This window comes from Neobacillus solisequens (assembly GCF_051233465.1).
Classification (GTDB): domain Bacteria; phylum Bacillota; class Bacilli; order Bacillales; family Cytobacillaceae; genus Neobacillus.
The window spans coordinates 519,043-733,116 of sequence record NZ_JBKFGJ010000002.1 but is presented as its reverse complement, the minus strand read 5'-3'; the positions used below and the strand labels follow the sequence as shown (position 1 = coordinate 733,116).

General features: G+C 38.2%; 222 protein-coding genes, 6 pseudogenes, 2 riboswitches and 2 other annotated features (1 of these 232 only partly in view). Of the genes and pseudogenes, 50 read left to right on the top strand and 178 right to left on the bottom strand.

Annotation, left to right across the window (positions count from 1 at the left end):
• Positions 1 to 372, top strand: a 372-nt coding sequence (locus ACI3K6_RS04165) for a transposase (RefSeq protein WP_435553844.1), incomplete at its 5' end; no start/stop codon positions are given.
• Positions 373 to 903: 531 nt separating this feature from the next.
• On the top strand, positions 904 to 1,377 hold the full coding sequence (locus tag ACI3K6_RS04160; protein WP_435553843.1) for a hypothetical protein: 474 nt from the start codon (positions 904 to 906) through the stop codon (positions 1,375 to 1,377).
• Positions 1,378 to 1,779: 402 nt separating this feature from the next.
• Here ACI3K6_RS04160 and ACI3K6_RS04155 read toward each other — a convergent pair whose 3' ends face one another.
• From ACI3K6_RS04155 to ACI3K6_RS04135, 5 genes are all read right to left on the bottom strand, one after another.
• Complete coding sequence (locus ACI3K6_RS04155) at positions 1,780 to 2,202, bottom strand: VOC family protein (protein ID WP_435553870.1); 423 nt, start codon at positions 2,200 to 2,202, stop codon at positions 1,780 to 1,782.
• A gap of 222 nt (positions 2,203 to 2,424) precedes the next feature.
• A complete protein-coding gene (locus ACI3K6_RS04150; protein ID WP_435553842.1) occupies positions 2,425 to 2,721 on the bottom strand; it encodes a hypothetical protein in 297 nt (98 codons plus the stop codon).
• Between the two features lie 322 nt (positions 2,722 to 3,043).
• On the bottom strand, positions 3,044 to 3,271 hold the full coding sequence (locus tag ACI3K6_RS04145) for a hypothetical protein (RefSeq protein WP_435553841.1): 228 nt from the start codon (positions 3,269 to 3,271) through the stop codon (positions 3,044 to 3,046).
• Between the two features lie 52 nt (positions 3,272 to 3,323).
• On the bottom strand, positions 3,324 to 3,701 hold the full coding sequence (locus ACI3K6_RS04140; RefSeq protein WP_435553840.1) for an Imm50 family immunity protein: 378 nt from the start codon (positions 3,699 to 3,701) through the stop codon (positions 3,324 to 3,326).
• A 106-nt stretch (positions 3,702 to 3,807) separates the two neighbouring features.
• Positions 3,808 to 4,287 carry a hypothetical protein gene (locus tag ACI3K6_RS04135; protein ID WP_435553839.1) on the bottom strand — a complete coding sequence of 160 codons (480 nt, stop codon included), beginning with the start codon at positions 4,285 to 4,287 and terminating at the stop codon, positions 3,808 to 3,810.
• A 268-nt stretch (positions 4,288 to 4,555) separates the two neighbouring features.
• Between ACI3K6_RS04135 and ACI3K6_RS04130 the strand changes: the two genes are divergently transcribed.
• The gene (locus tag ACI3K6_RS04130) at positions 4,556 to 4,834 is read left to right on the top strand and encodes a hydrolase (RefSeq protein ID WP_435553838.1); all 279 of its coding nucleotides are present in this window, start codon (positions 4,556 to 4,558) and stop codon (positions 4,832 to 4,834) included.
• A gap of 162 nt (positions 4,835 to 4,996) precedes the next feature.
• On the opposite strand, the gene ACI3K6_RS04125 is transcribed toward ACI3K6_RS04130, so the two are convergent.
• From ACI3K6_RS04125 to ACI3K6_RS03955, 35 genes and pseudogenes are all read right to left on the bottom strand, one after another.
• Positions 4,997 to 5,185 (bottom strand): hypothetical protein, encoded by a 189-nt coding sequence (locus ACI3K6_RS04125; RefSeq protein ID WP_088087141.1) that lies wholly within the window; start codon positions 5,183 to 5,185, stop codon positions 4,997 to 4,999.
• Between the two features lie 181 nt (positions 5,186 to 5,366).
• Positions 5,367 to 5,627 carry a hypothetical protein gene (locus ACI3K6_RS04120; RefSeq protein WP_435553837.1) on the bottom strand — a complete coding sequence of 87 codons (261 nt, stop codon included), beginning with the start codon at positions 5,625 to 5,627 and terminating at the stop codon, positions 5,367 to 5,369.
• Between the two features lie 182 nt (positions 5,628 to 5,809).
• Positions 5,810 to 6,247: a hypothetical protein gene (locus ACI3K6_RS04115; RefSeq protein ID WP_435553836.1), complete on the bottom strand. Its 438-nt coding sequence runs from the start codon at positions 6,245 to 6,247 to the stop codon at positions 5,810 to 5,812.
• Positions 6,248 to 6,427: 180 nt separating this feature from the next.
• On the bottom strand, positions 6,428 to 7,207 hold the full coding sequence (locus ACI3K6_RS04110; RefSeq protein ID WP_435553835.1) for an alpha/beta fold hydrolase: 780 nt from the start codon (positions 7,205 to 7,207) through the stop codon (positions 6,428 to 6,430).
• A 365-nt stretch (positions 7,208 to 7,572) separates the two neighbouring features.
• A pseudogene (locus tag ACI3K6_RS04105) lies at positions 7,573 to 8,147 on the bottom strand (histidine phosphatase family protein).
• Positions 8,148 to 8,156: 9 nt separating this feature from the next.
• A complete protein-coding gene (locus ACI3K6_RS04100; protein WP_435553834.1) occupies positions 8,157 to 8,918 on the bottom strand; it encodes a 2-phosphosulfolactate phosphatase in 762 nt (253 codons plus the stop codon).
• 199 nt (positions 8,919 to 9,117) lie between these two features.
• Positions 9,118 to 9,456, bottom strand: coding sequence for a cupin domain-containing protein (locus ACI3K6_RS04095; protein WP_435553833.1), 339 nt, complete (start codon positions 9,454 to 9,456; stop codon positions 9,118 to 9,120).
• A gap of 201 nt (positions 9,457 to 9,657) precedes the next feature.
• Positions 9,658 to 10,104: an NUDIX hydrolase gene (locus tag ACI3K6_RS04090; protein WP_435553832.1), complete on the bottom strand. Its 447-nt coding sequence runs from the start codon at positions 10,102 to 10,104 to the stop codon at positions 9,658 to 9,660.
• Positions 10,105 to 10,256: 152 nt separating this feature from the next.
• Entirely contained in the window at positions 10,257 to 10,592 is a 336-nt protein-coding gene (locus ACI3K6_RS04085; RefSeq protein ID WP_435553831.1) for a hypothetical protein, read from the bottom strand.
• A 138-nt stretch (positions 10,593 to 10,730) separates the two neighbouring features.
• Positions 10,731 to 10,937: pseudogene (locus tag ACI3K6_RS04080) on the bottom strand (aminoglycoside phosphotransferase); the annotation flags it as partial.
• A gap of 200 nt (positions 10,938 to 11,137) precedes the next feature.
• Positions 11,138 to 11,869, bottom strand: coding sequence for a DUF1349 domain-containing protein (locus tag ACI3K6_RS04075; RefSeq protein ID WP_435553830.1), 732 nt, complete (start codon positions 11,867 to 11,869; stop codon positions 11,138 to 11,140).
• 31 nt (positions 11,870 to 11,900) lie between these two features.
• Positions 11,901 to 12,920, bottom strand: a complete 1,020-nt coding sequence (locus tag ACI3K6_RS04070) for a DNA/RNA non-specific endonuclease (RefSeq protein ID WP_435553829.1) — start codon at positions 12,918 to 12,920, stop codon at positions 11,901 to 11,903.
• Between the two features lie 186 nt (positions 12,921 to 13,106).
• Positions 13,107 to 13,543, bottom strand: a pseudogene (locus ACI3K6_RS04065) (GNAT family N-acetyltransferase).
• Between the two features lie 674 nt (positions 13,544 to 14,217).
• Positions 14,218 to 14,338 (bottom strand): annotated as a pseudogene (locus ACI3K6_RS04060) (IS1595 family transposase); the annotation flags it as partial.
• A gap of 131 nt (positions 14,339 to 14,469) precedes the next feature.
• Positions 14,470 to 15,069 carry a pyridoxamine 5'-phosphate oxidase family protein gene (locus ACI3K6_RS04055; protein ID WP_435553828.1) on the bottom strand — a complete coding sequence of 200 codons (600 nt, stop codon included), beginning with the start codon at positions 15,067 to 15,069 and terminating at the stop codon, positions 14,470 to 14,472.
• 557 nt (positions 15,070 to 15,626) lie between these two features.
• A complete protein-coding gene (locus ACI3K6_RS04050) occupies positions 15,627 to 16,409 on the bottom strand; it encodes a sulfite exporter TauE/SafE family protein (RefSeq protein WP_435553827.1) in 783 nt (260 codons plus the stop codon).
• A gap of 47 nt (positions 16,410 to 16,456) precedes the next feature.
• Positions 16,457 to 16,684, bottom strand: a complete 228-nt coding sequence (locus tag ACI3K6_RS04045) for a sulfurtransferase TusA family protein (protein ID WP_435553826.1) — start codon at positions 16,682 to 16,684, stop codon at positions 16,457 to 16,459.
• A 23-nt stretch (positions 16,685 to 16,707) separates the two neighbouring features.
• The gene (locus tag ACI3K6_RS04040) at positions 16,708 to 17,835 is read right to left on the bottom strand and encodes an MBL fold metallo-hydrolase (protein WP_435553825.1); all 1,128 of its coding nucleotides are present in this window, start codon (positions 17,833 to 17,835) and stop codon (positions 16,708 to 16,710) included.
• Between the two features lie 46 nt (positions 17,836 to 17,881).
• Positions 17,882 to 18,457 (bottom strand): sulfurtransferase TusA family protein, encoded by a 576-nt coding sequence (locus ACI3K6_RS04035; RefSeq protein ID WP_435553824.1) that lies wholly within the window; start codon positions 18,455 to 18,457, stop codon positions 17,882 to 17,884.
• A gap of 52 nt (positions 18,458 to 18,509) precedes the next feature.
• A complete protein-coding gene (locus ACI3K6_RS04030) occupies positions 18,510 to 18,806 on the bottom strand; it encodes a rhodanese-like domain-containing protein (protein ID WP_435553823.1) in 297 nt (98 codons plus the stop codon).
• Between the two features lie 24 nt (positions 18,807 to 18,830).
• Positions 18,831 to 19,193: a rhodanese-like domain-containing protein gene (locus ACI3K6_RS04025; protein WP_435553822.1), complete on the bottom strand. Its 363-nt coding sequence runs from the start codon at positions 19,191 to 19,193 to the stop codon at positions 18,831 to 18,833.
• Positions 19,194 to 19,207: 14 nt separating this feature from the next.
• Entirely contained in the window at positions 19,208 to 19,687 is a 480-nt protein-coding gene (locus tag ACI3K6_RS04020) for a DsrE/DsrF/DrsH-like family protein (protein ID WP_435553821.1), read from the bottom strand.
• Positions 19,688 to 19,779: 92 nt separating this feature from the next.
• Entirely contained in the window at positions 19,780 to 20,043 is a 264-nt protein-coding gene (locus tag ACI3K6_RS04015) for a metal-sensitive transcriptional regulator (RefSeq protein WP_335480168.1), read from the bottom strand.
• 208 nt (positions 20,044 to 20,251) lie between these two features.
• Positions 20,252 to 22,189, bottom strand: coding sequence for a CoA-disulfide reductase (locus tag ACI3K6_RS04010; protein ID WP_435553820.1), 1,938 nt, complete (start codon positions 22,187 to 22,189; stop codon positions 20,252 to 20,254).
• Positions 22,190 to 22,392: 203 nt separating this feature from the next.
• On the bottom strand, positions 22,393 to 22,773 hold the full coding sequence (locus tag ACI3K6_RS04005; protein WP_435553819.1) for a VOC family protein: 381 nt from the start codon (positions 22,771 to 22,773) through the stop codon (positions 22,393 to 22,395).
• 169 nt (positions 22,774 to 22,942) lie between these two features.
• Positions 22,943 to 23,329 (bottom strand): FxsA family protein, encoded by a 387-nt coding sequence (locus ACI3K6_RS04000; RefSeq protein ID WP_435553818.1) that lies wholly within the window; start codon positions 23,327 to 23,329, stop codon positions 22,943 to 22,945.
• Positions 23,330 to 23,396: 67 nt separating this feature from the next.
• Positions 23,397 to 23,795 (bottom strand): GyrI-like domain-containing protein, encoded by a 399-nt coding sequence (locus tag ACI3K6_RS03995; protein ID WP_435553817.1) that lies wholly within the window; start codon positions 23,793 to 23,795, stop codon positions 23,397 to 23,399.
• 253 nt (positions 23,796 to 24,048) lie between these two features.
• Complete coding sequence (locus tag ACI3K6_RS03990) at positions 24,049 to 24,804, bottom strand: hypothetical protein (RefSeq protein ID WP_435553816.1); 756 nt, start codon at positions 24,802 to 24,804, stop codon at positions 24,049 to 24,051.
• Positions 24,801 to 25,301, bottom strand: a complete 501-nt coding sequence (locus ACI3K6_RS03985) for an RNA polymerase sigma factor (RefSeq protein ID WP_435553869.1) — start codon at positions 25,299 to 25,301, stop codon at positions 24,801 to 24,803. Before ACI3K6_RS03985 ends, ACI3K6_RS03990 begins: the two co-directional genes overlap by 4 nt.
• A gap of 155 nt (positions 25,302 to 25,456) precedes the next feature.
• The gene (locus ACI3K6_RS03980) at positions 25,457 to 25,939 is read right to left on the bottom strand and encodes an aminodeoxychorismate lyase (RefSeq protein ID WP_435553815.1); all 483 of its coding nucleotides are present in this window, start codon (positions 25,937 to 25,939) and stop codon (positions 25,457 to 25,459) included.
• Positions 25,929 to 26,309, bottom strand: a complete 381-nt coding sequence (locus tag ACI3K6_RS03975; RefSeq protein ID WP_435553814.1) for a hypothetical protein — start codon at positions 26,307 to 26,309, stop codon at positions 25,929 to 25,931. The genes ACI3K6_RS03980 and ACI3K6_RS03975 overlap by 11 nt, the downstream gene beginning before the upstream one ends.
• A 206-nt stretch (positions 26,310 to 26,515) precedes the next feature.
• Positions 26,516 to 27,331, bottom strand: coding sequence for a M15 family metallopeptidase (locus ACI3K6_RS03970; protein ID WP_435553813.1), 816 nt, complete (start codon positions 27,329 to 27,331; stop codon positions 26,516 to 26,518).
• Positions 27,332 to 27,542: 211 nt separating this feature from the next.
• Entirely contained in the window at positions 27,543 to 29,510 is a 1,968-nt protein-coding gene (locus ACI3K6_RS03965; RefSeq protein WP_435553812.1) for an acetate--CoA ligase, read from the bottom strand.
• A 208-nt stretch (positions 29,511 to 29,718) separates the two neighbouring features.
• Complete coding sequence (locus tag ACI3K6_RS03960) at positions 29,719 to 30,249, bottom strand: dihydrofolate reductase family protein (RefSeq protein ID WP_435553811.1); 531 nt, start codon at positions 30,247 to 30,249, stop codon at positions 29,719 to 29,721.
• A 32-nt stretch (positions 30,250 to 30,281) separates the two neighbouring features.
• The gene (locus ACI3K6_RS03955; protein WP_435553810.1) at positions 30,282 to 31,136 is read right to left on the bottom strand and encodes a Cof-type HAD-IIB family hydrolase; all 855 of its coding nucleotides are present in this window, start codon (positions 31,134 to 31,136) and stop codon (positions 30,282 to 30,284) included.
• A gap of 209 nt (positions 31,137 to 31,345) precedes the next feature.
• Here ACI3K6_RS03955 and ACI3K6_RS03950 point away from each other — a divergent pair, with 209 nt between their 5' ends.
• Complete coding sequence (locus tag ACI3K6_RS03950; protein ID WP_435553809.1) at positions 31,346 to 31,966, top strand: NAD(P)-dependent oxidoreductase; 621 nt, start codon at positions 31,346 to 31,348, stop codon at positions 31,964 to 31,966.
• Positions 31,967 to 32,267: 301 nt separating this feature from the next.
• Here the strand turns inward: ACI3K6_RS03950 and ACI3K6_RS03945 are convergent, their stop codons facing one another.
• The 4 genes from ACI3K6_RS03945 to ACI3K6_RS03930 form a co-directional block, all read right to left on the bottom strand.
• A complete protein-coding gene (locus tag ACI3K6_RS03945; RefSeq protein WP_435553808.1) occupies positions 32,268 to 33,095 on the bottom strand; it encodes an SPL family radical SAM protein in 828 nt (275 codons plus the stop codon).
• Positions 33,096 to 33,119: 24 nt separating this feature from the next.
• Positions 33,120 to 33,995: an RNA polymerase sigma-70 factor gene (locus ACI3K6_RS03940; RefSeq protein ID WP_435553807.1), complete on the bottom strand. Its 876-nt coding sequence runs from the start codon at positions 33,993 to 33,995 to the stop codon at positions 33,120 to 33,122.
• A gap of 16 nt (positions 33,996 to 34,011) precedes the next feature.
• On the bottom strand, positions 34,012 to 35,166 hold the full coding sequence (locus tag ACI3K6_RS03935; protein ID WP_435553806.1) for an NAD(P)/FAD-dependent oxidoreductase: 1,155 nt from the start codon (positions 35,164 to 35,166) through the stop codon (positions 34,012 to 34,014).
• A 69-nt stretch (positions 35,167 to 35,235) separates the two neighbouring features.
• A complete protein-coding gene (locus tag ACI3K6_RS03930) occupies positions 35,236 to 35,991 on the bottom strand; it encodes a class I SAM-dependent methyltransferase (protein WP_435553805.1) in 756 nt (251 codons plus the stop codon).
• Between the two features lie 260 nt (positions 35,992 to 36,251).
• Here ACI3K6_RS03930 and ACI3K6_RS03925 point away from each other — a divergent pair, with 260 nt between their 5' ends.
• The gene (locus ACI3K6_RS03925; protein WP_435553804.1) at positions 36,252 to 38,087 is read left to right on the top strand and encodes a dihydroorotate dehydrogenase; all 1,836 of its coding nucleotides are present in this window, start codon (positions 36,252 to 36,254) and stop codon (positions 38,085 to 38,087) included.
• Between the two features lie 582 nt (positions 38,088 to 38,669).
• On the opposite strand, the gene ACI3K6_RS03920 is transcribed toward ACI3K6_RS03925, so the two are convergent.
• Entirely contained in the window at positions 38,670 to 40,289 is a 1,620-nt protein-coding gene (locus tag ACI3K6_RS03920; protein ID WP_435553803.1) for an ABC1 kinase family protein, read from the bottom strand.
• Between the two features lie 452 nt (positions 40,290 to 40,741).
• On the opposite strand from ACI3K6_RS03920, the gene ACI3K6_RS03915 reads away from it, so the two are divergent.
• Positions 40,742 to 40,993, top strand: coding sequence for a DUF2533 family protein (locus ACI3K6_RS03915; protein WP_435553802.1), 252 nt, complete (start codon positions 40,742 to 40,744; stop codon positions 40,991 to 40,993).
• A 582-nt stretch (positions 40,994 to 41,575) separates the two neighbouring features.
• Here ACI3K6_RS03915 and hmpA read toward each other — a convergent pair.
• Both hmpA and ACI3K6_RS03905 read right to left on the bottom strand, forming a co-directional pair.
• On the bottom strand, positions 41,576 to 42,865 hold the full coding sequence (gene hmpA / locus ACI3K6_RS03910) for an NO-inducible flavohemoprotein (protein ID WP_435553801.1): 1,290 nt from the start codon (positions 42,863 to 42,865) through the stop codon (positions 41,576 to 41,578).
• A gap of 115 nt (positions 42,866 to 42,980) precedes the next feature.
• Positions 42,981 to 43,757, bottom strand: a complete 777-nt coding sequence (locus tag ACI3K6_RS03905; protein ID WP_435553800.1) for a sulfite exporter TauE/SafE family protein — start codon at positions 43,755 to 43,757, stop codon at positions 42,981 to 42,983.
• Positions 43,758 to 43,908: 151 nt separating this feature from the next.
• On the opposite strand from ACI3K6_RS03905, the gene ACI3K6_RS03900 reads away from it, so the two are divergent.
• Positions 43,909 to 44,076, top strand: coding sequence for a hypothetical protein (locus ACI3K6_RS03900; RefSeq protein ID WP_435553799.1), 168 nt, complete (start codon positions 43,909 to 43,911; stop codon positions 44,074 to 44,076).
• Between the two features lie 24 nt (positions 44,077 to 44,100).
• Here the strand turns inward: ACI3K6_RS03900 and ACI3K6_RS03895 are convergent, their stop codons facing one another.
• Both ACI3K6_RS03895 and ACI3K6_RS03890 read right to left on the bottom strand, forming a co-directional pair.
• Positions 44,101 to 44,760, bottom strand: a complete 660-nt coding sequence (locus tag ACI3K6_RS03895) for a response regulator transcription factor (protein WP_435553798.1) — start codon at positions 44,758 to 44,760, stop codon at positions 44,101 to 44,103.
• An 18-nt stretch (positions 44,761 to 44,778) separates the two neighbouring features.
• A complete protein-coding gene (locus ACI3K6_RS03890) occupies positions 44,779 to 46,905 on the bottom strand; it encodes a histidine kinase (protein WP_435553797.1) in 2,127 nt (708 codons plus the stop codon).
• A gap of 181 nt (positions 46,906 to 47,086) precedes the next feature.
• Here ACI3K6_RS03890 and ACI3K6_RS03885 point away from each other — a divergent pair, with 181 nt between their 5' ends.
• From ACI3K6_RS03885 to ACI3K6_RS03875, 3 genes are all read left to right on the top strand, one after another.
• Positions 47,087 to 47,785 carry a hypothetical protein gene (locus tag ACI3K6_RS03885; RefSeq protein WP_435553796.1) on the top strand — a complete coding sequence of 233 codons (699 nt, stop codon included), beginning with the start codon at positions 47,087 to 47,089 and terminating at the stop codon, positions 47,783 to 47,785.
• A 104-nt stretch (positions 47,786 to 47,889) separates the two neighbouring features.
• On the top strand, positions 47,890 to 48,153 hold the full coding sequence (locus ACI3K6_RS03880; protein WP_435553868.1) for a ferritin-like domain-containing protein: 264 nt from the start codon (positions 47,890 to 47,892) through the stop codon (positions 48,151 to 48,153).
• A gap of 22 nt (positions 48,154 to 48,175) precedes the next feature.
• Positions 48,176 to 48,532, top strand: a complete 357-nt coding sequence (locus ACI3K6_RS03875; RefSeq protein WP_435553795.1) for a spore coat protein — start codon at positions 48,176 to 48,178, stop codon at positions 48,530 to 48,532.
• Positions 48,533 to 48,970: 438 nt separating this feature from the next.
• Here ACI3K6_RS03875 and ACI3K6_RS03870 read toward each other — a convergent pair whose 3' ends face one another.
• Entirely contained in the window at positions 48,971 to 51,391 is a 2,421-nt protein-coding gene (locus tag ACI3K6_RS03870) for a Lon protease family protein (protein WP_435553794.1), read from the bottom strand.
• A 134-nt stretch (positions 51,392 to 51,525) separates the two neighbouring features.
• Entirely contained in the window at positions 51,526 to 52,329 is an 804-nt protein-coding gene (locus ACI3K6_RS03865) for an RDD family protein (RefSeq protein ID WP_435553793.1), read from the bottom strand.
• Positions 52,330 to 52,435: 106 nt separating this feature from the next.
• Between ACI3K6_RS03865 and ACI3K6_RS03860 the strand changes: the two genes are divergently transcribed.
• Positions 52,436 to 53,416 (top strand): stage II sporulation protein M, encoded by a 981-nt coding sequence (locus tag ACI3K6_RS03860; protein ID WP_435553792.1) that lies wholly within the window; start codon positions 52,436 to 52,438, stop codon positions 53,414 to 53,416.
• On the opposite strand, the gene ACI3K6_RS03855 is transcribed toward ACI3K6_RS03860, so the two are convergent.
• The 5 genes from ACI3K6_RS03855 to ACI3K6_RS03835 are packed head-to-tail and all read right to left on the bottom strand — an operon-like array spanning position 53,394 to position 58,350.
• Positions 53,394 to 54,752, bottom strand: coding sequence for a DUF58 domain-containing protein (locus ACI3K6_RS03855; RefSeq protein WP_435553791.1), 1,359 nt, complete (start codon positions 54,750 to 54,752; stop codon positions 53,394 to 53,396). The genes ACI3K6_RS03860 and ACI3K6_RS03855 overlap by 23 nt on opposite strands.
• A complete protein-coding gene (locus ACI3K6_RS03850; protein WP_335480504.1) occupies positions 54,703 to 55,632 on the bottom strand; it encodes an AAA family ATPase in 930 nt (309 codons plus the stop codon). Before ACI3K6_RS03850 ends, ACI3K6_RS03855 begins: the two co-directional genes overlap by 50 nt.
• Positions 55,629 to 56,756 (bottom strand): DUF4350 domain-containing protein, encoded by a 1,128-nt coding sequence (locus ACI3K6_RS03845; protein WP_435553790.1) that lies wholly within the window; start codon positions 56,754 to 56,756, stop codon positions 55,629 to 55,631. Before ACI3K6_RS03845 ends, ACI3K6_RS03850 begins: the two co-directional genes overlap by 4 nt.
• Positions 56,753 to 57,412, bottom strand: a complete 660-nt coding sequence (locus tag ACI3K6_RS03840; RefSeq protein WP_435553789.1) for a DUF4129 domain-containing protein — start codon at positions 57,410 to 57,412, stop codon at positions 56,753 to 56,755. Before ACI3K6_RS03840 ends, ACI3K6_RS03845 begins: the two co-directional genes overlap by 4 nt.
• Before the next feature lie 14 nt (positions 57,413 to 57,426).
• A complete protein-coding gene (locus ACI3K6_RS03835; RefSeq protein ID WP_435553788.1) occupies positions 57,427 to 58,350 on the bottom strand; it encodes a DUF7847 domain-containing protein in 924 nt (307 codons plus the stop codon).
• Between the two features lie 213 nt (positions 58,351 to 58,563).
• On the opposite strand from ACI3K6_RS03835, the gene ACI3K6_RS03830 reads away from it, so the two are divergent.
• Positions 58,564 to 59,724, top strand: a complete 1,161-nt coding sequence (locus ACI3K6_RS03830) for a glycoside hydrolase family 18 protein (RefSeq protein ID WP_435553787.1) — start codon at positions 58,564 to 58,566, stop codon at positions 59,722 to 59,724.
• Positions 59,725 to 59,774: 50 nt separating this feature from the next.
• Here ACI3K6_RS03830 and ACI3K6_RS03825 read toward each other — a convergent pair whose 3' ends face one another.
• The 4 genes from ACI3K6_RS03825 to ACI3K6_RS03810 form a co-directional block, all read right to left on the bottom strand.
• Positions 59,775 to 60,581 (bottom strand): arylamine N-acetyltransferase, encoded by an 807-nt coding sequence (locus ACI3K6_RS03825; protein WP_435553786.1) that lies wholly within the window; start codon positions 60,579 to 60,581, stop codon positions 59,775 to 59,777.
• Positions 60,582 to 60,592: 11 nt separating this feature from the next.
• On the bottom strand, positions 60,593 to 61,048 hold the full coding sequence (locus ACI3K6_RS03820) for a DUF2269 family protein (RefSeq protein WP_435553785.1): 456 nt from the start codon (positions 61,046 to 61,048) through the stop codon (positions 60,593 to 60,595).
• An 80-nt stretch (positions 61,049 to 61,128) separates the two neighbouring features.
• Positions 61,129 to 62,289, bottom strand: a complete 1,161-nt coding sequence (locus ACI3K6_RS03815; RefSeq protein ID WP_435553784.1) for a LuxR C-terminal-related transcriptional regulator — start codon at positions 62,287 to 62,289, stop codon at positions 61,129 to 61,131.
• Positions 62,279 to 62,758, bottom strand: a complete 480-nt coding sequence (locus ACI3K6_RS03810; RefSeq protein WP_435553783.1) for a hypothetical protein — start codon at positions 62,756 to 62,758, stop codon at positions 62,279 to 62,281. The genes ACI3K6_RS03815 and ACI3K6_RS03810 overlap by 11 nt, the downstream gene beginning before the upstream one ends.
• A gap of 183 nt (positions 62,759 to 62,941) precedes the next feature.
• Between ACI3K6_RS03810 and ACI3K6_RS03805 the strand changes: the two genes are divergently transcribed.
• Positions 62,942 to 63,295, top strand: a complete 354-nt coding sequence (locus ACI3K6_RS03805) for a hypothetical protein (protein WP_435553782.1) — start codon at positions 62,942 to 62,944, stop codon at positions 63,293 to 63,295.
• Positions 63,296 to 63,339: 44 nt separating this feature from the next.
• Here the strand turns inward: ACI3K6_RS03805 and ACI3K6_RS03800 are convergent, their stop codons facing one another.
• From ACI3K6_RS03800 to ACI3K6_RS03705, 20 genes are all read right to left on the bottom strand, one after another.
• Positions 63,340 to 64,275, bottom strand: a complete 936-nt coding sequence (locus ACI3K6_RS03800) for an MBL fold metallo-hydrolase (protein ID WP_435553781.1) — start codon at positions 64,273 to 64,275, stop codon at positions 63,340 to 63,342.
• Between the two features lie 36 nt (positions 64,276 to 64,311).
• Positions 64,312 to 65,460, bottom strand: a complete 1,149-nt coding sequence (locus ACI3K6_RS03795; protein ID WP_435553780.1) for a thiolase family protein — start codon at positions 65,458 to 65,460, stop codon at positions 64,312 to 64,314.
• Between the two features lie 179 nt (positions 65,461 to 65,639).
• Complete coding sequence (locus ACI3K6_RS03790) at positions 65,640 to 65,891, bottom strand: hypothetical protein (protein ID WP_435553779.1); 252 nt, start codon at positions 65,889 to 65,891, stop codon at positions 65,640 to 65,642.
• 75 nt (positions 65,892 to 65,966) lie between these two features.
• Positions 65,967 to 67,340 (bottom strand): nucleoside recognition domain-containing protein, encoded by a 1,374-nt coding sequence (locus tag ACI3K6_RS03785; RefSeq protein ID WP_435553778.1) that lies wholly within the window; start codon positions 67,338 to 67,340, stop codon positions 65,967 to 65,969.
• Positions 67,340 to 68,032 (bottom strand): FeoB small GTPase domain-containing protein, encoded by a 693-nt coding sequence (locus ACI3K6_RS03780; RefSeq protein ID WP_435553777.1) that lies wholly within the window; start codon positions 68,030 to 68,032, stop codon positions 67,340 to 67,342. The genes ACI3K6_RS03785 and ACI3K6_RS03780 overlap by 1 nt, the downstream gene beginning before the upstream one ends.
• On the bottom strand, positions 68,022 to 68,276 hold the full coding sequence (locus tag ACI3K6_RS03775; protein ID WP_435553776.1) for a FeoA family protein: 255 nt from the start codon (positions 68,274 to 68,276) through the stop codon (positions 68,022 to 68,024). The genes ACI3K6_RS03780 and ACI3K6_RS03775 overlap by 11 nt, the downstream gene beginning before the upstream one ends.
• Positions 68,277 to 68,412: 136 nt before the next feature.
• On the bottom strand, positions 68,413 to 69,270 hold the full coding sequence (locus ACI3K6_RS03770; RefSeq protein ID WP_435553775.1) for a DUF3307 domain-containing protein: 858 nt from the start codon (positions 69,268 to 69,270) through the stop codon (positions 68,413 to 68,415).
• Positions 69,271 to 69,291: 21 nt separating this feature from the next.
• Positions 69,292 to 70,083, bottom strand: a complete 792-nt coding sequence (locus tag ACI3K6_RS03765) for a hypothetical protein (protein WP_435553774.1) — start codon at positions 70,081 to 70,083, stop codon at positions 69,292 to 69,294.
• Between the two features lie 99 nt (positions 70,084 to 70,182).
• Positions 70,183 to 72,459, bottom strand: a complete 2,277-nt coding sequence (locus tag ACI3K6_RS03760; protein WP_435553773.1) for an ATP-dependent DNA helicase — start codon at positions 72,457 to 72,459, stop codon at positions 70,183 to 70,185.
• A 98-nt stretch (positions 72,460 to 72,557) separates the two neighbouring features.
• A complete protein-coding gene (locus ACI3K6_RS03755) occupies positions 72,558 to 73,799 on the bottom strand; it encodes a glutamate-5-semialdehyde dehydrogenase (protein ID WP_435553772.1) in 1,242 nt (413 codons plus the stop codon).
• Positions 73,800 to 73,805: 6 nt separating this feature from the next.
• The gene (gene proB, locus ACI3K6_RS03750) at positions 73,806 to 74,918 is read right to left on the bottom strand and encodes a glutamate 5-kinase (protein WP_435553771.1); all 1,113 of its coding nucleotides are present in this window, start codon (positions 74,916 to 74,918) and stop codon (positions 73,806 to 73,808) included.
• A 53-nt stretch (positions 74,919 to 74,971) separates the two neighbouring features.
• Positions 74,972 to 75,184, bottom strand: a binding site (T-box leader).
• Positions 75,185 to 76,032: 848 nt separating this feature from the next.
• Positions 76,033 to 77,388 (bottom strand): aspartate aminotransferase family protein, encoded by a 1,356-nt coding sequence (locus tag ACI3K6_RS03745; RefSeq protein ID WP_435553770.1) that lies wholly within the window; start codon positions 77,386 to 77,388, stop codon positions 76,033 to 76,035.
• 91 nt (positions 77,389 to 77,479) lie between these two features.
• The gene (locus ACI3K6_RS03740) at positions 77,480 to 78,946 is read right to left on the bottom strand and encodes a CoA-acylating methylmalonate-semialdehyde dehydrogenase (protein WP_435553769.1); all 1,467 of its coding nucleotides are present in this window, start codon (positions 78,944 to 78,946) and stop codon (positions 77,480 to 77,482) included.
• A gap of 110 nt (positions 78,947 to 79,056) precedes the next feature.
• Entirely contained in the window at positions 79,057 to 80,673 is a 1,617-nt protein-coding gene (locus ACI3K6_RS03735; RefSeq protein WP_435553768.1) for a PucR family transcriptional regulator, read from the bottom strand.
• Positions 80,674 to 80,752: 79 nt separating this feature from the next.
• Positions 80,753 to 80,959: a hypothetical protein gene (locus tag ACI3K6_RS03730; protein ID WP_435553767.1), complete on the bottom strand. Its 207-nt coding sequence runs from the start codon at positions 80,957 to 80,959 to the stop codon at positions 80,753 to 80,755.
• Between the two features lie 11 nt (positions 80,960 to 80,970).
• Positions 80,971 to 82,443, bottom strand: coding sequence for an NCS1 family transporter (locus ACI3K6_RS03725; protein ID WP_435553766.1), 1,473 nt, complete (start codon positions 82,441 to 82,443; stop codon positions 80,971 to 80,973).
• A gap of 126 nt (positions 82,444 to 82,569) precedes the next feature.
• On the bottom strand, positions 82,570 to 83,988 hold the full coding sequence (hydA, locus tag ACI3K6_RS03720; RefSeq protein ID WP_435553765.1) for a dihydropyrimidinase: 1,419 nt from the start codon (positions 83,986 to 83,988) through the stop codon (positions 82,570 to 82,572).
• Between the two features lie 22 nt (positions 83,989 to 84,010).
• Positions 84,011 to 85,297: an NAD-dependent dihydropyrimidine dehydrogenase subunit PreA gene (gene preA, locus ACI3K6_RS03715; protein WP_435553764.1), complete on the bottom strand. Its 1,287-nt coding sequence runs from the start codon at positions 85,295 to 85,297 to the stop codon at positions 84,011 to 84,013.
• Positions 85,298 to 85,339: 42 nt separating this feature from the next.
• Positions 85,340 to 86,701, bottom strand: a complete 1,362-nt coding sequence (locus ACI3K6_RS03710; RefSeq protein WP_435553763.1) for an NAD(P)-dependent oxidoreductase — start codon at positions 86,699 to 86,701, stop codon at positions 85,340 to 85,342.
• A gap of 306 nt (positions 86,702 to 87,007) precedes the next feature.
• Positions 87,008 to 87,601: a branched-chain amino acid aminotransferase gene (locus ACI3K6_RS03705; RefSeq protein ID WP_435553762.1), complete on the bottom strand. Its 594-nt coding sequence runs from the start codon at positions 87,599 to 87,601 to the stop codon at positions 87,008 to 87,010.
• A gap of 208 nt (positions 87,602 to 87,809) precedes the next feature.
• Between ACI3K6_RS03705 and ACI3K6_RS03700 the strand changes: the two genes are divergently transcribed.
• A complete protein-coding gene (locus tag ACI3K6_RS03700; protein ID WP_435553761.1) occupies positions 87,810 to 88,718 on the top strand; it encodes a TetR/AcrR family transcriptional regulator in 909 nt (302 codons plus the stop codon).
• A gap of 45 nt (positions 88,719 to 88,763) precedes the next feature.
• Here ACI3K6_RS03700 and ACI3K6_RS03695 read toward each other — a convergent pair whose 3' ends face one another.
• Complete coding sequence (locus tag ACI3K6_RS03695) at positions 88,764 to 89,249, bottom strand: PaaI family thioesterase (protein ID WP_435553760.1); 486 nt, start codon at positions 89,247 to 89,249, stop codon at positions 88,764 to 88,766.
• A gap of 131 nt (positions 89,250 to 89,380) precedes the next feature.
• On the opposite strand from ACI3K6_RS03695, the gene ACI3K6_RS03690 reads away from it, so the two are divergent.
• Positions 89,381 to 91,063, top strand: coding sequence for a hypothetical protein (locus ACI3K6_RS03690; RefSeq protein WP_435553759.1), 1,683 nt, complete (start codon positions 89,381 to 89,383; stop codon positions 91,061 to 91,063).
• A 113-nt stretch (positions 91,064 to 91,176) separates the two neighbouring features.
• Here the strand turns inward: ACI3K6_RS03690 and ACI3K6_RS03685 are convergent, their stop codons facing one another.
• The 4 genes from ACI3K6_RS03685 to ACI3K6_RS03670 form a co-directional block, all read right to left on the bottom strand.
• Positions 91,177 to 92,937: a bifunctional metallophosphatase/5'-nucleotidase gene (locus ACI3K6_RS03685; RefSeq protein ID WP_435553758.1), complete on the bottom strand. Its 1,761-nt coding sequence runs from the start codon at positions 92,935 to 92,937 to the stop codon at positions 91,177 to 91,179.
• Positions 92,938 to 93,065: 128 nt separating this feature from the next.
• Positions 93,066 to 94,043: a VanW family protein gene (locus ACI3K6_RS03680; RefSeq protein WP_435553757.1), complete on the bottom strand. Its 978-nt coding sequence runs from the start codon at positions 94,041 to 94,043 to the stop codon at positions 93,066 to 93,068.
• Positions 94,044 to 94,159: 116 nt separating this feature from the next.
• Positions 94,160 to 94,624 carry a DinB family protein gene (locus ACI3K6_RS03675; RefSeq protein WP_435553756.1) on the bottom strand — a complete coding sequence of 155 codons (465 nt, stop codon included), beginning with the start codon at positions 94,622 to 94,624 and terminating at the stop codon, positions 94,160 to 94,162.
• Positions 94,625 to 94,773: 149 nt separating this feature from the next.
• Positions 94,774 to 95,205: a universal stress protein gene (locus ACI3K6_RS03670; RefSeq protein WP_435553755.1), complete on the bottom strand. Its 432-nt coding sequence runs from the start codon at positions 95,203 to 95,205 to the stop codon at positions 94,774 to 94,776.
• 183 nt (positions 95,206 to 95,388) lie between these two features.
• Between ACI3K6_RS03670 and ACI3K6_RS03665 the strand changes: the two genes are divergently transcribed.
• Positions 95,389 to 98,094 carry a cation-translocating P-type ATPase gene (locus ACI3K6_RS03665; RefSeq protein ID WP_435553754.1) on the top strand — a complete coding sequence of 902 codons (2,706 nt, stop codon included), beginning with the start codon at positions 95,389 to 95,391 and terminating at the stop codon, positions 98,092 to 98,094.
• A 38-nt stretch (positions 98,095 to 98,132) separates the two neighbouring features.
• On the opposite strand, the gene ACI3K6_RS03660 is transcribed toward ACI3K6_RS03665, so the two are convergent.
• The 4 genes from ACI3K6_RS03660 to ACI3K6_RS03645 all read right to left on the bottom strand — a co-directional run bounded on the left by ACI3K6_RS03660 (position 98,133) and on the right by ACI3K6_RS03645 (position 101,704).
• Positions 98,133 to 98,981, bottom strand: coding sequence for a hydrogenase small subunit (locus ACI3K6_RS03660; RefSeq protein WP_435553753.1), 849 nt, complete (start codon positions 98,979 to 98,981; stop codon positions 98,133 to 98,135).
• 159 nt (positions 98,982 to 99,140) lie between these two features.
• Positions 99,141 to 99,983 carry a thermonuclease family protein gene (locus ACI3K6_RS03655; protein WP_435553752.1) on the bottom strand — a complete coding sequence of 281 codons (843 nt, stop codon included), beginning with the start codon at positions 99,981 to 99,983 and terminating at the stop codon, positions 99,141 to 99,143.
• 117 nt (positions 99,984 to 100,100) lie between these two features.
• Positions 100,101 to 101,084: a proline dehydrogenase family protein gene (locus tag ACI3K6_RS03650; protein ID WP_435553751.1), complete on the bottom strand. Its 984-nt coding sequence runs from the start codon at positions 101,082 to 101,084 to the stop codon at positions 100,101 to 100,103.
• Positions 101,085 to 101,236: 152 nt separating this feature from the next.
• On the bottom strand, positions 101,237 to 101,704 hold the full coding sequence (locus ACI3K6_RS03645) for a hypothetical protein (protein ID WP_435553750.1): 468 nt from the start codon (positions 101,702 to 101,704) through the stop codon (positions 101,237 to 101,239).
• 365 nt (positions 101,705 to 102,069) lie between these two features.
• On the opposite strand from ACI3K6_RS03645, the gene ACI3K6_RS03640 reads away from it, so the two are divergent.
• On the top strand, positions 102,070 to 102,345 hold the full coding sequence (locus ACI3K6_RS03640; RefSeq protein ID WP_435553867.1) for a hypothetical protein: 276 nt from the start codon (positions 102,070 to 102,072) through the stop codon (positions 102,343 to 102,345).
• A gap of 172 nt (positions 102,346 to 102,517) precedes the next feature.
• Here the strand turns inward: ACI3K6_RS03640 and ACI3K6_RS03635 are convergent, their stop codons facing one another.
• Complete coding sequence (locus ACI3K6_RS03635) at positions 102,518 to 104,047, bottom strand: DHA2 family efflux MFS transporter permease subunit (protein WP_435553749.1); 1,530 nt, start codon at positions 104,045 to 104,047, stop codon at positions 102,518 to 102,520.
• Between the two features lie 300 nt (positions 104,048 to 104,347).
• Here ACI3K6_RS03635 and ACI3K6_RS03630 point away from each other — a divergent pair, with 300 nt between their 5' ends.
• On the top strand, positions 104,348 to 105,025 hold the full coding sequence (locus ACI3K6_RS03630; RefSeq protein ID WP_435553748.1) for a YdeI/OmpD-associated family protein: 678 nt from the start codon (positions 104,348 to 104,350) through the stop codon (positions 105,023 to 105,025).
• Between the two features lie 57 nt (positions 105,026 to 105,082).
• On the opposite strand, the gene ACI3K6_RS03625 is transcribed toward ACI3K6_RS03630, so the two are convergent.
• Positions 105,083 to 106,276, bottom strand: a complete 1,194-nt coding sequence (locus ACI3K6_RS03625) for an NAD(P)/FAD-dependent oxidoreductase (protein WP_435553747.1) — start codon at positions 106,274 to 106,276, stop codon at positions 105,083 to 105,085.
• 234 nt (positions 106,277 to 106,510) lie between these two features.
• On the opposite strand from ACI3K6_RS03625, the gene ACI3K6_RS03620 reads away from it, so the two are divergent.
• Positions 106,511 to 106,804, top strand: a complete 294-nt coding sequence (locus ACI3K6_RS03620; RefSeq protein ID WP_335474820.1) for a HesB/YadR/YfhF family protein — start codon at positions 106,511 to 106,513, stop codon at positions 106,802 to 106,804.
• 41 nt (positions 106,805 to 106,845) lie between these two features.
• On the opposite strand, the gene cysI is transcribed toward ACI3K6_RS03620, so the two are convergent.
• The 10 genes from cysI to ACI3K6_RS03570 all read right to left on the bottom strand — a co-directional run bounded on the left by cysI (position 106,846) and on the right by ACI3K6_RS03570 (position 118,664).
• Positions 106,846 to 108,564, bottom strand: a complete 1,719-nt coding sequence (cysI, locus tag ACI3K6_RS03615; protein WP_435553746.1) for an assimilatory sulfite reductase (NADPH) hemoprotein subunit — start codon at positions 108,562 to 108,564, stop codon at positions 106,846 to 106,848.
• Between the two features lie 31 nt (positions 108,565 to 108,595).
• A complete protein-coding gene (locus ACI3K6_RS03610; RefSeq protein WP_435553745.1) occupies positions 108,596 to 110,428 on the bottom strand; it encodes an assimilatory sulfite reductase (NADPH) flavoprotein subunit in 1,833 nt (610 codons plus the stop codon).
• Positions 110,429 to 110,612: 184 nt separating this feature from the next.
• Entirely contained in the window at positions 110,613 to 111,683 is a 1,071-nt protein-coding gene (locus tag ACI3K6_RS03605) for an ABC transporter ATP-binding protein (protein WP_435553744.1), read from the bottom strand.
• An 18-nt stretch (positions 111,684 to 111,701) separates the two neighbouring features.
• Positions 111,702 to 112,493: an ABC transporter permease gene (locus ACI3K6_RS03600; RefSeq protein ID WP_435553743.1), complete on the bottom strand. Its 792-nt coding sequence runs from the start codon at positions 112,491 to 112,493 to the stop codon at positions 111,702 to 111,704.
• 2 nt (positions 112,494 to 112,495) lie between these two features.
• Positions 112,496 to 113,428 carry an ABC transporter permease gene (locus ACI3K6_RS03595; RefSeq protein ID WP_435553742.1) on the bottom strand — a complete coding sequence of 311 codons (933 nt, stop codon included), beginning with the start codon at positions 113,426 to 113,428 and terminating at the stop codon, positions 112,496 to 112,498.
• 35 nt (positions 113,429 to 113,463) lie between these two features.
• A complete protein-coding gene (locus ACI3K6_RS03590; RefSeq protein WP_435553741.1) occupies positions 113,464 to 114,570 on the bottom strand; it encodes an ABC transporter substrate-binding protein in 1,107 nt (368 codons plus the stop codon).
• 159 nt (positions 114,571 to 114,729) lie between these two features.
• Positions 114,730 to 116,427 carry a sigma-54 interaction domain-containing protein gene (locus ACI3K6_RS03585; RefSeq protein ID WP_435553740.1) on the bottom strand — a complete coding sequence of 566 codons (1,698 nt, stop codon included), beginning with the start codon at positions 116,425 to 116,427 and terminating at the stop codon, positions 114,730 to 114,732.
• 132 nt (positions 116,428 to 116,559) lie between these two features.
• Positions 116,560 to 117,060: a DinB family protein gene (locus ACI3K6_RS03580; RefSeq protein WP_435553739.1), complete on the bottom strand. Its 501-nt coding sequence runs from the start codon at positions 117,058 to 117,060 to the stop codon at positions 116,560 to 116,562.
• Between the two features lie 85 nt (positions 117,061 to 117,145).
• Entirely contained in the window at positions 117,146 to 117,688 is a 543-nt protein-coding gene (locus ACI3K6_RS03575; RefSeq protein WP_435553738.1) for an NADPH-dependent FMN reductase, read from the bottom strand.
• A 151-nt stretch (positions 117,689 to 117,839) separates the two neighbouring features.
• Positions 117,840 to 118,664, bottom strand: coding sequence for a formate/nitrite transporter family protein (locus ACI3K6_RS03570; RefSeq protein ID WP_435553737.1), 825 nt, complete (start codon positions 118,662 to 118,664; stop codon positions 117,840 to 117,842).
• A 175-nt stretch (positions 118,665 to 118,839) separates the two neighbouring features.
• Between ACI3K6_RS03570 and ACI3K6_RS03565 the strand changes: the two genes are divergently transcribed.
• Positions 118,840 to 119,034 carry an alpha/beta-type small acid-soluble spore protein gene (locus ACI3K6_RS03565; protein WP_335481089.1) on the top strand — a complete coding sequence of 65 codons (195 nt, stop codon included), beginning with the start codon at positions 118,840 to 118,842 and terminating at the stop codon, positions 119,032 to 119,034.
• A 118-nt stretch (positions 119,035 to 119,152) separates the two neighbouring features.
• A complete protein-coding gene (locus ACI3K6_RS03560; protein WP_435553736.1) occupies positions 119,153 to 120,058 on the top strand; it encodes a cation diffusion facilitator family transporter in 906 nt (301 codons plus the stop codon).
• A 49-nt stretch (positions 120,059 to 120,107) separates the two neighbouring features.
• Here ACI3K6_RS03560 and ACI3K6_RS03555 read toward each other — a convergent pair whose 3' ends face one another.
• Positions 120,108 to 120,584: a hypothetical protein gene (locus ACI3K6_RS03555; RefSeq protein ID WP_435553735.1), complete on the bottom strand. Its 477-nt coding sequence runs from the start codon at positions 120,582 to 120,584 to the stop codon at positions 120,108 to 120,110.
• Positions 120,585 to 120,693: 109 nt separating this feature from the next.
• Between ACI3K6_RS03555 and ACI3K6_RS03550 the strand changes: the two genes are divergently transcribed.
• The gene (locus ACI3K6_RS03550) at positions 120,694 to 121,467 is read left to right on the top strand and encodes a class I SAM-dependent methyltransferase (RefSeq protein WP_435553734.1); all 774 of its coding nucleotides are present in this window, start codon (positions 120,694 to 120,696) and stop codon (positions 121,465 to 121,467) included.
• Positions 121,468 to 121,552: 85 nt separating this feature from the next.
• On the opposite strand, the gene ACI3K6_RS03545 is transcribed toward ACI3K6_RS03550, so the two are convergent.
• Entirely contained in the window at positions 121,553 to 122,458 is a 906-nt protein-coding gene (locus ACI3K6_RS03545) for a TIGR01777 family oxidoreductase (RefSeq protein WP_435553733.1), read from the bottom strand.
• A 14-nt stretch (positions 122,459 to 122,472) separates the two neighbouring features.
• A complete protein-coding gene (locus ACI3K6_RS03540; RefSeq protein WP_435553732.1) occupies positions 122,473 to 122,973 on the bottom strand; it encodes a hypothetical protein in 501 nt (166 codons plus the stop codon).
• Between the two features lie 156 nt (positions 122,974 to 123,129).
• On the opposite strand from ACI3K6_RS03540, the gene ACI3K6_RS03535 reads away from it, so the two are divergent.
• Both ACI3K6_RS03535 and ACI3K6_RS03530 read left to right on the top strand, forming a co-directional pair.
• On the top strand, positions 123,130 to 123,921 hold the full coding sequence (locus tag ACI3K6_RS03535) for a Cof-type HAD-IIB family hydrolase (RefSeq protein ID WP_435553731.1): 792 nt from the start codon (positions 123,130 to 123,132) through the stop codon (positions 123,919 to 123,921).
• 290 nt (positions 123,922 to 124,211) lie between these two features.
• Positions 124,212 to 124,766 carry a DUF2062 domain-containing protein gene (locus ACI3K6_RS03530; RefSeq protein WP_435553730.1) on the top strand — a complete coding sequence of 185 codons (555 nt, stop codon included), beginning with the start codon at positions 124,212 to 124,214 and terminating at the stop codon, positions 124,764 to 124,766.
• A gap of 47 nt (positions 124,767 to 124,813) precedes the next feature.
• Here the strand turns inward: ACI3K6_RS03530 and ACI3K6_RS03525 are convergent, their stop codons facing one another.
• On the bottom strand, positions 124,814 to 125,308 hold the full coding sequence (locus ACI3K6_RS03525; protein WP_435553729.1) for a DUF1648 domain-containing protein: 495 nt from the start codon (positions 125,306 to 125,308) through the stop codon (positions 124,814 to 124,816).
• Positions 125,309 to 125,408: 100 nt separating this feature from the next.
• On the opposite strand from ACI3K6_RS03525, the gene ACI3K6_RS03520 reads away from it, so the two are divergent.
• Complete coding sequence (locus ACI3K6_RS03520; RefSeq protein WP_435553728.1) at positions 125,409 to 125,927, top strand: hypothetical protein; 519 nt, start codon at positions 125,409 to 125,411, stop codon at positions 125,925 to 125,927.
• 104 nt (positions 125,928 to 126,031) lie between these two features.
• Here the strand turns inward: ACI3K6_RS03520 and ACI3K6_RS03515 are convergent, their stop codons facing one another.
• Positions 126,032 to 126,520 (bottom strand): GNAT family N-acetyltransferase, encoded by a 489-nt coding sequence (locus tag ACI3K6_RS03515; RefSeq protein WP_435553727.1) that lies wholly within the window; start codon positions 126,518 to 126,520, stop codon positions 126,032 to 126,034.
• Between the two features lie 362 nt (positions 126,521 to 126,882).
• Here ACI3K6_RS03515 and ACI3K6_RS03510 point away from each other — a divergent pair, with 362 nt between their 5' ends.
• A complete protein-coding gene (locus ACI3K6_RS03510; protein ID WP_435553726.1) occupies positions 126,883 to 127,098 on the top strand; it encodes a hypothetical protein in 216 nt (71 codons plus the stop codon).
• Between the two features lie 24 nt (positions 127,099 to 127,122).
• Here the strand turns inward: ACI3K6_RS03510 and ACI3K6_RS03505 are convergent, their stop codons facing one another.
• From ACI3K6_RS03505 to ACI3K6_RS03485, 5 genes are all read right to left on the bottom strand, one after another.
• A complete protein-coding gene (locus ACI3K6_RS03505; RefSeq protein ID WP_435553725.1) occupies positions 127,123 to 127,767 on the bottom strand; it encodes a vWA domain-containing protein in 645 nt (214 codons plus the stop codon).
• Positions 127,768 to 127,843: 76 nt separating this feature from the next.
• On the bottom strand, positions 127,844 to 128,842 hold the full coding sequence (locus ACI3K6_RS03500) for a macro domain-containing protein (protein ID WP_435553724.1): 999 nt from the start codon (positions 128,840 to 128,842) through the stop codon (positions 127,844 to 127,846).
• Between the two features lie 176 nt (positions 128,843 to 129,018).
• On the bottom strand, positions 129,019 to 129,507 hold the full coding sequence (locus ACI3K6_RS03495) for a DUF2798 domain-containing protein (protein WP_435553723.1): 489 nt from the start codon (positions 129,505 to 129,507) through the stop codon (positions 129,019 to 129,021).
• 143 nt (positions 129,508 to 129,650) lie between these two features.
• Positions 129,651 to 130,889 (bottom strand): MFS transporter, encoded by a 1,239-nt coding sequence (locus tag ACI3K6_RS03490; protein WP_435553722.1) that lies wholly within the window; start codon positions 130,887 to 130,889, stop codon positions 129,651 to 129,653.
• Between the two features lie 154 nt (positions 130,890 to 131,043).
• Entirely contained in the window at positions 131,044 to 131,517 is a 474-nt protein-coding gene (locus tag ACI3K6_RS03485; protein WP_435553721.1) for a MarR family transcriptional regulator, read from the bottom strand.
• Between the two features lie 267 nt (positions 131,518 to 131,784).
• On the opposite strand from ACI3K6_RS03485, the gene ACI3K6_RS03480 reads away from it, so the two are divergent.
• The gene (locus ACI3K6_RS03480) at positions 131,785 to 132,789 is read left to right on the top strand and encodes a DUF3231 family protein (RefSeq protein WP_435553720.1); all 1,005 of its coding nucleotides are present in this window, start codon (positions 131,785 to 131,787) and stop codon (positions 132,787 to 132,789) included.
• 290 nt (positions 132,790 to 133,079) lie between these two features.
• Here the strand turns inward: ACI3K6_RS03480 and ACI3K6_RS03475 are convergent, their stop codons facing one another.
• From ACI3K6_RS03475 to ACI3K6_RS03465, 3 genes are all read right to left on the bottom strand, one after another.
• A complete protein-coding gene (locus tag ACI3K6_RS03475) occupies positions 133,080 to 133,448 on the bottom strand; it encodes a hypothetical protein (RefSeq protein WP_435553719.1) in 369 nt (122 codons plus the stop codon).
• Positions 133,449 to 133,708: 260 nt separating this feature from the next.
• The gene (locus ACI3K6_RS03470) at positions 133,709 to 134,560 is read right to left on the bottom strand and encodes a DUF6544 family protein (RefSeq protein ID WP_435553718.1); all 852 of its coding nucleotides are present in this window, start codon (positions 134,558 to 134,560) and stop codon (positions 133,709 to 133,711) included.
• 96 nt (positions 134,561 to 134,656) lie between these two features.
• Complete coding sequence (locus ACI3K6_RS03465) at positions 134,657 to 135,541, bottom strand: AraC family transcriptional regulator (RefSeq protein ID WP_435553717.1); 885 nt, start codon at positions 135,539 to 135,541, stop codon at positions 134,657 to 134,659.
• Between the two features lie 117 nt (positions 135,542 to 135,658).
• On the opposite strand from ACI3K6_RS03465, the gene ACI3K6_RS03460 reads away from it, so the two are divergent.
• Complete coding sequence (locus ACI3K6_RS03460; protein ID WP_435553716.1) at positions 135,659 to 136,603, top strand: DMT family transporter; 945 nt, start codon at positions 135,659 to 135,661, stop codon at positions 136,601 to 136,603.
• 60 nt (positions 136,604 to 136,663) lie between these two features.
• Here the strand turns inward: ACI3K6_RS03460 and ACI3K6_RS03455 are convergent, their stop codons facing one another.
• The 9 genes from ACI3K6_RS03455 to ACI3K6_RS03415 all read right to left on the bottom strand — a co-directional run bounded on the left by ACI3K6_RS03455 (position 136,664) and on the right by ACI3K6_RS03415 (position 145,249).
• Positions 136,664 to 137,158 (bottom strand): carbonic anhydrase, encoded by a 495-nt coding sequence (locus ACI3K6_RS03455; protein ID WP_435553715.1) that lies wholly within the window; start codon positions 137,156 to 137,158, stop codon positions 136,664 to 136,666.
• A 17-nt stretch (positions 137,159 to 137,175) separates the two neighbouring features.
• Positions 137,176 to 137,541 (bottom strand): Na-translocating system protein MpsC family protein, encoded by a 366-nt coding sequence (locus tag ACI3K6_RS03450; RefSeq protein WP_435553714.1) that lies wholly within the window; start codon positions 137,539 to 137,541, stop codon positions 137,176 to 137,178.
• A gap of 68 nt (positions 137,542 to 137,609) precedes the next feature.
• Positions 137,610 to 140,216: a DUF2309 domain-containing protein gene (locus ACI3K6_RS03445; protein ID WP_435553713.1), complete on the bottom strand. Its 2,607-nt coding sequence runs from the start codon at positions 140,214 to 140,216 to the stop codon at positions 137,610 to 137,612.
• Entirely contained in the window at positions 140,213 to 141,745 is a 1,533-nt protein-coding gene (locus tag ACI3K6_RS03440) for an NADH dehydrogenase subunit 5 (RefSeq protein ID WP_435553712.1), read from the bottom strand. The genes ACI3K6_RS03445 and ACI3K6_RS03440 overlap by 4 nt, the downstream gene beginning before the upstream one ends.
• Positions 141,746 to 142,386: 641 nt before the next feature.
• Positions 142,387 to 142,899 carry a CBO0543 family protein gene (locus tag ACI3K6_RS03435; protein ID WP_435553711.1) on the bottom strand — a complete coding sequence of 171 codons (513 nt, stop codon included), beginning with the start codon at positions 142,897 to 142,899 and terminating at the stop codon, positions 142,387 to 142,389.
• Positions 142,900 to 142,962: 63 nt separating this feature from the next.
• Positions 142,963 to 143,466, bottom strand: a complete 504-nt coding sequence (locus ACI3K6_RS03430) for a hypothetical protein (RefSeq protein WP_335475762.1) — start codon at positions 143,464 to 143,466, stop codon at positions 142,963 to 142,965.
• 7 nt (positions 143,467 to 143,473) lie between these two features.
• Positions 143,474 to 143,935: a hypothetical protein gene (locus tag ACI3K6_RS03425; protein ID WP_435553710.1), complete on the bottom strand. Its 462-nt coding sequence runs from the start codon at positions 143,933 to 143,935 to the stop codon at positions 143,474 to 143,476.
• Positions 143,936 to 144,435: 500 nt separating this feature from the next.
• Positions 144,436 to 144,867, bottom strand: a complete 432-nt coding sequence (locus ACI3K6_RS03420; protein ID WP_435553709.1) for a DUF3995 domain-containing protein — start codon at positions 144,865 to 144,867, stop codon at positions 144,436 to 144,438.
• 61 nt (positions 144,868 to 144,928) lie between these two features.
• Complete coding sequence (locus tag ACI3K6_RS03415; RefSeq protein WP_435553708.1) at positions 144,929 to 145,249, bottom strand: hypothetical protein; 321 nt, start codon at positions 145,247 to 145,249, stop codon at positions 144,929 to 144,931.
• A gap of 139 nt (positions 145,250 to 145,388) precedes the next feature.
• Here ACI3K6_RS03415 and acpP point away from each other — a divergent pair, with 139 nt between their 5' ends.
• Positions 145,389 to 145,622 carry an acyl carrier protein gene (gene acpP, locus ACI3K6_RS03410; protein ID WP_435553707.1) on the top strand — a complete coding sequence of 78 codons (234 nt, stop codon included), beginning with the start codon at positions 145,389 to 145,391 and terminating at the stop codon, positions 145,620 to 145,622.
• Between the two features lie 110 nt (positions 145,623 to 145,732).
• Here the strand turns inward: acpP and ACI3K6_RS03405 are convergent, their stop codons facing one another.
• Both ACI3K6_RS03405 and ACI3K6_RS03400 read right to left on the bottom strand, forming a co-directional pair.
• Positions 145,733 to 145,957, bottom strand: a complete 225-nt coding sequence (locus tag ACI3K6_RS03405) for a spore germination protein (protein ID WP_435553706.1) — start codon at positions 145,955 to 145,957, stop codon at positions 145,733 to 145,735.
• A gap of 28 nt (positions 145,958 to 145,985) precedes the next feature.
• Positions 145,986 to 146,210: a spore germination protein gene (locus tag ACI3K6_RS03400; protein WP_435553705.1), complete on the bottom strand. Its 225-nt coding sequence runs from the start codon at positions 146,208 to 146,210 to the stop codon at positions 145,986 to 145,988.
• 171 nt (positions 146,211 to 146,381) lie between these two features.
• On the opposite strand from ACI3K6_RS03400, the gene ACI3K6_RS03395 reads away from it, so the two are divergent.
• Positions 146,382 to 146,600, top strand: coding sequence for a spore germination protein (locus ACI3K6_RS03395; protein ID WP_335475750.1), 219 nt, complete (start codon positions 146,382 to 146,384; stop codon positions 146,598 to 146,600).
• A 293-nt stretch (positions 146,601 to 146,893) separates the two neighbouring features.
• On the opposite strand, the gene ACI3K6_RS03390 is transcribed toward ACI3K6_RS03395, so the two are convergent.
• The 4 genes from ACI3K6_RS03390 to ACI3K6_RS03375 all read right to left on the bottom strand — a co-directional run bounded on the left by ACI3K6_RS03390 (position 146,894) and on the right by ACI3K6_RS03375 (position 149,224).
• Positions 146,894 to 147,334: a hypothetical protein gene (locus ACI3K6_RS03390; protein ID WP_435553704.1), complete on the bottom strand. Its 441-nt coding sequence runs from the start codon at positions 147,332 to 147,334 to the stop codon at positions 146,894 to 146,896.
• Between the two features lie 98 nt (positions 147,335 to 147,432).
• On the bottom strand, positions 147,433 to 148,236 hold the full coding sequence (locus tag ACI3K6_RS03385; RefSeq protein ID WP_435553703.1) for an ElyC/SanA/YdcF family protein: 804 nt from the start codon (positions 148,234 to 148,236) through the stop codon (positions 147,433 to 147,435).
• A 148-nt stretch (positions 148,237 to 148,384) separates the two neighbouring features.
• Complete coding sequence (locus ACI3K6_RS03380) at positions 148,385 to 148,507, bottom strand: hypothetical protein (protein ID WP_435553702.1); 123 nt, start codon at positions 148,505 to 148,507, stop codon at positions 148,385 to 148,387.
• 105 nt (positions 148,508 to 148,612) lie between these two features.
• A complete protein-coding gene (locus tag ACI3K6_RS03375) occupies positions 148,613 to 149,224 on the bottom strand; it encodes a TetR/AcrR family transcriptional regulator (protein ID WP_435553701.1) in 612 nt (203 codons plus the stop codon).
• 287 nt (positions 149,225 to 149,511) lie between these two features.
• Here ACI3K6_RS03375 and ACI3K6_RS03370 point away from each other — a divergent pair, with 287 nt between their 5' ends.
• The 3 genes from ACI3K6_RS03370 (at position 149,512) to ACI3K6_RS03360 (ending at position 153,447) form a co-directional block, all read left to right on the top strand.
• On the top strand, positions 149,512 to 149,967 hold the full coding sequence (locus ACI3K6_RS03370; protein ID WP_435553700.1) for an OsmC family protein: 456 nt from the start codon (positions 149,512 to 149,514) through the stop codon (positions 149,965 to 149,967).
• A gap of 402 nt (positions 149,968 to 150,369) precedes the next feature.
• Positions 150,370 to 151,875 (top strand): aminotransferase class I/II-fold pyridoxal phosphate-dependent enzyme, encoded by a 1,506-nt coding sequence (locus ACI3K6_RS03365; protein ID WP_435553699.1) that lies wholly within the window; start codon positions 150,370 to 150,372, stop codon positions 151,873 to 151,875.
• Positions 151,876 to 151,983: 108 nt separating this feature from the next.
• Positions 151,984 to 153,447: an amino acid permease gene (locus ACI3K6_RS03360; protein ID WP_435553866.1), complete on the top strand. Its 1,464-nt coding sequence runs from the start codon at positions 151,984 to 151,986 to the stop codon at positions 153,445 to 153,447.
• 197 nt (positions 153,448 to 153,644) lie between these two features.
• On the opposite strand, the gene ACI3K6_RS03355 is transcribed toward ACI3K6_RS03360, so the two are convergent.
• The 5 genes from ACI3K6_RS03355 to ACI3K6_RS03335 form a co-directional block, all read right to left on the bottom strand.
• Positions 153,645 to 154,874: a multidrug effflux MFS transporter gene (locus ACI3K6_RS03355; RefSeq protein WP_435553698.1), complete on the bottom strand. Its 1,230-nt coding sequence runs from the start codon at positions 154,872 to 154,874 to the stop codon at positions 153,645 to 153,647.
• Between the two features lie 362 nt (positions 154,875 to 155,236).
• On the bottom strand, positions 155,237 to 155,416 hold the full coding sequence (locus ACI3K6_RS03350) for a small acid-soluble spore protein H (RefSeq protein WP_435553697.1): 180 nt from the start codon (positions 155,414 to 155,416) through the stop codon (positions 155,237 to 155,239).
• 181 nt (positions 155,417 to 155,597) lie between these two features.
• The gene (gene ssuE / locus ACI3K6_RS03345; RefSeq protein ID WP_435553696.1) at positions 155,598 to 156,155 is read right to left on the bottom strand and encodes an NADPH-dependent FMN reductase; all 558 of its coding nucleotides are present in this window, start codon (positions 156,153 to 156,155) and stop codon (positions 155,598 to 155,600) included.
• A 457-nt stretch (positions 156,156 to 156,612) separates the two neighbouring features.
• Positions 156,613 to 157,476 (bottom strand): SDR family oxidoreductase, encoded by an 864-nt coding sequence (locus ACI3K6_RS03340; protein WP_435553695.1) that lies wholly within the window; start codon positions 157,474 to 157,476, stop codon positions 156,613 to 156,615.
• 5 nt (positions 157,477 to 157,481) lie between these two features.
• Positions 157,482 to 157,919, bottom strand: a complete 438-nt coding sequence (locus ACI3K6_RS03335; protein ID WP_435553694.1) for a MarR family winged helix-turn-helix transcriptional regulator — start codon at positions 157,917 to 157,919, stop codon at positions 157,482 to 157,484.
• 185 nt (positions 157,920 to 158,104) lie between these two features.
• On the opposite strand from ACI3K6_RS03335, the gene ACI3K6_RS03330 reads away from it, so the two are divergent.
• Positions 158,105 to 158,932: a hypothetical protein gene (locus ACI3K6_RS03330; RefSeq protein WP_435553693.1), complete on the top strand. Its 828-nt coding sequence runs from the start codon at positions 158,105 to 158,107 to the stop codon at positions 158,930 to 158,932.
• Between the two features lie 120 nt (positions 158,933 to 159,052).
• Here the strand turns inward: ACI3K6_RS03330 and ACI3K6_RS03325 are convergent, their stop codons facing one another.
• Together ACI3K6_RS03325 and ACI3K6_RS03320 are read right to left on the bottom strand one after the other, a co-directional pair.
• Complete coding sequence (locus tag ACI3K6_RS03325) at positions 159,053 to 160,339, bottom strand: MFS transporter (protein ID WP_435553692.1); 1,287 nt, start codon at positions 160,337 to 160,339, stop codon at positions 159,053 to 159,055.
• Between the two features lie 11 nt (positions 160,340 to 160,350).
• Entirely contained in the window at positions 160,351 to 160,962 is a 612-nt protein-coding gene (locus ACI3K6_RS03320; RefSeq protein ID WP_435553691.1) for a TetR/AcrR family transcriptional regulator, read from the bottom strand.
• A 390-nt stretch (positions 160,963 to 161,352) separates the two neighbouring features.
• On the opposite strand from ACI3K6_RS03320, the gene ACI3K6_RS03315 reads away from it, so the two are divergent.
• On the top strand, positions 161,353 to 162,093 hold the full coding sequence (locus ACI3K6_RS03315; protein ID WP_435553690.1) for an AAA family ATPase: 741 nt from the start codon (positions 161,353 to 161,355) through the stop codon (positions 162,091 to 162,093).
• A 197-nt stretch (positions 162,094 to 162,290) separates the two neighbouring features.
• On the opposite strand, the gene ACI3K6_RS03310 is transcribed toward ACI3K6_RS03315, so the two are convergent.
• Together ACI3K6_RS03310 and ACI3K6_RS03305 are read right to left on the bottom strand one after the other, a co-directional pair.
• Complete coding sequence (locus tag ACI3K6_RS03310; RefSeq protein WP_435553689.1) at positions 162,291 to 163,058, bottom strand: TSUP family transporter; 768 nt, start codon at positions 163,056 to 163,058, stop codon at positions 162,291 to 162,293.
• A gap of 59 nt (positions 163,059 to 163,117) precedes the next feature.
• On the bottom strand, positions 163,118 to 163,555 hold the full coding sequence (locus ACI3K6_RS03305; RefSeq protein ID WP_435553688.1) for a GNAT family N-acetyltransferase: 438 nt from the start codon (positions 163,553 to 163,555) through the stop codon (positions 163,118 to 163,120).
• Between the two features lie 814 nt (positions 163,556 to 164,369).
• Between ACI3K6_RS03305 and ACI3K6_RS03300 the strand changes: the two genes are divergently transcribed.
• Positions 164,370 to 164,627 carry a YciI family protein gene (locus tag ACI3K6_RS03300; protein WP_435553687.1) on the top strand — a complete coding sequence of 86 codons (258 nt, stop codon included), beginning with the start codon at positions 164,370 to 164,372 and terminating at the stop codon, positions 164,625 to 164,627.
• A 231-nt stretch (positions 164,628 to 164,858) separates the two neighbouring features.
• On the opposite strand, the gene ACI3K6_RS03295 is transcribed toward ACI3K6_RS03300, so the two are convergent.
• Positions 164,859 to 165,251 (bottom strand): RidA family protein, encoded by a 393-nt coding sequence (locus ACI3K6_RS03295; RefSeq protein WP_435553686.1) that lies wholly within the window; start codon positions 165,249 to 165,251, stop codon positions 164,859 to 164,861.
• A 383-nt stretch (positions 165,252 to 165,634) separates the two neighbouring features.
• Here ACI3K6_RS03295 and ACI3K6_RS03290 point away from each other — a divergent pair, with 383 nt between their 5' ends.
• Positions 165,635 to 166,222, top strand: coding sequence for a hypothetical protein (locus ACI3K6_RS03290; RefSeq protein ID WP_435553685.1), 588 nt, complete (start codon positions 165,635 to 165,637; stop codon positions 166,220 to 166,222).
• 145 nt (positions 166,223 to 166,367) lie between these two features.
• On the opposite strand, the gene ACI3K6_RS03285 is transcribed toward ACI3K6_RS03290, so the two are convergent.
• The 3 genes from ACI3K6_RS03285 to ACI3K6_RS03275 all read right to left on the bottom strand — a co-directional run bounded on the left by ACI3K6_RS03285 (position 166,368) and on the right by ACI3K6_RS03275 (position 168,342).
• Complete coding sequence (locus ACI3K6_RS03285) at positions 166,368 to 166,790, bottom strand: hypothetical protein (protein ID WP_435553684.1); 423 nt, start codon at positions 166,788 to 166,790, stop codon at positions 166,368 to 166,370.
• A gap of 340 nt (positions 166,791 to 167,130) precedes the next feature.
• On the bottom strand, positions 167,131 to 167,385 hold the full coding sequence (locus tag ACI3K6_RS03280) for a hypothetical protein (RefSeq protein ID WP_435553683.1): 255 nt from the start codon (positions 167,383 to 167,385) through the stop codon (positions 167,131 to 167,133).
• A gap of 174 nt (positions 167,386 to 167,559) precedes the next feature.
• Entirely contained in the window at positions 167,560 to 168,342 is a 783-nt protein-coding gene (locus tag ACI3K6_RS03275; protein ID WP_435553865.1) for a putative protein N(5)-glutamine methyltransferase, read from the bottom strand.
• A 344-nt stretch (positions 168,343 to 168,686) separates the two neighbouring features.
• Here ACI3K6_RS03275 and ACI3K6_RS03270 point away from each other — a divergent pair, with 344 nt between their 5' ends.
• Together ACI3K6_RS03270 and ACI3K6_RS03265 are read left to right on the top strand one after the other, a co-directional pair.
• Entirely contained in the window at positions 168,687 to 168,839 is a 153-nt protein-coding gene (locus tag ACI3K6_RS03270) for a hypothetical protein (protein ID WP_335482412.1), read from the top strand.
• 153 nt (positions 168,840 to 168,992) lie between these two features.
• Positions 168,993 to 169,382, top strand: coding sequence for a hypothetical protein (locus ACI3K6_RS03265; RefSeq protein WP_435553682.1), 390 nt, complete (start codon positions 168,993 to 168,995; stop codon positions 169,380 to 169,382).
• A 264-nt stretch (positions 169,383 to 169,646) separates the two neighbouring features.
• Here the strand turns inward: ACI3K6_RS03265 and ACI3K6_RS03260 are convergent, their stop codons facing one another.
• From ACI3K6_RS03260 to ACI3K6_RS03235, 6 genes are all read right to left on the bottom strand, one after another.
• A complete protein-coding gene (locus tag ACI3K6_RS03260) occupies positions 169,647 to 170,102 on the bottom strand; it encodes a hypothetical protein (protein ID WP_435553681.1) in 456 nt (151 codons plus the stop codon).
• Between the two features lie 30 nt (positions 170,103 to 170,132).
• The gene (locus ACI3K6_RS03255; RefSeq protein WP_435553680.1) at positions 170,133 to 171,167 is read right to left on the bottom strand and encodes a DUF3231 family protein; all 1,035 of its coding nucleotides are present in this window, start codon (positions 171,165 to 171,167) and stop codon (positions 170,133 to 170,135) included.
• A 209-nt stretch (positions 171,168 to 171,376) separates the two neighbouring features.
• Positions 171,377 to 171,646, bottom strand: a complete 270-nt coding sequence (locus ACI3K6_RS03250; RefSeq protein ID WP_435553679.1) for a hypothetical protein — start codon at positions 171,644 to 171,646, stop codon at positions 171,377 to 171,379.
• Between the two features lie 106 nt (positions 171,647 to 171,752).
• Positions 171,753 to 173,054 (bottom strand): MFS transporter, encoded by a 1,302-nt coding sequence (locus ACI3K6_RS03245; RefSeq protein ID WP_435553864.1) that lies wholly within the window; start codon positions 173,052 to 173,054, stop codon positions 171,753 to 171,755.
• Positions 173,055 to 173,334: 280 nt separating this feature from the next.
• Complete coding sequence (locus tag ACI3K6_RS03240) at positions 173,335 to 173,793, bottom strand: hypothetical protein (RefSeq protein ID WP_435553678.1); 459 nt, start codon at positions 173,791 to 173,793, stop codon at positions 173,335 to 173,337.
• A 5-nt stretch (positions 173,794 to 173,798) separates the two neighbouring features.
• Positions 173,799 to 174,587 (bottom strand): hypothetical protein, encoded by a 789-nt coding sequence (locus ACI3K6_RS03235; protein ID WP_435553677.1) that lies wholly within the window; start codon positions 174,585 to 174,587, stop codon positions 173,799 to 173,801.
• Positions 174,588 to 174,899: 312 nt separating this feature from the next.
• Between ACI3K6_RS03235 and ACI3K6_RS03230 the strand changes: the two genes are divergently transcribed.
• Positions 174,900 to 175,172 (top strand): DUF5367 family protein, encoded by a 273-nt coding sequence (locus ACI3K6_RS03230; RefSeq protein ID WP_435553863.1) that lies wholly within the window; start codon positions 174,900 to 174,902, stop codon positions 175,170 to 175,172.
• A gap of 69 nt (positions 175,173 to 175,241) precedes the next feature.
• Here the strand turns inward: ACI3K6_RS03230 and pdxR are convergent, their stop codons facing one another.
• A complete protein-coding gene (pdxR, locus tag ACI3K6_RS03225; protein ID WP_435553676.1) occupies positions 175,242 to 176,624 on the bottom strand; it encodes a MocR-like pyridoxine biosynthesis transcription factor PdxR in 1,383 nt (460 codons plus the stop codon).
• A gap of 110 nt (positions 176,625 to 176,734) precedes the next feature.
• Here pdxR and ACI3K6_RS03220 point away from each other — a divergent pair, with 110 nt between their 5' ends.
• The 3 genes from ACI3K6_RS03220 to ACI3K6_RS03210 are packed head-to-tail and all read left to right on the top strand — an operon-like array spanning position 176,735 to position 178,615.
• Complete coding sequence (locus ACI3K6_RS03220; RefSeq protein WP_435553675.1) at positions 176,735 to 177,358, top strand: FMN-binding negative transcriptional regulator; 624 nt, start codon at positions 176,735 to 176,737, stop codon at positions 177,356 to 177,358.
• A gap of 27 nt (positions 177,359 to 177,385) precedes the next feature.
• Positions 177,386 to 178,096 carry a B3/B4 domain-containing protein gene (locus tag ACI3K6_RS03215; protein ID WP_435553674.1) on the top strand — a complete coding sequence of 237 codons (711 nt, stop codon included), beginning with the start codon at positions 177,386 to 177,388 and terminating at the stop codon, positions 178,094 to 178,096.
• 54 nt (positions 178,097 to 178,150) lie between these two features.
• On the top strand, positions 178,151 to 178,615 hold the full coding sequence (locus ACI3K6_RS03210; RefSeq protein WP_435553673.1) for a low molecular weight protein-tyrosine-phosphatase: 465 nt from the start codon (positions 178,151 to 178,153) through the stop codon (positions 178,613 to 178,615).
• A gap of 56 nt (positions 178,616 to 178,671) precedes the next feature.
• On the opposite strand, the gene folE is transcribed toward ACI3K6_RS03210, so the two are convergent.
• From folE to ACI3K6_RS03185, 5 genes are all read right to left on the bottom strand, one after another.
• Entirely contained in the window at positions 178,672 to 179,235 is a 564-nt protein-coding gene (gene folE / locus ACI3K6_RS03205) for a GTP cyclohydrolase I FolE (RefSeq protein WP_435553672.1), read from the bottom strand.
• Positions 179,236 to 179,262: 27 nt separating this feature from the next.
• Complete coding sequence (queE, locus tag ACI3K6_RS03200) at positions 179,263 to 179,991, bottom strand: 7-carboxy-7-deazaguanine synthase QueE (RefSeq protein ID WP_435553671.1); 729 nt, start codon at positions 179,989 to 179,991, stop codon at positions 179,263 to 179,265.
• A complete protein-coding gene (gene queD, locus ACI3K6_RS03195) occupies positions 179,984 to 180,457 on the bottom strand; it encodes a 6-carboxytetrahydropterin synthase QueD (RefSeq protein WP_435553670.1) in 474 nt (157 codons plus the stop codon). The genes queE and queD overlap by 8 nt, the downstream gene beginning before the upstream one ends.
• Positions 180,458 to 180,461: 4 nt before the next feature.
• Complete coding sequence (queC, locus tag ACI3K6_RS03190; RefSeq protein ID WP_435553669.1) at positions 180,462 to 181,121, bottom strand: 7-cyano-7-deazaguanine synthase QueC; 660 nt, start codon at positions 181,119 to 181,121, stop codon at positions 180,462 to 180,464.
• A 53-nt stretch (positions 181,122 to 181,174) separates the two neighbouring features.
• A riboswitch (PreQ1 riboswitch) is annotated at positions 181,175 to 181,217 on the bottom strand.
• Positions 181,218 to 181,304: 87 nt separating this feature from the next.
• Positions 181,305 to 181,607, bottom strand: a complete 303-nt coding sequence (locus ACI3K6_RS03185) for an MTH1187 family thiamine-binding protein (RefSeq protein WP_335478758.1) — start codon at positions 181,605 to 181,607, stop codon at positions 181,305 to 181,307.
• Between the two features lie 129 nt (positions 181,608 to 181,736).
• On the opposite strand from ACI3K6_RS03185, the gene ACI3K6_RS03180 reads away from it, so the two are divergent.
• The gene (locus ACI3K6_RS03180) at positions 181,737 to 182,099 is read left to right on the top strand and encodes a hypothetical protein (protein ID WP_435553668.1); all 363 of its coding nucleotides are present in this window, start codon (positions 181,737 to 181,739) and stop codon (positions 182,097 to 182,099) included.
• A gap of 19 nt (positions 182,100 to 182,118) precedes the next feature.
• On the opposite strand, the gene nrdG is transcribed toward ACI3K6_RS03180, so the two are convergent.
• The 9 genes from nrdG to pepF all read right to left on the bottom strand — a co-directional run bounded on the left by nrdG (position 182,119) and on the right by pepF (position 194,046).
• Positions 182,119 to 182,601, bottom strand: coding sequence for an anaerobic ribonucleoside-triphosphate reductase activating protein (gene nrdG, locus ACI3K6_RS03175; protein WP_435553667.1), 483 nt, complete (start codon positions 182,599 to 182,601; stop codon positions 182,119 to 182,121).
• Positions 182,598 to 184,469, bottom strand: coding sequence for an anaerobic ribonucleoside triphosphate reductase (locus ACI3K6_RS03170; RefSeq protein WP_435553666.1), 1,872 nt, complete (start codon positions 184,467 to 184,469; stop codon positions 182,598 to 182,600). The genes nrdG and ACI3K6_RS03170 overlap by 4 nt, the downstream gene beginning before the upstream one ends.
• Positions 184,463 to 184,939 carry a flavodoxin domain-containing protein gene (locus ACI3K6_RS03165; protein ID WP_435553665.1) on the bottom strand — a complete coding sequence of 159 codons (477 nt, stop codon included), beginning with the start codon at positions 184,937 to 184,939 and terminating at the stop codon, positions 184,463 to 184,465. The genes ACI3K6_RS03170 and ACI3K6_RS03165 overlap by 7 nt, the downstream gene beginning before the upstream one ends.
• A complete protein-coding gene (locus ACI3K6_RS03160; protein ID WP_435553664.1) occupies positions 184,939 to 185,973 on the bottom strand; it encodes a ribonucleotide-diphosphate reductase subunit beta in 1,035 nt (344 codons plus the stop codon). The genes ACI3K6_RS03165 and ACI3K6_RS03160 overlap by 1 nt, the downstream gene beginning before the upstream one ends.
• Positions 185,974 to 185,992: 19 nt before the next feature.
• Positions 185,993 to 188,221, bottom strand: a complete 2,229-nt coding sequence (locus tag ACI3K6_RS03155) for a ribonucleoside-diphosphate reductase subunit alpha (RefSeq protein ID WP_435553862.1) — start codon at positions 188,219 to 188,221, stop codon at positions 185,993 to 185,995.
• A 134-nt stretch (positions 188,222 to 188,355) separates the two neighbouring features.
• Positions 188,356 to 188,555: riboswitch (cobalamin riboswitch) on the bottom strand.
• Positions 188,556 to 188,853: 298 nt separating this feature from the next.
• Positions 188,854 to 189,915 (bottom strand): beta-carotene 15,15'-monooxygenase, encoded by a 1,062-nt coding sequence (locus ACI3K6_RS03150; RefSeq protein WP_435553663.1) that lies wholly within the window; start codon positions 189,913 to 189,915, stop codon positions 188,854 to 188,856.
• A gap of 53 nt (positions 189,916 to 189,968) precedes the next feature.
• Positions 189,969 to 190,571 (bottom strand): competence protein ComK, encoded by a 603-nt coding sequence (locus ACI3K6_RS03145; RefSeq protein ID WP_435553662.1) that lies wholly within the window; start codon positions 190,569 to 190,571, stop codon positions 189,969 to 189,971.
• Between the two features lie 712 nt (positions 190,572 to 191,283).
• The gene (locus tag ACI3K6_RS03140) at positions 191,284 to 192,150 is read right to left on the bottom strand and encodes an SDR family oxidoreductase (RefSeq protein WP_435553661.1); all 867 of its coding nucleotides are present in this window, start codon (positions 192,148 to 192,150) and stop codon (positions 191,284 to 191,286) included.
• 99 nt (positions 192,151 to 192,249) lie between these two features.
• Positions 192,250 to 194,046, bottom strand: a complete 1,797-nt coding sequence (pepF, locus tag ACI3K6_RS03135; RefSeq protein ID WP_435553660.1) for an oligoendopeptidase F — start codon at positions 194,044 to 194,046, stop codon at positions 192,250 to 192,252.
• 113 nt (positions 194,047 to 194,159) lie between these two features.
• On the opposite strand from pepF, the gene ACI3K6_RS03130 reads away from it, so the two are divergent.
• Positions 194,160 to 195,074: an MBL fold metallo-hydrolase gene (locus ACI3K6_RS03130; protein WP_435553659.1), complete on the top strand. Its 915-nt coding sequence runs from the start codon at positions 194,160 to 194,162 to the stop codon at positions 195,072 to 195,074.
• Positions 195,075 to 195,221: 147 nt separating this feature from the next.
• A complete protein-coding gene (locus ACI3K6_RS03125) occupies positions 195,222 to 195,404 on the top strand; it encodes a hypothetical protein (protein WP_335478734.1) in 183 nt (60 codons plus the stop codon).
• Between the two features lie 271 nt (positions 195,405 to 195,675).
• Here the strand turns inward: ACI3K6_RS03125 and metG are convergent, their stop codons facing one another.
• The 3 genes and pseudogenes from metG to ACI3K6_RS03110 all read right to left on the bottom strand — a co-directional run bounded on the left by metG (position 195,676) and on the right by ACI3K6_RS03110 (position 198,920).
• The gene (metG, locus tag ACI3K6_RS03120) at positions 195,676 to 197,310 is read right to left on the bottom strand and encodes a methionine--tRNA ligase (protein ID WP_435553658.1); all 1,635 of its coding nucleotides are present in this window, start codon (positions 197,308 to 197,310) and stop codon (positions 195,676 to 195,678) included.
• A 65-nt stretch (positions 197,311 to 197,375) separates the two neighbouring features.
• Positions 197,376 to 197,649, bottom strand: a binding site (T-box leader).
• Between the two features lie 67 nt (positions 197,650 to 197,716).
• Positions 197,717 to 198,361: pseudogene (locus tag ACI3K6_RS03115) on the bottom strand (DUF4937 domain-containing protein).
• 247 nt (positions 198,362 to 198,608) lie between these two features.
• Entirely contained in the window at positions 198,609 to 198,920 is a 312-nt protein-coding gene (locus ACI3K6_RS03110; protein ID WP_435553657.1) for an ABC transporter permease, read from the bottom strand.
• A 230-nt stretch (positions 198,921 to 199,150) separates the two neighbouring features.
• Between ACI3K6_RS03110 and ACI3K6_RS03105 the strand changes: the two genes are divergently transcribed.
• The gene (locus tag ACI3K6_RS03105; RefSeq protein ID WP_435553656.1) at positions 199,151 to 199,411 is read left to right on the top strand and encodes a DUF2651 family protein; all 261 of its coding nucleotides are present in this window, start codon (positions 199,151 to 199,153) and stop codon (positions 199,409 to 199,411) included.
• Positions 199,412 to 199,469: 58 nt separating this feature from the next.
• Here the strand turns inward: ACI3K6_RS03105 and ACI3K6_RS03100 are convergent.
• The 4 genes and pseudogenes from ACI3K6_RS03100 to ACI3K6_RS03085 form a co-directional block, all read right to left on the bottom strand.
• A pseudogene (locus ACI3K6_RS03100) lies at positions 199,470 to 199,609 on the bottom strand (IS1595 family transposase); the annotation flags it as partial.
• A 176-nt stretch (positions 199,610 to 199,785) separates the two neighbouring features.
• A complete protein-coding gene (locus tag ACI3K6_RS03095) occupies positions 199,786 to 199,962 on the bottom strand; it encodes a Fur-regulated basic protein FbpA (protein WP_435553655.1) in 177 nt (58 codons plus the stop codon).
• Positions 199,963 to 200,223: 261 nt separating this feature from the next.
• The gene (locus ACI3K6_RS03090) at positions 200,224 to 200,886 is read right to left on the bottom strand and encodes a response regulator (protein ID WP_435553654.1); all 663 of its coding nucleotides are present in this window, start codon (positions 200,884 to 200,886) and stop codon (positions 200,224 to 200,226) included.
• A complete protein-coding gene (locus ACI3K6_RS03085; protein WP_435553653.1) occupies positions 200,858 to 202,996 on the bottom strand; it encodes a GAF domain-containing sensor histidine kinase in 2,139 nt (712 codons plus the stop codon). The genes ACI3K6_RS03090 and ACI3K6_RS03085 overlap by 29 nt, the downstream gene beginning before the upstream one ends.
• Before the next feature lie 193 nt (positions 202,997 to 203,189).
• Here ACI3K6_RS03085 and ACI3K6_RS03080 point away from each other — a divergent pair, with 193 nt between their 5' ends.
• A complete protein-coding gene (locus tag ACI3K6_RS03080) occupies positions 203,190 to 203,753 on the top strand; it encodes a hypothetical protein (RefSeq protein WP_435553652.1) in 564 nt (187 codons plus the stop codon).
• A 48-nt stretch (positions 203,754 to 203,801) separates the two neighbouring features.
• Here ACI3K6_RS03080 and ACI3K6_RS03075 read toward each other — a convergent pair whose 3' ends face one another.
• The 4 genes from ACI3K6_RS03075 to ACI3K6_RS03060 form a co-directional block, all read right to left on the bottom strand.
• On the bottom strand, positions 203,802 to 205,163 hold the full coding sequence (locus ACI3K6_RS03075) for an APC family permease (protein WP_435553651.1): 1,362 nt from the start codon (positions 205,161 to 205,163) through the stop codon (positions 203,802 to 203,804).
• A 344-nt stretch (positions 205,164 to 205,507) separates the two neighbouring features.
• Positions 205,508 to 205,675 (bottom strand): hypothetical protein, encoded by a 168-nt coding sequence (locus ACI3K6_RS03070; RefSeq protein WP_435553650.1) that lies wholly within the window; start codon positions 205,673 to 205,675, stop codon positions 205,508 to 205,510.
• A 93-nt stretch (positions 205,676 to 205,768) separates the two neighbouring features.
• The gene (locus ACI3K6_RS03065; RefSeq protein ID WP_435553649.1) at positions 205,769 to 207,385 is read right to left on the bottom strand and encodes an ATP-binding protein; all 1,617 of its coding nucleotides are present in this window, start codon (positions 207,383 to 207,385) and stop codon (positions 205,769 to 205,771) included.
• Between the two features lie 186 nt (positions 207,386 to 207,571).
• Positions 207,572 to 209,530 carry an acetoacetate--CoA ligase gene (locus ACI3K6_RS03060; RefSeq protein WP_435553648.1) on the bottom strand — a complete coding sequence of 653 codons (1,959 nt, stop codon included), beginning with the start codon at positions 209,528 to 209,530 and terminating at the stop codon, positions 207,572 to 207,574.
• A gap of 206 nt (positions 209,531 to 209,736) precedes the next feature.
• Here ACI3K6_RS03060 and ACI3K6_RS03055 point away from each other — a divergent pair, with 206 nt between their 5' ends.
• Positions 209,737 to 210,825: an AbrB family transcriptional regulator gene (locus tag ACI3K6_RS03055; RefSeq protein WP_435553647.1), complete on the top strand. Its 1,089-nt coding sequence runs from the start codon at positions 209,737 to 209,739 to the stop codon at positions 210,823 to 210,825.
• 77 nt (positions 210,826 to 210,902) lie between these two features.
• On the opposite strand, the gene ACI3K6_RS03050 is transcribed toward ACI3K6_RS03055, so the two are convergent.
• Together ACI3K6_RS03050 and ACI3K6_RS03045 are read right to left on the bottom strand one after the other, a co-directional pair.
• Positions 210,903 to 211,043, bottom strand: coding sequence for a YrzI family small protein (locus ACI3K6_RS03050; protein ID WP_435553646.1), 141 nt, complete (start codon positions 211,041 to 211,043; stop codon positions 210,903 to 210,905).
• A gap of 232 nt (positions 211,044 to 211,275) precedes the next feature.
• Positions 211,276 to 211,884, bottom strand: coding sequence for a TetR/AcrR family transcriptional regulator (locus ACI3K6_RS03045; RefSeq protein WP_435553645.1), 609 nt, complete (start codon positions 211,882 to 211,884; stop codon positions 211,276 to 211,278).
• A gap of 223 nt (positions 211,885 to 212,107) precedes the next feature.
• Between ACI3K6_RS03045 and ACI3K6_RS03040 the strand changes: the two genes are divergently transcribed.
• Complete coding sequence (locus ACI3K6_RS03040) at positions 212,108 to 212,305, top strand: hypothetical protein (RefSeq protein WP_335481313.1); 198 nt, start codon at positions 212,108 to 212,110, stop codon at positions 212,303 to 212,305.
• A 114-nt stretch (positions 212,306 to 212,419) separates the two neighbouring features.
• Here ACI3K6_RS03040 and ACI3K6_RS03035 read toward each other — a convergent pair whose 3' ends face one another.
• Both ACI3K6_RS03035 and ACI3K6_RS03030 read right to left on the bottom strand, forming a co-directional pair.
• Complete coding sequence (locus ACI3K6_RS03035) at positions 212,420 to 213,808, bottom strand: MATE family efflux transporter (protein WP_435553644.1); 1,389 nt, start codon at positions 213,806 to 213,808, stop codon at positions 212,420 to 212,422.
• Positions 213,809 to 213,931: 123 nt separating this feature from the next.
• Positions 213,932 to 214,074, bottom strand: the 3' portion of a protein-coding gene (locus ACI3K6_RS03030) for a hypothetical protein (RefSeq protein WP_435553643.1). 151 nt of this gene lie beyond the right edge of the window; only the last 143 of its 294 coding nucleotides appear in the window; its start codon lies off the right edge, out of view — the gene reads right to left on this strand; its stop codon occupies positions 213,932 to 213,934.

Sequence of the window (214,074 nt, the reverse complement as noted above, 5' to 3'; positions counted from 1 at the left end):
AATCTTCAAGATTATTCTCACCCTAGACAAATCATAAAGCTAGCTGGATTGAGCCTAAAGGAAAACACTTCAGGAAAGCATAAAGGGCAAACGAAAATCACCAAACGAGGTAGGAAGAAGCTAAGGGCTCTCCTCTTCAGGGTTTGTATGATCATGGTCGCGAAGAATTCAGCCTTTAAAGCGTTACATGCCTATTACACGCAGCGTCGGGATAATCCCCTAAAGAAAATGCAGTCTCTGATCGCCTTGTGCAATAAGTTAATACGGATATTTTTTGCCATTGGTAAGAAACAATTTGAGTTTAGTGAAGAGCGAATGTTAAAGGATATCCCTCATATGAGAGCAAACATAGAAGTTGAAAGAGCGGCTTAATTCAGTAAGAAAAAGTTGAGTAGAAAAGAGTTTTAGGTTATAAATCTCGTACATTTGAAGCACGGATTAGTCAGCAAAGCAACTAAACTTCGGGCAAGGACCCTGTGGGGCAGCATGACTGACATCCACCTCATGGAAAGGTTGGACGAAGGAATTTGAGAGCGAAGACTCTGTGAGGCATGGGAGGGTTGACCTCCATGAGAAATGTGGACATCCACCAGTGCGATCATATTTTAACTCATCCACCATTTTTTGTAAGTGTGTGGCTAATGAGCTATCAGTCTTTTTGCTTCGAAGCTCCAAATTTATCCTTACGAGATAAATCCAACCATAGTATCGAGCTTAAACTCTAAAATTACAATCTATAAAATACTGAGAATACTGGAGAAAACGCGAGTTTTCACTTTGTTTATTGAGGGAGCTTAGTTCTAAAGCGGTGTTTATCTTGTGTGAAACAATCGGGGCATTTAATGGAATAAAACTTCTGAACAAAGGGGAATATTAAATGAAAAATTGTATCTGGGGGCAACTATGATTAATAAAAGAAAGGCTTTATCATTTAGTACATTAGTTATTCCTTGGTTAACTGCTCCATTGCTAGGGAAAAATTCTTTTGTTCGATTTATTCCTGTAGCAAGTTTTATTGGTTATATCTTTAGTTTGTTAAGTGAAATTGCTGATAGACGTAAGTGGTGGAAAGTAAAAAATGCTTTATTTCCAAATTATCGTTTAGATTTCTCATACCTTTTAGGTTTATTTTTTATAACAACTATTTGGGTATTCAAATTAACGTACGGTAGCTTTATAAAGTACATAACATTAAATGCTGTACTAGATTATCTTCTTGCATTCCCTATCGCAAAATTTTTTACAAAAGTTGGAGTATTTGAATTCAAGAAAATGCGACCAAAACATTTTTTCATATTGTCAGTCCTAACAGCAATCGTAATTTATATTTATCAATTATTAGTAGAAAGAACTATTGTAAAAGAGGCAAAGAAATAATAGGAGATGTAATGTTGTTTATGTCCCTTATAAAACTTATTCGGGATGGAGTTATATTAAGCTGTAGAAGAGATTGTAAAAGATTTTACTTAAACTATAGGGTGCTAATCTTCAACAACTCAATAATTAAATAAGCTCAGAGCTTTTCATGGCTCTGAGCTTTTTGTATGCAATTTTAACAGTTAAATTAACTGCAAATTCAGTTGCGAATTCATATGCCAATAGCACTGTAAATTTGCATTCTGTACTTCAAAACCGAACCCGTTATTGAGGAAGATAATTGCTTAATTCTAATATAACATATCACCTGTAGAGTTTAAGCACGTTATTTCACAATCTCTTCTACACTTTAAAAATATTAAGAATATGTCAGTATTTTAGTATGCTTGCTATAGATTAAGTCTATTTTACTCGTTGAAACATAGGATGATTTTCGTTAAATTGAACTAAGTCCCATAAGTTTCCGTATAAATCTTTAAATACAGCAACAATACCATATGTTTGTTCTTTTGGTTCTCTAACGAATTCAATTCCTTGAGCTATCATATCATTATAGTCTCTCCAAAAGTTATCTGTCCCAAGAAATAAAAAAACTCTTCCTCCTGCTTGATTTCCAATAAAAGGTTTTTGTTCTAGCTTTGAAGCCCTTGCAAGTAATATTGTAGTTCCTGATGAGCCGGGTGGTGATACCACTACCCAGCGTTTATCTTGCTCTGGTTGATATGTATCTTCAATTAACGTAAAATGAAGTTTTTTTGTGTAAAAATCAATGGCTTCATCATAATCTTTAACAACCAGAGCAATATGTACAACAGATTGAAACATTTTAGTAGCCTCTCTTTCTTTGGGAAACATAGCCTTACTCCTTATTTTAATATTATGTTCATCTTTACAGAGTTTTTCAGATAAATTTTCCATTTATTGAATTTGATTATTTCACTAAATGAAGTTTAGTTAAAAAAGGGTAATTTTTTTTTTCCACAATTGGGCCAGTTTGTGGAATGGAAAATTGGTAGAAGAAATATATTTTGAATATTTTCACATAAACTAACGATTAATTGTTAGGTATTGAGTGACATAACCACGTATTGAACTTTTTTTTATTTCAACGATTCCATTCACAACTTTATAATCTTTATTTAAATAGGCTGGAATATCTAAAAAGTAATTGTATGTTCCTAACCATAAAAAAAGAGTAAGTCCCCCTACAGAAACCACAAGTGCAAAAAATCTAAAAAAGATTACTTTAACTTTATAAAAAGGCTCGCTAATGTTTAAATTTTTCTTAAATAAAGCGATAATACCAAAAATACATATACTACCTAAAATAATGAACCACCACAAAAGATAACACCAAAAGATCGAACTAAATATTGTTAAACCAATAAATATTAGTACAACTATCCAAGAAATTATATTGTTTCGTTCTTTTTTTATCTCGCTCAACCGCTTCTTGTAATTCCCAGAGACTCATTAAATGACTTCCTCTCTGTGTATGTCTTTATAATAATTCATCAATATAAAATAATTTACTAATCTTTCGAAATAATTCACCAGCACTAAGCGACAATCCTTCTTGCACTAACCTGCTTCATTTGTTCAATAACGTAAAAGATCGCCATAGCGATTTCGTTCTTTACCTTTTGTCCCCTATTAGTTGAACATATTATTTGGATGGTAGAGGTTTCTCTGGTCTTCTAGGACAATATTCACATTCAGGATCATCACATTTGGATTCAGTCCAGTAGTTACAATTTGGGCAAAAAAAGGCATCAAAATCTTCATAGTACACCAAGTTGAATTTACAAATAGAACAATGTTGTTCCTTTGCAATAAAACCTTCAACTTCAAATCCATCAATAATGATTAGGTCATCTTTTTCCTCTAGTTTCATAAGTCCTCCTTGTTTTTTTACTATCGCTACCCGTTAGTTCAACAAGAAGCCTCTAATATCCTCTAACAGATTGAATAATACCGACTTTAGCTTTTATTTCTGCCTCAACTGTACCTTGTATTTTTACAATAAAAATATCTGTTTCGACTTCTTTCTTTATTTCTATATCCCCTCTATATGTATTTTTACTTGATTTTATATTTACTTCTTGAATATCAAAGAAGTCAATTTCAACAAAAGTAGTTGTATAGCCTCTTTCAAGCCACTTTTTAGGTGGTTTATCTGGGAAAAATGGCAAATCAAAACCTATTGTTATCTTGTCTCCTTCACTGGATATTTCTATCTTTTCAATTCGTAGGTTTTTCAAAGGAGGTACATTGATGTACATCATTGAGATGAATTTATCCTCACTAAAATATTCATTCCACATATTTTTCAGCCACAATATTTACTCTAAAACACATATTTATTTTTCTCTATTTTACCATACCCTTCTTAAAGTAACCTGCCCCTATAGCACAAGAAGGAAAATACAATTAACTTTGCTTTTCCATAAAGTTTTCAGCTTCATAACCATCAACTAGATAATCATCAATGGTTACAGAATTATAATAAAATTGTGGAATAGAACATTCGAGGCTAATGTAAATTTCTCTCGGATTTACATCTCCATCCTCCCACAACTCATCATGAAAAACATAACCTATGTTTCTTGTGTTTAAATCGATTACAATGGGGTCTCCATTAAGTCCAGAACCAATAATAAACAAACCATTATCAATACAACGTTTGTGTTCTTCGTAAAGATTGTTTTCGGGCATTTCATTTACAAAATTAAAATAAACATGCTTAAATTTTATGTTTTCTCTAAAAGAAAACTCTTTTAAAAAAGAAATTACATCTTCGGGAATTTGATAATCTTTCAAAAATTTATTTGTGCTTGAACTAAAGTCTACTTTTATAAGATTACGTTTATCAATTTTCTCTAATGCTTTTCTAAATAATCCTATATCCATTTTCAACATCCATTATAATCATTTAAGCTATATTTTTATCATGTTCTTGTTCCACTAACCTACTCCATTTGTTCAATAACAAGTTCAACAAAAAAGGCGTTAATCCTTCCTGGATCAACGCCCCCATTAGCTTAAGTGCATTTCTTCACAATATCTTCGAAATACGCTGTACAATGAATTATTTTTATATAATTCCATCCTTGTCCATTACTTTACAATTCTTAAATACATAAAATATAGCATTCTCTTATAAAGGTGGTAATACATTATGGGTTTAAGAAAACATGAGTGTAAAGATTGTAAAAGTAAAAGAAAACGAAAATCAATTCGTTGCAGAGGATGCGCATGTGACCAGCTTAGAAAATTACAAACCCTTACAGAAGTAGATGTTTTTCTATCTGGAGGAACTGTACTTGAAGATGTAATTTTTGTAACCTTTGATCCAAATAATTGCTGTGCTTTCTTTAATGATAACGAGACAGAACCAGGATCAGTTCTTATCGTTGATTGTCAGTTTATCCAAGCTATTAGAATCGAAGCTGATTAACAATATAGAGTGGGATTCTAAGATGTTTTAGAATCCTTTTTCTATTTACTTATGTCACAGTTTGAGTCAAATACGCATTATTCGTTTTTCTTCTTCAACTAAACTGCTTCGCTAGTTGAAGAAGAAAATAAGATCTTTATTTTATAAATAAAAAAGAGAGCCTTAGCTCTCCAACAATCGGTTAACTTTTTGAATCTCCCCTTCAAATAACCTCATGTCCAACTCGTAATCATCATGACCATCAAATGAATCCAACATATCTTTTTCTTGATGTAATGTTATCAAATATTGTTCCAATGAAAACCCACCACTTTGGATTGTATTCTCAAACACAACTTTAAATCTGCTCATTTATTTCACCTCGACTGATAGTATTTCCAATACAATAAATGAAATTCGTATTTTATTACCAAATATAAAAAGGACCATTTAGGTCCTTTTGACTTGTTCAACTAAAGCACCCCGTTTGTTTAAGTGAAGAGTTTCACAAAATGACTATATCAACGAATTAATCCAAATTTACCAAGAAATATTAATATTGTTGCTTCAAATCGTTATATATTCCTCTTGCTTGTTTATATATATCATTGTTTGGCTCGATTTGATAATTTTCAACGCTATCACTAAGACTAAAAATACCCTTATCGTCAATTACTAAAGTGCCTGAAATTTGGTCATTATAGATAAATGTTATAGTTATTGCCTTTTCATAATTAATTTGTTGGTTGGTTTGTCTAATATATTTGATGTCATTGTATGGATCAACTAATGACTGAACAGTATCTTTCTCCACTTTATATGTCCACTGTACAAACTCTGTCCTAAACTAATATCAAAATAATCTGCTTTAATTTTTTTTATAGAATTATTATTACAACTGCTTAAAATTAAAAACACTATTAGTATAGTAGAAATAAATAACGATTTTCTCACAATTCCACACCCTCTAATCTACACTGACGAAGTCTTGTTCCACTAACCTGCCCCGTTAATACAATAAGAAAAAGGGATCACCACAGCCATCACGCACATTAACTGTTGCAACCCGTAGCTGAATAAGGATCCAGAATTATCGATATGAAAATGGAACCAACTAAGCCCTACAAATGTAGGAGATGAACAGAGACCCTCGAACTCCACCTGGCCTTTATCGTATATATTAGGACCCGTTACACTAATTTCTCGTCCAAGTTGGTTAACTAATTGAAGTACATAAAACACTGCCTTATCTGGTTCTTCAATTAGTAATTTGGTTTCACAAACAAGTTCGTACTTTGATTTATCCTTCCAATATGGCTCCAATTTTTCCGTGTTTATTTCTCCAATTACTTGAGATAATCTGTTTATTACTTTTTGTGCCTTTTCTTTTGAGGTGACATCGATGAATATCCGCCAATATATTGTTTCAAACATTTAATTACTCCCTTTAAGCACTTTTATTAGGTTGTTTTTTGGGTAAACCCATCTTAAAGTATCGCACCTGTTACTTTAAGTGAACCCTTTCACAATCTCAGATATATACCTAAAAAAGATATGTCTAACTGCAAATACAAATTATACTCAAAATCTAAACGACAAATTGGTATTAGCAAATTACTGAAGTATCTCGTTTATAAATTCTATCACTTGCTCATTCTTCAGATAGTTTTCGTGGTTTACACCATTGAATATCTTTATCTCTGCATTTGCAAAACAATCTTTTACTTTATGTTGTAGGCTTGCATTTAGCGTTTTATCTGAATTTGAGCCGATTATATAGGTATTGCAATTAGCAGTTTGAGCATAATAATTTAGTCTAATATCATTTGATATAAATACTTTGGCAGGTCCCCAGAAAATCGGAATAATCTTATTATATAAATCTGATAAATCACGATATGCCGCTATAAGAATAAGGCTATCGCATTTTCTAACACTTGCAAGATAAGCAGCTATTCCTGTTCCGTAACTATGTCCCATAACAACTATATGTTTATCAGGATAATTAATCTTTGTCCAATCGTATAAATCTATTGCTGTATTCTGCATTGATTTTAAATTCATTTTGCCTTTACTGTTCTGACTTCCATAGAAATCAGCAGATATAAATGGACAATCAAATTCTCCACCGAAGGAACCGACAGAATTAAAAGCAATATAATTTGAACCGCCAAAAAATAGAATAATATTATTAGATTCACTTATAAGATTATAACCATAACCCGAAAGTTTTTCGTTAAACTGAATATACTCAGGGGTAAAGTGAATTTCTTCCATTTTCTTTGAGCTTTTATAAAAGGAATAGCTTATTTTCTGCATTACGAAATTGCACCCAAAGCCGGAAATCAATACCCACATCAATATTTTTAAAATAATTCTATGTAGTTCCATCATACTTTTATCAACCACCCAATTACAAAATTCCTGTTTATCTGCGAATTATATAAATTTTCCTTACTAGTTATGACTGCTTTTTGAACAAGTCTGCACCGTTAGTGGAACAAGAAAAGCGAATGCCCTTTTTGAACAATCGCACCCGTTAGCCATCCATGAAGCGCAAAATCAGCGCTTCACCACAGAGAATGAAAATGGTAAGGAAGTGTCAATACTGATACTAATTTTGATCCAGTCAACCAATTCATAGACTTATTAATTAACGCTCTCCTCTTTTTTTTTTTACGATTGAGAAGGGTCTTCTTAAGTATTGTCATTTTACTAATCTTGAGGAAACTTATTTTCATGGTAGTTGAATTACAATCCTATGTCCTATTCCAAATTCTACTGACTTCTTTCAGATTATTTTTATCAAATGTCATTTTGTAAATATCTGGAATATCTAGGTCCTTCCAAAAACTAAAATCATATTTTTCATCAAAGTAATTCATAATTAGTACCATTATATTACCGTGTGTTCCTACTGCAATGTTTTTACCTGTATATGTTTCCAATACCTTTAAAGTTGCCTTAATCCCCTTTTCTGGCCGTTAATATTAGATTCTCCACCTTCCCAAGAAAAAGCAGGTTCCTTCCATACCTTTTTAATAGCTAAATTAAAGTCTTCAATAGGTTTAACAGATAAGTTCCGTTCCTTAAATCCGTCCTTCGTTATAACTTATTTACCTATAACTTTTGCGACTCCCTCAACCGTTTGTACCGCCCTGTTGTATGGACTAGAAATGCCAATATCTATGTTTTCTTTTTCAAGAATGGTTGTAATTCTTTCTGCATCGGCAATTCCTCAATTAGATAAAGGTCTTCCTAATTCATCAAGTGTATATGTAGAATGTGCGTGTCTTACAAAGTACAAATTAGTTAGCAAAATTGCCTCCCCCATATAATTTTCTTATATATTCAACAAAGGTGCTGAAACAAAATGGTCATTATATAATATTGGAACTGTTTCATAAACATTTAAACGACTACAATGCTTTACGTCATCTTCAAAACCTTTTTGTCGTAATTCCCGTCCACTTCCACATTCCCAAATTAATTCGTTGATTTTTTCTTTCGCATGTTGAAACGCCCCGATACATACTTCTGCTTCAGGCGATTTATCGCCATCTAAATAAGAGAGGATACTACCAGCACCTAAATAATCCTCGATGGATGGACGGAGACTGTTATCATAATTTTTTACATCATTCCACTGTTCACCACAAGGGACAACCGTTATATTTGAATTAGATTTTACTCTCAATTGGTTGGCAATAGAGGATACAGATGAAGCATTAAGTAGAGAACCGATCAAAAGGGCAGGAACTTTAGATGCAATCCAGGTACAGAAAGCCCCATTTAGTGACGACAATACATATTTTTTATTAGAATGTTCTTGTGTAAATGAAATAGGGGATAAAGTAGGTTTTCCTATTTTATCCGCTTCAGCCCTTCCCAAAATGTATTCAGCACCGACTTTTTCCGCATATGTTTTCCCGTCTATATAGGGAGGATATGGATATATAATTGCCCCATTACTTAAAGCTGATATGACCGTAGATGAAAAACTTAGTACATCAACAATTATAATAATGTCACCACGTTCGGCAGCTTCTCTTGCACCCCGCATACCCCACTCTACACGACAAATAAAAGGAGAATGACTAAACATAGTACACCTCTTTAAACATTTTTAGTATTTGATTTCTAAAACTCTGAAAGCAAATACTTCTACAACTATACCGCCATTAGAAGAATGAATTTGAATTATTTTATACTTTGGTTAAGGAGTTAATTGCACCCGTTCCGTAATCTTAATAGGAAAGTTGGCATCACGGCAACTCTTTGCTCCGTTAATGCGCTAGTAATTTTTATATATTTGGTATTGTTAATTCCTCTGCTTGTAGTACTAAGGCAGTTAAACCTGTATCACTGCCGCTAGTGTGACCTTCTCCTTTTTCCCAAAATACTCCTTCACCGCTTCTAAGCGATACCCTTGTTTTATCCTCTCCTTCAATCCATCCATCGCCCTGAACTACAATGAAAAGTTGAGGCACTGGTGCTTTGTGATATCCTACAATCCCACCTTGTTCAATACTTATAAAACCAACATTGGTCGGTACCTCAGTTTTTATAATCTTTACGTAATTAGCTAAAATGGAATTGTAATTGCTAATACTTTGACCTTTTCCTAATGAAAAAAAATGCACTAAGAAACCTCCTAATATTAATCACTTTATCTATAATATCCTAGAATTAATAAACCCTATTAAACTAGGTACAAGGAAAAAGATCAACTATTTGGTAGTCGAATCATCAAGTAACTCACCTGTTACAAGTAGTACACAACTTCACAATCTTCTTAATTCAATGGAAAAAAATGACGATTCCTAGTTACTGAAAATCAAATCCTAAATAAAATGTTTTTCAATAATTATCTTTGCTCTTTCATCAAGTTTGGGAGGTAAATCAATGATGGAGAAATATTTTAAATCCAAACTTTCACCGTCATTCATAGCTAACTCACCACTTGTATTTTCTGCTATGTAAACACAAATAACATTATAAACTTCATCACCGTTAGGATATTTATAGTAAAGATTGCTTCCTGACAAAACATCGATAAACTTAAAACTTTTTGCTTTTAACCCCGTTTCTTCAAAAAGCTCACGTTCAGCGGTTTGCTCTAAATTTTCACCGATTTCCATTGCTCCACCAGGCAACCCCCATTCCTTTGTGTCAGAACGGAGTTGAAATAAAATTTCCTTTTCTTCATTCATAACAATAATAGTAGAACCCACCAATATTATTGGTCTATTTCCGATTAGTCCTCTAATTTCCTTTGTGTAATCAGCCACATTTCCCAACTCCTGTTTTAATGAGATTGTTAGTAAACTTTTTATTTATTCGAAGGTCCTGCTTCAATTTAACCCCTTTTGTTAGTGAAAGAGCGACTACACCTATCGAACAATCATATCCTTTACTATAAATACAATTCTTCACAAGCTAATCAGTTTTTGCTTTTATTCTTGGAAAATAGCATCAGTAGAAAACAAATGAAATAGGTAACACATGGAGCAATAAACCAAGAAAAGATTCCATTTGTAAACATTAAGTACAAACTGATTGGCAAAGACCAAATAAATGCGATTAACATAAGATATTTTTTATTTGCATAAGATGAAATTATAGCTAAACAAGCTGGGAGGAATAACATAACAAATGTAATACCTGTCATATCTTCAGAACTTGAAGATGTATAAGGATTATAAAAAACTAGAACAAACCACAAAACAATACTGAATAAACCAGCGATCACTCCTAAAGTTAATCCAGTTTTTCTCAATTCCATCACCCCTATAATTAATTTTACCATAAATACCCAAATTATCTTTAAGTAAACTACACCGTTAGCTGAATAAAAAAACTGCCTTTGATGGCAGCACAATCTTCAATATAAGCACCCGTTCAACAAAACCTAACATTAAACCCACTCTTTTCCATGTTTACGAATGAATTTAATATCTTTTTGATAATGTTCAAGATGTCCTTGGTCCATCATCTTTTGAAAAGCAATGTCACCTTCACTTGCTCTTTTTATCATGTATTTACATAATCCATCTAATCGTAGCAATACCATCTCTAAATAATTTTCTTCCATTCTCTTGATGCCGTAAGATTCAAAAAACAATTAAACACTTTGTTTGACGGGATCGCCGCAGCCATCCCATCTTTAACTCTTGCACTCTTTAACTTAATAACATATCTAACTTATAATTCTATTCTTTAAAAGTTTACTATAATTTAATAGGAACTGTCTTAGCTATTTTATTAACCTCTTTCCGCACAAAACAGACTCAGATTTATTTTATTAGAAATAAGTCCGTTCATTTATAAGTAAGCATTTGTGGGGTCATTAGCAAGTTCTTCTATTGTAAGAAAATCAAAACGAACTTCTTGCTCTTTCCCTTGAGGACTACAAGCATAGACCCCTGCTTGAATAGTAGAATTTTCTGGAATGTCAAAGTGGGCAATTCTAATTTGATTCCATCTTTCTCCATCCAAAGAAAAATCAATATAACAATTTTGTTGAATCTTAGATATTCGATAGAATAATTTTACATCTTTACAATCTACATATTGTGTTGACCAATCAGAATACCCTCTATTTGTAACGACTGCACCCAGCTTACTTAATCCATCAGGTATGTACTCCAAAGAGGTCTTCACCCACACATCTTCCGAGAACCGAATCATTAATCCTGCTTGGTCATACTTTGACTTTGGTAAAGCCTGAACCTTTGTTGTCATTCTAAAATTCTTGTTTGTTTTTATATAGAGAAAATGCCCATTATCAACCTGAAAACCATAATGTGTTTTTTGCCAATAATCCGTTTCTTCATCCGTTTCTAAAACAAGTTGTGAGGAAGTTTTGTCCAAGAACCATTTTTTAGGTTCACAACGCCACTCAAGCATTTCATTTAAACCTTCACTTTCAAATTCCTCGTAGAGGATCCATTTGCTTTTCACACGATTCCCTCCAGTAATTTTTAATAAAATACCCACTTTAAACATTATAACAATTACTTTTTTTCTTTCACGAACCTGCTCTTTAAACTTCAATAAGAAGAAAAGAATCACCGCATAACCCTATTTACTCACCAACTACTCCATCACCATCTCGATCGTCCATATATTTATAGAGCCATGAATCGCGCGTAATTGGCATTTTAAAGCCAGCAGCTTTGGCTTCGGCGATCGTAACCTTTCCATTTTGATTGGTATCCACCTTACTAAGATCTTCATTGCTACTTACCGTTGCTTTTGTGGGTACATTGTTTGTTTTCGGTGGCGTACTGGTCGTACTTGTTGTTTTTCCTAAATTTTTGTTCACTTCATCTGGGTTTACATTGTCAAATTCATCTGTAACGGATCTGCCCTGAATTTTATAAGTGAATTTATAATGGTTGGGAATTTGCGTCTGAATATTTGGATAGTGAATCACTGCTACGAAATCAGTACAGCCTCCTACATCTCGAATCACTTTTTCCATATAAGCTTGATCGCCGTGCCTATTGAGCGTGCTGTCCTGGGGTGTAATGTTATAGGCGTTTGAAACTCCCCCAAGCGAGTCAGCAATCACATGCCCTTTATCCAAAGCTGGACTCTCTGTACCAGGAACATTTGCTTCATTAGAGTAATATCTGCCTGACGACAAAACATGATCAGTATTCGGATTTTGAAGTGTTATTTTTTTTGCCTCAACACGAATGAGCTGTCCGTATTCATTTGTAAAAGCCCAATATTCCCTGTCGCCATACCCGACATCAACTCTGACATTCGGCTGTCTATATCCTGACATATCCCCGCCGTTTACTACAATTAGGGTATATTTGCTATAATCAAATTCGTCCGTTGTACCTGTTGCATTTAAAGTGCTAGACGCAGGGACACCTTTGTTAGATTCACTATCACTCTTTTGTATTTCTTTGTTAATGGCAGGTGTACTCTTATTGGCTTCAGCAGTCTTAGAAGCAGAGCTCGTTGGGGATTGACCTTTTTTCGACGAAGTATGTTCAATGGTTTTTCCGCAACCCACAAATACAGAAATAAAAATCACAGTAAGTAAAATCAAAAATATTCTTTTGTTCACACTTCTGCACACCTTTCTCATGTTTCTACCTTAGACAAATCATATTAAACAATAACACATTTTGATCTTTTGTTGGAATAATATATCTATCTTAGGTATTGAATCCTAATTCAACTAACTGCTCCGATTGTTCAAGAAGGAATTCAACAAAAAAGGAGTTAATCCATTCTGGATTAACTCCACCTTTAGTTAAGTAATACAGCAGTTTTAAATGGGCATACTCAAAGTAACTGTTCTTACGAAAAATCCTAATTTTTCATATAGTTTAATTGCTTGATTTCCTGCAAATGCATTTAAACGGACTTCGGAATATCCTTCTTTCTTTAGATGTTCAATCCCTGTTTCCATCAACTGTCTTGAAATCCCATTTCCTCTAAATTCATCTAAAACAAATAATTCATAAATAAAACCGTACTTCTTATCTGTAATTTGTCCTTACTTGTCCCTATTAAAATCCAACCCATCAGAATATCATTTTCTGTTGCTATTAAATAATAACTTCCCTTCTGCAAAAGGGGTTCAATAAGTTGTTTGACTTTTTCATCCGAAGGTTTTACATCACCTAATGTACCATCATATACGGCTTGTGGAGAGAGAGACAAAATCTTTTTAAATTCCAAATCCTTTGGTTTCCTTATTTCCATAATTGCTTCAAATCCTTCCAGGATTCTATATAATATTATCCATTAAAAGCCTGTTTTATATTAATTTTTACAAACAAATGGAATTACTTCTTCAACTAAACTCCGTTAGCTCAAAAGGAAAGCTGTCATCTCAGTAGCTAAGATTTCTCTCAAAATTATAAATTAAAAACATGAAAAACCACCAAACACCTTATTTGTTTAGGTTGTTTTTGTTTAATATACCCGCTAATTAAAGTGTAAATTTACACTATATATTGTATAATGATGGTAAGCGAGGAGAGTGTGAAAGTATGGAATTTATTGACCCATTTATAATGCAATTATTTATTATTCCTTTAATAGTTATTGGGTTAGGTGTCTTAGTATCAACTCTTATCAAGAAAGTAGTGATTGGACCATTCGTAACCTTAATTCTGAATCTTTTATATGAAACTTGGTATATGAAACACTATTATCCTGAGCACGAGATCAGTTACACGTCTTGGAATATTATTTTCCCTGCAATCTCATTAGTGATTTCTTGGATGGTAGTGTCTGTTATAAAGCAGAAAAGAAAACAAAATTAGACTTCCGAACATAGGTTCTATTTAATGCACTTCTTAGTATTTCAAACGCTGTAATAAGCATTTGTTCTACTCATTTTTCAAATTCCAAGTTTTCCTTAATTCAAGCTAACTGAACCAGTAAATAGTTGTCCAAATATTTAGTTGCTACCTCCTGAAATCTATTCATCCAATCCTTCGGACGATACTGGCGATTATTAACGTGTTGAATATGGTAAATGCCCATTTTAACACGTTGTATTTGCCTATTCCCTTTTATTTATTATTGAGCTAAACCTGCCCCGTTTGTTCAAGAAGAAAAAAGCGACCCTTCATTATTGAAGCATCGCATCCGTTTGTTTAAAGTGCACTTTTTCACAATTTTTACTGGTTCATACTTTGTTTAGACTTAAAGTAATCCCCGTTCTTTTGTTCTTCATTATCAGTTCCCCAATATATTTCTTTGTCCATTTGTTGTAGTTTTGGGATATGTTTTGAACAGTGAATATATGCTTCATCAACTTTTACCATAACCCACCGTTCAGGTTTGTTTCCTTCTTTTTCTTTAATATCATTTATTATCTCTTCAGGAATATTATATGAGCATAATTGGCTATTTTCTATAATAGCTGCCTTCCCATTAACATGTAATCCTATGTTATTCTCAAAAAAGTCTATAAACAAAAGCCCTACATGGGGATTTTCCATGATGTTCCCTAAACTTGCCATGACACCATTCCCTTTATATTCGGGATATATTATGGTTATATCATCAATAACACGTACAAATCCTTTTGAGCCGGCCCTAAAGGTTGAGTCGCAATTTCCATTAGCATCAGCCGTTGCCACGAACATCATACCTTGTTTTGTGATAAACTCTATCATCTTATTGTTTAGGTAGTTAAGCATTTGATTTTCATAAAAAGAGGAAGCTCTTTTGGTTGTTCCAAATTGTTCTTGAAGTAAATGTTCACCTCTTGACATCGTCTACATTCCTTTCAATAATTTATCTATTATTTTAACATAGTTTAGTAGATCCTTAGATATTGTTATAAAATTTCAAAGTTGCGTGCTTATTGAAGTAAACTTCTCCGTTAGTTCAATTAGAAAACGGGATCGCTCCGGCTATTCCTTCTTAAATATAAGTTTCCCTTTATTCTAAGTGCATTTATCGTACTTCTTCAAAAAATACTTTAACTATTTGTTCTGGTGTCATAAAAAAACCCCCTATATTATTCTAATGCTATCTTCATTATAGGTGATTTTATTTAATAAAACTCTTCATAGGTTCAATAATGTATATGTATTTCTATTTTTATCCAAAACTGCAGTTAAATTAACAGCTCAATTGACAACATTTTAAGAGTATAATAATCATAGTCTTTTTAATTTAGTATGAGATTTCGCATGTCAACTCTCGAAAAAATGTTGAATATATATAAAGGAATTGAACACTGCCAATGTAAGTGTCAATTCCTATTATGCAGAATGACCTTAAAACCGAACCTTTTACTAAAGAACACACATCTTCTTAGAAAGTGCTAAAATGACAATATTCCTAACCATGTTTTCACTGCAGTTGCCAATATTAAAATGCCCATAATGACTTGTAACACTTTGGTATTCACTCTTTTCCCAGCGTTTGCTCCTATTGGTGAAGCTAGTAAACTGGCAACCACCATGATCAGTGAAGGTAATATGGGCACTTGTCCTGTTAAGATTTTTCCTGAAACAGCCCCTATCGATGAAATAAGTGTAATGGCTAAGGAGGAGGCAATCGTCATCCTGGTTGGAATCTTTAACACAACAAGCATGATCGGCACTAACAAGAAGGCTCCCCCTGCTCCTACAATACCAGCTCCAATCCCTACAATAAAAGCTAAAAACGCACCAAGCCATTTGTTAAATTTGACTTGTTCCAATGGAAAATGATCAATTCCTTTTTTTGGAACAAACATCATCATAACAGCAATTAAGGCTAAGATACCATATACAATGTTGATTCCATTTTCAGGCATGTGAGTAGACCCGAATCCCCCGATAAAGCTTCCTATTAAGATACTAATTCCCATGTAAGCAATAAGTGTTTTATTTAAAAACCCACCTTTACGGTAAGCTAAAACCCCACCCAGTGTTGCAAAAAACACTTGGATTGCCGTAATTACTGAAACTTCATGTGCTGAAAAATGACCTACACCAAGCATAACCGGAATATATAACAACATCGGATAATTTATTATGGCCCCACCTATTCCCAACATCCCTGAAATAAATGAACCAATAAATCCAATTAGGAAGAGCGTAATGATTAAGGTAATATCCATATTGTCCTCCTCTATAAAAAGGGAACCTTGGTTGGTTCCCTTTATCTTCAGCCCTTTTTAATCCAAAATTTTAATACTCCAAGATCTTCTTCATGTTTTAAAAGCTCATGTCCACCGGACCTCGCCCATGCTGTCAGGTCATTTTTTGCCCCTATATCAGTTGTGTGGACTTCTAATACTTGCCCGCTTTCCATTTCTCCAATAGCTTTTTTTGTTTTTACGATTGGCATTGGACAAGCTAATCCTTTCGCGTCTAATACTTTTGTTGATTCCATTATGATTCCTCCCTAGTTATCATTTATCGGACTGCACAGCGGTTTGATCCGATTTCCATTTCTCGTTGTTGATCTAAGTCGGGGTTTATTTTTCCCATATTGGTTTCACGAATTTCTTGATAGGCATTTGGCTGTGGTGGTAAATTTTCAGTAACCAATTTTCTAAATTCTGTTTCATCTTCGATATTCAGCCCGTGATTTTTGGCAAACAAGGTACCTAATTTTTCTGAAACACTTCCATCATCATTTAACTCTTCAATGATCATAAAATGTGCCGGAAGGACAATAAGTTCTTCTGACAATTCTCTGTAACGTTTGTAAAGAGTTTCTCTTAAATCGCCTACCCAATCTTCCGCCTTACCTGCTAGGTCAGGTCGGCCAATTGAATCAATGAATAAAATATCACCGGAAAGTAAGAATTTTTTATCCACAACAAAAGAAGTGGAGCCAATTGTGTGACCAGGAGAATATAAAGCCTGAATATGAATAATCGTGCTTCCGATTACTACGTCATTACCATCTTCTAATGGTTGATAATCAAAGGTAACTTCCTCGGCATCTTTTGGCGGAAGCCAGTAGGTTGCACCTGTTTTCTCGGCAATTATACGACCTCCGGAAATATGGTCTGCATGAAGATGTGTATCAAATACATGGGTAATTCTTGTTCCAATGCTTTCTGCAAAGTTTAGGTAGGTATCTGTCATGCGTGTTGCATCGATAAGTGCTGCCTCTCCATGGGAAACCACCATGTAAGATAAACAGCCTTTACCAATTCGAACAAATTGATAAATTTCGCCACCATCATTTAGGTCTCCCACTTTAACGGGTTCTAAATGTTCACTCCAAGTTTTCATTCCGCCCTCAAGGTATGACACATTTAAGCCTTCATCCGATAGCATTTCTGCTACCATTATTGATGATCCTTCTTTGGCACAAACTACTAATACTTCTTTATCAGTTGGAATTTTATCAAGGATTTCTTTTACACCATCAAGTAATTCGAAATAGGGTATATTTACATACTCAAAGTTTTTTCCTTCAATTTTCCAATCTTTAAAGGCATCTTCATTACGAACATCAAGAATAAATAACTCATCTTTATTAAAAACCTTTTGCGTTACTTCTTTTGAAGTCATAACATGCATTGTCATGTTCATATTACCCCCTAAGGTATTGTTTGGTTTAAAAAAATATATTTTAACCCTTGATACCTGTTGTATCACCAGTCCATTGACTCATTCCTGGAATCACATTGATTACATTGGTAAATCCATTTTCAGTTAATTTTTGTGCAGCAAAATCGCTGCGGTTACCTGTTCGGCAAATAACGTAAATTTCATCTTGTTTGGATAATTCATTTAATCTGTCGTCCAATTCACCTAAGGGAATAGAAATGGCGTTTGGAATATGATTAAAGGCATATTCTGCAGCTTCTCTAACATCGATAACGATGATCTTTTCGGTTGCTTTTAGTTTTTTCTCTAAATCTTCATAATTGATTACGTTTGGATGATTTTTTTCATTGGATTCATCATTAGAGGATTTGCGAAGGTAATGCTTCAAAACTCCAGCTTCCTCAATCGTTCCTAAATATTGATGACCTGTACTTTCAACCCATGCTTTCATGTCCGCTTTGGACCCTTTATCTGTTGCCTGGACTTCTAATATATGCCCTTCTTCTAAGTTATTCATAGCTTTTTTTGTTTTTACGATAGGCATTGGACATGCTAATCCTTTGGCATCTAAAGTTACGTTTGCTGTTAAGTTATTCATGGTTGACCTCCTATTTCTATACCTGTAAGGGTATAATTGATGTTAAAAAAATTTATTCCACTTTACCTTCCCAAGCAAGCATTCCACCAGCCATATTGATTACGTTAAATCCATAGCTTTCAAGGAATTGAGTCGCACGACCACTTCTGCCTCCAGAACGGCAAACCATGATATACTCTTTTGATTTATCCAGTTCATGCATACGAAACTCAACTAATCCTAATGGCATGTTTATGGCACCCGGAATTTTGCCATCAGCTACCTCTTTCACTTCACGGACATCAATGATATTTATTAGCTTTCCTTCATTTAATAATGCTTCAACCTCTTTTGGTGTCATTTGTTTCATGTTAAAATCCTCCTACTATTTTGTTTAAGACCAAGCACTCATACCGCCTTTGACATTTGTTACTTTTGCAAATCCTAATTTTTTCAAGATCTTACTAGCCTGCCCACTCCTCATACCACTTTGACAAATCACGATTACTTCTTTTTCCTTCGAAAGTTCTTTTTCTGCTTTTTGGGAAAGTTGTTGAAGTGGGATATTTTTAAATCCTCTAATATGATTTCCTTTAAACTCACCAGGTGTGCGAACATCAATAAATTGTTTGTTTTTGTCATTTAATTCGGATTTTAACTCAATTGTTGTAATGTTGTGTACGCCTTTTATCGGTAAAAATCGCTTGATTATAAAAAACAGAAATAGTGCAATAACAAGATAATTGACATATTGCATTTGTAAGTCCCCTTTTAAATAAATAGATTAACATTTCCTTCTTCTGCATCTGCTAAATACGCAGCCACTCCTGCATATTCAATATGATCTAGTAGTTCTTCTTCTTTAAGTCCTAACAAATCCATTGTCATGGTACATGCAACTAGTTTCACATCCTGCTCTTGAGCCATTTCGATTAATTGCGGTAAGGTAAGGGCGTTATGTTTTTTCATAATATCTTTAATCATTTTTGGTCCAAATCCAGCAAAGTTCATTTTTGAAAGTCCCATTTTATCAGCGCCTCTTGGCATCATTTTTCCAAACATGCTTTCCATGAAGCTTTTTTTCAGCGGAATATTTTCATCTTTACGTAAGGCATTTAATCCCCAAAACGTATGAAAAATCGTTACTTCGTGATCATAAGCAGCTGCTCCATTGGCAATAATATAAGCCGCCATTGCTTTATCATAATCACCACTAAATAAGACAATGGTTGTTTTTTTGTTTTCTGACATGTTGTTACCTCCGTGGAATAGTTATTTTATTAATTACCATTACCCCTATGGGTATAATATTATGGAAAATAAAAGAGGGTGTCAACCCTTTTTTATCGGCTTTTTACAAGCAGATTAACTGCCTCTTTTACTAACTCCTCCATACTTTTTTCTCCCTCTTCATTCGCTCTTTGAACACACTCAACCAAATTGGAACTTACAATAACTCCAATGGTGCGATCAATGGCGCTTCTCGTTGCAGATAACTGGGTAATGACTTCTTTACAGTCCTTGCCATCTTCCATCATTTTTAAAATTCCTCTTAATTGTCCTTCAATTCGTTTTACTCTATTTTTCATTTGATCATTATAATCCATTGATATGCCTCCTTTTCCAAGGTATTTTCCTTATATAATAAGTGTTGATGATTTATATAATAAAATATATCATTAAGCCGCCAACAATGAAACAAATCATTGAACAAGTCTTATAATATACCCCTATAGGTATAATGTCAATAGATTAACGATTAATATTCATTTATAAGAAAAAAACAGAACGCAATGATCATTGCGTTCTAAACATCTATTTCTTTTCAATCCAAAATTTAATAACCTTTTCATCCTGTTCAGTTTTTAAAAGGGTATGACCTGCATTTTTTGACCAGGCTGGAAGGTCATTCAAGGCACCCCTGTCTGTCACATGAAGTTCTATCACTTGTCCGCTTTCCAATGACTCAATCCCTTTTTTAAGCTTAATAATGGGCATTGGACAAGTTAATCCCGTAACATCCACCACCGTATCTACTTTTATCTCATTTTCGATAACTGTTTCACCACGATCGTTTGTGGTAGTTTCAACATTTTTGTTTAGATTGCTTCCATATACAGAGGAATATGTTTTCCAGCCACCATCTAAATTAATAGCCTTAAACCCACTATTAGTCAAAATGCGTGAAGCCAGATATCCTCGTAAGCCTACCTGACAAGATACATAAATTGGTTGATTTTTTGGCAATTCATTCATTTTACCTCTTAAGTCATTTAGAGGAATATTGATTGAACCCTCAATAAATCCAAATTCACGTTCCATTGGCTCACGAACGTCGATTAATAGTCCCCCATTTGCGATAATCTCATCAATCTCATGCCACTGAGTCATTTCCAATTCGTCTTCCATGATATTAGAAGCAACATATCCTGCCATATTCACTGGATCTTTTGCTGAAGAATACGGAGGTGCGTAAGACAATTCGAGATTTGTCAAATCTTCAACGGTTAATCCGCCTTTTATAGCAGTAGCGATCACATCAATACGTTTATCGACTCCGTCTGCTCCAACGGCTTGAGCACCGAAGATTTTCCCAGTTTCTTTTTCAAAAATTAATTTTAAAGAGATTGGGGCTGCGCCGGGATAATACCCTGCATGAGAACTTGGATGAATATGAACCACTTCATAAGAAATGCCTAACCGTTTCAATGTTTTTTCATTGTTTCCGATTGCGGCAACCGTTAAATCAAACACCTTTGCAATGGAAGTACCTAAGGTTCCTTGGTATTTTTCATTTTTGCCCATCATATTATTAGCTGCAATACGTCCCTGGCGGTTAGCTGGGCCAGCAAGTGGGATCATTGCCTTTGTTTTGTTAATATAATCGACAACCTCTACAGCATCTCCAACCGCATAAATATCATCATTAGAAGTTTGTAGGTATTCATTAACAACAATACCTCCGCGCTCACCTAACGTTAATCCTGCTGCTTTGGCTAACTCATTTTCTGGTCTGACACCAATCGATAGAATAGTCATATCCGTGTAGATTTCTGTTCCATCAGAAAGGATAACTTTCTTTCCATTATCAGCAAAAGAATTCACGCCATTTTCTAAAATTAACTTTACGCCCTTTTCTTTTAAATGCGTGTGGAGAATACTGGCCATTTCAAAGTCGATTGGAGCCATAATTTGATTAGCCATTTCAATAATCGTAACGTCTAACCCTCTATCCACAAGATTTTCAGCCATTTCAATTCCAATAAATCCACCGCCAATGACAACGGCTTTTTTAGGATTATTGGCATCCACATGGTGTTTAATTTTATCTGTATCAGGAATATTTCTTAATGTAAATAATGTTTGATTTTCATTTAATCCAGGAATCGGCGGTACGATTGGTCTTGCTCCTGGTGATAATAATAACTTGTCATAGGATTCCTCGTACACTTCACCAGTTTGTAAATTCTTTATTGTTACTTTTTTTGCTTCAGGATGAATGTTTACTACCTCGCTTAAATTGCGGATATCAAGTTTAAAGCGTTCTGACATTCCTTTTACAGTTTGTACCAATAATTTACTTCTGTCCTTGATCGTTTCACCAATGTAATACGGTAATCCACAATTTGCAAATGAAATATGTTCACCCCGTTCTACAAGAATGACCTCTACTTCTTCACTAATCCTTCTTAATCTAGCAGCTGCTGTAGCTCCACCAGCCACTCCACCCACGATGATGACTTTTTGTGTCATGATATCCCCTCCGAATTGAAATATGTTAATTAATATATTTTTTTATCAAAGTATACCCTAATGGGTAATATACCTATAAGGGTATTATATAATCCGATTAAAAATTGTAAAGTCATTTTTCGATAACTTCACTTTTTCTTCACAATTACATTAACAAAAAATAGGGACCACCTAAAGGTCCCTATTTTCTATGAGCTTACATATTAAACTGTCAATTCTAAAAGATTTCCTTCCGGATCTTCTATCACACTTTCATAATAGCCGTCCCCTGTTACGCGAGGGCCATTAACGAGACGGTAACCATCTTTTTGGAGGCGAGCTGTCAGTTGATCGACGGACTCTTTGCTTCCAAGGGAAATGGCTATATGAGCCCAACCAATCATCTCGTTCTGATACCGCTTATCGATGCCAGACTTGCGCATGATCTCCAAACGAGCACCACTGTTAAAAGTAATAAAATATGATTCGAATTCCTTCACTTCATTGTGATACTTTGAGTTAGCCATTCCATTAAAGTAGGTTACATAAAAATTCTTCATAGCTTCTAAATCTTTGACCCAGATAGCCACATGATCGATTTTCATTTAACTCGACTCCTTAAAACAAACTTTTTAAAGATGTTTAATAAGTATGTTGATAATATACCATATCAAATAAAAGAATTTCAAAGGAAATTTTCGAACTTTATATAGTTATAATAAGGAATATCTTTTCATATCAAAAAATCAGCCTCCAGTCTTTTGGAAGCTGATTTTATTTGATTATCTTAATATTTCCTCGATCGATCCATTTTCGAAAGGAATTTTTCATGAAAAACTTAAATATCTTTCTTGTTGGTTGAAAAAGCATGAGAAATCCGAGGAAATCGGTGATAAATCCTGGAGTCAAAAGTAGCGTGCCGCCTATTAGGATACAAATGCCATCTAACACAGCTTCACCGGGGATTTTGCCATAACGCAGTTCTTCCTGTGCTCTGCGCAAAGTTTGCAGCCCCTCTTTTTTGGCTAAATAGGCTCCTATGATTCCTGTTAGAATAATAATGGTCAGTGTCGGCCAGACACCAATTGTTTTACCAGAAAACAACAAAAAGCCTATGTCCATGGCAGGAATGATGATGATTAATAAAAATAAATAGCGCATGTATGACTACCCCTCGAATGAAATGCCCTTGTCCATTCTATTGTAGTTGAAAAAAGAGCAAATGCAACTATTTAATCGCTATATAAATTTCAATTGTTCCATTAGGATAATATTTTTCAAAATCATAAGTGTATGCCCTATTGAGTGTCCCTTTTTCCTCAGACTCCCAAATCTTCTTCCAAGTTTTATATACTCCTTGTTCATCTGTTGGATCCACTATAAACATTTCATATTTGTTGTCGCTCGGAATCTCAATGGAGGCTTCATCACCCGTGCCTTCAGTTGCAACGCTTAATGAATAATCACCTTTATAATTACTTTCATAGTCATAATATAAGCCATACACAACGGCATCTTTATTTTTCAAAACCTTTGTTGATTCTTTCCACATTCCCGTAATCTTTTCCATGATTCGTTCATCTTTGAAATTATTGGTTCTAACACTGTTAATAGTTTTTAGGTTCAAATGAGTTTCCTTCCTTTCCAATTATTGGTTTATTCTTACTTCTACAAAATATCGGAATAACCTTTTTTTATTTGTAAATTTACAAAGGAAGTTACCCTTATGAAAAATTTTTTACTAATAACGCCCCCTGACTTCGGCAGCCAGGGGGGTAATTTGCAATTCTACGTCAAGCGTCTTCGGACAGACAGAATAGATTATGTCATTCATTGTCCGAAGATCCTCCTAATTTTGCGTAACGGGATGAAATCATCTTCTAATTTTTTGTATGAAGTGGTTGATTTTTTAATATATTTTCAACTTCTTCATATCCTTCTAGAAAGGCGAAGTTATATCGGGCTGGAAGTGCGAAAACATAGTCTTTATTTTGTCCGAGAAGTGTAGGTCCAATTGGTGCTGCCCCAATATGAAATTCACCATTTTGTAGTAAGGTCCATTGATTATGTGTAAATATCATTATCGGAATATCTTGTCTTGGTTTAACCTCCGTCCATTGGGGATGTCTAATGAATAGGATAGGTCCATTTTCAATGATGTTACTTTGTTCTTGATCAATAGAAACACCCTCCCAGGTTTCCTTTACAATCTGGTACCCAGCCCAACTTTCAGGTAACGAAAAGGTGAATCCATATTCATTATTTTTATAAACAATAGTATCTGGATCATTTTGTTTATTAGTATCTTGTTCATGGCCCTCTTTATCATCATCTACTGCAGGACGTTCTTGCCCTAACTGCCCTTGGTTATGGTTATTTGAACTAGATAAACGGTCCTCCATGATCGGTTTAATAAGAAAGGCAAATAACAACAAGGCCGCAATACTTGCAAAACCTACAAAGATCTTTCTCATGGTTGTTGCTCTCCTTTTCTTCTTTTCATATGAACTTGCATATTGTATTAGGTGATCATGAATGATGTCTTGGGTATCCTTAGTAAACCTTTTATCAAAGTCAGGTTCTGGTAATGTTCGGATCATTCTTTCTACCTCTTCATATCTTTCATGATCTTTCATAGAGAAAACACTCCTTTCCCTTGTTGTAGCATCTTTAAAGCACGATGATAGGTGATACGAACCTTATTTTCATTCCAATTTAAAATCGACGCTGTTTCCGAAACAGACAGTTCTTTAATGCCTCGAAGAATGATGACATCTCGATAATTAGCTTTTAAAGATTGGATGGCTTCATAAAGGAGTCTGTTGGTTTCATTTAATTGAAGAATTTCCTCGGGAGTTTCCTTGGCAGTTTCCTCCTCACGGAACCCAAACAGTTGCATCATTCTTGAGCGTTTCCTTTTTCTAATTTCATCAATTCCCACATGCCGGGCAATTGACAGTAGCCAGGTTTTAGGACTTGATTTTCCTTGAAAAGTGTCAAAGCCTTTAATAGCTCTGATAAAAACCTCCTGGACCAAATCTTCTACATCACTTGATCCCATATAATAAACCAAAAAGTGGTATATATCTTTATTATACAAGTAAAACCACTCCGAAATGATGTCCCTACTCATCAATTGGTCAACTCCAATTTCTCCCCTATTTTTATCTTCATGAATTAGTCGAATCAAAAGTACTTTTATTTCAATTTTATACGTTTTATTTAAATTATAAAAATGGCCATATAAAAAAGAAGCTTGGATTTCCAAGCTCCTTTCTTTAGACACCTTTATTTAAAGATAGTATTAATAATTTGGTCTAATGGCATTTTATTATTAATGACATAGGTTCCAGGGCGTAATTTGTTTGAAAGGCCTCTGTTTTCGATATCCTTAGAGAAATTGAATGCATCTGGGATAATTTTTGCTGTAACGAGGATCCTTCCGACGTCAATACTCGTCATCCCATCTGTAACTGAAATCACCACTTGAGAGACATTAGCATCTTGGTTCCCCGACGATTTTTGGGCTGCTGCTTTTGTTTCTTCTATTTTTTTGTCATATTCTGCTTTTGTTTGAACAATATAACCAGCGGATACAAGCTTGTTTTTCATTTCATCCTCAGTTGGCTGAGCTTGGACTTTCGTCTGGCTTTCGGATGTTTTGACAGACTCTTTAGTGGTATCGTGATCGCCAAAAAAATAAACAGCCCCCGTAATACTTGTTGATAGAAGGATCCCTGCTGCAAAGCTGGTCAATAGGTTATGCTTCATGGGCGACTTTGCCCCCTTCAACAGATGATGTCAGGTACCCAGTAAGTATTTCTTTGACTTCGGTTTCTGTAATCTGTTTTTTCTCAGCAATGCTGTCCAAGGAGTATTGACGTTTGTATAAGTCTAATACTTCACGTCTTAAAATAATTTCATCCATTGTTAGCTGAACTCCAGCTGCATTGGTGACAATTTCCATATCCAATTCGATGTTTCGAATGGAGTCTTGCATGTTGTTAATTTCTTTCATCACTTCGACATGAACCGTATCAATTTCCCGTTGATTTTTATTGGCAGCTTGACGCGATTTTATGATAGAAATCATTAGCAGCAAAATTGATACCCCAAACAAAAGGGCTAATGTCCATTCCATTAGTAGTCCCTCCTACTTTTCTATTTATCACAAGTCTATATTATACCCGCCATTTTAATATTTTTCGACTCCTAAATTAATAAACGCGTCAAAAGTCGGATAGATTTTACATAATGAGCCACATTAGGAAAATTAATTTTTGTCAAAAAAACAAAAAAGCTGCCTTGGCAGCTTTGATTTACAATTAAGGTTTCAAATACAAAATGTTACTTCAGGATAGGGAACACTCCGAAATATTCTTCTAATGTCAGACCTCGTGCCATTACATCTTTAGCAATTTTAGGACCAACATAGCGAATGTGCCAGGGCTCATATTTGTAGCCAGTAACGTGTTCTTTGCCTTTGGGATATCGTATTATATATCCGAATTTGGCACTGTTTTTTTCAAGCCATTTTGCCTCTTTTGTTCCTGCAAAACAGGATGTTACTGCACAATAACCGTTACTGCCACTTACATCAATGGCCAAACCTGTTTGGTGTTCACTTGTACCGGGAATGGCGCTATATGTTACTGCTTTTTGATAACCGTCTCTTTTTACATAATTATTAAATACTGTCGTTTGTGTTGCATAAGAGCGATATCCCGAAACACCGCTTAAGTAAATATTTTCCTTTTTGGCAGCAGCGAACATTCTTTCTAGTTGAATTGCTGCTTCCTTTCTCATCTTACGTTTTTCCACTTTCTCCTTATATAAGAATGAAGTATTGGGATACGTTAAATCACCAGGAATATAGGTTTTAGGAAGGTAAATCTTTTTATTTACGATTACACCTATGGAAGCTGGATAATTCGTGACATTTACCACTTTTCCATCTGGTCCGGTTTCTTTCCGGATATAAGAAGCTTTGGTAATGCTCATTTGATTTTGGTTTGACTTAGAATCATTGACAAGAGGTGTCAACGAATCCTGTGTGTTATTCAGTTGTTTAGATGTTGAAGATTTATTAGTTTCTCTGCCACAACCAACTATGACCACCAATATTAAAGAAATAATAAAGCATGTCCACTTATTTTTTTTCATCTTATCATTACTTCTCCTTGAATTTGAGATAACCATTCATTTTTAAAAATGTTAATGGAGTTTGTAATAAAATGTGGAATTTCATTACAAACTATTCATGTTCAAGGAGATGTTTAGTCCCATTTATGGAACAATTTGAATTGATTAAATACTTGTTTAAGAAGTCAAACAAAGGGACTAACCAAATGATTAGTCCCCCAAAAAAATATAATTACTTCACGATCGTTCTTCCATTAATGATTGTTTGTATTTGTGCGACTGTTGCTGGATCTTCCAGACCTGTTATGTCACTTGAAACCTTTCCCGATACAAAAATTTCTTTTAGTAAGCGGCGCATGATTTTACCGCTAACCGTTTTTGGGAGTGCTTCTGTAAATATAATTGCTTTTGGAAGGGCAATCTTTCCGATTTGCTCCGTAATTCTATCATTTATCTTTCCACTTATATCATCTGTTCTCTGAGAATGGTTATTCACCCGAACAAATACGAGCGGTACCTCTCCTTTGATTTCATCTGGGACACCAATGACTGCCGCTTCAGCAACACCTTCACATTCAAGCACGGCACTTTCAATTTCCATTGTACTTAAGCGGTGCCCCGCCACATTGAAGGCATCGTCTGAACGACCTACCACCCACACATAGCCATCCTCATCAATTAATGCTAAATCACTGGCGAAGTAGCTTCCCTCCACCTGGCTGAAATAGGAGGAAAGATAGCGCTCCGGTTCTTTCCAGAGTGTGCGACAGAGCATCGGGAATGGTTTTCGAATGACCAAATTTCCAAGTATCCCTGGTTTAACTGGATTCCCCTCTTCATCCACAACAGCGATGTCTGCACCTAAAAATTGCAATCCGGCTGAACCTGGCTTCATTGGGGTTAACCAAGCTGCACCAGCAATCGGACATCCGGCTGTTTCCGTTTGCCCCCAAGTATTATTGACACAGATTTTTTTCTTGCCCAATACTTCATACGTCCATTGCCACGATTCCGGGTCAAACGGTTCACCCACTAAGGAAATAACATCCAGGCAGGATAAATCAAATAGATCCACTTTTTCTGATCCCAGACTCTTTAACATCCGTAGAGCGGTTGGGGCGGTAAACAACTTATTGACACGATACTTCTCAATTACTTGATAAAATCTGTCTTTGGTTGGAAAGTCTATAGCTCCTTCATAGATAATGGTTGTAACTCCATTAGAAAGTGCTCCTGCAATGCCCCAAATATGCATCGTCAACCAGCCAATATCTGCTGTACACCAGAAAACATCGTCTTCATGATGATCCATATGATATTTGCTGTAAATGTAATTTTGGACTACGAAGGCCATTCCTGAATGCACAACGCCCTTAGGTTTTCCTGTTGTGCCACTTGTATAAAACACAATCCCATATTCATTGGCTTCCAGTTTTTCTGGTTCACAATGGATACTAGCCTTTCTTGTCAGATCCTCCCACCAATAATCCCGTCCCTTGGTCATCGTGATTTCTGTATTTAAACGGTTGACGACAATCACAGCTTCAATGGATGGAATATCTGGAATGACTTTATCCACTTTTTCCTTCAGGTTTACTCTGTTACCCCTTCGTGTAGTGGCGTCTGCTGTCACAATAATCTTTGGCTCAAAATTGATGAGTCGATCTTTCAAGGACTTTTCGGAGTACCCTGAAAAAACGGTATTGTAAATCGCTCCAATTCGAAAGCATGCCAGCACAGCAATAATGGCTTCCGATAAATTTGGAAGGAAAATGGCCACGCAATCCCCTTTTTTCACACCGAAGGAACGGAGGACATTGGAGAAACGATTCACTTCGGCTAATAACATGGTATATGTAAAAAACTTCGTATCCCCATTTTCTCCTTCCCAAATTAGAGCCGTTCGATTTCCAGCTCCATTCTCCACATGACGGTCAAGCAAGTTTACACAAGGGTTGCTAATCCCACCTTCGAAAAAACGAAAATCTGGTAAACTACCACTCATTGTTTTTGTCCAAGGCTCAAACCAAAATAGTTCATTCGCGACATCGTTCCAAAAGGCTTCGGGATCTTGTTGGGATTGTTGAAGAAGGTTTTGGAATGCTTTACTGCTTCCAATAGAGGTATTTGTTTGTTTTTCTTCACTAGGAATAACAAGCTTACTTTCTGAAACTACCTTTAAAATTCCACTAACATCCATATGAATCCCCCTTGTTAAGAAAAAATGGTACTACCTCCGTCATGTAGATATCTAAGTTTCATGAAGATAATGAAAGCGCTTTTAAAAAAATCCAACACAAATAAGCTTTCATCCTATCAGGAAAGAGATTAACACAAAAATTCTGAATTTTCAATAACCCATAAGAAATATTTTTACCAAAACCTCTTATGGGTTCATCATCAGGTCATTATTTTACAATGTAATGCAGTTCAACAAATTGATTAAAGGTTTTAGTTCCTTTTAAAAAAAGTTCTAGCTGATAATCCCCTGCTTTAAACAAAGGAATTCCCTCTCCAATAATGGTTGGTGCAATGGTCACTATGAGTTCATCTATTAATTTTTCTTTGAAAAAAGTATGTAATAGTTCTCCTCCGCCAACAATCCAAATATTTTTTCCATCCTGATTTTTTAAGGCATTCGTAAAGGTAACGATATCTTCATTAACAAATTTTACATCTTTCGTGTCTTCTAATGGGGATCTAGTAAATACGTAGCAAGCCTTGTTTTGATAAGGAAATGGACCCTCTAAGTTCTTGACAATCCAATCATATGTTCTTTTGCCCATCATAACGGTGTCTATCGTATCATAAAATTCAGAATAGCCATTATCCCCTTCTCCATCCACTTTAAACAGCCACTCTAAAGAGTCTTCTTTTGTGGCAATATAGCCATCCAGGCTTTGAGCAATAAATAATATGAGTTTGCGTTGATCTTTCATTCCTTACTCCTCCCATACTCCAACACAATTAATTATTTATTCAATACATATGTCTCGATTGCATGCGCTACGCCATTTTCATCATTTGAAAGCGTAACTTGATTGGACATTTCTTTTACTTGAGGATCTGCATTGCCCATTGCTATGGAAAGCCCGGCAACCTGAAGCATCGGGGCGTCGTTAAAGTTGTCCCCCATTGCTACGGTATTCTCCAGTGGGATACTAAAATAATCTGCCATCTTTTTAAGGGCGTATCCTTTATTTCCGTTTTGATCCATTACCTCGAGATTCCAAGGGCCTGATGTAGTCGTGACAATGTTTGGTATTCCGCCAAAAATAGATGCTAATTTCGATTTGATGTCGGTATTGACTGTGAGAATAAAGAATTTTTGAACAGTTAAATCACTCTCATTAAACAAGTCCATGTAGTTTGCAAAATTCTTAATGAGATTGGATTTCTGTGGTTGTTCTGTCATCCTTCGATACATGTCATCCGTTAAACCTTCAACATTAATCTTTTCTTTATTCTCTGAAATTCGTTCCGTCCAATCACCAGGTACATAAATGCCATGATTGGTATAGACCCGATAAGGAACTCTATGGTCATCTAGTTTCTCAGCAACTTTTATAACATCTTCTTTATTCATTGAAATACTATCTAACAGCTTTCCATCAGCTTGAATAACCGTTCCGTTACTTCCTGCCAATGGACAGGAAATCTCATATTTTTGCATGATTTGCTGAATATCTTCCGGTGCGCGACCAGAGCAAATCATCACAATATTCCCTTGGTTTTGTGCTTTGCGAAGTGCCTCAATATTTTCTGTGGAAATTTCATTATTGGAGGACAGTAAAGTGCCATCCAAATCAATTGCGATTAGTTTCATATTCTTCACCTCAATAAATTCTTTACCGTTGCATTCGGAATTCCTTTTTTACTAGCAACAAAAGGAACCGCTTCTACGGTCCCTTCATATTTCATTTTGTATTAAAGTTTACTATACCATTCAGAGTGCACAGGTACAAACTTATAAACCACCATTTTCTTCCCATAGCTTTTGTGTATAATTTATAGGTATAAAAGGAGGTTCGCTATTTGAATATTTTACTTTTAGGGGCAACAGGTAGAGTGGGGAGCCATATTCTTTCGTATGCCCTTCATAACAAACACCATGTTACGGTTTTAGTACGTTCACCAGAGAAGATTCAAATAAATAATGAAAATCTAAGAATTCTACAAGGAAATGTATTACACATAGATGATTTGGTTCAGGCGATGTCAGGAGTTGATGTAGTGTTTAGTGCATTAAATACGGATGGTACATCAACATTATCAGAAAGTATTCAGCTAATTGTCCAAGCGATGGAAAGTGCAGCTATAAAAAGAATCATAACTGTGGGTACTGCTGGGATTCTGCAAAGCCGAATCACTCCTAATATACTGCGGTACCAATCAAGTGAATCCAAACGTAAATCAACAAGAGCAGCTGAAGAACATCAAAAAGTTTTTGAGGTTCTTAAACAATCCACACTTGATTGGACAATTGTATGTCCTACGTATTTGCCTGATGGACAAGCTTTGGGTACATACCGTGTGGAACGGGATTATTTGCCTGAAGGAGGTTCTGAAATATCCGTCCAGGATACCGCATGGTTTACCTATAGCCAAATGAATAGTCACTCTTTCATAAAAACTCGAGTGGGTATAGCTTACTGATTTATTATTTCACATCTATTCAAGGACAGTTTACATGTGGCGTTCTCGAGTTTTGTATATCATCACCAGGATGAAGGACAATTTTTTTGATGTCCGCTCGAGTTTTGTTCTTCATGACCTCGATGAAAGACAGTTTTCGTGATGTGCACTTCAGTTTTGTTCTTCATGACCTCGATGAAGGACACTTTTCGTGATGTGCACTCGAGTTTTGTTCTTCATGACCTCGATGAAAGACACTTTTCCTATTGGACCCTTATTTTCTGTCTTTCATCCCCTCCAAATTAAGAAACTTATACTATTTTTATTTTAAAAATGCTTCCTGTTTAGAAACTCGAACCATCTCATCAGGAAAAAAATTCTTAAAATACTTCTCCACTCTCACATGAATATCTTTTTGATACCATTCAGAGAGTCCATTTTCTTCAAATAAATTGGGCATACCTAATCTGTCCGAGCGTTTTCCCATTGCCCCGTCTCCAATATTTAGAGTATCGATCCAGATATGGTCTGCAAGACCTTTTAATACGTTTGGAAACTCAGGGGTAAATGGCAAGGCCGGGGAAATCGAAGCTTGAGTCGAGATTCCTGCATCATGTAGTTCTTTTAATGCGTTTAGCCGCCGATTTATCCCTGGTGCATATGGAGCAAAAATCCTCCTAATATCGTCTCTATCTGTTTCAACCGTTATGGATACGAGAACATTACATTTTTCCTTTAATTTTACCAACAAATCTATATCCCTTGTTACAAGAGGACTTCTTGTTTGAAGTTGAAGAAAATCAGGAGGGTTCTCAACCATTTCTTCTAATATACCTCTTGAAATGGTCGTCTTACGTTCTATTGGCTGGTAGGGATCGGTGGCAGAAGACATAAAAATATTCACGGGATTGTTTCTCTTACGAAGTTTCATGATTTCACTGCGATAATTTTCAGCAGCATTTAATTTAATGTCCAACCAATCTCCCCATGGAATTCCTTTGAATTTTTGAATTGGCATCTCTCTTACATAACAGTACCGGCAGGAAAATGCACAGCCACTATACGGATTCAAGGAATGAGTGAATCCAACATCCAAATACCCCTTAGCTTCGGTAAGAATTTTCTTTGAAAAAATTTCTTTTGTTTCCATTCCTGTTTGTAATCTCCTATTGTGTTATTTTATATTCACGTGCTCAAGCTTTTCAGGATTTCTAACAATATAAATATCTGCAATTTGATTGTTTTTGACATGGAAACTAAAAACCGTTTTTACTTGATCAGCCCCCTTTACAAGGAGTCCCATTTCACCGTTTACAGTGATTAATTTCACCAATGCTGGTTTTTCAACGTTTTGATTTTGTGCCAATAAGTTTGATATAAACCGCATAACTCGATTTTTAGACTGGATCGGTTTCAATGCAGCATAAACTTTTCCGCCACCATCTGAGTACAGTTTAACATCCTCGAACAATAATTCCTCTATCTTCTGAATGTTTCCATGGTGTAAAGCTAAAACAAATGTTTGAATTATTTCGTTATTTTTTGGTATAAGAGCACTATGTGATTCATTTTTTATTAGAGGGATTTTATTTTTTACACGGCTTAATATTTTACGGCAATTGGATTCACTGCGATTCAACATTTGTGAAATGACTAGATAATCATACTCCAGCACTTCTCTGAGGATGAAGACGGCTCGTTCAATGGGGTTCAGTTTTTCAAGCAGCAACAAAAAGGCAAATGAAACGGCTTCCCCATTTATGACCTTGTTGATGGGATCGTCTTCGTTTGATATTAATGGTTCAGGAAGCCATGGACCCGGATAGACTTCGCGCTTGTATCCAACTGAATTTAAATGATCGATACATTTGTTTGTTACCATTTTACAAAGGTAGGCCTTTTTATTTTCTACATGATCAAGTGTTTTTTCACTTGCCAGTACATATACGTCTTGAACGATATCTTCTGCTTCTGAAACAGTCCCAAGCATTCGATAAGCTATTGAAAAAAGCAGAGGCTTATAATGAGAATATAACTCTTGCAACTCCATATGTTTCCCCCTGTGTTCAATAATGTAGACTTGCTAAATTCCACGTATATTCTCTTATTTTTTCGGCTATTTTTCCAGTAAGGACAAAATCTACTCCCCATTTATGTGCCCAAACAAAACCATCTTTAGGCCCCAAGCCAATACAAAGTACTTCTGGGTATGTTTGATGCATGATTGCTGAACAGCCCATCATGTGTGCCTTCATTATTTTAGCAAGTCGTTGTGCCTGGGCAACCGCTTCTTTACAGGTCATCGTCGATACCTTTTCACTTATAGGGTCAGACACATGAACGCAGTCCCCGATGGCATATATATTTTTCACTCCTTCTACACAATACCAGGAATCCACCTTTATTTTTCCTTCCTGAGTTTGAGGGAGCCCTAACTCCTGAATACAAGGATGAGGCTTTAATCCAACTGTCCAAATGCAATAATCCACTTCACATTCAGTCTGATCAGAGAAGAAAACTTTATGATCTAAGAATTTTTCTACTTTTTTATGGTGTAATACATGAATTCCATGTCTTTTAAGCCTGGCTTCAAGTCGTACACTGATTTTTACTGGAGCTTCTGGCAATAATCTTGGGTTATTGTTAATTAGATAGATTTCAATAGACTTGTTCCCTTTTACGATTTCATTTTTGAGCCATGAATTCAATTCCGCTGCGGTTTCTATACCAGTAATACCACTGCCTACGATCGCTATTCGAAAGGGATTCGTAGAAGATTCGAATTTACTTACTAACTCCTGTCTAATGCTCTTTGCGTTAGCCAGACTTGAAAGTGCGATACCTCCCCGTTCTGGATCCACTTCACTCATTACACTTCCCATAGCCAGAACTAACTTGTCGTATTCCTGCTGAATGAATGCTCCATCTTTCCTGGTAATTTGTATGGTTTGCTTCTCAGGATTAATGGCAGTTACCTCGCCTTGAATAAATTCAATATCTGATTTGCAGAAATCCTTTAACGGGACATGTAAATCGGAAGTATGTTCATGAACAATCCCCTTAAATAATTTTACCTTTTTAAAATGGAAGGCATTCTTATCAATAAGGATGATTCTGATATTTTCCTCTACTCCCCTTTGAAATTCTTTCGTTAAAGCTTCTATAAGATTTATTCCAGCGTAACCGCCACCTACCACAACTATTGTTTTCAAATTTTCCATTTTACTGGTCTCCTTTTCATCGTTTACACACAAGACGATATAAGGAGCAAATTTGTGACCAGTTAAACATTATTTTTTTAACTTAAAAACAATAAAGTCCGGACATCTTAAGTCCTCCTCAAAGGATGGATATTTTTTCAGCATTTCGGGTGATGGTTTTGGTTCGACCATGCTTTCTAAAATAAATCCTGTTTTGATTAGAGTGTTGATATAGCTTGTTAATGTCCGATGGAAAAATAACATTTTTTCTTTGTCACCTAATCCTTGTTCATATACTCCTTCATAAAAATATCGATCTACGTTCCAGTGCAGTTTTTCTCCTGTTTCTTTTTTCTCCCACCCACATTCAGGTGTAACGAAACATGGGTGCAGGATTGAAAAAATAAAACGGCCCCCATCTACTAATAATCGATACATTTCTTGAAAGGCCATTTCATAGTTCGCAAGGTCCTGAATCACCATATTGGACACGATTAGATCATAACTCTTTTGTTCTAAAAAATGCAGTTCCTCACAATTTCCTAATCTGTAATCAATAACCCTATTTGCTGGCGTTCTTTCTTTAGCGATTTCAAGCATTCTAGCGGAATAATCTACTGCTGTGACATGAGCACCAGACTTTGATATAAGTCTGCTTAGATATCCTTCGCCACATCCGGCGTCTAGCACTCTTTTATTTTGTACATCCCCAATCAGTGAAAACAACGTAGGGTTTAAAAAAATTTCTTTGTGAAGATCTCCTTGTTCACTATGATTCTTTGAATAGGTATCTGCAAATGCATTCCACCTTTTAATAGCTTCTTCTGTACCTGCATGTTGGTTCATTTTTTTAAATATCCTCCAGAATCGTTAATACTTAAAAAATCCCAGCACCTTCATAGGATTAGGGATATTTTTTTTAAATGATTTAATCTTTAAACTATTTATATAAGAATATATCATATTTTATCATCCAATAATTGTTAATTATCATAATTGGGATGCATCTCTTCCAAAATGTTAAGGGATTGTAGCTGAACATATTTTTTAATTATAGTAAAATATTGGTAATATTCTATTATATATTTTATAGGAGGTGAGGTGACTTGCCGGACTGGTCCTATCACACCATATTTAAACCAATACTACATAGACTGCAGCCTTCCTTTAGCAGAGAGTTTATTCACCGTGGGATGAGCATGATCGCATCTTCCTCATTCGGCGAAAAAATTATAGAGTTACTTGGTCAGATGGCCCCTTCACCCCAATTAGAGAAATCACTTTTTGGTGTTTCATTTGCTTCTCCTATTGGATTAAGTGGAAAAATCGACCCTCAATTATCTGGACTTGCGGCTTTTCAAAATCTGGGATTTGGCTTCGTTGAGATTGGTCCTGTCTCTGTTTCAGGTTCATTACTAACAGAAGAGCATTATGTTGATCCAAAACAAGAACGAATTGATGGGAATGATGTTTTTCCGATTAAGTTATTAAAAGTAAAGAATCAGCTCCAAGCACTTAAAAAAAAGAAGATGCCATTTTTTATAAGAGTGGAAGGAACTTTTCAGGAAATGGTGCAGATTTGTCTGGAACTCCATCCTTTTAGTGATGGATATATAATGGATTATCGGACCTTTGAATCGGCTAATCAGTATACACTATTACAAGATAAAATAAGGAAACCCATCATTATTGCCTGTACTGCAGAATCCATTTTAGACATTGAAAAAATAGTAAACTTTTATCCATGCGGAATACTTCTTGACGAATGCAATACTGCTCAGGAGATGATTGATGCTGTTGCTGCGATTAGGAATAAATTTGGTGATGAATTGCCGATTATCACTTCTGGTGGTATTAAGGAGCCAGCTGACGCTTTAACATTATTGGATAAAGGTGTTTCACTCATCATGCTTAGTTTTGAGTATGTTTTTACCGGACCAGGTTTGCCAAAAAGGATTAATGAAGCGTACTGCACTAGGTTTTTAAGAGAATCTGCTCCATCTCCAGGTTGGCTTTGGTATTGGATGGTTGGTCTTGCCATAACCATCGCTGGATTAATAGCTTTGTTTTTTAGTATGACAGTTATTATCCTTCCCTACGATGAAGTCTTTTTAGGAGTCATAAGAAGTGAGATTCACAAGTTTAATCCTGCCATAATATATTTTATGGCACATGACCGGATGACCCTTTCCGGCACGATGATTTCAGGAGGGATCATTTTCATGCAGATGGCATGGCACGGTGTCAGAAAGGGGCTGGTTTGGGCAAGAAAGGCAATAAATTATGCTGGGATAATCGGTTTCCTTGGCATTTTCCTCTTTATTGGATACGGCTATTTTGATTGGCTTCATGCCCTATTTTGGTTGATTTTATTACCGTTGTTTTTTTTAGGATATTCAAAATCAAAAGAAACTAAGGGAGCCCCCATAAGCAGCAATCTTTTCAATCATCGATACTGGAAATGGAGTTTAATTGGACAGCTTTCCTTTGTCTTATTAGGTTTTGCCTTAACTTTCGGAGGGCTTGTCATCTCCGTGATTGGAGCATCTAGTGTCTTTGTGCCAACAGATCTCAGCTTTTTATGCATTACACAGGAAATGCTTAACGAATTTAATGATCGATTAATTCCGGTAATTGCGCATGATCGGGCCGGATTTGGCAGTGCTCTGCTAAGCGTAGGCTTGCTTGTATTGATGCTGGCGTTATGGGGAATTCGTGAGGGCGACAGCTGGGTATGGTGGACTTTTTTCTTAGGAGCTATTCCTGCTTTTTTATCTGGGTTACTTACTCATTTTACGATAGGATACACCGATTTTGTTCACTTATTACCAGCTTATATAGCGGTCATACTTTATATAAATGGGGTTATATGGACGGCACCCTTCTTATTGAAAAAAGGAAGGAACATTACTCAAACCTTCCCTTATAAAAATGAAATATAAAATGGCAAAAAAATGCCCTCGTAAAAATTCGTTTGAAAACGATTTTCGAGGGCTAAAAAAATCTATAAAAAGGGGGTCTATGAAAAAGCACTGCTATTTCATATTTGTATTTTATGGCTTACAGCTTAACTTTTCCTTAAAAAATCCAATGGTTTATCATCATAATAAGTTAATGGTTGAGATGAGCTTTTTGTTTTAACAGCCTTAACTTTTGGTTTTTTGTTAATATTCTCCAGAACCTTACTTTGAAAACCATATAAAAGCCCTCCTGATTATGGAGATCCGATTTATGGTTAGGTTTTTTCCGGAACCCCATCGTTATTTGCTGGTAAACTACCGAAGCTATCTGAATTGAATATACCTTTTGTGTTTATCATTGTAGCAAACATTATAAATATAGAAAATTTAAAAAAATCGACTCGATGAATCCTTTTTCTACAAAATGACTCTGTGTTTTATGAATTTCAATCATTTACTAAGAAATTTGGACGAGTTTTTTGGCTGCAGTTGTCGATTCTTAGAATAAAGATTTTGAAATAATATGTCAAAAATGTGAACTGACAGATGTGTTTTTGCCTATAATCATCTAGGTCGTTCCGGCATATATTTCATCCACTTTTTCAATTTATAGCTGCAAATGAAATAGCCACAAATAGAAATAGATGTTATGCCGACGGAAATTTTCCAAATAAGGGGCTGAGAAGTATAGAACCCTTCTGCAACTCCTATGAACCCAAGTAAAGTCAATTGAAAACATTGCTTTTTTTGATTTTCAAAAATCGTAAATTGAAATAGACGCCTTTGTTCTATTTCTTTTAATTGTTCCATTTTCTGAGGTGCCTGAAGGAATTCGGAAATCGAGTGAAAAAACTTGAAAACGGGTTTAGATTGAATCCATTGCCATACAAATGACCATTTATGGTTTCCTTGTTTGTTCATCCATTCCATAAATACAGGTTTGGCCAATTCCACGAGTTCTTTTTCAGGTATCAAATTTCGAATAATCCCTTCAACGGTGACAAATGAACGCCCTAAAAAGACAAATCTTGTCGGAACTTGAATGGGTAATGCCTTAATCATATTGTTCATTTCCATTTTTAATGCTAACAGGTCCATTTCTTTTAGTTGGGAAGGCTGGAAACCAGCAAATTCAGCCAAAAGCCTTTCAATCATTCTTGGATCAGCATCCGGAAGCAAGAATCCTAATTGAAAAAGGCAATCTACAGCTTTAGAGTAATTTTTTGAAAGAAAACTTTCAATTAAACCTTGAAAATAAGCTGCATCCTTTTTTGTAATCTCCCCGATCATTCCGAAATCAAGCAGGATGATTTCTCCCTCCTTTGAAACCAAAACATTACCGGGGTGTGGGTCTGCATGGAACATACCCGGCTCTAACCATTGTGGAAAAAATACTTTTAGTAAATGTTGGGCCAGTTCCTCACCACTCAAATTATTTTTGTACAAGGCATCCAAATCCGTTAGTCGAATTCCATCCACCCATTCCATCACCAAAACATTGGAAGTGCTGAGTTTAGGATAAACGCTCGGAATTTTTACTTGCTCCATATCTTTAAACCGGTCTTGAAAAAATAAAATCGTGTCCAGTTCTTTTGTATAATCAAGTTCTCGTTCGATTACTTGTTTAAGTTCCTTAAAGAGAACCCTGAAATTTATAAATCCTTTTGGCATTGGAATGAAGTGATCGGCAAACCAAATAATAAGGCTTAAAATTCGAAAATCAGTTTGGATGACGGAATCAATGTTGGGACGCTTTACTTTAATAGCTACCGCTGTTCCATCTTTTAGCACGCCTTTATACACTTCTCCGATTGAAGCAGATGCAATCGCTGCTTTTTCAATCGATTGAAAGTTTTGAAGGAACGTGTTCCCCCATTCTTTTTCCAAAATTTCTTCAATTTCACTCCAATTGGATGGTGGCACCTGATCGGTCAGATCTTCGATTTGCTTTATAAACGTGTTAGGCAACAGATCGGCGCGAGTACTGAGGATTTGCCCAATTTTAATCAGTAATCCCTCTAAATCAAATAAGGTGTTGCGGAACCTTTTTCCTATTCTTCCCCAGAGTTGATCCCACTCAGCCTTTGGTTTTTTTCGAATCTTATACCAATAGATTTGAAGGAAAATACCAAAGAATAAAGATAACACTTTTGTTGCACGAGCCATTTTGCTTTTGGTTTTCAAATGAATCCCCCTCAATTATAAGGTTATATTAAAGAGTACTGTTGATTTTAAACCCTGTTGATTAGAGCGGAAGGCACGAAGACTCCTCGAAAATGCTAACGCATTTCTTTCGTGTGTGGGCGAATTCTAGGAAGAAAATGAATGTCCTGTGGGGAGTACGGTTTTGGAGAGACCCCGCAGGCACAAGCGCCGAGGAGGCTCGCTGAAACGCCCACGGAAAGCAAAGTGCCTGGAGCGGAAATCAACATACAAGTTTAACAGAGCCAATAAAAAAAAGCTGTTACCATTGGGCATTTTCATCCCTTGGTGACAGGCTCCTCCAGTTCAGTTCATGTTTAATTAGTAATAATATATCATATTTGTCGCAGTATGGAATCATTTTTTATTGCTTAAATGAACTAGTCCATATGATAATAGAAAGATAAAATGAATGAAACCAAGGGGTGGTAATGATGAGTGTACATAAAGACCTAATCCAGCATGCGGAAAAACAAAATAAACAATATCAAGAATTTTTAGCACTTGATAAGCAAAGAGAAATGTTAATTGCCGAGGCGATTGATCAGTGCAAACAAGACAAGCCTTTCTCAACTGATCAAATAAATGCTGTGACGAAACAAATGAACAGCATTAACCTGCGAATCACACCAATCAAAAAATATGTGACGGTTGAAATGGTTCAGGAGTATGTAAATTCAAAATAATGGATGAGTTTTCCATCCCGCTGGCAGATGATGCTCAAACATCAGACAGCGATGATGCGTTTTCACTTTGCCCTGTCCGAATTGACCTGATGAAAGACATATTTGTCAGATTCAAGAGGCAACTTGTCTTTCATTGAGCTGATGAAATACATTTTCGTCAGATTCGAGAAGCAACTTGTCTTTCATTGACCTGATGAAAGACATTTTCGTCAGGTTCGAGAAGGAACTTGTCTTTCATTGACCTGATGAAAGACATTTTCGTCAGGTTCGAGAAGGAACTTGTCTTTCATTTAGCTGATGAAATACATTTTCGTCAGATTCGAGAGGCAACTTGTCTTTCATTGACCTGATGAAAGACATTTTCGTCAGATTCGAGAAACAACTTGTCTTTCATTGACCTGATGAAAAACATTTTCGCCAGATTCGAGAAGCAACTTGTCTTTCATTGAGCTGATGAAAGACATATATGTTGGATATGAAAAGCAATGAGTCCTTCATTGACCTGATGAAAGATGCATTTTCTTGATTATAAGAGGGAAAGTCCTTCACCAAACTAAGTGAAGGACTCTTTTTTCCTAACAACTATTCAATCTCCTCAAGCTGGCCAAACGATCCAAAAAATTCATAATGAATCCTCTCATTGGGCACGCCCCATTGTTTCAATGCCTTATTGACTACTTTCATAAAAGATTCCGGACCGCAAAAATAAAAATCTGCATTCGAGGACGGCAATATCTCCTGAAGCCACTCCAAACTAATATACCCTTCCTTGTCATATTGCTTTAATTCTGTATCTTCATCTGTTGGTCTTTCATAAATCACAAACGAGTTCAGGTTTTTATGTTTTGCTGCGAGGTCATTTACATGATTTTTAAAAGCGTGAAATTGGCTGTTGATGGCAGCATGGATATAATAAATTTCCCGACTTGCCTTCTCGTTCACTGTTGTATTTAGCATACTCATCATCGGTGTCAGTCCAACGCCACCGCTAATCAGGACTAATGGAAGGGTTGACTCCATATCTAAATAGAAATCACCGGCTGGCGCTGTGATAGGGATTACATCACCTTCCTTGATATGATTGTGTAAATATGTGGACACAACCCCGGCAGGAATATTACCCCCATTGCCTTCCTCTCGTTTCACGCTGATTCGATAGTAATCCAATCCTGGACGATCTGATAAACTATACTGCCGCAGATGAGTATACTGCTCTCCCTCCATTTGCATCTTAACGGTGATATACTGACCGGGTATAAAGCCAGCTATTTCCTTCTCGTCCTTAGGCTTTAAGTAAAAAGAAGTGATCACATTACTTTCTTTTACTTTTTTCTCTACGACAAAATCTCGGTATCCAGCCCATCCACCAGGCATGGTTTCCGCTGTTTTATACATTTTATCTTCCATTCGGATGAAGACATCGGCAATTACTTGATAGGCATCGGCCCAGGCATCTATGATTTCCTGAGTCGCGGCATCTCCCAATACCTCTTTAATGGCTCCGAGCAAATTCTCCCCAACAATGGGATAATGTTCAGGTTTAATTTGCAGGCTGCGGTGTTTTTCTCCGATCCGTTCAAGGACTGGCATAATTTGACTAAAATCCTCAATATTAGCCGCTGCACCGTAAACCGCATCGGCAAGGGCCTTTGGCTGGTGCCCGGTAAACTGATGGGTTTGATTGAAGATATTAAGTAATTCCGGATGCTGTTTGAACATTCGCTTGTAAAAATGTTTGGTGATCGTTTCTCCATGCTCTTTTACGATTGGCAGAGTAGATTTGATGATTTCAAGCTTTTGAGGGTCCAATTTTTTAACCGTATGTAATACCTCTTGCCAGGAATTTTTTTCTTCAACTTTGGGAACAGACATCGTTTTTTCTCCCTTCTTTTCACAATACAAATTTAAGTTTAACCATTTCATAAATGGTTCTATTTGTGGTAAAAAATGTTAAAGCCAAAAGCAGATCCGCTTTTGGCTTTTCAAGTCACAATATTTCCATCCATGTTTTAATGGCTGTTATCAGGATTAAGATGCCCATAATGGCTTGCAATATTTTGGTATTTACTCGTTTACCGGCACTTGCTCCAATTGGTGCGGCGATTAAACTTGCTATAACTAATATGAGTGCAGGTAAGAAGGTAACCTGACCGGTAATAATTTTTCCAGAAACCGATCCAATAGATGAGATAAGAGTAATGGCCAAGGATGAAGCAATCGTCATTCTCGTAGGAATTTTTAAAACCGTTAACATAATCGGAACTAAAAGGAATGCCCCTCCCGCACCGACAATACCTGCCCCAATTCCAACCATGAAAGCTAACAAAGCCGCCAACCATTTATTGAAATCCACCTGATCCAGTGGAATATCATCGATACCTTTTTTCGGAACAAACATCATAACCACGGCAATTAACGCTAAAATCCCATATACGATATTAATACCGGTTTCCGGCAAATGATTCGAACCAAAGCCACCGATAAAGCTGCCGCACAAAATACTAAGGCCCATGTATGTAATCAAAGTTTGATTTAAAAATCCGCCTTTACGGTAGACCCATACGCCACCTAGTGTCGAAAAAAACACTTGAATAGCGGTTATGCCTGAAACCTCATGGGCGGTAAAATGCCCAACACCCAAAAGAATAGGAATATATAACAGCATTGGGAAGTTGATAATCGCTCCGCCAATTCCTAGCATGCCTGAAATAAAAGATCCAATAAATCCAATCAAAAAAATCGTAAGAATAAAACTTAAATCCATGATGTCCCCCAAACATTAGCAAAAAAACTAATCTTACACCTTCATTATAAATCTAACATAAGCTAAAAATAAATAAAGGATATTGTAATTTTATGAATATATTGTATAATTCATAGTATAACGATAGGAATTAACGGGATGGTGGCAGTTGATGAATTTTTTAAAAAAGCTATTTCAGGAACAGTGTCCAAAATGTAATGAAGTTCTTGAAACCCAGGATTCTGATGCCTTAAAAGGTGTTGTCATAAAATCATGCCCAAACCAACATTATCATAAAGAATTTCATCCAGCACTCGAAACTTGGATTGAAAGAAAGTAAGGCCTTGATTCCGGCTGCCTTTTGTTATATTTCCTCTGAATTTCCCAGTCGCGATTCTCTTGCCAAGTAAATGGCCTCTTCTCGATCCGCGACTTGAAGTTTATTTAGAATATTGGTGACATAATTCGAAACGGTCTTCCCGCTGATAGTCAATTTTGCGGCTATTGCTGCATTGGTGGAACCGTCAGCCATCAAATACAATACTTCCCGTTCTCGTTCTGAAAGTTCCGGGAAAGCTTCTTTTGGTGCTGCCGGACGAGCCATGGAAAAATAGTCAATCATTCTAGACGCAATCCCCGGACTGAAAATGGCCCCACCATTTCCGACTGTTTTGATCGCATTTAACAGTTCATCCTTTTCAGTATCCTTTAAAACATACCCCTTTGCCCCAGCACGCATGGCTGCAAACACGGAATGATCATCCTGAAACATCGTTAACATTAAAATTTGTGTGGCAGGATTATTTTTGATAATTTCCCGTGTTGCTTCAATTCCATTACAGCCAGGCATTCGAAGATCCATTAAAATCACATCAGGTTCCAGTGTTTGTGCCAGTTGGATGGCTTCTTCTCCTGATGTTGCCTCGCCAATTACTTCAAGTTCCTCAGTTGTTAGAAAAAGTGTTTTTACACCATGCCGAAATAAAGGATGATCATCGGCAATTAATATCTTCAATTTTTTCAACCTAGCTCCCCCATACCCTTAAGAATTAACTGGTAGAAAAACAGTTATTTTTGTTCCCCCTTTTTCAGAGTGTGCTACCAAGAATTTTCCGCCTAATTCATTTGCTCTTTGATTCATCGATTCCATGCCAATGCCCCCCTTTTCTCTGTTTTTTCTCGGAGACAACCCCACACCATTATCTTCAATCAGCATATGCAAACCATGTTCTTGGTTTTCATTAAATAAAATCCTAATAGAACAGGCAGTAGCCTTGGAGTGACGAACGACGTTTACCAAAGCCTCGGTCAAAATTCGAAACGCAGCTACTTCAACTGCAGCAGGTAAAACAGGTAATTTTTCCGGGGCGTTTAAGGAAAACTGGATTCCTGGACCTTGGTCTTGTCTTTGGCTCACCAACGATAATTCCTTTATACGCTCGTCGATCGCCCCGATTAACCCCATTTCATCTAATGTCGGTGGTCGTAAATCATAAACGATTCCCCTTATTTCCGATACGGTTTGGCGGATGGTTGATTGCAAATCACTCAGAATCTCTTTGGTGGCGGTTGGATTTTTTTCAACTAGATCTTCTGCGGCCGCAGCTGTTAAAGCCAGTGCTGCCAATCTCGGAGCTAGGCCGTCATGCAGATTGCTCCTAAGCTCTCTTCGCTCCTCTTCCCTTGCTATAACCAGCTGTTCCCTAGATTCCTGTAAATCAGCTGCTAGCATTTTTAAATCAATCGAAGCCTTTGCACTTTGAACGACCGCACTTGCTTGTCGGATCAACATGTCTAAAAATTTATGATCGGAAACGGTAAAACGTTCTCCAGGCGATCGTGGAGAAAGCTTTAAGGCACCAATCTCTTCACCACGGTAATACAAACTAAAGGAAAAGCATTCGTCAAAGAATTCCCCATCTTCCGCTGCCAAGACTTCCCCGCCATTTTGATGCAAACTTAATGAGGCATAAGGAAGCCGAAGGGAGTCTTTAATGGTACGGATCACAAGTTTCAAAACTGCCTCCGGATCTAGAGGATTCTCCAGCTCTTTCGACAGTCGGTTCAGGACGGAATAGGGATCGTCATTTTCACCATACATACGGCGGTTGATAAAGCGTTGAATGTGCTGTTTAATCGGAGAGAACAAAACAGCTACAATTCCTGTGGCAATAAAGGAAATCACCACATGATTTTTTGTATCAAAAAGTAACCCCGTATACCAGACAGCAGTCACATAAAATAAAACAGTACAAGCTGTTAAAATCCCGTATACTAACGTACGATTCACAATGATATCGATGTCCCAAAGGCGGTGCTTTAACATGGCAATCAATATCGCCAAAGGGATCAACATCATGAAAGCATGGACCCCTATTTCTACAGCATAAAGCTGGTATGGCTGGGCTGATATCGCTTTTTCTTGAAAAATAAATAAAATGGAAACGCTCATTAGACCCATTAGTGCCATAACCACACCATAGACAACCCATTTTGCTTGCTGCTTTTCTAAGGGCGTTAAAACAGTCTTATAGCGAAAAATTTGAACAGAAATTAAACTGCCAATCCAAATAAAAAACCAAATCCCAAAGAACAGCTTCGGCCCGTGCTGTAAATCAATGATCGTGCTAGGGAATAGCATGCCGGGAACCCGAAGGATGATGATGGTCATGCATAAATAGGCCGACCACCTAGGAGCAAATTTTCCATTTGGAAATAGAAAAAAGAAAAGAATAAAAGCTGTCATCCCTCCTGCTTCGATGACTTGAACCAAGTATGTTAGCAGCGGGTGAATCAGCTTAATGCCTGACATGATCGGTGTGAATGTTCCGCCAAGTGAGATGAGCATAAAACTTCCTAATAAACCAATGAGTCCAGATGATTTCTTCCATAATAGGACTGTTCCTGCCGTTATATAAACAAGACCAAATACGGCATATATACTGACATAGGCAAACGAATATTCTGCCGGACTGATTCCGTGGTTTTGAAGCCAGTTGGTTCCGGGAGCAGGGTTATAAAAACCGGTACAAGATTGGGCAATACAATTGGATTTTATATATTGGTAATATTGAGGAATGCTGTATATAAACAATATGGCCGTAAGTAGGGCCATGACCAGCACGGTGACTCGTAAAAGAGGTAACTTTTTTTCGGGCAAAAACTCCATTGTATCTCCCCTGTTAATCCATGATAGGAAAATTGTACCAATAATCAGATTGTTCTGTAAATGTTTAATTTTATTCCCATGTAAGTTCCTGCCCTTTGGGAAACGGTGCCTCTAACACTCGGGAAGGTTTGGGGTGGTAAGATTCAAGTGTAGAATCAAACAAATTACAGGGGGAATAAAAATGTTAACCATACCAAAGGGGTATTTAAAATTTAGCGGATTTTTGTTGCTGTTAGGAGGATTAATGGGTTTTACCGGTCAGTTAATCCATCTTGAAGATATGCCTGCATCCGTCAAAGACATTCCTGAGTTTTTAAAAGGCGCAGTAAATATCCATGTTCTCTTAGCTTACGCTTCCATGTTTATCTTGATGGGCTTACCGGCTGTTTATCTTCGTCAAGCTTCGGGATTAAAATGGTGGGGCTGGGTGTCTTTCCCACTACTGTTTATTGGTTTAATGCTGGAGATTTTCCATGGTCCGGTTCAGATTATGGCCTATCCAATCATTTTTGATTTCGTCCACACTGCCGCAGATTTGAAACATGTCGGTGATTTATTCAATAATATGGCCATTGATCAATACCCATTGCAGCTAGCTGTCTTTATCCCGCTTATTCCGGGAATCTTCCTTGGCCTCATACTTTTGGGGATCGCTACTTTGCGTGCTAAGGTGTTGCCAAAGGCACCAGCTATCTTTATTTTTATAGTAATGGTCATTCAAATTGTGGGCATGGTAGTTCCCGTTCATATTCACTTGCTGGAGATTTCATTTGCCTATATTCATCTCATTTTTGTTTGGATTGGAGCCTTAATGGCATTTGGAAAAATAAATGCTCCGGCGCAAAAAGTAAATACAGATTCTGTCATTGTCAAATCATAATAGATTCCCCGCGGATTTTAATTTCTGCGGGGGTTTTACATAAGAGGAATTCATTTGGCTCATTCTAAACTTGATATTAGTTTTTTGAAGGGAGTTTTATTATGATGCAAAATCAACCGCCAATCCCGAATCCGCCACAAGCGATTACAACAAAAGACTTGCAGTATTTAAAAGATGCAATGTCTTGGGAACTTCTTGCGTTTAAAAAATTTCATTTTCTGGCTCAGCATGTTCAAAATCAGGATATTAAGCAGGCCCTAGATGAGGCTGGAAGAATGCACCAGGATCATTATAATCGTTTGCTTTCTCACCTCCAGGTAGATAACAATGCGGTTATGTCAAGCTTACAAAATCAACAGATGCACTAATTTTTGAATGGAGGGAAAAAGAATGGAAAATCAACAAAATCAGCAATCCCAGAATTCGAATCAAATTGCCAATCCGCAAACTGGGCAATTGCCTAAGGTGAAAGGCCCTGAAATGAATGACCGTGACTTTCTCAATGATGGCCTCAGTACGAGCAAGTATATTACAGACAGCTTAAATATTGCGATACGTGAGGCAAGTCACGACAAACTTCATTCCGATTTGTTACAAATGCTCACTGAAACTCACCAAACCAGCAGAAATATTTACAAATTAATGTTTCAAAACGGATGGTATAAACTGGAGGCCGAAGATCAACAAAAAATTGATCAAGCCTATCAGCAATTTAACAACTATTCTTCACAATTTCCATATCAATAATATGGCCCGGTACTTATTACCGGGTTTTTTATTTACGGTGAAAATGGGTCATTACGACCGATACAGTAAAAACTGCTTTCTTGTCTATGGATGTTGTCTTTTATTAAAGGGATGAAGGACAAATCCCGGTTGGCGTGCACGAAGGTTATCTTTCATCAAGGGGATGAAGGACAAATCCTGGTTGGGGTACATTAATCTTGTCTTTCATCAATGAGATGAATGACAATTCGCGGTTGGGATACATGCATGTTGGCTTTCATCAAGGGGATGAAAGACATTTCACGGATAAGGTACACGCATGTTGGCTTTCATTATAGGGATGAAGGACAATTCACAGTTAAGGTACTGGCTGATCCCTGATTTAGCAAGTTGGTGGCCGGTACTATGTTCATGAAGAGCAAAACCCATATAGCAAAAGCCATATGGGTTTGATCATCGTTACTTATTTATCTCCTTTAGCCGCTCAAACATTTCAGCAAATCGCTTCGCTACTTTTCCGAAAATGGTATCAGCAGGAAATTGTCCTTGCACATCACGTACATTTCCTGCTTTAACGCCGGTTAAAATCTCTATGCCTTCTGATATATGGTCTATTTCCCAAATATGAAATTGACCACCTTCAACCGCAGTTATCACTTCATCGTCTAACGACAAATTCATCACATTCTGCTTTGGAATGATCACCCCTTGCTTCCCTGTTAGACCTTGCAGTTTGCAGATTTGAAAAAATCCCTCAATTTTTTCATTTACACCGCCTATTGGTTGGATCTCTCCCCATTGATTTACAGAGCCTGTAACGGCAATTCCTTGATAAATCGGTACTTCTGCCAGCGACGAGAGTAATACGTACAACTCGGTGCTTGAGGCACTGTCACCATCAATTGGGGAATAGGTTTGTTCAAAGGTAATACTAGCAGATAACGGAATGGGATGATTTTTGGCAAATTGGCCGGATAAGAAGCCGGTTAAAATCATTAATCCTTTATTGTGAATTTGTCCACTCATGGATGCTTCCCTTTCAATATTGATGATTCCGCTTTTCCCTACATACGTTTGAGCCGTTATTTTCGTCGGTATACCAAAGCTAGCGTCCCGAGCTCCAATTACGGCAAGGCCATTTATTTGTCCGATTCGATACCCATCGGTTTCAACCATAATGACCCCTTTGGCGATCATTTCTCGATATCGTTCCATTACAAGGTTCGAGCGCTGTATTTTTTCTGAAATCGCATTTGTTATATGATTGCCATCAACCACTGCAGCGCCCTCTTTTTTCGCCCAATAGCTGGATTCCACCAGAACCTTTGTAATTTCCTGAAAACGAGTGGAAAGCTTTGATTGGTCTTCTACCAAACGGGAACTGTATTCAATCACTTTTGCTACGGCACGTTGATGAAACGGGAGAAGCCCCTCCTCAGTGGCGTATTTTTTGATAAAATAGGCCATCTTCATGCTGTTATCCATGTCCCTCTCCATGCTCGTGTCATATTCTACTTTTACCTTAAAAAGCTTATGAAAATCTTCGTCATAGGCGGATAGTAGATCATAAAGATAATAGGATCCTATGATAATGACCTTTATATTTAACGGGATGGGCTCCGGCTTTAGACCGCTTGATGGGAAAACACCCCTTTCCTCATATAAATTCTCGATTTGAACACGGCCGATTTGGAGTGAACGTTTTAACTGCGTCCAAACCAATGGCTCCTGCAATAATTCGGCTGCTTGAAGAACTAAATATCCACCATTCGCCATATGAAGGGCACCAGGTTTGATATAGGTAAAATCGGTCATCCAACTGCCGAGTGAGCCATGATATTCTACTTTTCCAAAAAGATTATGAAAGGTTGGGTTCGTTTCATAAATAACAGGGGCGCCATTTAAGTTTTTGTGATCGACAAACAGGTTTACCGTATAGCGATGCAACTGCTGTTCTTTGGAACCCGCCAACGCATTCATAATATTACTTTCCTCTTCGTGGTCAGCTAAAAATAAGGAAAAATGCATCACGACATCATGAAAATAAGCTTCTATATAAGAAATAACCTTTGGATAATCTTTATAGACTTCCTTAAATGGTTGGAAAAGGCGTTCGATTGCCTCTGTTGCCGTTTGTTTCATAAAAAGATCGATGCTCTTCGTTAATTGCTCATCCATTTTTCGCATTTGATAAAAGGTTTCCCGGATTCTTTCACCTACAAGTTTTTCATTCTTCCTGTAGGTTTCCTTTTGGTCCTCTGGCAGTTGATCAAATTCGCTACGTTCCATAGGCTTTCCATCAAAAATGGGATACGTATTGATACCGTTTGATGTACGCTCAAGCAAATACTGATTTTCGGTAGCAAATTGTTCTGTCTGTTTCCAATACTGATCAACTTTTTCCCTAAACGTGTTTAATATCGTTTGCTTCTTTTTTTCAAATAGCTCGCTTGAAAATGCTGCTCTAAGTTCCCTTTCAATGGCTATTAATAAGGTTTCCATGAATCTCTGAAATTGGCGACCTTGTCCAGCCGGCAATGAAATAACCAAAGGACGATTTGGATTTTCAAAGTTATATACGTAGCACCAATCCTCGGGAACGTCCCTATTTTCGGCCATTTTTACCACACTGTTCAGAGTATAAGTCATTCGTCCAGTACCACTTGGACCGACGACAAACAGATTATAATCGGACTGCTCGACCGACAAGCCAAATTCCATCGCCTTGACAGCACGCTGTTGACCAATCATCTCTGTCGGGAGAATATCAAGATCATCGGTTGTTTCAAAAGGAAATTGTCGAGGGTCAAATTTGGCCTGAAGCTTAGATGTAGGTATCTTGTGTGTGGCCTGTATGGAATCGATATCAATCAAGGTCATCATGAACCCACCCTTCATTGGTTTAAGTAAATCTTCGCTACTATTAAGGCAAACCCCTTTCCTATTTCAAATTGTTCAATAATTCTACTAATATTTTCCGGTATAAAAAAACGCCTGAACTCAAGTTTCAGGCATTACAATTCAAATTCCCACTCTTCCCTTAAATGTAAATAAAGAACGAGAAGTGCATTCTCTAACTCTTCTTCTGTTTTTTCTGATACTTCCAGCCCCATTTTTGGTAATAGAAGCTTTGAGATTTGCTGAGTTAACTGCTTTTTTTCATCTAATGGCAATTGGGTAAAGCGGTTTGCATAGGTATGTAATAGTTTCCAATCCTTTGCGGTATACGAACGGTATGTCCAGTCATCAAGGATTAACTTGTCTTTTGAAAGTTCGCGGTTCTGAATTTCTTTTTCAATAGATGTTTGTTTCTTTTTAGACTTTGCCTTTCGCTCGTGGATAACAATGGTTCCTGCGACCAAATCCCCCAACCGCTTATGTTTTCTATGCAAGAAAATCATCATAATTCCGAGTAGATAACCTGCCGGCAATGAATCTATGATTCGGAGAAGATTGCGGATAAAACTTGATAGCAAGGTGATGCTATGGCCATTTTCTTGAATGACTCTAATCCCCAAAGCACGCTTGCCAATCGTTTTTCCCCCCGAAAAAAATTCAAAGACAAAAAAATAACCCCAATTAATAATAAATAAAACAATGACCATGATGGCGATAGGAAAAACATTATCCTCGAAAAAAAAGGAAAAGTCTGACGTAGCCTTCATTACTAAGAAGGTAGTAAGGATGATCAATACGTTAGTGGCGGTAAGGATTAATTGATCAATGATGAAGGCTGCAGCCCTGCTCCCTAAACCGGCCAGCTGAAATTGTATTGAGACATATTCCGGTGTCTTAATTTCCATTTGCTCTTGATTCATTTGGATCCCCCTATCTCTTGGTTGATTTTAACATTTGCTGTTTCTATTTTTCAACAAAATTACTATAATAAGGTAGAATCAAAACCTCTTCTAGGCAGGTGTTTTCATGGATGTGAAGCAATTTATTAAAAAGTATCGAGAAGATTGGCGTCAACTTGAACAATTAGTGGGTACCTTAAGTAATAGAAGAACAGCCATTACGGGTGATTCCATCACGCAATTTCACCGACTCTATCAAAAGACAGCCCAGAATCTTTCTTACAGTCAAACTTATTTTCCAAACGATGATGTGACACAGTATTTGAATGGATTGGTCTCGAAATCCCACAATCTATTGTATAAAGACCAAGTATCCAGCTTTAAACAAATTCGGCAATTTTTTAGTACCAAGTTTATTGGCTTGTTATGGGAGCAATGGAAGTTTGTCTTAGTGGCTTTTGTCTTATTTTTCATAGGAGCTCTTGCCAGTTTTCTATCCGTCTTAAACGACCCATTACATATCTATTCCATTGTTCCTCCTGAAATCGCCAAGGGGGTAGACCCTGAACATTTGGGCCAAGGAAATGCCAATATCGATTCATCCTATATGTCTGCAAGTATTATGACAAATAACATTCAGGTGGCCATTCTGGCCTTTGCAGGTGGCATTACATTTGGATTTTTAACCGTCTATTTGCTGATAACCAATGGTATATTAATTGGTGCACTAGCCGCCCTGTTTTGGCATCACGGAAAGTCTTATGATTTTTGGGCCTATATCGTTCCTCATGGAATGATCGAGCTTACAGCCATTTTTATTGCAGGCGGCGCTGGTTTACTAATGGGCTATAAGCTCTTGGTTCCTGGACCATTTTCACGGGGCTATCAATTAAAGTTTTATGCCTTGCGTTCTGTTCAGTTGCTTTTGGGAACGATCCCTTTATTCGTCATTGCCGGAATCATTGAAGGGTTTATCACACCAGCTAAGATTTCTTTGGAAGCCAAGTATGTGGTTGCCTTGCTGACGGTTATTGGCTTAATTCTCTATATTTTCATTGGGAAACTGAAACTATCTAAGATGGCACTTACAAAAGATTTTGATTCATAATTTGGATATACGATGAAACAGCGGCAACCGCCAACTGTTCTTCACGGGCCTCGATCATTTGGAGGCCTTGTTTTTCCCACTTCACTTTTTGCCGCTTTTTAATGAGCACCTGCTGCTGTGCGATACTTTTGACCATCGCTTTCTGAACATCCCCCGGCTCCGCCTTCGTACGCGATGTTAACGTCAAGTCCTCAATGCCTATCATTAAGAACATATGCTTCTGCCTTAGACGTTTTAAATAGCTTAACGTTGCCTCTTCATGAAGAAACGTACGTACGTCACTGAATAACAATAAAAGACTTCGTTTCTTCTGCACCATTTCCAAATATTGCAAGACGGCAGCGTAATTTGATTCGGCAGCATCCACCTGGACGTTGTATATGGCCTGTAGAATGGTTTGTAGGTGCGCCATCCCTTTAGCCGGTGGCACATACACTTTTATTTCTTTTGAAAAAGCAAGAACCGCCACATAATCTCCTTTTTGCAACGCTGCAGCAGCCACAGTGATGGACGCCTCGAGCACTTTTTCTAGTCGATTTCCCTTTTTCAGCTCGGCTCCCATCATCCTGCCACAATCAATCAGAATGGTCATATATTTCCCATGTTCCGGTTCATATTCATTGGTCATGACTTCTTGGAGTTTAGCCGTTTGCCGCCAGTTGATTTTCCGCGGATCATCACCGACAACATAGTTTCTTACTTTGGCAAAATCGCCTACTCCCCTTTGATTTCTTCTGATCTTTACGCCTTCATATAATAAAAATTGCTGGGCGTTTTCCAGATACTGCTTTGTCTCTGTTAAATCCGGTATGACTTTTACGGTATCTGGTAATGGCTCAGCGGTTTGTTTTTCCCACAGACCTATGAAACTTCTGTATCGTATATATAAGGTTTCGATCTTATATTGTCCTCTCTCAGAAGCTGAGGTCTTAAAGGATATTTCCCTTGCTGATTCCTTTTCCATAAAACCAGTTAACGGAAATGGTCTGGAAAAGGATTGAGGAATCCCATCATAAAGGCAAAAGTGAAGCGGTAAATCTGAACCATTGTGTAATTCAAGTTGAACGGAATATGGAAGTCCTCTTTCCATTTCTGCCGGAAGGGAACGTTTGAAAAATAGCTGTTTTTTCCTTGGAGATAACAGTAAATCGAATAGACTTATAAGAAATACAACAACATCCACTGCGATGATATAGGACCATGAAAGGCCCCATCTTGTCCCAGCTAATAACGCAATAGTAAGAAGAACAAAAATCAGTAACAACCGTTTGCTTGGGACAATCCCTCTATCTTGGAACAGGAACCGACCCCACAATCTCTTCGATGATTTGGTCAACGGTTACTCCCTCCAATTCTATGTGCGGAGACACTTGAATCCGATGTCGTAAAGCTGGTTTGGCAACCATTTTGATATCATCAGGAGTCACATAATTGCGCCCCGCCAAAAATGCCCAGGCTTGTGCGGCTTTCCCGATTGAAATTCCCGCTCTGGTACTGGCTCCATGGCGAATTGTTTCCGAATCCCGAGTTCTTCTAACAATTTTCAAAATGTAATCTAACACACTATCTCCCAGTGTGACACTCTCAATCTCTTTTCTTATCATCACAAAAGCTTCCAAATCGAGTATTGAATAAATTTTTGATTCATTGGCCCGATTTTCAATCACCTGTTTTAATACGTCCTTTTCTTCTTCAAATGAAGGAAAATCAATGCTTAATTTAAATAAAAACCGGTCCTGCTGAGCCTCTGGAAGTGGATAAGTTCCCTCAAATTCAATCGGGTTTTGCGTAGCCACCACAAAAAATACTTCTGGAAGTAAATACGTTTCTCCCTGAATGGTCACCTGCTTTTCTTCCATGGCTTCAAGTAAGGCTGCTTGTGTTTTGGCTGGAGTCCGGTTGATTTCGTCTGCTAACAGAATATTGGTGAAAATCGGGCCTTTTATCGTTTGAAATTGGCTTTCTTTCATATTGTAAATTGTGCTCCCAGTGATATCACTTGGCAATAAATCCGGAGTAAACTGAATACGGTTAAAATCCCCACCGAGTAAGCCAGCTAATGTTCGCACCATTTGCGTTTTTCCCGTTCCAGGCACACCTTCCAATAAGACGTGTCCCCCGGTTAGAATAGCTGAAAGGAGCAGTCTGAGATTTAACTGCTGCCCTAAAATTCGTTGTTCATATTGTTCTAAAAAGGATGTTAGTTCCTCCCTCATCCTTCCTCCACCTCTTTTCGTAATTGATCCAGGTTCCTTGACCATAGCAGGAATTCCTGTTTTGAGATTTTTTCCTTTTTTAACATGCTGGTCAAATCATTTAGATACGTGTGCACCTCTTTTGAAGGCATGTTCTGCCACTTCCGTTCCAATAGATTCCCCAGGTCCTGCCATTCTCTTGTATAAGGAATACCCCATTTTTCTTGGAGTAACAGTTTCACATAATCCGCCTGAATGAGTAAGGCATCATGGAAGCGCCTGCCTCTAAGGTACCATGCCGATAGTGCTTGGATTCCTTCATCACTAAAGCGAACGGTTTCTTCTCTCGCAACCAAAATGGGACCAAACCGTTTTCCTTTGTACCAAAGCCACAATAAGGTCACTATCATTCCTTGAAAAATCAATAGGATCAGCCATTTAGGGTAGACCGTTAAAAAGGTAGCCGCATTTTCTGAGCCGTGAAGGTATTCATCAAATAAAATGCTGTTTGCCTTACTTTCGTTCATTAATTGCAAAATAAGAGACAAATGATCCTGCTCCAGTATTTGATCATTTGTCACCCACTCCGGTGCAAGCACCATGACGAGTTGTCCTTGTCCTACCTTTCTTTTTATCGCAACTGGTCCTTCCTTATCTTTTAATAAAACAATATCTCCTTTTTGCGGTCGAAGGCGAACTTGGGAAGAGATCGCTACCTTAAATGTATGTCCATGTTGGTCCCGCAGTTTCACTGGTTTCTCATCAGATTTTTTTGTAACGGTATCAAGTTCAAACATTCCTTTAGGATTTCGATCCAAAAGCAGGATCGTATTACCCGCTCTCATAAATTGGAGGTACGCATCCATTTCTTCTTTTTCAGGAGTAAAGGACGGACCAATCATCATTAATAAGTTATTTCTTGATTGTTTAGGTAACAGCCCAGGAGTATAATCCCATCTTTTCACAGTCGAATTCTTTTTTACATATGTATAAAATCCTTTTACTCCATTAGGAGCAGGAGAATCAGAAACAAATTCCGGGAAAACCTTTGGCTGAGGGGAAAAAGAAAAATAACTGAATAACACGAAAAAGGTAAATAGCACTGTTGGCCATATCCAAGTTTGTTTGTTCAATTTCAACTTCATGTACGATTCTCCAGCCTCCCCTCTTGGTGAGTAGGACCTTGTTCCAACCATTCGAATGTTCTGGTGCGGAATTGATCAAACTCTTCCCTTGTAATGGTGCGTTCCCCATAGGTCACTTCATCAAAAAAAGCGGCAAGATCGTAAAACTGATCTGCGCAATGTTTATTGATTTTGCGAAGTTCATCGTAATAGTCCCAATTGGTTTTCCAAATTCGTGCTTCCAGCCATTCCTTCTCATGAAAGTAAAGCAATAAGGCTAAAAATAAATGCCGTGTAGCTTGTTCATATCTACCTTGAGCTTCTAACGTCCCGGCCTCCTGACGGTGCATAGAATAGGACCAATTGATTTCCTTCATCGACTGAAGTGGCTTTTGCCCTTTCAGGATCCGGTTGCGCTTCATATTTCTTACCAGAAATAAGGAAATAATGACTAACAAAATGATGGTGACTACGATAACGCCTATAAGGACAGGCCCTGCAGCTCCGTTTGCCGAATCGATGGAAGGAAGGATCTTTTCCAACTGTTTGGCAATCCATTCTTTTGCTTTTTCCCACCAAGTTTCGATGAACCCCTTAGATTGGTTGTAATAGATCCGATATTCTTTTTCACTTAAGATTTGTTTCAAATCGTCTTTTGCCTTATGGGCATCAAGCATGGCGATCACCTGTTTTAAGAGTGTATAGGCGTGTTATAATCATCAATCAATTCCTTTAAATCATCTGCATCGTGTCTTAGTTTTAGATCCAAATACATGACTCCGTAGCCCACAGAGAAAAACATCGTTGTAAATAAAGTGATGATATTTCTGATAATCGATAAAAGTACACTGCCTCCTAGTAAAAGTCCGAATGACATTTCAACAGCAAAACTGACGGCTGAAATAATCATATAGAAGACAATATATAGGCCAAATAGCTTCCAAGTTTGTTTTTTGGAAAGACGCCAGCTTCTGGATAATCCCGGTGAAATCTGATCGAGGACAACCGACCCGAAATAAAAGCTCCAACGTGTTAAAAGAAGTCCGATTCCCAAAGCTGCTCCCAAAAAGAAGAGAATTCCAATAAGGACACCGACAACTGGGTGAATAAAGGCTGCTGTTACTCCGCCGGCAACCCCTACAAGAATCAATGGGATAATAGCAATTCCAAAGGCAATCAAACCGAAAAGAATACTGCTCCCTAGCATCGGCCAATATCTTCCAAATGCTTGTTTAATTACTTGCCCAACCGTATATTGCTCATCTTTGCGTATATGATTCAATGCAAAGAGAATGGCCCCTTCAGCAACAGGGTACAAAAAGAAGCTTACTAAACCAGTCAAAATTAAGGCCAAGTCAGAGGTTAAGCTGCTAGAATCAAAAGTGCCTGATTGTTCAAAACTGGATAGCATTTGCTCGAACCAGTTACTTCCCTGCCCTGTCTCTCTAAAAAAACTTGTACCCGAAGCTAATTGAATGATTGCTTCAATCAAAAATATCGGTGCCATAAAGATAAGAAAGATGATAAAAAAGTTCTTAAAATGGTCCTTAGTTAAACTAAAAGTGTGATCAAGGATTTCGCCAAATCCCTTTGGTTTTGTAAATTTTGTGTTCAATCTTACGTTCCTCCCATTTCATGGAAATAATGATGATTAAGCTATATTTTAACATTATTATGGCATAATTAGGTCAAAACTTTAAAAATTACCCAAAAAAGGTTATAAGGAATAGTACATTATAACTGGGAATAAGGTGGGAATTACCAACTCTGTGAGAAGTCCTTTTCTGATACAATTTTTATAGACATACAGATTAGGAGGAACCACACCATGAATAAACGCACACTCCTCCTCGGGATGATCATTGTCCTTATCTTTCTTGGAGGAATGTTTACCGGGATTTTTTATACGAACCATACGAAAGACGCTCATAAAATTATAAATTCCGATCCACTGCAAAAGTCTGCCGTGAAACCGAATAATAAAGATATGCCAAAGGTTAATCCGAGTCAATCTAAGGTGCTGATCGGATACGTTCAGGATTTTCGAGACCCTAATGTGGTGGATTATGATAAGTTAACTCATGTCATCTTCTCATTCGCCCATCCTACAACGGATGGTGGCATTTTATTAAATGGTGACTCTGCTTTGAAGAATCTGCGGACGATTGCGGCTACTGCCAAAAAACATCATACGAAAGTCATTTTAGGAGTTGGAGGCTGGTATCATATCAAAGGTGGCGAATCGTATCCTTATTTTAAGGCGGCGATTTCTAAACCAGACACACGCACAAGACTCGTGAATGAGCTTGTCCGTTTTGTGGACCGGGAGCATTTAGATGGAGTGGATATTGATTTTGAACATCCACATTCAACAGGAGATTCAGAGTATTTGGCGGCTTTTGTGAAAGAACTTGGCGACAAACTGCATCCGAAGCAGAAAGAACTTTCAGTGGCTGTTTATGCAAAAATTCACGCGGTCACCTTGACTGAAACGAATTTTGTTAACTATGATTCCTCTATGTTTCAACATGTAGACCATGTAAACATTATGGCCTATGATGGTCAATGGGATGACGGGTACCATGCGGAAAACTTGTCGCCTTATCCGTATACGGAGAAAATTGTCTACTATTGGAGCCGTTATTTTGATGAGAATGGAATCTCTAAGGAAAAGTTAGTTTTGGGCGTTCCATTTTATGCCCAACCTGTGAACCCAAATATCAAGCAGGTTTCATTTGATACAATTGTGAAGGCAAATCCTGCCAATGCAGATAAGGATTCGGTAAATCTTAATGGTACCACTTACTACTATAATGGGGATGCCATGATGGTGAAAAAAACGAAACTGGCAATGGACCACGGTTTTGGCGGCATGATGCTATGGGAGGCCGGCCACGATACCAAAGGTCCGAAAAGCCTGACAGGCGCCATTTATAAAACGTTATCTGATGCACAAAAGGCTCCAGTGAAATATTATTCAGTGAAATAAATGCAACAAAAGCTGTCTCACCAGGGACAGCTTTTCGTTATACGTTCATATCAGGAAAAAATGTGTACATTTCTGTTCTCTAAAAATTGTAATGACTCTTCCAATTCTCTTTCTCGTAAGCCGTAATGGGAATTTATCATCTTCATCCATTCTTTTTTATCATGAAACTCGTTCACTTGGATGTGATGATTTGATTTGATCCATAAACGATTGTTCACAACAGAATAGGCTGCACGTTCTTTAAAGATGGTTGCCACGAATCGCCTCATAAATGGATTTTCATCCTCGTCTCGATGCGAATGGATAATATCCTCTTGAAAGCTATCAAGTTCAACTGGTTCCCATTCAATTGTTTTGGTTACAAAGCTTTGTCCGCCTTGCTTCCGATCAATAAGAAATCGATTCACATCCATTCGTTTAATCATAATTTCTTCACCGCATTGCACCAAATAAGGCTCATTTTCCAAATACAGTGGTTCAAATAACGGAGCCATATACCCAACGTCCGTATAATAGGATTTCCCACCTATGGAGACCATTAATCCTAAATGATTATTACCCCCTCTTGCTCTAACAATTTTTACATCAAACCCAAGTGATTGAAGTAATTGCCCAAAGTGAATATTTAATATATAACAATTGCCTCCCCACCCAAACTCTAATAAATGATTCATAAATTCATTTTTACTGGGGATTAAATTTTCTGATTCTCTGTTGGAAAAATAATGAAATTTACTGCAAAGCTCAAATGGGATCCGATGTAAGTGAGCTTCAGTCAAACGCTGTAAATATGGATAATCCGGCTTTGCTTCCTCTATTTCCAATATCGATAAATATTGCTTAGTCCATTGATCCATGCAATCTCCTCCTAAACAGGTTTTAATACCATCAATGCAATGATGACCAAGACCATTACGCAAGAAGTTATATGGAAATTCCGTACCTTGGTCAATAACCCTATAGTTATGGGATCAGATTCTGTTTTACCCTGATCCATTAATTGTGCTACCATATTGGATAATTTTTTAGCTGCAGGTGTTAATAAACCAATAATAACGACCTCTGCTAATAGAAAGAGAATAAGGGCACCTGCAATCCATAAGGTTAAAAAGGTCCCATAATCTCCAAACCAGACAAGTAAAACACCTGTTATTAGGGTTAACATCCCAAAGATTTTGGGCAGGATTTCCAACCGGTTTACTAAATCTGTCAGTCTTTTTACCTCGACTAAAGACTGTTCTTTCTTGAGTATTAACGGAAAGGCATATGCGGGACCCAGGCCCACCACAGCAGAGACGACATGTAACAATACAAGCCATTCCATAAAAAAACACCACCTTCATAAGTTATAAACTTATGATAAATGGTGTAAGGGTGGAAAAATATCGGTTGATATACGTATTTTTAGTTCTTTGGGTCGGTTAAACCATTTTCCAAAACGTGACTGGCCAGTGCGGTTCGTGAGGATATCTCTAATTTTTGGAAAATCCGCTCAAGATGCGTTGTTACAGTTCGTTTACTTAAAAAAAGGGCTTTTGCAATTTCCTCATTCGTGAACCCTTTAGCAACTTGGATAGCTACTTGCAATTCACGCGGACTTAGGACTGACTTCACCTCTCCTTTGCGCTTTGATTGTTCTAGGAGAATTCGTCCTAGTACCATTTCAATGGATTTCTGTCGTTCGCTAGAATCTCTTAATAAAGGAATGTTTTCGACTAACTGAGATAAATATCTTGAAGCCGCCATCAATAATTCCTCTGAAAATGGACTAAATTTATGAAAATCATTGCTTTGACTGCATATGACCCCAATAATGTCGTCATTTTGTTTGTAGATAGGAATGGATACGTAATGATGCTTCACATTTGTATAATCCTTTTGTGAAAAATTCTCCTGCTCATTCTGTTGATGTAAAAAAGTGGTGGCCGCATATTGGTATTGTGACTTCATATTATAAATTCGAATAGGGTTGTTCTGTTGGATCGTCCATTCTGCCACACGTTTTAATATGTTCGTGGCCAATTCCCCATCCACTCCACGAATACTACCGAGTTTTAGATTTTTGGATGATGAATTGTACATCCAAACGGAGGAAGAATCCCAATTGAATTTCTTTTCGAACAGTTCCAGGATCGGATCATAAATTTCAGAGTCAGTTAAGAGATGGATGTTTTCTTCTTCGCAAATCCGAACTGAAGTGACCTGAAATAATTCCGCATTTCGAAATGTGATGGGAAGATCTGACTCAAACATCATGGAGAGTACTTCATACTGCTTTTTCATTTCCTGATAGATCGAGCCATTTGTCATTGGTCCCACATATTCAGCCTCGATCTCCCAAGTAATAAATCGATTAGTGTCCGTAGTACGAAAAAATGCCAGTGGATGATTTTGTAGGTTTTTAATGCTCTTATTTAACATGTGATTGGCAATAGCAACATGACTTTGGTCAACATACCAAACCCTCGCTATATTGGTTATATTGGGAACGCCATTTTCATCGCAGGTTATTAAGGTTGAAGGAACGGTCCCCAATAATGCCGGCTGCATATCTTCAGGAATCAAAATCGCTTCCCCCTTTTTGATACTTTTTCCCTGCATAAGGTCCTGGAGTTTGAATAAAGACTTCATTTACGTTAAATGTAACAACTTCACAAATTTCAGACGAAAGTGGAAACTTCGAATACATCGGTGGAAAAAGCTTGAGGCTTCCATTTCGGTAGAGGTGTAAGATTTCATTTTCTGACTCATCAATCTGTTTTAGTTCAACAAACTCCCCTTTTATTTGATAGGATTCATTTGAAAAACCATCTGTAAACAATGTGGCTACCGATCTATTATTTGAAAGATAGTTTAGAATTTTCTCAGCTTGTGCTTTTAGGATAAAAACACTTAATCGATCTTTAGATTCACTCACTTTTACTCCAAATCCGCGAATGGAAAATGGTCGGACTTCTGAATTTGCGACTGCCAAGTGAATATAAAGCGGTTCTGTTTTGGTCAAAAATGTGAGAACAGCTTGATCCAAAATCATGTTACTCCCCCATGACTCTTCGTTATTAGATTCCTATTTATTATAAGGCTTCTTTATGGCTTCCTGACACTAATTTGTAATAAAAAATGGCAATTGTCGAATATTTTTCCAATAAAATAAGAGGAAATTGTCGAATGAGGTAGAATAATAGTATATGACTATATGATTTAAGGAGGAAATTGGATGAAGAAATTAATTTCAGTGTTAATGGGAGCATTGGTGGCCTTTTCGCTGTTTGCAGTGTCAGGGACGCCGGTTAAGGCAGCTGATGATTGTGGTTGTGTTGTTAAGCCTATAATTGGATCTGAAAAAAACCAAATTGTTTCAGGGATCATCAGTGGCCATGAGTTTAAAGATTTGAAACACTCCTTATTTGAAAAAGGATACAAATGGAAAGGAGTAAGTAAAACAGAAGTTCTCTATAACGTTTCAAAACAGGTTACGATGGTTGCGTTTCCTTTTTACAAACAAGATGGCACCAAAGTAATGGAAGTATTTTTTGATGGACATTATATGGGTGAAAGCCCTGCCGAGTAATTGCAGCTTCCCTACACATTAATTCCTGTAGGGAAGCTTTTCTATTAGAAAAAATAATACCACGTACCGTTCTCCAAACTCTTCTTACACTCCCCACCTTGATAAAGATATTCCAAATGAGCCAATGTCTCCCCTACTGCAAATCGGGTCTCATGAATATTCAAATTCTTAAACAGCTGGCCATTCACCTCGTAAATGGTAGACGGTTTTTTTATAGATTCCATAACTTTTTCCAAACGCTCGTGGTGGTGATTAACGATTTCTTCGATTCGTTTCGTTGCATTTTGAAATGGCTTCCCATGTGAGGGAATAACGTACTCTACATCCAGTACTTTAATTTTTTCCAAGGATTGAAAAAATGCCTGTAACGGATTCGTGATGCCACGGAACCAATAGGAAATGTTCGGGGTGATTTTCGGTAAAATATGATCAGTTGAGAATAGTAAACTCTTTTCTTTGTTATAAAAAGTCACTAATCCATCGGAATGTCCCGGTGTGAAGATCACCTCATATTCGTATTTACCTATTCCAATTTTCATGCCCTCAGTGAGGTAATGGTCCACCTTTGCATATGGCTTTACTCTCAAGTTAAAGCCTTCCTCGTTATCGGTTAATTCATGGGACAAACTACCAGGCAGGCCGCATGTTTTGTAATTTTCATAGACATTTTTCATTGATTCTGGTTCCCAATAGGTAAGACCAGCTTGTGCATCAACCTCAGTCATCCATACTTTGGCATTGGTTAATTGCTGGAGTCTCCCCGCATACCCGAAATGGTCAGGATGGTAATGGGTAATAATGATATCAGTCACCTCATGCTGTTCGATGATTGGTTTCCAGATATCTTGGGATACGTCGTTATTTAAACCGGTATCCATGATCGTCCAGCCATGTTCCCCTTCTGCCAGGAAGCAATTGACATGATTAAGCCTAAATGGTAATGGGATGGTGACTTGTTTCACTCCTATTTCTGTAAACAAAAATAATCCTCCACTCTATCTGCAAAAATAGCAAGATTAGATTCTCTCAATAATCGTGGCATTGGCCATTCCGCCGCCTTCACAAATGGCTTGCAATCCATATCTACCGCCGGTTCTTTCTAATTCGTTCAGCATAGAAATCATGATGCGGGCTCCTGTTGCACCTAAAGGGTGTCCCAGTGCGATGGCTCCGCCGTTCGGGTTTAATTTTTCCGGATCTGCATCGATTTCCTTTAACCAGCACATGGGCACAGGTGCAAAAGCTTCATTGACTTCATACGTATCCATCTCTTCAATCGTGAGTCCTGCTTTTTTTAATACCTGCTTGGTGGCTTCAATAGGTCCTGTCAGCATTAAGGTTGGGTCAGAACCCACGACTGTTCGGGCTACGATTCTGGCCCGAGGCTTTAAGCCCAATTCTTCCGCTTTTTCTTTGGACATTAATAGAACGGCCGCTGCCCCGTCACTCATTTGGCTGGAATTGCCCGCGTGAATTTTTCCGTCCTGAGTAAAGGCTGGTTTCAAGGTACCCAATTTTTCAAGCGAGGTGTCCTTTCTTGGACCTTCATCTTGGTTAACTGTCACCTTTGATCCATCCGCAAGCGTTACCTCAACTGGCATGATTTCAGGGTTAAATCTTCCTTCCTTCAGCGCATGTAGAGCCCGCCGATGACTTTCCAGCGAGAATTCATCCAATTGGTCGCGGCTAAAGCCCCAGAAATCAGCTATACGTTCGGCTGACAGCCCTTGATGAATCATTTCATACTTGGAAGTCAGTGTTTCACTCCAGTTAGAGTTTTGACGGGTAGATCCTAATGGCACCCTTGTCATACTCTCCACTCCGCCGGCGATGACAATGTCCATATCTCCACTCAATATAGCTTGTGCAGCAAAGTGAATCGCCTGCTGGCCAGAGCCACATTGTCGATCAATCGTGGTTGCCGGCACATGAATCGGAAAGTCCGCCATTAGCACAGCAGTTCTGGCGATATTTAGACCCTGTTCCTCCACCTGTGATACACAACCCAAAATCACGTCCTCAACATCCCCGGCTGAAATTCCGGACCGCTTTACTAATTCTTTTAGTACCTTTGCGGCCAACTCATCCGGACGCTCATTGCTTAATACCCCTTTTCTTCTGCCAACCGGCGTTCTTACCCCTTCTACAATGACAACTTCACGCATCTTTAACATCCCCTTGTAAAAGATATTTCTCCATAATTATGTAGTGAACCAATGAAGGGAAAAACAGTGTTAAATAGTTCTTACTTTATATATTATAATTTTAGGCTCGAAAAAATAATAGATTTTTCAGAAAAATAAATCTTTGGACATAAAAAAAGAAAGGGGTCTTCCCTTTCTCATTAACTAATTTGTTCCGAACTATTTTCATTTGAAGCTATGAACGATTTTTTATTCGGTATGATCTTCAAATTCAATTTTTTCTGTAAATATTGAAAGTGTTCAATTGGCATCGAGCCATGGCCTTTCGCATCTCCTAGTGAAAATTGAATGGTAACGCCATTATTGGAAATGACCGTTAATGTTTCAGCTGAATTAAGATATTCTTGAATCGCTTGTGAAATTTGGAACCTTGAGCCTATTTCTATCGACATTATGTCTCTCCTTTGTAGAAAATATTCCTCTACATTATCTCCAAAGATTGTATTGACATACATCAATTTCCAAATCTAAATGAGACCAAGGTATTTAACCGTTTGGGTTATGACAAGCGGAACAATAATGGCAATGACGGTAGGAATAGCAAAAGAGACGAAAGTCCATTTGATGCTTTTTGTTTCTTTATAAATGTTGATGAGTGTTGTGCCGCACGGATAATGAAGTAATGAAAACAACATCATATTGAGTGCGGTTAACCAGGTCCAACCATGGTTTACCAAAATATTGCGTAAGTCACTCATACTATCTACCTCAGTTAACGCACCAGTCGATAAATAGCCCATTAATAAAATGGGAAAGACAATTTCGTTAGCCGGTAGCCCTAGTATAAACGCCATCATAATATATCCATCTAGCCCTAACAACTTACCAAACGGATCGAGAAAATTTACGGCATACATCAAAATACTTGTATCACCAATATAAATATTCGCAAATACCCAGGTTAAAATCGCTGCTGGGGCTGCCACTTTAACGGCTCTCACGAGAACAGACCATGATTTCGTTACAGATGAACGGATGACGGTATCGAAAATTTTAGGGCGCCTGTATGGAGGAAGCTCCAGTGTATAATGCGTAGGAATCCCTCTTAAAGCCGTCTTGGAAAGGGCCCAGGAAACGAAAAAGGTAACCAAGATACCGAAAAGAACAATGCCGACGATGACACCTGTCGTCACCAGTGATTTCACACCATTGGTAAAATTTGCGGCCATAAATAACGATGCCAACACGATTAAGGTTCCCCATCTGCCATTACAAGGGACGAAATTATTCGTTAGAATCGCCAGCATCCTTTCACGAGGCGACTCGATAATTCTAGTGGATATGACAGCCGCGGCATTACAGCCAAATCCCATCGCCATTGTTAAGGATTGTTTCCCATGGGCGCCTACTTTTTTAAAAATGCGGTCAAGATTAAAGGCTACCCTCGGCAAATATCCGTAATTCTCCAGCAACGCGAAGGTTGGGAAAAAAATAGCCATTGGCGGAAGCATTACACTTATGACCCATGTTGTTCCCCTATACAAGCCAAGGACTAAAATGCCGTTTAGCCAATCAGGGGCATGTAAATAGGTGAAAACGGAAGTAATGTATTTTTCTAACGAACCGAAAAACTCGGCCAGCATCGATGAAGGAACATTTGCCCCAGCAATCGTGATGTAAAAAATTAATCCAAGAATGGCAATCATAATCGGAAAGCCAAATATGGGGGAAGTCAAGAATGCGTCGAGTTTTTCAGTCCTCGTATCTCGCTTAGATTTAGTATAGGTGATCCCTTCTCGGCAAAGCTGGTGACTTCGTTCATACAGCTGTTGGACGATATCATCGCGAAGCTTCGCAGTTGATAGTGTTTGAGCTTCTTTATAAAGTTGTTCCATTTCCATTAAAGTGCCCCCTCTGGAACCAAACGACCGCCCAGCTCTTTGAGTAATGTTTCATCTCCATCCAACAGCCGGAGTGCTACCCAGCGTGAAGAAAAACGATCCCCGACGATTTCTCGGACTTTCGGCTCGATTTTTTGAATTCGTTCTTCAATCTCATCTGGATATTTCATTTGGACTGGCTGACATTCTATGGCCCCCGTCACAATCCGTTCAATGGTGTCTAGCAGTAGCGGAAAACCTTTTTTATTTCTGGCTGAAATTTTAATGACGGGCACGCCCAATCTGTTTGTCAATAAGCGTTCATTGATGTGAATGCCCTGTTGTTCTGCAACATCTATTAAATTAATGCAAATCAATACATTTTTCGTCATTTCTAATACTTGCAAGGCTAGATTTAAATTTCTTTCTAAAGAGGTGGCATCAAGCACCACAAGAGTTAGATCCGGTTTTTCAAATACAATATAATTTCTTGCGACTTCTTCATCCTTTGAGTTGGAAAAAAGGGAATAGGTGCCTGGCAAATCAATCAGGTTAAAGGTGTGACCTTTGTGCTGAACGCTACCCTGTGCCAAGGAAACCGTTTTTCCTGCCCAGTTCCCTGTATGCTGCCTCAGGCCAGTAAGTGCATTAAACAGTGTGCTCTTGCCTGTATTTGGGTTGCCGGCTAACGCTATTCGATATTCATTTCCCATCGATGATCAGCTCCCCTTCGATTTTAGAGCTTTCCTCTTTACGTAGGGCAATGGTCGTTTGGCTAACCCGAAACGCAATAGGATCGCCTAATGGACTTTTACGGATGACCTCCACAAATGCACCTGCTACAAACCCTAAGTCTAGCAATCTTCTTCTCATAACACCGTCCAAATGGATGGATGTAATTTTGATCAGATTTCCTTTTTCCCCATTCACTAATTTGATTATTTTAGGTTTATCCATCACTCTTTCCCCTTTTTCAAAGTTTTGACCTCGTGCAACTTTTTGTTAATTATATGATAATGATTTTCATTTTGTCACCATTTTTCAAAAAAAAATTAGCTATCGGCAGTGGGACAGCTAATTTTTAATATTATGATTAGGTTAAAACTTGTCTAAGAATAATTCCAAGTGAAATCCCAATGAACATGGATGTCAGCGTGCCTAATAAAAAATACTCGGCCCAATTTCGGTCATCCATTTGCTTAAACCTAGCAATTGATTTGGCAGCAACGATAAATCCAATTGCTGGGTAGGCGTTATAAAAGGTCATGATTAAAACTAGCATTCTTTCAATATAGCCAATAATTTTTCCACGTCTAAGATCATTCTCGCTAAAAATCGGATAATGAAATTCCTCTGTTACGCCAATATTCCCTTTCTTATGGAATAACTCTTCCTCCATGCCAGTTTTATAAGAATATTTTCCTTCAAAGGTCAATAATTGAGTGGGCAAAGATCCTAATAGGATCCGAATCATATGGCCACTTACACTGGTATTTAGGATAATAATGATCAAAATAAATAAAATCGCATTGAGGGGATTTAACGGATGTCCAACTTGAAAAACGCTAAGAATCTTGGACATGTCGATTCCGATAAAATAATGACTACTCAGTAAAATCACAAAAAGATGCAGGAGTTGATCCAGTACGAAAAACCCCAGTCGCTTTATACTCCCTTCGTTCTGGAAATGAAGGGTATCAAGGATTTTAATTTTTAATAGATCAATCATGTAATGTGATCCAACAATAACAAGTAATGGAATGATAATTTGAAGGTAAATCGTGGTATGGTTTACATTACTGAAATAGAATCCTATTAAAACAAGAGCAGTAATGACAAAGTGATGTAGAATATGTTTTTTTAAATGATTCAGCTTTTCTTTCACCATAGCATCTGTTTGCAGATAAAAATCAGCAATTAAATGTGCCAAAATAAGACTTAATAATAGCATGCTTTCCCCTTTCCATTAAACCTAACTAATGATCTTTCCGTAATGATTTTTTAGATAGTTCTGAATGGAATTCATTAACTCTTTACTTTCCAAATTCTCTTGGTCATCCTGGTGCATTTTTTTCTGCAGTGAATAAAGAGTACGGTGGATCTCTTGAAAAATTTGATGAATTTCTTCGCTCTTCCCTTTTTTAAAGTGACTGGAAATGGTCGAAGCTGTTTTTCCTAATAACGCTGCCACTGTTTTTTTTTGTTGCAGGATTAAATAGTACCTATATACTTGCTCTTGAATATCCGTTTGCTCTTTGATCAACCACTGTTGCGCTGTTAATAGCGAATTTAGTAATTGTTCAAATTCAAAACGATAATGATGGAACGTAAAAGATTCCTGAAGAGGATCATGGATATAAAATTGATCCAATTCAAATTTAAAGGGTGTTCTTCTGGACTCTTGTTTTATTAAATCATTCGCATACCTAGCTTGTTTGATTAACGGATGAATCCATTTTTCAATGTCGATTTCCTCTAGCTCTCTTTCAATGTCACCAAATGAAAGTCCAAAATAGGGTTTATGTTGTTTAAATTTCCATATCCAGTTTACATAATAGGCAATGATAAAGGCGGTTGAATAGCCATAACCAATAAAAATAATTTCATCGCCCGCTCGATGTTTTATCTTTATCGGACCTATTCCATCTGTCCATTCCGAAATCCAAATAACAAGCTGGTCCAAATAATGGGAAAGTTCAATACCCATTTCATCATTTGAAGAATTGCTGACATCTAAAATAAAAATCGAAATTGGATTTTTCATTACACACACCTTATCTCAGTTAGTTCGACTAATTAATCTAATTTTATTGAAATTTGACTAATTAGTCAAACTTTATACCAATTCGATTAATCTAACTGATTAAATAGTGGTAAAAGATTGCCATTCCTCTGGCAGTAATGCGTGATAGGGCAACTGTAAGAAGCGATCATCAATAAGCAAAATGGTGCCATGGTCGGATTCAGAACGGATCAGCCTGCCCCCTGCCTGTTGCACCTTGTTCATTCCTGGAAAGACATAGGCATAGTTGTAACCATTTTTCCCTTTATGATCAAAGTGTTGTTTAATGAGATTTCGTTCAAAACAAAGCTGTGGCAAACCAACCCCTACCACCATGACTCCAGTTATTCGATCCCCGGGTAAATCCACTCCTTCTGAAAATACGCCACCAAGAACCGTAAAACCTGCTAATGGTTTGGATGGATTTGGTTGAAAGGCCGCTAAAAAGTTTTCTCGGTCCATTTCCGACATTCCCACGTCTTGTAGAATCGTATCCGTATAGGGATCCAACTTTTTAAATTCTTCATATACAGCCATTAAGTATTGGTAGGAAGGGAAAAATATCAAATAATTCCCTTGCTTTTGCTTTATTAAGGAGTTAACCGTAAAGGCAATTTGTTCTTTTGTTTGCTCCCGATCACGATAACGCGTAGATAAAGGTTTAACCAAAACCTCCACTTGTTCCTTTTTAAACGGAGATGGGATGGTGGTTACAAAATCATCTGCATCCCCACCTAGGATGTCCTGATAATATCGAAGTGGCGAAAGAGTGGCAGAAAAAAATACTATTGACCTGAAACCTTGTCCTATTTGCTGTATAAATGAGGAAGGATCGATGCAGAACAGGTTTAACACAAAATCATTTCTTTGTTTTTCTACGTAAATCACATAATGTGCATCAAGCATTTCCATGATTTTTAAAAAATGCAATACTTTAAAGTAGGTATCGAGTAAAACAGGGAGATTCCCTTCTTTTAGCACCTGCTCAGCAGCCTCATTAAATTGCTCCAAAAGCAGTTTTAAAGACTCATCCACCTCTTCTAATATAAATTCCTTTTTTCCTTCATGTGCCTTTTTTAAAGACAGGAACCAGGAATTGATCCTGTTGGACATTTCATAGATGGTTTGATGAATCCCCTTTGTTTCCTTCTTTAATTGAAGAAACATGTCTTTCTGAATGGAGGCAGAAAACATTTCCCGGCCACGGTCTACCAGATTGTGGGCCTCATCGATCAGGATCACGGTAGATTTCTTTTGCTCCTGCCATAGCCGTTTTAAAGCAACCTTTGGATCAAAAATATAATTATAGTCACATATAATCGCATCAACGGAATAAACAAGGTCAATAGAAAACTCAAATGGGCAAATTTGATGCTTACGGGCATAGGCTTCAATTACATCACGGTTCATACAGGTTTCAAGTGTTAATATATCAAGGATGGCCCCATTAATCCGATCATAATAACCATTGGCAAACTCACAATATTCAGGGTTACACTTGGCTTCCTCTTTAAAACAAATTTTATCCTTTGCCGTCAGGGTTACACTTTTCATACACAGCCCATGAGCTTCCATGCGAGAGAAAGCTTCTTCGGCTGTTTTTCTGGTGGTGGTTTTGGCAGTTAAATAAAACAGGCGATTGACCAAGCCTTCCCCCACTGCTTTGACCGATGGAAAAAGAGTAGAAATGGTCTTTCCGATTCCGGTGGGAGCTTTGGCAAATAAATTTTTTTCATCCAAAATGGTTTTATATACAGCTCCCGCCAGTTTTCGTTGGCCTTCACGATAGGCTTCAAAAGGGAATGGAAGTTCTTTGCAGCTCTGATTTCGGTTGGCTTGATGTTGAATCTGCAGCTTGGCATAGGGTGCGTACATGTCCAATACTTTTTTCACATATAGTTCCAGTTCAGAAAAAGTAAGAGATTGTTTAAAATATTTTTTCTGGTCTGTTTCAAGATGGACATAGGTAAGCTGAACAGAGATTTCGGTTAGTTGATGATCACGGGCGTACATATACGCATACATTTTGGCTTGGGCCCAGTGTACGGGGGAGCCATCCCCTTCGATTTGGTCCAATGGTTTGGAGAATGACTTAATTTCATCGATGGTAATCGTTTCATTATCCACTAATAATCCGTCACAGCGTCCATCCACGATAAAGGTAATGTCTTCGTATCGGATTTCTGCCCGGAGATAGACTTCTTTTTGGTCTTCTTTTTTATATGTCTTTTGGATTTTTTGATGCGCTCTTGTTCCATCTACCAATGTGGATTGTGATCGGAAACGGGAATCGATGCTGCCGCTGCTGTAAACGTATTCTACTAAAGACCTAACGGATATATTTACTTCATGCGCCACTTGTCCACCAACTTTTTCGAAAATAGAATATATGTTTGTATTTTAAGTATAACAGGTTTTCATCCAATAAAAAATAAAACTCCTAATAATAAGGAGTTTTATGAACGAATTTGACCATTTCCACGAACCACTGATTTTGTTGTGGTGATGGCTTTTAAGCCCATCGGCCCGCGGGCATGCAGTTTTTGCGTGCTAATTCCGATTTCGGCCCCGTACCCAAACTGTTCTCCGTCCGTAAATCTGGTAGAGGCATTATGATACAAAACAGCTGCATCAATGGATTGGAAAAATAAGTTTACGTTTTCGACATTTTCACTGACAATGGCTTCAGAATGTTTCGTTCCATATTGATCGATATGTTGGATGGCTTCTTTAACATCTTTGACTAATTTCACCGCTAAAATTGGTGCTAAAAATTCTGTATGGTAATCTTCTTCCGTAGCTTTTTGGATAAAAGAATACGCGTTCGCTAATGGTTCGTCCCCGCGAAGTTCAACACCTTTGTCGTGTAGTGAGTTTACTAGATTGGCAGTATATGGCCAGTGTTCATGAATTAACAAGCTTTCTGCTGCATTGCAGACGGAAGGTCGATGCAATTTGGAATTAACCGCTATTTCGATTGCCATCTGTTCTTGAGCCGTTTCATCAATATACACGTGGCAATTCCCAACTCCGGTTTCGAGTACTGGGACCGTTGCATTTTGGATCACGGATTGGATTAAGCCTGCCCCACCTCTTGGAATCAGGACATCAAGATATTGATTCAGTTTAAACATTTTTGAAGCTGTTTCCCGGCTGGTATCCTCCAATAATTGAACGGAATCCTTTGGGATCGATGACTGGGATAAAGCTGTTTGCATTACCTGTACGAAGGCCTTGTTTGAGTTTAACGCCGAAGTGCTGCCTCTCAACAGGACGGCGTTACCTGCTTTCAAGCAAAGACTGGCAGCATCCACTGTTACATTGGGACGGGCTTCATAAACCATGCCAATGACTCCGAGAGGAACTCTTACGGTTTGGATGAACAAACCATTTGGTCGCTCCCATTGTTCTACAATTTCTCCAATTGGATCTTCTAAAGTAATGACCTGTTGAATGCCATCAACAATTTGCTCAATACGCTCCTCAGTTAACAACAACCTGTCGAGCAGAGCTTCGGAAAGACCATTTTCGATACCTGCTCTAATATCTTTCGCATTTTCTTGGAGAATCCATGATTTTTCCTTTAAAATTTGCTCTCCCATTTTGGCTAATGCGTGATTCTTTTCCTCTGTCGTGAGCATCCCCAATGTTTTTGAAGCAGTTTTTAATTTCCCGGCTTTTTCAATAAGTTCATTCACTTTTCCTCACTCCTCTCTTATAATGACCCAATTATCCCGATGAATCACCTCAGCCCGCTTATTAATGGAGAAGGCTTTCGATTGTTCACTTGGCAACCCTTTTACTTTTACTAAATCCTGCGCGGAAAAATAACACTGACCCTTGCCAATGATTTTTCCTTTTTGATTACGAACCTCTACCACATCTAACGCACTAAATTCACCTTGGACATTCGTGACTCCTACCGGAAGCAGGCTTTTCCCTTTTTGGACGATTGCCAGCTCGGCCCCCTCATCAATTTCGATGATCCCACCTACCTGTGAGTGAAAGGCAATCCATTGCTTACGCATTTGCATTTGCGTCTGAAACGGCCCGCCGATATAGGTGCCGTCCCCTTTTCCTACGAGAATATCAGCCAATTTTTCCTTGCCTGATCCAGTACCGACAAAGACACTGACGCCAAGAGACAAAGCTTTTTTTGCTGCCATCAGCTTGGATTTCATACCACCGGTGCCAACGGAAGATCCACTTTCACCCGCTATGCTGAACAGTTCATCCGTAACTTCTGGGATGAAGTTGAACTTTTTCGCATCATTGTTACCTTTTGGATTACCATCATAAATTCCGTTTACGTCTGTTAAGATAATGAGGGCATTGGCATGCAAAAATCCACTAACTAACGCTGATAGCATGTCGTTGTCTCCAAAGGTTAGCTCTTCGATGGCCACTGAATCATTTTCATTGATGATTGGTAGAACTCCGCGTTGCAGCAGCTCACTCATCGTGTTAAACAAATTTTGGAATTTGACTTTACTGTAAAAATCCTCTCTGCTTAACAAAATCTGGGCTGGGACGATGTTTTGTGTTTGAAAAAGCTGGATATAATGCTGCATTAACAGTCCTTGCCCAACGGCTGCCGCAGCTTGCTTTCCGGCAACAGTTTTGGGACGTGATGGATAACCAAGAGCTCCAAAGCCAGCCGCCACAGCACCGGAAGAAATGAGAATCACCTCGTGTCCTTGTTGTTTTAAATGAGCCAGTGCCTCGACGTGATCTCTGATTTTTTCTTCTGAAAGCGTTCCGGATACAGAAGTAAGCGAACTGCTCCCAATTTTGACAACCACCAATTGTTTTTTCATGTTAAACCCTTCTTTTTGAAAAAATAAAAAACGACTCATCTGTCCTTTGAATGTCAAAGGACGGAAAAGTCGTTCCGCGGTACCACCTTTATTGATGCCGATTGTGTTTTGGGCATCCACTTTAAACCCGTAACGTGGGAAAACGGCTTATGTTTTCATAAGCAGCCTAACAGGGCAGGTTCAATCAGCTTTCCGTGAGAAACCTTTCAGCCGATGGGTTTCACTCTCTAACACGTTCCAATGATTTACTATTCCCTTGCCATTTCCGAATTTAATTAACTATGATTATCTAAAGATTTGGTGGAAAAGTCAAGATAGTTTTTTGAAAATTTAATATGAATGAATTTTTGGGCTGTATTGAAATGAAAGGATGAAAGGTGTTGCTTTGATGTTAGCTCCTCACGATCGACCTTGTTTGTCAATATAAAACGAGGCGTGTCACCAATGAGGGCTTTTAACGATTGTGCATGGGAAAAGATAAAAGGAACTTCAGACAACGCTGCCTCCATTTGGGCTTTCCTTGTCCGAAGACGAACGAACTTCAGACAACGCTGCCTCGTTTTGGGCTTTCCTTGTCCGAAGATGCCCGAACTTCAGACAACGCTGCCTCGTTTTGGACTTTTCCTTGTCCGAAGATATCCGAACTTCAGACAACGCTGCCTCGTTTTGGACTTTTCCTTGTCCGAAAATATCCGAACTTCAGACAACGCTGCCTCCATTTGGGCTTTCCTTGTCTAAAGACGCACGGACTTCAGACAGCGCTGCCTCGTTTTGACCTTTCCTAGTCTGAAGATGCCCGAACTTCAGACAACGCCTCCTTGATTTGGGCTTCCTTTGTCCGAAGACGTTAGAATTTCTGTAATTTGGATAATTTTTTTTTGATGCATTGGATCCAGTTTACATTCTCTACTAATGTTTCGAAACGCTAGTAGAAATTATCACGCCTACAAATTTACCCCCATAACAAATGCTATTCGAAGCATTTTTCATCACACACCATAGTATATCAACTAAATTAAATAGCCCATTTATTTTGAGAATCTAACTAACGGTACTAAATTATTTAGTATTCCTCATAAAACTAAACGATTTAGTATTAACAAACTTCTACCCACTATTTAATTTTTTGCAGCGACTCCGTTAAGGTTTTTATTAAGAAGTCAAGATCCGTTTGCTCGATACTTAGTGGCGGTGCTAAAGTTAAAACGTTATTGAACCCTGCAACCGTTGCTCCATTTTTTCCGATGATAATTCCCTTTTCTTTACAGTTGGAAATAACCTGATTGACAAGGGCCACATCCAAAGGTTCTTTCGTTTTCTTATCTTTAACCAGTTCGATGCCGACTAAAAGCCCCTTGCCACGGACATCACCGACATAAGGGTGATCCTGCAAGTGATTTTTCAGTTCGTTTAGTAACCTCTCACCCAACTCTTTTGAGCGCTCAAACAGTTTTTCTTTTTCCATGATTTCGAGGTTTTTTAAAGCTAGTGCGCAGGCAGCCGGATTTCCTCCAAATGTATTGACATGTCGGAAATAATCATACTCTTCTGTGCCTTTAAAAGCATCGTAGATTTCTTTGCGCACGGCCGTTGCCGAAAGTGGCAGATAAGCACTGGTGATGCCTTTGGCCATGGTGATAATGTCTGGCTTGACCCCATAGTTCATAAAGCCAAATGGTTTTCCAGTCCGGCCAAAACCGCAGATGACCTCGTCGACGATTAATAGTGCTCCGTGTTTCTCGCAAACTTCCTTCGCTGCCTTCATATATCCTTCAGGCGGAACCAGTACACCGCCTCCCGTAATAATTGGTTCCATTATCAGGGCTGCGATCGTTTCACTGAGCTCCCATGTCATGGTTCTGTCAATTTCCTTAACAGAGGAAAGCTCTTTTGGGTCCGAGACATGTGTATCATCCCGATAGGAATCAGGCGGCGACACGTGAATAAATCCTGGTGCGAGAGGTTCGTATTTAAATTTACGTTGGGCCTGCCCGGTGGCGGCCAGAGATCCCATCGAATTTCCGTGATAACCGCGGTAGCGGGAAATGATTTTATAGCGATTGTGCTCTCCTCTTTGTTGGTGGTATTGGCGGACGATTTTAAAGGCCGTTTCGTTTGCCTCGGACCCGCTGTTGGAGAAGAAAATGACATACTCATCCCCGAGCATTTCATTTAGTTTTTCCGCTAGCTTAATCGCTGGAACATGGCTTTGGGATAGTGGGAAATAGGCCAACTCCTTCAGTTGTTCGTAGGCCGCCTCGGCTAGTTCTGTTCTTCCGTAGCCTATATTCACACACCAAAGCCCTGCCATAGCATCCAAATACCGTTTCCCATCCACATCTATAATCCATGCTCCCTCTGCCCGTTCCGCCACAATTGTAGACTTTGGGCTGAATGGTTTCATCGCATGCCATACAAATTGATCATCTTTCTCCAATAATTCCTCCTGTGAACGATCCGTTTTCACCATTCTATCTCCCCCTTCCACTTCAAAAAAATTTGGGTGCCTGTCACCATTAGTTATATTTATATAAGTTATATGCTATTAATCTATGTGTTTATTAGGCATCGAATCTAGAAGTAATCATTTTTTTACGCGTGTAGAAGTTCACGCCGTCTTTGCCGTTGACGTGGAGGTCACCGTAAAAGGAGTCTTTCCAGCCTGAGAATGGGAAGAAGGCCATGGTGGCTGGGACGCCTACGTTGATCCCAAGCATTCCGGCATCGGCTTCTTCGCGGAATTGGCGGACAGCTTTGGCGTTGTTGGTGTAAATGGTTGCGCCGTTTCCGTAGCGGGATTTACGGATATAGTCCAGACCTTCATCCAGATCCTTTGCCCGCAGCAGGCTTAAGACCGGAGCAAAAATCTCATCTCTGGCAATGGTCATATCCGGGGTCACGTGATCAAAAATCGTTGGACCAAGGAAGTTACCTTGTGGCAGATCATTCATTTCACCACGGCCGTCTCGAATTAACTCTGCTCCCTCGGCAATTCCTTTTTCAATATAGCCGAGAACTTTTTCACGGTGTTCTTTACGGATCACCGGAGTTAACAACACTTCTTCATCCATTCCATTCCCAATAATCAATTCATCAGCTTTTTTCGCCAGGGCTTTTACAAATGGTTCGTTATCGCCCACAACTACCACGGCACTGCAGGCCATACAGCGCTGACCGGCACTTCCAAATGTGGAGCTGATAATATGTTGGACTGCTTTATCCAAGTCTGCATCTGGCATCACAATATGATGGTTTTTGGCGCCAGATAGGGCCTGAACCCGCTTTCCTTCCGCTGCAGCACGCTCATATACATATTTAGCAACCGGTTGTGACCCAACAAAGGAAATCGCGGCAATGTCTTTATGCTCGAGTAGCCCGTTGACTACATCATGGGCACCATGCACCACATTCAGTACTCCTTTTGGTGCGCCAGCAGCGGTAAACAATTCTGCTAATCTACTAGCTAAAATTGGGGTACGCTCTGATGGCTTTAATACAAACGTATTGCCACAGGCAATCGCTAATGGGAACATCCATAAAGGCACCATCATTGGAAAATTAAAAGGGGTAATGCCGCCAACAACTCCCAAAGGATAACGGAACATCTCTGAGTCAATGTCCTCGGCAATCCCTGACAAGGTCTCTCCCATCATTAAGGTAGGTGCACCGCAAGCGAATTCGACGCACTCAATGCCGCGTTGGACTTCACCATAGGCCTCCTTGTATGCTTTGCCGTTTTCCAACACAATAAGTTTGGCAAGCTCCTCGTGATTTTCAGTTAATAGATGATGAAACTTATAGAAAATTCGCGCCCGTTTTGGAACCGGGACATTTTTCCACTTTTTAAATGCTTCTTTTGCGGCTTGCACGGCAAGATCAACATCTTCCTTTGAGGAAACAGGAACCTTTGTAATCAGTTCATTCGTAGCCGGATTTGTTACATCAAGGGTTTGGGAACTGACCGCAGTGACCCATTCCCCATTAATGAAATTTTTTAAAACCGCTGTTTCATTTTTAATCACGCTCATTTGTGATCCTCCCTTTCATTATTGGTTTTATTATCTCTTGTTCCTTTGCCTCTTTCATTAGACATACTGTCAAAAGGACGCAGTCAATTGTTAAACACTATGAATATCCATTATTTAACTTGACTTACCTTGATAGGTTGAGAGGCTGCTAAATACTCATGGACTAACAGCATGAATTCTATGGCGACACGTTTTTCGTGATTCATAAAATCCTCTCCGAGCAAATTTTCAAGTTTTTGCAGGCGATGATATAACGTTTGTCTGACAATAAACAGCTTATTTGCCGTTTCCTGCTTAGATCCGTTGCATTCCAAATATACCCTTAAGGTTTCCAGCAGTTTGGCATTAAATTTTTGATCGTATTGTATCACTGGGTGAAGGTATTCTGATGCCAGCTCTTGTAAGTCCGTATGCTTCCCTAATTGGGATATAAGCCGGTATAAATGCAGATCTTCATAAAAATAATGGGGCTGCTTGTTGGTCATTTTTTGCTGTATTCTCAAGGCTTCTTTAGCTGTTTGATAGCTTTTATGTAACTCTGTTAGACGATCGGAAAATTTACCGACGGCGATGATGAATTTGGCGGAGCACTGCTTGCGGATAAACTCGGAATGCTGCATCGATTCAATTGCCTTTTTAATCCGCTCCTTCATATTCTTTTTAGAACGATTGTTTAAGAGGATAAAAATGAGTTCATTTCTTCTTTCCACAAAGAATAACGTAAATCCATTTTGTTCAAAGATAGAGCGTGATAACAGTTTAAGGTAGGTAATATCAGGAAAGGAATTTTCTTTTAAAGGCAGGAGTCTGGCAATGAGGACAGAGGCTTCATGATGTTTAGTCGTAACACCGTTCTCTACTAAATAATCATAGATTTCCTCCATAGAATGCTCTCCCTCGAGCCAGCCGTGCAGCCACTCAAATGCCTCGACCCTCTTTTTCTCCTCGACATACATATCCCTCAGTAAATGTTGGGCAAGCGCCGTTGCAGTTCTATCCAGGATTAATAAATCATACTCGCTGATCGGGATTTCACGGGAATAAATGGCCAGTTCAGCATATTCCTGTCCGAATAAGAAAATTGGTGTCAATCCGATTTGTTCGCTTGGAACTGTTTTTGCCAGCTCAAGCTGTTCGATCATTGCCCATTGCTCCTGACGATTAATTTCTGGAACAAACTCATATGTTTGATTTTTCAACCGGAAGATGATTTGGACATCCAGTGCCGAAAAGATGAATTGCAGAATATCTTCATAGTTTTCTATAGTAAGCAGTCGTTTATTTAAGCTTTGCGAATAATTTTCCAAATCGGAAATCTTCTGATATTGCTGATTGATAATAATAGAATGCAAATCTTGAGTGATTTCTACAAACGGGACCTCTTGTTGGAAAATAATAATCGGGAACTGATGAGTATTGGCGAGTTCGATGACATCATCCGTGATTTCAGAAATGTACGTTCCAATTTCAATACACAAGCCGGCCACCCCATGATCAATAAACTCTTTTACCATTGAAATAAGGAGATTAGGCTGGTTTTTCCAGGCAATTCCAGTTGATAAAATCAGCTCCTGCCCTTTTAATAGATTCTTCATACCTGTAGCCTCGACAACATGAACCCATTTCACAATGCGTTGGAGACCTTCGAATCCGGCAACCACACTGGCGGTTTCAAAATGTTTTCTTGATAAAATATCTGAGACTTTTAACTGAAATTGATCTTTCATGTGATTGTACTCCTTTGGGAAAAATGCTGGAAAAGGATTGGTGCTTAACGCCCAATCCTTTTCCAAAAATGGACAACCTCTATTTTTGCTTGATTAAGATACTCGAAAAATACTTTCTGGCATTGGCATTCCCAACCAGTAACGTTTCAGACTCATGTCCATCCGGATGGACAAACTCAACAGTTGCCCCATTTAGATGTTCTGTCACACTTTGAATCATGTAACCCTTTTGGATGAGAAAATCGATTTTATCCCGTTCTTCTAGGAATTGCTGATAATCAGACATAGACATCCCCCTTAATAAAAGTCAAGGTTTTTCGGTGCTTTTTCAGTGACAGGTTCATAAACCGTCTCATCGATTTCCCAGTCACGGCCAACAGAAATCCCCAAATATTTTTCATCACTTGGATCTTCGATTTCGGCCTGTTTGTATTTAGTAAACCACCAATATTTTGCCAGAATAAAGTAGATGACAGCACCTACGATGAATCCCACTAAAAATCCATAGTTTGGAACAAAGTAAGAAGCAACTGCCCCTATGATCCAGGCGATAAACCCAGCAAGGTTTACCCCGCCCATATAACGATATTGTCCGTGATCTTCATAAAGCTCAGGTACATTTACGCGTCTTTTACGGATTAAATAATAATCGGCAAACAAAATTCCTACAATCGCAGATAAAATTCCGCCGACAAACAGGAGAATGGGAATAATGACACCGAATAAGGTCCAAGGCTGAACCACTGTTCCCACGATACCCGCTGTAATAACCCCTGCCCAGAACGGGAACTTAGGTCCACCCACATTTGAGAAAATAGTAGCCGCCGGTACTACATTAGCTGCGGTATTGGTGGACCATTGTGCCAAGACAATCATTAGCAGCAGGATGGCTAAGATGAATCCGCCTGCTGCCTTTTGCAACGCCACAACCGGATCGTAGTTTAACACGGCAATATAGGAAACAGCCCCAATAATAATCATGAACGTTTGGGTCAAAGGCATGGCAATTAAATTTCCAATTAACGAACCTTTATTCCGTTTGAACCAGTTCTTTTCATTCACCGGTGCTTTAATAAACCTTGAAATCGATGGAATATCAGCGCTTAACGTAGCCCAAAAGCCCATATTACTAAAAATGACCACTAAGAAGGCTGAAAATGCTGCTCCACCTGTAACTGGCGATTCCACCCAGCTCCACACGTCACGACCCGCAGCTGCAGCCTTATCTGATAAGGACACATACATCCATAATGAAATAATTAATATAATCGGGGCTGCCAAATCGGCAAATCGCTCAATGGATTTGATTCCTAATGCAGTATTGACTAATTGCACTACCGCAAAAATCAAGAAACACACAAACCAATTATCAAAGCCAAATAAAATATTTAAAATACCATTCATTGCTGTTGCGCCGAAATACGTGTTAATGCCAAACCACATCGAAGCCGTAACACCACGGGTGATTGAAGGAATATGCGTGCCAATGGTTCCAAATGGTGCGCGCATGTAGACGGGAAATGATAATCCATGTTCGATACCGATATCGGCAATTAACGAAATGAAAAAACCGATGGCCAAACTGCCGATGATTGTGGCGAGAATGACCCAAGGCAGTGAAAGGGACACGACACCAGCCCCACCGATGGCAAAGGTGGCAAGGACGACAACCATCCCAACCCACATAAAGGAATATCCCAGTTTTGTAATATTTCGGTCTTTTTGCTTAATGGGCAGCAAATCAGGAGATTTTAAATGGCTTCTTTTCATATGAACACTCCATTTCGGTTAATGATTTTAAACGTTTATCAACCAATACATTCTTTTAAAAAGGAGCAACTGCTTATTTCTAAGCAATTGCCGGAGGTGTTCAAGAGAGTGGGCTTGGATCTATTGCTAGATAGATAAGGTTTGGTTAGACGTTACGGTAGAATGGGTATTGTATTTCGCTCTCTTTAAATACTGGCCCTTCCCTGGCGTACCGACAAATTGCTTGTCGCGGATGACGAACTCGCCGCGGACTAAAACAGATACGGGTTCACCGGTTACTTTCATTCCTTCAAATGCGTTGTAGTCAACTGCCATGTGATGCGTTTCTGCCGATATGACCCGCTCGATAGTTGGGTCGAAAATCACCAAATCAGCATCAGCCCCAACAGAGATGGTTCCTTTTTTCGGGAACAAACCAAACAGCTTGGCAATCCTCGTTGAGGTGATATCGACAAACTGGTTTAAGGTGATTCTTCCCTTTTTCACCCCCTCGGAGAATAAAATCGTCAGGCGGTCTTCAATGATCGGTCCGCCATTCGGGATTTTGGTAAAATCCCCTCTTCCTAAGTCCTTTTGTCCTTTAAAATCAAAGGAGCATTGGTCAGAGCCGAGAGTTTGCAGCTGCCCGCTCTTTAAGGCATTCCAAAGCACCTCTTGATTCCATTTCTCACGCAACGGCGGTGACCAAACATATTTGGCGCCTTCAAAGTTTGGCTTCTCCAAATAGCTTTGATCGAGAACAAGATATTGCGGACATGTTTCCCCCCATACGTTATAGCCTTTGCTGCGAGCTTCAGCAATTTTTTCCACGGCATCTGCACAGGAAACGTGAACCACATATAATTGGGAGTTTGCTAGACCAGTAAATCTGGCAGCCCGCCCGGTTGCCTCACCTTCTAATTCAGGAGGTCTTGTCAACGCATGATAAATCGGATCCGTATTTCCATCTGCCAGCGCTTTTTTCGTTAAATAGTCAATAACGTCGCCATTTTCAGCATGGACCATGACTAACGCACCAAGATCTTTTGCGGTGACCAGTGTTTTGAATAACGTTTCATCATCAGCTTGGAAGACATTTTTGTAAGCCATAAATACTTTAAACGAGGTAATTCCTTCTTCTTGGATCACCTGAGGCAGTTCGCCAAGGACGTCTTCATTGATTTCAGATATCATTAAATGGAAGCCATAATCAATGACGGCTTTATCCTTAGATTTGGTATGCCAAGTTTGAATGGCATTTTTTAAGGGCTCGCCTTTATTGGTTAAACAAAAATCTATAATGGAGGTGGTTCCTCCAAAAGCTGCAGCAATTGTGCCGGTTTCAAAGTCATCCTTCGTAACTGTACCGCCAAAAGGCATATCTAAATGGGTATGGGGATCAATTCCGCCTGGAAAAACGAGACAGCCCTTGGCATCGATTACTTCTGCTCCAATCGCAGAAAGCTGTGCCCCAATTTGTGTTATTTTTCCATCCTCTATTAATAGTTCCCCTTGAAAAGTATCTGTAGCTGTTATGATGGTTCCATTTTTAATCAATTTTTTCATCTGATTTTACCCTCCCATTTAGTTACTTTGTTACATCTGCCTTGCATTCAGCGGCAACACTTAAAGCTGCCTGTCGCTCGTTCCATGTCATTGCCGGCAACTCTCTTGGTGCTTCAATCATATCTATTGCCCCGTCAACCGGGCAGACAATCGAACATAAATTACAGCCGACACAATCTTCTTCACGAACCTTTAGATATTTTTTTCCTGAAGCATCTGTCAGCATATCGATACATTGATGGGATGTATCCTCACAAGCGATGTGACATTTATTGCAGTTTATGCACACATCCGTATTTATTTTTGCGACAATATTGTAGTTTAGATCGAGGTTACCCCAATCAGAGTATTTCGGTACGGATTTGCCGATGAGATCAGACACAGCAGCAATTCCCTTACTGTCAAGATAGTTGCTGAGTCCCTCTTTCATATCCTCGACAATACGGAAGCCATGGTGCATCGCGGCAGTACACACTTGGACCCCGGTCGCTCCCATCAGCATAAACTCTACGGCATCCTGCCAATTGGAAATACCGCCTATACCTGAAATGGGGACGTTGATGTGGGGATGTCTGGCACACTCAGCAACCATATTCAAGGCAATCGGCTTTACTGCCGGTCCGCAATAGCCTCCGTGTGCTCCTTTTCCGGCAACATGTGGAATGGTATTCCACGTTTCAAGATCCACTCCCATTAAACTATTTATCGTGTTAATCATACTGATCGCATCGGCACCACCATTGCAGGCTGCTTCTGCTGTAGCCGTAATATCAGTGATATTTGGGGTTAATTTGACAATGACCGGTGTTCTGGCTACTTCTTTGACCCAGTAGGTTTGTTTTTCAACAAGTGCCGGGACCTGCCCAGATGCCGAACCCATACCCCGTTCAGCCATTCCGTGCGGGCAGCCGAAATTTAATTCAAGTCCATCGACTCCAACATCCTCTACCCGCTTCACAATTTCATGCCATTTCTCCTGATTTGGCTCTACCATTAAAGAAGCGATCACAGCATGATTTGGGAATCTTTTTTTCGTTTCATAGATTTCCTTTAAATTGACCTCAAGCGGCCGGTCCGTAATCAGTTCAATATTATTAAAACCCGCAACCCTTTGCCCGTTAAAACTGATTGCTGCAAACCTGGAAGAAACATTGAGAATCGGATCGCCTAATGTTTTCCAAACAGCTCCTCCCCATCCTGCTTCAAATGCCCGCTGCACTTGGTACCCAGAGTTGGTTGGAGGTGCCGATGCGAGCCAGAATGGATTTGGAGACTTTATTCCTGCCAGATTAATCCGTAAATCAGCCATCTAATTTCCCCCTTAGAAAAAGTCTATTTAACTAGAGCAATCTTACGCTTCAACAGCTGAAAACTGCTTATGAATCGTATGGGCTACCTCTTTCCCTTGCTGGGCTGCGGTCACCACCATGGCTTCTCCTTTTCCTTTTCCAAAAATGACATCTCCACAAGCGTAGACCTTCGGATTCGAAGTTTGTTTTGTCTCTTGGTCCACTTTGACAACACCGCCATCGTGTTCAAGGGAGAACTGCTTGATCAGGTCAAGATGTCTTGTTTGTCCGATTGCTTTAATCACCGCGTCAACCGGGATGACATGTTCTGAGCCTTCAACGGTAATCGGTCGGCGGCGACCATCCATTTCAGGTTCTCCCAGCGCCATTTTAACGCATTCAATTCCGGTAACCTTCCCATTTTCACCTATGATTCGATTAGGAGCGGTCAACCAGCGAAATTCAACGCCATCCATCTTGGCAAATTCATATTCAAAATCATAAGCAGTCATTTCTTCGGCAGTTCGGCGATAAAGAATCTTGACGTTTTCGGCACCTAGACGGATCGAACAAGTGGCACCATCGATTGCCGTATTCCCAGCGCCAATCACGACCACCCGTTTTCCGAGGAAGTCTTGTGCAATCTGCCCATCCTTTGTCGATTTAACAAATTCAATCGCATCATGAACACCATCCAACTCCTCACCTTCAATACCAAGATTCGGAACGTGGCTCATACCTACCGCTAAGACAATGCGGTCAAATTGATCTAATAATTCTTGTGCTGAAATATCTTTTCCAACTACAGTGTTGGTGCGGATGTTGACATTTAATTTTTCGACCTGCTCCACTTCCCAATAGGAAATTCGTTGCGGCAGACGGAATGATACGATACCGTAAGTATTTAGGCCACCCGCTTTGGAGGCTGCTTCAAAAATGGTGACATCATAGCCTAATCTGGCCAGCTCACGGGCAGCTGATATTCCTGCAGGACCGCCACCAATCACGGCTATTTTTTGACCATTGGAGGTTCCAGGATTAAAAAGGGTTTGCTGATTTTGAATGGCCCAATCTGTGGCATATCGTTGCAGATTGCCAATCATAATCGGTTTTGTTGAATGATTGAGGACACATGCTCCCTCACATAGTTCTTCCGTTGGACAAACTCTTGCACAGCTTGCACCAACCGGATTGGAAGTCATGATTGTTTTAGCAGATCCGAGTAGATTTCCAGAAGCAATTTTTTTAATAAAGGTAGGAATGTCAATACCTGTTGGGCAGGCTTTTATGCATGGGGCATCATAACAGTAGAGGCAGCGATTGGCTTCTTCCAATGCTTCACGATTGGTAAGACCAGGTTCCACCTCTTGGAAGTTCTGTTCGAGGTCTGTTAAGGAAATGCGTTGTTTTTTTTCAATAGCCAAATAAAGCCCTCCTTTTTATAAATGGATCACACCATTACGTAAATGTAAGCGCTTTAGTAACTTTAGCCTCCTTTATTAAATTTGCTGAATATTCTGTACCATAATCTATTTTACAAAGTAGATCTCGTATTTACACCATACAACTTGTAAAATGAAACGGGCTTTTCATTACTCAGTATGTAAAATGAATAACCAGCACGGAAACCTGTACAATTTCAATGTAACATAAACAAATTGCGAAAATTGTAAAAATTCGAGATATATTTTTTGAAAAATAAAAAAACGGGGGAGAGAATCTGACATCCTCTACTCCGTTTCGATTGTTTCCAGTAATGTAAATAGGAATTTGTAAATTAATTGATAAGCCTCACCAATGGACATATTCTCATCAAAGCCATCCACATAATTTAACGCAAAATTAAAATCCCACATGCCTTCTTGGCTATTAAACATGAGATCAAATGTAGCTTCATCACTATGTAAATGAGAATTCAGAAATTCCCGTATTTTGTTATCATATTTCTTTTGCAGCTTCAGTCCCAGCATGACATCATATGTACCAAATACATCATCCGCTTCTAAGGAAACAGACTCCGCGTGAACGATATCAAACCATTTGGATTCTAGATAGATGAATTCATTTTTGCGCTTTTTTAAGAATACAAGTGGCTGCTCTAAAAAGTCTGATTCTTCGTTTCTAATCATGTTCTCTGTTTCTTTATCACAGCGTTCAATATAGGAATCAGCAAACCGTAGTTTGGCATCCTCCTCTGCTAGATTGCTAAGAGTTAGACCATGCTTTTCAGCATACTCTTTTTCCTCTTTGAATAGTTGAGCCGTACCTGACTCCGGTTCTGACTCTAAAGCAGAAATAAACTGCTTGATATGCTCCTTCAACATACCTTTAGACCTCCGTCATACTTATTACTTTCTATTATAATGAACGCTTTTTTGAAAAATAGCAAATAAAAAATATAGCCATCTAATGAACTACTGGTTCAATTCAATAAAAAATGCACCTCTTAAAAATTGACTTGTTTGTAAAAACAATAAAAATAAGCTACTATATTTTTAAACAAACGGAATAATATTTTAGTAAGGTGATGTTATGAACGAACGGAAAACGCGGGTTGTCGAAGCGGCCCATCGTTTATTTATTGAAAAAGGGATTCATGCTACCTCCATCCAGGAGATCATTGATCACAGTGGAATTTCAAAAGGGACCTTTTATAATTATTTCTCCTCTAAAAATGAATTGTTGATCGCTATTTTTAAAATGACCTATGCTGAATTCTCGAAACAACAGGACGAATTATTGATCGGCCAAGATCCTTCTGATATTGAGATTTTTACCAAACAAATTGAGGTTCAGTTAAAAACCAACCACAAACGAAAACTGATCTCCCTTTTTGAGGAAGTGATGGTATCTAACGATGCTGATTTAAAGGAATATCTTCAGCGAATTCGGTTGAATAATATCAGATGGATTTATCAACGGTTAATGGATCTATTTGGCGAGGAGAAGAAAGCTGTTTTATTGGATTGTGCCATTATGTTTATTGGGATGTTACGGGAGAATTTGCAGTTTAATCGCATGACCAATAAATCGAATTTCAGTCCCATTAAGGTTGTTCGCTACAGTGTCAAACGGTTAGTTGATTTGGTAGAAGGTGCCGCAGATTCAAACGAGCAATTATTAGATCCGGATGTATTAGAAATTTGGTTTCCAGATTGCAAAAAGCCGATGCATGGATATAAGAAAAAATTGCATAAATCATTGAGTGCACTTCGGAATATCCTGAACGAAAGGAAGGAAACAAAACCGAATAAATTTGTGGAATTGCTGGATTTTATTGAGGAAGAATTTATGGATTCAAAGAGTCCACGACCATTTTTAATCGAAAGTGCGTTATTATCATTAAATACTAATCAAGATTCAATATGGCAAACAGAATTAAAGCAATTGGAACAGTTAATTGGTGATTATTTCAAGAAAAAGGAAGAAATGACGGTATAAATGAACCCCCTAGTCAGGTTGATGTAGGGGGTTTTGCCTTTTTATTTATTCAGTTTTTGCAAACGTGCTTGGCATGACTACGGCGATTACCTCTCCTCGCGCACATAAGGTGTCATTGGCAAACACTTCTGTGTCTACCTTAAATTTTTTTGGATGGATCTCGGTTACCGTACCAATGGCTTTTAGAGGTACACCGTGAGGAGTTGGTTTCAAAAAGCTGACATTTAAGTTTGCGGTTACAAAACGTGGGGCATCTTCACGATCACCTGGTTCATAGCCGTTTTTCCTATGTAGTGCAAGTGCGGCCGATCCTGTTCCATGACAATCAATTAACGAGGCAATTAGTCCACCGTAAACAAAACCCGGCAGTGCAGTGTGCTCCGGTTTTGGCGTGAAAATAGTCACCGTTTGCTCCCCTTGCCAACCGGTGCGAAAATGATGCCCCTCTTGGTTCAAACGGCCACAACCGTAACACCAAGCATAATCATCCGGATATTCGTCCTGAATTGCTTTTACCACCACTTCTTCCATTTTCTCTCCCCCTTTTCATGAAAAATTATAACATAAATTAGTCAACAAGGTGATAATTGGTAATAATTTTGAAACTATCTTACTGTTGACTCCGTATTACTATTTATCAGTAGCTAAGGAGGTTATTTTTTTTGGGGAATATCTTTTTATTTACCCTGATTATTGGGGTAGTTTCTGCGCTAATTATCATTCCAATTAGCAATCGTCAGAAGGTTAGCAAGAAGAAGGACTCGATTCAAGGAAACAGAGGGTTTTTTATCCCGGTGATCGTGTTACTTTTACCAACTTTGTTTGCCTTCTATTATGTAACGAACTTAGACAGAAATTTTTCTTCGGTTTGGGCTTTGGCTATTTTCATTACGGCTATAGGTACCTTGTTTTCAACCGGGAATGAACAGAAGGTTAAGTTCGGATTATTTGTAGTCAGTTTTTTCATTGGGGGTTACTTTCTAACTGCTTTTCTTTTTAATGCCGATGAAAAATACGAATTGTCCAAAATGTCTCAACAGGTAGAGATCAAATCTTTTGATGAAAAAGAGACACCAGCGAGTGTTCCACCGCAATTTGCGCGTAATAAAATGAAAAAAGCATTCGGCCAGGTTCCAAATACCAGTTATTATGAATTGGGGAATTTGCAGATTCAAAAGGTAAAAGGAAATTATGTATATATTGCGCCTGTTGAGTTTTCTGGATTTTTTAAATGGTGGAACGGCAAAGTGAGTCCCGGCTATTTTACATTAAGTGCTACAGATTCTTCAGCCAATCCTAAATTTGTTAACTCAAAAATGACTTATACCCCTTCCTCTTTTTTTAATAAAAATATTGAACGGCATATTCGAATGCACTTCCCAAAAAAGATTTTTTACGGGGATGTTCAATTAGAGATTAATGAGGATGGAAAACCGTATTATATACAGTCATTTGGGGACTTTGTTTCTGCAAGAAACGGATTTAAGGTACAGGGAATCGTGATGGTCGATGCCTTAACGGGGGCAACGAACCTCTATCAGATGAAGGATATTCCTAAATTTATTGATGGAGCGGTGTCACCTGAAGTCGTAAGCCTTCAAAATAGTTATTTTGGGAACTTTGTGCATGGTTACTGGAACAGCAAGTTTGGGAAGACGGATGTGAAGCTGCCTTCTGATGAAGGAATAGAAGCTAATGTTAGCCCGATTTTTGATGAAAAGGGTCAAATGTATTACTTTACCGACTTTACCAGCCCAAAAAAGAATGTTGATTCGATGTTAGGTTATTCTTTAACAAATGCCAGAACGGGTAAGGCGACCTATTATACGGGGAATCCACAAGAGTCTTATATGGATTCACAGGGAGCGCTGCAAATTATCGAGAAGAAATTTATTGAAAAGAAATGGCAAGGAAAAATGCCGATTCTGTATAACTTCTATGGTGAAGCGAGCTGGTTGACACCAGTGCTTGATTCCAACGGATTTCTTCAAAATTACTTTATCGTTTCAGCAGCTAATCCAGAAATATCCGCCTACGGGGTGACGCCAAATGAGGCCTTGCGTCAATATAAGTCCGTCCTTCATCGAGGAAAAACCACCGTTGAGGGCAGGTCCAAAGCTGATGAAAAACAAGTCAGTGGAACGGTGTTAAGGGTTTATAAAGAAAAATCAGGTGACTTCACTCTTGTTTCGTTCCTATTGGATAACGGGAAGAACTTTATCATCTCATCCGAAAAAGAACCATTGATTATTTACTTAAAAGAAGGTGACAAAGTCAACATCCGTTACCTAGACACAGAAGAAGACTTCCTGCCAGCTAAAGAAGTAAAAATCGAAGGATTATAATAACACCTTTAACCCTTTAAGGAATAGTAACATTGAAATAATTTATGTAAAAAAGAGGGAATTTGTCCGCCCCACGCGCACAAATTCCCCTTTTTGTGTTTTTGTGGTGCCTGTCACCCAACCTTTTGTATCCTATTTTTCAGCGTGTAGCTGAATGGTTTTGGTTGGGCGCTAATGTAGTTGACGAGGGCGTCGAGGTCTACTGGGCCGATTTGTTTGTTGGTTGCTTTGGTGAAGATGGTGAAACCGTCGCCTCCTCCGGAGAGGAAGTTGTTAGCTGTGACGGTGTAGGTTTGGTTAGGGTCTAGTGCTGTTCCGTCTTCGAGTTTGATACTTGTGATTTTGTCTCCGGATTTGGTTGGATCATAGGTATAGGTGAGTCCTGAGATTTGTAGCATGGTGGTTTTGGCACCCCATTGCTGGTTGAGTACATCACGGATTTGCTGACCCGTCATGGTCATTTTGACAAGGTCATTGTTGAATGGCTGTACGGTGTAAATTTCACCCCAGGTAATTTCACCCGTATCAATATCGGCACGAATGCCACCTGGATTCATAAATGCAATTTGAGTTCCGAGTGCTTGTCTTTGCGCATCGGCAATCAAATCTCCCAATACGGATTCACCATGCTTATTTTGTTTTGCTATCAGCGGGACTGAAGTTGATCCAACAACTCGATTGATAATCGGTGCTACCTTTGCTTCATATCCGTCAATCATGGCTTTCATGTCAGGATCAGGCCCTATACCTTCTTGGAAGGTAGTGACAATTTCGGCTCGTTTGTTGACAATATCCTTTGTTTTTGGATCGATTTCCACATCGACATCTGCGAAAGCTGTTCCATAAGAATAAGCCTGTACGACCAATTTATTGTCGATGGTTGCGTTCATATAGGCATGGCTGTGTCCACCGAAAATAACGTCAACTTCATCATCCACTCGATTCGCGATATCTACTAATTGACCAGTGGGGTTTTCTCCATTAGGTCCGGAAGTTCCAGGATTATGCCCTAACACCACAATCGAGCGAACCCCCAGCTTTTTCAATTCCGCGACATTTCGATTGATGGCTTCCACTTCATCTGTAAATTTCAATCCTGCAATACCGCTTGGAACAACAACTGTCGGAGTTTCGGTAGTAACTACCCCAATAAATCCTATCTGCATGCCATTAACCTTCATCACTTTGTAAGGTGGTAAAATCGTTTTTCCGGTTTTCTCATTGACAACATTGGCAACAATCCAAGGAAATTTAGAACCGGCGAAATCTCCGGTCTTTGGATGCGTTCCTCCATTAATAAGGCGAAGCAATTCCTTGACTCCCTCATCAAACTCATGATTTCCGACTGTCCCAATATCAAATCCCATACGATTTAAAAATTCAATAGTAGGCTCATCCTGTAAAAGTGCAGAAACTGGAGGACTCGCTCCTACCATATCCCCGGCCTGTACGAGCAAAGTATTCCTATTATCGGCCGCTCTTTGCTTCAAATAGGAGGCTAAATAGTCGGCACGACCTGCTGGTTTTCCATTGACCTTTCGTGTGACATTTAACTGTCCGTGCAAATCATTAATTCCTAAAATTTGAACGGGAATGTATCGCTGATTGGGTGCTGGTGGTTTTGCTTTTTTCTGTTTGGCTTCAGGACGATCAGAAATATGACCATGATACACTTCTGAAAGTCCCTGGTCACCTTGAACGCCTTGATTTTGCCTGCTAACCTCCTTGGTTTCCGGCTGAGTAACACCTGTAACGTTTATCATCCTATTCAAAGCCTCATCATTAAAATAATGAGCTTTTGCTTTTGAAAGTCCTTGCATTTCTACTAAAGTAAAAAGAACAAGGCTAATAACGGCCTTTAACATCCATTTCATTCCTATTCCTCCTAAAAATAGTCTAAAGAAACCAAGGCTATTTTTTGCTTACCCAATGAGGAATATTCGCTACGAAAACAAAAAAAGCCAGGCATCCGATTGGTGCCTGTCACCTTTTCCACTCGTTATTATCTTCTTGCTACTAAACTCTGGTAAGTTGCAGCTGTTCTGATTTCAATGGTAATTTTACCTCGTTGATAGATGGTATTGATCATGATCGGAACCCCTGTTGTATTTTGGAAGCGGAAGTCTTTTCCTCCATAGGATACGGTAGCATCTCGTCCTTTAGGAACGTAACCCACTGATAAGGAATGATGGTTCCATTCCACATAGTGAACTTTCAATTTGTCCACTGAGTTAAACAGGGTTGAGGAGGTTTGACAGATGCCTCCGCCAATCCCATCGACCAGCTTCTTATCGACGATTTCCTTAGCTTTTTGGTACCCATGTTCAGCATCACTCGGACCGACGGTATCATTAAATGAGAAAATATCATTTACGCCAACAATAACATTATCTATGGCTTGCGCTGATAGTTCAATATTTTTCGAGCGTCCCACCACACCACTGCCAAAATAGGTGGTGTAGCTGGCAATGACCACCTCTCCTAGATGTGCTGCATCCTCTGGCTTATATCCACTTTCATGAACGGTGATTGGCAGTTCGACGTCTCCACCTGCGGAAGAAGCCTGCATCACTTTATCTACCAGTATGGCCTCATCTAAGATAACCTGTGGCGTCCCTTTAATGATTTGGCCATTGGCATCTATTTTATCTAATTTGATTCTCTTATCATAACCAGGCGTGGTTTCTGTTCCCCGCGCCATTTCTTTGGCCCATTCTTCGATTTGCTTTTTATAGGAATCCTGATCTGTAGTATACCCCATTTCTGCTGGTGTAAAAGTTTTGATAACTGCTTTCGTTGTAGGATCCACAATATTTATGACAGCCGGTTTCGGCGGCTCCTGCTTTTTGGGACCGTCTTTAACAGTATTGTTAGGATTCGTTTGTTGAGTTGCCTTTTGTGTGGTTTTTTCCGAGCATCCTCCCACCCCTACTAAACTACTAACAATCAATAAAGAAATTGCCCATCTCCATTTTCCCATTTATCCATGTTCTCCTCTTTTTCTATTCTCTGTGGTGTCATCCGAAATATTGGAGATTCCACCCACCTATCCTATTCCTCCAAGCATGTCAATATGACTAATGCTGAAGTGACAAATTACTGATCCCTTAGGAAAAAAATATAATCTGTTGAGACACTTCTTTCCCCTATTTGATGCAAGATCGATGAGATATTGCCTCTATGATATGTACCATGATTTACGATATGGGCGATAATTTCCTCCCAAGTATTTTGAAACACTTCTCCCTTCGTATTTATGTATGTGATGTGGGACTTTTCCGGAACAACCAAGCTAAATTGTTGAAAAAGCTGCTCAAAACTTTGTAATGCGACCGAAGGATTTTCAAACATAACGCTTTCAATATTTGGTTGGGACAGTCCCTGTAATCGTTTTAACCATAACGTATCTACCTGGAAAATATGCTCGAAGATGTTGGCGATCGAAGGAAAAGTATTTTTCACTTCCTTTGTAAAAAGACCAGGATCCAGTTTAGACAAATGATGTAGCATTCTTTTATTTGCCCAATAATGGTAGTTTAGATTTATTACTATTGACCTCATTATAACCCCCAAAATAAATAAATGCTTGTCCCAAAACTTGTAATTTCCATTATAATTCATTCTCTATGTCGAATTGTGTCCCTTTATAAGTAAATTGATATTTATAAAAAAAACACTAGTATGCTAGTGTTTTGAGTGAAAATCTAGTTTTAGTGAGTGGGAACGATTAAAATCGGTATCTCTGTTTTATGGAGAATACCATTGGAAACACTTCCTAATACAGTCCCTTTAAAGACCCCCAAGCCTCTTGATCCTACGACAATATAATCCACATTCAATTCTTTCGCAGTATGACAAATTTGTTGTGTAGGATCTCCTATTTTCATGATTAATTCGTATGGAACTTTGATCGTTTTCATCAATTCCACTGCTTGCTTGGTTGCATCTTCAAACAATTCCTGTTGGTATTCCTTTATCTGCTCTTCATCGATAAATAATTTGTTATGAATCGTATGAAAAGAGGGCTGAACATTTAATAGGTATAGCTTTCCTTGTGAGGCATTTGCAAATCGAATTGATTCTTTCAGGGCTTGTATTGAATAATCAGAACCATCTACCCCAACCAATATCCGTATATCCATCTCCATTGCCACCTTTTAAATATAATTTTCAATATGAGTACTCTCCACTTACATTTTACCATTTATCCCATTGTGAATATTTGAATAATTTATGAATTACCTAATATTTTACAATACAAGGCCATCTTCTATGATTTAATAAAATTAGATGATTATCCCATTCTATTTTTTAGATAGGAGGAAATGGTGATGTGGTTTACAAAAGGTATTAGGGAAACTTTATCAGAATTAGACACAAATTTACAATCCGGTCTTTCCTCTGAAGAGGCAAACAAACGACTTGAGAAATTCGGACCGAATGAATTTATTGACCACCAAAAGCCTTCCTTTATTACACTATTCATGAGGCAAATCAATAGCCCCTTGATTTATATCTTACTATTAGCTGCTATCATTTCCATAGCAGTAAGTGAGTACAGTGACGCTATCATCATAGCAGTTGTCATTATTCTAAATGCTGTGATTGGACTCATGCAGGAAATGAAGGCGGAAAAAGCATTAGAAGAGCTAAAAAAAATGACAACTCCCAAGGCAGTCGTCAAACGGGATGGGATCCTTCAGGAAATTCCCTCCGAACGATTGGTTCCGGGTGATATTGTCATGATTGATGCGGGACGTTACATTCCTGCAGATTTACGACTGACGGAGACAGTTAACTTAAAAATGGAAGAATCCTCATTAACAGGAGAATCAGTTCCGGTAGAAAAGGATGCAAACTGGAAAACGGAAACCACTATCTCCATGGCAGACCAGCAAAATATGGCTTTTATGTCGACCCTTTCCACTTATGGTCGTGGTCAAGGTGTGGTTGTTCATACAGGTATGAACACAGAGATAGGGAAAATTGCCAATATGCTTGGGGAGCAAACTCATGAACAAACCCCGTTGCAGCTAAAATTAGCAGAGCTAGGAAAAATTCTTGGATTTGGGGCAGTCATTATTTCTGCCATCATTTTTACCATTGGATTTTTCCAAGATCGAAATCCGATGGAAATGTTTCTGATTGCTGTAAGTCTGGCCGTTGCAGCTATCCCCGAAGGCCTTCCGGCAATTGTAACCATCGTTCTAGCTTTAGGTGTTCAAAGAATGATCAAACGACGTGCAGTAGTTCGAAAACTTCCAGCCGTTGAAACTCTTGGAGCAGTCAGCGTGATATGTTCCGATAAAACCGGCACACTCACTCAAAATAAGATGACAGTTACGCATGTATTCCTTAATGGAAAAAGTCAGCTCATCTCTTCGGTGGAGCACACTTCTAATCTAGAAAAATTATTTTTTGAAGCGATGGCCTTATGTAATGATGCGGAGGTCTTAGAGGAAAAGCAAACCGGTGATCCTACAGAAATAGCTCTCATCATTGCGGCGGGAAAAGCTGGGATCAACAAGCAGGAATTAGACTTGGAATATAATCGAATATTTGAAATTCCCTTTGATTCCGATCGTAAAATGATGACTACCGTCCACAAGAAAAATGACAAGACTTTTGCTATGGTGAAAGGAGCATTGGAAAGTATTTTACCATTAGCCACACATATTGTCATTGATGAGAAAGCAGTTCCAATTTCACAGGATTTAATTAATATGATAAAAGCTGAGGCAAACAAAATGTCTAGTGAAGCTTTGAGAGTCCTGGGAATTGCCTATAAAGAGGTTGAACCGCAAGAAAATTTCACTCAGCAATCCCTTGAAAAAGACCTTATTCTCCTGGGAATGACCGGTATGATTGACCCTCCTCGTGAAGAAGTAAAGGAAGCCATTTCGCTATGTAAACAGGCCGGAATCAAAACGGTCATGATTACCGGGGACCATCAAAAAACAGCCTTTGCCATTGCAAAACAGCTTGGTATTGCCAGTCATGATGGTGAAACTATTTCCGGGGCTGAACTGGATTCAATGGAGGAGCATGAATTCATTGAAAAAGTGAAACATCTTCGTGTTTTTGCCCGTGTTTCACCGGAACATAAGGTGAAAATTGTGAAGGCACTTAAAGCAAATGGAGAGATTGCCTCGATGACCGGGGACGGAGTCAATGATGCCCCTTCTCTTAAACAGGCTGATGTCGGAGTAGCAATGGGAATGAGCGGGACGGATGTGGCAAAAGGAGCAGCAGATATTATCTTGACAGATGATAATTTTGCCACGATTGTGGCAGCTGTGGAAGAAGGAAGAAACATCTATCAAAATATAAAAAAATCAATTTTATTTTTATTATCCTGTAACCTAGGTGAAATTATAACCTTGTTCCTTGCCATTTTACTTGGCTGGCCTACACCACTGACAGCGATTCATATATTATGGATTAATCTGATAACTGACACTTTGCCAGCCATATCTCTGGGTGTTGACCCGGATGACCCAGATATTCTGAAGGAGCAGCCGCGCTCGATTAAAGAAAGTATTTTTGCTCATGGCGGCGCTGCCTTTACAATTATGAACGGTATCTTGATTGGGGTCATAACACTATTTGCTTTTACAGCGGGATTGACGATATACACTAGGGCTGAATCCATTTTTTCAATAGATTTTGCCCATGTATCTAAGGATGCTCTCACCCATGCTCAAACCATGGCTTTTATTACCTTAAGCGTCTCCCAGTTGTTTCATTCTTTTAATGTAAGAAATCAGCACAAATCACTAATTGAAATTGGACTTTTGACCAATAAATTTCTTATTGCATCTATTAGTATAGGAATCATCCTTCAAGCCTCTTTAGTGCATATTCCGTTGTTTAACCGTATTTTCGAGATTCATAGCTTAGTAATGAAGGATTGGCTCCTAGTACTTGCTCTTTCCCTCCTACCGGTTCTTGTTAATGAATTGTGGAAAGCTGGTAAAAGAATCATCCATTTGCCGTATCAAGGTAAAAGCAATACCACCAAAAATGCATAACAATAAAAGCCCCGTATTATATATGGGGCTTCTAACGATTAGGCACGTTTCTTTTTACCGCAAAATCCACCTTTATCCCAAAATCCTTTTTCGGAACAGCCAATACAGGTAAATCCAGCTCGAATACAACGTTCCTCCATAATAGATTCGCAGGCATTAAAGGCGGTTGGACCCTTACAACCCAACTTGAACAAACAATACCCTTTTCGAGCCCCTTCATCGTCATAGGATTCCGCAAATAATTTTTGATCAAAGTATGGCTTGCGGTGACATGTCATATGTACAGTTGTTCCATAAAAAACCTTTGGGCGTAGTTTTTTATCAAGTTCCGGTAATTCTCCATGAAAATGAAGATGCAATAAGGTACCAATAATGACCTCCGGAATGGGTGGACAGCCAGGAACAAGGGCAACTGGCACATTTTCAGGAATGATGGCTCTAATATCAACAGTTTGGGTGGGATTCACTCCTGCAGCAGGAATTCCGCCCCATGCCGAACAGCTTCCAAAAGCAATGACCGCCTTGGCATTCTGGGCAGCAGTTAAAATTTCCTCCCTCACAGATTTACCGGCGATCATTAGAAAATCATCGCTTCCAGGAATCCCTCCTTCAATGGCCAGAACATATTTACCCTTATACTCTTCATAAATGGCTTCTTTATGTTCTTCTGCTTGTACACCACTGGCCACTGATAATAGTTCACTGTACTCCAAGGAAATAAAATTAAGAATGGTTTCCAAGGTTGTCGGTTCGGACGACCGGATAAAAGCCTCCTTACATCCCGTACAATCAAGTGCACTGATCCAAATGACAGGCAGCCTTGGGTCTGTTTTATTCAGCATATCTTCTGTTACATTGATGGCTTCCAACCAATTATAATGCGGCACTTCATTCACCCCTGATAGTCTTTATTATGATTTAAAGTATAGGGTCAATGAACGGAACGTGTCCATTAATTGTAAAAATATTCACAAGTATTTCTTTAGTATAAAAACAACTTGTTAATACTAATAAAGGAGATACCTTTGAGGTATCTCCCTTTTGAACTACTCACATGCATAGTGATCCTTATCACGATCCAGCAATGACTGATACGCCGGGTGTGTCGAAGGTACTCCATTTGGATAAACTTTTCTCAATTCGGTGCAGTTTTGAAAGAACACTTTTACCCCATCATTTGAGCTTTTTCCGCCTGAGGAGGAACTGCTTTTCCCAGAGTACTCTCGATCTAAATCCCCTTTTGTTGTACCTTGTTGGTCATATGACCAGAGACCGCGATTAGCTTTTCGGGCTTCCCTGGCAAATGTTACAAAGTATTGGCTGTATTTTACATCTGGAGGATAAGTCGAAGGTTCAGCATAACCATTTATAACTAGGTCAGCATTATACATTTTCGCTCTTATTTCTGCTTCATCCATGTCATTTGTAGGAACTGTTACCCAAATTATGCGTAAAATCCTACCGTATCGATCAGTTTCAGATACATCCTTTTGCAGCCACACATGTTTTCCAGTCAGTTTAGATTTGGTATAATTACTGGCTTCCTTGCCATACTCTTCTATTCTCGTTGTTGATTCTGGTGTGTTAACCCCAACCAATCTGATTTTTCTACCGTCCGTTGTGACCACAGTATCCCCATCGACTACTCTGCCTATGGTTGCCTGTTCAAGTTTCATACTTGCTGCTAACTCAGCTTGACTAGTTTGCTTTTGAACAGATGGTTGATCAGTTTTTGAAGTAGAGGTATTATCCGTTGATTCAGTAGATTCCCTTGAAGATTCCACCGCTACTATTGATTCTTCCTTGGAAGCGTCGTGGGTATCGCAACCTGAAAGAAGGAAGAACATACAACCCACCATAAACGCGGTCCCCAGTTTTGAGAATTTCACTTTACCCTCTCCTGTTACTTTTGTATCAAAACAATTGTAACGCTAATTTAGATAAAATAACACTATAATAATGTAAAAAACCTCCCATTTCGACAATGGGAGGTAGTTTTTTGAAGATTATTTGCGTTTTTTGTTTTGTGATTTTGTCATTCGGCCAATCATAAATGCTCCAGCAGCCACTCCAAGGATGGTGTTCGTTTTCTTATTAAATACTTGTTTGGCTACAAGATTTAAGTTTTGTGGTCTCTCAGCAAGTCGACGCATAAAGTATCCGTACCAATCGTTTCCAAATGGAACATATGTACAGAAATTATACCCTTCGCTTGCAAGCTTCAATTGAAGTTCTCTTCTAAAGCCATAGAGCATTTGGAATTCGAATTTATCATTAGGAATGTTATGTTTCTTTACAAATTCCTTCACATGATTAATGATTCGATGGTCATGAGTCGCAATGGAAGTATACTTGCCGTTCAGCAGGTGCCATTCGATTAGTTGAATATAATTTTTATCGATGTCTTTTTTATCCTGAAAAGCGATCTCTTCAGACTCTTTGTAGGCACCTTTAACCAAACGAATTCGATAGTTTTCATATTTTTCAAGGTACTCAATAGCTTTATGGAAATAAGCTTGAATAACTGTTCCTACATTATCATATTCGACGGAAAGAGCATCTAATAAGTCAAACGTTGGTTCAAGATGCTTGAAGTCCTCCATGTCAATATTGACGAACATATTATATTTGCTTGCTTCATGGACAATTTCTTTCAAATTGTTATAGCAGAATGTGTAATCAATATCCAAGCCCAATTGAGTTGGTTTTAAAGAAATATGTGCATCTGCATTGTTAGAATGAATGGCGTCGATCACCTTTAAAATATTTTCCTTCGCAGCAAGTGCCTCTTCTTCTTTAAACACAAATTCCCCAAGATTATCAACTGTACAGGAAATCCCGTGAGAATTTAATTCCTTAATACTCTTAATAGCCTCGTCAATATTAGTACCGGCTACAACTGTTTGCGCACCCATCTTTAAGCCGTACTTCTTCGCAGTGCTATTTAGAAATTGATTCTGTGATAACCCCATAAAAAAATCCTTCAACATCCCGATAGCTCCTTACTTACTGTGATTTTTTTCTCAACAAAAACATTATAGCATACGCTTTCAATAAAAATTATTTTAAGAAAATTCAAAATGAAAGGTACCAGTCTCTTTTTTCACTTCAAAAAAGGGACTGGTACTGCGTTTTTATGAACTTACAACCAATTGTCGTCACCACTGTCCCAGCCATTAAAGTTATTGTCGTCTAGTTGGTTATCGTTATCATCATCGGAGTCTAAATCGTCCATTTGGTTGTTATCTTGATATTGCCCCAGTTCTTCTTGCAGCTGATCAATTTCATGTTCTTGGATGATATTTTGATCCATCAGTTCCTGCATAATTTCGTGGTCCTGTAATTGCTGCAAGGCGTGAAATTGGTCAAATCCAATTCTCCCCTGCTCAAATAAATAGGTTAACAAGGCACCGGCAGCCATTCCCCCGGCAAACGAGCCAAATCCGCCAAATCCACCTGGACCACGACCTGATCCAAAGTACCCCTGTCCTGTTCCGCCAAATCCCCCACGCTGCGGTTCATAAATATCAACACGGTTTCTTTGTTGGAGAGGCTTGATGATCAGAAAATGAACCAACACAATGACAATGATAACGCCGATTAAAAACATCTTTATCATACCTCACTTAAATGGATTCCTATTGAATAGTTTCAATCAAGTTTATTGATTTACTCGTTAAAAATAATAACGCAAAATGACAAATTTATAAAGAAAACTAGCCGATTGGCGATCAACTTGTACCAAGATAGATACGCAAGTTTCTTAATATAACTAAATGCACTGTTAATGAATATTGTTAATTTTCATCATCGCCTAATGGTTTAGTATAATTTAATAAAATATTCCTATAATCCCATTTTTTAGGTGAATCGTGTTAGAATTAAATTAATTAGTCTTACAGACATAAGATAAATATGAATTTGAAAGGTGGTTTTAATTTGGAAAACAATACTGTTCCGTTTAAAAAATACAGTATGATCAGTTATAGTTCGTTTGCTATTGGAATAGTTTGCTTCTTTATAGTGTTTGTAACACCAACAAGAATAGCTAATAACGGGAATTTAGTTGGGGATTATATAACGTTTTTTCTTACTGTTATGGGTGTTTTTCTATCTTTAGTCGGAATAGTGAAGAAAACTGAGAAAAAGTTAATTCCTATAGTATCATTAATTCTCTCTTTGTCTTTCTTTATATTCTGGATAATCACGTTCATCTTGTTGCTTACTGGTAAAATTCCATTTGCTCCGTAGTGTACAGATGTTTTTTAAATCATGAAAGAGCCTATTAAGGCTCTTTTTCTTCTGCCGAAATATCTACACAAATGTTAACAGAGCTTAAATAAAAGAAAAGCCCTCGAACAGAGAGCTTTTCTTGAAGAAAGGAAAATGGTGCCTGGCTCCTTTTACTTGTTTTTGGATTACATTAATTTTCAGCAAGTTTTGCTGTCATTTTTTTTTCAATTTGTGTTCCTTGCATAGGTTCTTCGGCTTGCTTTGAGCGTTTAATGAAGAAAGCGAGAACTAAGGCTACCGCTGCGATCCCTGTTGCAATGAGGAAGGCAAAGTTAATTCCTTTTAGCATGGCTTCCATCATGATTTGTTGTTTCATTTGGGCAATTACTTGTGGAGTTGGCTGGGTGGTTAAATGTTTCATCGCCGCTGCACCAAGTTCCTTTGCGGATGTTTCTGTTTTATTTGTCATAACCGTGACCATTAAGGCAGTACCAATAGCCCCTGCCACCTGGTTCATTGTGTTGTTCATCGCAGTTCCGTGTGGATAGAAACTCTTTGGTAATTGATTTAATCCGTTTGTTGAAACTGGCATCATCACCATGGACATCCCGAATGAACGAATGGAGTAAATCAAAATTAAATGTTTATAGGTGGTATGCAAGGTTAATTGACTAAATTCATATGTTGTCACAACAATAATGATTAGCCCGATAACAGCTAAAATCCGACCGCCAATTTTATCAAACAATTTACCGGTGATTGGCGACATGAATGCCATCAACAATGCCCCAGGTAAAAGCAACAAGCCGGCATCCATTGGTGAAATGCCACGGAGATTTTGCACATAAATTGGTAATAAAATCATCCCGGAAAATAAGGCCATATTGACGACCATCGCAATAGCTGATGATAATGCAAACATTGGATATTTATAAACTCGGAAATTTAGTAATGGTGCATCTTGTTTTAATTGACGAATGATAAAAATGATTAACGATATAACCCCAACAGTAATGGTGCCATAAACCTCAGGACTATCCCAGCCTTTAGTACCTGCTGAGCTGAACCCATAAAGGATTCCTCCAAAACCGATACTTGATAAAATTAAGGATAGAAAATCTAATTTGATGTGAACTTTTTCTTTCTTATCCTTTAGCATGAAAAATCCGATTAAAAGGACAATAATCGCTATTGGAGTGATAAAGTGGAACAACATTCTCCAATCATAGTGTTCGATAATCCAACCTGATAAAGTTGGGCCAATGGCTGGAGCGAACATAAGGATTAGTCCAAAAACCCCCATCGCGGCTCCTCTTTTTTCAACTGGGAAGCTGACAAGCATTACATTCATTAATAACGGCATTAGGATCGCTGAACCGGATGCTTGCAGCATACGACCTGTTAATAATAATGGAAAAACATGAGCGAATCCTGCGACAATTGTACCGAGTGAAAATAATAGCATTGCCGATAAGAAAATATTTCTAACTGTATACTTTTGAATTAAAAACGCTGTAGAAGGAATTAAAATTCCGTTCACCAGCATAAATCCGGTTGTTAGCCATTGGACGGTAGATGCCTCGATATCTAAATCCTTCATAATGGATGGAAGTGCGATATTTAATAATGTATTATTTAAAAATGCAATAAATGCACCGACCATCAACACAGCAATCACACCATACGGCGGACGGTCATTCTTTTTAATGGATTGATCCATAAATGTAATTTCCCCCTTGGACGAATAGTTCAATTTATTGAACTCAAATTTTACATAAACACTATCTTATACCTTAAGTATAAAAAATGCAATAAAAAAATCCTTTAATCTAATGGTTTTAACGAGAAAAATAAGAACATCTACTATTTTTATACACATAGTCTAAATTTACCGAAATCATCCTGACCTTATTTTTCAACGAATGTCACGAAAATAAACGGGATTTTTGGCAAATGAATTTTCGCACATACTTCCATATTGCTATAATGAGGGTATATACAACTGAGAGGAGATTGTGAAATGCCTGAAGTTAAAAGCATCGTGGATAAATTGGGATTGCAAAAATATTTGAAAAAGCTTGTTCTCCAAAAACCAGAAGATCTTGATGAGTTACATGAACTGGAGTTTGATTCTACGATCAAACAGGAACAGTATGACCTCATTTTTGCATTTGTATTTAGTTTAGACGAGTTCTCTTCCCTGCTTCATGAAATCATTGATCGTCATTTACTGGAGGATAATGGCTATACCTATGTTGCATATCCTAAAAAAAATAACAAAAAATACAAGGAATACATAGATCGTGACCAACTCTTACCTGCATTGGCGTCGGATGAGGATGGCTATGTTTTTAATAGTCAAATCAAATTTTCCAGGATGGTCAGTTTAAATGACACCTTTACCGTTGTGGGACTTAAATCAGTCCCAAAAAAAGCGAAAAAAACAACATCGACCAAAAGCAGTCAATGTGTTGATGATTACATCGTCCATATAGAAGATATTAAACAATACCTTTCTAAAAATAATGAACTACAAAAGGTTTATCATGATCTAACGCCTGGATATCAGAAGGATTGGGCCAGATATATTTATAGTGCAAAGCGTAAAGAAACACAGGACAAACGACTTTTAGAAATGGAGAGCGTATTAGCAGAAGGCTATAAAACGATTGACCTATATAAAAGAAGGAAGAAATAAGATAAAAAAGCCCTAATATTCCAGAGTAAGGTCCGGTTTATTGGGGCTTTTATGGTATTAAGCACCTTTTTTCCGTTGTTTTCTAACGAGCGCCAACCCGCCCAGCATATACAGGTATCTCCATTCAATCACTCGTTTCATGAATGCTGCTACATGACCATTGATATGATGGTTGTAGACGATTCCGGAACCGTTGCCTTTTCCAAGTGAAAGAACCATGCCTCTGTAGTGATATTGGAATGGTTTATAGGGTTGTCCATAAATTTTCATAGCAATGTTGTAGCCGCAATATTGTCCTTGTTGTATGGCAATTTGTGCTGTTGCTGGATATGGAATTCCTTTTTCGTTTAAACTTGCCGAGGCATCTCCTAACACAAACACATCATGGTGACCAGGTACTTCACAGAATTCATTAAGTTTCACCCGACCATCCATTAGCTCGAATCCCAGACCATTTAATAATGGATTCCCCTGGATTCCTCCAGCCCAAATGAAGGTGTCAGATAAAATTTCAGTACCATCTGCTAATAGGACTTTCTCCTTTTCGATCCCTGTAATTGTCACGCCAAGTTTATATTCAAAAGACAGTCGATTTAAAGAATTGATGGCATCTGCGACAATCAAATCAGGCATTCCAGGCAGTACCTGTTGATTTGGTTCGAGAACCGTTACGTGCACATCATTAACATTGACCGCAAATTGTTCACAAAAGACAGGAATGCTTTCCTTTAATTCGTGAATAAACTCCATTCCGGTAAACCCTGTTCCTCCAATAACGATATTCAGCTCTCCCGAAGGGTTTTGACTGTAGGATAAGAATTGCTCCTCAAGATGGTTATGCAGCCTGTAGGTCGCTTCCCAATCTGTTAAAAAGAATCCATTCTCTTTTAGCCCTGGAATATCTATATTTTTTGGTGTACCTCCTACCCCCACCACAACAAAGTCATAAGATAAAGTTTGGTTTTTACAAAAAACCTCTTTTCGCAATGTGTCCAATCCGATGAATTCATCTTGAATAAAGGTCACTCTTTCTGGATCAATCACCTCAGAAATAGGTATCTTTATCGTTTCAGGGTCCACTGTCCCTGCACCTGCTTCATGCACCTTTGTTGTGAAATAATGATAATCGTTTTTGTTGACTAAAATGATCTCAAGCCTAGTTGGATGAACCTTTTTCTGGAGCGACAATGCCGTCATTAAACCTGCATATCCAGCTCCTAGGATCACTACTTTCTTTTTTTCACGTTCCATGGTTTGCTCACCTCTTCACAAACTCTATTTACCTTTATTATAAATCCAATACCTTAAATTAACAATAACGGCTAAAGCTGTTTATAAAAAATGTCATATTTTTTATAAGGTGCTGAGTTGGTCATTTGACTTGTTACCTATTAAACATGGTATCCTAGTGAAAATGGTTAGTTTACCTTCCAGCGGAAAAAATAACGTTGATTAACCAAACTTTAAATAAAAGGTGAGAGTGTTATGGAAATATTCATCAGTGAAGCGGCACTTAGTTGGTTTAAAGAAGAAGTAGAATTGGCAAGCGGAGATCATGTCAAATTTTACAGTCAAATATACGGAAGCAGCCCCATTCAAGAAAACTTCGCCCTCGGGTTCACGGTTGACAACGAACCTGTGGACACGGCCGTGAAAACGGAAAAAGGCGGAATCATCTTCTATGTTGAAAGTTCGGACTTATGGTTTTTCAATGGTCATAACCTTCATGTAGATTATAACCCCAATAAGGATGAACTAGAATTCAGCTATTCAAAATAAAAAAATGCCGAGGCGTGCAGCCTTGGCATTTTTTTATCAGCTTAGTCGTGGAAATTCGTACCATCTGTGACAGCCTCCACGATGCCGACACGAACGACGAAGTCACCAAAGTGTTCCCCATCGTATTTTTCTTTGGCAAAACGAGCAAGTAAGACGCGTAATTCTGCCAGAATTTCTTGTTCGCCAATATTTTCACGATAGATTTTGCTTAGTCGGCTGCCATCGAATGCAGCTCCGAGGTACATGTTGTATTTGCCTGGTGCTTTCCCAATAAAGGCAATCTCACCAAGAGTATGCCGGGCACAGCCGTTTGGACAGCCGGTCATCCGAATCGTAATTTCTTCTTCGCGAAGACCGTTCTCATCAACGATCTCCTCTATTTTATCAATCAATGTCGGTAAGTAGCGTTCTGCCTCGGCCATGGCCAATCCACAGGTTGGAAGTGCCACGCACGCCATAGAATTGCGACGAAGTGCAGAGTAGTGCTTTCCATCTGTTAATCCGTATTGTTCAATCAATTCACTGATTTGCTTCTTTTTCTGGGTTGAAACATTGGCAATAATCACGTTTTGATTGGCGGTTAATCGGAATTCTCCATCATGAACCTTGGCAATTTCCCGTAACCCAGTCATTAATTTATAATCGTCAAAGTCAGCAATTCGGCCTCCTTCAACAAACAAATTGAAATGCCATTTTCCTCGTACACCATTTACCCAGCCATAACGATCCCCATTTGACTCGAATTTGAACGGTTTTGCTTCGGCCAGCTTCCAGCCAAGACGTTTCTCCAGTTCTTCCTTTACGACCTCTAAGCCAAGTCGGTCAACGGTATATTTAAAGCGGGCATTTTTACGCTCTGAACGATTTCCGTAATCCCGTTGGATGGTAATTGTTTTTTCGGCAATTTCATATAACTTATCAGGTGTACAAAAACCGATGACCTTTGATAATTGCGGATAGGTCGCTTTATCGCCATGGGTCATCCCCATTCCGCCACCAATGGCCACGTTAAATCCAATGAGCTTGTCGTTTTCCACTATGGCAATAAATCCTAGATCCTGTGAAAAAACATCAATATCATTTTGAGGTGGGATGGCAATCCCAATTTTAAATTTACGAGGTAAATAAAGCGGTCCGTACATTGGTTCCACTTCATCCACGTCAGGTGTTCCAGCAACCATTTCCTCATCAAGCCAAATTTCGTGGTAGGCTCTCGTGCGCGGAAGCAGATCATTACTTAAACGTTTCGACCACTCATACACTTCCTCATGAATTTCCGATTGATAAGGGTTGGAAATACACATCACATTACGGTTTACGTCACCGCAGGCAGCAATCGTATCCATAAGTGACTTATGAATGGTTTGGATGGTATCCCGCATATTCCACTTTAAGATCCCGTGCATTTGGAAGGTTTGTCGTGTCGTTAGTTTTAATGTGCCATTTCCGTTTCGTTGTGCCAATTCATCCATTGTCAGCCATTGATCAGGAGATGCCACTCCGCCGGGTAAGCGAACACGAAGCATGAATTGATAAGCAGGCTCCAATTTTTGTTTTTGGCGCTCATTGCGAAGGTCGCGGTCATCCTGCAAATAGCTGCCATGAAACTTCATTAATCGGTTATCGTCATCGGAAATCCCCGAACTGAGCGGTTCTAATAAGGATTCCTTGAGTGTTCCCCGTAAATAATTACTTTCTATCTTAATCCGCTCAACATCACTTGGCGGACCATCTGGCGCTTTCAGTAATTGCTTCACCATTTTTTACAAAGACTCCTTCCGTCGAAAAAAATCAGTATACGTCACGTTGATAACGTTTTTGCTGCTGCATATCGGCCAAATAAGCTTCCGCTTCAGCACGGCTTAAGCCGCCTTCGTTTTCAATAATCTCAAGAAGTGTAGCGTGGACATCCTGGGCCATGTGTTTTTCATCGCCACAGATATACACCACTGCCCCTTCTTGAAGCCATGAGAATAATTCCTTGCTATGTTCAAGCATTCGGTGTTGGACATATACCTTTTGTTCTCTGTCCCGGGAAAACGCTACATCCATTTTTGTTAATACGCCATTTTTTACCCATTTTTGCCATTCCGTTTGATAAAGGAAATCGGTGGTAAAATGCTGGTCCCCAAAGAATAACCAGGATTTCCCTTCCGCCCCCTCTTCTTCACGCTGCTGCATAAAAGCGCGGAACGGTGCAACTCCAGTTCCAGGACCAACCATGATAATCGGCGTACTCGGATCTGCTGGCAATTTAAAATTGTCGTTTTGCTGAACAAATACCGATACAAGATCTCCTGGAAGTAATCGTTCTGCTGCCTGGATCGAAGCGACCCCTTTCCGTTCACGGTCATGGGCCTCATAGCGAACGGCGCCAATGGTTAAATGCACCTCGTCAGGGTTTGCCGCTAAGCTGCTGGCAATCGAGTATAGACGTGGCGGGATTTTACGAAGAATCGAAACAAATTCCTGTCCCGAGCTGCCCCAAACACCAAAATCCCTCACTAAATCGACTAAATCACGGCCATTTAAGTATTCCTTCACTTTTGCTTCATTACCTGGAACTAAAAGTTCTTTTAACCCTTCGCTTTCAGAAAGTTGTGCGACATTTTCTAAAAGTGGTTTTGTAAGTACAGTAATTTCAAAATAAGTCCGTAATGCTTCTTTTAAGGAAAGGGCATCACCTTGTTTATTTACAGTAACAGTTTCATCTGCATTCCAGGATAATTGTTCCAGGAGTAAACTTACTAAGTCTGGATCATTTTCAGGATAAATCCCTAGTGCATCTCCTGGTTCATAGGTCAATCCTGACCCTTCTAAGGAGATTTCCAAATGTCGGGTTTCTTTATTAGAGCCGCGTCCATTCAGGTTCAGGTTTTCGAGAATTTCAGCTTTAAATGGATTGGTTCTAGAAAACTCAGATTCTACTGCCAATGCCGAAGAAGTCAATACAGCCTGTGCTGTTGTGCTTGAATTTTCAGCACCTTTTAAACTGCCAAGTACTCCCTCCAACCATTCTTCTGCCGGTTCCGCGAAATCCACATCACAATCGAAACGTGGATAGATCCTTGTACCTCCCAGTTCTTCCAAACGGGAATCAAAATCTTTGCCCGTTTTACAGAAGTATTCATATGAGCTGTCGCCCAGTGCCAATACGGAAAACTGAAGTCCTTCGAGCTTCGGTGCCCGTTTGCTGTATAAAAACTCATGGAACGATAGTGCGTTATCAGGCGGGTCTCCCTCTCCATGTGTGCTGGCAATGATTAAAAGGTTTTTCACTTTTTTTAATTGGTTCGTTTTGAAGTCACTCAAGGATGAGATCGTTACTTTGAACCCGTTTGCCTCCAGCCTTTTACCAGCTTTGTTCGCCAATCCCTTAGAGTTTCCGGTCTGTGATCCAAAAAGAACCGTGATTTCATTCGAGATGGACTGCCCGTTTTGTTGGGACGAACTCTCTGAGTTTTGAGTTGCATCGGCTAATGCACCGAGGACAAATGTCGATGAAGAAGCTGCAAGATAACCGCTTAGCCAAACCTTTTGTGTCTCTGTCAATGTCGGCAGAATGCGGTTGAGGAGCTCCGCCTGCTCCTGATTAAACGGACTGTTCAATACTTGAAATTGCAAATTGATCCACCTCACTAAGAATGTACATTCGGTCTATCTCTTCTAAAAAATTAGCAAATCGCCAATTTAATCCGAATATTCATTCAAAAAATTGATTACTATTATAATAGTTTCACTATTCCTATAAGTCAAGTAGGAATTAAAAAATAAATAATGGCACCCCTTTATGAGGTGCCAATCCATGTTATTGACCAATGACAATCCCGTCTTCTTCCTTCCAAGTTACACGTACCCGATCACCAGGTTGGCAAATATGGTCACCGTTACTTTGCAGCATCGCAGTAATTCGTTCTCCTTTTGGCAACAGGATTACCGTTCGGATAAAAGAACCCACATAGATGATTTCTTCCACTGTCCCTGAAAGAAAATAAGGAGCGGTTTCCCCGTTTTCCAATAGTCTAACTCGCTCTGGTCGGATTGACAGGAAACTTGTTGTACTTGTGATATTGCGGTCACGGAGTTTGCCACCAACCTTGGTTCCGGCGAAGTCAAGGATCGCTCCCTGTTCATTGGACTCTGATACTTGAACTTCAAATAAATTAGTATCACCAATGAAGTCCGCAACAAACTTAGTTGAAGGATTTTCATAGATTTCTTTTGGAGCAGCCACCTGATCGATGACCCCTTTATTCATAACCGCAATCCGATCTGAAATTGTCAAGGCTTCCTCCTGGTCATGGGTAACGTAGATAAAGGTAATTTCTAATTTTCGCTGTAAATGCTTCAGTTCGATTTGCATTTGTTTGCGCAACTTCAAGTCCAGTGCACCTAAAGGCTCATCCAATAGCAGAACCTTTGGATTATTCACTAACGCCCGGGCTACAGCAACACGTTGCTGTTGTCCGCCGCTCAGTTGACGAGGTTTCCGGTCTCCGAAGGAATCCAGCTGCACGAGGCGCAGTGCTTCCTTCACTCTAGCAGCTTGTTCCGATTTCGGAACACCCTTCATTTTTAATCCATAGGCGATATTCTCATTAATGGTCATATGCGGGAATAACGCATAGTTTTGGAAAACCGTATTCACATCCCTTTTATAAGGAGGAATTCCGGAAACCGGTTTACCATCAATCCAAATTTCTCCCGAATCAGGCTCTTCAAAGCCGGCTATCATCCTTAAAGTCGTTGTTTTACCGCAGCCGCTTGGACCTAGCATCGTCAAAAACTCGCCGCGCTGAACGTTAAGGTTAATCCCTTTCACAATGAGCTCGTTACTATAGCTTTTTTCTACATGTTGAATGTCTACGATCTGTTCCAAACTCACCTCTCCTTTCTACTAGTCTACTTTTCGATCAAAAAACGTAAACAGGACAATCATCGTAACTGAGAATAAAAAGATCAGGGTTGAAATCGCATTGACCTCAGGTGTGATCCCTTTCCGCAGCATTGACCAGATCTGTACTGGTAGCGTCAAATCTCTTCCAGTTAAAAAATAACTAACGGCAATTTCATCAAAAGATAAAGTAAATGATAATAAAGAGGCACCAATGACGGCCGTTTTAATATTTGGCAGGGTTACATAAAAGAACGTTTTCAGCCTGGTTGCCCCTAAATCCATCGAAGCCTCTTCAATCGCCCGATCCATTCGTTTTAACCGTGCGTACACCTGTGTCATCACTACAGCAATTAGGAAGGTTCCATGACCTATGAAAATGGTGGTAAGTGATAATTCGACTTTCATCATCACAAAGACACTCATCATCGCCACACCAGTGATAATCCCCGGTAAAATCATCGGCAGTAAAACGATCCGTTCAAATGCCGTTTTTCCGGGAAAATGAAATCGGTCCACCACAAATGCAGCAGGGATTCCCAATAGCAAACCGATCATCGTTCCAAATATGGCAACTAGCAAACTATTTTTCAAGGATGCCAAAAGTAAGCTATCTTGAAACATGACACTGTACCATTTCGTAGACCAGCTTTCAATCGGAAAACTGTTAACGGCATTTCCGTTAAAAGAATAAACTACGACGACAATCATCGGCAGATAAATGAACAAAAAGATCAACATGGCTGCAAGCTTTAATCCTGATGACAACCAATCAATACGTGATGTTTTACCCATCTTTAGGCCCCCTTAGTTTCTTCGGCATTCTCAAAACTGGAGGCCTTTTTTTCCAGACGATGGGTTATTTCCAAAATCAATAGCACTAAGACTAATGTAACAATGCCAATTGTGGAACCAAGCGGCCAGTTGTTGGCTACTCCAAATAAGCTGTACACGACATTTGAAATCATCATACTGCTAGTTCCGCCGAGTAATTGCGGTGCTAAAAAGTCACCCATTGTAAGCACAAACGCAAAGGTTGCTCCGGCAATGACGCCAGGCAGACTTAACGGAAAAATAATCTTAAAAAACGTCCGAAATCTTCCGGCTCCGAGATCCTTCGAAGCCTCCTGAAGATTTCTGGGAATATGCTCAAGCGACGTATAGATCGACATTAGTACCCATGGTGTATAGATATGGGTCAACGCTAGGACAACCGCATAGGGGCTGTAAAGAAAGATTTCCAGTGGTTTGTCTATCAGCCCCAGGCTCATTAACAGATTATTTAGGATCCCTTCCTGCCCCAACACAATTTTCCAGGCATAAGCCCGCACAAGATAACTAACCCAAAGTGGAATAATAACCAGCGTATACATAAGCTGCTTATGTTTTTTGACTTTAAAATTTATATAATAAGCAAGCGGGTAGCTGAGCAGAACACTGAAAATGGTCACGAGTGAGGCAATTTTCAGCGTTTTCAACAGCGTTCCAAAATACAGTTCATTGGTAAAAAACTTCGTATAATTATCCAAGGTAAATTCACGGACAATGGTTCCAAAATCCACCTTCCAAAAACTGTTCAAGAAGAGGGTGAAATAGGGAGCAAAAAGGAAGACAGTCAACCAGATTAATGGTGGGATTAACAGTAATAATAATCTGGGGTTGAACTGCCTGCGCTTCTTTTTTGGTTTGATCGTTGTCTTCTTCACCTGTGTAGAAACATTCACGGACATGTACCCAGCCCTCCTTTCTTATGCATTTCCTGTGTCTATTGGGCTTTCACTTCATTCCAAATTTCGTTGTATTTATTTCGGTCTTTTACGATTTGCCAGAAGTTGATTTTTTGCATGTAATTTTCCATATCGTCAATATGAATCGCTTGGGCTTGCTCAGGAGACATGAATTTTGCAGCATCTTTATTGGCTACACCATACCCAGTCGCATCGCTAACCAGTTTCTGCGTTTCCGCTTCCGTCACATAATTAATATATTTCTCGGCTAATTCTTTATTTGGCGATGATTTTACTACCATCAGACGGTCAATCCAGCCCGTGATTCCTTCTTTCGGAATCACTTCTTTCAAATTACGTCCCGTGGCATTAACAGTTGTTGGTGTCAACGGCCAACCCACTGCCAATACAATCTCTTTATTGGCAAACAAATCATTGAGTTCTCCGCCTGTTGCCCAATATTTACGGATTTGAGGCTTTAGTTGGATTAATTTCTTCTTGGCATCTTCAAGCTGTTTATCTGTCATATTGTACAAAGCAGAAGGATCGTCCTTATCCAACCCTTTCATTTGTCCAACCAAGTAGATATTTGAGATATCATCCCAAATGGAAACCTTCCCTTTATATTTTGGATCCCAGAAAATTTCCCAGCTGTGCGGCTCCTCTTTAATCACATCGGCATCATAAATAAGTGAATCAGGTCCCCAAGTAAATGGAATCCCGTATGTTTTGCCGCCTTTTTTTACGTCTTTCATATCCACAAGCTTGGTAGCCAATTTGTTGTAGTTTGGAACATTGTCTAGATTGATGGGTGCTACAAGTCCTTCGTTTACTAAATAACCAGCAACATCCGAAGATGGGGATATTACATCATATACATTGCCTCCGCCGCCTTTGAGCTTAGATACCAACTCATCACTGGAGCCAAAATAAGTGGCTGTGACCTTCACCCCATACTTTTCTTCAAATCCCTTGACGAATTTAGGATCAGCATATCCTTCCCATGTAAGCAGGTTCAACGTTTTTCCGTCACTTTTTTTCGTGGAAGCTGTTTGGCTTCCACCTTGTTTTTCACCGCCGCATGCTGCCAACATCAATGAACAGCTAAGCGCAAGCATGCCATTTCTCCATGATTTTAATTTCATCTTTCTATTTCCCTCCTTTAACCATCTGCCTTCATAAATTGCAAGAATTATGCCAATTTTACAAAAATAAAAAAACACCTAATCTCACAGGATTGGCGTTTTTGATAGGATTGACGTGTAATGCAAGGAAACATTATGAAACGGTTCATCTTGTTCCTTTTAATGTTGGGATGCATCATTGTCATGATTGGGCATCATTTGCATCTTGTTTAGCTTCCTAACAACCGTTGATTGATTTATTTTTAAAAGATCAGCAATTTTGTATGTACTAGTTGCCACCGTCTGAGCCTTTTTAATTAGTTCTTTTTCTACTATATCAATAGCATCCTTTAAGGGAATGATTTTATGGATCGTGATCGGACTCTCTTCATCCATTCCCAATAATTCTTTTTTTAATTTTCTTGGAAGAGCTTCTATTTCAATTCTATCGCCATCGGAAGCGACAAACATCCATTCTACCGCATTTTCCAGTTCTCGGACATTACCAGGCCAGTGGTATCGGCTTAATAAGGACAGTACCTCATTGGAAAATTGTTTCTCAAGGCCTTCTCTGGCATTAATTTTCTCTAAAGATGTGAGTAAAAGAGGAATGATATCCTCTGGACGTTCCCTTAAGGATGGAACATGTAAGGGGATGACGTAAAGCCGGTAATACAGGTCACTTCTAAATTTGCCTTCTTGGACAAGTGCTTCCAAGTCCTGATTGGTGGCGGCCAAAACACGGACATCCACTTCCATTAACTCTGAACCTCCGACACGGTAAAAGGATTTGTTTTGTAAGACATGAAGAAGCTTGGCCTGGAGCGACAACGGTAATTCTGCTACCTCATCTAAAAAGATCGTTCCACCGTTAGCTTTTTCAAAAAATCCTTTTTTTCCCTGACGTTTCGTCCCGGTAAAAGCACCTTCTTCGTAACCAAACATTTCACTTTCCATCAATGTTTCCGGAATCGCTGCACAATTTAACGGGATGAAGGGCTGGAGCTTTCGTTTACTCATTTTGTGGATCAACCGGGCCAATTCTGATTTTCCATTTCCAGACTCTCCAAGCAAAAGAATGGTTGAGTCTGTTTTAGCAGCCTTTGAAGCAAATGTAAAAAATTCTTTCATGATATTGCTTTTAATAACGAAATTTTCTTGTTTAAGCCATTGCTGATGAATCTGATGTGTATCGATGATAGGAAAAACGGAACGAGGGTTTACAGTGGAGATATCGGTTGAGGTGCAGATTACCCGATTAATTTCGCCGTTCTTCCCCCAGAGTATGTTGGATTGTACAAGGAGACGTTTATGATTAGCGGTCTCCTGAAGTATCGTTATATTTTCCCCTTTTTCAATCGCTAAAGCAATTCCTGATGGAAAAAAAACGCCTTCTTTTTCTAAGTCTTTCACGTTTTTTCCGATTAATTGTTCCCGCGAATAACAGTAGATACTCTCACACCGCTCATGGACCCGTAGAATGTTTCCCTGCCCATCAGCAATCATAATGTCATCCACGACCAAATCTAGAAGGGCCTGAAATTCATCACGGGTTTCTTCCTTTGGTAATTCTTCCTGGCTCTGATTTCTGATGATTAGCGCCAGACCATCACCAAACCCGGGAATCACATCCACCTCTAATCCGAATGACGGCAAAAAGTTAACCCGTTTGTAGCGATTTTCCCAAATATATTGAATGTCTTTTGGGAGATCCGTAATGGTATGAACGGAATAATCCACTTGTAATAATTTTCTTGCGACTGCATTAAAAATGATCACTTCTCCTTCAGGGTCGATAATCATGACACCCTCTGTGAAATGATGAAATATTCGCGTCATAAACTTCCACGTTAAAACGGATGGGCCTCGCTCAATCATTTTTTCCCTCCCAAGCATTGAAAAGTCCTATTTCAATAAAATCATAAAGCAACAAATTTGTAAATATTACAAAAATTAAGAAAAATAAAAAAGCACACGCAATTTGTGTGCTTATATAGAGAAAGGATAAGATTATAGGCTGGGAGCTTCCATTCCAATTAGACTCCATTCTTCTCTTGCAGGTCCGTAGATGCCAGGAATTTTCACACCCGCTTGACGCATCAGGACGGTAATTTGCCCGCGATGATGGATGAGATGTTTAATGAGAAGGTCTAATGTAACGGCCTTCGGCATTTCCCTGCCAAAAACATGGATCTTATCTGACAACGATGAATCTGACCATTGCTTTACAGCCTCCATTGTATCGGCTGTCACTTTGCGAAAGGTATCTGCAATTTCCTTAGCAGAATCTGGAACTTGATTCGCATTCTCAACCTGTTCCACCTTCAGCCCGAATTCACTCAGCATACCGGGTGTGCTTGTTACAATATGCCAAGCTATTTTTCCTAAACTGCGGTCTTCTGGTGATACCAACTGCTGAAGGGATGCATCTGTTAGAGCATCAAAAACTTTTTGCGTGGATCCAGCTTCATGGGTCCAATCACCAATAAACTCTTGAATGGATGTATACATAATAAATGGCCTCCTTGACATTTCCAAATTATGGTCAACATTTTATATCATGATGATTTTTGTTGCTTTTTATCCAAATTTTTAACTAGGCTTCCTTAACAAATTCAACAAATCGCTCCATAACAGCATCAATAAATGAGAGTGTTGCCTCATCTTTAAGATGCCCTTTTTCCTGATCAAACTTTGTTTGCGCTTGGCCAATCAGAATTTCATTGCCTGCCGGTGGGAATAGGTTAACTTGCATACCGGCTAAAATCTGGCGGATATGTAATTGTGCACGTAAAGTACCCATAATGCCAGTGGCGGCCCCTGCTGTCAAAACAGGCTTACCAACTAAAACCTTGTCTACTCTGGATAACCAATCCAGTGCATTTTTTAGCACACCAGGGATCGACCAGTTATATTCAGGTGTTAACATAAGAACGGCATCAGCTTCTTTGACTTTCTTTTTAAAATCAAGAACCGTTTGTGCTGGATCATTTTCAATATCCTGATCATAGTATGGCAGTTGGCCAATTTCGAGTATTTCCAATTCAAATTGGTTTGTATAACGCTCCTGAATGGTTTTTGCTAACATCCGGTTATAAGAATCTTTTCGTAGACTTCCCACAATGGCTACAAATTTCATGCACCTATCCCCTTTTTACTTAAATTGTTTGACAATAATGATTATAAAAACAATGTTTGTTAGAAACAATATATTTGCTTATATACAAAAAAACCGATGTCTCTTATTCTGAGAGATCATCGGTTTTTTAGTTTACATAATAATATTATATTTATTTTGCTGCAGTTTTTCTCATTGGTTGAAAAATCGTTGTTGTTTTTTTAATCGAATCATTCTTTCGATAGGCATGATAATAGGCCATGGCTATAAAGATGGTTCCGCCGACTGCATTGCCTAAAAAGACAGGAACAAAGTTTTGGAGATATTCCATCCAAGTGAAATGTCCAGCAAAGATCGCGGCAGGTATGACAAACATATTGGCGACAACGTGCTGAAAGCCAATTGCTACGAATGACATGGTAGGAAACCATATTCCTAAAATCTTACCTGACATATCCTCTGCACCATAACATAACCATACGGCAGAGGCTACCAGCCAGTTACAGCCAATTCCTGAGACAAATGCCTGAATAAATGATACTTCCAGTTTGTGCTGAGCGATACTAACTGTTTTTTCCAAGAAAGGCGCTGTTTCCGTTAATCCGACTACATGGCCGAAAAAATACGCCACAAAGATAGCACCGACAAAATTGCTCAAAGTCACTAGCAGCCAGTTATACAGCAGCTTTCCTGTGGTGATTTTCTTTGCCATTCTTGCCAGCGGCACTGCCATCATATTACCTGTTAGCAGCTCCCCTCCGCCTAATAAAGTAAGAATCAAACCAATCGGGAATACGGAAGCTCCGACTAAACTGCTGATTCCTGCGAAATCCCCCGTCATGGTTGCTGTAATTCTTATATAAAGCAAATAGCCAAGAGCAATAAACGCCCCTGCTTCAAAACCTAGAATTAAGGTTTGCAAAGAGGCATACTTTGTCTTTTTCACTCCATTCTCAACAGTAATCTCCATAATTTTGTCTGGTTTACTATAAGCCATAATGATGAACTCCTTAAGATTGTGAAATAATGAACATACTTATTTTAACTCTTTTTTCTCAAAACCAATGTGAATTTTTTATTAACGTTTTGATAGCGCTTTATTGATGTGGGCAGATTAATTACGAGCAATTTCAATATAATTGCTCTAAAAAAATCGTCGGGAGTGATGGATCATGGCTAGAAACAAACTGTTGGTTCCTGGTGCAGATAATGCTTTAGATCAGATGAAAGCAGAAATTGCCAATGAGTTTGGAGTTCAACTTGGTGCTGATACGACCGCGCGAGCAAATGGATCAGTGGGCGGCGAAATGACTAAACGTCTCGTCGCTTATGCTGAACAGGCTTTAAGAAATCAACAGAATCAATAGTCTGTGATTTCGCATGAATGAGGGTGTCTCAAATGAGACACCCTTTTTATCATGAATTTATCCATTAAAGGAGTATAATGGATATAGAAGGAATTTTTTATTCTAGGAGTGAGAAATGATGAGTGAATTTGATTTTCACTTTCCCAATCACGTGAAATTCCAACAAAAGTCGAAGAAAACATTATGGATTACGTTATTTTTGACGTTGTTCTTCACCCTTGTGGAAGTAATTGGCGGTTTGTTGTCTGGTTCTCTTGCCCTTTTATCAGACTCAGCCCATATGGCATCCGATGTCATCGCATTGGGTTTTAGCATGACAGCGATTTATTTGGCTACAAGAAAACCAAATAAAAGGTATACATTCGGATTCCTCCGCTTTGAGATTCTGGCATCATTCATCAATGGACTTGCCTTAATTATCATCGCAATTGGAATATTTATCGAAGGGTTCAAACGGATTATTGCACCAAGGGAAATTGAACTTCAGTTAATGTTAACTGTCGCCACCATCGGTTTAATTGTAAATATCGTCCTGACAATCGTTCTCGCGCGAAGTACAAAGCAAGAGGAAAATTTAAATATAAAAAGCGCACTCTGGCATTTTATTGGGGATCTACTCAACTCAGTTGGGGTTATAATTTCAGCCATCCTCATTCATTTTACAGGCTTAAACTTAATTGACCCAATCATTAGTATGGTTATCGGTACCGTCATTTTGATCGGTGGTGCCAAAATTATGAAGGAATCTTACTTTATTTTGATGGAAACCGTACCAGATCAATTTGACCTGGATGAAATTCGCCAAGCGATTAAGACCGTCGAAGGTGTAGAGGATGTCCATGAGATGCATTTATGGACCGTGACAACAGACCACTTTTCTTTTACGGCACATGTATTTTTAAAAAATAATGCGGAGCCATTGATGACAGTCGCCAAGATTAACTATTTATTAAATGAAAAATACGGTCTTCAGCACGCCACCATCCAAATTGAAAATCCACATAAAAAACAAAATTTAGCTTAAATAAAATAGAGGGTTGCGATTAGCAGCCCTCTTCTAATTTCTGACTATGTTATGCCCTTTTAAACCCTTCTTCCATTAAAAACGCTTCCGCTTCTTCCAGTGTATCAAAAGTTTCTTCAAGATTGAGTCCAAAATAAATATTCCAAACTTCTTCTTCAAGAATCAGCATAAGTACTTCATTTGCATCATTCACCCAGCGCTCTTCTTGATTTTCGCCAATGATGGCTGCTTCTGCCACGGTTTTTTTATTCGCTGATAAACTGGCAATCGATTCTTTAATTAATTGCTTCAGTTCCTCGGCAGAATAGTCACGAATATTCACGAGCCCTTTTTGATCCGTTTGGTAATTGGTTAGTTTTCCTGCATAGACAAAGCCATTACCGTTGGGATGTAGATGATACACCACATTTTTCTTTTCATAAATACTTTCATTAAATTGGTAATTCACCCTGCCAAGTGAAACGTTTACTCGTTCCAATTCAGGGAATGATTCAATAATCGCAAGTTTTTGTTCAAAAGTTAACATACAAGCCTCCAAATGATTAATGCTCCCATTTTATCATAACTACAGGTATAATCGAAATTAACAGAAAAGTTCAGTCACCTTTGAGCGATTTTAAGGGGGATGAAAGGAAATGGATTCTGGAAGCCGGACAAAAGATATGTGGGATGCCAATTTATATGATGGGAATCATTCGTTTGTTTCCCAATATGGAACAGGATTAATAGAGTTATTGTCACCAAAAAAAGGTGAAAAAATTCTTGATCTTGGCTGTGGAACTGGTGATTTGGCTAAGAATTTAGCAGGCTTAGGAGCCGATGTGGTTGGCGTGGATAAATCAGAGAATATGGTATTTCAAGCGCAAAATAAATATCCTGAGTTGTCGTTCGTGGTTCAGGATGTAACACAATTAAGCTTTCAGGAAGATTTTGATGCGGTCTTCTCCAATGCCACACTGCATTGGGTAAAACAGCCTGAAAAAGCACTGAAATCTATTTTTACCTGTTTGAAAAAGGGAGGAAGGTTTGTAGCAGAATTTGGCGGCAAAGGGAATGTTCAATTGATAACAGATGAAATCATTCATCAATTAGGAAAAGCAGGGTTTTTATTCGATCGTGATGCATTTCCTTGGTATTATCCGAGCATTGGGGAGTATTCCAATTTAATGGAAAAAATAGGATTTAGGGTTACATTTGCACAGCATTTTGATCGACCAACTCAGCTGGTCGGTGATGATGGATTGAAAAATTGGATTCACATGTTTGCCAGTGATTTTTTTGAGGGTGTTTCTGAAGATGTTCGGGACTCTATTATTTCCTCTGTTGAAAATGAATTAAAAGATACATTATATAAAAATGGGCATTGGTATGCAGATTACAAGAGGATTCGGGTTATTGGGATTAAATAACTATTGGCTGTGATGCTGAGCGGGTGAATTGGCGACTTTAGTTTGGCACAAGCCTAATTTGGGGTCGCCAATCCCAAAAGTAAATTCAACTCTCTCCTAACAAATCCTCCAAAGCAGCCCACAAAGAGGAGAACCGGAACTCAAACCCTTCATCTATGAGTCGTCTCGGTTTAACATTCTGGCCCTCCAGCACCAAAGCGCTTTTTTTACCCAATGCCAGCTTCATGGCAAAGGTAGGTACCGGTAACCAGTGCGGACGATGAAGTACCGCTCCGATGGTTTTGCCAAATTCCTTCATTCGTACCGGTTTAGGTGCGGTTACATTCACTGGCCCTTTTACATGCTCATTTTTGATTGCAAAAGATATTGCCCGAACCACATCGGTCACGTGAACCCATGATACCCATTGTTCACCGGAGCCTACAGTCCCACCAACAAATAATTTATAGGGCAGCACCATAAGCGGAAGTGCTCCTCCTTCAAGGCCTAGGACAACCCCAAATCTCACAAAAACTGTTCGAATGCCAAGATGACTCGCTTCTCCTGCTTTTTTCTCCCAATCCGAAACGGTTTTTCCTAAGAAATCATTCGCTATCTCGGGTGAATCTTCTGAATAAATCTTTGTTACCGAAGCAGGATAAATCCCAATTGCGCTGGCATTGATTAGCACCTTAGGTTTCTGATCCAATGCTTCCATTATTCTTATCAGTTCATTTGTTGCCTTCATTCGGCTTTCATAAATTTGCTTTTGATGGCTCTCATTCCATCTGCCCTCATTTATGGAAACCCCTGCTAAATTGATAAACACATCGGCAGTGATGATGTCTTTTTCAGGAGTTGCATTTGGAGATAGCCACTGAACATAGGCAACATTTTCGCTAGACACCTTTTCCCTCCTTGTTAATACGGTGACATGATGCCCTTCTTTAAGAAGATTTTTCACTAATTTTTCTCCAATAAAGCCTGTTCCGCCTGCAATAACAATCCTCAATCATTTTCCCTCCTTTATTTGTTGTAATCCTCCCAATATTGATAAATGAACTCTTTTACCAATTCACTCAATTGACTTTTTTTCTGCCCTTTTACCCACTCGACTTGATCAATCGGGAGCTTAACCCTAATATTAACCTCTTCATCCGGCATTTCTACTTTTCTGATGTCTTCTAAAGTAATACCCTCTTCTATATTAGGGAAGTCTGATTCAGCTTCCTTTACTTGTACAAAATCACAATAGTCCTCTATATCATCGATTTCACAAAATAAATTCAACTGTGGCAGTCTGCCAGGGAGAATTTTTACATGCATGATCAAGTTCAGCCATCTACCATCTTCTAATTCTATTTCAATAATTAAGTTTTCCACTTTTTTATATTTTTTTAAGACCACTTCACTGACAATCAAATCAAGTTCTAAAAAAAACCGGGCATGATCTTCGAAGATATAAATCGCATGATTAAAAAAATGGATCTCCTCACCATCAAATTTTACAGCTTTAACTACTACCATGATTGTTCCCCCAAATAATGTTTCAATTACCAATATAGTATCATCAATTTTGTTTCTTTGGGGATGTATTGCCTTCCGATTAAAGAGAAAATATTTTTTCTCCTCTCATTTTTTGATATAGTAATTCTTATGTATAAAAGGAAGGAAAATGAGACGATGAAATGTTTTTCAATTGATTTAGATGGAACATTATTAAATTCTGCAAGAGAAATACCCGAGGAAAACTATGCCGTTTTACAGGAATTGCGTCATCATGGGCATAGCGTCATTATTAATACAGGCCGTGCATACGAAGATGTGATTCAGTTTAAAGAACTTCAAAGGTTAGAAACACCAATTATTACCATTAACGGAACGGTGCTCTACTCAAAGAGTGGCGATGTTCTTCATGAAGGCTCAATGAAAATCTCTGTTTATCAAGATTTACTTAACAGCTTAAGGGAATTTGGCCTATGGATTATGGTTTATACGAACCAAGGCGGTTTCCCATGTCGAAATCCTAAAATCCAGGGAAAAAGTACCGAAGAAATCGAGCCGATTTTCAAAGACTATGATTATGACCAAATTTTAGAGAAAGAAAACATGAAGATTTATAAAGTTATGGCAGTGGCAAAAGATCCTAAAAAAATCGAGCAAATCAAAAAAGCCATTTCAGGGAAATTTGACCTATCCATGGCATCCTCCCACGATAACAATATCGAGTTTACCTCTATCGAAGCAAACAAAGGAACAGCCCTATTAAAATACCAGCAAATCATGAACCAAAAATTCGACGAAATCTTTGCCTTCGGTGACGGCGGCAACGACCTCGAACAATTCAAAGTAGCCACCACATCCGTGGCAATGGGCAACGCCCCCTTCCATATCCAACAACAAGCCGACATCATCACCAAAACAAATGACCAAAACGGCTTCGCCTACGCGGTTAAAGAACTGTTGAATATATAAAGGTGACAGGCACCACAAAAAGACAAAACAGCCTTTTGTCCACCTGGGGCGGACACTCGCAACAGCGCCATCATTGTCCACCCCAGAAATACATTTGTACACGGATGGTGACAGGCACCGTCGTTGCACCGTCGTCGGTACCTGTCATCTTTTTAAAAAATTTGGTGTATTTTAATGCTTTTTTAATACATTCTAACTATATCTATGGTATTATTTCATTAAAGGAAACCTTTTCATTGAAATTGGAAGTTTGCTTTTGTAGGGCCATTTTTTTGGAAATGAGGTGCCATATGAAAAATACGGTGAAAAAGTATCATATTTTCAATAGAATTGGACGATTGTTTAAGCTGAATTATTTGAAACTTCTGCGTTCTAAAGGTGGCGCCAAGAAAGTGGCACTGGGGTTTGCGATTGGCTTTGGCTTGGAGATGTTGGTCATTTCGACAGCTTCTCTAATTTATATATTATTTGTCCCTGCTGTTAGGGTGGCAAGAGGTTCATTGCCAGCTTCTATTATTGGCAATATTATTGGAAAACTAACCTTCCTACCGGTAATTCTATTGCCATTTGCCAGAAAAATCGGAAAAATGATCCTTCCAATGAAAACGAGCTATGGGCATCATATTCCCTTTTCATTCCAAAAACTTATGCACGGTGACTTCCTTACCCTACTTAGTCTCCTACATGGCAGTTTGCATGTCTTAATTGGCATGATTGTATTCGGAATCATATTAGGGATTGTTTCTTATTATCTTGTACATCATTTATATGAGCGTGAAAAAGAAAGAAGATTACAAAGGGTCAAAAATGGAAAAATTGCCAGAGGCATTCCATTAAGAAATTAATATAAACATTAAAAAACTGGGCGGATCTACCTTCGCTCAGTTTTTTGTTATTTCATGCGTACCAATCGATAAACAGTGATTCCAACTGTACCGAAAATAATTAATAAAAATACAGGTAAAAACCAACCTGCATTTGAATCGATGCCTTTAGCTACTTGAACACTTTCCCAGGTGATCAAAGATAAAAGCAAAACAATTTCAAAGTTTAATGTCACCATCATTCTACGAGCTTCGAAATAAAGTCTTGGTGCATTTTCTTCCGTAATTCTGACAGGATAATTATTAACATGGGGATACCGCTCAACAATAGACAAAGTAATAAATAATAGCGATTCAATAATCGGAATTGTCCAAATGAATCCCTTTCCTCCCCATCCATCCGCTTTACCCATCGCATTAAAATGGACGGGCACTTTCTCTGGCAGGCTTTTATAAAGATAAAAAAGATAAATAAATTGCCCTCCGATCAACAAAATAGAAAGAACCTTTATCACTTTTTCGGAAAATGTCATCGAAATTGTAAGAATTGGCCGTTGTTTCATCTTTCTCACTCCCCTAAACTACCCCATCCATTATACAATATTTCCCTTAAGAAACATCTAAAAATAATATCTATCCCTACTACACATAAGGAACTACGAATTGGGAAAAAATACATTTAACGAAGAAGAAAAAGGACGGAAGATGATGAAACACACCAATAAATTCATTTTTTTAATGGCGATTCTACCTTGGCTCTCCATTCCCTTAATCGGAAAACAATCGTTAAAACGTTTCCTTCCAGCCTCATTAGCCATGGTCATTTTTGTGATTGTAGAGGGAGTATACGCCGAGAAGAAAAAATGGTGGTGGTTCTCCTATAACATCAAACCTAATTTTTTAGGAGAATTCCCCATGATTTTCGGCCCTTTTATTGTGGGCAGCCTTTGGATTTTAAAATTCACGTTTGGCAAATTTTATTGGTATATGATCTTAAATTTATTGGTTGATTCCTTTTTTACCTATTTTGGAATTCCTATTTTACGAAAAATTGGCTATGGTTCGCTAGTTCGACTAACCAAGCCAAAATTGTCACTGATCTTTATTATTAAATCGATGCTCTTGTACAGTTTTCATCTTTTTTATGAAAAAATCTTTTTGAAAGACAACCCCACATCCTAAAAATCACATAAAAATGAGACAGGTTTGATTCGACCTGTCTCGTTTAACTACTATATGAGCTGCTTTGTTCCATCGGTTGTTCAATGGTATACTAAATGACCAGTTTATTCTATCGTTTTAATCATGTTATACCAAGTCACACCACCATGCTCCGAACTGGAAACACCTCGATTAACGTATCCATATTTTTCATAAAAAGCGATTAGATTTTCTTTGCAAGTTAGGGTGATGGTTTCACGTTTATAGGCAATTGCTACTTTTTCAAAATACTCTAAAAGTGCTGCAGCTACACCACGAGTTTGAAAATGCGGGGTGACAGCAATTCCCAAAATGCTTTGGTGACCACCTGATGGAGGATTTGGCTTGATCTCCTGATAAAGGTCATCGGTTATAAATGGAGTTCCGATCACTGGACCATTCACCAGCCCTACGATCACACCATCCACTTCTGCTACAAAAAAACTATCTGGAATCCTCTGAATTCGCTTCATCAACGCTTCTTCCATTGCGGCCTCTTCTTTTGGAAAGCATAATTGTTCGATAATGATAAGCTCAGGTAAGTCTTCCATTGTTACGTGACGTATGTTCAACACTTTTTTTCATGCCTCCCAAAACAATAACCAAATTTATAGCTTAAAGAAGTTAATCTACTTATCTACTATAACGAGTATTGGGAAGGAATGATAGTATAATTTTTCGGAAAATCTACAAAACTCTCCCTTGATCACGGTTGGTTTCGATTTCATTTTTACTTCCGTTTACATAGATTTTCATAGTGCCTTCCCATTTGGACGAAATCTCCAGCTTGGTATTATTTCTTTTGTAGTATGAAGAGTCCTTTATTAATGTAGTTAAGCCTTTCATTCGTCTGCACTAATCATTAAAATATCGCTAGGCAGGTGGACAATCACGTATCGTATTAGAAAAATAAAATGGAGCAAGGACGGTGATTGACTTGTCAAACCGAGTAAATATCATTCACTTTAACGTACAAAGAATAGCCAATAATGCAAACATCAATTTTGGTGCAGCCGATCAAAACAGCCATACTTCAAACAATACGATTATCGGTGGAAATTTTAGTTTTGGTGATGGGGGCGATAACTCCTTCACAAATATTAATAATGGAAATATAGACATTTCAAATGAAAACAAGGAACAGGACTCCTAGGCAATTCAGGGATCTGGACTTTTTTTATAAACGACGTTTAAAATCCCTTTCAATCCCTTTTTTCCAGTTTCGGTCCAACCTTTCCCCGCCGTGTAGGTTGTCTACTGCTTCGTTTAACACTTCAAAATTCACTTCCGTTCCCAACTCATCTGCATGGTAATCTACAGCGAAGTCCTCGTGAATGCCGAATCGATCAGCGGTCGCAATGGCGTCAATGTTGGCACCTAGGAATAAGAATTCCCAGCCATATGTCTCTCTTTGATGTTTCACCATCTTACTGATTTTTTCCTCAGTAAATTCACGGCTGGCATTTTCCATCCCATCCGTTGTTATGACAAATAGGACCCTATCAGCACGTTCTCTCTCGCTGGTTCTCTTTTGGACATTCACGATTTTTTGTATAGTAAAACCAATGGCATCTAATAGAGCGGTGGTGCCGCCAACTTCATAATTGGCATTTGTTATTGGGGAGATGCCCTTTAGATTGATTCGATCATGTAATAATTCGTATTTATCATTAAATAAAACCGTCGTCACAAACGCTTCACCTTCGGATTTTTGCTGTTTCTTCAGCATCGCATTATAGCCTCCGACGGTATCAGATTCGAGTCCTGCCATCGATCCGCTTTTATCTAAAATAAACACTAATTCTGTTAGATTCTTTTTCAATTCATAAACCCTCCTTTGTTGATAATCAAATCTAACCAATCATCAAATAAAAAAAGGTCGCTTTTTAAGCGACATTTTAAGAACCCAGTAATGGCTGATCAAAGGCAAATAACGCCTCATTAATCTCATGTATATTATAGATTCCCTGCTTTATAAAAAACTCGATAATCACATCAAATTTACTGCTATGTGACAAGGTAAACCCTGCTGTTTTTAGGAGTTCATTTGTTTCATCTATCTTTAATCTTAAGGCAACCGCAAATGCCAGGACCGTTTTCTTTTTGGGATTATAATCTGCCCCATTCCGGATTTTTGAAAATAAACGCCGGTCAATATTGGCCTTTTTATATGTCTCAACATCCGTCATTCCTTTTTCATCAATTAAACGAAGAAGGTGTTCCGAAAATGGTTCATCTAATTGGTTTAACAAATCATCCAACGTAGCCTGAGATTCAAGAATGTTATCCTTAAGAACCTCACTCTCCCACAATGGAGGTTCTACTATCTGTAATGACCTATTATGACTAAAAAGGTTTTCCACTTCTTCCACATAATGCTCGTCAACGTATTGATGAACAGAGGAAAATAGTTTATCACTGATCACAAAGGATCTTTTGTCAAAAACAACTAAATAAACGAGCATATCATTTTTCAATAAAAATGAACTGATCGTGGATATGGCAATTTGCAGCGCTTCTTCCCTCGGATAACCGTAGATACCGGTGGAAATCAACGGAAACGCAATGGATTCGCATTGATGTTCCATGGCCAATTCCAGAGAGTTACTATAGGAATCTTTTAATAAGTCATCTTCCTGATGTCCACCTCCCTGCCAAACCGGCCCCGCTGTATGAATGATATACTTTGCCTCTAAATTGAACCCATCGGTAATGACAGCTCCCCCAGTCTTACACCTACCAATCTGATCACATGCCTTCTGCAATTCTTTGGAACCTGCTGCATGAAAAATAGCTCCACAAACACCCCCGCCCATTTTAAGAGCGGTATTAGCTGCATTCACAATCGCATCTACTTTCATTTTGGTTATATCATGACGAAGTATTTCTAATGGCATAGTTTTTCACTTCCAAATATCATGTTTCATAAAAGATTATCTCTATTATAGTACATTTTCCCTCTCTTGTTTTTACTCCTTTTCATTAAGAAGGATGCTTTACTGGGAATCCAACTTGGATGAAATTTAAAAAGCTGAAGTTCAAGACCTTCAGCTTTTTTCCTGACAAAAAACTTTTATACCGATTCTACATTGTTAGGAGTAGATTTAATATATATCATAAAAATAAAACGGACACATGGACCCATGATCACGATTTGCAAAGGCAGTGCCACAATGATATTTTTTGCAAAAACGGACAAAAAGTCTGTGATTAAGTAGTTTGAGTGGTATCCATTTCGAATCGAGTAGGTCACTAATCCGTATATGGACATGAAAAAGGCCATGCCAATCACCATGCAGGTTGATATGGCAAGGATTGTATAGAGCTTATTGTTCCTTTTGGCTGTTAATTTTAATGCCAATTTCTTTGCATTTGGTCCAACCAAAAATACGTCGAGCGTTAACGCAATGATAAACCCAATGACAAAATCTGATATTCCTTCTAATAAATTCATTTTTCCAAACATCCCATTAAGGTAAAGATTATACACGGTCATAACTAAGACCATCCCAAAACACATAATCATCCCAAATTGTAAACTTTCTTTCTTATTCGTTGGCAATTTCAATCATCCCTTCTTGGTTGCTATCTTTTGTATTATAGAGATAGGAGAAATTCCACGTAAGTGAACGTTTTGTTAATATTTTATGAACAAATTATGAACAACTCGTATTTATTAAAATACACGAGTCCAAATGGTACTATTTATCTATATACATACTTCCTCTTATTCAAAACAAATATGGCAGCTGCCAGTAGGATCACCCCCATAAAAGCAGGTGCAGCATGACCAAGAGATACATAGATTTGACCTCCCATAATTGGTCCAATAATTCTTGCTAAAGCCTGAATAGATTGACTGCCGCCTTGAATTCTTCCTTGTTCACCTGAATCAACAGATTTGGAAACCATCCCATTAAATGAAGGTCCGAAGATGGAATCACCAAAGGCAAAGATAAACATTCCAATGATAAAAAGAGGATAGAAAGAGAACAAAGCGGATGCGGCTATAAGACTGTAGCCTAGCATCTCTGATATCATCCCAATAGTTGCGATTTCTTGATCACTACGTTTTTTCAAAAGCCTTGGCATGATGAAAGCTTGTGAAATGATATCTTGGATGCCCATAATGGAAAACATTAGTCCGATTCGTGCAGGATTCCAACTGAATGTATCCAATGTAAATTGAGCAAAAACTGCCTGAAGGGATCCGTTCGGTAACCAAAGTAAAAACGCTGAGATTAGCAATCTCTTTAAATTTTTCATAGAAAGGATGTTTGCTAATTGTGTAAAAGGATTCAGTCTTACAAACGGAATCTCTTTCAATCTTTTATTTATTCCAAGGCTTTCAGGCATAAAAAACAATCCGTATACAACATTCAATAAAGTTATGATGGCTCCAAAATACATCGGGATCGAATAACCAAACTTAGCAAGTAGTCCTCCAAAGGTTGGGCCAATGACAGTCCCAACACCAACAACCGCACTCATCCAACCAAAGTATTTTGTTCTTTGTTCTGGGGGAATGATGTCAGCAAAAAAAGCGAAGATTGTGCTTATACTCCCTCCTGTTATCCCCTCAATGATGCGCCCGACAAATAGAATCCACAAAGCTCCTCCTATGCCAAAAATCAAGTACCCAATGGCAGAACCTAAAAGGCATATTAGCAGTATCGGACGACGGCCATATCTGTCGCTTAAAGCGCCAAGACCGGGGGCTGCCAAAAACACGCATACTGCATAAACAGAGGTCAGTAGCGTAACCACGATAGCTTGCTCTTCCGGTTTGCTTACATAAGGCTGTACTAAAAATGGGACGACCGGTGTGATGATGGTGAAGCCTATTCCACAAAGAAACACAGACAAAAGACCAAAGACTAAAGCCTTTTTATCCACGGATTGTTCTGTATTTCGTCCGTATTTTTGTAATTTATTTTTGAACACTAAATTCTCTCCTTAATGCTGTAATTTTGTTTCCTAGTTAACAAAAAAAATCATAGCTCAATATTGTTTCCTCGTCAACAAAATTTAAGAGATAAAAAAACAGCCTGTTCCCCGTAGAGTAGGCTGCGTGTCATTTCATCATTAATATAAAAATTTATTCGGCCTTAGGATCTACACCCAGTTTCTTGATTTCTCCATCCAAATGATTGCTATACTTTTCCACGAAGCTAAGGATACTGTTATATTGCTCCTCGGTTACCTGCTCAAATACGGCTTGATCCCGCTCTCGAAATTCTTTGTGCAATTCCTCATGGATTTTATAAATTTCTTTCCCTTTCCCAGTAAGCTTAAAGTAAATTTCTTTCCTATTATCCGGTCTCTGATAGCTTTCAATTAAGCCTTTTTGCATGAGTTTCTTCGTTATTTTACTGATAGCACTCCTAGTCATATAAAAGGACTCAGCAAGTTTTGTCACGTTGGAATCTACATTCCTTCCTATGTATTCGATACAATGCACTTCAGAAGGCTTATAACCCTTAAGACTGTCTTCCATTTTATGTTTATTAAGCCAAACCATCTTGTTAAATAAATCTCTGACCCCCATGATCACCTGGTCTTCTTTGTTCATGGACTGTCCCCCCACTCGTTAGTGCATATTCAATTTCAACAATATAAAAATAATACCGAATATAAATCGTTTTTCAAAGTAATTTTCATAATGTTTACCCTTTTTATTCATCTTTAGAAAAAAAGCAGAAAAAAGTGGCAACATTAAAGATACCAATATTTTCGTTTTTTTGTGGATAATCCATAGAAAATTGCATCAAGCAATAGTTAAACCAGAAAAAATCGTATAACTTTTGAAATCAGGAAATAATACTAGAGAGGTGAAAATATGGATACGGAAAAATTTAAATTAACATCTTCAGAAATTGGATCTCTATGGGGCGAGTATGTTAATGGAACAGCGATTGATCTGGTAATGAAATATATGTACTCCACTATTGAAGATGAAGCAATAAAAGCCGTTTTTAATGATGCTATCAAAACATTCGAAAAACAAAAGAAACAAATGATCACTTTTATTGAGAATGAAGGGTTTCCTGTTCCTATTGGATTTAATGAGTCTGACCTATATTTAGGCAAACAGAGATTGTTTTCAGATGCATTTTGCCTAAACTATTTACATGTCATGACATTACATGGATTATTAGGACATATCACTGCATTTAGCATTTCTGTTAGAAAAGACTTAAGGGATTTTTACGACTCATGTGATCATGATGGGAAAAAGATGTATCACCAAACGATTGAGCAATTGCTGAATAAAGGACTTTTTCAGAGAGACCCATTATTCTATGCATATGAACACCCGCAATTTATTTCAAGCCATGATTTCAAAGATGGTATCTTTGGAAAGGGTAGAACGCTTACTGCTACAGAAATCATTTCAATTTCTTTAAATCTGAAAAAAAGTATTATAGCTAAAACCCTTTCTATTGCATTCAGCCAGGTGGCAGAATCTAAAGAAGTAAGAGAATTTTTATCTGAATCTGAGAAAACTGCTGATGGACAAATAAAAGCATTAGCAAAAATACTCCAAGCTGATAATTTACCAGTTCCAAAATCATTGGAAACAGAAGTGACCATTTCAACTGACTCTCCATTTTCTGATAAGTTATTAATGTATCACATGGGATTTCTGTTTCAAGCAGCACAAACCTATCATGGAGCAGGCCTTGCAACATCCATGAGAACAGACTTAGTTACCACTTATGAGGCAACTATCATACAAAATCTTTTAGTTACAAAAAAGTGGTTTGATATTATGGTAAATAATAAATGGTTAGAACAACCTCCGCTTGCCCCCAATAGGTCAGAAATTGCCCAAAAAAAGTAATAGAAGTGCACGCCCTTCCAATCGGTTGGGCATTTTATATTCTAGAAATCCTTCTCCCAAAACGTTAACTTAATAACTAAAAGGGATCACCACAGCGCGATCCCTTTTCAAACATTACTTTAAGTGAAATTGCACTATATTTTAAAAGGAAATAACTTTTATTTTGATTAATGCCCACCATTATTACTTGAATTGAGGTTTATTTGTATTCTGACTTATATTAATTATGTATTGGAAACCATAAAGTAGTAATGCCCTTAATAAATGGATCATTAAGTATTGGTATTTTGTTAATTTCCCCAATGTAAATATTTTAAAACGGTCCACAATTTTACTCCACCTATAAAAATAAAACAAATATGAAGAATTAAATTTGATATGAAATACAATGGGAATTTACCAAAAGTCAGTTTTAATATCCACAGGCTTGTAACAAGATAGGGACCAAAATTAAAAAAAGTCATACTTTCCAATGGTGTTACCGCTTTATAAAATCTCCACCATTTTCTCTTTTCACCAAATAAGTCTATTGCCTTGGTAAAAGTAGAGATAAATAGGGAGGCTGGAATATATTTTTGGAATGATTTTCGGCCCAAAAATGGTACTGTTAGCCAAGGGAGAATTAGTAAAGCAATATAGAACCATTTTGATTTTTTCATGATACTGCCCCCAAGGTTATATATATGTGTTTTCTTTGACAGTTTAACCGAAACTTACATTATTTATCTGTTTATTAACACCTTTTTTAAATCCAAGGAGACGCAAATCCTTTTTCATTTTTTCTATTTATTATTAGATGATCCTGCGAAAATTATGAATACCTGCTAACTTTTAGTCCACCGATCCTAAAGAAGTTATATTTCAATTTTTCCTCTTTATTGTCATCTATACTTAATTCCTCCAGAGGCAAACCTTTTACTTACTGCCACAACGATTGTTGGTTAAATTCAATAGCCTTAATTTCAATTTCAAACCATTCAAAGGGATCTTCTTCCTCGTACCAAATGACAACCGATTTACTAGGTATTCGGATTCCAGAAAACTCTTTAAACTCCTTATTCTCTCCACCCCAATCACTCAGGATGTACTTTCCATTAACATCCCGATACCGTTTTCCTGAAAAGCGAAGGAGATCTCCTTTTTCATTAAAATAAAAAGTTCCGGAAACCGTTATACCCTTGTATTCCATTGTTGCCTTTGCTGTGTTTTTATCAACTTCTTCCCATTTGATATATTGGCTTAGCGCAGCTGAGGGAAACCACATAATTTCAGCAAGGTATCTCATCATCGTACCTGAGTTAATCTCAGGTCCCTGTGAATTCACAACGGGGATTATAGAAAGAAGTTTTATAACCATTTTCCCCATACCGTTTTTATAGGAATCGAGGCCCGACAGTTGAACAAATGGTAACATTTTAACATCGGCCAGCCATACGAACCCTGGCTGATCGACAGTAAAGTATTGATCGGCTCTTGAAGGCATCCAAGGTCCATCTTTTTTTATACGCATTCTACCTTCTTGTCTTAAACGAACTGTTTTTATTGGTTGTTTTCCAATAACATTTGAATTTCTTAGCCAATTTTGCACGGAAAAAGGTAAATCTTCTATGTCTTCTTCTCGTATTGTTTTTGTTCCCTTGATATCCGCACTTTGTAGTAATAATGTAACAATCACTTTTGCGTCCTTTTCGAACAATATTCGGCAAATTCTTGAAATGGCGAACAATAAGAGTAAAATAACGATTAATGTCACCAATATCCATTTAAACACTCAAATTCCTTCTTTCGTTCCTTTTGGCTTCATGATATCAAATATCAGAAAATTCCTAAGCGATAAAAGTCATAAGAGTAAATAGCAAAAAAACTATTATTTGCTTCTGGATTTTTTGTATGCTAAGGGTGTCATGCTCATTGACTTTCGAAATGTTTCAATGAAATAACTCGTGCTGTTAAACCCTACTTGATAAGCTACATCTGTGACATTGGATTCTGGTTGTTGAAGTAATAGTAAACTTTTTTGAATCCGATAATCCGTTACATAATGAAGAGGTGTTTTCTTTAAAATTCGTTTAAAATAGCGACAGCATTCGGAGCGGCTTAAATGGCCCGCTTTTGCAATATCCTCTAAAAGGATTTTCTCAGCATAGTGTAGGTGTATCCAATTTAACATCTGCTTCATTCGTTGACTCTTCACCATTTCTGATTGTTCGAACTTTAATTGGAATCCATTTTCAACCAAGTTTCTCCAAATTAATGTTAACTGAATAGTGATGTCCATTTCATAATATGATGGCTTTTGTTGGATCAATTGATTGATGTTTAAGATAGCCTCTAAAATGTTTTTCTCCCAAATTTCCTTCGAATCTAAGTGTAAGTAAGGTAAATTAGTCGCTTGAATATAGGGATTTACATAGGTTGTGTAAAGTTCTTGGGATAGAACGAATTGTGGTGAAACATTTAAACAAATATAGATACATCCTGAATGATTCTTATCCTTTGCCATGTGCAGACAACCGCTATTAATAAACAGCCCCTCGCCTCTTTGTACCGTTATACTTTCTTCATTTATTTGAAAAATAGCTTCTCCTTTTATAACATGAACAAACTGAAATTCATCGTGCCAATGAAGTGGTATATATTGATGTATATTTTGGTTAATCGTAGTTTCGTAACAAGCTATCGGTAACAAAACTGTACGATGTTCCGTTAACTCCTTTAAACTTTGGTCAATCATAAAATTTTTTATTTGCATGTAGCACCTCAATATACTTATACTTTTTCATTCAATTCAGGTATACTTTCAGCCGTTATTGATTTATCATTCTATACATCATAACACTATTTTTATATTTAAGGGTGAGAATCAATTATGGAAAGACTAAAGGGAATATTTCTTGTTCTAACGGGAGCAGTATTTTGGGGGATTGGGGGAACAGTTGCCAAAAAACTATTTCAACAGGATCACATTGATGTAAATTGGCTTGTAACGATTCGATTACTAGTATCTGGTTGTTTGCTACTAACCGTTCAATTTTTTACAAAGGACCGTTCTCAGATCCTTGGTGTTTGGAAAACTCGAAAGATAGCCATTCAATTGATGATCTTCGGGTTAATCGGTATGCTTGGTGTTCAATACACCTATATGGCTTCCATTGAACATGGAAATGCTGCGGTTGCCACTCTATTACAGTATTTAGCACCAGTCATGATTATCGTATACTTCATTTTCCGCAAACAAACGGTTCCAACAAAAAGGGATATGATGACTGTTTCTCTGGCTTTAATTGGTTGTTTTCTCTTGCTTACAAACGGAACAATCTCTCAATTATCTGTGCCTACAGTTGCAGTTGTTTGGGGGGTATTATCTGCAATAGCTTTAGCATTTTATACTCTTTATGCCGTTCCATTACTAAAGGAATATGATTCCCTTGTCATTGTTGGGTGGGCTATGATAATTGGTAGTATTGCATTAAGTTTTATCCGTCCGCCATGGCAAATGGACTATACAAGCTTAACAATAGAAGCTTATTTATATTTAGTTTTCATTATTATTTTTGGTACGATGATTGCCTTTTGGTTCTATATAGAAAGTTTAAAAAAGTTGGAACCTAAAGAATCAAGCATTTTAGGGAGCATAGAGCCACTAGCTGCTGTTGTAACAACAGTCTTTTGGTTAAAAGAACCCTATGGTTTTTTCCAATGGGTTGGAACAGCTTGTATCTTTGGGATGATCTTATTGGTGGCCTTGAATAAAGGACAATCTTCAAAACATAACCAAATTCATAAAAATATAAAGCCCCTTAAAGTGAGTTAATTTAAGGGGTTTTTTGAACCATATGGAATAGTTCACCATATTAGGCTCTTTTTGTTGAAGTTAGCTGGTTAAAGATGTAATTTCTGATGGATGATCATTCTCTATGATAATTTCTGTAACCTTTACATTTTCAGGCATTAACGGATGTTTCCGAATTACATTAACAATAGTATCCATTTTATTCGGTGATGTAGTGTTTCCTTCCAGCCATTCTTGGATGCTGACATTAGGAAATTCCGGCATACAATGATGAAATAAATAATCTAATGTTTGCAGTTTCTCTTGGAAACCTTCATGTTCAGCTAATTTATGATAAATCTCTTTATCTTTTTTTCGGTTATCCTTTGATAAGGTAACAAATATTTCTTCGACATTTTCCTGGTAAACTGCGATGATAATGTCTCGCATTAATTCTCCGAACGGTAAAATGGTTGGTCCATAATATGGCAAGGTTATACTATTCGATTGATGACTAGTAAATTTTTTAATGATTCGTTCTGGATTTTGATCCATTCCAATCACAAACAACACCTTTTTCTTTTCATCCATATTCATTTCATCCACCCCATTTTTTAAGACAATAATTTTTCTAAATCACCTGAAAGTTTAAAGACCATGAACCTTTCACCAGTCTGGGTACTGATATCGGTATGAAAACTTGTTACTTCCTGACCGGTGAGTGAAAAAATAATTTCCTTTAATTGTTCTTGCCCGGTTTCGACTAGACTGTTTCGGGTATTCTTTATAGATAACAATCCCTCTTTATCCTTACATAGTGCATATTCAGCCGGGGTTAAAATTCCAGTCAAGGTAACAATGATCATATCGCGTAAGATATCTGACTTAACAGATATAGAACCTCTCCCAAGATAACTTTTCTCCCATTGAGTTAACGCTTTACTGACTTCGGCCTCCAGTTGACCCTTTGATTTATCCAAACGAACCCCTATCCCTTCTTAATTTTATTTACTACCTATCTTTATATAGAATTCTATCAAAAACATAGTTAAGACCAATGCTTCCAGTTACCTTCTGGATCAATGGATGCAAGCTTAAGCCATCCGTTTTTCACTTTTTGTTGGAATGCCTGATCATGATTTAACAATCGTTCAACGTATTCTTTTGGTGCTTGAATCACGACCAGCAGCCTTAGAGGTGAATGATAGCCCTCTTGATCCGATTGCATGACCGACTGCCAGGGAAGTCCTGTTAATAAATCACTCGCATTTCCCTGCATGACTCCATATCCTGAGGTCACGGTTTGGGTTGCCTTGTTTCCACTACCATAATAATGTGGCGCAACGGTTGAAGCATAATATTGCAGGTTAATCCACTGACAGACCGTCGCCGGCCCAGATATAATGTTGGCAAGAAGAGAACCATTCTTATCCTTTTTCCAATCATAATTATGAAGGAAAACTCTCCCCTCTAGATTCTGTTGCCGAGTCAGACTGCGGTCTCCGATCACAAACGCCGCATTTCCTGCCAATCCCCATTCTGGACGAACCTCACTCCAGTCCTCTGAAAGACGCTCTGCTTCAGCATTAGGGTTTTTGAAGGTAGCCTTAAGAGTAGGCAATTTCCCAATTCTCTCAGCCGTTACTTCTTCCCTGACTTTTGGCAGTACCTTTTGAATGTGAGCAAATGCTGCTTCAGCTGCATCTGAAAGTTGGGGCAAATAGACCCATTCTAATTCATCAACCGTTGTAATATGCTCTGCAGCTGCAAAAATTGTATGATCCGGAATCGTCATTCCCTTTTCCTGAAGTGATTTTCTTACAGTTGGAAGGTTACATAAAGTGGCGAGCACTCTCGCATTAAAAGCACTTGATGCTCCGCCGCATGCCCCGCAGTCTAGAGAAGCAGCATATGGGTTATTTGTACTTCTGCTGCCGTGCCCGCAAATCACCACGAAAGGAGCGAAATGATCGGTCAGTCCTATCATTTTTAAAGCCTGTTCCACGTATTGCACCTTTTCCTCATCAAAAAAACCAACTGGTAACTCTGAATTTACCATCCGAACCCGGTCAAGTGTTAAATCTGCATCAGGTTTCCTTAACCATTTGTTAAGAAGTTTCTTGGAAAGGCGTCCCCTACTCCTTGGCATAAAACTGCGGGTCAGCGTTTGCACACTAAGCCACGGTCCACTGATCTCCGGCAATAAAAGACTAGCAATCAAGTTGTGTTTCATCGTTTTAAATGTATTTTTAAGTGATTGGACTGCCTGCAACCGTTGGTTAAATTGATTGTATTGAGTTTCTGGCAACATTTCATTTACTTTGAATTTTGGTTTTAATATAACGGGTAAGGAACTATGACTATGGTCATTTTCTAGTTTGCTGGTTTCAATCGGCAAACCAAAAAAACCGGCTGTTCCAAAGGTTTCAAAATCAACTTCTTTTTCCAGCCTGCGGCGAAACGGTTCAGACCGTACATCAATACAAAACACAAATTGAGCCAAGGCAGTCTTTTTCTGCGTCGAATTTGGCTGTCCAATGATTTTGTTCATTAATTGATCTTCATATGTTCTTTCCCAAGCTTCCATCCAAAGTCTATTGCGGATTATCTTATCAAATCGCCATGCAAGGGTCAAACGAGCTTTTTGTTCTTCAAAAGGCATTTGTGACCATGCTTGGATTGGAAGGTCTCCCCATTGTTGCCAGGCAACGATTAATGATTCTATGAACCCTTCATCCACCTTGTTTTCCTTGGGAAAAGGAAGATATGGCTTCATCAGTACAAGCTCCATGGAAATTCGTATGGCTAAATAGTCAAAGAGTAATGAATGTTCCCCTGTTTGTTGCTGGGTACGCCATAGCATCATTCCTGCCCATCCTGGCAAGGCAAGTAAATGGGCTTCCAGGTATTCCTGAATCTCTGAATCTGGTATTTCCAATTGAGTTAAGGCTACACGTAAGGCAATATCCGCTTTATTAGGCAATTTATTAAGCTGCTTTCGTGCATCCGAACGTATTGCTGGATCAAAGGAAACCATTTTCCGCCATGCTTGATAAAAACCTTCCTCGCGATTGGGCATCGACCAAACAGCTTGAGATTCATCCAAAAATAATTTACACCACTTAATCATATGGGTGTTCAGATCCCGAGAAATCTCCTGTTCCCAAATCCGATCAAAACGCTGACTAAGGGTTTGAACGTGTTGATTTGTCTTCATTTCAGACTTAAAGCGATTCAATGTCTTTGCCATACTTTTTACTTCGGGAATTACTTCCCAATTAGGAGACGGCTTATCCTGTAACAGTCCAGCTAGGCAAAACTTTATAGTAGTTTCGTCAGGTAATTTGAGAGACTGTGTATCTAGCCATTGCTTTAGGCCTTTTTCTAAAAAATTTAAATCTATTTCTCCTTGATTCCGAGCAGTCTGCAGCATAGAATCATTGGGTAATAGTACTATATCAAAAATATCTTGGAAACGACGCGCGATCTCTTCAAATGTATGCCCCTCTAAACCCGCCCAGGGACTGCGAGCTGCAAACTTGCTAATAGGACCAAGAGGTGAAATAACTTTGCTCGCTGACTTCACCAAATCATAAATTTCAAGATCTTCATCATGCTTTTCCCCATTTAATGGTTTAGCTAATATGGTTGTCATCCAAACGACCTCCTATTAGATAAGGATTTTGCCAAATATTGTGGATGGCTTTCAACTAAATCTTTGTGAGGCTCACCTAAATGTACGAGCCATAGATAAATGACTGTAAAAAGCTTCGAGGAACGACTTCGTGCGATCCATATACAAAGAGAACTTCCGCCAATGATCAACAGGATCAAAATGGCTGCATAGGCATGTGGTTGACTTCCATTCATCACTGTTTTATCTAACAAACGATCTAATACCGTATGGATGAAATGGAACATTATTGCCGCTCCAACTAGCGAAATTAGTCCAGCCATTTTACTAACACGACCGTTTCCAAACGCCACGAGTCCGATCCAGGCAAATGCCACGGACCACCCTAAAATGAAAGTACTTACCAATTGATAACCCCCTCCATGAGAGACAAGCCAATAACCAATCCCTGTTAAGAAACCCAAAATCCCTCCAGTCATAAGCCACGAAAAGGACAGTGGCCGGTCTTTGAAGGTAAATGACTTCTTGTATTGAATGGCAGAACCCGCCTGTAAGAAAAGGCTCGCTTTGAATAAACCGTGTAAAATCGCATGAATAATTGCTGCCAGATAGGCACCTAATGCACACTGAATCAACATGAACCCCATCTGGGCCATGGTTGAGCCAACCAGTTGCCGTTTATAGTCTACTTGGACCAGCATAATTCCTGTTCCTAGAAGCACGGAGATACTGGACAGTATCAGAAGAATCATTTGTGCTGAACTCCCGCTGAATAGCGGTGCGAAACTAGTCAACAGGAGACCACCTGCATTCACGATCCCTGCATGCATGACAGCTGAAATAGGAGTTGGTGCAACAACTGAGTTTAACAGCCAGCGTTGAAAAGGAAACTGGGCTGACGGAATGATCATTGCTACCATCAATAAGAGGTTCATACAGGTCTTCTCCCCTGAAGGAAGTTGAGCCAGATTGTTTTTCGCTAGTACATTTGAAAGCTGCCAATGTCCTGTAGCTTGTGTAATCCAAATGATGGTCACCGCTAAGATGATCCAGCTGAGTAAAAATAATCGCCCAGTCATGGCTGCCGCTTTTCTCGACACCTGCCACTCCTTATTTAATCTAATTAGCCAGGTTAATCCTAAAAGTGTTATCCCCCAACAGAACAACAAAATGCGAAGATCATTACTTATCCAGGTCAGAGTGTCTGCAGAGGTAGTGATGGTCATCAGGGTAAAATATTTCCGGTAAGAACGGTCACCATATAAATAACGAATGGAAAATCGTTGTACAATTAAGCCGATGGTTAAAACAAATAGGGCTATAAGCCATGACCGAGAATCAAAACGCCAAGGACCAAACATAACATTTCCATTGTTAGTAATCAGACCTAACAAAGCGACAATCGGAGCTAATGAAATAAAACCTATGTGAATACGAATGAAATGCAAAGGAATCTTTTTGTATAACACGAAGATCCCACTTAGAAAAGAAAGTGCCATCACGAAAAAAAATACAGTCGGCAATGAAATATGCTCAAAAAAATGAAACATCAAGCTCTCCCCCATAAAAAATGAATACTAAATGAACATAGTAAATTATTTGTATCTCTTAAACTTCAATACAGATTTTTTCTGCTGAAATAGTCTAATTGGTTCTTAAAAATAAGGCTCTGTTAAACTGGGCTATTGATTTGCGCTCCAGGTGCTTCGCTTTCCGTGGGCGTTTCGGCGAGCCTCCTCGGCACTTGCGCCTGCGGGGTCTCTCCAGAACCGTACTCCCACAGGAGTCTTCGCACCTTCCGCTCCAATCAACAGAGTGTAAAAAATCAACACTGTTCTTTAACACAGCCAAAAATAAAAAAACCGGCAATCTCAATATAATGGTCATGTGAAAACCATTAAACTTGAACATTGCCGGTTTACTTTTAACTGCCTAAATGGGCTTTTAAATAGTCTACCTTTTATGAATTGATCCTCTAATATTAGGGTCTATGTATGATTTCTATTTTCTATAGATTTCTTTTTCATAAAGCCAATAAAAAATTATTAACTTTCTGCTAAAGGCTTCTATATTTTCAAAAATCATTAATCATTTATTTACGATGTAAATATTACAATTTGTAAAACATTTTGTCAAGTTTGCAATCTTATGATTGTTTATTTTTCTCAATTTATAGGTCTGTTTTTGAATGTTATTTCATTTTATTCAAGGTAACATCGAAAATGATACATAATAAAAGGACAAATGGAATTGAGCATATAATGGCCGTAATGGGGCGTGTAAAATGCAATCTTATAATCAAAAACATGACGATTACAAATAAAAAAGACCACCCAAGATTCCATCCGTGATGATAAGTTATGGAACCAAATTTGACCGAAACATATTCTAAAACAATGAATACTCCTATAAAAAATGAAACGTATATACACTGCTTGTAAATATTTTGTTTAAACAGGTACTTAGATAAAAAAACCCAGGTTGATAATGGCATACCTATTTGTATGAGCAATAACATGGGAATCATGGAGTATGCCAATCCATTAGGCTCCATTTTCCACAATTGATACTTAAAACAAAGTACCTCATATAGAGCGTTTCCAAGAGCAGCAAATAACATAGAAGGATAATATTTTCTCCAATCACGATCTCCATACTTTAAAGCAATGATTATCCACGATATTGAAAGGATAATGGCAACCATACTAAACACCTACCCTAAGGGTAGTTTTCCATAAATGGTAATTTTTAACCATTTGGATTATATCTAATATTGTTTTTCTCCGTATGCTTTCATAATCCTAAAAAATAACACCCAAAAACTGATCACCAGTAAATATATGACAAAAGAATAATAGATGTTATATCCATGTTGATAACGAAAGATCCCGATGATCACACTAAATCGCTCAAACCCGACACTCAAAAAGGCCCACACTAAGATGTACACTAAAGAAAAATGGGGTTTTATGCGGAAGAAATCATATAGATAAAAGAAAAGATAACTGTATGGTGCGTAAATCACATGGGATAAAAAATCCATTAGTTCAAAGGAACCCCTATCATTTATAACATAGAAACTAACCGGCAATACACTTAATGTGTGATCGAAAAAAAATCCAAAAAACATGCCACACATGAGGTAAACGGCGGTTTCCTTTTTTGTAAAACGTTTGGGTAGAAGTAACACCACGATGGTTCCAACGCACAGTGAAGCAACGATAAACCACTCGTTCGCATTAAAATGATTAACATAACGAATTATATTCATGGTTTGATTAACTCTCCTTATCTAGTCCACGAAACCATCTGGCAATCCACCAAATTAAGACTATAAATACCATATACATGAGAGCAGAATAGATTTCATTCCATCGTCGGTAAGTAATCAGACCAGCCCACAAATAAACCCGATCTGCCATGCATAAGAATAAAACGATGGCCAAAGTTACTATCCAGCGCCATTTTGCTCTCAAACCAGAATGGAGCACACATACTGATAATAGAATCTGGAAAGGGATCACGATCATACGACAGATATACATGGCAAAGGATCCTTCTACACTTCGTGTCAGTGGAACCCATTGTAAATTAACATCCAGTATGGTGAATATGGTAATCGTTACTATTTCGATAAGGAAGTATAAAAAAACCATATCGATCAGCGTTACCCCTTTTGGAACAATTGCGAATACAATCAGCACAAACCAACCTATTAAGGCTAGAATAGCAATGGACATGGTAATCATCCTCAGGAAAAATTTTACAATACACATATTATTTCCAATAGCCATAATAAATTTACTATTTTACGTAAATGCTACACTTCCTTTTTTCAAAAACTTCCCCCACGTTGCTTATATTTGTACAAAAAAACGTTGATTCTTCTTCATGGAATCAACGCCAAAGGGTACCTGACTTCTTTTCAGTCGTACGGTCTATTTGTTGTGTTAAAAAATTTCTTTTACAAAAATAAAATGGTTCTTAAGTTCGCTTTCACTAATTGAAATTCTATTGGATAAATCTTGCGTTCTCAAAACAAATTCCTTAACCCCAATAAATTCGGATTCACTGATTAAGTAAAATTGTGTTCCTCTTTTAAACTCGTTGAATTTCTTTTTTAGTCTATATACTTTCATTCCTAACCTCAAATTTGATTTAACATATATATTGGCTATTTTAATAGACTATATATACTTGAGTAAAGCCCTTATGAATAAGATCAGTAATCGTGACCGTTTCATCTCCCTATTTGAATGGCTACATAAAAGATAAAACAAAACCACGCGCAAATGGGCATAAATAAATAAGTATCATAGCAAGAGAAAAGGGTGTGCCGGACTTTTTTGAACAAACCGAAGTACTTGAAATCTCCAACTACTCTTAAACCAAAGACAATCATACATGCCCAACATCCAGCATTAACTAGTATGTTCGGATAAACAAACTTGAATAGCCCTCCTTGCAAAATCAGGAGTCCTGCTGCCAAAAATAACAGAAACGAGACAAACAGCGTGACAAATTTACCGGGAGCAAAAATTGGATGTTCCAACTTAGCACTTTTGGGAATAATATGGTTACTGCCCCATGAACCCCCGAACGCCCAGTAAACATGTAAGCAGCCGATTCCAATCAATAGAATGGCAGAGCCTGCAATCATCAATCCAACCATCACGGCACCTCAATCCACATAATAGGTTCCTAACCAGGTAATAATCTGGCATGTATTTTTATTATTTTGCTGGTTTTCCAGCAGCAATCCTCGATGCACGAAAGTACGAATTTATTTTTTCTTTTTTGGTTTTCCCAATAAACCTATTGCAGCTGCTATTCCAACACCAATTGCCACCCAAACAGCTATACTCAATACCTTCACCCCCACCTTGAAAAAGTGTTCTTTTGCTATTTATATGATGTAAGTTCTGCTCAACAACACGGTTGATTTTGTACTTTTCATTGATATGTATATAAATGTAAAAAGGAAATGAACTCTCCAGAAAAATGGCGGGTTTTTTATACCAATTATTAAATATTATACATTCGGTATCTTTCATACTATTCCTTCACTAACTTTATGGCTAATGTACTCACTTCTCTCCTTGCGATAAAAAAAGTTGGTAATATTTTCCCGTTTTACCTGTTCGGGATTGATTGGTATAATGTTGCTTATGATAGATTTGGGAGGATGCAGCAATGACTACATTTGAAAAATTAAAGCCAATTATTGCAGACCAACTCGGTGTGAAAATGGAAAATATTAGACTGGATGCTTCATTCAAGGAAGACTTTGAGGCTGATTCACTTGATATGGTGAACCTGACCATGGAAATTGAAGATGAATTCGCAATTGAAATCAGCGAAAAAGTGGCCGCCTCTCTTCAAACAGTTGGAGATGTTGTTGCGTTTATTGAAAATCGTAGCAAATAAATGGACCACTGGGTTGAACACAACACATTAGCCTTCTGTTTTCTTAAGTAAATGAAAAATCCACCTTACTGGGTGGATTTTTTTCAATTTAAAAAAATATGAAAATCTTTTTAATTATTATCAGCAATCAACTGATCAATTTCTTTAGGATTGAGATAATTTGTAGAATTTGCACCAGTATTTACTATTGCTGTTCCCCCTATATTATATGCTCCGGAGCCAGCATACCCCTTTGACATATTCTTAGGTGTTAAAACTAAGCTATCACCGAATTTGACAATAGCAAATGTCGTGACGTTATCAATTTGTATGGGTCCACAAATATTTACAGGCATTAGTAACAACCTCTCATTTATCAATATTTTAAATATTTCCAGCAATCGGCTGATCAATTACATTGGGGTCAATATAATTTGTACTGCTTATAGCTGTATTTGTCATAGCCAAAAATGCAGTGTTAAATGCTCCTGCTCCCGCAAGAGTCTTAGATGCAATTTTTGGTGAAACAACTAAGCTATCACCAAACTCCACTACACCACTTGCACTGATGGTGGTAATTTGTATGGATCCAAAAATATTTGCAGGCATTGGTAGGTATCCTTTCAGTTAAGTTTAATTTCAATATATGCTTTTAGCCCTGTTCTTGTTCTTGCTCTTGTTCTTCTTTAATGTTACTACCAAAAACAATAGATATCATGGAACATAATAAACCTAATAGACATACTTTATTGTATAAATGGGTAAAGGAAGTTGACTAAAATGGCATTTGACCGAGGTAAAATTGATATAGGGGAAATTACAGGAGGGGTTGTCAATTTTGACGGTGCCCTAGTTATTTCTCCCAAAGGCGCTTCAAAGGCTGCCTATGGTGGAGGTTCCAACAACACTGCCCTTTTCTCTTTTACTTTTACTGGTACAAATTTAACGAATACGATTGCAAATGATTTCCTTGATCAACCAATAAGTGGCAATATCTAAAATAGGAGAAAAAAATAGTGCATGAAGTAGAGCCGGAACCTGTTAGTGAACAGGAATTCGGTTTTTTTTGTAAAAAAATGATTAAGTGTTGATACATAAAGCCCTTTCTGTTTTTTGAATACTTAGTGTTTAAGAACAACAATTCACCATTTATCTCGTTGAAAAAGAAAAATGCGATAAATTAATGTAACTTATTGCTCACTGTTGGATCTTTTAAATATGTTCTATAAGATACTGGAACAAATTACATTTTTAAAGATAACTTAAAGAGTGTTTTAAAGCGGTTTAACTTATCAGGAATTAACCTTTTTAAAACCAAATTTATTTAGCAACAATCCTAATGTAATTCCAAAAATGAATGCACTGACAATATGGGAATAATAGTCATTGATAGGTCGAATAGGGATATATTTACCTTCCACTGTTGCTGTAAATAAAAGTTCGCAAAACAACCAAGCCAGTAAGCTGCAAAATGCAGTTTTTATTACTAAATAGTTTAAACCCAACTTTTCATATAGGAAGTAAAGTAAGATGGAAAAAAGACTACCTACTAAAAAATCTACAATGATTCCTATGATTAATTCAGGCCTGTTAAATGTTATAACAAGACTTGCTAATTCAAAAATACCATACTTGCCAAAGCCAAAGTAAACAAAGATCCTTGACGTGATCTCACCTGGAATGGTTGACATAACTCCCAATAAACCAATTTTTAATACCTTATCTTGGATCATATCATCAGTTCCTTATTCGAAATGTGGATAAATTTAGTGTACAAAGTTATCTATAAATTTATACATTAAAAACACCATTCTTTCCAAGAAAGGCATTATTATCGCTTTGAGGCGTAAAGTGGATTTGCCACTCTCACTAAATCTGCATATTCGATTTTTAACTCTTCAAATGCTTTCAATACTTTCAAAGGAAGATCGACGTGTGCAATATAATTTTTTCCGTTAGGGCCGTAGCCATTTGAATCATCTAATAATCGTGGAATTTCTCCCATCAATAAGGAAATATATCGTTCTACACCCCACATACCCCAAATACCTGTTGGTTCAATAACTAATTTTTCACTTTTAACTTTCACTTTAACCTTATACGAAGCAAAATTTATGACTGTAACCTTTGAATCTTGAAGATATTTACGAAAAACAGCATCCATTCTACGTTGCATCGTTGAGTCTTGAACTACGATCATATTGTTTGGGGAAAGATGATTTTGACTCATAACCTCTAACGCGTAGGTAACGTTATTTCCACAATTAGTGGAATGACGCTCAATCAAAATGTTGTTAATATTGTATTTCCATTTTATATAATCACTCATTAGATCTGCTTCTGTTTTCCCAACGGTTACTATTTCGGGATAGGCCTTATGCATTTCTTGACGTAAACTTTCTGTCGTATGTCCTTCTCCTCCAACAATCATAAAATTTTTGGCAATATGATTTGTTATGGCTTCCCCCACTACGTCACAGCCGTAGGCGATACTTCCTCCAAATAAAATGAGTAAATCGGTTTGGGAAACTTGGTATTTTTCTTCTAAAGCATTTCTTGATAAAGTTTCAATATCCCTCATTCCAAGAAAGTCACTTAATATATTGATGTTTTCTGCCATCTTATTTAAATCCATGTAATGCCTCCGAATAAAATACGAGTTTTAAAACCAATTATAACAAAGGTTCCCCTCAACCTTTAAATGGAACAGAAAAATAAAAAAAGCGATCCTTCATCATCGAAGAATCGTCACTCTGTTCTTTACATTCATATATCACTTAGGTTTACTTCTTTTTTCGTTCTTGTGCCTGCATGGCCTTTTTTTCAAAACCACTAGTGGCAAATTCAACATCAGTCTTCATGAGAGCTGGATTATTTTCGGATTTTCTATTTTTATTTTTCGCCATATTAACAACACACCACCTAATGAAATTGTAATGAAGATAGTATTATTGTTTTTCTTTAATGTGGTTACTATGCATTCGATCTTTTTTAACAATAGGATCAAAAAATTACTTTTTCAAACCAGCCGCAAAAAAGGGTCCATTGACCGTAATGGTTGATAGGATTCGAGCTATTTCCTCAGGGGTTTCTTTCCCCTCCTTCACCAACCATTGCTGAATGACACCTATATGGGCAGAAGCAATATAAGAAACTAAATATTCTTCTGGGACAAGTAAATTTTCTTTTTTAATAAGATGTTCCTTATGAAACAACGTATTCCACATGAAGTTTTTTAGGTTTGTTGCGAAAGATAAGTCTCCTTTTGGTCCCAGCATGGCTTTCATAAATTTTCTATTTTTATTTATAAATTCAATAATTAAAGTAATCATAGCAAGTGGCCTTGTGCCTGTAGGGTTGTGCCCAAGCTCTTCCACCACACTAGGAAAGTTCAGTTTAGCAATAGTAGACATTTCAAGCATAAATTCTTCCTGACACTTCGTCATTAAATCAAATTTATCTTGATAATGGATATAAAAAGTCCCTCGATTGATTTTTGCTCTATTTGTAATGTCCTTTACCGTAATGGATTCGAATCCTTTTTCCTCAATTAACTCCATAAGCGCATCTTTTATTGATTGTTTTGTACGAATCACACGCTGATCGGCATTAAAATCTCTCATGGCCTATCCTCCTAAACTTTACTCCACATATTCCTAAATGCTGTCTGTAAAAACCAATTCTGACTAATGAACATTGCTATTTATCTAACTAAATTTAAACAACACGTTGTTTATTTATTATAACAAAAAAAATGCGATATGACACATGAGAACTTTTAAAGAAAAGCTGATTTGGTGTTCACCAATCTAGAAATCCGCTCATTCCTTCACAAAAAATCCATATATTCCCTATAAAAAGTAGTTTACAATGAAATAGTAAGCTAATTTCAATGGAAGGAGATTTTTTTATGCCTCAAACCACTTTCAAAGCAACCGCACATTTGCAAAAGGGTGTCCAAGTAAAAGTGAAATCAAGGAATTTTGAAGTAACAGTGGATGAACCACCTAGTTTGGGTGGAACAGACACGGGGATGAATCCAGTGGAGCTCGTATTGTGTGCCTTAGGGGCTTGTCAGGCTATTTGTGCTGCTAGTTTTGCGAATAAATTTGGCATTACGTTTAATGACTTCTGGATTGAATTAGAAGGAGATCTTGATACGGATGGATTTATGGGCTTATCGGATGTCCGTAACGGTTATAGTGAAATTCGATATAACATTCATATTGATACAGAAGAACCTCTAGAAAAGGTTGAAAAATTTGTTCAGTTTATTGAATCGAGATGTCCTGTCGGGGATACACTAGCCAATCCTGTTACTACCAAATTGAATAAAATCATAATAGATCATAAATCTCATATTTAGTAGGTTTGTTGTTCATACAATGAAGATTATATAAGAATTTAAAAAGAAATAGTTCTATTTGTGCCGAATTTTCGGCAATAGTGCTAGTTTTTTGGCGATAGTTTTAAAGATTACACTGTGACAATAGTGAAAACCAAAAATGAATATGGTGACGTCTTTTTACCAAATGGATCAAGACTTCTTCCCTCCTAAGATGCCGAATTTTCGGCATCTTTTTTTGCTCTAAGAAGCCATTTCACACTTAGAAGAGGTCTCATTTTCTGCAGAGATGGAAAATTCAATCAATTCAGACTAGTCCTCATGCGCTTTTAGGGTCGATGGTGTAAATATGGTACACATCTTGCAATAACTATAAGCAGGACGCAATCCACAAATAGTACTACGTACAGGGGGAATGAAAAAATGATTTCGACAAAAACAACTCTTTACAACACAAATCTATTAACATTTGACCACACGGAGGCACCATTATATGATGCCCTTTGTGAATATGAGAAGAGTAAACGAATCTCCATGCATGTTCCTGGGCATAAAGATGGACGTGTTTTTGATGAAGGCGCTCTGAGTCATTTTTCAGGAATACTTGGTCTCGATACAACGGAATCCGTCGGAATTGATGACTTGCATCATCCAACTGATTTTATCGCAGACGCACAAAACTTAGCTGCTGAAGCCTTTGGGGCCGATTATACTTTTTTTCTTGTTGGTGGGAGTACAGTAGGAAATCTAAGTATCGCTCTTTCCTTATGTGGACCTGGAGACAAGATTCTTGTTCAACGGAATATGCATAAATCGGTTTTCCATGGTTTACTGCTCGCAGGTGCCCATCCCATTTTTATCGCACCTGCCATAGAATCGACAACAAAAGTGGCGATGGTTTCAGATATAGCCTTTATTGAAAAAGCACTAATGGAACATTCGGATGTTAAAGCGGTTTGGATTACAAATCCAAATTACTATGGAATGAGTAAGGATATTTCTCGTTTAGCTGATACCTGCCATAGACACGACATTCCATTAATTGTGGATGAAGCCCATGGTGCCCATTTTGGCCAAGTAGAAGAAGTACCGCCTTCTGCCCTTTCAAAAGGAGCTGATATCGTTGTACAATCGACACACAAAATGCTTACAGCTATGACAATGGCCTCTATGCTTCATGTTAAAGGGAATCTTGTTTCCCGAGAGCGGATCGCCCAAGTCTTGGGAATGCTTCAATCGACAAGTCCCTCCTATCCACTACTCGCTTCCTTAGACGTTGCCAGACGATATTTAGTCACCAAGGGAAGAAGTGAATTAAAGGAAACGGTTAAAAAACTAGAGGAAAGAAGAGTAGCTTTAAACCAAGAATTAAAGGCTTTATCCATTTGGGGTGGAAGTGAGGAAATTGATCGTTGGGATCCATTGAAATGGATTATTTCTTGCAAGAATGAAGTGGCTACCGGTTATCAGCTCCTGGATATGTTCTATGAGGAAGGTTGTACAGCTGAAATTACCGATCCGCGTAATATCGTCTTTTTATTCTCCATACACGAGAAAGAAGAAAATATTGATAAAGTGGTGGCAGCCATTAAAGCCATTGATCAGAAACTCGAAACATGGACAGAAGAGGTGGTTTGTAACGAAGATAGGGAAGCTGTTCTCTTTATCGAAGAGGGTTCGTTATATAAGCAAAATGTTTCGTTGCGTGACGCCTTCCATATGCCTCGGAAGAAAGTGGCAATTGACAAGGCAGTAGGAAAAATATGCGGAGAGATGGTGATCCCCTATCCTCCTGGAATTCCACTCTTAACACCTGGTGAAGAAATCACTGCGACACATATTCATTCGATCAAAACATTAATCGAAATGGGAGCGTACTTCCAAAGTCCATCCGACCATTCATTAGAAGAACTTTATGTTCTTGAATAAAAAAAGGGTATTTTTTTACTAGAAAAAAGAGTCAAAAAATATTGAGAAATCAAAGGAGGAAAACAATCTATGCCGCATGACGCCAACCAATCATCTGCATTATCTTTAATGGATCTCACTAATGAGCCCGAACAGGATCCCCCCCAGGAGTTAAAACGCAAGTTAAAATCACGGCACTTAACCATGATTGCTCTTGGGGGCACGATTGGAACAGGTCTATTTCTTGCAAGTGGAAGCATGGTTCATACAGCTGGACCAGGGGGAGCCATTCTGACGTATGGATTAATTGGGATTATGGTCTATTTTGTTATGATCAGCTTGGCAGAAATGGCGACCTTTTTACCTGTCGCAGGTTCCTTTAGTACGTATGCTACTCGTTTTGTTGATCCCTCTCTCGGGTTTGCACTCGGGTGGAACTATTGGTATAACTGGGCGATTACGATTGCATCGGAATTAACAGCTGTGGCATTGATTATGAAGTTTTGGTTTCCGAATACCCCTTCCTTCCTTTGGAGCGGATTGTGTCTAACGATTATTTTTCTCCTAAACTATCTTTCCGTGAAAGGGTTTGGTGAATCAGAATATTGGTTTTCTATGATTAAAGTGGCAGCCGTCATCGTGTTTCTCATCATAGGTGTTCTGATGATTTTTGGGATTCTCGGCGGAGAGTATATTGGGTTTAAAAACTTTACGATTGCAGATGGACCTTTCCATGGCGGGTTTATGACGATTCTCGGGATCTTTATGGCTGCCGGCTATTCCTTCCAGGGAACAGAGCTTTTTGGAGTAGCCGCCGGAGAAACAGATAATCCATCAAAAGCCATCCCTAAAGCAGTAAAACAAGTATTTTGGCGGATTTTATTATTCTACATTTTGGCTATTCTTGTTATCGGTTTATTGATACCGTTTACAACCGAGAGTCTCGGAAGTGATAATGTTGCCGTAAGTCCCTTCACTCTAGTATTTAAGCAGGCAGGGATTGCTTTTGCGGCTTCAGTCATGAACGCCATCATTTTAACATCTGTTCTTTCAGCAGGGAGTTCTGGTCTGTATGCTTCAACTCGGATGCTATGGGATTTAGCGAGAGAAGGAAAAGCTCCAAAGTTTTTAGCGAAGCTAGATCATCGCGGGGTACCGGTTGCGGCCTTAGTCATAACCGCTTTAGTTGGGACACTTGCTTTTCTTGCTTCTTTCTTTGGGGATGGTGCTGTCTATATTTGGCTATTAAATGCCTCAGGTATGTCTGGATTTATCGCCTGGCTTGGAATCGTTATCAGCCATTACCGTTTTCGTCGTGCCTATATAGCCCAAGGCTATGATCTACGCGACCTTCCATATCGGGCGAAATGGTTTCCATTCGGACCACTTTTTGCCATTGCCCTTTGCACATTCGTTATCTTGGGACAAAATTACAGCGCTTTCACGAGCGAAACCATCGACTGGAATGGTGCCCTCATCTCCTATATCGGGCTGCCGCTATTCCTCATTGTGTGGCTTAGCTATAAATTTAAAAAGAAAACAAAGTTGATCCCACTCCATCAATGTGACTTTAGCCGAGATGGCCAACAATAGGATGGGATAACCGAAACCCCTCATAGAAGTAGTTTGGTGAAGTGTGATCCCTTTTGTGGGGAGATGGATTTTAAGAGCAAACCTATGTCACACAGCTCTGACTCCATTTTCCCATTCATCATTTTTTTAATGAAAAAGGAGAACGCATTTACGGTTTACGCAATGTGTTCTCCTTAAACTTTATCACATTGATTATTTTATTTGATGTCAAACGTATGTTTAGGGCTTTGATTCCTGACTGAAGCTCTTTGTACAAAAACAAAATGGGACAGTAAGGCAAGAAAGCTGGAGCAAAAGATAACCACACCCATTGGAACTCCTGAATACGCTCCTGCGATTCCAACAAGCGGAGCAGAGATTGATCCTAGTACAAAAGGCAATAATCCCAATAATGCTGAGGCACTTCCCGCAATATGTCCCTGCGTTTCAATTGCCAATGCAAAAGACGTGGTACCGATCATACTGATTGAAGATACAAAAAAGAATATCGGAATGGCGACAAGGATAAGAGGTGCTTTTAAAAGGAGGGCTATCAACAATAGTGCACCTGACAAATTGGAGATCGCTAACCCAATCTTTAAGAAGGTCCGCTCCGGGATGATGTCTGCCATTCGGCCCACTAACTGGCTGCCAATAATTAAAGCCAACCCATTTACCCCAAACAATAGACTAAATTGTTGAGGAGTCACCCCGTAAATATTCTGATAGACAAAAGGAATCCCGGAAACATACGCAAAGATTCCAGCAGTGGTAAATCCCTGGGTCAGAGCATACCCCATGAAGGTACGGTCCTTAAATAAAGAACCAAAATTACTCACAATATGCGGTAAGTTACTAGGGATTCGTTTTTCTTTTGGCAGTGTTTCTTCCAGTTTTAAAGATACGGTGAAGATTAACACAAGTCCAATACATGCCAATGCTAGGAACACCCCATGCCAGGATGTAAATTTAAGAATGGCTCCCCCCACTATCGGTGCAACGATCGGACCGAGGTTTCCCACTAAGACCATCATAGTAAAAAATTTGGTCAATTCCCTACCGCTAAAGAGATCCCGTACAATTGCCCTAGAGATAACCAGTCCCCCTGAGGCAGCAAAGCCCTGGACTAACCTTGAAATAATTAAAAAATAGATATTGGGTGCAAACGAGCATGTTAACGAAGCAAGAAGGTACAAGCCGATAAAGAACAATAATGGTTGACGCCGGCCTTTCACGTCACTCATAGGTCCGATGATTAATTGCCCTAAGCCGAGCCCCAATAAACAGGAAGTTAAACTGATTTGAACAAGTGAAGCTGACGTATGAAAATCCTTGACAATTGTTGGGAAGGATGGCAAATACGTATCAATTGTAAAAGGTCCCAACAGTCCAAGTGATCCTAAAAGAATAGCAAGCTGTATCCGTTTCTTTCCACTAAGTTTATTCAAATTCCATCGCCTTTCTATACAAGCTGTGTTTTCAAATGATGTATTTTTTTATTAAAAAAATTTACGATCAGTCAAGACTTTGTCTAAATCCCCCATCTTTTATTTCGACTCCCTAAATTAATTAAAGTTCATTATAACCCGAAACCGGTAAGGGGTAAAGAATTAATGTGACATCAAAAGGAAATATTTTTAATGGTTCATTTTTGTAGTTATGAAATAATAGAATCGTGAAGATTAAACTAGTAAAGATAACAAGACACATTCTGACAATATAAAAAACCGACTTTTTATAAAGCCGGTTTTTGCAGTGCTAAGAACCATTCATTTTAATGATAACAATTTTTCTGTGCAATGAATCCCTTTTATTGTTCAATCAGGTTGGTTATCGATACATTTTGTTTGTTATTCGGTTCATCCAGAGGATGAATGGTAGCCAAACCTCTTTCCTGATCAACATGTTCAATATAGATTTGTCTTCCATTACAGGTTACATTTGCCATCGTATTGGAATTGCAAATTTCTTGAGCTCGTTGGGCATCCATGATCAAGACCTCCTTTCTCAAAACAACAATTTAAGTATTTGTATAAATTGAAGCAATATACATTGTTTAATGTAAAGGAGTTTTAGTCCGACATAAATATGGTTGTGTTGTAAAAAAAAACCATCTAGAAAGAAGAATCTATCCAAATGGTTTATATTTTTTTCATTTTATAGAAATTTATCTAACCAATAATGCTGGTTACATTCTTTTCTTGTAATAAAGAATTTTTTAATACATTCAAGGAAGTTTCTATTCGAATTTTCACTTCTTCATCCAAATCATATTGATTATTTCCTATTTTATTAATTTGACGATCCAAAATATAAGCTCCCTTTAAAATATGAGTGGCTCCAAGAGCAGCTAAGACAGGTTTTAATGCATAATCAATCATTAACAAATGTCCAAATGTACCTCCAACAGCAATCGGTAAAACAGTCTTACCTTCAAGACCATTTTGCGGTAGCAAATCAAGGTAGGTTTTTAAAACCCCTGAAAAAGAAGCTTTGTATACAGGCGTCAAAATAACAATGGTGTTGGAGTCCTCAACCTTATTATTAGCTCTTACAATCTCTTCACTATCAAACTTCCCTTGAATTAAATCCTTAGAAGGAAGATTTCGAACATGAATGATTTCTGGTTGGATCTTCGCCTCATGAAAATACTTGGTCACTTCATCTAATACCCCATTTAATCTCGTTTGTTCAGATGGGCTTCCTGAGATAATCGTTATTTTACTCATTCTTTTTACTCCTCTCTAACTTGTCATTCACATCGGAATACTTGGTTTAATAGTTATTTTTTTATCGTTTCAAGAAGTGTATTGACCGGCCTCTTTAATCCGAGATTCTCCCTTAATGTGCTGCCAGTATATTCATTGCACCGTTTGGTCAAGAACCTTTTCATTGTTTCTTCTCACTCCATAGGTATCCCCAAAACTTCATTCCATTCCCATCCTTTTCTTTAGGTTGAACCCATTTCAGCCAATTGGAAAATAAAAAAACCGGAGACTTCTCTTTTGAAAGAATCGTCTCCGGTTGTCCGGTAGATTGTATTAATTTCTAATTGGATTACTTGGTTTTTACCATCCTAACAGGTAAAAATCCAATCGTCAATACAAAATTTAACTTTTCCTAAAATTTAAATTAAGAGTTGAATTTAATTTATACATGTAAAGGTTGAAGACCCGTTTTTTTAAATTATGTATGTAGAAAAAATTCTATGTGATCTTCTACATACTCTCCAAAAAGGATTGGATCACGGTTTAGTATTCTTTTTGCATCATCTGTAATGTGGCGAGCAGTTCCCAACTTCGTCATAACATATAACATCGTCATGACATTAGCAAATCCCTTGGGTGTCCCTCTTTTCATAATGGTCCTTCTAAATTCGAGTATACATGGGTTGGCATAGGTAATGGTTCGGTTTAACACCTTTGTCATCGTTTCGGCCACTTCATAATAGGTGATGGCTTCACTGCCCGTCAGCGTATATTTTTTATTATTATGTTCTTCATTCATTAAGCATATAGCGGCAATTTCTGCAATATCTCTCGTGTCGATAAAACTAGTTTTGGCATTCCCAACTGGCATAAACAATTCATTCCGAATGAGGATATCGTCACGGTGAGTGGTATTAAGATTTTGCATAAAGAAGCTTGGTCTCAAGAAAGTATATGGAAAGTCCAGCTTAAGGATTAAGTCTTCAATTTTCCGATGTGGAACAACGGGATTTTTCTCTACACCTAGAAGGGATACGAAAACGATTTGTTCCACACCCGCTCTCTTCGCCTCTATTAAAAAAGGAAGAATATCTTTCTTCGGATTGGCTAATTTCGGCGGGCGCATGAGAAACACTTTGTTTACACCATCTAATGCTTCCCTAAAAGTTTCTTTCCTTAAAAAATCAAAAATGACAAGTTCAACAGGAAGAGTAGAAAAAAACTTCTTCCCTCTTTCTATATTGGTAACAGCCGCACGGGTCGGAACTCCCTCCTCCATCAATTTTTCGACGACGTACTGACCAATATTACCGGTTGACCCTGTTACTAATACCTTTGTCATCATGTTCACTCCCCAGTAAAGGTTCTATCCAATTTTGTTAACAGCTGCAAAAATACATCTCTTTCTTCAATAGAGAAACGTTTTAATGAGTCTTCCATAACACCATTGCTCACCATTTCTAATTTTGGAATCAATTCTTTTGCTTTAGAAGTTAAAAATAAAATAGAAGATCTTTTGTCATTTGGATGTTTTTCTTTTACCATCATCCCTTTTTCGCAAAGACGATTCACGATTCCAGACATGGTAGGCTTATCAAAATCTAGCATGGAAGCTATTTCAACAGCCGTTCTTAGATGAATGGAGGAAGTATCCCCCTCAAGCATTTCTAGCCTTTTTAAAACGGCCCATTGTGAAGCGGTCAAATCATATATTGCTAATTCCTTTGTTAAGGTGTATCTCAGTTCCTTAGAAACCTTCATGATTAAATACCCGATATTGTTCATCAGTTCATGCTCCTTACATATAGTTAGCACACTAATTATATAGTTAGTGTACTAACTATATTGGGTATGGTCAACAAATTTTCTATAATTCGCTCATTCACCAATTTGTAACAACATCTCCTTTTTCACCCTGTCCATTTGCACCTCCCCCTCCTAAATAAATGGTGAAAGGGTGGTGCATTTTTATGAATCTTAAATCGGGCATGATTGAAGGGTTTGAACAGTTTTCACAGTTTGATAGTTTGAAGGAATTCAATACGCATTTGGAAATGTGGTTGGCTGATTATAAGAAGGAATTTTCAAAAGGAGAATTGGTGGGGCTAAAACGATTAGCCCGGTATGCGGCAAAGGTTCCTGGAGTTTCCAACGCTAAGATCGGCACTATTTTAAAAGCGATCCACGAAGAATATCATGACAATGGAATCTCTCGTTCTACGTTTAAACGCATGATCATCAAAGCAAAAACAATCGGCATCTTGACTGTCTATGAAACCGAACGCAAAAATGGCTCCCAATCGAGCAACCTTTATATATTTAATCGTTACCCAACAAAAGAACCACCCAAGGACGATCAAATGAACCACCAAAAAGAAATTATTGGTCTTACTAAAACCAATAAACAATATATAAATAATCGTAATGACGATCATATCAACCAAATTCAGCAACAAGCGATTCTGACAAAGGAGGTCGATATCAATCACACGTTTGTAGGCGATCATGTACCGCAGTCCTTTGTTAATCAAATCAAATACTTCTATTCTGACGCAAAAACAATTGAGGAGTATTGGAGGATGGTGTACATTGCCGCCTGGCGGAATAATTGTGAAGAAAGGCTCGATTGGATGGTGGAAACGGCCAACCAAGCCTTTAGACTGTTGATTAGAAAAATAAAGCTGACACGCGGCGTAAAAAATCCCATTGCCTATTTTTATAAAATCGTCCTTGAAAAATTATGTATTCTCTACTATCAGGAGATCGATGAGATGTTTGAAAATGGTGAACTCAACTAAAGTTTGAAAAAGACCTTCAGTTGGATTTTGAAGGTCTTCTTATAAGATCTTCATATATAGATTAAATACGAATTATACCTCATGTTTGCTTACCTTCATAATTAGGTGAAAAACAACTCTTTAATAAGATATAGGTAATTTACTTTCATTCTTTTCACTAACTTTAGATTCTAGCGTTTTTGTTATTATGTAATACAAAAAGGAACCAGTTAATCCTAGAATAAAAAGCAATCCCCCCATATATATGGGGCGAATCCACTCTCCAACAATGATCAACAACGAAGATACAATCATTGCTCCGTAGAAAGTCAAGCTATTAAAAGCCATATAGGTACTACGAGCATTAGGTGGTGCAAGTTCCCCTATCATCGCCTGTTTAATAGGAACATACATCAGTTCACCAATTGTTCCAATAAACATGGCAATAAAAAGAAACAACACGCTATCTGTAAAAGCCAAAACACTAAAACATACAGAAAAAATCAACATTCCTGTTACTAGAGTCCAGCGATCACTCCACTTTTTAAATAAGAATAATACAACACTTGATAGGAGAACTACAAGAATTGTATTCTCCGTTCGGAGAAAACCAAGCACCTTTGTGCCATCAAACATGAAATCTTTTCCAAACAATGAAGTTGAATGGTGGGGAATTACTTTTTCAAGGCGAATCCCAATATAGTTTGTTAAAGACTGTTCCAAGGAAAAGATCAAGATCGCTCCGAAAATATAAAACAAAAATAGCTTATCCTTTAAAACGGTTGAATAGGTTTGAAACATCTCTATTGATGAGAATTTTTTCTTATAATTAGAAGACTTAGATGAAGGTTCAACTGTATAGGTTTCTGTGAGGAAGAATACGGTCATGAAAACAGATAACAATGAGATGAGTGAAATCCCAATAAATAACTCAAACAAGTGGTTTTTAAAAAGAAATGCTCCAATGATTCCTCCAATAGCAGTTGATAAATTTCCCAACCAGTAGCTAATTGTAAATACAAGCTTTCTCAATTCAGGATTAGTAACATCAATAATCATAGCTTGTGCTGCTGGCTGAAACATTCCTCCACAAAACATATTGATGATAAAGAACGCTGCCGTAATATAAGGAAGGTTAAACCAAGGGGAATTACAAAGTGCAATTAACATATACGAAAACAATACACCAAGTTCAGAATAAATCATGATTTTTCTCCGACCTATTTTGTCTGAGACATGCCCCCCGATAAAACCTCCAAAGACCCCACTAACCACAATTATTATAAGAATAATACCCGTTACAGTTGCTCCGATTTTCTGAGCAAAATAGATTGCCAGAAAAGGTATAACAGCCATGGAAATTAAGCTACCAAGAAATTGCATGGCTAGGCGAAGCTTAACGTTGGGATGGATATCTCTCCATTTCATATACTCACTCCTTATTTATTAGAGATAGGTCCAAATAATCTCAGGGCTTGTATTGTTAAATCCCTCCATATCAAGTTTGAATTATATTCATCTATAAACGTTAAACGCATTCCGTTTAAGATAGATAAGTACGACTTAGCAACTAATGAAGGTGATTCTTCATAAAAGGTACCCAGCTTTTGCCCTGCTTCAATAACCGGAAAAATACGGTCTATAAATACTATTACGAAATTGTTTAGTTCTTTAAAAAGCCTTGGAAATCGTTCAGGTCTCGCAAGAACCTGTTGAATTAAGCGTAGGTATTCACTTCTCATTGAATAGAGTTGTACATGGCAATCTATCATTTCCTTCACAACTTCAAGAGGCTCACCTTTAAAGTGTTCTTCTATCTCAAAAAAATATGGTTTGATTTCCTCCAATGGCTCCAATATCGCAGATTCATAAAGTGCTTCTTTTGAATCAAAATACGTAAATACGGTACCAAAGCTAACTCCAGCTTCTTTTGCTATTTCGGCAACTGTTGTCTCTGCAAAACCATTCTCACTATATAGTTTAATTGCAGCATTTAGAATAGTAGATCTTTTCCTTTTCTTTTTTTCTTCAATAGTAAATTTAGGTTCCATGTAAATACTCCTCTGATAAAAAATGATTGATTGATCAATCAAATTTTATTGTAATTTGTTTCCATTGTCAATAAGATGAGGGAGTTTAATTTCATATTTTCACAATTACAAATTAACTGCTAAACAAGCAAAATAGGCACTTGTGTTTATGTTAAGTATAGAAAAATCCCCCCAGATTTTAAAGAATCAGGAGCTTTTGGACATTGCTGTTTTTTCAACTTCCACCAGCCAATTCTCATTTTTATCAAAAACCACAACTTCATTAGATGTTTCTAGTTTCACTTATAGGAATACATCTGACTTTCCTGTGATTATCGATATTAATACTCCCTTTTTATTCACCAACAATGATAGAATAATTGTAAAAAAGTAAGGTAGTTGATTCATGGAATGAATTCCTCCTATTTAAGAAGTGTAATTTTAAACAGAGACGATGTTCCTGCATTTACTGACTATCCATTTAATTTGCCAATTATAAGGACTCTAACTCAGCTAACATTCCATCCGAAGGTTACTTACCTGATTGGTGAGAATGGCATGGGGAAATCTACTTTATTGGAGGCGATTGCTGTTTCCTTAGGGTTTAATCCAGAGGGCGGGTCTTTTAACTTCAACTTTTCTACGTTTGATACTCACTCGGATTTGACCAATTATATAAAACTTATTAAAGGTGTAGATAAGCCTAGGGACGGTTTCTTTTTGCGTGCTGAAAGCTTTTATAATGTGGCTTCCAATATTGAGGAATTGGATCATGGTGGTGGTGCTCCTAAAATCATAAACTCTTATGGTGGACAATCCCTTCACAAACAATCGCATGGCGAGGCTTTTTTCTCAACCTTTCTTCATCGTTTTGGAGGAAATGGAATTTATATTCTGGATGAACCCGAAGCCGCTCTTTCCCCCTTGCGACAAATGTCCATGATCACCAGAATCCATGACCTAGTGAATCAACACTCTCAACTCATTATCGCAACACATTCACCCATTATTATGTCGTATCCAGACTCTCTTATATATGAGTTTAGCGAAGAAGGAATACAAGAGAAAAAACTTGAAGACACCAATCATTTTCAGATTATGAAACGATTTCTTAATGACCCTAATAGAATGCTTCATCATCTTCTGGAATAAGCTAAACTTAAAAAAGGAAGCATAAGTCCCCTTAGCTTCCTTTTGCGCCTATAGATCAATTTAGATAATGAATTAAAGCTTGTCCATAATAATGAGCAAATAAAGAAATCCAATCTTCCTTACAAGATAATCTTTATAACCCTGTTTAACTATTTACTACCGTACTTCTTAACTACCTATTAACTTTTTAGGGTGGATTACTTAATCAGATCGAAAATATTTTTTGTTAACAATAACAAAGTTACGGCAATAAACAATGCACGAACATAACCACTTCCTCTTTTGATGGCAAATTTCGATCCACAGATAGCTCCAGTTATCCCTGCAAGTGCCATTGGTAATCCGTAAGCAAAGTTTACTTGTCCTAAAGATATAAACATCAACAAACCAGCAATATTACTACCAAAATTTAAAAACTTTGCGTTCCCAGCTGCCTTTATAAAATCAAAACCAACCATTAAAAAAGCAAATATTAAAAATGAACCGGTTCCAGGACCGAGGAATCCATCATAAAAACCAATAGCAAAAATAAACACTGTAAAAATAATGAAATGACGAATTGACATTTTTTTAGGGGTTGAATGACTGCCCCAATCTTTCTTGAAAACCGTATAGATGGCAACCGCTGCAAGCATTATTAACATTAAGGGCTTCAGCACTTCTGGGTTCATCAAATGAACGGTCCAGGCTCCAAGCATCGAACCAAAAAATACGAGCGGGAGCAACTTGTATAAAGATGTTAAATCTAGTTTACCAGAGCGATAAAACATAAGCGTACTCGTTAAAGATCCCATTGTCCCTACTAATTTATTCGTAGCAACAGCTGTTGCAGGAGTCATCCCTGTAAATAATAAGGCAGGCAATGAGATCAACCCTCCGCCCCCTACAACTGAATCGATAAATGAAGCTAAAAATCCAAATACAATTAAAATAATGAATAAAGTCGGGTCAAAATCTAAATACATCTAATCTTCCTTTCATCTAGTTGCATTACAAACACCCATTAGTAAAAGAAACCATTTGGTTATAATGGCAAACTCATAGAAACTGTTCTTATATTAAAGCCCATTTTTTCGTAAAGTTTAATAGCTTGATTCCCTGCAAACGCACTTAGACGGACTTCAGAGTGTCCATCTTGTCTTAGATGGTCAATGGCTGTACTCATTAATTGTTTAGAAATTCCGTTTCCTCTAAATTCTTCTCTAACATATAGTTCATAAATAAATCCATTCATCTTATCAGTGAATTGGTCTTTACTTGCCCCTATAAGAATCCAGCCCATTAATTTATCGTTATCAGTTGCTATTAAATAATAGCTCCCCTTCTCCAGCAGTGGTTCAACAATAAGTTTGATTTTTTCATTTGTAGGTTTTACTTCGCCCAATGTACCATCAAATACAGCTAGGGGGGATAGTAAAATAATATTTTTAAGTTCTGAATCATTAGGTTTCCTAATTTCCATTAATAAAAACAGTCCTTCAATATCGTTTTATTAAGTTTAGCATAATATTCCAGTAATCTTCTTCAAAAGTCTAAAAATTAAATTGATGCCTTGTTTCAAGTTACCTCCCGTTTGTTCCAAAAGAAAAAGTTACTATAAATGACTCAGACGTGGCTCCTAGTTATCCCAAAAAGTAATGGATAACAACACCAATTATTGGTAAAATTAACACATTAAATCTGGAGGTACTATATGTCAACCTTCGTTTTCGTCTTTATTCTTATTCTAATAGGTATTATTCATATTAATCGATATAACAAGTTGCCTCACCCTCTAATAACCTTTTTTATTGTATTTACAATGATGTGTATTATTTACGCATTGCCAAGTATTCTAATGCTTATTTCAAAGATATTTTAACAGTTTCCTTTGTTTATAACCTTGTATATGATACCTGATATATTTCATTAAACTTCCTTATAATTGTAAACAAAGTTCCTATTTTCCATGGTATGATAATCCAAAATGAAAGGAGTCTTAAGATGATGAATGAAAGTTTCTTAGCCTTTATTCCACTTGTATCCATCTTATTTTACATAGTTCCTATAGTCTTTATTATTTGGTTTTTATTAAAATTTCTTAAAATACAGCAAGAAAAGAATGCTATTCTTAAATCTATTTCCGAAAAACTGGATCAGATGAAAAATTAGATGAGGAGACTCATCTTTTTTATTTCTCAACAAAAAAGCGAACTCCCTTTTTGAAGGATCGTATTCTTTAGTATCTATCCATTATATATATGGTATAATTTTCAAAAAAGATAAGGAGATATTAAATGAACCTTTATTTGATTACAACTTCAAGGACTGAAAATTTCAACAATGATTTTATTAAACCACACTATGATTTCCTCGATAAGTTAAAACATAATAATCAGCTTGAAGCTTATGGTCCATTTAGTGATGGATCAGGTGGTGCTTACCTTATTAAATGTAATTCCTTAGATGAAGCTACTAAAATTGGTAATTCTGACCCATTAATAAAGAGTGGTTCTTCCACTGTTGTTGTAAAAGAATGGATTTTAAAAGACTGATTTTTAGAGGAGAACATTGTATTCTCCTCTTTCCTTCACATTATTTGGTCCTATGTGGTTTTTAGGTGATTTAATTGATTTGTTAACTAGAAAATCCAAGAAGAAGGTAAAATCTTGTGTTAAAAGATTTATGCATTTGTAGGATCCTACTTTTTCTTATTACCCCAAGGTGACTTTAATAAATCCCCGAGATATAGCCATGAAAAAATGTACTACGTTGAAGTCATAGGATTATTTTTCCTCTTTACAAGCCCAAGCATCTATTTCAACTTTAAATACAGGTGCTGCTAACGCTACAACATACACCATGGTGGTGCATGGGAGATGGTCACCAAGAAAATCACTTATTAATTTTCTTCGTTGATTGGCTTCAAATTCCCCAACCAAATAAAATACTAATTTGGTTAAGTCAGTAACTTCCATTTCTGCAGCTTCTAGGTTTCTTTTAATATTCTCTAAGGCCAATTTCATTTGTTCTAAAGGATTTTCCGGCACAGTTCCATCGACTTCCATACCGAGCTGTCCTGATAACGTTAACCATCTAGTAGGACCTGTCATTTCAATTTGATGCACATACGGAGCCACTGGTGGATGAATTGTGTTTGGGTTTCTTGAAATTTTCATATTGTACCATTCCCTTTTCTATGTATTAAAAAACCATTTTATATAGTAAGGATCCAACGATCATTCACTTTGTCTTAATCTTCTCGTGTTTCTTCAGGCGTTTCCTGTTGGCCATTCAAAATAATCACCTCCAATGAATAGTTTCTTTAAATATTCTATTATTTTAATCCGATTCCTCCTTCCTCCAGCCTTTCCGTTTGGTTGGCAACAGGTATCACTACAGCGCTCCCCTCACTTACGAACAAAAATTAATGATTCCAGCTTTTAGGGAAAATGAAAATTGGAATTTGTTTTATATTTTTTGAATGGCACATATGAGGAAACATATGGTAAACTTGGAAAAAAGAAACTTTCCGCAGAAAGTACAATTATGGGGGACAGAAATGAAGAAGACATTAATTGGAGCAGGACTTGGGTTCGTACTAGTACTTGGAGGTTGGTATGCCTTCAATTCCTATAAGGAAGATAAAACTGTAACAGTAAAAACTACGAAACATGTAGCTGCTAAAACAGTACATAAAGTAAGCGGGCCTGAATTAGATACAGCCGCAAAAAACTTTTATGAAATTGAGGCAAATTTAAAGGGCGATGACATCTTTTACTACGGAATGATTACGATGGCTCTTCAGAAGCTTGAGTTCAAAGACGAAGAAAATTATCGTCTCCTAAATACACCGGAAAATATCCAAAGAATTCAATTGAGTCGAGCAAATCTTCAATATTTAAAAAACAAGGTAGTAGAATTAAAAGCCTCCGAACCGTATCCGAACATCTTAGACAAGTGGCTAAAAGGAGACTTTTCTCATATTGAAAAAGATTATCTAACTATTAGGAATCTAAAAAATGACCCGACTCAACCAAGCGAAAATCCTGTCTTGAAAGTAAGGACGACTGAAGAGGAAGAGAAATATATCCAGCACTTCTTTGGTGATGAGGGATTACAAAAAAATAAAATAGATTGGGAATTATAATTCTTTAAGGACCCATACTTGTTAGATCTTCCTAATAAGTATGGGCCTTTATTTATTTTGATCCAATGATCTTTGACAATCCACTTTTGGTGACATTTATCTTGTCAACCGACCATAAGATGGCAGCTTTCATTGACAAAAACGATTAAACGCAAGTGAATGATTGAATTTGTCTTAGGCTAATTCCGAAATTCACCCATCTATGTCCAGTCCAGCGATACCCTGAAACAGAATGGCGGCCAATAAAGGTTGGATAAAACCAGAATTGTTCAAAACCCCTTAACCATACATAGGTGTATCTGTGTAAGCAGCGGATCATACTGCCTGGATCAACTGCAAATTGTCCTGCCTGGTAGGTTTGTTGAGGTACAGCAGATGGCGGTGGCGCTGTTGGTGGTCCAGCTTCATGATCATGATGGCCAGGTGGTGGACCTGTCGGAGGTTGAAATCCCCCTAATTGTCTTGGATCTTGGGTTGAATAGTAATCTGTTTGAAAAGATGTTGAAGCTAGATTAGGATCTTGATTATATGGAACATAATAATGCAAATGTAAAGGACTAGAATACATAACAGTCTCTCCTTAAAAAAATGTATTTTCTCATCATCATATTCTTTCGTTATTCACCCATAAACTTGTTTCAACAATTTATTTTTCAATTAGTGGCATAAAACACGTAAAAATGCTCAGACAATGTATGCTGAGCATTTTTTCTGTATATCGGCCTTTTGAACTAAAAGGACGATATCATAATTATTATGTATTAGAGGTTGAACGCTGAGGCATAATGGCATATCCTATTGCCTTCCGACCTTTAAGGATTTGAATCAGTTAGTCCTGAAGACTGGTGCTGCATGTTATTTCTATAATCAGCTCACTCTTACGTTTCGCAATCCAATTTATTTTCTTTTTATTGACTGTTATTTCGATGATCAATCCCAAGAGGAAACCACTCGCTAAGCCAAGCAGCCCACATGACAGGACCCCAATGCCATACAAATCCATATATGGTTCCTAGTACAGAAAAGATGGTTCCGCTCTCAGCTGACCACCAAGCGGCGACCCATGGTGGACGAGGATAAACGGAGTTAGTCCCCCATACTGTTATTTTACCTTTTGAATAACGTGGTTTGATATTGGCAGACTGAAACTTCTGATGTGGCATAGGCAATGTTCTCCTCCGACTTGATGTCCCTTCATAATTTTAGCAATCATTACCTATGTTATTCTGCCGATTGCCTTCTCATAGCGAAATAGAACATATGTCCTTCCTGTAATCCCCTTTTCCAATAAAAATGAATTTGCCGCAACTACCTCAGATTTTACACTCCTAATACTTTTATTCGGATTTTGTACCAATCACAATGGTTGCATCCCATTCTTCATCTCTAACCATTCTGGTAATGAAACCTGCTTTAGTGAAGATTTCAGAAGTTCGAGCACTCTGCATTTCGCTTGTTTCTATCAATAGATGTCCGCCAGAAACAAGCCAGTTTTTCGCCTCTTCGGCTATTTTACGATGGAGATCTAGTCCATCCTTCCCTCCGTCAAGTGCCATTTTTGGTTCGTATAAACGTGCCTCTCTGGGAAGGAGTTCAACTGAGTCAGTAGGAACGTAGGGTGCATTAGCCACTATGAGATTCACTTGTCCTTTCAATGAATGGGGTAATGCTTTATATAAGTCACCTAGATAAGGCTGTCCTCCCATCATTGTTATGTTACGGGAAGCACATCGTACAGCAACTGGATCAATATCTACTGAATGTAATGAATTCTGTTTTACGTGGTTAGTGATTGCAGCACCAACAGCACCTGATCCACAACACAAATCCAATACAACATCATTTGACTTAATTACCTCTATTGCTTTCTGAACCAGAAACTCCGTACGTCTACGCGGTATAAAAACTCCAGGTTCGATTTCAATCCTCAATCCACAAAACGTAGTAAACCCTACCACGTATTCAAGCGGAAACCCACTTGCCCGTTTATCTACAAAATTCATTAATTCCTCTTTACTTTTAGCCTCTGAAATAAGTAGATGTGCTTCTTCTTCAGGAAAGACACATCCCTCATTACGAAGTCTGCCGATCACCCATTTTTTCGTGTTATGATCGATCATAAAGGTATTTTTCTGTCCTATGTGACTCACCACTTCCTTAACAATAGTAATCATCTTTTTATTCTAGAAATAAATTAAATGTCCTTCTATACGAAACTCCTATTTCGTGCAATAAAAAAAGAAGGCTGTTGCAGAGCCTCCGTTTTAGGTAGTTTATATTCACATTGTTAATAATAAAAAATCTCTATTCTGCTGTTTTTACCTGATATCGAAAAACTAAAAAATGGACAACCCATTTTTCGAAAATCAGGATATTCGTTTATGCTCGTCCATTATTTCAGCATAATATATTTCCGTAAGAGTACTCTTATAATACTCTACCTGACAGGAAAGGGGGGACATACATGCAAAATTCACCGCTTTCTAATCTTCTTGTATGCTTGGGAGTGCTACTTGTTATCATTTTGTTAGCATTAGCATTATTCGTTGGTGGAATTTTAGGCGTTGATACCAGCTCATTTAGTGGTGCCTTTAATGACATTGCTTCACAATGCTAGTCGCTTCCTACTCTTTACGCTCCATTTAAAGTACTAATGGAGTGAGAAAATGAACTTAGGAGAGACTAGTGATCTTCTAGGTTCATTTTCATAACTATTCTCTTCAAGTATTTCTGCGTTTCATACTATATTTTAGAAAAGGGTGATAACATCATGAGTGAGGAACAAAAAAAATCGAATAAATCCATTCTAGGAGACCAGCTCAACCTTAATTCTTTATTAAATTCTACTGATAATAATGCCTTAATGAATTTGGCTGGGAGCTTCATGCAAAATCCAAATGCCATGAATTCATTGATGAAGGTAGCAAGTAATATGTTATCAAATGATGACATGAAGAACACAGGTAATGATCATTCAAAGCAGGATTCAACAGTTTTATCTGAAGATATAATTAATGAACTAAAATTGGTTACTTTACGTTTAGACAAACTTGGTAATGAATTGCATGAATTGAGAGAGCAATTAAAGGAATTCAAAGAATACAATCAAACGGCTATTGAATACATCATTAAAAAGAAAACGAAATCGAAAAAAGATTAAAGTCGATTATTGAACCTTGAGAAATCAAGGTTTTTACTAGTTTCGTACCTTTCCATTTTACTCTTATTTAAATTAAGTTCATATCACTACGTTTCATTCCATTTAGAGTAATGAATATTTTTGCCAAATGAACTTCAATAAAGTCGGCAAATAAAAGAAGTTACATGCAAATTCTTTGCAAATAACTTCGCGGAATCATGCTTCGTTTATTCTTTTTGTACCTAATAGGGAGCTTTTTATCATCAGTTTTTTATAAAAATTCCGTTAAGCTCCCTTATATCTATTTAATCCCTTTTTTAATAGGATTCCTATCATGACTCCTGGAATGACACATCCCATTGGGAACCAAACCGTTCCGAACGCCATTCCAAAAATTTTAACCCTTGCGGAAAATATAAGTCCCACCGTAACAAAATAGGCTGGGACAAGAAAAGGTAAGAAAGAATATGGTTCTCTTCCTCCGCCAGCGTCCTTATATGCGTCCCACATGGCAAAAAAGTAAACACAGGGATAAAACATGAGCCATTGATATTCAGTCTGCTCGATTGCTTTTTTTATTTGACCATTAAAACTTAACAGGATCAATTCATTAAAGTGAGAATAAACATTAATCACAAATTCCAATAAAATAAAAATGATCCCTTTCAGATATTTACCATTTAGTAATTGACCAAAACCTGGGAAGGCAATACTCCATAAAAGTTTTTCTAAAGGATTCACATTTTCCTAACCCTTTTCTACTAATTTTTTTTAATTTTCATCAAGATGATCACGATTAACAGCATGTGGTGCTTTTTCCATCCAGCCCTTTTCTATATAAATTTTTGCAGCACTCTCCACAAATTTCCCAATTTTTATGAACGATTTAGTATACTGGAAACCCACATCATGCCTACCATTCACCGCTACTGAATTTCCAAACGCTCTTATTTTCATTGAAAACATATCCATCTTATGAAAAAGCATGATCTTATCCGAAAATGGTGAAAATGTCGATGTGGTTACTAAATCATCTAGAAAAGATGGGGTAGGTAAATGTTCATCATGAAGCATTTGCATATAATGCTGAACACTAGTTGCTGTCATATCTCTTCCCCATTCAAACAACTTCCGAATCTTTTCATCTTTTGCCACTTGGGCAAATGCCATGATAAGGGCTTTACTGGTAACATTATTTTCAATATTATCATAAAAATGGGCTATTTCTAATGCATGCAAGGGTCTTACATGACCAAAGTAACCATTTAGAAAATCACTATGTACAAACTCTACTTTATCTGGAACAGGAATAATGGGTGGCTTAATGGTTAGACCTTTATTCATTAATACTTCTTTGATCTGTTCCATTAATCCCATCGTAGAATTCATACAATAGGTAAAAAATTCTCTTACATCTTTCCGATAAACAATCGGTAACCCAACATTATAGATACTCATCCCTGCTTTTGCAGCATACTTCAAATAATGAGGATAGTATTGATCTTGAAATAAGCGTGGGGCATTCAAGTTTACATCCTCTTCGCCAAACCCTTTTGGTATCGGGAAGCTTTCCTTTGTAAAAATGTCTGTAGTGATCTTTAAAAATTCCTCGGATAAGGTTAAAGCATTTTCTAATAATGTTCTAATATCTGGATCCTTCACATGTGTAAGATAATAGCTTAGAATACATGTTGCCATGCTGTTCCCCATGTAAGTTGCCCACAACTTTCCCATTTCTGCAGAGGTTAATGGCTCATTCGTGTTTGTCTTATGGGTACCTAATTTAATCGGTTTAATTGTTTGCATAATGGCTCCCTTCTGTTAATTTTCGCTTAGTGTTTTCCTCCATTCAAATCATATTCCAATTTTAATTATTATTATCTTTACAACCCCTCATTATTAAATTTGAATTAAAAAAAGCATTAAAATGGGTAAAAAAAGTAAAAAGACCGCCACGGCGATCTTCATTTTTACTCTTGACCCTTTATTGGTTAGTTTACTCAAGCATTTGATTGTTAAAACTCTCCATCAAATTGGGAGAACGGAATATTTAGTCGGTTTTCCACTGTGCGAAGCCTTTGATTCAGCCGCTGTAATCGGCGCTGTATTCGGTTATTTTCCCTTTCGAGTTGGTCAACTCTCCGTTCAAGCTGCCGCCATTGGGGCAATTGAAATAGTTGTGTTAGTTGTGGAAACTGCCTTTCTGGGTTAGCCTGATTTTGCTGAACATATGGGTAATAGTCGAATTGAGTATGCGGAATTTGATAATTTCCATACGGATACATGTGGGTACCTCTCCTTTACGTTCATTTCCCTATACAATATGAGGCCATTTTCAGTGTGAGACGGCGGGTACCCATATGTTTCCTATTTTTCCATATAGAACCAAACTTATTTATTTCCACCACGGGCCCATATCACGACTGGAATTAGCAATAAGGACAAGATTCCCCCAACAATGGATAAGGTTGCATAACTGGAACCAGCCACAATCATTCCCGAAAAGGCACCACCTGCTGCTCCTGACAAGGCAATTAACACATCCACAGTACCTTGTGTTTTCGCACGTGTGGATGTTTCTGTTGAGTCAACGAGAAGAGCGGTCCCACTGATCAAACCAAAATTCCACCCTAACCCTAGTAATGAAAGAGCTATTACCATAAAAATCATAGAATCCCCCGGTGCCCATGCTGCCAGTAAACCTGCGAGAAGCAGTGTTGTTCCAGAAGCAACAGCCATGACAGTTCGCCCTAATCGATCGACGAGGACACCAGTAACCAGTGAAGGAAGATACATGGCACCAATATGAAATCCAATAACAAGACCGACGGCACCCAAACTATGTCCATGATGCATCATATGAACAGGTGTCATCGTCATAATGGCTACCATGACAATTTGAGTAAGAACCATAATCGTTGCCCCAACCATGACACCTCTTTTGTTTTTTGAACGTTCCACTGCTGTCGTCGGATATTCTTTATCAATAGGTTCAAGATTGGCTGCTTCTATGGATCTCGCTATCACTAAAGGATCTGGACGCAACAAAATGAAAAGGACAAGACCTGCTAAAATATAGGAAGCTGCCCCTAAAATGAAAGGACCTGCAAGTGATGGAACACCGATCAAAAGAGCAAAATCCCCCATCACATCTACTAAATTTGGTCCTGCAACAGCACCAAATGTGGTAAACACCATCGTAATACTAATCGCGGTTGCCCGCTGCTTACTATTCGCTAGGTCTGTTCCTGCATAACGGGCTTGGAGGTTCGTAGCTGACCCTGCACCATAAACAAGAAGAGATAAAAATAACAGAATGACACTATTTAGGATGGCTGAAAGGATTACTCCGATTGCTCCAAGTCCACCAATCAAAAAACCTGTTGCCAAACCTGTTCGGCGACCAAAACGTTGAGTAAGTCTGCCAACAAATAAAGCGGCTCCTGCCGACCCTAGCGTAAGTAATCCTGAAGGAATTCCAGCATAAGCATCAGTGCCGAGCATTTGCTGTGCAAGGAGAGCACCGACTGTCACTCCTGCTGCTAACCCCGCTCCACCTAAAATTTGTGAAATACTGACAACGATTAATGTACGTTTGTATAAGGATTTTTGTTTTTCCGTAGAAAAATTGAAGCTTTGTAACCAAGCTGATTGTTCGTCTAATGCCTTTAGACTTTCTTTTTGTAACATAATCCTGCCCACCTTTCTTGAAATGGATTAATCCGCAACTAGATTTACCCATCATAACACGCATAAAAAAACCACACAACAACCTATTTGTATGGCTAACAATATTAAGAAAGTTCGGTAAGCAACCGTTTTTAATCCAGATTCATGATCTGGAAAAGTTGCTCCCATCTCAATTAAGTGCATTGGTTTGTGACCACTTACTATTCAACCTTTTGAAACTTTTTCTTTAAAAATGGACAGCAAAAAGATCGTCCTTGATGACGATCCATTATGTTAAGACTATTCATTTAACTTTTGCAACTCCTAAAGCAAAATGGCTCCAAAGAATATCTTCTACTAATTCAGCTTGTGATTCTTCACATTCAACAATTAAGATGATTTCCGCATGCTCTCCTTTTAATGCTCGTTTATTTTTCCTTACAACCAATTCCATGAACAGCCTAATAGCGAAGCCAAGAACAAACCCCACAAATGCTCCTGCTAGCCCCGAAAAAATCGGTCCCCACGCTAATTTAAAGCCCATACTTGCCCCTATAACGGCAAGTGCAGTAGCAAGTCCCATACCAATATCAATCAGGCTTGTACCATCTGACCGATGAAGGGTATCAAAAATTTTACGGTCTTCTTCTCTATTATCCAATGGGACAGCAAAAATACTTTCTTTTTTAATCCCTCTTTTTTCTAGGGTTGAAATGGCCATTTCTAAATATCCCGTGGTCTCGAATGTTGAAAACAGCTGCAATTAGATCACTTCACTTTTTGTCCTTTTAGTATTTGGAAATTCGCAGATTGATATTTTTCTGTTAGATGATTCCTTAAGTCTTTTTCGAATAGTTTGTTATTCTCAACCGTATTAATATATGAATCATAAACTGCAAACCCATAGTGTGAAGGGATGAAAAGAAGCCATTCAGGTTTTAAAACGGCAGTTGCTTCCTTTATTTGCCCCAGAAAAAGAAGTACAACAGCTTCTTGTACATGCGAATAATAAAAGAATACAACTAACCAAACGATAACAAAAAGTGCAGTTAAAATCCTATGTATATACAATTGGCCTAATCCAGGAATAAACAATGACCACATAACGGCAATAATCGGATTTAGTTTATCCAAATAGTTAATCTCTAAAGATCCTATCGAGAATGAATTAAAACGGTGTTCTTCCCGCTCCGCTAACAGATAGGCCCGATTCATATCGACTGTTGTCCGATAACTATCCCAGATCCCGAAAAGATAGACAGGGATATACATGAGAAGCCACCTTGTATCTAATACTTCTTTCGCCATCTCTATATTCCCTTGAAAGGAATAAATCATTGATAAATTTACATGTGCTTTAATATTAACGACAACTTCCCAAATAAATAATGCATATCCTCTAAGATATTTAGATAAAAGCATATGCCCGAATCCTGGGAAAGCTGCGGACCACCATGCAACAATGTAAGGATTTCTCAAATGCAATTGTGTCGTTCCTAAAGTACTTACATAGGCTTTATATCTTCTGGCGGTGTTGTCATTGGTGTAGTTATCCATCCGTTCCTGTTCACCCTCAGAAGTTATTTGTATTATTTTTTCCATAAAAAGATGACAAATATACCTGTCTTTATTCCGCTCATTCGCCAGTTCCGTTTATTTTCAGATTATTTCATTATTAAATAAGTGGGTGTATGAATTTTCCATATTTATACAGGATGTGAAATAACTTAAATAGAATCTATAATAGAAAATGTAAATAGGGGTGAGTAATTTGTTCAATTTTATATGGGGGTTCCTATTATGGTTTTCAGCTACCCTTTTGTTTCGTCTTTTTGGCCCTGTCATTTTAGATTTAGATAGTATTCCAACATTGGTGTTCACTTTTGTTCTGGCTATTCCTTTAGTTTCAGCAACAACTTATCCATACTATTATTTCAAAAAATTCCTGATCCGTTTCGATTAAAAGCAGCTGTACAAATTGCGATTCCTGGAATGATTTTAGATATTTTTAGTGTGATTTACTATAATAAAGTGTTCCCTAACTTGAGTATTGAAACACTACCCATTTTTTCAGCATGGTTACTGTGGGCGTATAGTTTCATTTTAATTTCGGGTTTTCCTTTAAAAGGTAAAAATAAATAAATTCTATGTATAAGGCACCAGCTAATTTTAGGTTGGTGCCTTCGAATCATATGAACAGTAGCTCTCTTTCTAATATACCCAGGCACTTTTCAAGAGCTCAACACCACGTTCTATTTCATCAAGAGAAAGATGGCTAAATCCAAGTTTAATCATAGGGTCCTCGTAGATTTTTTTAATATGGTAGATGGAAGTGGGATACACTTTTACTCCATTGTTTGCAGCACGCTCGATTAGCCACTCTTCTGATTGATTTAGATGTATTTTGATTAATACGTACAAACCTGACTGTTCTCCAATAATAGAAATACTTGGACCGAACTGCTTTCTTAGTTGTGAAACTAAGTGCTGCATTTTCTTTTTATAAACCAGGCGCATACGCTTGATGTGGCGATTCCATTCTCCCAATTCCATAAATTTGGCCATGGTAAGTTGACTGATAAGAGAGGTGGAACTCTCAAAATTTCGAAAGCGCTTTTTATACATGTTTAAAACAGGTTCTGGCAGCACCATATAGCTTAGACGAATTCCCGGTAAAAAGGATTTTGAGAAATTTCCTAAATAAATGACTCTTGTTGAATCAATTGAGGCAAGAGCAGGAAAGGGTTTTTGTGTATAGCGGAATGCACTGTCATAATCGTCCTCGATTATATACCCATTCCTCATGTTTACCCATTGAATTAGGAATTGTCGTTGACCGATCGACATGCTGACACCAATTGGACTTTGATGTGATGGTGTGACATAAATTAATCGTGATTGCATTTGTTCCAATTGTGAAAGGTTCGCACCGGTTTCGTGAACAGGCAATGGTTCCAACCTAAAGCGATGGAATTGAAACGCCTCCCGGGCACCGTCGTAACCGGGGTCCTCCACGATTACACTCTGAAATTCATCCCTTAGTATATGTCCCAAGTAAACCAGTATTTGCTGAGTACTGCTTCCGATGATAATAGCATTAGCGTTTGTTTTCACACCGCGCGATTCGAATAAATAATTGGCGATTTGTTCTCGCAATGCTTCTTCTCCAAATGGATCTCCATATTGAAAGGTATCCTGTAATGTTAGTACTTGATTGGAGATTCTCCTCCAAATTTTCATTGGAAATTGTGGTTGATCAACGGCATCCCCCCTAAAGTTCACCTTCGGAGGATTCATGGTCTCTGTTTGCCTTTTCTTATAGGGAACATAAGGCTCCTGAAAGATTCCGGGTTCTAATTCATTTGCGAAATACCCTTTTCTTCCCTCACCACGAATATACCCTTCAGCCACAAGCTGTTCATATGCCATTAACGTTGTATTCCGGCTGACATGTAAGGATTCTGCAAGTTGTCGAATGGAAGGCAATTGTTCATTTGCCAAAATGTCTCCCTGTTCAATATATAATTTAAGTTTCTCGTAGATTTGTTTGTATTTTGGGCTATGATGGTTAAAAGTAAAAATGGTATTATTCATTTGATTCCCTTCTGACATGTATATTTGTTTGATATTGTACCTTTTTTTATGTCAGTTAGTATATTATTATTTTTTTAACCATTCAACTAAAAGTTTGAAAGGATGATTATGTGTATATTCCTAAGCAATATCGTATGAATCATGAGGAAGCCATTCAAATGATGAAGTCTAACCCGTTTGCCTTACTGATTACAGTTGATGAGCATCGTCCCTTGGCCACACATATTCCTTTGGAAATTCGTGAAGAGGACGGAAAAATCTATGGTACTGGGCACATTGCCTACGGAAACAAGCAGAAAAAAACGTTAGAAAATAATAGTGATGTGTTACTTATTTTTCAAGGAGCACACGCTTACATTTCATCAAGCTGGTATGAGGTGGAAGAAGTTCCTACTTGGGATTATTTAGCTGTACATGCCTATGGAACGGCACGAATCATCAGTGGCGACGAACTGAAATCAGCTTTGGATACAATGCTGAAACACTATGAGTCTCACCGAGAAAATGGAAGGCTCTGGGATACGTTTGATCCAGAGTTGCTTGAAAGTGAAATGAAAGGTATAGTTGGGTTTGAAATTGAGATTACTTCTATTCAAGCTGCAGCCAAAATGAGCCAGAATCGTTCTGACACTGATTACAAATCCATTGTTGGCGAGCTGGAAACATCAAATGATCAAGAAGAAGTTCAGGTTGCTCAGTGGATGCGTGAGCAACGGAAAGGGTTATTTAAATAAGTTCATAACGAAATGGAGAGTAAGTTTATGACTAAATTTATCATTGAAGATGATTTTTGGACGTTATTCCCTCATGCAAAAATAGGCACCGTTATTTGTGAAGGGATCGATAATTCTATTAGAGACGTTGAAATCTACGAGGGTATGCTACAGGAGGCAGAGAAAGAAGCACAAGCCTTTTTCAGTCAAGAGGAATTCAGCAATAATCCCGTTATTTCCGTTTGGAGAGATGCTTTTCAAAAATTCAAGACTAAGAAAGGTGCTAGGTGTTCCATTGAAGCTTTACTGAAACGGGTGAAAAATGGCAATCATATCGGAACTATCAACCCACTTGTTGACATTTATAATTCGATTTCATTGCGTTATGGACTTCCATGCGGTGGAGAAGACATCGACATGTTCGCAGGCGACATTAGGTTAACGCGAGCAAACGGGAACGAACCGTTTATCCCATTGGGAAGTGATGAAAATGCACCGCCATTTGAAGGTGAAATCGTTTATAAAGATGATGTAGGTGCCATATGCCGATGCTGGAACTGGCGTGAAGCTCAGAGGACTATGCTGACTGAAAATACAAAAAATGCATTCCTTTGCATTGAATTAGTCGATGAAACAAGAAGCGATGAGTTTCATCTGGCCCTTAGAGAATTGTCTGATTTGGTTGCACAGCATCTTGGTGGTACGGTAAAGATGGAAGTCTTAGATATTCATAATAAGCAAATGACGATTGTAGGGTAAACTTACTAGTGTTATGATAAATACTTAAAATACTGGTAAAAGGGGGTTTTCTCCATGATTCATGTACTATTCGTCTGCCTTGGAAATATTTGCCGATCACCAATGGCTGAAGCTTTGTTTCGTGATTTCGTGAAAAAGGAACAGCTATCTGACAAAATTGCCGTTGATTCCGCTGCCACCAGTTCTTGGCATATTGGTTCCCCACCCCACAAAGGCACACTTGAAATCCTGAAAAAATATCGGGTTTCTACAGAAGGGCTTGTTGGCCGCCAATTAACCAAGGCTGATTTTGAAAAGTTTGATTACATAATCGGGATGGATGAAAGCAACAAGAAGAACATTTCGGAGATTCTGGGTCAGCCGAAACATCCGAAGATCCTTCGACTGCTTGATCTAACCCCTCATAAAAAGGATGTTCCGGATCCTTATTACACCGGTGATTTTCAGGAAACGTATGATCTTGTTTCAGAAGGCTGTCGCGCATTGCTGGAGAAAATTCGGGTTGAACATGAATTATAACAAAAAAGTGCCAGGTACCATCCCGTTTTGGAAGTGGTGCCTAGCACTTTTTTTGATTATTTTATGAACGACAATATTTCTGTCCGTGCTTGACTATCGGTTGCAAATACCCCACGTGCTGCTGTGGTGACCGTGCTAGCCCCTGGTTTCTTCACACCACGCATGGTCATGCACATATGCTCGGCTTCAATGACCACCATAACCCCATAAGGCTCAAGTGTTTCCATCATCGTATCGGCAACAGTCGAAGTAATTCTCTCTTGTAATTGCGGTCTGCGAGATATAGCTTCCACCGCTCTGGCCAATTTGCTTAGTCCTGTCACCCGACCATTTTTAGGAATGTAAGCTACATGTGCTTTGCCGAAGAACGGAACGAGATGATGCTCGCACATCGAGTAAAATGGAATATCCTTTACCAATACTACTTCTTCGTGGTCTTCGGTGAAAATGGTTTCGAAATACACTTTCGGATCAATCGTTAAGCCGGCAAACATTTCTTCATACATTTTGGCCACACGTTTTGGAGTATCCAAAAGCCCCTCTCTGTTTGGATCTTCACCAACCGCTTCTAATAGTAAACGTACTGCTTCTTGAATTTTCTCTTTATTTATAGTACTCATCATTTCTCCCCTTTTTCCTCTATAAAACTATACGCCGCGCTTGTTTCCCCAAACATACGTATGCAATTGCGGCAACACTTTTACGTTTTTAAGCTCGTGATCTTTCATGACTTTTTCGATCAGCCATTCATATTTATCAATTAATTGACTTACTAACTGCTGATTTTCATTCGTTTTGTTATCATCATTTCCTACCTGGAAGAAAAACGGAACCTCAGGATAACGGAAATGGACATTTTTCGCATATTCGTAATCTTCCCCATTGAAAACAACGACCTTTAAGCTGACATTTCGAGAATGGTCTGCTTTCATTAGGTTTTCAATTATTTGGTCAAGTGTTTCAAAATTGGTGTTCATTCCTGAACTTGGCGGTTTTGGTGAAATTGTTAATTCATCGATTTGGTAAAACCAATCTTGCCACGTGCTGCCTTGTGTTTCTAATCCGATGTTTATATGATTTTTCTTTAATAATTCTATTAAACTGTTAAGATTTTTTAATAAGGCTGGATTCCCTCCAGAGATCGTAACAAAGGAAAATCCATCTCCGCCAAGGCTAACGAGCTCCTGCCAAATTTCTTCTGCAGTCATTTGTATGGTTAACTCTTTTCCGGTTCCGTCCCAGGTAAACGCAGAGTCACACCAGGAACAGGAATAATCACAACCGGCGGTACGCACAAACATGGTTTTTTGCCCGATTACCATTCCCTCTCCTTGGATGGTCGGTCCGAAAATTTCCATAACAGGAATTTTACTCAACTTCCATCCACTCCCGTCTTGCTTCGGCGTAGCTGGTAGGCGTTTCAAATAAACGGACAAACTCCACTCTTGCTCCAAGGTATTGAGGCATTTGATCCAGTGCCTCTTTCATTTTTTCGAAAATCCAAACCACCATATTTTCTGCTGTCGTATTCATTGGTGGCAAGGTTTCGTTTAAGTAGCGATGATCGAGATGAATCTCAATTTCATTTTTCCAAATTTCTTTTATGTCGCCAAAATCAATCATAAGGCCACGTTCGTCCGTAAATCCGCTAACACCAAAAATGACTCTGTAGGTGTGGCCATGAAGGTTTTTGCACTTGCCTTCATAATTGTGCAAATGGTGGGCCGCATCAAAGGTAAATTCCTTGCTGACCAGCACTCGTTTTGAATGATATTTTAGCTGGTCACGCGAAATATCCTCATCGATTTTTTGTAGCTTATCTACAATTCGAAAACCATACATGGAGTTATGCCTCCTTCCTTGTGCTTAAATACTGATCGAGGCCTCTTTTTCTCAATTTGCATGCTGGACATTCGCCGCAGCCATCCGCAATAATTCCGTTATAGCAGGTTAACGTTTTTTCGCGGACAAAATCCAAGGCATTTAATTCATCTGCCATTTTCCACGTGTCTGCTTTATCAATCCACATTAATGGGGTGTGGATGACAAATTCCTGATCCATGGACAGGTTTAAGGTGACGTTTAACGATTTAATAAACACATCACGGCAATCCGGATAACCGCTAAAGTCCGTTTCACACACTCCGGTAACAATATGCTTTGCCCCTACTTGACTAGCCAGAACGCCGGCAAACGAAATAAACAATAGATTTCTTCCTGGAACAAAAGTGGATGGCAATTCACCCTCTTCGCCCTCTTTTACTTCAATATCATCACGGGTTAAAGCATTAGGAGCTAACTGATTTAATAACGACATATCTAAAATATGGTGCCTGACACCCAGTTCATTTGCAATATTTTTGGCGCATTCAATTTCTAGACTGTGCCTTTGATTATAGTTAAACGTAACCGCTTCTACTTCTTTAAAGTTCTTTAATGCCCAAAATAAACAAGTGGTACTGTCCTGACCACCACTAAATACAACTATTGCTTTATCATTTTTCATGAATAACTCTCCTTTAAAATAGAAAAACAGGCCCACTAAAGAAAGCAGTCCTGTTTTCCATAGTTTTTTATAGAGGGTAGCTAGAACCTCTTTCCGTCTCGACGGAATTATTTAATTATGGAACTATTCTACAATGTTTTTTTCATTCTGTCGACAACTTTCGACTTTTTCTTGAGAGGATCTTTATAATTTTGCCTGAACAGATTGTAACTTCCGCTCCATCGAATTTTCCTTATCGCGGCGATCATCAATCCTTAGGTTCGTGCAAACCCGTTGCAACCCTTTCTTAAACGGCACTTCATGAATTTCTTGTACAATTTCCATCAATAATGGCAGTTCGCCTTCGATTAACGTGCTCATCGGTGTCAACTGGTATTTCACTCTTCCCTCGTATTGCTGAAGTACTCTATGTATTTCTGCTACATATTCGCTCACGCTTGGTGTACCGGTCCCAACTGGGATTACAGTGATATCGATAATAGCCATATTTTTTCCTCCTGTATTGTTACTACCTTAACAGGATACCATATGTTTTCTGCTGCAACAAAACATGGTGATAGTTGGCTGTTTCAAAACATACAATCTTGTTAAAAAAGAATTCGGGGAGATGCGATCATGGAATTCCAGATGCAAAAAGCCAATCTGCTTGCGGACAATATCAATCGTTTTATTAAGTTTATCTATATACATTATGAAAACCGCAGCAGTTCTAGTATTAAAAATGCTGATAAGTTGTATCAAATCAAACTTTTTATTGAAGAGTACAGATTCCAAATCATCGCGGATGAGCTTAAGAGAATCAATCAGTACGACTGGAATGAAAAATATACTATATACTTGGTGGATGAATTTTATAAAGGGATTTCTGTTATTGATCAATATGTAAACCATCATTATGAAGATTTATTTCTTGTTTCCGCGCGTCTGTACACGTTGATGAGCCTCAGTTTGATCATTAAAAACACCGGCCATGACTGAAACATGGCCGGTCCTGTATTTACGAAATTTCTTCGATAATCTCTCCGCTCTCAAGGGTTTTTGGCGCATTAATGATGCGCTGGTTGGAGCTTCCTTTATATCTTAAAGTCAAATCGCGCTTTTTCAGCTCAAATCTTCCATCTACCAATATATCAATTTGTTCTAGTAAGGAAACATGATCGGGATCCTGGATTAATTCCTCGTAACGATACCCCGTAAAACACCAAATGTTTTTCCCCTCTTGTTTGAGTTTACGCGCTAACACAGCAATCTCTCTCGCCTGTAAAAACGGTTCTCCGCCACTGAAAGTGATATCGGTTAATTCATTTTTCATGACTTCCTGAAAGATCTCCGCTTCACTCCATTCCGTGCCCCCTTCAATATTCCAAGACTCGGGATTATGACATCCTTGACAGAGATGAGGACATCCAGCAAAAAAGATCACCGTTCTTAAGCCTCTTCCGTCTACAATCGAGTCATGGACGATATCTAGCACTCTCATTTCGGGCTGTTTCCTTTACGAACCGATAGATTGTGTTTGACACGTTCACTTTCTTCACTCCGCTTGCTGGAATTCCAGCGATTCATCGAACCTACTAAGTATCCGGTAATTCTTCTGATTCGTTCTACTTTGACTTCATTCCGATTACCGCAATTTGGACATTCGTTATCAATGATCCCTTGATGTCCGCACTCGAGACATCGATCCACCGGATGATTGATACTGCCATATCCAATCCCGTATTTTTGCATCGCCCTAACTAACGTATCCAAGGCCTCAATATTTTTGCTGGCATCACCATCGACTTCAATATAGGTGATGTGTCCGGCGTTGGTCAGTTCATGGAACGGCGCTTCTATTTTGATTTTTTCCAGAGCTGCAACTGGATAGTATACAGGTACATGGAAGCTGTTGGTGAAATATTCCCGATCAGTGACCCCCGTAATGATGCCGTGTTTCCTTCTTGTTAACCGTAGTGCCTTACCTGCAAGGGATTCAGCTGGTGTTGCCAATAAAGAATAGTTTAATCCATATTCGATCGTGGCTTGATCCATTTTTTTTCGCAAAAAGGCAACAATATCCATCCCCAGTTTCAAAGATTCCTTGCTTTCACCATGATGTTGCCCGATTAATTGGACAAGGGCTTCAGCCAATCCGATAAAGCCGACCGATAATGTGCCCTGCTTTAGGATTTCGCTTAATTTTTCAAATGGAGCTAATTCTTCCCCATTCCACCATACCCCCTGCCCATATAAAAACTTGAAATGGGATACGGTTTTTTCTGCCTGGTAAAGATAGCGTTCATATAATTGTTTAATCGCAAGATCGGTGTTGATCTCCAGCTTTTCCCAAAAATCTTGGATAGATGGCGATTCAATCGCAAGCAATGGAAGATTGATAGAGGTAAAGGATAGATTTCCCCTGCCTACCGGAGTTTCTTGGCCATTTACGTTTCCAATCACCCTTGTTCTGCACCCCATCGTACTGATTTCACTTTCCTTGGTACCGTCATAGTATTGCAGATTAAAAGGGGCATCGATAAATACATAGTTTGGAAATAACCGCTTTGATGTAGTCTCTAGAGACAAACGGTATAGATCATAGTTCGGATCGCCTTCGTTAAAGTTAATTCCATCTTTGATTTTAAAAACAATGATCGGGAAAATCGGGGTTTCCCCGCCGCCCAATCCATTTTGCGCCGCAAGCAGGATATTTCTTGTTACCATCCGGCCTTCCCGTGATGTGTCAGTTCCAATATTGATAGACACAAAGGGAGTCTGGCCTCCCCCGCGCGAATGCATGGAGTTACAATTATGTATAAAGGCTTCACATGCCTGAAATACTGCCTTTTCTGTCCATTCCCAAGCTTTTTGATCCAAAAATTCCTCGCTAGGGTCAACAGCAATTTCCCGGACAAGTTCACGTTTCTTACCAAACGTCGCCCGTACATATGGTGCTAGATCATAATCAAAACAAGGAATGGACTGCCCGCCGTGCTGCATGTTTTGATTAGCCTGCAGAATAATGCTTGTTAATGCCATGGCACTGCCAATAGATTTCGGTTCGCGCATTTTTCCGTGCCCGGTGTCAAAACCGTTCTTCAACAATTTTTCCAAAGGGATTTGACAGCAGGTGGTGCTGCCGCTGGCATAGAAGTCCAAATCATGAATATGGATATATCCACCCAAATAGGCTCTCTTCACATCTTCGGACAAGAGGTTGTCGACGGTGAATGACTTTGCCGTTGCAGAGGCAAATAAGCTCATCATGCCCATAGGTGATTGTCCATCCACATTGGCATTTTCTTGAACCAGGTCTTGGTTGCTGCTGTTCACGATTTCCTTCAATTCTTCCATTAGCTTCAACATGTTTCGTTCACGACCCATTCTGATTGTTTTTTTACTTTTTCATATTTTTCTAAAAATAATCCAACAAAGCGACGGCATTTTTCCATATCGCTTAATTGTGGTGATAACTCCACCTTCAGTGTAACCGCTAAACTGGTATGGACATATAACATGTCCCTAAATGCATCCACGGCTCCGCAAAAATGGGGATAGAAGCTGTCTCCTGTTCCGATCACTCCGGTGGTCAGATGTGCCACTTCCTGATTTTCAAATGCATGATACAAAGGAACCATTTCAGGAGGAATCTCTCCGTCTCCCCATGTATAAGTCCCAACAATAATTCCAGTATAGGCTTTAATCGTAGACAAGGGCAATCCATTAACTGGAAGACAATCCGCCATTACACCCTGTAATTGAAAAAGCTGTTTCATCACCGTTGCGAGCTCTTGGGTATTTCCTGTCCGTGAGGAATAGATGATGGCGATGCTCATTACAATTCATCGAATCCATTCGATTGGGTAATCTTCGTATACGTGCGAGATTTTTGTTCGAAAAAATCTGATTTGGTTTCATTGATCATTTCATCACTGAATACATGGATCCATGGCATCGGGTTTTCGCGTTCTGGGTACAGATTGTTCAGACCAAGCTGGCGGAATCGTTTATTGGCTAAGTACTCAACATAATGTTCAAATTCTTGTAAATCAATTCCCTCAATATTGTTTAAAATAAACCGGGACCATTCTTTTTCTAATTCTACTGCACTATCAATGGTTTTATAGATATAATCGATATTTTCAGGCGTATTCATTGCAGGATTTTCCGTTAATAATATCCGGATAAACTGTGAAATAAAGTAGGCATGCTGCATTTCGTCCCTCTGGATATAGCTGATCATCGTGCTCGTCTTTAACATCTTTTGTTGGCGGGCTAAATGGTAAAAGAAGGCAAATCCTGAATAAAAATAGATTCCTTCCAGATTAATTGAATTCACAGCCAATTTAAATAAACTACTAGGTGTCGGACACTGGCGAAAACCTTCGTAGGCCTCGAGAATAAGTGCATTTCTTTTTTGAACAATCGGGTCTTCTTTCGCCTGATTAAATCGGCTGTTTTGTTCTTGTAATGGAACCAATGAACTTAAAATATAAGAATAAGATTCGTTATGCACCGCTTCCTGCTGTGATATAACGGCAAAGATCGCTTTGAAACTGGAGTCAGTTACATAATCCATAACCTGACTCATCGTGGGTGTTTGTAAACTATCCAAGGACGCTAATTGTGTATTAATTCTTAAAAAGACATCCTGTTCAGACTCAGTTAAAGAATCCCATTGTTTAATATCATCTTGCATATTGATCTCTTGGGCCTTCCAAAAGTTTGATAACAAGGTTTGGTAGAGATCATACATGTGTGGGTATGCAATATCATTCCAATTAAGGATACCCGATGTTTGACCATTAATAATACCGGTTGATTTATTGGGATGCTCAGGATTTAATAGTTTTATTTTTCGTAGTTGCATGCTTTCATTTCCCCTTCCATTAACTATGGCAAGCTTCACATTCTTGAATTTCGGCCTGTGATGTACTTCGAACATAGTAGGTCGATTTTAACCCGTGTCTCCAAGCCTCTAGATGGAGCTGCAATAGATCCTTTGCTTTAATATCGTGCTTCACGTACAAATTAAAGCTTATTCCTTGATCAATATGCTTTTGTCTCGCAGCATTTTGTTTTATGCTCCAATGCTGGTCCAATTGATGTCTGACTCGGCGATAATAATCGTACGTATGATGATTCAAATCCGGAGCGGTTACTTTGAATTTAAAGTTCTTCTTTTCTTCGGCATATTCGACTGAGTAAATCGGATCAATCCCATCCGTAGAGCCGCCGATTTTGGCTGTTGAAGAATTGGGGGCAACTGCCATCAGCCAGCCATTTCGCATCCCATTTTGGGTAACATCCTGTTTAACCTTTTTCCAGCGGTCTGATGTATAGCCTTTTCGGTCAAAATAACGGCCTGTATGCCACTCGGAACCTTCAAATTGGCTGTATGCCCCTTTTTCTTGTGCCAATTCCATCGAGGTTCGAATCGTAAAATAGGCAATTTCTTCGTATAGTTCATCTGCCAATCGTACCGCTTCTTCCGTTTCCCAATGAATGCCTTTTAGCGCTAACAAATGATGCCAACCAAAGGTACCCAAACCAACGGCACGGTATTTTTTATTAGTCTTTTGAGCTTGTCCAACATGAATGGTATTTAAATCGATCACATTATCCAGCATTCTCACTTGAATTCGGATCAAACGTTCTAACACTTGGTCCGGTACCGATTTTGCCAGATTTATTGAAGAAAGATTGCAGACGACAAAATCTCCCGGCTTACGAACGATAATCAAGTTGCCATCTTGGTCCTCATATTCACTTGAAATAGTGGTAGCAGACATGTTCTGAGCGATTTCTGTACATAAATTGCTGCAATAAATGGAGGTACGCCCTTCGCTAACTAGATGCTTATTGGGATTCTGCCGGTTAACTTCATCACGATAAAACATATATGGTGTCCCGGTTTCCAATTGCGAAATCATGATCCTGGCCATGAGATCCATGGCCCGATAGGTCTTCCTCGGCAGAAATGGATGTTGGACTGCCTCATAATACTTTTCTGTAAAATATTTGTGATCCTCTTCATCGTAAAAATCTTCAAGTCCTAACGTATTTCCATTCTCATCTTTCCAGCCCATTATTTGCTTCACTTCATGAGGACAAAACGTATGCCACTGGCCGATGCTTTTCCCATTCTCATCGGTTTCCTGCAATTTTTCCATAAAAAGGTCCGGGATTGAAACTCCTGTGAAAAGATCGTGTGCTTTGCGCCGTTCATCGCCATTATTGGTTTTTAAATCAAGAAATCCATTCATAATATCTTTGTGAAAAATATCGAGATAGACGGCGATCGCCCCTTGACGCTGTCCTAGCTGATCCACGCTGACAGCAGTATCGTTTAGTAAACGGATCCATGGGACCACCCCTGAAGAATTTCCCTTAAATTTCTTAATATCGGATCCCAGTGCGCGCACTTTTCCATAATATACACCAATTCCGCCGCCATCCTTGCTAAGGCGGGCAATATCCCAGTTATTAAGGTAGATTCCATCTAGTGAATCTTCCACTGTATCGATAAAACAGGATGATAGCTGACCGAAGCTTTTTCCGGCATTAGCTAAAGTAGGAGTCGCCACTGTCATATACAAATTACTTAGAGCCCAGTAGGCTTCTTTTACGAAATAAATTCGTTTCGAGTTTGGTTCATCCTTCATCAAGTGCATGGCAATCGTCATAAACCGCTCTTGAGGAAGCTCGTAAAGATTCCGGTCATGATCTCTTGCTAAATAACGATCAGCCAGCAAGAATAGGCCCATATATTGAAAAAGCAAATCGCGGTCCGGGTCAATGGTTTGCCCAAGCTCATCGATTTCTTCTTTAGAATAGGAGGTTACTAGTTCAGGAGAATAAATTCCTTTTTCAGTTAGAATTGTGAGTAATGAGTAATAATCTCCGTAACTTTGTTTGGGATCGTATCCCCTGTTACGGGCAACTTGCTCATAGAGTTCGTTTAAATAGGCTCGAGCCGCAATGTAGGTCCAATTCGGCTGGTCCATGGAGATTTTATGTAGGGCGTATTGAAGGACTTTTTCATTTTGATTGTATTGTTTGAGTTCTGTTAGGTCTAAACCAAGTTTTTCTGCCGTTGTTACCATCGTTTCGGTCATTGTCGATTTCTCCTTTTTTGTAAATAAAAAAATCCGCTCGGGGATCAGAGCGGAAGAAATGACAACAGCCAAAAGAAAAACCTGCATGATTCGTTTTGACGCCACCATCTCATCTTCCCCATCCCCGAAGAAGTGAAACTAACTAAAATAAGACAGGTCTCCTGACTCATGCATCATCCTCTACTAAATCCTTCCCGTATAAGCACCCAAATAGTGAGCTCTCTTATACAGTGGTCCATTTAGTTCGTCAGCATTTACAGTTGCGGGGGCAGTTTCGGCCTTTCACCGAATTCCCTATTAAGCGAATCATCGCATCTTATCGCAAGGCTATTACTATATGTAGTTGTTTTGCTATTTTCTAAATACTAGATACAGTGTATTAGTTTAGTTTATATCATATCTTATTCATGTTTTTTTTACAAGACAAAAATTGTAATCTATTTTCTTTAGACAACTTGAGGCAGTTTACTAAAATGATATCTTTAGAATTACAATCATGGGATTTCTTTGGGGTGTACTCCCGTGAGAAGTCTTTGAGAATCGTTCTATCTGACATCCCTAACCTAATTTTGTAGAAGATGTCCATGAGATATTATTTTATTACACTAAAAGGACCGGCACAACCACCGGTCCTAGGCTTTCTCCATTTCTCTATTAAATTTTCCCTTTAAAACCGCCTTAAATCTCTCTGGATCATCCACCCGGATTGCCACCTGGTCATAATGCTTAACCAACCCCATGGCTAGGGTGGCCGGAACACGTCGCTTCAGTTTCAAGATCACATCAGGATGAACTTCCATAAAGTCACGCGCGATAAATTCAATGGTGTTTTTCGAAAGCTTTTGTTGACATTGTTCCGGTGTATCCCTAACTTCTTCGATCTCAGACCACTTTACCTCCATCCGTTTCATTAACCCCATTGAGATATAAAGCGAGTGCTCCGTTACCTGCAGCGGGTTATGCCGGACGGCCTGAATGTCCGCAAGAAAAAATAGGACCGTGTACATATTTAAAACCAGCATAATAATCGATAGGACCAAAGATTTTTCGTGAATCAGCCAGTGGATGCCAACGGATTCCAGAACCGTTGCATGAATCAGCATAACCATTAAGGCAATATAGCTTGATTTTTTGTGCAAAGTAAAGTATCCCTCGCCTGTTACTGGCTTCTTTTTCCAAGAAGCAAAAGAATAATAGATCACGAGCATCTCTGAGCAAATCACACGAACAATAGGATATGGCTTTACCTTTTCATTAACTGCCTTTGAAAATGCATAAATAACTGATAATGGGCTTTCTTTGACATAACAAACAATCCTTGGCAAATAAAGAAAGAACGTCACCAATACTACCATTTCTATAAGCAATAGCCCGCTTTCCACTGCAAATCCCAGCCAAGTGACCCGTTCCATAGGTGCCAAGTATTCCATTGGAATCATAAACCGGGCAACCACGAGACCACCAGAGATTCCGATTAGAATGTTTTTCCAATTCCATTTTTGTTTTTTCCATGTCAAAAATAACAGAGGTGCTACTAGTGCCAAATCAATCATGGATGCTACAACCAGTTTATTAGGATTTTCAGGTAAAATTTCTCGACCGAAAGCTGTGCGGTATAAGGAATAATTTGCTACAATCACAGACATGAGTAGAAGCAATAGCAAATGACGGTTAAGGGACCTTTTCCATACCATTTTAGTCATCCTTTACTTCTTTTCCTAATTATACCATACAAACTGTAATAATATTATTTTTCCAAATCTTCATCGTCCTCGTCATCTTCCTCAGGATCGATAAACCGAATGGTATACTTATTTTCACCGGCATCTTCACAAACGAAAAAGCCCATTTTCGGTTCCAAATATAAGTTCAAGGGATTCAAAGTGTTGTTAATAATACTGTCCCGTAAGTATTTGGCGTTTTTTATTCGGTTGTTAAATGACATGGTCCGAAGTTCAATTTCAACGACATGACCGTAGCTAGTCACCACTTCCGTTTTTTTCGTGCCAATCGGTGTTTGCTTCTTTATGTGAGCCAGTGAAAACCAAACACAGTTACTTTTCCTGCCCGACCTTGTTGGCAATAAAAAGATATCCAAATGTGAATTAATCGCTAGTGGATAAAATCGTAAATGAGGTCCGAGGATTTCCATGGAACTTTTACGTGCACCTTTTAGATTTGATCCAACCAACAACAGATTTTTTTCAATAATTTTTAACGGTGGCTGGTCGACAAGAAAGGTATCTTCTCCCTCAATAATTCTCGTAACAAGCTTACCCGTTTTGTCATATTCTCCTGTTATTAGAATAGTTTTTTCATTAAAGAAATATCTATTACTTTCATTTTTCATATACCGATCCCCCAAAAAAGTTTTCTCTATCAATTCTTATAAATAAGGGGTATACTAACCATAAGAGTTGGCATACCCAACTTCCGTTTCCCCCGGGCTGGTCGGTCAAGACATGTACCCGGGGGCTTCTATTTGTTAAACTACATGTAACACCTCCTCTTTATTGTGAGTGATATCACATGATTGTCCGTTATCCATATTCCTAAAATGGTACAATCTGTTTGGTGTATTGGGAATGGTAGGAATGCAAACTTGTTCGTGGGGGAATGTAGTGAGGTTCGTGGAGCTGCACAATCTTGAATCTGCCGTCTGCGTTTCGACAATCTACTTGTATATTATATTAAGTATGACCTATGATTGTAAATATTTGTCGATAAAATTCTAATAATTTGTGTTTATCCCAAAAAACTGAAAATTGCATGTATTGACACAAATAGAATTCTAGTTTACAATTTTTATCCAATTACCATGGAAAATGATTGGATGATGATTAAATAGTATTTATAATGTATAAAAATACAATATTTCCCTTTCAATACCGTTAATTTTAATAAAATTAACTTTTCACAAATATTTCATTATTTTTAGGTTCTGTTAAAGTTGTATTTGATTCCGCTCCAGTCATAGGGTGTAAAAATCAACAGTTTTCTTTAACATAGTTTAAAAATACAAAAAACAACTGGTGTATACACCCAGTTGCTTTTAATATCTTCTACTTTTTAATGGAGAATCCGAATTGTTTAGCAAGATTTTTTTCAATCCACGACCAAGGTAACAGGTTTTTAAATCGTATCTGTGTTTTGACTCCTTTTCCTACTGGATAATGTAACTGCGGGTTTTCGGACTTCACTGCCTGAAGAATAACTTCTACCACTTCCATCGGATCTCCGCCGCGTTCTTCCATCTGCCCCACCAGGCTAACGATCTTATCCTTAAATTCCGCATATGGGGAAGTCGGACCAATCTTAACAGACTCCATTCCCTTGGACCAAATGTCGGTTTTAAATACCCCCGGCTCTACTACAATTACCTTAATACCAAATGGCAACAGCTCTAACCGCAATGATTCACTGAAACCCTCTAGAGCAAATTTTGAGGATGAGTACGGGCCAATCCCGGGTAGACCCATTTTACCGGAGATGCTGCTGATATTGACAATCGTACCGCTTTGATTTTGCCGCATCGTTGGAAGAATGGCTTTTGTCACCGCAACAACTGCGAAAAAATTCGTCTCAAACTGCGATTTCCAGTCTGAAATTGCGAGGTCTTCAATAAACCCGCCTTGGGCATATCCAGCATTGTTTACAAGTAGATCAATTTTTCCGTGCCTTGTCAGAATATCGGAAACCACCTGTTCAACCTCTGCAAAATCGGTCACATCCAGTTTTACGATTTCTATTTGACCTGCCACACCTGTTTGGGCAGCCATCTGTTCGAGCCTGTCCTTCTTATCTGGATTTCTCATGGTCGCAATCACATGATACCCTTCTCGAGCGAGTGCCAAAGATAAAAACATGCCAAATCCACTCGATGTCCCTGTTATAAAGGCTATCGGCATCGTCTTTAGACGTTCCGTCATAATAGGCCCCCTTCTCATTCATACTTCCATTATTCTTGATTGATTCCGACTATTCTTCCATTATAAAGGAATAAAAAAAGAAGTCACCTCAGCAACTTCTTATAAACTAGCAAATTCTATTACCAGCTGTTCAAAGCGGTTTAACGCATTATCAATCGGTTCGGACGTCGTTAAATCAACACCCGTTTTCTTTAATAATTCAAGCGGATAGTCGGAACTGCCGCTCTTGAGAAATTCCAAATAGGCAGAAAGTGTTGCACGGTCCCCTGCAAGCAGCTTTTCAGCTATATGAATGGCTGAGGCAAAGCCAGTCGCATATTTGTATACATAAAACGGCCGGTAGAAATGCGGGATCCGTGACCATCCGTATTTTACCTCTTCATCAAACACTAAGTCATCCCCGTTATATTGTCTGAATAATGATTCATAGATTTGATTAAAACTCTCCACATTTAACGGTATTCCGCTTTCTGCCTTTTCATGGGTGATTTTTTCAAACTCCGCAAACATAACTTGAGTAAAAAAGGTCCCTCTAAATTGGTCAATAAAATGGTTTAACAAGTACTTTCTAATCGCTGGGTCGGTTTCTTTATTTAATAGATAATGGATTAGCAGTACTTCATTAACCGTGGAAGCCACTTCCGCGACAAATATGCTGTATCCGGCGGAGATTCTTGGTTGATGAGAATTAGAATACCATGAATGCATCGCGTGTCCAAATTCGTGTATCATCGTGAACATGCTGTCAAGATCGTCGTGATGATTAAGTAAGACAAATGGATGTACACCATAAACACCCAAATTATAGGCTCCCGAACGCTTTCCTGGTGTTTCCCTAACATCAATATAACGAGCATCCTTAAACGTTTTCAGCGTTTTGACATAGTCCTCACCAAGTGGAGCCAGTGCTTTCAAAATGGTATCATACGCTTCATCATAGGAAATTTCCATTTTAACACCATCTACAAGTGGTGCATTCATATCATATTGACGCAATTCCTCTACACCTAGCTTTTGTTTGCGGATCGCGGTGTATTTATGCATGGAAGAGATATTTGCTTTGGTGGCAACAATCAACTTCTCATAAACTTCTTTTGGAACCCTGTCTCCAAACAAGCCTTTTTCCAGTGCAGAAGGATAATGGCGTAGTCGCGCCATGGTTACGTTATTTTTGATAGTAGAAGATAGCGTTGAAGCAATCGAATTTTTCCATTGTAGGTATGGTTGATAATAGGCTTTATAGGCTTGACGTCTTTTTTCACGGTCTTCGTCTTCTATCCATTTCGAATACATGCCTCGGGTTAATTCCACTTTCTCACCGTTATCATCGGTCACTTCACCAAACTTTATGTCGGCATTGTTTAGCATATTAAACGTTTGGCTTGGTGACGATAATGCTTCTCCCAATTGTGAAAGGAGCTCTTCTTTTTCCTTTGATAATACGTGATTCTTATATCGATAGGATTCAAATAAGTCTTTTTCAAAATAGGTTAAGCGGGGCTCTTGCTGGATATATTCCCTTAATGTCCTCTCTTCTAAACTTAAGAGGAAAGGCATGAAGAAAGCGGTTGCGCCATTCATTTTTACGGCCAACTGCCTTGCACGGTCTAGTAAAGATTGGGCTCTTGTGTCCCTTGTATCGATATCACCCTGAAGCATCCCGTAAACATAGATCAGATTAAACTTACCTTCCATTACCTCATTTTGCGATAAATATTGATAAAGTGCTGTCCCACTGTGAATAGCGCCATCAAATTGCTTCATTTTCGGTATTTGTTTTTCCAGAAAGCGGTAATCTTCTTCCCAAGCCTCGATAGATGGGTAGATGTCCTCGATTCGCCATTTTTCTTGTTCAGGTACTTCATCCCGTGTTCGATAAGTTGTCTTCACATGCATCCTCCTTTTTGGGTAATACTTCATTTTACCATGCACTGAAGAAATCTTCATTTTTGAAGGCCTTTTTAATTGTTGTTATAATAATGGTTAGATGACGGTTAAAAGGTGATCCATTGATGAAAAGATATGCAAATTTGGACGATGTTAGTAATAAGAAATCATTTAAAGATATGATGAAGTGGAATAAAGAACGACGCAGCAAGGTGAAGGATTTAACAGTGAACATCGAGCAGAGTCCTGATAAAAAAATGGCGGAGCTCCTTGAAAACAAGACGCAAACTTCATATACATGGATTGGTCACTCTACATTCCTGATACAACTAAAAGGACTAAATATTTTAACCGATCCTGTCTGGGCTTCACGTATGGGCTTTCAAAAACGGTTAACAGAGCCAGGGCTAGCCATAGAACAATTGCCGGATATTGACGTGGTAGTGATTTCTCACGGACACTACGACCATTTGGACTTCCCTTCGATTAGAAAAATCAAAGGAAATCCTCATTTTTTTGTCCCTGCCGGATTAAAGAGGCTTTTTCAAAAAAAAGGTTATCAGAATGTAACGGAATTAAATTGGTGGGAAAGTGTAGAAAATAAAGGAATTTCGATTGATTTTGTCCCTGCCCAGCATTGGAGTAGAAGATCATTAACTGACATGAATACGTCTCATTGGGGCGGTTTTGTGTTTCGATCCGGAGATGAGACGCATTATTTTGTTGGAGATACCGGATATTTTTCCGGGTTTAAACAAATTGGTGAACGGTTTGAGATTGATACGGTCTATATGCCAATTGGTGCCTACGAACCAGAATGGTTTATGAAAGACTCGCATATTAATCCGGAGGACAGTGTGAAAGCTTTTTTGGAGCTGGGTGCCAAGGAATTTGTGCCGATGCATTACGGTGCCTATCGACTCGCAGATGACACCGGGCCTGAAGCACTAGAGCGACTGATTAAGGAATGGGACCAATTGCAGCTGTCTAAAGAACAGCTGAAGATATTACTGTTAGGAGAGACTATGTTCAAATAACGGGATTGGGTCGTTATTTGAAGGAATCTGTTGAGAATTGGTGATAAGTTTTTCACCATGTTAGCAGGAAAAATAGCCATCTTTCGAAAAATATTAATATAGACACTGTAGTGGTCTATCCGATAAAAGTGGAAAGGTGGTAATTCTTTGAGCACGGAACTAACCCTCCAACAAATCGTCGAAGGGATCCCAAGATCCTTACTTAACGCAACCGACCGAGACCTGGAAGGCTTTCAAAAAATTATAGAGGAAACCATTAAATTACGTGAAGGCCATAGAAACCTGCAAAAAATGATTAAAAATTTTAATACCTCCACCATTCGTACTTGATTCCAAATTATATGGAATGCAATCAATAGTAAGGGGTTCTGTTATGGGAGTGAAAAAACGAATTACCCTTAAAACAGAAAAAGAAATAACTAAAAATCACACATTAATAATGACCCCAATTCGATTAATCAGATTCTGTTTCATATGTCAAAAAGTAAAATTACACCCAGAAATGAATAGCAAATTGCCAACCCATTTGCACCGTATTTACGGTGCTTTTTTATTCATAAAAAAGTAGCCAAAGCTCATATAAACTTAGGCTACGTATCATCTAAACAGTTTGGTGGATTAATCTTTCAATCTCTTCATCAATTCTTACTGGGTCTATTCTTTCAAATAATGTTTCTACTTTTGATAATCTCTGCGATTTAACAATAAACGCTCTCCATTCGGTTTCTTTTGTATTTATCATTTCCTTGACTTTCCTGCTTGAAAAAGGGAGAAACGGAGTAAGAATATGAGCTAAATTTGCAATAAGATAAACACAATTCGCCAAAGTTTGTTTGCAAGACTCGGTATCTTCCTTCATTTGTTTCCAAGGTTGTTGTTCATCAAAGTATTTGTTTGAATATCTAACAAGTTCAAAAACTTTTTCCAATCCTTGTTTGAAAGCAGTAGTTTCGATGCAAAGACCTACTTCATTGTACAAGCGATTTACCCTGTCCAGAATGTTCAAAGATATGTCCTTTTCAGGTATAACAGCATCAAATGACTTTTCTATAAATTTTAATGTGCGATTAACGAAGTTACCATAAGCCCCTAATAACTCGCTATTATGGCTATAAATGAATTCTTTCCAAGAAAAATCAGCATCTCTGTTCTCTGGTGCATTTATTGTTAGGAAATATCTGATCGAATCTGGGTGGTACCTTTCTAAAATATCTGAAACCCAAACAGCCCAATTTTTACTTGTTGATAATTTTTTCTTTTCTAAAGTCAAATACTCGTTTGAAACAATATGCGTTGGCAATGGTTCTTTTCCAAGACCAGCAAGAATCCCAGCCCATATAATTGAATGGAAAGGGATATTATCTTTCCCGTGAACATAATAAGATTGAGCGAATGTATCCCAAAACGTTGAGTCATCCTTATTTGTTTCCTTTGCCCAAAGTTTACTTGCTGTAAAGTATCCTGATACAGCCTCAATCCATACATAGATTTTCTTATCTTCATATCCAGCAACTGGAACACTTACGCCAATAGGCAAATCCCTCGAAACCGCTCGATCTCGCAATCCTTCCTTTAAATATCGTTTCGTGAGAGAAATAGCATTTTCTCTCCATAAGTTCAGATCTTCTGCTTCTTGAGTATAGTTTTCCAAGACATTTTGGAATGAGCTTAAAGAAAAGTAAAAATGCTCTGTAAACATTGTGGTAGGCGGATTTCCGCATATTTTACATTTTCTATCAAGCAAATCAAGTGGTTCTAACACACTTGAACAAACGTCACATTGATCGCCACGAGCATATGCCCCACAATGAGGGCAGATCCCCTCAACATAACGATCAGGTAAAAATTGCTGATCATATTCACAATAGGTTTGTTCAATTTCCTTTTTATAGATGTATCCTTTTTCAAGCAACTCTAAAAAAATCTCTTGAACGATTTTATGGTGATGTCTTGTGTCTGTTCTTGTATATGTGTCATATGTGAATCCTAATCTTGCAAAACAATCTTCAAATTCTTGGTGATAACGGTCCGCAATCTCTTTTGGAGTTACACCCTCTTGTTTCGCTCTAATTGTAATAGGAGTTCCATTACAATCGCTTCCCGAAACATATAAAACTTTTTCTCCCTTTAAACGGTAATATCTCGCAAGAATATCGCCAGGTAACAAACTTGAAATATGACCTAAATGTAATGAGCCGTTCGCATATGCCCAAGCCCCTCCAATAAAAATACTCATTGATTAAAACCTCCTGATATGATTTTTAATTTTGAAAACAAAAAAACCTCGCCTTAACTGTAATAGTTAAGGACGAGGTTTGAATTCCACGTGATACCACCTTATTTCGCAAATGGTTCACACCATCTGCCTCAACAAGTACGGAGTAAAAAATGATACTCTTATACTGTGACATTGATAACGAGTGCCAAAACTCGTCGTAGCCTACTAATCCATTAAAGTAAGTTCGGTACGAAGCTCAGAGACCATTGTTCAAATGAATGTTTTTGCTTCTTTTCAGCTACCGAAGCTCTCTGGAAAAAACAATATCATTTTACTTTTTCTCATCAAAGCCTTTATTTTATTATTAAAAATAGTTTATTCAAAAATTTTCCTGAAGTCAATCTTTATATTGTTTTTTAAGATTTCATAGCACCGAAGGGCACACTCTCCATGCTTCTTCAACTTTAAATTTTTCACCTAGCAGTTCCAGTACATCATTTTGAGGTTTTGCGGTTTTTATTAATTCAAGAAAATGGCTCTCTAAATATTTTTGATGTAAATTTTCATTCTTCCAACCCGATAATACAAGGAAGTAATTACTTTCATTTTTGGAAAATGCGAATGTTCCACCAAGCATCCCTTCAGCTTTTTTCATTGCTAAGTTCCATACTTTTTTCTGCATATCAACAAAGTGGTCCGTTTTTTGCTCTTTAACTTGTGACAAAGTAACACGAATAAACTTGCCATTCCTCAAGACATTAACAAAATGTTCCTCTAACCCTGAAATTCTTAGTTTTTCTTGAAACAGATTTACTTCTATTGAAGTACAGGTACTTTCTTGCCCAGAATTGACATAAATTCGGTCATGTACCTCCTCCATAAAATACTGATAATCTGTTTGACTTTCCCAAAATGAATAAATACAAGCAGTCAATGGTTATGTTTCGCTCCACCCACCCACTTGTCCTAAAAATCCTTTAACCTTACTAATAGGTTTCCATTGTTTTTGGTACTCATAAAATATGTCCCTTTGGCCCTCTTTTACTGTGCAAGAAATTCTTTTTATCATCATTAACTTCACCCCTATTACTAAGCCATTTGTTAAAAAGTAAATTGCTTACAATAGTCAGATACAAACTTTCATCATTTCTTGTATTTATAAATAGCCTATTAATATATTGATTTAGATAAGTCACCAAAGGGTAGCAAAAAGGACAAGTTTGTCCTTGTCTTAAATTTTATATCCTTTTTAAAAAAGAGAGATCTTGTACGAATTATTTCTTAATTGCTTTCTAGAGATAAACTATACGTAGGCCTTATTCCTTTTTAAAGAATTGAGTAATCATCATTATAATTCCGACAATTAGGTAGATCATTCCGTTACCAAGGATAATTAATCCTAAAAAGGCTGCACCAATTGCCCCTCCTTCACCAGTTCCACCCTCACTATGGTGAAAATCTACAAAAATAGAACTAGAAATAAACCCAATAACTGGACCCATAATACAAATCAGTAAGCCAGACCACAAAAAAGATGTATTTTTCTTGTTATAAGAAGAAATAGCCATAAAATTTAAAAACAAAAGAGCTAGCAATAGAATCATCCAAACTAATCCATCTCCGCTCATATTAACCTCCTAATCGTGCTTTAAGTAATATGTAAAAAATGGAAATTACAGTTACAAACTCAATATTAACATTCTTTCCCTTATTTGTAGACTGATAGTTTAAGAGTGCTTTTTGATGTAATTGTTGGCAGTATTGTGATTACCTTTGGCTGTTTATGTAAAGTTTGTTTTTTCATTCAAAAATAAACATTCAATCAAAAGTGTAATTTTACACTAAATCTTGTATAATTATGGTAAGGAAAGGGAGTGAACAAGGTATGGAATTTAGTTTGATATTATTCATTTTTCCTATTGTCGTTGTTGTAACTTCAATAATTGGCTTTTTGTTGTTTAGAAAATGGTTCGTTATGCCCTTACTTACATTTATTGTGTTTGCTTTATTGATGATGTCAATTTTTAATGACTCTTTTCTTATTTGGTTGATTTTATATACGATACTTTCCATAATAGTAAGTTATCCTATGAAATTTATTTGGAAATTAAGTAAGTAAGATACCGCCCAAAAGAGTATTATTTCTATAAAAAAATCCTTATAGAATAAACAGTCGTTTAATATGATTTTTGAGACGCTGAAATAAGCATTTGTTCTACTTGTTTATCAAATGCCAAGTTTTTTCCAGGTTAAAGCCAACGGACCAATAAAGGTAGTTATCAAGATGTTTAGTAGCCACACCTTGAAATCTAACCATCTAATCTTCCAAACATTTATCTTTTCATATCTACTATCAAGAAGGAAAAAAAAGCAATGGAAAACAATTTCCACTACTTTTTTATGATTAAGTATTTGATCATACTAACTTTTTAGAAATTTCAGCTGTTATGGACCAAATTTTGTTTCTCATCACCCTTTTCAACTTCCCCACTGTCATTGACGCGATAAAGGTGATAGGCACCGTACAAGGTCTTTGTATTCTTCCTCCAATTCGCTTAGGGATCCCTGGTATAGGTGTTTGTTTTTAACTTTAAATACTCCAGATTTAAGTAATTCCTCGATTAAGAATTGTCTTTTTTCCTGGATAGCTTCTCGATGGTTTTGATTCATTTCGAAACCCTCCATTCTTTTTCCTTCTTCTTTTTTACCCACATTTGCGATTATAAACTGTCCCTTGAAGGGAAAATGTCGAAAAATCGAATATTAACCCATTTTTAAATAAAATGTTATGAACGTTACCATATGTAAAAAACCGGGGTAATGGTCTTATAAATTTTTAATAAAATTGTTAGAAAGGGTGAAATGTAATTAGTTATTATAGTCATTTTTCATTATGAAATCAAATTAGGATGCAAAAAGGCAGCCTCTTATTCAGAGACTGCCTTCATCTATTTCATCCCAAGATTGATTGTATAATTTTTTTACTTCATGACGGTCGGTAACTTGTAATTTATTCAGGATATTTGAAACATGATTAGCCACTGTTTTTGCACTGAGATGCAACTTTGTGGCAATTTGCACATTTGTAAATTCCTCCACAATCAATTCTAAAATTTCCTTTTCTCGCACTGTTAATTCAGCCAACACCCGGCTTTGGTTATCTGAAGGCTCTTGTTTTGAGAAATAATTCATCATCCTTGAAGCAATATCTGAACTGAAGACAGCACCACCGTTGCCTATTACCCTAATAGAATGAAGCAACTCCATCTCCCCAGCGTCTTTTAACACGTAACCACTGGCACCCATCTGCATCGCAGTAAAAACGGATTTGTCGTTCTTTAACATCGTTACTATTAAGATTTTTATTTCTGGCTGCGATTCTTTTATTTTTTTTGTCGCCTCCATGCCGTTGATTCCTGGCATTCTTATATCCATGACGATTACATCAGGCTTAAGTGACATCGCAAGTTCAATGGCCTCCTCCCCAGTTGCCGCCTCCCCAATGACGTCCAAATCATCTGTTGTTTGAATCAAATTCCGAACCCCGCCGCGAAATAACGGATGATCATCCGCCAATAATATCTTCATTTTCATTTCCATATCCCCCTAATGTTAAAGGTAACATCGCTTTCACCCGAGTCCCCCCTGTTTCTACTCGCTCCCATTCACAGCTTCCACCTAGTTCCATAGCTCGTTCACGAATAGAGGTTAAGCCGATACCGCCATTTGCAGCAGGTTTTAATTTTTCAGGCATTCCGATGCCATTATCAGTAATTTCTATTTGCGCGTAAGTTGCCGTAATCTTCAAAAATACCGAACAAGTACTTGCTTTGGAATGGCGCTTGACGTTCACTAACGATTCTGTAATGATTCGATAGGCTGCAACTTCCACTGCTGCAGGTAAAACCGGCAGGGTATCGGGAACATGTAAAATCACCTGTAGCGGTTCCGCTCCCATAATTGTAGGCATGTTTTTTATTTCATTCACTCTTACCCGAATGGCCCCTAGCAACCCAAATTCATCAAGTGTAGCTGGTCTTAAGCCATGGACCATTGTCCGTATCTCCTCCACCGTTTGACGAATAACCTGTCGTAAGCTTTCTAATAATCCTTTAGCTTTGACTGGATTTTTTTCAATATATTGCTCCGCTGCTGCAACGTTAAATGCTAGAGACATGAGTTTGGGAGCCAGTTCATCATGGAGGTTTCGCCGAATCGTCAATCGCTCCTCTTCTCGGGCAACGACAAGTTTTTCACGTGATGCTTGTAAATCCTTTGCCAACAATTTCATCCCTAGCGTCATCTTCGCATTTTGTAAAATAGGTCCCGTTTGCCGAAGCAATACTTCTATTAATTTATCATCTTCTGGGGAAAAGGCTTCCCCGGCGGAGCGACTCGATAGGTGTAAGGTGCCTAATTCTTCCCCGCCATGAACAATGGGGAATGAGTGTAAATCAAATTTGAGTTTCCCTGCTTCAATCACAATGGTTTCTTTTCCGTTAATCCCTACTGTTATTGAAGTATATGGTAATCGAAGTGCGTTTTGAATCGTTTCAATGACAACATCCAGCATTTGTTCAGGGGCGATTGGTTTGATTAATTGTTCCCCTAATTCCTGTAAGATGGAATAAGGATCGTCATGTCTCCCTTTTAAAAATCGATTCACGATTCTCTGCAGCCTTTCTTTTAATGGAGAAAAAACAACAGCAACAATCGCAGTAGCCACAAAGGATACAAGATAACTATGATCTGTTTTAAATAAACTACTAAAGTACATCACTAAAAAGGAATATAAAAGAATGACGGATAAAGATAATAGACCATATACTATTGTTCGATTAACAAGCGGGTCAATTTCCCATAATCGGTGCCGCATAACGGCAAAAGATAGGGTTAGTGGAATTATGGCGACCACCGTGTATAAAAAGGCACTTAAATATACGTAATAAATAGGATCCGCGGCCAAAACCGGATAAACAAAAAATCCACTGACGATGATTGAACCGATTAATGAAATGGCAAACCCATAGACTACCCACTTGGTTTGCTGACGTTGAATGGTAGATGATATATTTTTATATTGGTAAATTTGGGAATATATCGTCACAAACATCATCGTTAAATAGTAGGCTAGCCGTATGCTGCTTGGCCAATGAAGTAAATAAAAGGATGTATTCGGCAATGACAGACTGACAATTTGAATGGCACAAAAAGGAATAAACACAAATAAAGTCCATTTTTTCACGAGTCTTCCGTTTGGAAACAATAGAAAAAACAAGAACAAAGCCATTCTGCCCACTGGTCCTATGGCCTCGGGTACCGCTGCATAATTGGTTCCTTCTGAGGCCAAGTAAACTAAAGAAGTATACGTGGTCCCGTATGCCACTAGTGACAATACGGCCAAAAGCCCCATCAGTTTCTGTCTGTTTTTTATAAAAATGATCACGGCCGCTACGTAAAATAACAGCGCAAATATGGTCTCGATGAAAACAAATAATCCCGCATAGGAATCCGGAGTCAAATGATATTCTTGTAGTGCTTTAAGTGTTGTCGGAGGAGCCGGGGATAATGAGCTGCACGGCTTTAGGACGCATTCCGTTCTAATCACATCATAATAGCCAGTTATCGATTGCAAGAAAAATAGAATGGTTAAGAGGCTAAAGATTATGACGAACCATTTAACAATTGGCAGTCTTTGATCCATGTGGCTCCACCCTTTTTTTGAGAATATTCAGTAAAACTATAACAAGGAACGCTGCTTCTGTATACTTTTTTGTAAGCATTCCCGGTTCTTCCCGGTTATTTTTCCCGATTTATATAGGTAACGGTTACCCTTCAAAATAGGGAATTCCCTTTGATACGATTAATACGTAAAGAAAACAAAGGGAGTGGAATAAATGAATGTAGAAAAAGTCGTTAAGGTATTGGGTTTTATAGCATTTTTAGGTGGGATTGCCAGAATCGGCATGACTCCTTCAGGGTTAATTTGGGGATCTGATAGCACACCTGAACTGGCATGTGCCTTCGCCGCTAGCATCCTGATGTCTTTATCATCCATTGCATTGTTCATGTCGCAATCAAAGAAAACTGGGGTATTTGGACTGATTGCTGGCTTATTGCTAGCATTAGGCAACTTAATGCTAGCAGGGATCTTTTATGGTATTTTTTCTTATGGGGATTATTCGAAAGAAGGCTTGTTCGTAAGTGTTTCCAATAGTATGGGCTATGGCGGGCTCTTGTTGGGGACCATCATCCTCTTAATCGTCACTTTTCGGGCAAAGGTATTCCCTCGCTGGTACGCGATCGCGTTTGTACTGCAGTTAGTTTGTTTAGGAATCCCGTTCCTCGGAGATTATTTTGCCTTGTTCTGGGGATTGACCTATGTATTAATGGGATTTTCGATTTTTACCGGAAAAGGATATCGAAAAGAAGCGAAAAAGAATTCTGCCATTTCTATATAAAAATAGGTAAGAAGGAAGGGAATCCCCCCTTCCTTCCTTTATATGATTCTATAACGCAGATGATTTCTCTGCATCATCAAAAGCAAAATCTGCTATTTTCACTCTAAAGAATCGAGTCTGGAACATTAAGTAGATTAGGCCGATGGCCACCCAGACGAGACCGCCAATTAAAGCATCTGCTTGCAGGTTATACCATAGAATTCCTGTTGTTCCCGCGCCAAGAATTGGCATGATGATGTAAGAGAAAATATCTTTTCCTGTTTTATATTTTTTATGACGGAATACAAAGTGAGCGATAACTGAGAGGTTTACAAATGTAAAGGCGATTAAAGCACCAAAGTTAATGAAAGATGAGATTAACTCCAGACTTGGAGCAATTGCTAGTAATGATACAACTCCAACAAGTATGACGTTAAACGCTGGTGTGCGGAATTTTGGATGGACATAGCTGAATAGTTTTTTTGGTAAAACTCCATTGCGCCCCATTACGAATAATAGTCGTGATACGCTGGCATGGGAGGCTAAACCGGATGCTACCGTTGCAGCAAAAGCACCAGCTAGAAAAACTAATTTAAAGAATTGACCGCCAACATACAAACCGATTTCCGGTAACGTGTCATCTGTCACTTTAAAGTTCGAAACATCTGGAAATAATGCTTGAGCAAAATAACCACAGACGAAGAAGATGGCACCACCGATAAATACGGTCAACATGATCGCTCTTGGAAGTGTTTTCTGATCAACGGCTTCCTCCGCGTACATGGTAACGGCGTCAAAACCAATGAATGAGAAGCATACAACTGTTGCTCCCGTTAATATGGCTCCAAGATGGATATTTGAATGGAACAATGGCTCTGTTGTTAAAATCGTTCCTTGCCCCATTCCTTGTGAAAGTTTAACAAAAGCTAAAACAATAAAAGCTGCGATTAGCACTACTTCAAAGACAACAAGCAGGGAATTTAAGCTTGAAGTTTTCCCCATACTCCAAACATTTAACCCAGTAACCGCGGCTACATAAATCACAACCCAAATCCATGCTGGAACCGATGGAAAAACAGATACCATATAAATACGAATGATTAGTGCGTTTACCATTGGCAGTAAAATGTAGTCTAAAAGAGCTGCCCAACCTACAATGAATCCAAGTAGTGGACTCATCGTCTCCCTTGTATAGGTGTAAGCAGAACCGGCACTTGGAAAGACCTGAACCATTTTTCCATAGCTAATCGCGGTAAATAGCATAACGACTAATGCGGTAAGATACGCTAGTGGAACTACCCCATTTGTTTCATTCGAAACGATCCCAAACGTATCAAATACAATAGTAGGTGTCATATACCCCAAACCTAGACCCACGATCGCCCATAGACCAAGTGACCGTTTTAGTGTTGCTTTCTCCAATTTAATCATCTCCCTTATTCTTTTCAACTGGAAGCGTTTCCATTTTGTGTTAAATATTCTAGTTTTTTATGTAAACACAATGATGACCAGTTTTGCCTATCCAAACCTCCTTTTACCAAAGTATTGAACTATTATGAATAATTGCAATTTTCATGCCAATTATAACTCGTACATTTTTGATTGTAAACGTTTTAGTCAGAATTCCTAACAAATAAATTAATCAACATAAAAATCATCTAAATGTTTCATTGTTTTTATGGTCGATTTACTATGTCTATTTGCATAATTTAGGCATGAGTGCATAATTGCCACTACATAAAAAAACAACCATGACGGTTGTTTTTCATTTACTTCTAGATCATAGGCTTGCCAGCATCAGGGGAAAGATTTGGATCCCCACCGCCAACAATAGTAAATTTCCCTTGTTGTTGTTCCTCATCCTCTATAAAAATGACATTCCCATTACCAGCATTTTCCTTTATATAGCTAGGGATCTCTTGAGGTTGTGTTTCTTTTTCCACGATTTCACCACCCTTTTTGTGTGGTAGTGTTTAGTTTTTTGCAAATTTTTATGCATGTAGGAATATAAAAAGTAGGGGCGCCTATTGCTGCCCCTACCATAATGGTATATATACTTTAAAGGTAGTACCCTTTCCTTTTTCACTTTCTACTTCTATTTTTCCTTTCATTCTTGAGACAATTTGGTAGCAAACCATAAGCCCCATCCCTGTTCCTTTTTCTTTCAGGGAGTAAAAAGCAGTACCGAGTCTGGCCAATTCAGCTTCAGACATCCCAATTCCGGTATCGGTCACTTCAATAATGCCGAATTCTTCGTTTTTATACACAGAAAGACTTAAAACCCCGCCATCCCGCATGGACTCAATACCATTTTTTACAATATTAATAACCACTTGTTTTAATTCACTTTGATTGCCTTTTATCATAATTCCATCTTCAAGATGGGTATTTAAGGATATATTTTTTGACATAAACGCAAAGGTGTTCATTAAATCAGCGACTTTCTTGGTCAAATCTTTGGCATCTACCTGCTCCACACGTTCAAGATCCGGTTTAGCCAGTGAAAGATATTCATTGATAATTTTCTCTGCGCGATTTAGTTCTTCAATCATCAATTTAATATAGGTTAATTCTATTTCGGATAAATTGTCCTTTGATAAAAATATTTGCAAAAAGCCCCTTACGACGGTCATAGGGTTGCGAATTTCGTGAGCTACGGAGGCAGCCAATTGGCCAATTGCATTCATCTTCTCTGCTCGTTGCAGTTCTTTTTGTAGTCTGGTTTTTTCTATTATTTTTTCCATTTCATCGATGGCTTTCTCAACTTGGTGGACATTTTGATCCCTACTCGGGTTAGTACCAAATTCCTTATAAGTATCCGACAGCCGTTCAAATAGAACCGCCAGCTGGGATGTCATCTGATTAAATCGATCCCCTAATTTCCCTAGGTCCGAATATTCAGGAATTTTTACTTTCACATTAAAATCTCCTGAACTTACCGCATTGATGCCTGAAATAATTTCATTTAGCGGCTGAAGAAATTTTCGAAGCCCCCACCTAAGTGTAAAAAACATAATCATGGTGATGGTAATCAGTGCTATAAACAAATAGATGCTCGATTTCTTTTTGAAATGATTGATAAAGGTTGCGTCCACATCGACTGCTAAGACAGCAATTACTTTACCGTTTTCATCGATTAGAGGTTGAATAGAAGTAATCCATGTCCCGAATTCATCTTCATAAAGTTGCGTACTTACTGTCTTTTTTTCCGAAACTGCTTTGTTAAAGGCATAGAGAAATTCTGGTCCCACATTATATTTTGAAAATGGTTTTATTCCTAAGTAAACGTCTGAATCGTTAGTTGCAAGGAATGTTAATTTATTTTTATCCACTTTTTCTACATCCAGTATATAGCCTCCTATATATTTAGAATTCTTCTTCTGGATTAGGTTGACTAAATAGTTTAAATGGTCCGCTTCTGGTATATCTGGGTTTCTGGTTTCCTTGACCATTTTTACTTCTTCAAGAGGAATCGTGGTACTCCAAAGACCTGCAATCCCCTTAGCACGGTCTGTCAATTGATTCGTTAACTGATTGGTCTCATAAAAAAAGGAAAAGCCGGCTGTCGAAACAACTAGAATAAATGTTATAAAGAAGGAAAAAAACAAAATTTTCCTGTATATTGGCAAATCTATCAATTTTTGCTTACACATAATATATAAGTCCTTTCATATGCGGTTATATGACAAATTCGACGGACACATTCTAAATCCTTTGTCAACATTTGTAAGATTTAAAATTTTTGTTAGAATATTAACAAATTTGTAGCTGTATACCAGTGCGGTAAAGCAACCACCAAAAAAACCGCCCAGAGTTTGGGCGGTTATCAGCATAAACGTTTAAAAGTATTTCAATGCATCTGGGTTTATCAGGGACCCAAGGTTGACGGCTTGATCGATCGGGGTTCCCATAAGGATTTTTTTAATGGGAACTTCGAGTTTTTTGCCGTTTAGGGTTTTGGGCAAATCCCCTACTTGAATGATTTGGTCAGGGACGTGGCGTGGTGAGCAGTTTTTTCGGATGGTGTTGTTGATTCGTACTTTTACCTCGTCAGTAAGATCATCACCGTCCCTCACCACGACGTACAATGGCATGTAAGATTGACCTTCCGATTTTGGAATATCGACAACCAAGCTATCGACGATCTCTTGTACACTCTCGAGGGCACTGTAGATTTCACTTGTTCCCATTCGTATACCGCCACGATTGATCGTTGCATCCGAACGCCCATAAATGATGGCACTCCCTCTTGGAGTAATTTTAATAAAATCACCGTGACGCCAGATTTCAGGGTACACATCAAAATAACTATCGATATAACGAGCCTTATTTTCATCATTCCAAAAGTAAATGGGCATGGACGGCATTGGCTCCGTTATGACGAGCTCTCCAATCTCATTGATCATTTCTTCACCATAATCGTTAAAAGCTCTGACAGCGGCACCTAAAGAGCGGGCTTGCAGTTCACCGGCGTATACGGGAACTAATGGAGAACCCCCGACAAATGCTGTGCAAAGGTCGGTCCCACCACTTGTGGAGAAGAGCCAAACATCCTCTTTGACTTTTTCATAGACCCACTGAAAACCACTGACCGGTAACGGCGACCCCGTTGAACCAATACTTTTTAGATGGGACAGATCAAATTGTTCTTTCGGTGTTAATTCTGCTTTCATGCAGGCAGTTAGGAAGCTGGCACTCGTTCCAAATACCGTCATTTTGGTTGACTCTGCGAATTTCCAAAGCCTCTCATAACCAGGATATCCGGGATTTCCGTCAAATAATAGAATCGTAGATCCATGAAGCAATCCACTGACCAACACATTCCACATCATCCATCCAGTTGTGGTAAACCAAAAAAACCGATCATTCTGCTTTAAATTGTTTTGCAGCCCGCCCATTTTTAAATGCTCCAATAAAATGCCGCCTTGACTTTGAACGATTGCTTTAGGTTTACCTGTCGTTCCAGAAGAATATAGAATCCATAACGGATGGTCAAACGGAACAGCGTTAAAGCTTAGCTCGGCATCCCTATTTTGCGAAATCACTCTATTCCATAGGACCGAGTTGGTCAATCCACTTAGGTCCAAATCATCCTTTAAATGCGAAATAATGATTGTCTGTTTAACGGTCGGCAGTTCCTCTTGGATTCTCTTTACTAATTCCAATCTGTCGAAATCCTTTCCACCATAACGATATCCATCTACAGCAAATAACACTTTAGGTTCAATTTGTTTAAATCGATCAATCACGCTCATACTTCCAAATTCAGGGGCACAGCTCGACCAAACAGCCCCGATGCTGGCGCATGCTAAGAAAGCAGCTACGGTTTCTTGAAGATTGGAGACATAAGCTACCACTCGGTCCCCCTGCTGGACTCCTAATGATCTTAAATGAGCAGCAATCGCTGCCGTATTCTTTTTTAACTCATCCCAGCTGTATTCTCCTTGAGCACGAACCTCACTTTCAAAGATGATGGCCGGCTTTTCTTTGGTTGCGTTTCGAAAAATATGTTCAGCATAATTTAGGGTTGCTCCTGAAAACCAACGTGCTCCAGGCATTTTTTTAGCTGATAACACCTCTTTATATGGGGTTTTGGCTTGGATCTCATAAAAATGCCAAATTGCCGACCAAAAACCTTCTATACTGGTTACCGACCAATTCCATAATTCATCATAGGTTTCAAAATACAGCCCGCGAGTTTCGCTTAGCCAATTCATAAATTTTTTCATATTTGTTGCATCTTGAAATTGTTGTGAAGGCTCCCATAACAGCGTCCCTTCTATTTTTTCAACCGTCATTCCCATCCCCTCCGAATCAACACCTATTAAAAAATATTCATCCATATATAAAACATTCATTTACCATATACGAGGTAAGCAACTTAATTCCCTTCTAAATATTCTAAATTTATTGATAATATGAATTCAATGCACGAATAGAGAATTAATGGTAAAATAAGTGACTGTTTAAAGTCACTATATTCTAAAAGACAGAAGGGTTTTCATTGTTTAAAGATAAGAGGATTCAATTTTTCTTTACGCTACTCATTGCATTTATCGGAGGGATCATATTTCATAAACTGAATACACCAATTCCGTGGCTGCTCGGGCCGATGACTGCTGTATTCATTGGCTCGAGATTTGGAAAGGTTCAGTTTTACTGGCCAAGCTGGATTAGAAATATCGGATTGGTCATTGTTGGCTATTCGATTGGGGTTTCTTTTACGAAAAAAGCACTTGTGCAAATTGTTGCTGAGCTACCATCCATGTTGCTCATGACGCTATTGCTTGTATTATTTTGTGCAGGGATTGCTGTCGTCGTTTCGAAACTAACGGGTGTCGATTATCCTACGGTTTTGACGGGGAGTATTCCTGGCGGGCTTACTCAAATGCTGACCTTCGCAGAAGAAATGAAAGGGATCGATGTCACTACGGTTACATTCCTACAGGTGGCACGGCTAATGATGATTATCTTTTGTGTACCGTTTTTAATTTTTGGACCCCTCTTTCATAATGAAAATAAGTTAACTACGGGAATGATCCATTCCGAAGTAGCAGTCACGGATTCATTTTTTCCAAAAATACTTTTGTTTGCAGTCATATGCGTGGTATTTGCTTTTCTGACAAAAAAGCTCAGATTTCCAACACCGTATATGTTAGGGCCCATTCTCGGTACAGCTGTCGTAAATGTCTTAGGATTTGCAGGTCCCTCCCTCCCATCGGCATTATTGGATCTTTCTCAATTCATGATTGGTGGTTATATCGGTTTGCTGTTAAAACCAGAAAAGCTGGAACATAAAGTCCGAATCATCAGCCTCGCCTTCATCAGCGGAATCACCATGATCATCGGCTCATTAGGACTAAGCTTACTAATCATGCACTTTGGTCACATCTCTCCCTCCACGAGCTTCCTAAGCATCGCCCCTGGTGGAATGGACCAAATGGGCATACTCGCCCACGAAATCAACGCCGACCTCTCCATGGTCACCGGCTACCAACTATTTCGGCTCTTCTTCATCTACTTCGCCGTACCGCCCATGCTTAAGTGGTTTTTTACAAAACAGGGTGACAGGCACCACAAAAAGACAAATTAGTGATTTTGTCCATCTGGGGTGGACAATTTGGATTTGTTACAGGTGGTGCCTTGCAGTTCCTCAAAATAGCTCAGTTTTTATCGAATATAATGATTGGAAAATAGCTGGTCTTTGTGGTGTTCGTAAAGGGTTTCGGTGTATTGTTCATGGAGTGCTTGTTCAAGGGATTTTTTTCTTTTGGTAATGGTGATGGTGAGGAATAAGATGTGTATGGTCATGCTTGCCACCTCCTTTTCGGCTTGTAATAAAACGACTGGTTGGTTTATTTTATTTGTAAAAAAAATTAAAGTACGTTCAAACTGATTTTTCAACTATAGATTTTTATGAATTTAAAATAAACTATTCGGTCTATTTACTAAATTTTACATTATAAATGAAATTTTTTCAATTCCTATTCCTGCCTATTTTAAAAAATAAAAAAATGGCAAGCATTTAATTCTTGCCATTCTGCTAAAGTGTTATTCTTTCTAAAAACATCTGCTTGAATTCATTCAGTACTTGTTTATAAGGGAAACCAGGGTAAATGGTTTGCAACATAATTCCATCGATCATGGACCAAAACATGTCGGCAAATATTTCAGGGTTTAATTCTGTTTTAAACTCCCCCGCCTTTTGCCCTTCCTCGATAATGGAGCAAAACATCTTAATAAAATATTCATGTCTTCGCACGTTTAACTTTTCGATTAGCTCTTGATTGCGGAAAGCATGAAGTTTAAATTCATCATGTACGACCAGTCTCCCGGTACTTTCCTGATTCACTTCATTGTTCAAATACAGATCAAACATAAAGTTCATTTTATCAACAGCGTTCGGATAGGTTGCCAACCTTTCCTTTAGTTCTTCGTAACTTTCTTCCGTACTCGTTTTCATTAATTCTAAATATATTTCATCCTTACTTTTAAAATAGTTATAAATTGCACCTTTACTGATTCCTGAGTGCTCAACAATATCATCAATGGTAGAAGGTTGAAACCCTTTTTTAGCAAAGCATGCCATGGCACTCTCTAGGATTTCCTTCTTCCTTTTTTCTTTATATGAATCAGACACGATGGGTGGCATGTAAAAATAACCTCCAAACCTCATATAAACGACTAGTCAGTTTATTTTATTATAACGGGTTTTACTTCCCAGATGCAATCAAGAATACGTATAGCTGCGGCGAAAAAATTGGCGAAAAATAAGAGAAAATAACGATAGACTATTTTAAAAAGCCTGTTATAATGTTTCAATATAGAAGTTAAAATCAATAGAAGTTAAAAACACATTAATAAAGGTGGGCATTATGGGGAATACATGTAGATATGTTGTCAATGCTCTTGGTAAGGGTGGAGAAACATATTATACAAAATGCAAAGACAAACACGAATTACAGAAATGGATCACAGCAAATCAAGAAAAATTAATTATGAACGAACTACAAATAACCGATAAAAGCCAAAATCCATTCCTAAAACTATTCGGACTAAAAAAGCTATTTTAATAGAAAGTTGAAAAACGCCATTCTTCATGAACGGCGTTTTTTATTATTCATTTCCATTTGGTGCCTGGCACCTTTTTTAGCAATTTGAAAAGAGCCGGGTGTATCACCCAGCCCTTACTTCACAAGTCGATTTTCGATGGTATTATTTTCTTCCCCTTCAACGAATTTGCGTTTTTGGATGTAGATGAGTCTAATTGAGAGTGCAATTCCAGCTGCTAGTAGACCAATGGTTAACCCGATCCAGTAGCCTTTTGCGCCCAGTCCTGTGTTGTTGGCCAAAATATATCCGGCTGGGAGGCAAATAAGCCAGTACGCGATTAAGGTCATGATGAATGCTAAGTTAACGTCTTTATAGCCTCTGAGTGCAGCCTGTGCTGTTACCTGAATGGCGTCAGATATATGGAAGACCAGGGCAAGGATAAGAAAGTTGGCAGTAAGCGAGATAACCACAACCTCGTTCGAATATAAGCCTGCAACTTGGTAGCGGAATACAACCACGGCTACACCGCAAATGATTGAAAATCCAACTGCTAGTACAACGCCAAGCCAGCTGTAAATTCTTGCATCCTTGTAGCGTCGTGCACCCACCTCAAATCCTACCAATACGGTTTGGGCCATGGAAATACTAGTTGGGATCATATATAAAAATGAAACAAAGTTAAGCGCTGCTTGATAGGCCGCCACTGTCGCAACACTAAATTTGCTAATTAAAATCGTTACCACCGCAAACATACTGGTTTCAAAAAAAGTGGACAGTCCCATCGGTACCCCAATTTTCAGGATCTCTTTACATCTGATTAACGAAAATTCCTTCATGTTACTAAAAACATCAAACGAGGAAAAAGGTTCTTTCGTTTTTACAATATAAGCAGTAAAAATCAAAAACACCCAATCTGTAATGGAGGTGGCATAACCTGCCCCTGCACCACCCAGCTCTGGAAATCCCCATTTCCCAAAAATCAGGACATAATTAAAAAACAAATTAATGGGTAAAGAGGAAATCATGATAATCATGACCACACGTGTTTTTCCTAAAGCATAAATAAAGGATCTCAACACATTAAATAAAAATAATGGTAAAATGCCATAGCTTAATCCAATTAAATAATCATTCGCCGTTTGCTGAACACTGGAGGGTAACTTCATCTTATCCAAAATCGGGTCCAATAAAAAGGTACCTGATAGGATGATGACCGCGGTAATTATGACCGAGAGATACAAACCATTTTTAACCACAGATGAAACTTCTTCTCCCCTTTTTTCACCTAAATATTGGGCGACTATCGGAGAAACTGCCAATAGGATGCTGCTTAAGCCGGTGAAAACCGGACTCCAAATCGATGAGCCGATCGCTACCCCTGCCAAGTCGATTGAACTATATTTACCTGACATTATCGTGTTAAAAAACACCATAGAAAACATACCCAACTGGGTAATTAAAATTGGGATCAACAAAATCATAATTTGTTTCGTTTTTTCTTTTATCGTATATGTCTGTTTCATTGTAAGTACTCCTTAAATAATTGCATTCAAAATTACATTATACTCCTTTTTTGGGAGCAAAGGGTGAATTTTTTTAAAAAACATAAAAGAGCCTGGAATGTACCAAGCTCTTCAAACAGTCCCTTATGTGTGGTATGTTCCATGTCCGTGATGGAATCCATATCCCGGATAGTAACCCATGTGTCCATGATGGTAACCGTAGCCCGGATAGTATCCACCGTGGCCGTGATGATAGCCATAGCCTGGGTAGAATCCGCCGTGGCCGT

Coding starts and splice junctions, on each gene's coding strand:
- ACI3K6_RS04035 (WP_435553824.1), bottom strand. CDS start 18,457: ATGAATAACTTAACAGCAAACGTAACTTTAGATGCCAAAGGATTAGCA.
- ACI3K6_RS03465 (WP_435553717.1), bottom strand. CDS start 135,541: ATGCAAATAAAAAATTTTATGATTGACCAAAGTTTAAAGGAGTTAACG.
- ACI3K6_RS04125 (WP_088087141.1), bottom strand. CDS start 5,185: ATGAGCAGATTTAAAGTTGTGTTTGAGAATACAATCCAAAGTGGTGGG.
- ACI3K6_RS03310 (WP_435553689.1), bottom strand. CDS start 163,058: ATGTATTTAGATTTTGACCCGACTTTATTCATTATTTTAATTGTATTT.
- ACI3K6_RS03785 (WP_435553778.1), bottom strand. CDS start 67,340: ATGGAAATGGAACAACTTTATAAAGAAGCTCAAACACTATCAACTGCG.
- ACI3K6_RS03385 (WP_435553703.1), bottom strand. CDS start 148,236: ATGGATTTAAATAAGATGGCAGAAAACATCAATATATTAAGTGACTTT.
- ACI3K6_RS03215 (WP_435553674.1), top strand. CDS start 177,386: ATGACTAAATTTATCATTGAAGATGATTTTTGGACGTTATTCCCTCAT.
- ACI3K6_RS03845 (WP_435553790.1), bottom strand. CDS start 56,756: ATGAAGTTGAAATTGAACAAACAAACTTGGATATGGCCAACAGTGCTA.
- ACI3K6_RS03235 (WP_435553677.1), bottom strand. CDS start 174,587: ATGGATAACTACACCAATGACAACACCGCCAGAAGATATAAAGCCTAT.
- ACI3K6_RS04110 (WP_435553835.1), bottom strand. CDS start 7,207: ATGATGGAACTACATAGAATTATTTTAAAAATATTGATGTGGGTATTG.
- ACI3K6_RS03740 (WP_435553769.1), bottom strand. CDS start 78,946: ATGAGCGTGATTAAAAATGAAACAGCGGTTTTAAAAAATTTCATTAAT.
- preA (WP_435553764.1), bottom strand. CDS start 85,297: ATGGCTGATTTACGGATTAATCTGGCAGGAATAAAGTCTCCAAATCCA.
- pdxR (WP_435553676.1), bottom strand. CDS start 176,624: ATGAATAATACCATTTTTACTTTTAACCATCATAGCCCAAAATACAAA.
- ACI3K6_RS03960 (WP_435553811.1), bottom strand. CDS start 30,249: ATGAAAGATCAACGCAAACTCATATTATTTATTGCTCAAAGCCTGGAT.
- ACI3K6_RS04130 (WP_435553838.1), top strand. CDS start 4,556: ATGGGTTTAAGAAAACATGAGTGTAAAGATTGTAAAAGTAAAAGAAAA.
- hmpA (WP_435553801.1), bottom strand. CDS start 42,865: ATGTCTGTTCCCAAAGTTGAAGAAAAAAATTCCTGGCAAGAGGTATTA.
- ACI3K6_RS03040 (WP_335481313.1), top strand. CDS start 212,108: ATGGGGAATACATGTAGATATGTTGTCAATGCTCTTGGTAAGGGTGGA.
- hydA (WP_435553765.1), bottom strand. CDS start 83,988: ATGAAAAAATTGATTAAAAATGGAACCATCATAACAGCTACAGATACT.
- ACI3K6_RS03645 (WP_435553750.1), bottom strand. CDS start 101,704: ATGTTTTTAATCGGCGTTATCATTGTCATTGTGTTGGTTCATTTTCTG.
- ACI3K6_RS03275 (WP_435553865.1), bottom strand. CDS start 168,342: ATGATCGATCATAACACGAAAAAATGGGTGATCGGCAGACTTCGTAAT.
- ACI3K6_RS03695 (WP_435553760.1), bottom strand. CDS start 89,249: ATGGAAGAAGTGGTGGTAAAAGCAATTCAGGACGAATATCCGGATGAT.
- ACI3K6_RS03865 (WP_435553793.1), bottom strand. CDS start 52,329: ATGAATCAAGAGCAAATGGAAATTAAGACACCGGAATATGTCTCAATA.
- ACI3K6_RS03590 (WP_435553741.1), bottom strand. CDS start 114,570: ATGAAATTAAAATCATGGAGAAATGGCATGCTTGCGCTTAGCTGTTCA.
- ACI3K6_RS03945 (WP_435553808.1), bottom strand. CDS start 33,095: ATGGAAACAAAAGAAATTTTTTCAAAGAAAATTCTTACCGAAGCTAAG.
- ACI3K6_RS03970 (WP_435553813.1), bottom strand. CDS start 27,331: ATGAAAAAAAATAAGTGGACATGCTTTATTATTTCTTTAATATTGGTG.
- ACI3K6_RS03065 (WP_435553649.1), bottom strand. CDS start 207,385: ATGTGTAAGCAAAAATTGATAGATTTGCCAATATACAGGAAAATTTTG.
- ACI3K6_RS03045 (WP_435553645.1), bottom strand. CDS start 211,884: ATGCCACCCATCGTGTCTGATTCATATAAAGAAAAAAGGAAGAAGGAA.
- queC (WP_435553669.1), bottom strand. CDS start 181,121: ATGAAAAATGATAAAGCAATAGTTGTATTTAGTGGTGGTCAGGACAGT.
- ACI3K6_RS03595 (WP_435553742.1), bottom strand. CDS start 113,428: ATGTCCGTGAATGTTTCTACACAGGTGAAGAAGACAACGATCAAACCA.
- ACI3K6_RS03585 (WP_435553740.1), bottom strand. CDS start 116,427: ATGATTGAGCGAGGCCCATCCGTTTTAACGTGGAAGTTTATGACGCGA.
- acpP (WP_435553707.1), top strand. CDS start 145,389: ATGACTACATTTGAAAAATTAAAGCCAATTATTGCAGACCAACTCGGT.
- ACI3K6_RS03415 (WP_435553708.1), bottom strand. CDS start 145,249: ATGAAAGATACCGAATGTATAATATTTAATAATTGGTATAAAAAACCC.
- ACI3K6_RS03780 (WP_435553777.1), bottom strand. CDS start 68,032: ATGGGAAATGAATATCGAATAGCGTTAGCCGGCAACCCAAATACAGGC.
- ACI3K6_RS03435 (WP_435553711.1), bottom strand. CDS start 142,899: ATGGTTGCCATTATCCTTTCAATATCGTGGATAATCATTGCTTTAAAG.
- ACI3K6_RS03290 (WP_435553685.1), top strand. CDS start 165,635: ATGAAGAAGACATTAATTGGAGCAGGACTTGGGTTCGTACTAGTACTT.
- ACI3K6_RS04010 (WP_435553820.1), bottom strand. CDS start 22,189: ATGACACAAAAAGTCATCATCGTGGGTGGAGTGGCTGGTGGAGCTACA.
- ACI3K6_RS04055 (WP_435553828.1), bottom strand. CDS start 15,069: ATGTCAAGAGGTGAACATTTACTTCAAGAACAATTTGGAACAACCAAA.
- ACI3K6_RS03425 (WP_435553710.1), bottom strand. CDS start 143,935: ATGTCCATTGCTATTCTAGCCTTAATAGGTTGGTTTGTGCTGATTGTA.
- ACI3K6_RS03905 (WP_435553800.1), bottom strand. CDS start 43,757: ATGGATTTAAGTTTTATTCTTACGATTTTTTTGATTGGATTTATTGGA.
- ACI3K6_RS03340 (WP_435553695.1), bottom strand. CDS start 157,476: ATGACAAAGGTATTAGTAACAGGGTCAACCGGTAATATTGGTCAGTAC.
- ACI3K6_RS03890 (WP_435553797.1), bottom strand. CDS start 46,905: ATGGAGTTTTTGCCCGAAAAAAAGTTACCTCTTTTACGAGTCACCGTG.
- ACI3K6_RS03325 (WP_435553692.1), bottom strand. CDS start 160,339: ATGAAATGGAGAGATATCCATCCCAACGTTAAGCTTCGCCTAGCCATG.
- ACI3K6_RS03680 (WP_435553757.1), bottom strand. CDS start 94,043: ATGGGAAAATGGAGATGGGCAATTTCTTTATTGATTGTTAGTAGTTTA.
- ACI3K6_RS03140 (WP_435553661.1), bottom strand. CDS start 192,150: ATGACGGAACGTCTAAAGACGATGCCGATAGCCTTTATAACAGGGACA.
- ACI3K6_RS03935 (WP_435553806.1), bottom strand. CDS start 35,166: ATGGAAAATTTGAAAACAATAGTTGTGGTAGGTGGCGGTTACGCTGGA.
- ACI3K6_RS03060 (WP_435553648.1), bottom strand. CDS start 209,530: ATGACGGTTGAAAAAATAGAAGGGACGCTGTTATGGGAGCCTTCACAA.
- ACI3K6_RS04040 (WP_435553825.1), bottom strand. CDS start 17,835: ATGACAATGCATGTTATGACTTCAAAAGAAGTAACGCAAAAGGTTTTT.
- ACI3K6_RS03575 (WP_435553738.1), bottom strand. CDS start 117,688: ATGAAATTTGTAGCCATTGTGGGAAGTCTACGAAAAGATTCTTATAAC.
- ACI3K6_RS03870 (WP_435553794.1), bottom strand. CDS start 51,391: ATGACCTTGATTGATATCGATTCCATACAGGCCACACACAAGATACCT.
- ACI3K6_RS03885 (WP_435553796.1), top strand. CDS start 47,087: ATGTTAACCATACCAAAGGGGTATTTAAAATTTAGCGGATTTTTGTTG.
- ACI3K6_RS03795 (WP_435553780.1), bottom strand. CDS start 65,460: ATGCGTGAAGTTGTCATTGTAGAAGGGGTAAGAACGCCGGTTGGCAGA.
- ACI3K6_RS03540 (WP_435553732.1), bottom strand. CDS start 122,973: ATGGTAGTAGTTAAAGCTGTAAAATTTGATGGTGAGGAGATCCATTTT.
- ACI3K6_RS03965 (WP_435553812.1), bottom strand. CDS start 29,510: ATGGATGTTAGTGGAATTTTAAAGGTAGTTTCAGAAAGTAAGCTTGTT.
- ACI3K6_RS03635 (WP_435553749.1), bottom strand. CDS start 104,047: ATGGATCAATCCATTAAAAAGAATGACCGTCCGCCGTATGGTGTGATT.
- ACI3K6_RS03875 (WP_435553795.1), top strand. CDS start 48,176: ATGGAAAATCAACAAAATCAGCAATCCCAGAATTCGAATCAAATTGCC.
- ACI3K6_RS03405 (WP_435553706.1), bottom strand. CDS start 145,957: ATGCCTGTAAATATTTGTGGACCCATACAAATTGATAACGTCACGACA.
- ACI3K6_RS04100 (WP_435553834.1), bottom strand. CDS start 8,918: ATGTTTAGTCATTCTCCTTTTATTTGTCGTGTAGAGTGGGGTATGCGG.
- ACI3K6_RS03430 (WP_335475762.1), bottom strand. CDS start 143,466: ATGAATATAATTCGTTATGTTAATCATTTTAATGCGAACGAGTGGTTT.
- ACI3K6_RS03850 (WP_335480504.1), bottom strand. CDS start 55,632: ATGAGGGAGGAACTAACATCCTTTTTAGAACAATATGAACAACGAATT.
- ACI3K6_RS03555 (WP_435553735.1), bottom strand. CDS start 120,584: ATGTTAACTTTTGAACAAAAACTTGCGATTATTGAATCATTCCCTGAA.
- ACI3K6_RS03360 (WP_435553866.1), top strand. CDS start 151,984: ATGGATCTCACTAATGAGCCCGAACAGGATCCCCCCCAGGAGTTAAAA.
- ACI3K6_RS04050 (WP_435553827.1), bottom strand. CDS start 16,409: ATGGATATTACCTTAATCATTACGCTCTTCCTAATTGGATTTATTGGT.
- ACI3K6_RS03475 (WP_435553719.1), bottom strand. CDS start 133,448: ATGAAAAAATCAAAATGGTTCTATATTGCTTTACTAATTCTCCCTTGG.
- ACI3K6_RS03170 (WP_435553666.1), bottom strand. CDS start 184,469: ATGTTGAAGCTAATGGAAGAATTGAAGGAAATCGTGAACAGCAGCAAC.
- ACI3K6_RS04000 (WP_435553818.1), bottom strand. CDS start 23,329: ATGCGCTATTTATTTTTATTAATCATCATCATTCCTGCCATGGACATA.
- ACI3K6_RS03400 (WP_435553705.1), bottom strand. CDS start 146,210: ATGCCTGCAAATATTTTTGGATCCATACAAATTACCACCATCAGTGCA.
- ACI3K6_RS04045 (WP_435553826.1), bottom strand. CDS start 16,684: ATGGAATCAACAAAAGTATTAGACGCGAAAGGATTAGCTTGTCCAATG.
- ACI3K6_RS04025 (WP_435553822.1), bottom strand. CDS start 19,193: ATGCAATATGTCAATTATCTTGTTATTGCACTATTTCTGTTTTTTATA.
- nrdG (WP_435553667.1), bottom strand. CDS start 182,601: ATGAGAGTGCTAGATATCGTCCATGACTCGATTGTAGACGGAAGAGGC.
- ACI3K6_RS03825 (WP_435553786.1), bottom strand. CDS start 60,581: ATGGATCAATGGACTAAGCAATATTTATCGATATTGGAAATAGAGGAA.
- ACI3K6_RS03210 (WP_435553673.1), top strand. CDS start 178,151: ATGATTCATGTACTATTCGTCTGCCTTGGAAATATTTGCCGATCACCA.
- ACI3K6_RS04030 (WP_435553823.1), bottom strand. CDS start 18,806: ATGAAACAAATGACACCAAAAGAGGTTGAAGCATTATTAAATGAAGGA.
- ACI3K6_RS04140 (WP_435553840.1), bottom strand. CDS start 3,701: ATGTGGAATGAATATTTTAGTGAGGATAAATTCATCTCAATGATGTAC.
- ACI3K6_RS03035 (WP_435553644.1), bottom strand. CDS start 213,808: ATGAAACAGACATATACGATAAAAGAAAAAACGAAACAAATTATGATT.
- ACI3K6_RS04115 (WP_435553836.1), bottom strand. CDS start 6,247: ATGTTTGAAACAATATATTGGCGGATATTCATCGATGTCACCTCAAAA.
- ACI3K6_RS03580 (WP_435553739.1), bottom strand. CDS start 117,060: ATGTATACATCCATTCAAGAGTTTATTGGTGATTGGACCCATGAAGCT.
- ACI3K6_RS03150 (WP_435553663.1), bottom strand. CDS start 189,915: ATGGTATGGAAAAGGTCCCTTAACCGTCATTTGCTATTGCTTCTACTC.
- ACI3K6_RS03320 (WP_435553691.1), bottom strand. CDS start 160,962: ATGGAACCTAAATTTACTATTGAAGAAAAAAAGAAAAGGAAAAGATCT.
- ACI3K6_RS03535 (WP_435553731.1), top strand. CDS start 123,130: ATGAAATGTTTTTCAATTGATTTAGATGGAACATTATTAAATTCTGCA.
- ACI3K6_RS03730 (WP_435553767.1), bottom strand. CDS start 80,959: ATGTCTGATTATCAGCAATTCCTAGAAGAACGGGATAAAATCGATTTT.
- ACI3K6_RS03265 (WP_435553682.1), top strand. CDS start 168,993: ATGAGTGAGGAACAAAAAAAATCGAATAAATCCATTCTAGGAGACCAG.
- ACI3K6_RS03145 (WP_435553662.1), bottom strand. CDS start 190,571: ATGAAAAATGAAAGTAATAGATATTTCTTTAATGAAAAAACTATTCTA.
- ACI3K6_RS03860 (WP_435553792.1), top strand. CDS start 52,436: ATGGATGTGAAGCAATTTATTAAAAAGTATCGAGAAGATTGGCGTCAA.
- ACI3K6_RS03080 (WP_435553652.1), top strand. CDS start 203,190: ATGAATGTAGAAAAAGTCGTTAAGGTATTGGGTTTTATAGCATTTTTA.
- metG (WP_435553658.1), bottom strand. CDS start 197,310: ATGAGTATTTTTATTGGAGGGGCTTGGGCATATGCGAACGGCTCATTA.
- ACI3K6_RS03050 (WP_435553646.1), bottom strand. CDS start 211,043: ATGACCATACACATCTTATTCCTCACCATCACCATTACCAAAAGAAAA.
- ACI3K6_RS03820 (WP_435553785.1), bottom strand. CDS start 61,048: ATGGAATGGCTTGTATTGTTACATGTCGTCTCTGCTGTGGTGGGCCTG.
- ACI3K6_RS04070 (WP_435553829.1), bottom strand. CDS start 12,920: ATGAGAAAGGTGTGCAGAAGTGTGAACAAAAGAATATTTTTGATTTTA.
- ACI3K6_RS03915 (WP_435553802.1), top strand. CDS start 40,742: ATGAGTGTACATAAAGACCTAATCCAGCATGCGGAAAAACAAAATAAA.
- ACI3K6_RS03525 (WP_435553729.1), bottom strand. CDS start 125,308: ATGAAACAACGGCCAATTCTTACAATTTCGATGACATTTTCCGAAAAA.
- ACI3K6_RS03640 (WP_435553867.1), top strand. CDS start 102,070: ATGATCAGTTATAGTTCGTTTGCTATTGGAATAGTTTGCTTCTTTATA.
- ACI3K6_RS03830 (WP_435553787.1), top strand. CDS start 58,564: ATGAATAAACGCACACTCCTCCTCGGGATGATCATTGTCCTTATCTTT.
- ACI3K6_RS03805 (WP_435553782.1), top strand. CDS start 62,942: ATGAAGAAATTAATTTCAGTGTTAATGGGAGCATTGGTGGCCTTTTCG.
- ACI3K6_RS03600 (WP_435553743.1), bottom strand. CDS start 112,493: ATGGGTAAAACATCACGTATTGATTGGTTGTCATCAGGATTAAAGCTT.
- ACI3K6_RS04145 (WP_435553841.1), bottom strand. CDS start 3,271: ATGAAACTAGAGGAAAAAGATGACCTAATCATTATTGATGGATTTGAA.
- ACI3K6_RS03900 (WP_435553799.1), top strand. CDS start 43,909: ATGAATTTTTTAAAAAAGCTATTTCAGGAACAGTGTCCAAAATGTAAT.
- ACI3K6_RS03155 (WP_435553862.1), bottom strand. CDS start 188,221: ATGACCGAAACGATGGTAACAACGGCAGAAAAACTTGGTTTAGACCTA.
- ACI3K6_RS03700 (WP_435553761.1), top strand. CDS start 87,810: ATGAACGAACGGAAAACGCGGGTTGTCGAAGCGGCCCATCGTTTATTT.
- proB (WP_435553771.1), bottom strand. CDS start 74,918: ATGAAAAAACAATTGGTGGTTGTCAAAATTGGGAGCAGTTCGCTTACT.
- ACI3K6_RS03395 (WP_335475750.1), top strand. CDS start 146,382: ATGGCATTTGACCGAGGTAAAATTGATATAGGGGAAATTACAGGAGGG.
- ACI3K6_RS03280 (WP_435553683.1), bottom strand. CDS start 167,385: ATGCCACATCAGAAGTTTCAGTCTGCCAATATCAAACCACGTTATTCA.
- ACI3K6_RS03550 (WP_435553734.1), top strand. CDS start 120,694: ATGGATTCTGGAAGCCGGACAAAAGATATGTGGGATGCCAATTTATAT.
- ACI3K6_RS03250 (WP_435553679.1), bottom strand. CDS start 171,646: ATGTATCCGTATGGAAATTATCAAATTCCGCATACTCAATTCGACTAT.
- ACI3K6_RS03650 (WP_435553751.1), bottom strand. CDS start 101,084: ATGTTGAAGGATTTTTTTATGGGGTTATCACAGAATCAATTTCTAAAT.
- ACI3K6_RS03930 (WP_435553805.1), bottom strand. CDS start 35,991: ATGAACCAACATGCAGGTACAGAAGAAGCTATTAAAAGGTGGAATGCA.
- ACI3K6_RS03980 (WP_435553815.1), bottom strand. CDS start 25,939: ATGAAGCATAACCTATTGACCAGCTTTGCAGCAGGGATCCTTCTATCA.
- pepF (WP_435553660.1), bottom strand. CDS start 194,046: ATGCATGTGAAGACAACTTATCGAACACGGGATGAAGTACCTGAACAA.
- ACI3K6_RS03985 (WP_435553869.1), bottom strand. CDS start 25,301: ATGAGTAGGGACATCATTTCGGAGTGGTTTTACTTGTATAATAAAGAT.
- ACI3K6_RS03330 (WP_435553693.1), top strand. CDS start 158,105: ATGAATCTTAAATCGGGCATGATTGAAGGGTTTGAACAGTTTTCACAG.
- ACI3K6_RS03620 (WP_335474820.1), top strand. CDS start 106,511: ATGGAAATATTCATCAGTGAAGCGGCACTTAGTTGGTTTAAAGAAGAA.
- ACI3K6_RS03735 (WP_435553768.1), bottom strand. CDS start 80,673: ATGAAAGATCAATTTCAGTTAAAAGTCTCAGATATTTTATCAAGAAAA.
- ACI3K6_RS03705 (WP_435553762.1), bottom strand. CDS start 87,601: ATGTTGAAGGAGCATATCAAGCAGTTTATTTCTGCTTTAGAGTCAGAA.
- ACI3K6_RS03665 (WP_435553754.1), top strand. CDS start 95,389: ATGGTGATGTGGTTTACAAAAGGTATTAGGGAAACTTTATCAGAATTA.
- ACI3K6_RS03090 (WP_435553654.1), bottom strand. CDS start 200,886: ATGAAAATGAAGATATTATTGGCGGATGATCATCCGTTATTTCGCGGC.
- ACI3K6_RS04135 (WP_435553839.1), bottom strand. CDS start 4,287: ATGGATATAGGATTATTTAGAAAAGCATTAGAGAAAATTGATAAACGT.
- ACI3K6_RS03160 (WP_435553664.1), bottom strand. CDS start 185,973: ATGCAACTACGAAAAATAAAACTATTAAATCCTGAGCATCCCAATAAA.
- ACI3K6_RS03375 (WP_435553701.1), bottom strand. CDS start 149,224: ATGAGAGATTTTAATGCCGATCAGCGTGTGATTCGTACAAAACAATCA.
- ACI3K6_RS04005 (WP_435553819.1), bottom strand. CDS start 22,773: ATGAAAATCGATCATGTGGCTATCTGGGTCAAAGATTTAGAAGCTATG.
- ACI3K6_RS03440 (WP_435553712.1), bottom strand. CDS start 141,745: ATGTTTCATTTTTTTGAGCATATTTCATTGCCGACTGTATTTTTTTTC.
- ACI3K6_RS03335 (WP_435553694.1), bottom strand. CDS start 157,919: ATGAACAATATCGGGTATTTAATCATGAAGGTTTCTAAGGAACTGAGA.
- ACI3K6_RS03380 (WP_435553702.1), bottom strand. CDS start 148,507: ATGGCGAAAAATAAAAATAGAAAATCCGAAAATAATCCAGCTCTCATG.
- folE (WP_435553672.1), bottom strand. CDS start 179,235: ATGAGTACTATAAATAAAGAGAAAATTCAAGAAGCAGTACGTTTACTA.
- ACI3K6_RS03990 (WP_435553816.1), bottom strand. CDS start 24,804: ATGAAAGATCATGAAAGATATGAAGAGGTAGAAAGAATGATCCGAACA.
- ACI3K6_RS03300 (WP_435553687.1), top strand. CDS start 164,370: ATGAACCTTTATTTGATTACAACTTCAAGGACTGAAAATTTCAACAAT.
- ACI3K6_RS03305 (WP_435553688.1), bottom strand. CDS start 163,555: ATGGAAATTAGGAAACCTAATGATTCAGAACTTAAAAATATTATTTTA.
- ACI3K6_RS03350 (WP_435553697.1), bottom strand. CDS start 155,416: ATGGATGCCCAACGAGCTCAAGAAATTTGCAATTCCAATACGATGGCA.
- ACI3K6_RS03570 (WP_435553737.1), bottom strand. CDS start 118,664: ATGGCTTATAGTAAACCAGACAAAATTATGGAGATTACTGTTGAGAAT.
- ACI3K6_RS03095 (WP_435553655.1), bottom strand. CDS start 199,962: ATGAATCAAAACCATCGAGAAGCTATCCAGGAAAAAAGACAATTCTTA.
- ACI3K6_RS03075 (WP_435553651.1), bottom strand. CDS start 205,163: ATGATTAAATTGGAGAAAGCAACACTAAAACGGTCACTTGGTCTATGG.
- ACI3K6_RS03790 (WP_435553779.1), bottom strand. CDS start 65,891: ATGTCGATAGAAATAGGCTCAAGGTTCCAAATTTCACAAGCGATTCAA.
- ACI3K6_RS03185 (WP_335478758.1), bottom strand. CDS start 181,607: ATGGCTATTATCGATATCACTGTAATCCCAGTTGGGACCGGTACACCA.
- ACI3K6_RS03840 (WP_435553789.1), bottom strand. CDS start 57,412: ATGCTTGATGCCCATAAGGCAAAAGACGATTTGAAACAAATCTTAAGT.
- ACI3K6_RS03295 (WP_435553686.1), bottom strand. CDS start 165,251: ATGAAAATTTCAAGAAACCCAAACACAATTCATCCACCAGTGGCTCCG.
- ACI3K6_RS03625 (WP_435553747.1), bottom strand. CDS start 106,276: ATGGAACGTGAAAAAAAGAAAGTAGTGATCCTAGGAGCTGGATATGCA.
- ACI3K6_RS03460 (WP_435553716.1), top strand. CDS start 135,659: ATGGAAAGACTAAAGGGAATATTTCTTGTTCTAACGGGAGCAGTATTT.
- ACI3K6_RS03880 (WP_435553868.1), top strand. CDS start 47,890: ATGCAAAATCAACCGCCAATCCCGAATCCGCCACAAGCGATTACAACA.
- ACI3K6_RS03630 (WP_435553748.1), top strand. CDS start 104,348: ATGCCTGAAGTTAAAAGCATCGTGGATAAATTGGGATTGCAAAAATAT.
- ACI3K6_RS03270 (WP_335482412.1), top strand. CDS start 168,687: ATGCAAAATTCACCGCTTTCTAATCTTCTTGTATGCTTGGGAGTGCTA.
- ACI3K6_RS03255 (WP_435553680.1), bottom strand. CDS start 171,167: ATGCAAACAATTAAACCGATTAAATTAGGTACCCATAAGACAAACACG.
- ACI3K6_RS03685 (WP_435553758.1), bottom strand. CDS start 92,937: ATGAAATGGATGTTAAAGGCCGTTATTAGCCTTGTTCTTTTTACTTTA.
- ACI3K6_RS03485 (WP_435553721.1), bottom strand. CDS start 131,517: ATGAACAAAGAAGACCAGGTGATCATGGGGGTCAGAGATTTATTTAAC.
- ACI3K6_RS03370 (WP_435553700.1), top strand. CDS start 149,512: ATGCCTCAAACCACTTTCAAAGCAACCGCACATTTGCAAAAGGGTGTC.
- ACI3K6_RS03745 (WP_435553770.1), bottom strand. CDS start 77,388: ATGGTGAAAACGGATCGTTCACAGGAGGAATTATTGGAGAAAGATGAT.
- ACI3K6_RS03105 (WP_435553656.1), top strand. CDS start 199,151: ATGGTAAGGAAAGGGAGTGAACAAGGTATGGAATTTAGTTTGATATTA.
- ACI3K6_RS03420 (WP_435553709.1), bottom strand. CDS start 144,867: ATGGTTGGATTGATGATTGCAGGCTCTGCCATTCTATTGATTGGAATC.
- ACI3K6_RS03285 (WP_435553684.1), bottom strand. CDS start 166,790: ATGTATTCTAGTCCTTTACATTTGCATTATTATGTTCCATATAATCAA.
- ACI3K6_RS03810 (WP_435553783.1), bottom strand. CDS start 62,758: ATGATTTTGGATCAAGCTGTTCTCACATTTTTGACCAAAACAGAACCG.
- ACI3K6_RS03315 (WP_435553690.1), top strand. CDS start 161,353: ATGAATTCCTCCTATTTAAGAAGTGTAATTTTAAACAGAGACGATGTT.
- ACI3K6_RS03180 (WP_435553668.1), top strand. CDS start 181,737: ATGGAATTCCAGATGCAAAAAGCCAATCTGCTTGCGGACAATATCAAT.
- queD (WP_435553670.1), bottom strand. CDS start 180,457: ATGTATGGTTTTCGAATTGTAGATAAGCTACAAAAAATCGATGAGGAT.
- ACI3K6_RS03565 (WP_335481089.1), top strand. CDS start 118,840: ATGGCTAGAAACAAACTGTTGGTTCCTGGTGCAGATAATGCTTTAGAT.
- ACI3K6_RS03365 (WP_435553699.1), top strand. CDS start 150,370: ATGATTTCGACAAAAACAACTCTTTACAACACAAATCTATTAACATTT.
- ACI3K6_RS03445 (WP_435553713.1), bottom strand. CDS start 140,216: ATGACAACCATATTAGCTAAACCATTAAATGGGGAAAAGCATGATGAA.
- ACI3K6_RS03165 (WP_435553665.1), bottom strand. CDS start 184,939: ATGAGCATCGCCATCATCTATTCCTCACGGACAGGAAATACCCAAGAG.
- ACI3K6_RS03775 (WP_435553776.1), bottom strand. CDS start 68,276: ATGGATAAACCTAAAATAATCAAATTAGTGAATGGGGAAAAAGGAAAT.
- ACI3K6_RS03500 (WP_435553724.1), bottom strand. CDS start 128,842: ATGCCATTAGAAATACTTCGTCATGATATAACCAAAATGAAAGTAGAT.
- ACI3K6_RS04155 (WP_435553870.1), bottom strand. CDS start 2,202: ATGTTTCAATCTGTTGTACATATTGCTCTGGTTGTTAAAGATTATGAT.
- ACI3K6_RS03530 (WP_435553730.1), top strand. CDS start 124,212: ATGAAAAATACGGTGAAAAAGTATCATATTTTCAATAGAATTGGACGA.
- ACI3K6_RS04160 (WP_435553843.1), top strand. CDS start 904: ATGATTAATAAAAGAAAGGCTTTATCATTTAGTACATTAGTTATTCCT.
- ACI3K6_RS03455 (WP_435553715.1), bottom strand. CDS start 137,158: ATGAATATGGATGAAAAGAAAAAGGTGTTGTTTGTGATTGGAATGGAT.
- ssuE (WP_435553696.1), bottom strand. CDS start 156,155: ATGAGTAAAATAACGATTATCTCAGGAAGCCCATCTGAACAAACGAGA.
- ACI3K6_RS03770 (WP_435553775.1), bottom strand. CDS start 69,270: ATGCTATTATTAAGTCTTATTTTGGCACATTTAATTGCTGATTTTTAT.
- ACI3K6_RS03670 (WP_435553755.1), bottom strand. CDS start 95,205: ATGGATATACGGATATTGGTTGGGGTAGATGGTTCTGATTATTCAATA.
- ACI3K6_RS03940 (WP_435553807.1), bottom strand. CDS start 33,995: ATGGAGTTGCAAGAGTTATATTCTCATTATAAGCCTCTGCTTTTTTCA.
- ACI3K6_RS03955 (WP_435553810.1), bottom strand. CDS start 31,136: ATGAAACTAATCGCAATTGATTTGGATGGCACTTTACTGTCCTCCAAT.
- ACI3K6_RS03975 (WP_435553814.1), bottom strand. CDS start 26,309: ATGGAATGGACATTAGCCCTTTTGTTTGGGGTATCAATTTTGCTGCTA.
- cysI (WP_435553746.1), bottom strand. CDS start 108,564: ATGGTGAAGCAATTACTGAAAGCGCCAGATGGTCCGCCAAGTGATGTT.
- ACI3K6_RS03725 (WP_435553766.1), bottom strand. CDS start 82,443: ATGAAAAGAAGCCATTTAAAATCTCCTGATTTGCTGCCCATTAAGCAA.
- ACI3K6_RS03560 (WP_435553736.1), top strand. CDS start 119,153: ATGAGTGAATTTGATTTTCACTTTCCCAATCACGTGAAATTCCAACAA.
- ACI3K6_RS03390 (WP_435553704.1), bottom strand. CDS start 147,334: ATGATCCAAGATAAGGTATTAAAAATTGGTTTATTGGGAGTTATGTCA.
- ACI3K6_RS03110 (WP_435553657.1), bottom strand. CDS start 198,920: ATGAGCGGAGATGGATTAGTTTGGATGATTCTATTGCTAGCTCTTTTG.
- ACI3K6_RS03765 (WP_435553774.1), bottom strand. CDS start 70,083: ATGAAAAATCCAATTTCGATTTTTATTTTAGATGTCAGCAATTCTTCA.
- ACI3K6_RS03480 (WP_435553720.1), top strand. CDS start 131,785: ATGGATACGGAAAAATTTAAATTAACATCTTCAGAAATTGGATCTCTA.
- ACI3K6_RS03085 (WP_435553653.1), bottom strand. CDS start 202,996: ATGGATCAAAGACTGCCAATTGTTAAATGGTTCGTCATAATCTTTAGC.
- ACI3K6_RS03675 (WP_435553756.1), bottom strand. CDS start 94,624: ATGAGGTCAATAGTAATAAATCTAAACTACCATTATTGGGCAAATAAA.
- ACI3K6_RS04020 (WP_435553821.1), bottom strand. CDS start 19,687: ATGTCAGAAAACAAAAAAACAACCATTGTCTTATTTAGTGGTGATTAT.
- ACI3K6_RS04015 (WP_335480168.1), bottom strand. CDS start 20,043: ATGGATTATAATGATCAAATGAAAAATAGAGTAAAACGAATTGAAGGA.